The sequence below is a fragment of the Tardibacter chloracetimidivorans genome (assembly GCF_001890385.1).
In the GTDB taxonomy this organism is placed as follows: Bacteria; Pseudomonadota; Alphaproteobacteria; order Sphingomonadales; family Sphingomonadaceae; genus Tardibacter; species Tardibacter chloracetimidivorans.
Genome location: NZ_CP018221.1, coordinates 1,995,096 through 2,225,781, shown reverse-complemented (window position 1 = coordinate 2,225,781; position 230,686 = coordinate 1,995,096). Strand labels below are relative to the sequence as shown.

Annotated in this window: 204 protein-coding genes and 6 pseudogenes (2 of these 210 only partly in view); 118 read left to right on the top strand and 92 right to left on the bottom strand. The window is 61.2% G+C overall.

All coding sequences use genetic code 11. The annotated features are described in order from the left end of the window. Together BSL82_RS11545 and BSL82_RS11540 are read right to left on the bottom strand one after the other, a co-directional pair. Window positions 1-860: the 5' portion of an NfeD family protein gene (locus BSL82_RS11545; RefSeq protein WP_158010852.1), read on the bottom strand. Its footprint begins 556 nt before the window's first position; the window shows 860 of its 1,416 coding nt (coding positions 1-860); its start codon is at window positions 858-860; its stop codon lies off the left edge, out of view. 71 nt (window positions 861-931) lie between these two features. Beyond that, the gene (locus BSL82_RS11540; protein WP_072597657.1) at window positions 932-3,613 is read right to left on the bottom strand and encodes a cation-translocating P-type ATPase; all 2,682 of its coding nucleotides are present in this window, start codon (window positions 3,611-3,613) and stop codon (window positions 932-934) included. A gap of 193 nt (window positions 3,614-3,806) precedes the next feature. Between BSL82_RS11540 and BSL82_RS11535 the strand changes: the two genes are divergently transcribed. Next, entirely contained in the window at window positions 3,807-4,811 is a 1,005-nt protein-coding gene (locus tag BSL82_RS11535) for a 2-hydroxyacid dehydrogenase (RefSeq protein WP_072598748.1), read from the top strand. 7 nt (window positions 4,812-4,818) lie between these two features. On the opposite strand, the gene BSL82_RS11530 is transcribed toward BSL82_RS11535, so the two are convergent. The 7 genes from BSL82_RS11530 to BSL82_RS11500 form a co-directional block, all read right to left on the bottom strand. Then, window positions 4,819-5,217: a Na+/H+ antiporter subunit G gene (locus BSL82_RS11530; RefSeq protein ID WP_072597656.1), complete on the bottom strand. Its 399-nt coding sequence runs from the start codon at window positions 5,215-5,217 to the stop codon at window positions 4,819-4,821. A gap of 3 nt (window positions 5,218-5,220) precedes the next feature. Next, the gene (locus BSL82_RS11525) at window positions 5,221-5,490 is read right to left on the bottom strand and encodes a K+/H+ antiporter subunit F (RefSeq protein ID WP_072597655.1); all 270 of its coding nucleotides are present in this window, start codon (window positions 5,488-5,490) and stop codon (window positions 5,221-5,223) included. Then, complete coding sequence (locus tag BSL82_RS11520) at window positions 5,487-5,978, bottom strand: Na+/H+ antiporter subunit E (RefSeq protein WP_072597654.1); 492 nt, start codon at window positions 5,976-5,978, stop codon at window positions 5,487-5,489. Before BSL82_RS11520 ends, BSL82_RS11525 begins: the two co-directional genes overlap by 4 nt. A gap of 4 nt (window positions 5,979-5,982) precedes the next feature. Continuing rightward, a complete protein-coding gene (locus tag BSL82_RS11515; protein WP_072597653.1) occupies window positions 5,983-7,500 on the bottom strand; it encodes a monovalent cation/H+ antiporter subunit D in 1,518 nt (505 codons plus the stop codon). Further along, complete coding sequence (locus BSL82_RS11510) at window positions 7,497-7,853, bottom strand: Na+/H+ antiporter subunit C (RefSeq protein ID WP_193408581.1); 357 nt, start codon at window positions 7,851-7,853, stop codon at window positions 7,497-7,499. The genes BSL82_RS11515 and BSL82_RS11510 overlap by 4 nt, the downstream gene beginning before the upstream one ends. Next, window positions 7,850-10,765, bottom strand: coding sequence for a monovalent cation/H+ antiporter subunit A (locus BSL82_RS11505; RefSeq protein ID WP_226998444.1), 2,916 nt, complete (start codon window positions 10,763-10,765; stop codon window positions 7,850-7,852). The genes BSL82_RS11510 and BSL82_RS11505 overlap by 4 nt, the downstream gene beginning before the upstream one ends. A 153-nt stretch (window positions 10,766-10,918) precedes the next feature. Then, entirely contained in the window at window positions 10,919-11,092 is a 174-nt protein-coding gene (locus tag BSL82_RS11500; RefSeq protein ID WP_072597652.1) for a DUF1674 domain-containing protein, read from the bottom strand. A gap of 65 nt (window positions 11,093-11,157) precedes the next feature. On the opposite strand from BSL82_RS11500, the gene htpX reads away from it, so the two are divergent. Genes htpX through purH form a run of 5 tightly spaced genes read left to right on the top strand, consistent with a single transcriptional unit; the run spans window position 11,158 to window position 17,466 of the window. Then, complete coding sequence (gene htpX / locus BSL82_RS11495) at window positions 11,158-12,123, top strand: zinc metalloprotease HtpX (protein WP_072597651.1); 966 nt, start codon at window positions 11,158-11,160, stop codon at window positions 12,121-12,123. A 23-nt stretch (window positions 12,124-12,146) separates the two neighbouring features. Beyond that, window positions 12,147-13,385: an RsmB/NOP family class I SAM-dependent RNA methyltransferase gene (locus BSL82_RS11490; protein ID WP_083579173.1), complete on the top strand. Its 1,239-nt coding sequence runs from the start codon at window positions 12,147-12,149 to the stop codon at window positions 13,383-13,385. Between the two features lie 54 nt (window positions 13,386-13,439). Further along, window positions 13,440-14,102, top strand: coding sequence for a ribulose-phosphate 3-epimerase (rpe, locus tag BSL82_RS11485; protein WP_072598745.1), 663 nt, complete (start codon window positions 13,440-13,442; stop codon window positions 14,100-14,102). Then, window positions 14,092-15,861 carry a heparinase II/III family protein gene (locus tag BSL82_RS11480; RefSeq protein ID WP_072597649.1) on the top strand — a complete coding sequence of 590 codons (1,770 nt, stop codon included), beginning with the start codon at window positions 14,092-14,094 and terminating at the stop codon, window positions 15,859-15,861. The genes rpe and BSL82_RS11480 overlap by 11 nt, the downstream gene beginning before the upstream one ends. 15 nt (window positions 15,862-15,876) lie before the next feature. After that, window positions 15,877-17,466 carry a bifunctional phosphoribosylaminoimidazolecarboxamide formyltransferase/IMP cyclohydrolase gene (gene purH, locus BSL82_RS11475; RefSeq protein WP_072597648.1) on the top strand — a complete coding sequence of 530 codons (1,590 nt, stop codon included), beginning with the start codon at window positions 15,877-15,879 and terminating at the stop codon, window positions 17,464-17,466. 9 nt (window positions 17,467-17,475) lie between these two features. Here purH and BSL82_RS11470 read toward each other — a convergent pair whose 3' ends face one another. The 5 genes from BSL82_RS11470 to BSL82_RS11450 form a co-directional block, all read right to left on the bottom strand. Next, window positions 17,476-18,945, bottom strand: a complete 1,470-nt coding sequence (locus tag BSL82_RS11470) for a lipopolysaccharide biosynthesis protein (protein ID WP_072597647.1) — start codon at window positions 18,943-18,945, stop codon at window positions 17,476-17,478. A 112-nt stretch (window positions 18,946-19,057) separates the two neighbouring features. Then, on the bottom strand, window positions 19,058-21,802 hold the full coding sequence (gene polA, locus BSL82_RS11465) for a DNA polymerase I (RefSeq protein WP_072597646.1): 2,745 nt from the start codon (window positions 21,800-21,802) through the stop codon (window positions 19,058-19,060). Window positions 21,803-21,834: 32 nt separating this feature from the next. Next, window positions 21,835-22,710: a DMT family transporter gene (locus BSL82_RS11460; RefSeq protein ID WP_226998443.1), complete on the bottom strand. Its 876-nt coding sequence runs from the start codon at window positions 22,708-22,710 to the stop codon at window positions 21,835-21,837. A 32-nt stretch (window positions 22,711-22,742) separates the two neighbouring features. Next, complete coding sequence (gene nadB, locus BSL82_RS11455; RefSeq protein ID WP_072597644.1) at window positions 22,743-24,350, bottom strand: L-aspartate oxidase; 1,608 nt, start codon at window positions 24,348-24,350, stop codon at window positions 22,743-22,745. Continuing rightward, entirely contained in the window at window positions 24,343-25,269 is a 927-nt protein-coding gene (locus BSL82_RS11450) for an ABC transporter ATP-binding protein (protein WP_072597643.1), read from the bottom strand. Before BSL82_RS11450 ends, nadB begins: the two co-directional genes overlap by 8 nt. A gap of 106 nt (window positions 25,270-25,375) precedes the next feature. Between BSL82_RS11450 and BSL82_RS11445 the strand changes: the two genes are divergently transcribed. Then, the gene (locus BSL82_RS11445; protein WP_072597642.1) at window positions 25,376-25,567 is read left to right on the top strand and encodes a zinc-finger domain-containing protein; all 192 of its coding nucleotides are present in this window, start codon (window positions 25,376-25,378) and stop codon (window positions 25,565-25,567) included. Between the two features lie 123 nt (window positions 25,568-25,690). After that, entirely contained in the window at window positions 25,691-27,181 is a 1,491-nt protein-coding gene (locus tag BSL82_RS11440) for a replicative DNA helicase (RefSeq protein ID WP_072598744.1), read from the top strand. 9 nt (window positions 27,182-27,190) lie between these two features. Here the strand turns inward: BSL82_RS11440 and BSL82_RS11435 are convergent, their stop codons facing one another. Further along, window positions 27,191-27,568, bottom strand: coding sequence for a DedA family protein (locus tag BSL82_RS11435; protein ID WP_158010848.1), 378 nt, complete (start codon window positions 27,566-27,568; stop codon window positions 27,191-27,193). Window positions 27,569-27,695: 127 nt separating this feature from the next. Next, window positions 27,696-28,073 carry a DUF202 domain-containing protein gene (locus BSL82_RS11430; protein ID WP_072598743.1) on the bottom strand — a complete coding sequence of 126 codons (378 nt, stop codon included), beginning with the start codon at window positions 28,071-28,073 and terminating at the stop codon, window positions 27,696-27,698. A gap of 221 nt (window positions 28,074-28,294) precedes the next feature. Here BSL82_RS11430 and BSL82_RS11425 point away from each other — a divergent pair, with 221 nt between their 5' ends. Beyond that, a complete protein-coding gene (locus BSL82_RS11425) occupies window positions 28,295-28,648 on the top strand; it encodes a DUF1622 domain-containing protein (RefSeq protein ID WP_072597640.1) in 354 nt (117 codons plus the stop codon). A gap of 16 nt (window positions 28,649-28,664) precedes the next feature. On the opposite strand, the gene BSL82_RS11420 is transcribed toward BSL82_RS11425, so the two are convergent. The 4 genes from BSL82_RS11420 to BSL82_RS11405 are packed head-to-tail and all read right to left on the bottom strand — an operon-like array spanning window position 28,665 to window position 31,169. After that, a complete protein-coding gene (locus BSL82_RS11420; protein ID WP_072597639.1) occupies window positions 28,665-28,925 on the bottom strand; it encodes a hypothetical protein in 261 nt (86 codons plus the stop codon). 9 nt (window positions 28,926-28,934) lie between these two features. After that, window positions 28,935-29,552 (bottom strand): DUF4142 domain-containing protein, encoded by a 618-nt coding sequence (locus BSL82_RS11415; protein WP_072597638.1) that lies wholly within the window; start codon window positions 29,550-29,552, stop codon window positions 28,935-28,937. Between the two features lie 33 nt (window positions 29,553-29,585). Then, on the bottom strand, window positions 29,586-30,674 hold the full coding sequence (locus BSL82_RS11410; protein WP_072597637.1) for an AI-2E family transporter: 1,089 nt from the start codon (window positions 30,672-30,674) through the stop codon (window positions 29,586-29,588). Window positions 30,675-30,680: 6 nt separating this feature from the next. Beyond that, on the bottom strand, window positions 30,681-31,169 hold the full coding sequence (locus BSL82_RS11405) for a DUF305 domain-containing protein (protein ID WP_083579171.1): 489 nt from the start codon (window positions 31,167-31,169) through the stop codon (window positions 30,681-30,683). 152 nt (window positions 31,170-31,321) lie between these two features. On the opposite strand from BSL82_RS11405, the gene BSL82_RS11400 reads away from it, so the two are divergent. After that, window positions 31,322-31,702, top strand: coding sequence for a DUF6491 family protein (locus tag BSL82_RS11400; RefSeq protein WP_072597636.1), 381 nt, complete (start codon window positions 31,322-31,324; stop codon window positions 31,700-31,702). A gap of 10 nt (window positions 31,703-31,712) precedes the next feature. Beyond that, window positions 31,713-31,844: a hypothetical protein gene (locus tag BSL82_RS21560; RefSeq protein ID WP_257786774.1), complete on the top strand. Its 132-nt coding sequence runs from the start codon at window positions 31,713-31,715 to the stop codon at window positions 31,842-31,844. On the opposite strand, the gene BSL82_RS11395 is transcribed toward BSL82_RS21560, so the two are convergent. The 4 genes from BSL82_RS11395 to BSL82_RS11380 are packed head-to-tail and all read right to left on the bottom strand — an operon-like array spanning window position 31,845 to window position 35,997. Beyond that, a complete protein-coding gene (locus BSL82_RS11395; protein ID WP_072597635.1) occupies window positions 31,845-32,135 on the bottom strand; it encodes a hypothetical protein in 291 nt (96 codons plus the stop codon). Beyond that, the gene (locus BSL82_RS11390; RefSeq protein WP_072597634.1) at window positions 32,136-34,673 is read right to left on the bottom strand and encodes a cbb3-type cytochrome c oxidase subunit I; all 2,538 of its coding nucleotides are present in this window, start codon (window positions 34,671-34,673) and stop codon (window positions 32,136-32,138) included. It abuts the gene before it with no gap. After that, window positions 34,670-35,611 (bottom strand): cytochrome c oxidase subunit II, encoded by a 942-nt coding sequence (coxB, locus tag BSL82_RS11385; RefSeq protein ID WP_072597633.1) that lies wholly within the window; start codon window positions 35,609-35,611, stop codon window positions 34,670-34,672. The genes BSL82_RS11390 and coxB overlap by 4 nt, the downstream gene beginning before the upstream one ends. Continuing rightward, window positions 35,611-35,997 carry a c-type cytochrome gene (locus tag BSL82_RS11380; protein WP_072597632.1) on the bottom strand — a complete coding sequence of 129 codons (387 nt, stop codon included), beginning with the start codon at window positions 35,995-35,997 and terminating at the stop codon, window positions 35,611-35,613. The genes coxB and BSL82_RS11380 overlap by 1 nt, the downstream gene beginning before the upstream one ends. A 154-nt stretch (window positions 35,998-36,151) precedes the next feature. On the opposite strand from BSL82_RS11380, the pseudogene BSL82_RS21795 reads away from it, so the two are divergent. Next, window positions 36,152-36,646: pseudogene (locus BSL82_RS21795) on the top strand (c-type cytochrome); the annotation flags it as partial. A 4-nt stretch (window positions 36,647-36,650) separates the two neighbouring features. On the opposite strand, the gene BSL82_RS21055 reads toward BSL82_RS21795, so the two are convergent. The 7 genes from BSL82_RS21055 to BSL82_RS11340 form a co-directional block, all read right to left on the bottom strand. After that, window positions 36,651-37,322 carry a cytochrome b gene (locus tag BSL82_RS21055; RefSeq protein ID WP_072597630.1) on the bottom strand — a complete coding sequence of 224 codons (672 nt, stop codon included), beginning with the start codon at window positions 37,320-37,322 and terminating at the stop codon, window positions 36,651-36,653. Then, window positions 37,322-38,068 carry a cytochrome c oxidase assembly protein gene (locus BSL82_RS11365; RefSeq protein ID WP_072597629.1) on the bottom strand — a complete coding sequence of 249 codons (747 nt, stop codon included), beginning with the start codon at window positions 38,066-38,068 and terminating at the stop codon, window positions 37,322-37,324. Before BSL82_RS11365 ends, BSL82_RS21055 begins: the two co-directional genes overlap by 1 nt. 373 nt (window positions 38,069-38,441) lie before the next feature. Further along, window positions 38,442-39,746: a zinc-binding metallopeptidase family protein gene (locus BSL82_RS11360; protein WP_158010846.1), complete on the bottom strand. Its 1,305-nt coding sequence runs from the start codon at window positions 39,744-39,746 to the stop codon at window positions 38,442-38,444. A gap of 49 nt (window positions 39,747-39,795) precedes the next feature. Beyond that, window positions 39,796-40,668: an alpha/beta fold hydrolase gene (locus BSL82_RS11355; protein WP_083579170.1), complete on the bottom strand. Its 873-nt coding sequence runs from the start codon at window positions 40,666-40,668 to the stop codon at window positions 39,796-39,798. A gap of 10 nt (window positions 40,669-40,678) precedes the next feature. Further along, window positions 40,679-41,890, bottom strand: a complete 1,212-nt coding sequence (locus BSL82_RS11350; RefSeq protein ID WP_072597628.1) for a Rieske 2Fe-2S domain-containing protein — start codon at window positions 41,888-41,890, stop codon at window positions 40,679-40,681. Between the two features lie 71 nt (window positions 41,891-41,961). Further along, complete coding sequence (locus tag BSL82_RS11345; RefSeq protein ID WP_072597627.1) at window positions 41,962-42,675, bottom strand: GntR family transcriptional regulator; 714 nt, start codon at window positions 42,673-42,675, stop codon at window positions 41,962-41,964. A gap of 103 nt (window positions 42,676-42,778) precedes the next feature. Next, on the bottom strand, window positions 42,779-43,276 hold the full coding sequence (locus BSL82_RS11340; protein WP_072597626.1) for a V4R domain-containing protein: 498 nt from the start codon (window positions 43,274-43,276) through the stop codon (window positions 42,779-42,781). Between the two features lie 202 nt (window positions 43,277-43,478). On the opposite strand from BSL82_RS11340, the gene BSL82_RS11335 reads away from it, so the two are divergent. The 3 genes from BSL82_RS11335 (at window position 43,479) to BSL82_RS11325 (ending at window position 45,902) form a co-directional block, all read left to right on the top strand. Continuing rightward, window positions 43,479-44,432, top strand: coding sequence for a DODA-type extradiol aromatic ring-opening family dioxygenase (locus BSL82_RS11335; RefSeq protein ID WP_072597625.1), 954 nt, complete (start codon window positions 43,479-43,481; stop codon window positions 44,430-44,432). 3 nt (window positions 44,433-44,435) lie between these two features. Continuing rightward, on the top strand, window positions 44,436-45,296 hold the full coding sequence (locus BSL82_RS11330; protein ID WP_072597624.1) for an alpha/beta fold hydrolase: 861 nt from the start codon (window positions 44,436-44,438) through the stop codon (window positions 45,294-45,296). 213 nt (window positions 45,297-45,509) lie between these two features. Then, on the top strand, window positions 45,510-45,902 hold the full coding sequence (locus BSL82_RS11325) for a cupin domain-containing protein (RefSeq protein ID WP_072597623.1): 393 nt from the start codon (window positions 45,510-45,512) through the stop codon (window positions 45,900-45,902). Window positions 45,903-45,969: 67 nt separating this feature from the next. On the opposite strand, the gene BSL82_RS11320 is transcribed toward BSL82_RS11325, so the two are convergent. Continuing rightward, window positions 45,970-46,884: a LysR substrate-binding domain-containing protein gene (locus tag BSL82_RS11320; protein ID WP_072597622.1), complete on the bottom strand. Its 915-nt coding sequence runs from the start codon at window positions 46,882-46,884 to the stop codon at window positions 45,970-45,972. A 20-nt stretch (window positions 46,885-46,904) separates the two neighbouring features. Here BSL82_RS11320 and BSL82_RS21050 point away from each other — a divergent pair, with 20 nt between their 5' ends. After that, window positions 46,905-47,294 (top strand): hypothetical protein, encoded by a 390-nt coding sequence (locus BSL82_RS21050; protein WP_226998720.1) that lies wholly within the window; start codon window positions 46,905-46,907, stop codon window positions 47,292-47,294. Continuing rightward, entirely contained in the window at window positions 47,284-48,159 is an 876-nt protein-coding gene (locus BSL82_RS11315; protein WP_237267755.1) for a LysR family transcriptional regulator, read from the top strand. The genes BSL82_RS21050 and BSL82_RS11315 overlap by 11 nt, the downstream gene beginning before the upstream one ends. A gap of 60 nt (window positions 48,160-48,219) precedes the next feature. On the opposite strand, the gene dmpG is transcribed toward BSL82_RS11315, so the two are convergent. Genes dmpG through BSL82_RS11295 form a run of 4 tightly spaced genes read right to left on the bottom strand, consistent with a single transcriptional unit; the run spans window position 48,220 to window position 54,556 of the window. Further along, on the bottom strand, window positions 48,220-49,254 hold the full coding sequence (gene dmpG, locus BSL82_RS11310) for a 4-hydroxy-2-oxovalerate aldolase (protein ID WP_072597620.1): 1,035 nt from the start codon (window positions 49,252-49,254) through the stop codon (window positions 48,220-48,222). Beyond that, window positions 49,251-50,192 carry an acetaldehyde dehydrogenase (acetylating) gene (locus tag BSL82_RS11305; protein WP_072597619.1) on the bottom strand — a complete coding sequence of 314 codons (942 nt, stop codon included), beginning with the start codon at window positions 50,190-50,192 and terminating at the stop codon, window positions 49,251-49,253. Before BSL82_RS11305 ends, dmpG begins: the two co-directional genes overlap by 4 nt. Window positions 50,193-50,203: 11 nt before the next feature. Further along, window positions 50,204-51,031, bottom strand: coding sequence for a 2-keto-4-pentenoate hydratase (locus tag BSL82_RS11300; protein WP_072597618.1), 828 nt, complete (start codon window positions 51,029-51,031; stop codon window positions 50,204-50,206). 45 nt (window positions 51,032-51,076) lie between these two features. Then, window positions 51,077-54,556, bottom strand: a complete 3,480-nt coding sequence (locus tag BSL82_RS11295) for an indolepyruvate ferredoxin oxidoreductase family protein (protein WP_226998442.1) — start codon at window positions 54,554-54,556, stop codon at window positions 51,077-51,079. Window positions 54,557-55,211: 655 nt separating this feature from the next. Here BSL82_RS11295 and BSL82_RS11285 point away from each other — a divergent pair. From BSL82_RS11285 to BSL82_RS11250, 8 genes are all read left to right on the top strand, one after another. Continuing rightward, window positions 55,212-56,183, top strand: coding sequence for an NAD(P)H-dependent flavin oxidoreductase (locus tag BSL82_RS11285; RefSeq protein ID WP_072597615.1), 972 nt, complete (start codon window positions 55,212-55,214; stop codon window positions 56,181-56,183). A gap of 284 nt (window positions 56,184-56,467) precedes the next feature. Next, window positions 56,468-57,280, top strand: coding sequence for an alpha/beta fold hydrolase (locus BSL82_RS11280; RefSeq protein ID WP_072597614.1), 813 nt, complete (start codon window positions 56,468-56,470; stop codon window positions 57,278-57,280). Between the two features lie 9 nt (window positions 57,281-57,289). Further along, a complete protein-coding gene (locus BSL82_RS11275; RefSeq protein ID WP_072597613.1) occupies window positions 57,290-57,736 on the top strand; it encodes a (2Fe-2S)-binding protein in 447 nt (148 codons plus the stop codon). A gap of 13 nt (window positions 57,737-57,749) precedes the next feature. After that, entirely contained in the window at window positions 57,750-59,945 is a 2,196-nt protein-coding gene (locus tag BSL82_RS11270) for a xanthine dehydrogenase family protein molybdopterin-binding subunit (protein WP_072597612.1), read from the top strand. 51 nt (window positions 59,946-59,996) lie between these two features. Further along, on the top strand, window positions 59,997-60,305 hold the full coding sequence (locus BSL82_RS11265; protein WP_072597611.1) for a YciI family protein: 309 nt from the start codon (window positions 59,997-59,999) through the stop codon (window positions 60,303-60,305). Between the two features lie 328 nt (window positions 60,306-60,633). Next, complete coding sequence (locus BSL82_RS11260) at window positions 60,634-62,919, top strand: TonB-dependent receptor (RefSeq protein WP_083579168.1); 2,286 nt, start codon at window positions 60,634-60,636, stop codon at window positions 62,917-62,919. Between the two features lie 206 nt (window positions 62,920-63,125). Continuing rightward, window positions 63,126-64,010: a cupin domain-containing protein gene (locus BSL82_RS11255; protein WP_072597609.1), complete on the top strand. Its 885-nt coding sequence runs from the start codon at window positions 63,126-63,128 to the stop codon at window positions 64,008-64,010. 336 nt (window positions 64,011-64,346) lie between these two features. Further along, window positions 64,347-66,581, top strand: a complete 2,235-nt coding sequence (locus tag BSL82_RS11250) for a TonB-dependent receptor (RefSeq protein WP_083579167.1) — start codon at window positions 64,347-64,349, stop codon at window positions 66,579-66,581. 654 nt (window positions 66,582-67,235) lie between these two features. Here the strand turns inward: BSL82_RS11250 and BSL82_RS11245 are convergent. The 8 genes from BSL82_RS11245 to BSL82_RS11210 form a co-directional block, all read right to left on the bottom strand. Beyond that, complete coding sequence (locus BSL82_RS11245) at window positions 67,236-67,709, bottom strand: nuclear transport factor 2 family protein (protein ID WP_072597607.1); 474 nt, start codon at window positions 67,707-67,709, stop codon at window positions 67,236-67,238. 42 nt (window positions 67,710-67,751) lie between these two features. Next, the gene (locus BSL82_RS11240; RefSeq protein WP_072597606.1) at window positions 67,752-68,504 is read right to left on the bottom strand and encodes a glucose 1-dehydrogenase; all 753 of its coding nucleotides are present in this window, start codon (window positions 68,502-68,504) and stop codon (window positions 67,752-67,754) included. Between the two features lie 345 nt (window positions 68,505-68,849). After that, window positions 68,850-69,227 (bottom strand): ArsR/SmtB family transcription factor, encoded by a 378-nt coding sequence (locus BSL82_RS11235; RefSeq protein ID WP_072597605.1) that lies wholly within the window; start codon window positions 69,225-69,227, stop codon window positions 68,850-68,852. Then, a complete protein-coding gene (locus BSL82_RS11230; RefSeq protein WP_226998441.1) occupies window positions 69,227-69,868 on the bottom strand; it encodes a peroxiredoxin in 642 nt (213 codons plus the stop codon). Before BSL82_RS11230 ends, BSL82_RS11235 begins: the two co-directional genes overlap by 1 nt. 129 nt (window positions 69,869-69,997) lie before the next feature. Further along, window positions 69,998-70,654 (bottom strand): efflux RND transporter periplasmic adaptor subunit, encoded by a 657-nt coding sequence (locus BSL82_RS11225; RefSeq protein ID WP_072597603.1) that lies wholly within the window; start codon window positions 70,652-70,654, stop codon window positions 69,998-70,000. Further along, window positions 70,651-72,222, bottom strand: a complete 1,572-nt coding sequence (locus tag BSL82_RS11220) for an efflux transporter outer membrane subunit (RefSeq protein WP_226998440.1) — start codon at window positions 72,220-72,222, stop codon at window positions 70,651-70,653. The genes BSL82_RS11225 and BSL82_RS11220 overlap by 4 nt, the downstream gene beginning before the upstream one ends. A gap of 257 nt (window positions 72,223-72,479) precedes the next feature. Next, window positions 72,480-73,079: a TetR/AcrR family transcriptional regulator gene (locus BSL82_RS11215; RefSeq protein ID WP_072597601.1), complete on the bottom strand. Its 600-nt coding sequence runs from the start codon at window positions 73,077-73,079 to the stop codon at window positions 72,480-72,482. A gap of 137 nt (window positions 73,080-73,216) precedes the next feature. Beyond that, window positions 73,217-73,687 (bottom strand): Lrp/AsnC family transcriptional regulator, encoded by a 471-nt coding sequence (locus tag BSL82_RS11210; protein WP_072597600.1) that lies wholly within the window; start codon window positions 73,685-73,687, stop codon window positions 73,217-73,219. 336 nt (window positions 73,688-74,023) lie between these two features. On the opposite strand from BSL82_RS11210, the gene BSL82_RS21045 reads away from it, so the two are divergent. Genes BSL82_RS21045 through BSL82_RS11195 form a run of 4 tightly spaced genes read left to right on the top strand, consistent with a single transcriptional unit; the run spans window position 74,024 to window position 77,808 of the window. Continuing rightward, entirely contained in the window at window positions 74,024-74,269 is a 246-nt protein-coding gene (locus tag BSL82_RS21045; RefSeq protein ID WP_503660805.1) for an ACT-like domain-containing protein, read from the top strand. A 31-nt stretch (window positions 74,270-74,300) separates the two neighbouring features. After that, window positions 74,301-75,530: a thiamine pyrophosphate-dependent enzyme gene (locus BSL82_RS11205; RefSeq protein ID WP_072597599.1), complete on the top strand. Its 1,230-nt coding sequence runs from the start codon at window positions 74,301-74,303 to the stop codon at window positions 75,528-75,530. A 12-nt stretch (window positions 75,531-75,542) separates the two neighbouring features. Next, entirely contained in the window at window positions 75,543-76,547 is a 1,005-nt protein-coding gene (locus BSL82_RS11200) for an alpha-ketoacid dehydrogenase subunit beta (RefSeq protein ID WP_072597598.1), read from the top strand. A 4-nt stretch (window positions 76,548-76,551) separates the two neighbouring features. Beyond that, entirely contained in the window at window positions 76,552-77,808 is a 1,257-nt protein-coding gene (locus BSL82_RS11195; RefSeq protein WP_072597597.1) for a dihydrolipoamide acetyltransferase family protein, read from the top strand. Window positions 77,809-77,889: 81 nt separating this feature from the next. Here the strand turns inward: BSL82_RS11195 and BSL82_RS11190 are convergent, their stop codons facing one another. Further along, window positions 77,890-78,714: a TetR/AcrR family transcriptional regulator gene (locus BSL82_RS11190; protein ID WP_158010842.1), complete on the bottom strand. Its 825-nt coding sequence runs from the start codon at window positions 78,712-78,714 to the stop codon at window positions 77,890-77,892. 384 nt (window positions 78,715-79,098) lie between these two features. Between BSL82_RS11190 and BSL82_RS11185 the strand changes: the two genes are divergently transcribed. The 4 genes from BSL82_RS11185 to BSL82_RS11170 all read left to right on the top strand — a co-directional run bounded on the left by BSL82_RS11185 (window position 79,099) and on the right by BSL82_RS11170 (window position 83,607). Then, window positions 79,099-79,971: an NAD(P)H-dependent flavin oxidoreductase gene (locus BSL82_RS11185; protein ID WP_226998439.1), complete on the top strand. Its 873-nt coding sequence runs from the start codon at window positions 79,099-79,101 to the stop codon at window positions 79,969-79,971. A 49-nt stretch (window positions 79,972-80,020) separates the two neighbouring features. Continuing rightward, window positions 80,021-81,112, top strand: coding sequence for an NAD(P)-dependent alcohol dehydrogenase (locus BSL82_RS11180; protein WP_072597594.1), 1,092 nt, complete (start codon window positions 80,021-80,023; stop codon window positions 81,110-81,112). Window positions 81,113-81,267: 155 nt separating this feature from the next. Then, window positions 81,268-82,824, top strand: a complete 1,557-nt coding sequence (locus BSL82_RS11175; protein WP_072597593.1) for an AMP-binding protein — start codon at window positions 81,268-81,270, stop codon at window positions 82,822-82,824. Between the two features lie 39 nt (window positions 82,825-82,863). Beyond that, window positions 82,864-83,607 (top strand): SDR family NAD(P)-dependent oxidoreductase, encoded by a 744-nt coding sequence (locus tag BSL82_RS11170; protein WP_072597592.1) that lies wholly within the window; start codon window positions 82,864-82,866, stop codon window positions 83,605-83,607. A 16-nt stretch (window positions 83,608-83,623) separates the two neighbouring features. Here BSL82_RS11170 and BSL82_RS11165 read toward each other — a convergent pair whose 3' ends face one another. From BSL82_RS11165 to BSL82_RS11120, 10 genes are all read right to left on the bottom strand, one after another. Next, window positions 83,624-84,751: an epoxide hydrolase family protein gene (locus tag BSL82_RS11165; protein WP_072597591.1), complete on the bottom strand. Its 1,128-nt coding sequence runs from the start codon at window positions 84,749-84,751 to the stop codon at window positions 83,624-83,626. Between the two features lie 72 nt (window positions 84,752-84,823). Next, window positions 84,824-85,846 (bottom strand): NADPH:quinone oxidoreductase family protein, encoded by a 1,023-nt coding sequence (locus BSL82_RS11160; RefSeq protein ID WP_193408579.1) that lies wholly within the window; start codon window positions 85,844-85,846, stop codon window positions 84,824-84,826. Beyond that, on the bottom strand, window positions 85,846-87,018 hold the full coding sequence (locus BSL82_RS11155; RefSeq protein ID WP_072597590.1) for an acetyl-CoA C-acyltransferase: 1,173 nt from the start codon (window positions 87,016-87,018) through the stop codon (window positions 85,846-85,848). Before BSL82_RS11155 ends, BSL82_RS11160 begins: the two co-directional genes overlap by 1 nt. Window positions 87,019-87,087: 69 nt before the next feature. Then, the gene (locus BSL82_RS11150) at window positions 87,088-89,118 is read right to left on the bottom strand and encodes a 3-hydroxyacyl-CoA dehydrogenase NAD-binding domain-containing protein (RefSeq protein WP_072597589.1); all 2,031 of its coding nucleotides are present in this window, start codon (window positions 89,116-89,118) and stop codon (window positions 87,088-87,090) included. Window positions 89,119-89,281: 163 nt separating this feature from the next. Next, window positions 89,282-90,058 carry a glucose 1-dehydrogenase gene (locus BSL82_RS11145; protein WP_072597588.1) on the bottom strand — a complete coding sequence of 259 codons (777 nt, stop codon included), beginning with the start codon at window positions 90,056-90,058 and terminating at the stop codon, window positions 89,282-89,284. Between the two features lie 9 nt (window positions 90,059-90,067). Beyond that, on the bottom strand, window positions 90,068-91,093 hold the full coding sequence (locus BSL82_RS11140) for a phosphotransferase family protein (RefSeq protein ID WP_072597587.1): 1,026 nt from the start codon (window positions 91,091-91,093) through the stop codon (window positions 90,068-90,070). Further along, window positions 91,090-92,337, bottom strand: coding sequence for an acyl-CoA dehydrogenase family protein (locus BSL82_RS11135; protein ID WP_072597586.1), 1,248 nt, complete (start codon window positions 92,335-92,337; stop codon window positions 91,090-91,092). Before BSL82_RS11135 ends, BSL82_RS11140 begins: the two co-directional genes overlap by 4 nt. 60 nt (window positions 92,338-92,397) lie before the next feature. Continuing rightward, entirely contained in the window at window positions 92,398-93,597 is a 1,200-nt protein-coding gene (locus tag BSL82_RS11130; protein ID WP_335743910.1) for a thiolase family protein, read from the bottom strand. Between the two features lie 333 nt (window positions 93,598-93,930). Continuing rightward, the gene (locus BSL82_RS11125; RefSeq protein ID WP_083579166.1) at window positions 93,931-94,500 is read right to left on the bottom strand and encodes a VOC family protein; all 570 of its coding nucleotides are present in this window, start codon (window positions 94,498-94,500) and stop codon (window positions 93,931-93,933) included. Window positions 94,501-94,572: 72 nt separating this feature from the next. Continuing rightward, window positions 94,573-95,742, bottom strand: coding sequence for a saccharopine dehydrogenase family protein (locus tag BSL82_RS11120; protein WP_072597584.1), 1,170 nt, complete (start codon window positions 95,740-95,742; stop codon window positions 94,573-94,575). A gap of 464 nt (window positions 95,743-96,206) precedes the next feature. On the opposite strand from BSL82_RS11120, the gene BSL82_RS11115 reads away from it, so the two are divergent. The 12 genes and pseudogenes from BSL82_RS11115 to BSL82_RS20515 all read left to right on the top strand — a co-directional run bounded on the left by BSL82_RS11115 (window position 96,207) and on the right by BSL82_RS20515 (window position 113,448). Continuing rightward, the gene (locus BSL82_RS11115) at window positions 96,207-96,989 is read left to right on the top strand and encodes an SDR family NAD(P)-dependent oxidoreductase (protein WP_072597583.1); all 783 of its coding nucleotides are present in this window, start codon (window positions 96,207-96,209) and stop codon (window positions 96,987-96,989) included. Window positions 96,990-97,143: 154 nt separating this feature from the next. After that, window positions 97,144-99,408 (top strand): TonB-dependent receptor, encoded by a 2,265-nt coding sequence (locus tag BSL82_RS11110; RefSeq protein WP_072597582.1) that lies wholly within the window; start codon window positions 97,144-97,146, stop codon window positions 99,406-99,408. 180 nt (window positions 99,409-99,588) lie between these two features. Next, on the top strand, window positions 99,589-101,946 hold the full coding sequence (locus tag BSL82_RS11105; RefSeq protein WP_158010840.1) for a membrane-bound PQQ-dependent dehydrogenase, glucose/quinate/shikimate family: 2,358 nt from the start codon (window positions 99,589-99,591) through the stop codon (window positions 101,944-101,946). Window positions 101,947-102,069: 123 nt separating this feature from the next. Beyond that, window positions 102,070-103,236 (top strand): MFS transporter, encoded by a 1,167-nt coding sequence (locus tag BSL82_RS11100; RefSeq protein ID WP_072597581.1) that lies wholly within the window; start codon window positions 102,070-102,072, stop codon window positions 103,234-103,236. 35 nt (window positions 103,237-103,271) lie between these two features. After that, window positions 103,272-104,029 (top strand): annotated as a pseudogene (locus BSL82_RS21790) (IS5 family transposase). Between the two features lie 283 nt (window positions 104,030-104,312). Continuing rightward, window positions 104,313-105,242 (top strand): NAD(P)H-dependent flavin oxidoreductase, encoded by a 930-nt coding sequence (locus BSL82_RS11085; RefSeq protein ID WP_226998438.1) that lies wholly within the window; start codon window positions 104,313-104,315, stop codon window positions 105,240-105,242. Beyond that, complete coding sequence (locus tag BSL82_RS11080) at window positions 105,239-106,051, top strand: enoyl-CoA hydratase-related protein (RefSeq protein WP_072597579.1); 813 nt, start codon at window positions 105,239-105,241, stop codon at window positions 106,049-106,051. Before BSL82_RS11085 ends, BSL82_RS11080 begins: the two co-directional genes overlap by 4 nt. Before the next feature lie 95 nt (window positions 106,052-106,146). Further along, window positions 106,147-107,343, top strand: a complete 1,197-nt coding sequence (locus BSL82_RS11075; RefSeq protein WP_072597578.1) for an acyl-CoA dehydrogenase family protein — start codon at window positions 106,147-106,149, stop codon at window positions 107,341-107,343. Window positions 107,344-107,345: 2 nt separating this feature from the next. After that, window positions 107,346-108,458 (top strand): acyl-CoA dehydrogenase family protein, encoded by a 1,113-nt coding sequence (locus BSL82_RS11070; RefSeq protein WP_072597577.1) that lies wholly within the window; start codon window positions 107,346-107,348, stop codon window positions 108,456-108,458. A 76-nt stretch (window positions 108,459-108,534) separates the two neighbouring features. After that, on the top strand, window positions 108,535-110,052 hold the full coding sequence (locus tag BSL82_RS11065; RefSeq protein ID WP_072597576.1) for an aldehyde dehydrogenase family protein: 1,518 nt from the start codon (window positions 108,535-108,537) through the stop codon (window positions 110,050-110,052). Window positions 110,053-110,176: 124 nt separating this feature from the next. Then, entirely contained in the window at window positions 110,177-112,672 is a 2,496-nt protein-coding gene (locus BSL82_RS11060; RefSeq protein ID WP_158010838.1) for a TonB-dependent receptor, read from the top strand. Window positions 112,673-112,794: 122 nt separating this feature from the next. Beyond that, the gene (locus BSL82_RS20515) at window positions 112,795-113,448 is read left to right on the top strand and encodes a hypothetical protein (protein WP_158010836.1); all 654 of its coding nucleotides are present in this window, start codon (window positions 112,795-112,797) and stop codon (window positions 113,446-113,448) included. On the opposite strand, the gene BSL82_RS20010 is transcribed toward BSL82_RS20515, so the two are convergent. Beyond that, a protein-coding gene (locus tag BSL82_RS20010) for an IS5 family transposase (protein WP_193408578.1) occupies window positions 113,379-114,136 on the bottom strand; the annotation gives its coding sequence in 2 pieces (ribosomal slippage) (window positions 113,379-113,803 and window positions 113,803-114,136; 759 coding nt in all). The two genes, BSL82_RS20515 and BSL82_RS20010, sit on opposite strands and share 70 nt — an antisense overlap. A gap of 145 nt (window positions 114,137-114,281) precedes the next feature. On the opposite strand from BSL82_RS20010, the gene BSL82_RS11045 reads away from it, so the two are divergent. Continuing rightward, window positions 114,282-114,872, top strand: coding sequence for a hypothetical protein (locus tag BSL82_RS11045; RefSeq protein WP_072597574.1), 591 nt, complete (start codon window positions 114,282-114,284; stop codon window positions 114,870-114,872). Window positions 114,873-115,215: 343 nt separating this feature from the next. On the opposite strand, the gene BSL82_RS11040 is transcribed toward BSL82_RS11045, so the two are convergent. The 3 genes from BSL82_RS11040 to hisD form a co-directional block, all read right to left on the bottom strand. Beyond that, complete coding sequence (locus BSL82_RS11040) at window positions 115,216-115,647, bottom strand: acyl-CoA thioesterase (protein WP_072597573.1); 432 nt, start codon at window positions 115,645-115,647, stop codon at window positions 115,216-115,218. A 67-nt stretch (window positions 115,648-115,714) separates the two neighbouring features. Continuing rightward, window positions 115,715-116,479 carry an SDR family NAD(P)-dependent oxidoreductase gene (locus BSL82_RS11035; protein WP_072597572.1) on the bottom strand — a complete coding sequence of 255 codons (765 nt, stop codon included), beginning with the start codon at window positions 116,477-116,479 and terminating at the stop codon, window positions 115,715-115,717. A 1-nt stretch (window position 116,480) separates the two neighbouring features. Further along, a complete protein-coding gene (hisD, locus tag BSL82_RS11030) occupies window positions 116,481-117,806 on the bottom strand; it encodes a histidinol dehydrogenase (RefSeq protein ID WP_072597571.1) in 1,326 nt (441 codons plus the stop codon). A 126-nt stretch (window positions 117,807-117,932) separates the two neighbouring features. Between hisD and BSL82_RS11025 the strand changes: the two genes are divergently transcribed. Beyond that, entirely contained in the window at window positions 117,933-118,892 is a 960-nt protein-coding gene (locus tag BSL82_RS11025; RefSeq protein ID WP_072597570.1) for a 3-hydroxyacyl-CoA dehydrogenase, read from the top strand. Window positions 118,893-118,988: 96 nt separating this feature from the next. Here BSL82_RS11025 and BSL82_RS11020 read toward each other — a convergent pair whose 3' ends face one another. From BSL82_RS11020 to BSL82_RS11010, 3 genes are read right to left on the bottom strand one after another with little or no spacing between them, the layout of a single operon-like run. Continuing rightward, window positions 118,989-119,786: an HpcH/HpaI aldolase family protein gene (locus BSL82_RS11020; RefSeq protein WP_072597569.1), complete on the bottom strand. Its 798-nt coding sequence runs from the start codon at window positions 119,784-119,786 to the stop codon at window positions 118,989-118,991. 25 nt (window positions 119,787-119,811) lie between these two features. Further along, window positions 119,812-120,729 (bottom strand): cupin domain-containing protein, encoded by a 918-nt coding sequence (locus tag BSL82_RS11015; RefSeq protein WP_072597568.1) that lies wholly within the window; start codon window positions 120,727-120,729, stop codon window positions 119,812-119,814. Window positions 120,730-120,782: 53 nt separating this feature from the next. Then, window positions 120,783-121,736, bottom strand: coding sequence for a DODA-type extradiol aromatic ring-opening family dioxygenase (locus BSL82_RS11010; protein ID WP_226998702.1), 954 nt, complete (start codon window positions 121,734-121,736; stop codon window positions 120,783-120,785). Window positions 121,737-122,017: 281 nt separating this feature from the next. Between BSL82_RS11010 and BSL82_RS11005 the strand changes: the two genes are divergently transcribed. Both BSL82_RS11005 and BSL82_RS11000 read left to right on the top strand, forming a co-directional pair. After that, window positions 122,018-122,719, top strand: coding sequence for a haloacid dehalogenase type II (locus BSL82_RS11005; protein ID WP_072598737.1), 702 nt, complete (start codon window positions 122,018-122,020; stop codon window positions 122,717-122,719). A gap of 96 nt (window positions 122,720-122,815) precedes the next feature. After that, window positions 122,816-123,367 (top strand): VOC family protein, encoded by a 552-nt coding sequence (locus BSL82_RS11000; RefSeq protein WP_072597566.1) that lies wholly within the window; start codon window positions 122,816-122,818, stop codon window positions 123,365-123,367. A 143-nt stretch (window positions 123,368-123,510) separates the two neighbouring features. On the opposite strand, the gene BSL82_RS10995 is transcribed toward BSL82_RS11000, so the two are convergent. From BSL82_RS10995 to BSL82_RS10985, 3 genes are read right to left on the bottom strand one after another with little or no spacing between them, the layout of a single operon-like run. Beyond that, window positions 123,511-124,293, bottom strand: a complete 783-nt coding sequence (locus BSL82_RS10995) for an SDR family oxidoreductase (protein ID WP_072597565.1) — start codon at window positions 124,291-124,293, stop codon at window positions 123,511-123,513. 8 nt (window positions 124,294-124,301) lie between these two features. Continuing rightward, a complete protein-coding gene (locus tag BSL82_RS10990) occupies window positions 124,302-124,796 on the bottom strand; it encodes an aromatic-ring-hydroxylating dioxygenase subunit beta (protein WP_072597564.1) in 495 nt (164 codons plus the stop codon). Continuing rightward, window positions 124,793-126,019, bottom strand: a complete 1,227-nt coding sequence (locus tag BSL82_RS10985) for an aromatic ring-hydroxylating oxygenase subunit alpha (RefSeq protein WP_226998437.1) — start codon at window positions 126,017-126,019, stop codon at window positions 124,793-124,795. The genes BSL82_RS10990 and BSL82_RS10985 overlap by 4 nt, the downstream gene beginning before the upstream one ends. 648 nt (window positions 126,020-126,667) lie before the next feature. Here BSL82_RS10985 and BSL82_RS10980 point away from each other — a divergent pair. Both BSL82_RS10980 and BSL82_RS10975 read left to right on the top strand, forming a co-directional pair. Continuing rightward, the gene (locus tag BSL82_RS10980; RefSeq protein WP_226998436.1) at window positions 126,668-127,294 is read left to right on the top strand and encodes a Rieske 2Fe-2S domain-containing protein; all 627 of its coding nucleotides are present in this window, start codon (window positions 126,668-126,670) and stop codon (window positions 127,292-127,294) included. Window positions 127,295-127,391: 97 nt separating this feature from the next. Continuing rightward, a complete protein-coding gene (locus BSL82_RS10975) occupies window positions 127,392-128,414 on the top strand; it encodes an IS1595 family transposase (protein WP_048575010.1) in 1,023 nt (340 codons plus the stop codon). Here BSL82_RS10975 and BSL82_RS21620 read toward each other — a convergent pair. Beyond that, a complete protein-coding gene (locus BSL82_RS21620) occupies window positions 128,411-128,779 on the bottom strand; it encodes a hypothetical protein (protein ID WP_335743914.1) in 369 nt (122 codons plus the stop codon). The two genes, BSL82_RS10975 and BSL82_RS21620, sit on opposite strands and share 4 nt — an antisense overlap. Here BSL82_RS21620 and BSL82_RS20005 point away from each other — a divergent pair. From BSL82_RS20005 to BSL82_RS10950, 4 genes are all read left to right on the top strand, one after another. Then, complete coding sequence (locus tag BSL82_RS20005; protein ID WP_072597561.1) at window positions 128,663-129,001, top strand: SRPBCC family protein; 339 nt, start codon at window positions 128,663-128,665, stop codon at window positions 128,999-129,001. The genes BSL82_RS21620 and BSL82_RS20005 overlap by 117 nt on opposite strands. Window positions 129,002-129,006: 5 nt before the next feature. After that, window positions 129,007-129,480, top strand: a complete 474-nt coding sequence (locus tag BSL82_RS10960) for an aromatic-ring-hydroxylating dioxygenase subunit beta (RefSeq protein WP_072597560.1) — start codon at window positions 129,007-129,009, stop codon at window positions 129,478-129,480. Further along, window positions 129,477-129,803 carry a non-heme iron oxygenase ferredoxin subunit gene (locus BSL82_RS10955; RefSeq protein WP_072597559.1) on the top strand — a complete coding sequence of 109 codons (327 nt, stop codon included), beginning with the start codon at window positions 129,477-129,479 and terminating at the stop codon, window positions 129,801-129,803. Before BSL82_RS10960 ends, BSL82_RS10955 begins: the two co-directional genes overlap by 4 nt. A gap of 99 nt (window positions 129,804-129,902) precedes the next feature. Further along, window positions 129,903-131,366 carry a two-component system sensor histidine kinase NtrB gene (locus BSL82_RS10950; RefSeq protein WP_226998435.1) on the top strand — a complete coding sequence of 488 codons (1,464 nt, stop codon included), beginning with the start codon at window positions 129,903-129,905 and terminating at the stop codon, window positions 131,364-131,366. A 1-nt stretch (window position 131,367) separates the two neighbouring features. Here the strand turns inward: BSL82_RS10950 and BSL82_RS10945 are convergent, their stop codons facing one another. Together BSL82_RS10945 and BSL82_RS10940 are read right to left on the bottom strand one after the other, a co-directional pair. Continuing rightward, window positions 131,368-131,982 (bottom strand): response regulator transcription factor, encoded by a 615-nt coding sequence (locus BSL82_RS10945; RefSeq protein ID WP_226998434.1) that lies wholly within the window; start codon window positions 131,980-131,982, stop codon window positions 131,368-131,370. Between the two features lie 152 nt (window positions 131,983-132,134). Next, window positions 132,135-133,337, bottom strand: a complete 1,203-nt coding sequence (locus BSL82_RS10940; RefSeq protein ID WP_072597557.1) for an acyl-CoA dehydrogenase family protein — start codon at window positions 133,335-133,337, stop codon at window positions 132,135-132,137. A gap of 565 nt (window positions 133,338-133,902) precedes the next feature. On the opposite strand from BSL82_RS10940, the gene BSL82_RS10935 reads away from it, so the two are divergent. From BSL82_RS10935 to BSL82_RS10915, 5 genes are all read left to right on the top strand, one after another. Next, window positions 133,903-136,095: a TonB-dependent receptor gene (locus tag BSL82_RS10935; protein WP_072597556.1), complete on the top strand. Its 2,193-nt coding sequence runs from the start codon at window positions 133,903-133,905 to the stop codon at window positions 136,093-136,095. A gap of 33 nt (window positions 136,096-136,128) precedes the next feature. Beyond that, the gene (locus BSL82_RS10930; RefSeq protein WP_072597555.1) at window positions 136,129-136,917 is read left to right on the top strand and encodes a class II aldolase/adducin family protein; all 789 of its coding nucleotides are present in this window, start codon (window positions 136,129-136,131) and stop codon (window positions 136,915-136,917) included. 78 nt (window positions 136,918-136,995) lie between these two features. Continuing rightward, window positions 136,996-138,285: an MFS transporter gene (locus BSL82_RS10925; protein ID WP_083579159.1), complete on the top strand. Its 1,290-nt coding sequence runs from the start codon at window positions 136,996-136,998 to the stop codon at window positions 138,283-138,285. Window positions 138,286-138,314: 29 nt separating this feature from the next. After that, entirely contained in the window at window positions 138,315-139,325 is a 1,011-nt protein-coding gene (locus tag BSL82_RS10920; protein WP_072597553.1) for an NAD(P)-dependent oxidoreductase, read from the top strand. A gap of 19 nt (window positions 139,326-139,344) precedes the next feature. Next, window positions 139,345-140,280 carry an SDR family oxidoreductase gene (locus BSL82_RS10915; RefSeq protein ID WP_072597552.1) on the top strand — a complete coding sequence of 312 codons (936 nt, stop codon included), beginning with the start codon at window positions 139,345-139,347 and terminating at the stop codon, window positions 140,278-140,280. A gap of 94 nt (window positions 140,281-140,374) precedes the next feature. On the opposite strand, the gene BSL82_RS10910 is transcribed toward BSL82_RS10915, so the two are convergent. Beyond that, entirely contained in the window at window positions 140,375-141,409 is a 1,035-nt protein-coding gene (locus BSL82_RS10910; protein WP_072597551.1) for an NADP-dependent oxidoreductase, read from the bottom strand. A 131-nt stretch (window positions 141,410-141,540) separates the two neighbouring features. On the opposite strand from BSL82_RS10910, the gene BSL82_RS10905 reads away from it, so the two are divergent. After that, window positions 141,541-141,993: a nuclear transport factor 2 family protein gene (locus BSL82_RS10905; RefSeq protein ID WP_072597550.1), complete on the top strand. Its 453-nt coding sequence runs from the start codon at window positions 141,541-141,543 to the stop codon at window positions 141,991-141,993. Between the two features lie 452 nt (window positions 141,994-142,445). On the opposite strand, the gene istB (BSL82_RS10895) is transcribed toward BSL82_RS10905, so the two are convergent. Together istB (BSL82_RS10895) and istA (BSL82_RS10890) are read right to left on the bottom strand one after the other, a co-directional pair. Then, on the bottom strand, window positions 142,446-143,213 hold the full coding sequence (gene istB / locus BSL82_RS10895) for an IS21-like element ISSsp5 family helper ATPase IstB (protein ID WP_007686288.1): 768 nt from the start codon (window positions 143,211-143,213) through the stop codon (window positions 142,446-142,448). After that, on the bottom strand, window positions 143,210-144,703 hold the full coding sequence (gene istA, locus BSL82_RS10890) for an IS21 family transposase (RefSeq protein ID WP_083579292.1): 1,494 nt from the start codon (window positions 144,701-144,703) through the stop codon (window positions 143,210-143,212). Before istA (BSL82_RS10890) ends, istB (BSL82_RS10895) begins: the two co-directional genes overlap by 4 nt. On the opposite strand from istA (BSL82_RS10890), the gene BSL82_RS10885 reads away from it, so the two are divergent. The 4 genes from BSL82_RS10885 to BSL82_RS10870 all read left to right on the top strand — a co-directional run bounded on the left by BSL82_RS10885 (window position 144,653) and on the right by BSL82_RS10870 (window position 148,534). Further along, window positions 144,653-145,411, top strand: coding sequence for a TonB-dependent receptor domain-containing protein (locus BSL82_RS10885; protein WP_162274397.1), 759 nt, complete (start codon window positions 144,653-144,655; stop codon window positions 145,409-145,411). The genes istA (BSL82_RS10890) and BSL82_RS10885 overlap by 51 nt on opposite strands. A 138-nt stretch (window positions 145,412-145,549) precedes the next feature. Beyond that, window positions 145,550-146,395 (top strand): SDR family oxidoreductase, encoded by an 846-nt coding sequence (locus tag BSL82_RS10880; protein WP_072597547.1) that lies wholly within the window; start codon window positions 145,550-145,552, stop codon window positions 146,393-146,395. A gap of 57 nt (window positions 146,396-146,452) precedes the next feature. After that, window positions 146,453-147,307 carry a beta-keto acid cleavage family enzyme gene (locus BSL82_RS10875; protein ID WP_072597546.1) on the top strand — a complete coding sequence of 285 codons (855 nt, stop codon included), beginning with the start codon at window positions 146,453-146,455 and terminating at the stop codon, window positions 147,305-147,307. Window positions 147,308-147,433: 126 nt separating this feature from the next. Beyond that, entirely contained in the window at window positions 147,434-148,534 is a 1,101-nt protein-coding gene (locus BSL82_RS10870; RefSeq protein WP_158010830.1) for an LLM class flavin-dependent oxidoreductase, read from the top strand. Window positions 148,535-148,586: 52 nt separating this feature from the next. Here the strand turns inward: BSL82_RS10870 and BSL82_RS10865 are convergent, their stop codons facing one another. After that, on the bottom strand, window positions 148,587-149,534 hold the full coding sequence (locus BSL82_RS10865; protein ID WP_072597545.1) for an aldo/keto reductase: 948 nt from the start codon (window positions 149,532-149,534) through the stop codon (window positions 148,587-148,589). Window positions 149,535-150,071: 537 nt separating this feature from the next. On the opposite strand from BSL82_RS10865, the gene BSL82_RS10860 reads away from it, so the two are divergent. Beyond that, complete coding sequence (locus tag BSL82_RS10860) at window positions 150,072-151,130, top strand: NADPH:quinone oxidoreductase family protein (RefSeq protein WP_226998433.1); 1,059 nt, start codon at window positions 150,072-150,074, stop codon at window positions 151,128-151,130. Then, the gene (locus BSL82_RS10855; RefSeq protein ID WP_226998700.1) at window positions 151,127-152,335 is read left to right on the top strand and encodes an acyl-CoA dehydrogenase family protein; all 1,209 of its coding nucleotides are present in this window, start codon (window positions 151,127-151,129) and stop codon (window positions 152,333-152,335) included. The genes BSL82_RS10860 and BSL82_RS10855 overlap by 4 nt, the downstream gene beginning before the upstream one ends. Here the strand turns inward: BSL82_RS10855 and BSL82_RS10850 are convergent. Continuing rightward, window positions 152,327-152,695 (bottom strand): IS5/IS1182 family transposase, encoded by a 369-nt coding sequence (locus BSL82_RS10850; protein WP_072597543.1) that lies wholly within the window; start codon window positions 152,693-152,695, stop codon window positions 152,327-152,329. The two genes, BSL82_RS10855 and BSL82_RS10850, sit on opposite strands and share 9 nt — an antisense overlap. A gap of 14 nt (window positions 152,696-152,709) precedes the next feature. After that, window positions 152,710-153,591: a helix-turn-helix transcriptional regulator gene (locus tag BSL82_RS10845; RefSeq protein WP_072597542.1), complete on the bottom strand. Its 882-nt coding sequence runs from the start codon at window positions 153,589-153,591 to the stop codon at window positions 152,710-152,712. A 103-nt stretch (window positions 153,592-153,694) separates the two neighbouring features. On the opposite strand from BSL82_RS10845, the gene BSL82_RS10840 reads away from it, so the two are divergent. After that, entirely contained in the window at window positions 153,695-154,576 is an 882-nt protein-coding gene (locus BSL82_RS10840) for an SDR family oxidoreductase (protein WP_072597541.1), read from the top strand. Between the two features lie 43 nt (window positions 154,577-154,619). Here the strand turns inward: BSL82_RS10840 and BSL82_RS10835 are convergent, their stop codons facing one another. After that, window positions 154,620-155,918 (bottom strand): cytochrome P450, encoded by a 1,299-nt coding sequence (locus BSL82_RS10835; RefSeq protein ID WP_072597540.1) that lies wholly within the window; start codon window positions 155,916-155,918, stop codon window positions 154,620-154,622. Between the two features lie 264 nt (window positions 155,919-156,182). Then, a complete protein-coding gene (locus BSL82_RS10830; RefSeq protein ID WP_072597539.1) occupies window positions 156,183-156,839 on the bottom strand; it encodes a TetR/AcrR family transcriptional regulator in 657 nt (218 codons plus the stop codon). 133 nt (window positions 156,840-156,972) lie between these two features. Here BSL82_RS10830 and BSL82_RS10825 point away from each other — a divergent pair, with 133 nt between their 5' ends. The 4 genes from BSL82_RS10825 to fahA (BSL82_RS10810) all read left to right on the top strand — a co-directional run bounded on the left by BSL82_RS10825 (window position 156,973) and on the right by fahA (BSL82_RS10810) (window position 161,581). After that, window positions 156,973-157,989 (top strand): MBL fold metallo-hydrolase, encoded by a 1,017-nt coding sequence (locus BSL82_RS10825; RefSeq protein ID WP_072597537.1) that lies wholly within the window; start codon window positions 156,973-156,975, stop codon window positions 157,987-157,989. A gap of 245 nt (window positions 157,990-158,234) precedes the next feature. Then, window positions 158,235-158,918 carry a nitroreductase gene (locus BSL82_RS10820; protein WP_072597535.1) on the top strand — a complete coding sequence of 228 codons (684 nt, stop codon included), beginning with the start codon at window positions 158,235-158,237 and terminating at the stop codon, window positions 158,916-158,918. A gap of 168 nt (window positions 158,919-159,086) precedes the next feature. Continuing rightward, on the top strand, window positions 159,087-160,013 hold the full coding sequence (locus BSL82_RS10815) for an NAD(P)H-dependent flavin oxidoreductase (protein WP_072597534.1): 927 nt from the start codon (window positions 159,087-159,089) through the stop codon (window positions 160,011-160,013). 257 nt (window positions 160,014-160,270) lie between these two features. Then, complete coding sequence (gene fahA / locus BSL82_RS10810) at window positions 160,271-161,581, top strand: fumarylacetoacetase (RefSeq protein ID WP_072597533.1); 1,311 nt, start codon at window positions 160,271-160,273, stop codon at window positions 161,579-161,581. A 144-nt stretch (window positions 161,582-161,725) separates the two neighbouring features. Here the strand turns inward: fahA (BSL82_RS10810) and BSL82_RS10805 are convergent, their stop codons facing one another. Next, window positions 161,726-162,613, bottom strand: a complete 888-nt coding sequence (locus BSL82_RS10805; protein WP_072597531.1) for a LysR family transcriptional regulator — start codon at window positions 162,611-162,613, stop codon at window positions 161,726-161,728. A 279-nt stretch (window positions 162,614-162,892) separates the two neighbouring features. Between BSL82_RS10805 and BSL82_RS10800 the strand changes: the two genes are divergently transcribed. Then, the gene (locus tag BSL82_RS10800) at window positions 162,893-163,792 is read left to right on the top strand and encodes an SMP-30/gluconolactonase/LRE family protein (protein ID WP_083579154.1); all 900 of its coding nucleotides are present in this window, start codon (window positions 162,893-162,895) and stop codon (window positions 163,790-163,792) included. Here the strand turns inward: BSL82_RS10800 and BSL82_RS20000 are convergent. Then, window positions 163,723-164,480, bottom strand: a protein-coding gene (locus tag BSL82_RS20000; RefSeq protein ID WP_193408578.1) for an IS5 family transposase whose coding sequence is annotated in 2 segments (ribosomal slippage) — window positions 163,723-164,147 and window positions 164,147-164,480 — 759 coding nt in all. Because the reading frame shifts where the segments join, the coding sequence is not laid out codon by codon here. The two genes, BSL82_RS10800 and BSL82_RS20000, sit on opposite strands and share 70 nt — an antisense overlap. A gap of 387 nt (window positions 164,481-164,867) precedes the next feature. On the opposite strand from BSL82_RS20000, the gene BSL82_RS10785 reads away from it, so the two are divergent. The 13 genes from BSL82_RS10785 (at window position 164,868) to BSL82_RS10725 (ending at window position 182,079) form a co-directional block, all read left to right on the top strand. Further along, a complete protein-coding gene (locus tag BSL82_RS10785) occupies window positions 164,868-167,162 on the top strand; it encodes a TonB-dependent receptor (protein WP_072597527.1) in 2,295 nt (764 codons plus the stop codon). A 164-nt stretch (window positions 167,163-167,326) separates the two neighbouring features. Continuing rightward, on the top strand, window positions 167,327-168,109 hold the full coding sequence (locus BSL82_RS10780; protein WP_072597525.1) for an SDR family NAD(P)-dependent oxidoreductase: 783 nt from the start codon (window positions 167,327-167,329) through the stop codon (window positions 168,107-168,109). Window positions 168,110-168,250: 141 nt separating this feature from the next. Next, window positions 168,251-168,775, top strand: a complete 525-nt coding sequence (locus BSL82_RS10775; RefSeq protein ID WP_072597501.1) for a cupin domain-containing protein — start codon at window positions 168,251-168,253, stop codon at window positions 168,773-168,775. Beyond that, window positions 168,775-169,713 (top strand): 3-hydroxyisobutyrate dehydrogenase, encoded by a 939-nt coding sequence (gene mmsB, locus BSL82_RS10770; RefSeq protein WP_226998432.1) that lies wholly within the window; start codon window positions 168,775-168,777, stop codon window positions 169,711-169,713. Before BSL82_RS10775 ends, mmsB begins: the two co-directional genes overlap by 1 nt. An 18-nt stretch (window positions 169,714-169,731) precedes the next feature. Further along, window positions 169,732-171,237 carry a CoA-acylating methylmalonate-semialdehyde dehydrogenase gene (locus BSL82_RS10765; RefSeq protein ID WP_072597524.1) on the top strand — a complete coding sequence of 502 codons (1,506 nt, stop codon included), beginning with the start codon at window positions 169,732-169,734 and terminating at the stop codon, window positions 171,235-171,237. A gap of 51 nt (window positions 171,238-171,288) precedes the next feature. Next, window positions 171,289-172,251, top strand: a complete 963-nt coding sequence (locus BSL82_RS10760; protein ID WP_083579152.1) for an NADP-dependent oxidoreductase — start codon at window positions 171,289-171,291, stop codon at window positions 172,249-172,251. Window positions 172,252-172,509: 258 nt separating this feature from the next. After that, window positions 172,510-173,610, top strand: a complete 1,101-nt coding sequence (locus BSL82_RS10755) for an MDR/zinc-dependent alcohol dehydrogenase-like family protein (RefSeq protein ID WP_226998431.1) — start codon at window positions 172,510-172,512, stop codon at window positions 173,608-173,610. 130 nt (window positions 173,611-173,740) lie between these two features. After that, entirely contained in the window at window positions 173,741-175,357 is a 1,617-nt protein-coding gene (locus BSL82_RS10750) for a long-chain fatty acid--CoA ligase (RefSeq protein ID WP_226998430.1), read from the top strand. After that, window positions 175,354-176,394 carry a CaiB/BaiF CoA transferase family protein gene (locus BSL82_RS10745; RefSeq protein ID WP_072597521.1) on the top strand — a complete coding sequence of 347 codons (1,041 nt, stop codon included), beginning with the start codon at window positions 175,354-175,356 and terminating at the stop codon, window positions 176,392-176,394. The genes BSL82_RS10750 and BSL82_RS10745 overlap by 4 nt, the downstream gene beginning before the upstream one ends. Window positions 176,395-176,477: 83 nt before the next feature. Next, window positions 176,478-176,675 carry a hypothetical protein gene (locus BSL82_RS19995; protein ID WP_083579151.1) on the top strand — a complete coding sequence of 66 codons (198 nt, stop codon included), beginning with the start codon at window positions 176,478-176,480 and terminating at the stop codon, window positions 176,673-176,675. 362 nt (window positions 176,676-177,037) lie between these two features. Beyond that, window positions 177,038-179,371 carry a TonB-dependent receptor gene (locus tag BSL82_RS10735; protein ID WP_072597520.1) on the top strand — a complete coding sequence of 778 codons (2,334 nt, stop codon included), beginning with the start codon at window positions 177,038-177,040 and terminating at the stop codon, window positions 179,369-179,371. An 85-nt stretch (window positions 179,372-179,456) separates the two neighbouring features. Further along, window positions 179,457-180,461 carry a zinc-dependent alcohol dehydrogenase family protein gene (locus BSL82_RS10730; RefSeq protein WP_072597519.1) on the top strand — a complete coding sequence of 335 codons (1,005 nt, stop codon included), beginning with the start codon at window positions 179,457-179,459 and terminating at the stop codon, window positions 180,459-180,461. Between the two features lie 64 nt (window positions 180,462-180,525). Continuing rightward, window positions 180,526-182,079, top strand: a complete 1,554-nt coding sequence (locus BSL82_RS10725) for an AMP-binding protein (RefSeq protein WP_226998429.1) — start codon at window positions 180,526-180,528, stop codon at window positions 182,077-182,079. 88 nt (window positions 182,080-182,167) lie between these two features. On the opposite strand, the gene BSL82_RS10720 is transcribed toward BSL82_RS10725, so the two are convergent. Continuing rightward, on the bottom strand, window positions 182,168-182,800 hold the full coding sequence (locus BSL82_RS10720; RefSeq protein ID WP_418361252.1) for a TetR/AcrR family transcriptional regulator: 633 nt from the start codon (window positions 182,798-182,800) through the stop codon (window positions 182,168-182,170). Window positions 182,801-182,883: 83 nt separating this feature from the next. Here BSL82_RS10720 and BSL82_RS10715 point away from each other — a divergent pair, with 83 nt between their 5' ends. From BSL82_RS10715 to BSL82_RS10685, 6 genes and pseudogenes are all read left to right on the top strand, one after another. Next, window positions 182,884-184,011, top strand: a complete 1,128-nt coding sequence (locus BSL82_RS10715; protein WP_072597518.1) for an acyl-CoA dehydrogenase family protein — start codon at window positions 182,884-182,886, stop codon at window positions 184,009-184,011. Between the two features lie 49 nt (window positions 184,012-184,060). Beyond that, window positions 184,061-184,228, top strand: coding sequence for an antibiotic biosynthesis monooxygenase family protein (locus BSL82_RS21785; RefSeq protein WP_083579149.1), 168 nt, complete (start codon window positions 184,061-184,063; stop codon window positions 184,226-184,228). A gap of 54 nt (window positions 184,229-184,282) precedes the next feature. Further along, window positions 184,283-185,034, top strand: a pseudogene (locus tag BSL82_RS21780) (IS5 family transposase). A 75-nt stretch (window positions 185,035-185,109) separates the two neighbouring features. Then, entirely contained in the window at window positions 185,110-186,132 is a 1,023-nt protein-coding gene (locus BSL82_RS10695; RefSeq protein WP_048575010.1) for an IS1595 family transposase, read from the top strand. A 66-nt stretch (window positions 186,133-186,198) separates the two neighbouring features. After that, the gene (locus BSL82_RS10690; protein WP_226998428.1) at window positions 186,199-186,363 is read left to right on the top strand and encodes a hypothetical protein; all 165 of its coding nucleotides are present in this window, start codon (window positions 186,199-186,201) and stop codon (window positions 186,361-186,363) included. 14 nt (window positions 186,364-186,377) lie between these two features. Further along, entirely contained in the window at window positions 186,378-187,562 is a 1,185-nt protein-coding gene (locus BSL82_RS10685; RefSeq protein ID WP_072597516.1) for an acetyl-CoA C-acyltransferase, read from the top strand. Between the two features lie 165 nt (window positions 187,563-187,727). Here BSL82_RS10685 and BSL82_RS10675 read toward each other — a convergent pair whose 3' ends face one another. Continuing rightward, the gene (locus BSL82_RS10675; RefSeq protein ID WP_083579148.1) at window positions 187,728-188,525 is read right to left on the bottom strand and encodes an enoyl-CoA hydratase/isomerase family protein; all 798 of its coding nucleotides are present in this window, start codon (window positions 188,523-188,525) and stop codon (window positions 187,728-187,730) included. 14 nt (window positions 188,526-188,539) lie between these two features. After that, a complete protein-coding gene (locus BSL82_RS10670; RefSeq protein ID WP_158010824.1) occupies window positions 188,540-189,838 on the bottom strand; it encodes an MFS transporter in 1,299 nt (432 codons plus the stop codon). A 269-nt stretch (window positions 189,839-190,107) separates the two neighbouring features. On the opposite strand from BSL82_RS10670, the pseudogene BSL82_RS21775 reads away from it, so the two are divergent. The 6 genes and pseudogenes from BSL82_RS21775 to BSL82_RS10645 all read left to right on the top strand — a co-directional run. After that, window positions 190,108-190,317, top strand: a pseudogene (locus BSL82_RS21775) (Rieske 2Fe-2S domain-containing protein); the annotation flags it as partial. A gap of 123 nt (window positions 190,318-190,440) precedes the next feature. After that, window positions 190,441-191,157 carry a hypothetical protein gene (locus BSL82_RS10665; RefSeq protein ID WP_226998699.1) on the top strand — a complete coding sequence of 239 codons (717 nt, stop codon included), beginning with the start codon at window positions 190,441-190,443 and terminating at the stop codon, window positions 191,155-191,157. 92 nt (window positions 191,158-191,249) lie between these two features. Then, window positions 191,250-191,942 carry a GntR family transcriptional regulator gene (locus BSL82_RS10660; RefSeq protein ID WP_072597507.1) on the top strand — a complete coding sequence of 231 codons (693 nt, stop codon included), beginning with the start codon at window positions 191,250-191,252 and terminating at the stop codon, window positions 191,940-191,942. A 134-nt stretch (window positions 191,943-192,076) separates the two neighbouring features. Beyond that, a complete protein-coding gene (locus tag BSL82_RS10655; RefSeq protein WP_072597505.1) occupies window positions 192,077-194,350 on the top strand; it encodes a TonB-dependent receptor in 2,274 nt (757 codons plus the stop codon). A gap of 86 nt (window positions 194,351-194,436) precedes the next feature. Then, window positions 194,437-195,747: a fumarylacetoacetase gene (fahA, locus tag BSL82_RS10650; RefSeq protein ID WP_072597503.1), complete on the top strand. Its 1,311-nt coding sequence runs from the start codon at window positions 194,437-194,439 to the stop codon at window positions 195,745-195,747. A gap of 161 nt (window positions 195,748-195,908) precedes the next feature. Beyond that, window positions 195,909-196,433: a cupin domain-containing protein gene (locus BSL82_RS10645; RefSeq protein ID WP_072597501.1), complete on the top strand. Its 525-nt coding sequence runs from the start codon at window positions 195,909-195,911 to the stop codon at window positions 196,431-196,433. Window positions 196,434-196,515: 82 nt separating this feature from the next. Here BSL82_RS10645 and BSL82_RS10640 read toward each other — a convergent pair whose 3' ends face one another. Then, window positions 196,516-197,454: a LysR family transcriptional regulator gene (locus BSL82_RS10640; protein WP_072597499.1), complete on the bottom strand. Its 939-nt coding sequence runs from the start codon at window positions 197,452-197,454 to the stop codon at window positions 196,516-196,518. 113 nt (window positions 197,455-197,567) lie between these two features. Here BSL82_RS10640 and BSL82_RS10635 point away from each other — a divergent pair, with 113 nt between their 5' ends. The 6 genes from BSL82_RS10635 to BSL82_RS10610 all read left to right on the top strand — a co-directional run bounded on the left by BSL82_RS10635 (window position 197,568) and on the right by BSL82_RS10610 (window position 203,726). Next, window positions 197,568-198,725 (top strand): iron-containing alcohol dehydrogenase, encoded by a 1,158-nt coding sequence (locus BSL82_RS10635; protein WP_072597497.1) that lies wholly within the window; start codon window positions 197,568-197,570, stop codon window positions 198,723-198,725. 36 nt (window positions 198,726-198,761) lie between these two features. Then, complete coding sequence (locus tag BSL82_RS10630; protein WP_083579146.1) at window positions 198,762-200,264, top strand: CoA-acylating methylmalonate-semialdehyde dehydrogenase; 1,503 nt, start codon at window positions 198,762-198,764, stop codon at window positions 200,262-200,264. Between the two features lie 10 nt (window positions 200,265-200,274). Next, entirely contained in the window at window positions 200,275-201,396 is a 1,122-nt protein-coding gene (locus BSL82_RS10625; RefSeq protein WP_072597495.1) for an enoyl-CoA hydratase/isomerase family protein, read from the top strand. Then, entirely contained in the window at window positions 201,393-202,577 is a 1,185-nt protein-coding gene (locus tag BSL82_RS10620; protein ID WP_072597493.1) for an MFS transporter, read from the top strand. The genes BSL82_RS10625 and BSL82_RS10620 overlap by 4 nt, the downstream gene beginning before the upstream one ends. Window positions 202,578-203,130: 553 nt before the next feature. After that, on the top strand, window positions 203,131-203,310 hold the full coding sequence (locus BSL82_RS10615) for a hypothetical protein (RefSeq protein ID WP_072597491.1): 180 nt from the start codon (window positions 203,131-203,133) through the stop codon (window positions 203,308-203,310). 11 nt (window positions 203,311-203,321) lie between these two features. Beyond that, window positions 203,322-203,726 (top strand): SET domain-containing protein, encoded by a 405-nt coding sequence (locus BSL82_RS10610; RefSeq protein WP_072597489.1) that lies wholly within the window; start codon window positions 203,322-203,324, stop codon window positions 203,724-203,726. Here the strand turns inward: BSL82_RS10610 and BSL82_RS10605 are convergent, their stop codons facing one another. Further along, window positions 203,727-205,016 (bottom strand): hypothetical protein, encoded by a 1,290-nt coding sequence (locus BSL82_RS10605; protein ID WP_072597487.1) that lies wholly within the window; start codon window positions 205,014-205,016, stop codon window positions 203,727-203,729. It lies immediately after the preceding gene. Next, window positions 205,016-205,948, bottom strand: a complete 933-nt coding sequence (locus BSL82_RS10600) for a methyltransferase (RefSeq protein ID WP_072597485.1) — start codon at window positions 205,946-205,948, stop codon at window positions 205,016-205,018. The genes BSL82_RS10605 and BSL82_RS10600 overlap by 1 nt, the downstream gene beginning before the upstream one ends. A gap of 161 nt (window positions 205,949-206,109) precedes the next feature. Between BSL82_RS10600 and BSL82_RS10595 the strand changes: the two genes are divergently transcribed. Together BSL82_RS10595 and BSL82_RS10590 are read left to right on the top strand one after the other, a co-directional pair. Continuing rightward, complete coding sequence (locus BSL82_RS10595; protein ID WP_072597483.1) at window positions 206,110-207,021, top strand: iron-containing redox enzyme family protein; 912 nt, start codon at window positions 206,110-206,112, stop codon at window positions 207,019-207,021. Window positions 207,022-207,258: 237 nt separating this feature from the next. Further along, on the top strand, window positions 207,259-208,149 hold the full coding sequence (locus BSL82_RS10590) for an NAD(P)/FAD-dependent oxidoreductase (RefSeq protein WP_072598727.1): 891 nt from the start codon (window positions 207,259-207,261) through the stop codon (window positions 208,147-208,149). A gap of 1 nt (window position 208,150) precedes the next feature. Here the strand turns inward: BSL82_RS10590 and katE are convergent, their stop codons facing one another. Both katE and BSL82_RS19985 read right to left on the bottom strand, forming a co-directional pair. Further along, window positions 208,151-210,379 (bottom strand): catalase, encoded by a 2,229-nt coding sequence (gene katE, locus BSL82_RS10585; protein ID WP_083579145.1) that lies wholly within the window; start codon window positions 210,377-210,379, stop codon window positions 208,151-208,153. Between the two features lie 189 nt (window positions 210,380-210,568). Further along, a pseudogene (locus BSL82_RS19985) lies at window positions 210,569-210,815 on the bottom strand (transposase); the annotation flags it as partial. Window positions 210,816-210,831: 16 nt separating this feature from the next. Between BSL82_RS19985 and BSL82_RS10575 the strand changes: the two are divergent. Both BSL82_RS10575 and BSL82_RS19980 read left to right on the top strand, forming a co-directional pair. Then, entirely contained in the window at window positions 210,832-211,146 is a 315-nt protein-coding gene (locus tag BSL82_RS10575; protein ID WP_083579144.1) for a hypothetical protein, read from the top strand. A gap of 667 nt (window positions 211,147-211,813) precedes the next feature. Next, a protein-coding gene (locus BSL82_RS19980) for an IS630 family transposase (RefSeq protein WP_158010753.1) occupies window positions 211,814-212,771 on the top strand; the annotation gives its coding sequence in 2 pieces (ribosomal slippage) (window positions 211,814-212,164 and window positions 212,166-212,771; 957 coding nt in all). Between the two features lie 210 nt (window positions 212,772-212,981). On the opposite strand, the pseudogene BSL82_RS21030 reads toward BSL82_RS19980, so the two are convergent. The 5 genes and pseudogenes from BSL82_RS21030 to BSL82_RS10535 form a co-directional block, all read right to left on the bottom strand. Beyond that, window positions 212,982-213,182, bottom strand: a pseudogene (locus BSL82_RS21030) (integrase core domain-containing protein); the annotation flags it as partial. A 161-nt stretch (window positions 213,183-213,343) separates the two neighbouring features. Then, window positions 213,344-214,489 carry an isovaleryl-CoA dehydrogenase gene (locus BSL82_RS10555; RefSeq protein ID WP_072597479.1) on the bottom strand — a complete coding sequence of 382 codons (1,146 nt, stop codon included), beginning with the start codon at window positions 214,487-214,489 and terminating at the stop codon, window positions 213,344-213,346. A gap of 392 nt (window positions 214,490-214,881) precedes the next feature. Then, on the bottom strand, window positions 214,882-215,751 hold the full coding sequence (locus BSL82_RS10545) for an LLM class F420-dependent oxidoreductase (RefSeq protein WP_072597476.1): 870 nt from the start codon (window positions 215,749-215,751) through the stop codon (window positions 214,882-214,884). 75 nt (window positions 215,752-215,826) lie between these two features. Further along, entirely contained in the window at window positions 215,827-217,023 is a 1,197-nt protein-coding gene (locus BSL82_RS10540; RefSeq protein ID WP_072597474.1) for an LLM class flavin-dependent oxidoreductase, read from the bottom strand. A 117-nt stretch (window positions 217,024-217,140) separates the two neighbouring features. Further along, window positions 217,141-219,408, bottom strand: coding sequence for a TonB-dependent receptor (locus BSL82_RS10535; RefSeq protein WP_083579142.1), 2,268 nt, complete (start codon window positions 219,406-219,408; stop codon window positions 217,141-217,143). A 368-nt stretch (window positions 219,409-219,776) separates the two neighbouring features. On the opposite strand from BSL82_RS10535, the gene BSL82_RS10530 reads away from it, so the two are divergent. From BSL82_RS10530 to BSL82_RS10505, 5 genes are all read left to right on the top strand, one after another. Continuing rightward, the gene (locus BSL82_RS10530; RefSeq protein ID WP_072597470.1) at window positions 219,777-220,865 is read left to right on the top strand and encodes an LLM class flavin-dependent oxidoreductase; all 1,089 of its coding nucleotides are present in this window, start codon (window positions 219,777-219,779) and stop codon (window positions 220,863-220,865) included. Between the two features lie 149 nt (window positions 220,866-221,014). Continuing rightward, window positions 221,015-221,404 (top strand): nuclear transport factor 2 family protein, encoded by a 390-nt coding sequence (locus tag BSL82_RS10525; RefSeq protein ID WP_072597468.1) that lies wholly within the window; start codon window positions 221,015-221,017, stop codon window positions 221,402-221,404. A 76-nt stretch (window positions 221,405-221,480) separates the two neighbouring features. After that, window positions 221,481-222,974, top strand: coding sequence for an IS21 family transposase (gene istA / locus BSL82_RS10520; RefSeq protein WP_083579292.1), 1,494 nt, complete (start codon window positions 221,481-221,483; stop codon window positions 222,972-222,974). Continuing rightward, window positions 222,971-223,738, top strand: a complete 768-nt coding sequence (istB, locus tag BSL82_RS10515) for an IS21-like element ISSsp5 family helper ATPase IstB (protein WP_007686288.1) — start codon at window positions 222,971-222,973, stop codon at window positions 223,736-223,738. The genes istA (BSL82_RS10520) and istB (BSL82_RS10515) overlap by 4 nt, the downstream gene beginning before the upstream one ends. Before the next feature lie 247 nt (window positions 223,739-223,985). Beyond that, complete coding sequence (locus tag BSL82_RS10505; protein ID WP_083579326.1) at window positions 223,986-224,585, top strand: flavin reductase family protein; 600 nt, start codon at window positions 223,986-223,988, stop codon at window positions 224,583-224,585. A gap of 86 nt (window positions 224,586-224,671) precedes the next feature. On the opposite strand, the gene BSL82_RS10500 is transcribed toward BSL82_RS10505, so the two are convergent. Then, window positions 224,672-225,358: a TetR/AcrR family transcriptional regulator gene (locus BSL82_RS10500; protein WP_226998426.1), complete on the bottom strand. Its 687-nt coding sequence runs from the start codon at window positions 225,356-225,358 to the stop codon at window positions 224,672-224,674. A 221-nt stretch (window positions 225,359-225,579) separates the two neighbouring features. Between BSL82_RS10500 and BSL82_RS10495 the strand changes: the two genes are divergently transcribed. The 5 genes from BSL82_RS10495 to ribB form a co-directional block, all read left to right on the top strand. Further along, window positions 225,580-226,698 (top strand): LLM class flavin-dependent oxidoreductase, encoded by a 1,119-nt coding sequence (locus BSL82_RS10495; protein WP_072597462.1) that lies wholly within the window; start codon window positions 225,580-225,582, stop codon window positions 226,696-226,698. Between the two features lie 158 nt (window positions 226,699-226,856). Then, on the top strand, window positions 226,857-228,053 hold the full coding sequence (locus tag BSL82_RS10490; RefSeq protein WP_072597460.1) for an LLM class flavin-dependent oxidoreductase: 1,197 nt from the start codon (window positions 226,857-226,859) through the stop codon (window positions 228,051-228,053). 140 nt (window positions 228,054-228,193) lie between these two features. Beyond that, on the top strand, window positions 228,194-229,105 hold the full coding sequence (locus tag BSL82_RS10485; protein WP_072597458.1) for a LysR substrate-binding domain-containing protein: 912 nt from the start codon (window positions 228,194-228,196) through the stop codon (window positions 229,103-229,105). A gap of 102 nt (window positions 229,106-229,207) precedes the next feature. After that, window positions 229,208-230,194, top strand: a complete 987-nt coding sequence (locus BSL82_RS10480) for an alpha/beta hydrolase (protein ID WP_072597456.1) — start codon at window positions 229,208-229,210, stop codon at window positions 230,192-230,194. Window positions 230,195-230,232: 38 nt separating this feature from the next. Beyond that, window positions 230,233-230,686: the start of a 3,4-dihydroxy-2-butanone-4-phosphate synthase gene (gene ribB / locus BSL82_RS10475; RefSeq protein ID WP_072597454.1), read on the top strand. It continues 641 nt past the right edge of the window; only the first 454 of its 1,095 coding nucleotides appear in the window; it begins with the start codon at window positions 230,233-230,235; its stop codon lies beyond the right edge, outside the window.

The following is a 230,686-nucleotide window of genomic DNA, read 5'->3' as shown; positions in this document are numbered from 1 at the left end:
GGGTTCATGAACTCGAACAGCAGGCCATAGAGGCCGATCATCATCAGGATCAGCGCGATATTCGGATTGGTGATCGCGCCAAGCAATCTGGTGCGCCAGTTCGGGTTTACATCCACAAGCGTGACGCCGCGCGTGTCGATCGTCGTCTCGGCGCTTCCGGCGATGACCTTCATGCCGTTGATCTGGGCGAGCAGGTCGTTCCGGTCACGGGCGACCAGATCGATGACGTTTTGCTCCAGCGCCGCTTGCGCGGGCAGGCTTGCGGCGCTTCGGACCGCCGCTTCGGCCCAGTCGGCATTTCGCCCGCGCAGATCGGCAAGTGAGCGTATATAGGCGATCGCATCGTTGAGCGCCTTGGCCTCGCTTGCGCTGGCGGAGCCGGAATCACCCTCCTTGTCCGGATCGGCCTTTTCCGGAGCCGAGAACGGGCCGCCGCCACCGCCAAGCTGCACGGGAGTCGCAGCGCCGACATTGGTGCCGGGCGACATGGCCGCCACATGGCTTGCATAGAGGATGAAGGTTCCCGCGCTGGCGGCACGTGCGCCGCTGGGGCTCACATAGGTGACGACAGGCACCGGCGAACGCAGGATTTCGCGGATGATCTCGCGCATCGAGTTGTCGAGCCCGCCGGGCGTGTCCATCCGCAGGACGATGAAAGGCGCTCCTTCCTCCGCCGCCGCCTCAAGGCTTCGCGCGACATAGTCCGATGTGGCAGGCCCGATCGCTCCATCGACGTGAAGGACCGGCACCGAGCGGCCGGTTTGCGCCGCGCTTGAAGGCAATGCGATCACCGCAACCAGAACGGTGAAAAGCGCCAGCCAGGCTTTCAGCCTTCGATCGATCGATCCCGCGTGAAGCATTGGCCGATCTCCATCATCCGGCGCGCACCGATCTCACCGGCCGCGCCAGGCAGAGGCTAGACCCCTGTCGTTCAGGTTCCAAGCTCCTTGAACACTCCAAGCTTGCGCATGAGCAGCTTTTCGCCTTCGAGGAACAGCAGGACGGCCGCGCCGACGCCGATAATCGCCAGCCCGTGGGTGAGACTGAGCGGCCTGCTGTCGAACAGCCTGTTCATCACCGGCAGATAGGTGAAGGCAAGCTGGGCAAGCACGACGACGGTGATCGCGATCAGCACGGCGGGCGTTCCCATGGCGCCGGGCAATGTCAGCGAGCGCATGTGCAGGAAGCGGACGTTGAACAGATAGGCGACTTCCGCGACGATCAGCATGTTGACCACCATCGTCCGGGCGGTCGGGAGATCGGCACCGCGCTCCAGCATGCCGAAGAAGATCGAAAGGACGATGGCTGCGAAAAGAACCGAGACAAGCACCACCCGCCACAGCAGAAACGGCGACAGCAGGGGGGCGTCCGGTTGGCGTGGCGGCCGCGACATGACGCCGGGCTCAGGCGGCTCGAACGCAAGGACAAGGCCGAGCGTGGCCGCCGTCACCAGATTGATCCAGAGGATCTGCGTCGCCGTCATCGGCAGGGTGAAGCCCGCCAATATCGCCAGCACCACCGCTATGGTTTCGCCGCCATTGGTCGGCAGCGTCCACGCGATCACCTTACGGATATTGTCATAGACCGTCCGCCCCTCGTGAACCGCCGCGACGATGGAGGCGAAATTGTCGTCCAGCAGAACCATTTCGGCGGCCTGACGGGCGGCCTCGGTTCCCTTGATGCCCATGGCCGTGCCGACATCGGCCTGCTTGAGCGAGGGCGCGTCGTTGACGCCGTCCCCGGTCATGGCGACGATCGCGCCGCCGGCCTGAAGCGCCCGCACGATCCGCAGCTTGTGTTCGGGCGTGGCGCGGGCAAAGACCGAGACGCGCCGCACAAGGGACTGAAGCTCCTTGTCTGACAGCCGCTCGAGTTCCGGGCCGGTGACGACCTGCGGATCGTCGGCAAGGTCGATCTGTCGCGCGATCGCCAGGGCGGTGGCGGCATGGTCTCCGGTGATCATCTTCACCATGACGCCTGCCGAGCGGCATTCGGCGAGCGCGGCGACCGCTTCTTCGCGCGGCGGGTCCATGAACCCCATCAGGCCCAGGGGTGCGACCCCGGCTTCAAGATCGGGAAAGTCGAGCCTTTCCCTGGGCGCGTCCAGCCGCTTCATCGCAAAGCCCAGCAGCCGCTCGCCCGATGCGCCGCCCCTTTCGATTTGCGAGCGCCAGCGTTCCTTCACCCCGGCGTCGTCCACCATCGCCAGCAATGCTTCGGGCGCGCCCTTGATGAAGATGACATGCTCGCCCCGGGGGCCGCGATGGAGCGACGCCATGAAGCGATGCGCCGCATCGAACGGGATTTCATCCAGCCGTTCCCATTCATCGCGGCACTGGTCCGGGCTGAGGCTGCCCTTAATGGCGACGGCCAGCAGCGCGCCCTCCATCGGATCGCCTTCCACCGACCATTCCCCCTCCTTTTCGCGGAGTTGGGTATCGTTGCAGAGAACGCCGCAGCGGAGGATGTCCGCAGCCGCGCCGGTCGGCGGTGGATCATCCTGACCTTCGGCCTTGAGCTCGCCTTCCGGCCGATAGCCGGTGCCGCTCGCCACCAGTTCATGGCCACCCAGATAGATGTGCCGGACGGTCATTTCATTGCGCGTGAGTGTGCCGGTCTTGTCGGTGCAGATCACCGAAACCGCGCCCAGCGTCTCGACGGCCGGAAGCTTTCGGATCACGGCCTTGCGCGCGGCCATGCGCTGGACGCCGATGGCGAGCGTGACGGTGATGACCGCCGGAAGGCCTTCGGGCATCGCGCCTACCGACAATGCGACGACGGCGACCAGGGCATCGGTCCAGTCGAAGCCCCGGACCGTCACGGCGAAGGCGAACAGCAGCGCCGCGCCAAGGAAGATGAAAAGCGTGAACCAGCGGGCAAAGCTGTTGATCTGCCGGAGGAGGGGGGTCGTCAAAACCTCGACCCTGTTCAGCATCCCGCTGATCCGCCCGATCTGGGTCGCCGTTCCGGTGGAGGTCACGGCCGCCGTCGCCTGTCCGGTGGCGACGAGCGTTCCTGAAAAGACCATGCTGGCCTGATCGCCCAGTGCCGCGTCGTGCGCCACGGCATGTTCGTGCTTCGCCGCAGTGAGGGATTCGCCCGTCAGCAGCGATTCATCGACAGCGAGGTTCCGCGCGCGCAGGATGCGGGCATCGGCAGGGACGCGGTCGCCCGCCTCCAGCAGCAATATATCGCCCGGCACAAGGCCTGCGACGTCGACCGTTTCCCGCACGCCGCCCCGAAGCACGGTGGCGTGGGGCGATATAAGGTCGCGAATGGCGGCCAGCGCCCGTTCTGCCTTTCCTTCCTGCACATGGCCTACGATTGCATTGACGATGACGACGGCAAGGATCACGCCCGCGTCGACCAGATGGCCAAGCACCCCCGCCGCGACGGCCGCCGCCAGCAGGAAATAGATCAGTGCGCTGTTGAACTGGGCAAGAAATCGCAGCGCCGGGTGGGTGGTCTTGGGCGGCGGCAGGCTGTTGGGGCCAAATGACGAGAGCCGCCGTTCCACTTCATCACGATCAAGCCCCGAGCGGCTGCTTTCCAGACGCGCGAGCGCCTCGTCTGGAGGAAGGACGTGCCAGGGCAGGTCGCTTTCAATGTCCATGCTGATCCTGGAAGGCCGAACGATCAGTGTATCCGGCCCGTTCCATGGTCGTGCGTCCTTCCGGTTGGCGCGGCGCGGCAGGGTCATGGGTCGCATTGAGGCGGCGTGGCCTGTATGCTGGCCGAACGGCAGGATAGATGGGGCCTTTGCCGAGCGCAACCTGCCGGAGCCCGTGTTCGGACGGGGAGACATCATGAAAGTCGCTGTATTCAGTACCAAACCCTATGACAGGCTGTTCCTAGACGCCGCCAACGAGGCTGACGGAGGACGCCATCAGCTTCATTATCTGGCGGCCGGGCTGACCGAACAGACCGCGCCGCTTGCCAATGGCGCCGGGGCGGTGTGCGCATTCGTCAACGATCACCTTGACCGCCCCGCGCTGGAAGTGCTTGCGGCGGGTGGAACGCGCCTGCTCGCGCTGCGCAGCGCCGGCTACAACAACGTCGATCTGAAGGCGGCGAACGAACTTGGCCTGTCGGTCGCGCGGGTGCCCTCCTATTCGCCCCATGCCATCGCCGAACACAGCGTGGCGCTGATGCTGTCGCTCAACCGCAAGATCCATCGCGCTTATGCGCGGGTCCGCGAGGGCAATTTCTCGCTGGAAGGCCTGCTGGGATTCGACATGCGCGGCCGGGCGGTCGGGATCGTGGGCACGGGGCAGATCGGCATGGCGGTCGCCGGGATTCTCTCCGGCTTCGGCTGCCGCCTTCTGGCGTATGACCCGGCCCCCGATCCGGGTCTTACCGCGCTGGGCGGCCGCTATGTGGAGCTGCCGGAGTTGCTCTCCGGCGCGGACGTCATCACGCTCCACTGTCCGCTGACGCCTGCGACCCGCCACATGATCGGCGCGGACGCGGTTGCGATGATGAAGCCCGGCGTGATGCTGATCAACACCAGCAGGGGCGCGGTGGTGGATACGGCCGCCGTCATCGCCGGGCTGAAGTCAGGGAAGATCGGCTATCTGGGGCTGGACGTCTATGAGGAAGAAGAGGGGCTGTTCTTCGAGGACATGTCCGCCAAGATGATCCAGGACGATGTGTTCGCCCGGCTGCTCACCTTCCCCAATGTGCTGATCACGGGCCATCAGGGCTTTTTCACCAAAGAGGCGCTGGAGGGAATCGCCCGGACGACGATCGCCAACCTGTCGACATTCGAACAGTCGGGGCGGGTGGCGCATCAGCTTTCCGCCGTCGCCTGAACTGCCGTCAGGGGCGGGATGCGTCTTCGTTCCCGAACGTCGCCCATGGCGCGCGGCCACGCTGGTCCGGCATGCCGTCGAGGATTTCATCCTCCGGGTCCGTTTCCATGCGATGGCGCTGCCGGTGTAGATGCGCCTTGGCGATCATATTGGCCGATACCGGCGCGGTGATGAAAAGGAAGAGCGTGATCAGCAGTTCATGGGCTGACCATGTCCCGCCCTGGCTGGGGAAATAGATCATCGATGCGACAAGGCAGCTGCCCACCCCCAAGGTGGTCGCCTTGGTCGGGCCGTGAAGCCGCGTCATGAGCGAGGGCAGGCGGGCCAGCGCCCAGCTTCCAATGAGGGCGAAGCCGCCGCCAAGCACGATCAGCGATGCAACGAGGATTTCGGCGAGGAGGTCCATCGGCTACTCCACGATGTCCCCGCGCAGCAGGAACTTGCAATAGGCCACGGTTCCGACAAACCCGACCATCGCCAGCAGCAGCGCGGCTTCGAAATAGGTGGTGGACGTCTCATAAATGCCGAACAGGACGATCACCGCGATGGCGTTGATCACCATCGTGTCCAGCGCGAGAATCCGGTCCGCCCGCGTCGGCCCGGCCAGCAGGCGGTAGAGGTTGAGCAACACCGCAATCGCGACGCAGCCGAACGCAAAGAAAAGCGCATAGGCGATCATGCGAATATCCTTTTCAGCCGCTCTTCATAGCGCTGCTTGATCCGCGCGACATCGGCCTCCGCGTCGCCGGTGTCCAGCGCATGCACAAGGAGGAAGGCCCCGTCGGTCGATACGTCCGCCGACACGGTTCCCGGCGTCAGGCTGATGGTGGCGGCAAGGGTGGTGATCGCCTCGGCCGATTTCAGTTCGAGCGGCACCACGAGCCAGTGCGGCCGCAACGCGCTGTTGCGGCGGAACAGGATGAGGCGGGCGACGTGGAAATTGGCGACCACGATGTCCCACAGCACCACGCCCAGATAATCGATCATCGCCCAGCCGAACCGCAAGCGGGGCCGGTCCGGCCAGAAGGGGGCGGTGAAGATCGGAATGGTGATCCCGAAGAACAGCGCGAGCAGCAATCCGCCGAAGCTGAAGCTGTTGAGCATCAGCATCCAGACGGCGACCAGCATGACCGACAGGCCCGGATGGGGAAAGAGCCTGGTCAGCATCGCCTCATTCCCTGCCGGGGCCGAGCACCGCCTCGATATAGGCGGCGGGCGCGAAAAGCTGCATTGCCGTGTCGTCCATATAGGCTGTTGCCGGGCCCGCGGCGAGGGTGAGCCCCACCAGCAGCACGACAAGCGCCGCGGCAGGTATGAATTCGGCGGGGCCGAGGGGCAGCGTCTCCCGCCGCTCGCCGATCGGCACCATGCCTTTCCAGAAGATCGCGGTTCCGGCCCGCGCCAGGCCCAATACGCCAATCAGCGTCGTCACGAGTACGGCCGTCCAGATCCACGCAACCGCCGGATGGGCGATCGTCGCCTGAAGGATCAGCAGCTTGCCGATGAACCCCGACAGGGGCGGCAGCCCCACCAGCGCCATTGCGGCCAACATGTAGAGAAGCGAAAGGCCCGCCATGTCCTGAAAAGGCCCCCTCGCGGTCGCCGCGTCGCCATGGCTTGGGCGACGGCGCACGATGAGGTCGGTCGTCAGGAACAGCAACGCCCCGGCCAGTGTCGTGTGCGGCAGATAATAAAGCCCGGCGGCCAATGCCTGTGGTTCAAACACCGAGACGGCGGCAAGCAGCGTGCCGGTGGAGCCGATCACTCCGAACGCCGCGATGCGGCGGAGCGCCCGCGACCCGAGCAGGCCGACGAAGCCGATGACCATCGTCAGCAGCGCGCAGGGCAGGATCCACGGCATCGGCGCCCATGCCGCAGCGCCCGCGTTTTCGCCAAAGATCAGCGTCACCACGCGGATGATCGCATAAACGCCCACCTTGGTCATGATCGCAAACAGCGCGGCGACAGGCGGGGAGGTGGCGGCATAGGCCCTTGGCAGCCACAGGTGGAGTGGCAGCAGCGCGGCCTTCAGCGCGAAGACCGCCAGCAGAAGCAGCGCGCCCGCGCGCAACAGGCCCTGGTCTCCGGCGGGAAGCCACGCGACGCGCACGGCCATGTCGGCCATGTTGAGCGTGCCGGTCACTCCATAGAGAATGCCGATGGCGATGAGGAAGATCGTCGATCCGACCAGATTGATGATGACGTACTGGACGCCCGCCTTCAGCCGCTCCTTTCCCTGACCGTGCAGGATCAGCCCATAGGAGGCGATCAGCAGCACCTCGAAGAAGACGAAGAGGTTGAACAGGTCGCCCGTCAGAAATGCGCCGTTCAGCCCCAGCAGCTGAAACTGGAAGAGCGGGTGGAAATGCCATCCGCGCCGGTCGAGCCCGGTCAGGACCGCGTGGCAAAGCACGGCAAGCGCCAGCAGCGACGTGAGCAGCAGCATCATCGCGGCCAGCCGGTCCAGCACCAATATGATCCCGAAGGGCGCTGGCCAGCCCCCCAGCGCATAGGCGGACGGGCCGCCATCCATCGCCTGGAGGAACAGCGCAATCGCAATCGCGAGCGAACCGGCGGTCCCTGCGATGGAAAGCCCGGCACCCAGGTTCCTGTGCCGGAGCATGAACAGCAGCGTGCCCGCGCCGGTGATTGCGGGAAGGACGAGGGGAGCGACGATCAGCGGATTCACGGCTCTAGGCGATCCGTCTTGCTGTCGGGCAGGCCGTCGACCTGATCGGTTCCGGTCTCAAGATAGGTCCTGAGCGCGAGGACGACGACAAGCGCCGTCATTCCAAAGGCGATGACGATGGCTGTGAGTACGAGCGCCTGCGGCAGGGGATCGGTATATTCGGTCAGGCCCTTTTCGTAGATCGGCGGGCGGTCGATCACAAGCCTGCCCATTGCGAACAGGAAGACGTTGATCGCGTAGGACAGCATCGCAAGCCCCAGCACCACCGGGAAGGTGCGCCCGCGCAGGCACAGATAGATGCCTGCGGCGGTGAGCACGCCGACGGCGCTCGCCACGAGAAACTCCAGGCTCATGCCGGCTCCTTTCGATGGCGCGCCGGGTCGACATCCATCGGCTCATCGTCGATCCGCTCTTCCTTTTCGGCGCGCTGCGCGATGTGGCTGAGTTCGGCAAGCGCGAGCATGACCGCGCCCACCACCGTGACCGCGACGCCGATGTCGAACAGCATGGCGGTCGCCAGTTCGAACGTGCCGACCAGCGGCAGGGTGAAATATCCAAAGGCGCTGGTGAAAAGCGGCGCTCCGAACAGCAGCGATCCAAGGCCAGTCAGCGCGGCGATGATGACGCCGAAGCCGATCATCGCATGCTCGTCCAGCTTGCGCCGCTGATCGGCCCATTCGAACCCCGACGCCATATATTGCATCAGCAGCGCGATCGAGATCACCAGCCCGGCGATGAAGCCGCCGCCCGGCATGTTGTGGCCGCGCAGGAATATGTAGAGCCCGGCAAGCATCGTCAGCGGAAGGAGGAGCCGCGTCGCCACGGCGAACATCATTGGGTGCCGCTCCGGCGAGCGGACGAGGTCGGGCATCCATTCCTGCAGCCTGCGTCCCGAAGCGCCGCGCACGGCCGTCTGCAGCAGCGCGAAGATGGCGAGGGCGGCGATCCCCAGCACGATGATCTCGCCGAATGTGTCGAACGCGCGGAAATCGACAAGGGTCACGTTGACGACATTGGTGCCGCCGCCGCCCGAATAGCTGTGCGCCCAGTGGTAGGACGAGATCGGGTCATTGGGTGCGCGCGTCATGACCGCCCAGGCGGCAAGGCCGGTACCAAGCCCGCCCGCCGCGCCAAGCGCCGCGTCGCGCAGCCTCAGCGCGTTGCTGCCCAGCCGGGGCGGCTTCTTGGGCAGGAGGTTGAGCGCCAGCAGCAGCAGCAGGATGGTCACCACCTCCACCGAAATCTGCGTAAGCGCAAGATCGGGCGCGGACAGATGGACAAAGCCCAGCGAAATGACGAGGCCGATCACGCTGATGAAGATGAGGGTCAGATAGCGCTCCCGCTGCGCACGCACCACCGCCAGCGTCGCCCCGATCAGCAGCAGCCAGGCGATGACCGCGACAGGCGATGCCGGGATGGTCTCGCGCGTCCCGCTGGCATAGCCCCCTTTCCAAAGCCCCTCTATTCCAAGCAGAAGCGCGACCGCGAACAGCAGCGCAAGCTGTCGCTGGAGCGAGCTATTGTGGATCGCCAGCGTCGCCGTGCGCCCCCAACCGACCGCCGCGCCAACGCCTTGCTCGTACAAGGCGCGCGCTTCGGGCAGCGGCAGGCGATCCCACAGGCTGAGAAGCCGGCGATAATGGCGGAGCATGATCGCGCCCACCATGATGGCAAAGGCGCTCATCGCGAGCGCTGGCGTGAAGCCATGCCACAGCCTGGGCGCGAAGGCAGGCGGCGGCGCGCCGATGACCGCGCCGGACGCCGCAGTGACGAGATCGCCCGTCACGGTCATCGGAAACAGCCCGGCAAGCACCGCGAGCAGCACCAGCAATGCCGATGGCCCCCACAGGCCGAAGGGCGGATCATGCGGCGCATGCGGATAATCCGGCCGGCGCGGCCCAAGATAGACCTGGAAAATGTAGCGCAGCGAATAGGCGACCGACAGGGTGGCGGCCGCCACCGCGATCACCGGGACAAGCCAGGCGATGCCGTGCCAGCCGGTATGCGCCGCTTCCTCAAGCATCATTTCCTTTGAAAGAAAGCCGTTCAGCGGCGGCAGGCCCGCCATGGCGGCGGCCGCGACGATGCCCAGCAGCGCGCTGCTGGGCATCAGCGAGGCGAGTCCGCCGAGCCTGCGCACGTCGCGCGTGCCTGCCTCGTGATCGACGATCCCGGCGTTCATGAACAGCGCGGCCTTGAACGCGGCGTGGTTCAATATGTGGAACACGCCTACGACCGCCGCCGCCCGCGTGCCGAAACCGAACAGCATGGTCAGCAAGCCCAGATGGCTGACCGTCGAATAGGCGAGGATCGCCTTCAGATCATGCTTGAAGAGCGCGATCGCCGCGCCCAGCAGCATCGTCAAAAGCCCTGTGGTGGCGACCAGATAGAACCACAGCTCCGTTCCCGAAAGCACCGGCCACAGCCGGGCAAGGAGGAAGACGCCCGCCTTCACCATCGTCGCGGAATGGAGATAGGCGCTGACCGGCGTCGGCGCGGCCATGGCGTGCGGCAGCCAGAAATGGAAGGGGAACTGCGCCGATTTCGTGAAACACCCGATCAGCACCAGCATCAGCGCGGCCGGATAGAGCGGCGACGCGATGATCAGTTCCCTGCGCTGGAGAATGGTCGTCAGCTCGAACGAACCGGCGATGTCGCCCAGCAGCAGCATGCCCGCGATCAGCGCAAGCCCGCCGCCGCCGGTCACCACCAGCGCCATGCGCGCGCCCTGCCGCGCGTTGGCGTCATGACGCCAGAAGCCGATGAGGAGGAAGGACGACAGGCTCGTCAGCTCCCAGAAAACCAGCATCATCAGCACATTGTCGGAAATGACGATGCCGAGCATCGCCCCCTGGAACAGCAGCAGGAACGACAGGAACCTTCCCATCGAATCTCCTGCCGCCAGATAGAAGCGGGCGTAGATGATGATCAGCAGCCCGATCCCCAGGATCATTCCCGCGAACATCAGCCCCAGCGGATCGATGAAGAAGCTGGCGGCGAGGCCGAGGGCAGGCACCCATTCGAAATGGGCCGACGGGGTGTCTCCGGCCATTGCGGCGGGCGCGAACGAGAGGAGGACGAGGAGCGCGAGCGCGGTTGTCCCGCACGCGGCCAGCGCCTGGAGGTTGCGGCTGCGATCGCTCAGCCCCGCCAGCAGAACGGCCCCGGTGAACGGCAAAAGCGCTAGGATCAACAATAGCAATTCGGCGCTCCAACTGTCGCCGGCGGCCTTGCAGCCAGACGCCAGCATTCCCGACAGGGTCATTATGCGATCAGGGCATAATCATCACTGGAGCGGAAAGGATAGGCAAGCAAATCAAGGATAAAACACTGAACGGCGAGAGCGGCCCGCGCGCCCGTGGGTCATTGGGGTAGAGCCGGGTCTTCTGAGCGCATGGCCCACCGCGTCCAAGCCGCGTCAGAAATCGACCGCAATTCCCTTGATCTCCCAGTCGCCATAGCGGGTGGGTTCATGCCCGCCCCGGCCGCCGCTTTCCGGCATCGGCTCGGCCGCCTTCGGTTCCGGCACAGGGGGGCTTTTCGAAAGGTGCGCGGGCGGCTTCACCCATGCGGGACGCTTATTCTCGTTCATGTCCGATCCTGTCTTGATCTTCCGCGCGATCGTAACAAGATTGAGCGCGCGGAGGTAGCTACGACGTGAACTGGTTTCGAACCACTTTGTTGCTTGCGGCGCTGACCGCCTTGTTCATGGGGCTGGGCTTCATGCTCGGCGGGCGCGGCGGCATGATGATCGCGCTTGTCGTCGCGATTGGGCTGAACTTCTTTTCCTATTGGAACGCCGACAAGATCGTGCTGCGCATGCATAGCGCGCGCGAGGTGGATGAACGGAGCGCCCCCGAATATTACGGGCTGGTGCGCGAGCTTGCCACGCGGGCAGGGTTGCCGATGCCCAAGGTCTATATCGTCGACTCGCCGCATCCCAATGCCTTTGCCACCGGCCGCAATCCGGAACATGCAGCCGTCGCCGCGACCACCGGCCTGCTCCAGATTCTGAACCGCGACGAACTGGCCGGTGTGATGGCGCATGAGCTTGGCCATGTGAAGAACCGCGACACGCTTGTCATGACCATCACCGCGACCATCGCGGGCGCGATCTCGATGATCGGCAATTTCGCGATGTTTGCGGGGATGACGGGCGGCAACGACCGGCCCAACCCGATCGCACTGATCGCTGCGGTGATCGTTGCGCCCTTTGCGGCGATGCTCGTCCAGATGGCGATCAGCCGCACGCGCGAATATGCCGCCGACCGGGCGGGCGCGGAGATTTCCGGAGTGCCGATGGCGCTTGCCTCGGCGCTGCACAAGCTGGCGCAGGGCGTGGCGCGCATCCCCAATCCGGTGGTGGAGCGCAACCCGGCGGCCGCCCATCTCTATATCGTGCATCCGGCCATCGGGCACGGCATGGACAGTCTGTTCTCCACCCATCCCGACACCGGCAACCGGATCGCGGCGCTTCGGTCGATGGCGGCCGATCCGCGTTTCGCGACGGCGCAGTTCCGCAACATGCCCGACATAGACATAGCGCCTTCGCCCGCCGTGCGGCGAAGCGCGCTCGATCCCCTTGGAGGCTCCACCCGGAATCGCGGCGGAAACGGACGCTGACCCGCCTCCCCGAACCTGCCGGCGTGCCTGCCCGGCGCGCGGCGCTCCGCCTGCTCGACGCGGTGCTGCGCCGGGGCCAGCCGCTGGAAAGCGCGCTGGCGGGGGCGACCCGCGACCTGCCTTCCCCGGCCGATCGTGGCCTTGCCCATGCGCTTGCAGCCGCCGTGCTGCGCTGGCTGCCCGATCTGGACGCGCTGATCGACAGCGCGACCCGCCAGCCCCTGCCCGACGACGCCAAGGCACGCATGGCGCTGCGAATCGCGCTTGCCCAGTCGCTGCGGTTGGGAACGCCGGGCCATGCCGCGATCGCAACCGTGCTGCCGCTGGTGGACGGGGGGCCGCGCAAGCTCGTCCATGGGGTGTTCGGCACGCTTGACCGGAAGAGGGCGGCTCTGCCGCCCGCGCCGACGCTTCCGGCGCCTGTCCTGCTCCGCTGGCAGGAGAGCTGGGGCGACGGGATGTGCGCTGCTGCGGCCGCCGCGCTTGCCGAGCCGCCGCCGATCGACCTGACGCTGAAGGACCCATCCGCCACCGCTGAACTGGCCGTGCGCCTCGGCGGCGCATCGCTTGCGCCCGGTCATGTGCGCGTGCCGTTCGGCGGGCGTGTCGAAGAGCTGGCGGGTTATGATGAGGGCGCTTGGTGGGTGCAGGATCTGGCCGCCTCCCTTCCGGCGCGCCTGCTTGGGGCAGGGCCGGGCGAGGCTGTGCTGGACCTGTGTGCTGCGCCCGGCGGCAAGACGATGCAGCTTGCCGCCGCCGGGGCCGATGTCACTGCGGTGGAGATCAACCCAAAGCGCCTTGTCAGGCTCCGGCAAAATCTGGAGCGGACCGGGCTTCGGGCCGAACTGGTCGAGGCCGATGTCATGAAATGGGCTCCGGCTCGGCAGTTCGATCATGTGCTGCTCGACGCGCCCTGTTCGGCGACCGGCATCTTTCGCCGTCATCCCGATGTGCTGCACCGAGTCCGGCCTTCCGACATCGCCGATCTGGCGCGGGTGCAGGCGGGGCTGCTGAGACGCGCGGCGGCGTGGGTCAAGCCGGGCGGCATGTTCATCTTTTGCGTGTGCTCGCTGGAGCCTGAGGAGGGCGAGGCGCAGCTTGCGTCGCTTGGCCAGGCTGGTCTCTCGATCGACCCGATATCGCCGGACGAACTCCCCGCCGGGCTGCGTCCCCGCGAGGACGGAACGCTGCGGACCCTGCCCGGCCAGGTCGAGGGCGGGCTCGACGGCTTTTTCATCGCCAGGATGCGCCGGACAGGATAATCATGTCGGCGGGCCGCCTTGCCGCTTGCGGCCGCCAAGGCTAAAGCCATGGCCATGCAACAGCCCGTCCGCATTTCTCCCTCCATCCTTTCCGCCGACTTCGCCCGCCTGGGTGAGGAGGTGCGCGCGATCGACGCGGCAGGGGCGGACTGGATCCATGTCGATGTGATGGACGGGCATTTCGTGCCCAATCTGACGATCGGCCCGGCGGTGGTGAAGGCGCTTCGGCCGCATTCGGACAAGCCGTTCGACGTGCATCTGATGATCAGCCCCGTCGACAATTTCCTCGATGCCTTCGCCGAGGCGGGGGCCGACATCATCACCGTCCATCCCGAGGCCGGTCCCCATGTCCACCGCACCATCCAGCGCATCAAGTCGCTGGGCAAGAAGGCGGGCATTTCGCTCAACCCCGCCACGCCCGCCAAGATGCTCGATTACATACTGGAAGAGATCGACCTGGTGCTGGTGATGAGCGTCAATCCCGGTTTCGGCGGGCAGAGCTTCATTTCCAGCCAGCTTCGCAAGATCGAGGCGATCAGGAAATCGATCGACAAGCTGGGCAAGCCCATCGACCTTGAGGTGGACGGCGGTATCGATGCCGAAACGGCGCGGCTTGCGGTGAGCGCGGGCGCGGACGCGCTTGTGGCGGGCACGGCCACCTTCCGCGGCGGGCCTGCCGCCTATGCCGACAACATCAGGCGATTGCGTGGCGAATAGAAACCCCCAGCCACGGCCCGAAGCAGAGGCCCAGGGCGATCCGGCCGAAGAGATCGAAGCCGGCAAGCGGCTGGTGCGCATCGGTGGCGATCGCGGCGTGTCGCTTGCCGAGCGGATCGCCTCGCAGTTCCGGCTGCTTGCCTGGAAAAGCCCGTTGCACCGGATGCGGCTGCGTGGGCGCTTCCCGCTGAAGCTGATCACCGTCCCGACCGATCCGATCTCCGGCGATGGGGCTGTCGGCGCGGCGATGATGAAGGGCGAGTTCGTCCATCGCGGCGAGACGGTGCCGATCCAGTCGCTGAGCTTCGCCAATGCCGAGGCGTCGGCCGAGACGCGGGACTGGTTGCAGAGCTTTGCCTGGCTGCGCGATCTCGCCGCCTCCTCGCCCCGGCCGGAGGCGGCGCGGCTGGCCGAACCGCTGACCCGGCTCTGGCTTGCCGAGCATGCCGAGTTCGATCCCGTGGGCTGGCGGCCGGACCTGATCGGCTGGCGCATATTGTTCTGGACGGCCTATGCGCCGCTGATCCTGTCGTCGTCCGATCTGGTCTATCGTTCGGCCGTGCTCAACGCGCTGGCGCGAATGGCCCGGCATCTGGAACGGTCCGCCAGCAAGGCGGAAGACGGGCTGCCGCGCATCGCCGCCTTTGCCGGCCTCACCGTCGCGGGCCTGATGATCCCGGGCGGGGAGCCGCGTCAGGCACGCGGCCAGGCGGGGATGGAAAAGGCGCTCGGCGGCTTTCTTTATGAGGATGGCGGCATCGCCAGCCGCTCCCCGGTGCAGGCGCTGGAACTGCTTGAGCTGCTCGTCACCGTCCGTTCCTTCTATTCGTCGCGCCGTTTGTTGCCGCCGCCCTGGTATGACCCGGCGATCGACCGGCTGGTCCCTGCGCTCAAAGGTGTGACGCTGGGCGACGGGGCGTTGTCGTCGTGGCATGGCGGCGGTCCCTGTGACACGGGGCGGATCGAGCGGGCGATCACCGCCACGGGCGTGCTTGCCCGTCCGCTCAAGCACGGCAGCGAATGGGGATTCCAGCGGCTCACGGGCGGCAAGACGGTGGTGGTCTGCGATGTCGGCCCGCCGCCGCCTGCCCGGCTTTCCCGCACCGGCCACGCCTCCACGCTTGCGTTCGAGCTTGCCGACGGCCAGCAGCGCATCGTCGTCAACTGTGGCGGCGACATCGGCTCTCCAAGACGGCTGCCTGCCGAGCTGACCGGGCTGCTCAAGACCACGGCGGCGCATTCGACGCTGGTGATCGAGGACGTCAATTCCACCTCCATCCGCAATGACGGCATGCTGGGCAAGGGCGTCGCCGAAGTGCTGGTGCACCGGCAGGAAAACGAGGCCGGCACCTGGGTGGACGCGGGGCATGACGGCTATGCGCGCCGGTTCGGGATCGAGCATCGCAGGCGGTTCTACCTGTCGTCCAACGGACAGGATTTGCGGGGCGAGGACACGCTGCTGCCGGTTGCCGGCCGCGGCCTGAAACGGCGGGCGAGCGGCGAGCTTCGCTTCGACATCCGTTTCCATCTTGCACCCGGTGTCGAGCCGGTGCCCACCGCCGACGGGCAGGCAGCGTTGATCAAGCTGCTCGATGGGCGGGTCTGGCAATTCCGGTGTCGCGGCGGGACGCTCAGTTTTGACGATAGTCTTTGGATTGACGGCGAAGCTGCCATAAAGGCGAGCCGGCAAATGGTGATCAGCGGCGTGATCGTGCCGGGCGGCGGATCGGTCGCCTGGTCCTTCAGGCGGGCTGGCTAGACGGAAAGCAAGAAAATGAGCGGGGTTAAGGTTACGCGGGCGCTGCTTTCGGTGTCCGACAAGACGGGGCTTGTGGCGCTGGGGCAGGCGCTTGCGCGGCACGGGGTGGAACTGCTGTCGACGGGCGGCACCGCCAAGGCGCTGCGCGAGGCGGGGCTTGCGGTAAAGGACGTATCGGACCACACCGGCTTTCCCGAGATGATGGACGGCCGGGTCAAGACGCTGCACCCCAAGGTGCATGGCGGGCTGCTGGCGGTGCGCGACAATGCGGAACATGCAGCGGCGATGGCCGAGCACAATATTCCGCCGATCGATCTTGTGGTGGTGAACCTCTATCCATTCGCCCAAACGGTGGCGCGGGGTGCTGCGCGCGACGAGATCATCGAGAATATCGATATCGGCGGGCCTTCCATGGTGCGTTCGGCCGCCAAGAATCATGAATATGTCGCGATCCTGACCGATCCCGCCGATTACGAAGCCTTCGTCGCCGAGATCGAGGCAAGCGGCGGAAGCACGTCGCTGGAACTGCGCAGGCGGCTTGCCGCCCGGGCGTTCGCGGCCACCGCCGCCTATGACGCGATGATCTCGCAATGGTTCGCGGGCGTCGACCAGGGCGAGAAGTTCCCGCCCGTCCGCGCGATGGCGAGCAGGCTGGCGATGCCGCTGCGCTATGGCGAAAACCCGCATCAGGAAGCCGCGCTCTATCTGCCCATGGGTCCGGCAGCGCCCGGCATCGCCCAGGCCCGGCAGGTGCAGGGCAAGGAACTTTCCTACAACAACCTCAACGATGCGGATGCGGCGCTGGAGCTGGTCAGCGAGTTCCGCGACGGACCGCCCACCGTCGTCATCGTCAAGCACGCCAACCCCTGCGGCGTCGCCACTGCCGACACGCTGATCGAGGCCTATCGCCAGGCGCTCGCGTGCGACAGCGTATCGGCCTTCGGCGGCATCATCGCCGTCAACCGTCCGCTGGACGGACCGACCGCAGAGGCGATCAGCGGCATCTTCACCGAGGTGGTGGCTGCGCCTGACGCCGACGAGGCAGCAAAGGCGGTGTTCGCGAAAAAGAAGAACCTGCGCCTGTTGCTGACCGGCGATCTTCCCGACCCGGCCCGGCGCGGCCAGCAGGTGAAGGTGATCGCGGGCGGCGTGCTGCTTCAGGACCGTGACAATGGCCGCGTCAGCCGCGACATGCTGAAGGTCGTGACGAAGCGCGCGCCCGACGCCCGCGAGATGGACGACTGCATGTTCGCCTGGACCGTCGCCAAGCATGTGAAATCGAACGCCATCGTCTATGCGAAGGACGGCGCCACGGCAGGCATCGGCGCGGGCCAGATGAACCGCCGCGACAGCGCCCGCATCGCAGCCGCCAAGGCGCGCGAGGCGGCCGAGACGAACGGCTGGGATGCGCCGCGAACGGTGGGCTCGGCCGTTGCGTCGGACGCCTTCTTCCCGTTCGCCGACGGCCTGCTGGCGGCGGTGGAGGCGGGCGCGACCGCCGTGATCCAGCCCGGCGGCTCGGTTCGTGACGAAGAAGTGATCGCCGCCGCCGACGAGGCGGGTCTGGCGATGGTCTTCACCGGAATGCGGCACTTCCGGCATTGATGCGGCCGGTCAGGGTGAGGGCGCTTCCGGCGCTTTCATCCTGAACAGCACGCGGTCGTCGGGACCAAAACCCCGGTACCAGATCACCAGCCCATAGCTCAGCAGAATGGCGGGGATGCCGAAGATCAGCTCCCCCCATTCGGGCACGCGGGTGACGACGGCGCCCACCACCACCGCCACCGCGACGGCGGGGAGCAGCGCCCAGCGCCAGCCGGATACGGGCGCGCCCAGAATGCGCGACAGCAGGCGCGCCTTGAGGACGGACGCGAGGCCGAGCGCGATGAGCAGCGCGACTGCGGGTGCGGCGGCGGCGACAAGTTCGGGCAGCTGATAGGCGCGCGCCGCGAGGATCAGGGCAAAGCTCAGCGCGATCTGGATTCCGACCATCAGCAGCGAGATCATCAGGTTGCGGTGCCTGGCGACATAAACCAGCCCGGCCTCCGATACGGCGGCGGTGGCGGCCACCACCTCCACCGACAGCAGCACGGCGAGGATGACGATGCCCGCGACGAAATGCGGCCCAACCAGCCCCATCACGCCCTCGCCGGGGATGCCGAGCGCAAGCGCGACCCCCGCCTGCGCGGCGATGATCCAGAAGCCGACCTGCGCCACCTGCGCGGCGACGCCCTTCTTGTCGCCTTTCGCAAGGTTGCGGGTGATGACCGGCCCGAGAATGGGGTCGAAGCTCGTCTTCAGCTTTTGCGGAAGCGAGGCGACCTGCTGGGCGACATAATAGATGCCGACCACGGCGGGCGAAAAGAACAGGCCGAGGATCGCGAGATCAAGGCGGCGCGAGCCCCATTCGATCGCATCCGCGCCCGCCAGCGGCACATTCTTTCGGGCAAGCGCAAAAAGCTCCACCGGCTTTGGCCGCCATCCCCGGGGCCAGCCATAGCTCCGGACGAAGGGCAGCAGCGAGGCGATGAGCGCGGCCACCAGCGAGACGACATAGGACAGGATCAGTCCGTCGCGCGTGGAATAGAATGCAAAGGCGAATGCGCCGATGCTGATCGCCCATGGCTCGATGACCGAGCGGGCGCGAACGGTGGCCCCGATGTCATGGCGATAGGCGAGCGCCGCAAGCGTGATGTCGGAACCGACGATCGCGAAGACGATGAGCGGCAGCAGCCGGTCCAGCCCGTTGATGGCGCTGTTCGGAAACATCAGGCCCGGAAGCGTGATCAGCACCACCGCCGCGATCGCTGACACGATCCAGCCGACGAGAAGCGCGTCCCACACCACATGGGTGTCGGGCCGGCCATCGGTGCTCAACTGCTCGGCAAGCCCGCGCTTCAGGCCAAGCGTTGCGATCTGGGCTGCAAACTCCACGACGATGATCGCATAGGCGAAGCGTCCAAGCGCCTCCGCGCCATACATGCGCCCCGCGATGAACAGGAAGGGCAGGCGTGCTGCAAGCCGCAGCAGGAACCCGAAAAAGTTGGTGCGTCCACCCTTGGCGAGCGCGGCAAGATCACTCATCGGGGATGAAGTCCCGGCTGCCCAACCCGATCGCCAATTGCAGCACCCCCTCGCTTCCCGTCATCCTATTCGCCATCGCGCCGGTCATGTCCACCCTTGGACCACCGCCGGTTCAGTGCGCCGCGCCCCAGGACGCGCCGGTGCCGATGCCGACACCCAGCGGCACGGAAAGGCTGATCGCAGGCTCCGCCGCGCCTTCCATCACCGTGCGGATGACCGTGGAGGCGCGATCCACATCGGCTTCGGGCACCTCGAACACAAGTTCGTCGTGCACCTGAAGGAGCATGCGCGTGCCGTCCAGCCCCGCCGCGGCCAGCGCGGGGATCATGCGGGTCATCGCCCGCTTGATGATGTCGGCCGACGTGCCCTGGATCGGTGCGTTGATCGCCGCCCGCTCCGACCCCATCCGCTCGTTCATGTTCTTGGACGTGAGGTTGGGGAAGTGCGTCCTGCGCCCGAACAGGGTCGTGACATAGCCGGTCTCGCGCGCGCCGTTCAGCGTTTCGGCGATATAGTTGCGGATGCCGGGGAAGCGGTCGAAATAGCGGTCGATGATCGCCTGCGCCTCGCCCCGGTCGCAGCCCAGCCGTCCGGCAAGGCCGAAAGCGGATATGCCGTAGAGGATGGCGAAGTTGATCGTCTTGGCGCGCCCGCGGGTGTCGCGGTTGACCTCGCCGAACAGCTCCTGCGCGGTCAGGTTGTGGATGTCGGCCCCGTCGGCGAAGGCCTGCTTCAATGCGGGCACATCGGCCATGTGCGCGGCGATCCGCAGCTCGATCTGGCTGTAATCGGCGGCAAGGATCACATGCCCCGGCTCCGCGACAAAGGCGTCGCGGATGCGGCGGCCCAGTTCGGTACGGATGGGGATGTTCTGGAGATTGGGATCGGTGGACGACAGACGGCCCGTCTGGGCGACCGCCAGCGAAAAGCTGGTGTGGACACGATCCGTTTCCGGATTGATCTGGGTCTGGAGCGCATCCGTATAGGTGGATTTCAGCTTGGAGAGCTGCCGCCAGTCGAGCACCAGTCGCGCGATCGGCGCGCCCTCTGCCGCCAGCCGCTCCAGCTCGTTGACGTCGGTTGAATGAGCGCCGGTCTTTCCCTTCTTGCCGCCGGCAAGACCCATCTGGCCATAGAGCACCTCGCCAAGCTGCTTGGGGCTGCCGATGGTGAAGGGCCTGCCCGCCAGCGCGTGGATCTCCCCCTCAAGCCGCATGATCTCGCGCGCATAGTCGCCCGACAGCCGCGCCAGCTCCTCCCTGTCCACCTTGATGCCGGCGCGCTCCGTCTCGGCGATGACGGGCACCAGCGGCCGGTCGACCATCTCGTAGACGCGGGCCAGGCCCTCGCGCGCGAGGCGGGGCTTCAGCCGCCGCCAGAGCCGCAGCGTCACATCGGCGTCCTCGGCGGCATAGCAGGTCGCGCGATCCAGCGGGGCCTTGTCGAAGGTGATCTGGGACTTGCCCGTGCCGCACACGTCCTTGAAGGCGACGGGGCAGTGCTTCAGGTGCAGGTTGCACAGCTCGTCCATGCCATGCCCGTTGCGGCCCGCGTCCAGCGCGTAGCTCAGGAGCATCGTGTCGTCATAGGGGGTCACGTCGACGCCTGCCCGGCGCAGGACGATGAGATCGTATTTGAGGTTGTGGCCAATCTTCAGCGTCGCCTCGTCTTCCAGCAGCGGCCGCAGCTTGGCGAGTACGAGATCGCGGGGAAGCTGCTTCGGCGCTTCGGAAAGCAGCCCGTCGCCGCCATGGCCGATGGGGATGTAACAGGCCCGGCCGGGCGCGGTCGCGAGACTCACCCCGACCAGCGCCGCGCGGGTGGCGTCGACGCTGTCGGTCTCGGTGTCCACCGCAATCACGCCGGCCGAAAAGCCTTCGGCTATCCAGCTATCAAGCGTCGCCTCATCGGTGACGCAGACATAGTCGTCATGGTTGAAGGGCGGGTCGTCCGCTTCGCTCGGCTCGGGCGCGGCCGGCGGGGGCGGGATGTCGCCGCCCAGCTTCGTCAGCAGCGAGCGGAATCCCTGATCGGCGAGGAACGCCTTCAGCGGCTCCGGCGGGATGCCCTTCAGCTTCAGGTCGTCGAGCGGTTCCGGCAGGGGGCTGTCGCACACCAGCCGCACCAGTTCGCGCGACAACCGGGCGTTGTCGGCATGTGCGATCAGGTTTTCGCGCAGCTTGGGCTTCTTGATCTCGGGGGCCGCCGCCAGCACCGCCTCGAGGCTGCCGTAGGTGCGGATCAGCTCGGACGCGGTTTTCGGGCCGACGCCGGGGACGCCCGGCACATTGTCGACGCTGTCGCCCATCAGCGCCAGCACCTCGCCAAGCTGTTCGGGCGGCACGCCGAACTTCTCGATCACATAATCGCGGTCGATGCGGCGGTTGTTCATCGTGTCGAGCAGGTCGAGTCCCGGCTGGATCAGCTGCATCAGATCCTTGTCGGACGATACGATCGTCACCTGCCAGCCCTGTTTCAGCGCGGCTTCGGCATAGCAGGCGATGATATCGTCCGCCTCAAGCCCCATCTCCTCGATGCAGGGCACCGAAAAGGCGCGGACCGCTTGGCGGATGATGGGGAACTGGGGCACCAGATCTTCGGGCGGCGGCGGCCGGTGCGCCTTATACTTGTCGTAAAGATCGTTGCGGAAGGTCTTGGAGGAAGCGTCCAGGATCACCGCCAGATGGGTGGGGCTTTCGTCGCGGTTCAGTTCCTCCACCAGCTTCCACAGCATGGTGGTGAAGCCATAGACCGCGCCGACCGGTTCGCCACGCGTGTTGGTGAGCGGCGGCAGCCGGTGATAGGCGCGAAAGATGTAGCTGGAGCCGTCGACCAGATAGAGATGATTTGAAGCCATTGCTGCCCCTTAGCAGAGCATAAGGCCCTGCGTCAGCCTCCGTCGGTGATGCGAGAGATCGGCGGATGCGGCAGCTTCAGCTTGCGCTCGCGGTGGACGATGTAAAGACCGCTGGCGATGACGATCGCGGCGCCCGCCAGCGTATCCTCGCCCGGCACGTCACCCCACAGGATGAAGGCGACCAGCGCCGCCCAGAGAAGCTGGGTATAGTCGAACGGCACCAGGGTGGAGACAGGTGCATATCGGAGCGCGACGGTGCTGGTAAGCTGGACAAGCCCGCCCGCGATGCCGATGCCCGCAAGCAGCAGCCATTGCCAGGACGTGGGCGTCGTCCAGAAGAAGGGCAGGGCGACGGCAAGTGCGACCGAGGACAGCGCCATGAAATAAAAGGCGATGGTGACTCCGGATTCGGTGGCGGCGATCTGGCGGATGGTGACTGCGGTGGCGGAGATGAAGCACACGCCGACAAGCGCATATATAGCGCCTTGCGAGATCATTGTGCCCGGATCGGGGTGAATGATGATGAGGACGCCCAAAAAGCCGATCATGGTGGCAAGCCAGCGATGCCGCCCGACCTTCTCCTTCAGGAAGACGGCGGACAGCAAGGTCGCAATGAGGGGCGCCGAAAAGCCGATGGCGGTCGCTTGGTCCAGCGGCAGCGCCACGATGCCCATGAAGACGAACAGCATTCCGGTTCCGCCGATGGCGGAGCGGAACAGATGCGCGTTCGGCCGCTGCGTCTTCAGCAGTCCGGGGTCGCGAAGCACGGCGATATAGCCCGCGATCAGGAGCGTCGCGAAGAAGCTGCGGAAGAACATGGGCTGGATGAAGGGGATGCCCCCTGCCGAAGCCAGCTTCACGAGCGCCGCCAGGATCGCAAAGCACACGGCGCTCGACAGGCGGAGCATGATGCCCCGCCTGACGTCTTCCTGTGGATGCGTCATTTTGCAGGGGCTGGAGGAAGTATCGTGTCTTCACCCCGCGCCAGCGTTTCGGGATAGTCGAGCGTGTAATGCAGCCCGCGGCTTTCCTTCCGCGAAAGCGCCGAACGGACGATAAGGTCGGCGACGTCGATCAGGTTCCTCAGTTCGATCAGATCGGGCGTCACCCGGAAATTGCTGTAATATTCCTGTACTTCGGAGCGCAGCAGCGCGACGCGGTGCAAGGCCCGCTCCAGCCGCTTGGTGGTTCTGACGATGCCGACATAGTCCCACATGAACCGCCGGATCTCGCGCCAGTTGTGGTGGACGACCACTTCCTCGTCCGAATCGGTGACCCGGCTTTCGTCCCATTCGCGGATGGACGGCGTCGGTTCGAGGCCGGACCAGTTCGCCAGAATGTCGGCCGCCGCCGCCTGGCCGAACACAAGGCACTCGAGCAGCGAGTTGGACGCCAGCCGGTTGGCGCCATGGAGGCCGGACTGGCTGACCTCACCCGCCGCATAAAGGCCGGGCAGGTCGGTGCGTCCGGCAAGGTCGATCAACACGCCGCCGCAGGTGTAATGCGCGGCGGGGACGACCGGGATCGGCTCCCTGGTGATGTCGATGCCAAGATCGAGCAGCCGCTTGTGAATGGTGGGGAAATGCCCGGTGATAAAATCGGCCGGCTTGTGGCTGATGTCGAGGTGCACGAAATCAAGGCCGAGGCGCTTGATCTCATGGTCGATCGCGCGGGCGACGATGTCGCGCGGCGCAAGCTCTCCCCGAGGGTCGAAATCGGGCATGAAGCGACTGCCATCGGTCGGCCGCTTCAGAACCGCACCTTCGCCGCGCATCGCCTCGGTGATGAGGAAGTTCTTGACCTCGGGGTGATAGAGACAGGTCGGGTGAAACTGGTTGAACTCCATGTTCGACACGCGGCACCCGGCGCGCCATGCCATGGCGATTCCGTCGCCGGTCGACCCTCTGGTGTTGGTCGAATAGAGATAGGCGCGTGACGCACCGCCGGTTGCAAGCACCGTGGCGCGGCCGGTGAACCGCCTCACATGGCCGGTTTCGCGGTCGCAGGCATAGACGCCCCAGACGCGGCGGGGGTCGGCGGCCGGCGAATCCTGATGCCGGCCGGTGATGAGGTCGATCGCGACCATGTCCGGCACGAGGTGGATGTTCGGATGCGCGGCGGCGGCCGCTTCCAGCGCCTGCTGCACCGCCATGCCGGTGGCGTCGTCGACATGGACGATGCGGCGATGGCTGTGGCCACCCTCCTGCGTCAGATGCCAGCGCTCTCCCCCTGCTTCGCCGGGATTGAACGGGACCCCAAGGTCGGCGAGGCGTTCGATCACCGCAGGCGCGTTTTCGACCACGAATTCCACCGCATCGCGGTTGTTGAGGCCCGCCCCGGCCGTCATGGTGTCGTCGATGTGGCTCTCGAACGTGTCGCCCGGCTCCAGCACCGCGGCGATTCCGCCCTGTGCCCATGCGGTGGAGCCCGACGAGATGTTGGACTTCGCAAGCACCACCACCTTCAGCCTCGGCGCGAGGGTGAGCGCGGCGGTCAGCCCGGCGGCGCCTGAGCCGATGATGATGACATCCGCGTCGACATCAGCCATCGGCGGGGGCTCTCGTCAGGCTCAGGAAAACATCCTCAAGGTCAGGCTCCTGGGTGGAGACGTCGACGATGCCCAGACCGGCCGCCGTCAGCGCGCCGAGCACATCCCCGGCGTTCACCCTGCGCCGGTCGTAGCTGATCGTGACGACCCGGGGCGCGGACAGCGTTATCCGGCCGAAACAGGGCGCCTGGGGGACTTCCGTCAGATCGCGGTCGATGGTGACGACGACCTGTTTTTCATGCGCCTGCCCCACCAGTTCATGCGTCGGCTCGTTGGCGATGAGCCTGCCGTGGTTGATGATGGCGATCCGGTCGCAAAGCTCCTCCGCCTCTTCCAGATAATGGGTGGTGAGCACCACGGTGACACCGCCCTGGTTCAGCTCCCTGACATAGGTCCAGAGCTGCTGGCGCAGCTCGATGTCGACACCGGCGGTCGGCTCGTCCAGCACCAGCACCGGCGGCGTATGGACCATCGCCTTTGCAACGAGCAGCCGCCGCTTCATCCCGCCCGACAGGGTGCGTGCATAGGCGTCGGCCTTGTCCTCAAGCCGCACGGCGCGGAGCAGTTCCATCGTGCGGCGCTTGTGTTTGGGCACGCCATAAAGGCCCGCCTGCATCTCCAGCACCTCGGCCGGTGAAAAGAACGGGTCGAACAGGATTTCCTGCGGAACGATGCCGATGGACGCCTTGGCGTTGCGGGCATGGGCGTCGATGTCGAACCCCCAGATGCTGGCCTTGCCTCCCGTCTTGTTCACAAGGCCCGCGAGGATATTGATGAGCGTGGACTTGCCGGCGCCGTTCGGCCCCAGCAGGCCGAAGATCTGCCCGCGCGGCACGTCGAAGCTCACCCCGTCCAGCGCCCGCTTGCCGTTGCTGTAGGTCTTCTCCAGACCCTGGATCGAAATTGCCGCGTTTGTCATCAGGTCTCGATAGCGTTCCCGCGCGCGAGCGCAAGGGCGGGAACGTCGGGAACCCCCGGCATCCTCCTCTTCCCGCCAGCAGCGAATCGCGCTAGAGCGCCAATCCATGATACCGCCGCCCGAGATCATCCGCGTCGAAACCGCCCGCGTCGCCTGCGACGGCGATGGCGGCCCGCTTGGCCATCCCCGAGTCTTTCTCCAGATCGACGAGAAGGGTTTCGTCGATTGCGGCTATTGCGACCGCCGCTTCGTGCTGGGGGGTGGCGTGGCGGACAGGGCGCAGGGCGAGGCCGCCTGAGGCATTTGCCGATCAGGCGTCCGGTTATCCACAGCCTATCCACATGATTATCAGCAGCTTTGTGCCCCGATTGATTCGGCAATGACACTTGGCATCCCGGCTTCATTGGCCGATCATGGCCGGATGGTTTCAACCCCGATACGACTCGTGCCCGACGATATGCCGGAAGCCGCCAGCCTGCCCCAGAACGTGGAGGCGGAGGCCGCGCTTCTAGGCGCGCTGATGATCGACAACCGCCTCGTGGAGGATGTGCAGATCAGGCTGAAGCCGGAGCATTTCTTTTCTCCCCTCCACGGCCGCATCTATGAGGCGGTGCTGAAGCTTGCCGACCGCAACATGGTGGCGAGCCCGGTCACGCTGAAGCCGCTGTTCGAAGGCGATGAGGAGATGCGCGCGCTGGGCGGGCCGGGCTATCTCGCTGAACTGACGGGCAACAGCGCGGCCCTGATCGGCGCACGGGACTTTGCCGAGCAGATCTACGACCTCGCGCTGCTGCGCGAGCTGGTGCGCGTGGGGCGCGACATGGTGCAGGGCGCGCTCGATACCTCGGCCGATGTCAACCCGCGCGGCCGGATAGAAGAGGCCGAGATCGCGCTCTACCGCGTCGCCGAGGACGGGCAGGTGGGCGGCGGCGTCAAGACCTTTGGCCAAGCGACGATGCTGGCGGTGGAAATGGCCGAGCGCGCGCTCAATTCGGGCGGGCATCTGTCGGGCATCACCACCGGGCTGGAAGGGCTCAACTCCAAGATCGGCGGGTTGCATCGCTCCGATCTGGTGATCCTCGCCGGGCGTCCGGCGATGGGCAAGACCGCGCTTGCCACCAACATGGCCTTTTCCGCCGCGATGCGGTTGATCCGCGACCGGCAGGACGGCATCGACGAAGGCCAGTCGCCGGGTGCGGGCGTCGCCTTCTTCTCGCTGGAAATGTCGGCAGACCAGCTTGCCACCCGTATTCTGGCCGAACAGTCGGGCATAAGCTCCGAAAGCCTGCGCATGGGCAAGATCAGCCGCGACGAGTTCCGCAACCTTGCCCGCGCGGCGGCCGATCTCCAGCAGCTTCCGCTCTATATCGACGATACGCCGGCGCTTTCCATCGCTGCGCTGCGCACCCGCGCGCGGCGGTTGAAGCGCCAGCGCGGCATCGGCATGATCGTGGTCGATTATCTCCAGCTCCTGCAGGGCTCGAGCCGCCAGGCGAGCGAAAATCGCGTGAACGAGATCTCGGAGATCACGCGCGGCCTGAAGACGCTCGCCAAGGAGCTGAACCTCCCGGTGCTAGCGCTGTCGCAGCTCTCGCGTCAGGTGGAGCAACGCGAGGACAAGCGCCCGCAGCTTTCGGACCTGCGCGAATCCGGCACCATCGAGCAGGACGCCGACATCGTTCTGTTCGTATTCCGCGAGGAATATTATCACGCATCGAAAAAGCCGGAGGACGGCTCGGAAAAGTTCGAGAAATGGCTGGACAAGGCGCACCGGATCGACGGCCGCGCCGAGGTGATCGTCGCCAAGCAGCGTCACGGATCGACCGGCATCGTCCCGATGATGTTCCACAAGCAGACGACCAAGTTCAGCGATGCAGTCGACGACGGCTATCTGCCCGCGCAATATGAATAGGCGACCGCTCTAGCGCCGCCGGAAGGTGACGACGCGGTAGATGTAATAGACGAAGGCCGAGCCGAGGATGATGGTGCTCGTCGGGCCCAGATAGCGCGCCACCTGGCGGTATTCCGCGCCCAGCCAATAGCCGGCCATCGCCAGAAGCCCCGTCCATATGCCCGCCCCCAGCAGCGTCAGCAGAATGAAGCGGGGCAGCTTCTCCATGGCGGCGGCCATGGAATCGTCACTGGTGAAATCGGCCTCGATGACCGGGAAATCCGTCCCGCCGCCTTTCAGGTCAATGCCGACGATGCTGTAGCGGTGGCAAAGCGCGGCAGTGAGCGAACGGCCGATGTTGCCCGCCGCGCCGGTGATCACCACCAAGGGCTTGTCATCGCTTGCCAATGCACGCTCCTGCAACGGGTAGGGCCGGTGGGACACGTCCCGAATGCTTTTCCGGATGATGGCGTAACGGTTCTTCGGGGCGGGTTGTTCCAGCGGTCGTGCAGGTCGGGCGCTGAAAAAGGCCGGGTTATTGCGGGACCAGCGCCCAGATCGCCAGGACGAGGGCGGCCGTCGCGCTCGCCAGCGCCCAGCTGATGAGGCGGATTCGCACCGGCCTGAGCGCCGTCACCTTATGCGCTTCCAGATGGGACATGATCCGGCGCGCGCGCCGTTCTGCCGAAAAGAAAATGAATATCGCGATGACGAGAAAGACCGTGGCGATCGCCTTTGCCGCCCAGTCGGGCGCGGCCGCGTTGAACAGCGCGTTGAAGCCAAGGCCGACGCCGACGGCCGCCAGTCCGGTCCGCACCCATCCGGCAAAGCTGCGCTCATGGGCCAGCACCGTCCGGTCCTCGGCCAGATTCGTCCGGTCCTGGGCGAGATCGGTCCGGTCGGAAGGGCTCAATGGAGATTCCCCTCGCCGGGCGAAAAGGTCGGCATCCCGCTCCAGACCGTCATCGTTCCTCTCCGACCAGGACCATCCTGCAATTGAAAACCACAGCCGCTGGCCGCTGTTCCACCGCGCGATCACCCGCCTATGCAGGAACCCGTCAGCGCCGCATTCATTGACCGTAGACGCTGTCAGACCGAGAGTGGGACAGGCAAAGCCACGATTGGGGAGAATATATGACCGGTGATCCTCTTCTCGATCTCGTCCATATGCTGGTAAGGGTGATCGAGGTGGTGGGAATCACGGTGATCGTGCTCGGGGCCGTCATCGCGCTTTTCCGCTTCGGGCGCGAAAGCTGGCCCGGCGCTACCGGCGACAGGGGCGTGCATGGCCTTCGCTCTGATCTGGGCAAGGCGATATTGCTGGGGCTCGAGTTCCTCGTGGCCGCCGACATCATCAACACCGTCGCCATCGAGCCGACGCTGCAAAGCGTTGCGGTACTGGCGGGCATTGTCGCGATCCGGACCTTCCTCAGCTTTTCCCTTGAAGTTGAAATCCAGGGCAAATGGCCGTGGGACAAGGCGCGGTGAGCGCGAAGAAGGAGTTTCAGGCAGATGCCCCGTCGGATTTGTGCCGACGTGAGCGGGTTTTCGCTTCGCCGGAAGGATTGACGCCGCCGCTGTTCCCGCCTTGGGGGTCGCTGCCCAGGTCGGCGTCCGGTGCGCCGCTGCCGCGAACCTCACCGCTGCCGGTCTCGGGCGCGCGCTTTCCCCTGTCTTTCCGTCCCCGGTCCAGCGTGTCACCGGGCCGGCCCGCGTCGCCGGGCAGTTGATGCCGGGTCGACAGATTCTGGTCTTTTGCAGGCATGAACGCCTCCTATTTGGTGCGAAGGTCGCGCACCATCTTCAGATGTTCCCGGATTTTGGGCGCGGTTTCCGCCGCAAAGGCGCGCAGCGCGGGCTGGTCGCCAGCCTCGGCATAGCTGGAATGAAGCGCGAGGGCGTCCTCATGGGCAGCGATCTGCTGGCTCAGATATGCGGCGTCGAACTGATCGTCCTGTGCGTTGGTGAGATCGGTCAGCATTCCCTTGCGCGCCGTGTCGAGCGCGCTTGGCGGCACCTGGTTGAGCCCTGCTTGCCCGATCGCTTCCTTCAGCCGCTGGCTGGTCATGGTGTGATCCGCGATCATCTTGTGGGCGAAAGCACGAACAGCGGGGGAATCTGAGCGGTCCACCGCCAGTTCGCTCGCTTCGATTTCGTACAGATCGCTGCGTCCGGCGGCCAGTATATAGGATGCGGGGCTGTCGTCCGCGCGCGCATCGGGTGGCGTAGGTATGCTGACATTCCCCGCCATGGCGGCCGCGTTGCTGGTGGGGCCTGCCTCGTCTCCGGGGCCGGTGCCGCGAGTTGCATCGTCTCCTGCAGGGTCGCACGCCGCCAAAGCCAGAACTGCTGCTCCGCACAGGGCGATCCGGCTGCCGCTCGACAATGTCATGACCTCTCCACCATCAAAATGAACCACGGGGGATTAACGGCGGGTCGGGGAAGACGGTTCCGTCTGATCGCGGGGAAGCGTCGCCGCTCCATCGTCCTCACCGGGGATCGTCGTGTCGGTGTGAAGCGCTTCCCGCACATAGAGGCGCTTGACCAGAACATAGATCACCACCAGCAGCGGCGCAGCGAAGATCACGCCCATCACGCCGAAAAGCAGGCCGGCGGCGATGATGGAAAAGATGGTGAGCGCGGGCGGCAGCGTCACCATGTGCCGCTGCACCACCGGCAGGATGAGGTTTCCTTCGATCTGCTGCACGATGATGTAGACGACCAGCGCCCAGAATGCCGTCTCCGGGCCTTGGAGCAGCGCCAGCAGCAGGCCGGGAACGGCGGCGGCGACAGGTCCGGCGTAAGGCACGATATCGGCAAGGCCTGCCAGCAGGCCCAGCGCCAGCGGGGAGGGCACTCCGGCAAGCCACAGGCCGACGCCGGTCAGCACGCCGACGATCAACATGGAGATCACCTGCCCCACCAGCCACAGCTTCAACGCCCGGCCGCTGTCGTCCAGCGCCTGACCGCCCAGTTCCCGCCGGCTCTTCGGGATAAGCATCAACAGCCCGTTCCGGTAAAGTCCGGGCTGAACAGCGAGGAACACCGCCCCGAAGAGAACGACCACCAGATTGGTCGCCACGGTGCTGAGCAGGACCAGCAGGCTGCCAAGCCGCTCCAGAATGTTGCTGTTGTCGGCGGACATGCGGGAGAGGGAGCGGAGCAGATCGGCGCCGAGGGGCAGGGTGCGGATCTGCGTCTTCAGATTGGTCCAGGCGGCGGGAACCGCCTCGCCCAGCCGTTCGAACTGGTTGCCGATCTGCCTTCCGAACAGCCAGCCGGTCAGCCATATGACGATCGCGATCACCAATATGGCCAGGAACGCCGACCCCCTGTTGCCTAGCCCCGTTACCCGCCTGATCGGCGCGGCGAGCGCGCGAATCAGAACCGCGATTACGATTGCGCCGAAGGCAAGGATCAGCAGGCTGCGCAGCGCCCAGAAGACGAGCAGCAGCAGGACAAATGCCGCTGTGATCAGCAGGCGTTCTATGAAAATCCGGTGTTCATTGCCCATCTGCCGTCAACGTCCCTGCTGTCCGGCTCCGGCCGTTTCAGGAGCCTTCGCCAGTGTGTCGGCATGGGCAATCAGATATTTCATCTCGGCGATCTCGCGCCGTTGCGCCTCGATGATCTCGTCCGCCAGCTTGCGCACCCTTGGATCGGTGATCCGGGCGCGCTCGCTGGTCATGATCGCGATGGAATGATGGGGGATCATCGCCCGCATGTAGCTGACCTGATCGACCGTCGCCTGGCTTCGGACCAGAAACAGCGCGAGGAAGAAAACAAGCACGCTTCCGGCGAAGATGCCTGCGTTCGCGCGCTTGCTCGGATACATCGCGAACATGAAACCAAGCATGATGACAGCCATGGCGGCTCCCATCAGAACGGCCATGTAGAGGCGGGTTTCGCTGAAGAAGACGTGTTCCAGCGCATATGTATTCAGATACATCAGAAGGAACATGACCACGGTCGAGGTGGCGATCATCGCCGCGAAGCGCTTGTACGACATGCTCATTCCCCGTCCGTTCAGTCTGATCAGGTTCAAGCCTTCGAGGAAAGCCCGTGGTTGCAACGACCGAACACGCCGGAAGGTTCGTGCGGAACGATTACAGCTGCGGTCTGTTAACTTACGGAGCGGGCAGATGCAGGCGGGTGGCCCCGATGATAAAATCAGCACTTCATTGCCTGTTGGCCGGCATTTGCGCGGCTTCGCTTGCCGGTTGCGCGGGCGAAGGCCCCACCACGGCAGGTGCGGAGACCGGCAAGGACTGCTTCTTCCCGTCGCAGGTAAATGGCTTCAGCAGGGCGGACAACGAACGGGTGCTGATCCATACCGGGGTCAACGACCGCTATCTGTTTGAAACATTCGGCTATTGCCCGGATCTGGATTTCACCGAGCAGCTTGCGCTTGAACCCGTCGGTGTCGGCACGATCTGCCGCGGCCTCGACGTCAATCTGATCGTGCCGTCGGTAACCGGCCCACGGAAATGCCCGATCCGAATGATCCGAAAGCTCAGCCCCGCCGAGGTAAAGGCACTTTAGCGCAGCGGCCATGCTGCAATCCCTGCCGATTTGGGGATTCGCCGGCATCTTCGGCACCAACATTTTCAACATGATGCTGCTGTTGGCGGCACCGGCGACCTTCGTCATCGGGCTTGCCATCCTGTCCCGCTTTTCCGGCTGATCAGATCATCAAGGCGGGCAGGCCCTGCCAGACGATGGCGATCAGCGCCAGCGCCGCGAAAAGGGCGGCAAGGCCATGGCCCCATTTGCCGGGCGCATCGGTCGAACCGGCCCATTCCTTCGTCGCGCGCAGAAGAATATATCCCGCCGCCGCCAGACAGGCGAGGGTGATCGCCAGCACCAGCACCCGTGTCAGCGTCGAGGTGAGAAATATGCTCACGACAATGTAGAGCGCGAAGAAATGGATCGTCCAGACGATCATCCCCCCCAGCAGGAACGCCCAGGCCCGCATCTAGATCGCTCCCGGAAACAGCCGGGTGAGCAGGGCTGACACTATCCCCTGCCCGGCCGTGTAGCAGATGAAGATGACGGTCAGGTCCATGCTGTTGTTGCGGGGCCTGGTCACCAGGGCGCGGCTGTTGCGGGCCGCGAGATAGCCGGTCATCAGCACCGCCACGCCGGTAATCATGCCCTGCAGCGACAGGAAGGCGTGGACGACAGCGCCTTGCCCGCTCACTTCGCCCGTCATGCCCGCACCGCGCCAGGTCTGGAGGTCCAGAACAAAAGCCGCGACCAACGCGCCTGCCGCATAGAGCACCGACGCCACCGGCGACCAGTGCGTGCTCGTTTCGCGCGCGAGCAGCGCCCTTCCGAAAAGCGCAAGGGCGAAGGCGGCGACATGCGCCCCGACAATGGGGAACAGCCAGCCGATGTCGGGCGGGGCGGTCCAGAATTGCGGGTGGATGCCATAGAGGTAGAGATAGCTGAATATCGTCATCAGGAAGATCATCCCGATGACGATCAGCAATATGACCATCGCCCACCACCCATGGGTGCGCGGGCCGGTGACATAGGTGGGAAGTTCGATACCCGCACCTGCATCGGCGGATTGGACCGCGACCGGCCGGTCCGTTTCCCACAGCCAGCGCAAGACGCACAATATGGCGATCACGCCGCTCACAAGCCCCGGACGATAGGACTGGATCGTCAGCAGGAGGAAGAAACCCGCCGTGAAGATCGCCGCCAGCAGCGGCCATACCGAAGGGCCGGGCATGATCTGCAGATATTGGGGTTCCGCCCGGATCGGGCTGGTGATGATCGTCTCGCGGTGGCCGGTGGGCGCGCCGGGAAGGAAGTAGCGGCCCTGCTCCACGTTGCGGCCGATGTCGGGATCGTCCCACAACGGATCGCGGCTTTTGACGACCGGGATGCTGCGCGTGGAATAAAGGCCCGTCGGCAGCCATTCCAGAGTTCCGCCGCCATAGACGTTGCCGGCGTCGTTATCGACGGTGAAGCGGAAGTTGAGCGCAAGGTCCATCAGGAACAAAAGCACGCCTGCGCCGATCATATATGATCCGGCGGTGGAGATGAGGTTGGTGATCTCCAGGTCCATGCCGGGCAGATAGGTATAGACCCGTCGCGGCATGCCCATGAAGCCTGTGAGGTGCATGGGAAGGAATGTCACGTGCATTCCGGCGAACATCAGCCAGAACACCCATTTGCCGATCCGTTCCGACAGCGGTTTGCTGCTGGTCATCGGCGTCCAGTAATAGAAGGCGGCGAACAGCGGAAACACCATGCCGCCGATCAGCACATAATGGAGATGGGCGACGATGAAGTGGGTGTCGTGCACCTGCCAGTCGAAGGGGACGAGCGCCACCATCACGCCGGTAAGCCCGCCCATGACGAAGGTCACAAGGCCGCCCACCACGAACAGCGTGGGGGTGTTGTAGCCAGGCTTGCCGCTCGCAAGCGTTGCGATCCACGAGAACACCTGCACGCCTGCGGGCACGCTCACCGCCATGGACGCAGCCGAGAAGAAGCTGACCGACAGCATCGGCATTCCGGTGGCGAACATGTGGTGCGCCCACACGCCGAAGCTGATGAAGCCGGTCGCCACCAGCGCGAGCACGATAAGCTGATAGCCCACCAGCGGCGTGCGCGACAATGCGGACACCATCATCGACGTCAGCCCCGCTGCGGGCAGGAAGATGATGTAGACCTCCGGATGGCCGAAGAACCAGAAGAGGTGCTGCCACAGCAGCGGGTCGCCACCGCGCGTCGGATCGAAGAAGGGCCAGTTGAGCGCCCGCTCCATCTCCAGAAGGAGCGTGCCGAGGATCACCGCCGGAAAGGCGATGATGATCATCACCGCGAACACCAGCATCGCCCATGCGAAGATCGGCATCTTGTCCAGCGTCATGCCGGGCGCGCGGGTGCGCAGCACGCCGACCACGATCTCGATCGCGCCCGCGATCGCCGAAATCTCGATGAAGCCGATGCCGAGCAGCCAGAAATCGGCGTTGATCCCGGGTGAATAGATGCGGCTGGTAAGCGGCGGGTACATGAACCACCCGCCGTCGGGCGCAAGTCCGAAGAACAGCGAGGCGAAGAAGGCCAGCCCGCCCACCAGATAGGCCCAGAAGGCATAGGCGGAAAGCCGGGGGAAGGGCAGGTCGCGCGCCGCCAGCATCTGCGGGAGAAGCAGCACGCCAAGCGCCTCCACCGCGGGCACGGCGAAGAGGAACATCATCATCGTGCCGTGCATGGTGAAGAACTGGTTGTAGGTCTCCTGCGACAGAACGCCGTTGAGCGGCAGCGCAAGCTGGGTGCGCATGATGACCGCGAGACCGCCCGCCAGCACGAAGAACAGAAAGGCCGCCGCTACATAATAGACGCCGATATAGTTGTTGTTGACGACGGTGAGCCGCGCCCACCCGCGCGGCGCTTTCCAGATCTCCTCCAGCTTTTCCAGTTCATCGGGCGGGCGGTCCTCGGCGGTGGGGAAACGCTCGTAGAGCTTCGGGTCGAACCCCGTCTCCGATGTCATTTCTGCATCTCGAGGAAGATCGCGAGCGCCTTCAGATCGTCGCCCGAAAGCGCGTGATAGGGCGGCATGCGGTTGCCGGGCTTGATCGCTTGGGCATCGCCGATCCAGCCCATCATCGTTCCCCGGTTGTTGGGCAGGATTCCCGCGCCTAGCGTCCGCCTTGAGCCGACATGGGTGAGGTCGGGACCGGCCAGGCCATTTGCCCTGGTGCCTTCTATGCGGTGGCAGGCGGCGCAGCCGGCGCTGAAGAAAAGACGCTCGCCACGGGCAGTCCCGGCCGATTGCGCCGGGGCCGGGGGGCTTTGCCACGCCTGTATCAGCGCGGCGAAATCCCGTGGCCGATGCGCGACGACGACAAATCCCATCAGTGCATGGGGGCCGCCGCAATATTCGGCGCATTGCCCGCCATAGACGCCGGGCTTGTCCGCCTGGATGCGCATGACGTTGCGTCTGCCGGGCACCATGTCCAGCTTGCCCGACAGGCGCGGCACCCAGAAGCTGTGGATGACATCGTTCGATTCCAGCTCAAGCGCGACAGGCTCGCCGACCGGGATGTGGAGTTCATTGGCGTCGAGCACCACCTCGCCGCCATTCTCGTCGAGATAGGCGACGCGCCACCACCACATCTCGCCCGTGACGCGAACCCGCATCTCGTCTGCGCCCGGGGCAACGGAAAGATTGCGGGTGAGCGACAGGCCGTAAAAGAGCAGCAGGCTCAGCACCACCACGGGAAAGGCGATACCGCCCGCCCAGATCACCCAGTCGCCGCCCAGCCTGGCCTTCAGCCGGTCGTTGCCGAAAAGCGCGATCCACAGCGCGGCCATGACCACCGCAAACACCGCGGCCGCCATTGCCAGCAATACCCAGGCAAGCGTGGTGATGGACCCGGCGAACGGGCCTGCGGGATCGAATATCGGCGGCGGCCACCCCTCCAGCATCAGCGCGCGTCCATCTGATAGAGATATGCCGCTATGTCGCGGGCCTCTTCGCTGCTGAGCGGCATGGCGGGCATGTTGATTCCGGGGACTAGCGACGGCGCGTCACGGACGAAGCGGGCAAGCTCGTCCGGTCGGTTGGGGAGTTTTCCCGCGATCAGCGCCTGCCGCGGCAATCCGCCAAGCGTCGGACCTACCCGGCCTTTCGGCCAGCGGATTCCGGGGATCACGTGGCAGCTCCCGCAGCCCACGCGCTCGATCGCTTCGCGCCCGCGCTCGGCGCTCGCGCCCGGCATGTGATGGCGGTCATCGGGGAGCGGTTTGCAGGCGGCCAATAGGGCTGAAAGCAGAAGCGGGACATGCCGGACAAGCTGAACCTTTTTGCGCATCGGGACCGGGAACGGAGGAAACCTCCACAGGGAACCAACTTGGAAGGGTGGAAGTTCCCGACCCGTGACGACTTGTCCGCGGCCATCCCCCTCCGTTTGCGCCCTTGCATGGTTGGCGCTGCTTGCCGGGTGCGGCGCGGCCGATCCGACCTCGATGGAGCGGTTCAAGCGCACCGGCGATCTCATCGCTGTGAGCGGCGGCGACGCGGGCGCGCCCAACGCCTGCTTCACCTGTCATGGGCTGGAAGGGGAAGGCAATGGCGCGGGTGCGCCGCGTCTCGCCGGACTGGACATGGGCTATATGACGCGCCAGCTTGAAGGCTATGCAGCCGGACTGCGCTTGCATCCGGAGATGGAGGCGATCTCAAGACGCCTGTCGGCGGCCGACCGAATGGCCGTCTCCGCCTATTACAGTGAGATGCCGTTCGACCCGCTTGCTACTGAAACCGCACGCGCCGCCCCTCCGATCTATGTGAAGGGCGATCCGTCACGCGGGCTGTTGCCCTGCGCCGATTGTCATGGCGTGGAGGGAGAGGGCGTCGGCCCGGCCAATCCGGCGCTGGCCGGGCAGCCTGCCGCTTATCTTGCGGCCCAGCTCAGCGCCTGGCGGCGAGGGGAGCGCCGCAACGATCCCGGAAATGTCATGACCGTCATCAGTCTGCGGCTGAGCGCTCGGGAGATTGACCGGGTCGCGGCTTATGCCGCAAGCCTGCGCGGGGGTCCTCAGCGTCCGGAATCTCGGGAAGCATCCCTCGCAGAACGTCGTGATGATCCCAGAAATGGTGCTTCAGCGCCGCCACCACATGAAGCGGGACCGCCAGCAGCAGCAGATAGACTAGGATATGGTGAACATCTTCCGCCGCATCCATCAGAACCCAGCGGGTCATGACAGGCAGTTCCTCCAGCGGCAGGCGCGGCCAGGGTATGACACCGGCGAGATAGAGCGGCCCCGGCGCTGCGATCGAAGACCACATCACCCATCCGCTGATCGGAAGGCCGAAGAAACAGGCGTAGAACAGATAATGGATCGCATAGGCGGCGTCGGTCTGCAGCCCCTGCCGGTCCGCATCGTTCACCGGGCCGGGAATGATCAGCCGCCAGGCCACGCGCCCGATCGCCAGCAGCAGCACCGGGAGGCCCGCCGCGCTGTGGACTTCATAGGCATGGAGCTTGTCGCCGCCCACCGGCATGCGGCTGGCGTACCAGCCCCAGCCCAGCTGGAAGAGGACGAGAAACGCCATCACCCAGTGGAACGCGATGCCGACGGGTGAATAGCGGTCGCGCTCGGTGTGGCTTCGCGCCCATGCCCTGATCTGCTTCAGCATCAGCCGGGCTGTGGCCGTGCGCTTTCGTCGCGCAGCCAGAGGCCGAGAAGGACGAGCGCCGCCGCCAGATAGATCGCCGCGCCGGGCGCCCACATGATCAGCCCGGCGAGTTGCTGGTCCTCCAGCGGGGAATAGCCCCAGTCTTGCGGCCCCAGCAGGTGCGGCGCGTAAAGCGCGCGGCCGCTGAAGGTGATCAGCGCGCCCAGCACACCCATCTGGACCATGGTCGCGAGCAGCGCACCGACACCGGCCAGGGCGGGGGCCGTTCGCAGGGCCGTCCAGAGCCCGGCCGCGCTTGCAAGCAGCGAAGCCTGCATCAGCCAATAGGCGGCATCGCTCGACAAGGCCCACGCATAGGCGGGGGGCGCATGCCACAGCCAGAAGATCAGCCCATGAAGCGCGGTCCAGGCCGCAAGCCCGCCAGGAAGGCGATGTCTGTCCGTGCCGATGGCGGCGGCCAGAAGCGGCGCAGCACAGGCGGTCAGCAGCACATGATGGACGACCCGCGCCGAGAACAGGGCCGATGTCAGCGCGCAGAAGGGTGATATGAACAGCACCGCCAGAAGCGCCATTGCGGCAAGGAACGCTCTCCGGCGGGCGGGATATGGCCGCAATGCGAAGCCGCCTGCGAGCGTGGCCGCGACAAGCGCCGCCAGCAGCACAGGGTCGAGGTTCCAACGCGCGAGGAGTTCGGCCGGAGCCGGGGCGGCTCCGCAATAGGGCGTCCAGACCTTGACGGCGTCCACGGCTCGGCAGCGCTTTCCTTGGCGGGTTCGATCCTCAACGTGCCGTAAACGGATTTCGTTCCGTCAGGCGGAGATCGCTGCGTCGGGGCTGCTTATCGGGATGCGCCTATTGATCCAGTCGCCGCTCAAATTGCTGGCCTGAACAGAAGAAGACCGCCAACTGAACGTAATGGTCGAGCGGCGCTGCTCCCGAGGGCGCTGGTCAGCGCATGTCGGGCGACGCAGCCCGGGCGGCAGCGTTACTGAGGGAACGGATTGGGGGGACTTTGTGGCCATCGTCCAGTGATCCTTTTTAAGCCGCTGCGAGATGACATGTCGGCTGAGGCCAGACCCCGAGGGGGTGATCAGAGCCCTTCGTTCGATCGGGTTCGCGTCAGTCGCAACAGATGGCGACTGCGACGTAGAGCAGATGGCGGGTTAGCCGCTCCATGTCGTCCAGCGACGCCATGTTCATGCCCCGCTGGAAATCGATGTCCGGGCGGCGCACCTTTGGCAGGCCGATTCTCGCGGTCGGTACGCCGTGCGCGCGCAGGATGTTCGCGTCGGTCGCGCCGGACATGCCCGGCGCGGGCTGATGGGCGCGGCCCTCGATATGCTCCCACGCCTCGATCGCGGTGCGGATGATGAGGTTGTCCGGCGCGGTGGTGGTCCCCGGGATCGTGACGAGTCGCCGCCATGACAGATCCAGCCCGTGGCGCGCCGCGATGGTCTGCAATTGCATGTCGACTGCGCGGTCCGCTTCTTCAGCCGATGTCCGAGGGCTGAGGCGCAGGTCGAAACGGATTCGGCAGGCCGCCGGCGTGAACGCGGTCATCCGTCGCCAACCGCTCTCGATGAAAGACACCACCCCTTGGGGAGCGACCAGGCCGGAGCGATGCGTTTCCGTCCAGATGGGGAACCACTCCTCCAGATCGGCGACGACCTTGCCGGCATTCGCGATGGCATTGGAATAGGGCAGGAGGTGACGGCTGCCGACATAGCTGTGGGCGCCCGCGACGTTAACCTCATACCAGGCGAGTCCGACCTCCTCCCACGACACCGACCAGCCCGATTTGGCGATTACGGCATAATCCGGCTTCGGTCCCTGCCGCAGCATGTGCGCGCAGCCGACGCCATGTCCACTGTCCGGGCGCATGCCGGGCCGCGCGTCGGTCGGCATGCCACCCGCGCCCAGCCCGAGCATCAGATCTCCGCTCGGCACAACGTCGCTCTCCGCCAAAGCCTCGAACGCGACCATGGCGCAGGCGGCGTGACCCTTGGGGTTGTGCGCCCCGAGGCCCGAGATCAGGCCGTCGGCGACGACAGCCTCCGCGCGCATCTCCGGGAGCAGCTCCGCCGCGGCCCAGGGCGTATCCTCATCGGCACTGTTCGACGTGACGGTGTCGGTTGGCGCGTACAGCATCAGCGATGCCCGGGCACCTGTCCCGCGCAAGATGGCAAAGGCGTTGGATTGGCGAGCATCCAGCGCCTGCTCCTGCGCATCGATGCCCAGGCCCGTCAGCCGGTCGACGACTGCGCGGGCCAGCGGTCCTTCAGCACCCGTCGGAGATGCCATGTCGACCAGCATCGATGCGGCTTCGGCCAGCCTGTCGCCGGTGATGAGGGTGCGAGCCCGGTGATAGGCATTCTGCTGCCGCGGCGTAAGCATCACCGCCGCCGGGAAGGCGAGCCGATCCACGTCCCAGTGGTCCGGGTCAGCAGGCGGACGAACCAACGCTTCAGCATCTTCATCGGGCGTCCTCCGGCTGATCGAGGAAGGACTGCACGATCTGATGATAGTGGACCGGGCGCTCCTCCTGGAGATGATGCGACGCGGCGTCGAGTATGTGCAGCTGCCCGCGCTGCACCATCCGGGTCAACATCATCGGATAGTCAGGGGTCAGGAACGCATCCTGCAATCCCCAGCAGAACAGCGTCGGGCATGCCACCTTGGCAAGTTCGTTGGTCAGGTCCTGCCAATCGCCACGCGGGCCGTCCGTGCGCGCGGCGAGCGCCATCTCACCTTCGTCGAGGCTCTGCTCGTAGCGCATGCGGACGGTCGTCTCGGGGATGCGCGACGCATCATGCCATTCGAGACGCGCCATCAAGGCACGCATCTTCTCAAGCGTCGGTCCTTCGCCGCCATAATAGACGTCGCGAGCGTTGCGTCCCCGCCGCCCCTCCTCGGGCAAGGGCGCGAGGGGTCCGTAGAAAACAGGCATGGATCCCGTGATCACCAGCGAGCGCACGCGGTCCGGATAGTGCGCCGCAAGGCAGAGCGCGATCGTGCCGCCCCAGCTGTTGCAGACGAAGTCCGCACGCTCGACTCCGAGCGCGTCCATGAGCCCGACCATCATTCCGGCATGGTAGGTCCACATCGGCCCTTGGATGACCTGCTTGTCCGATCGGCCATATTGAAGAAGGTCCGGCATGATGCAGCGCCGATTTCTGGCGAACATGCGCGCTACGACGCCGAAATCGGACCAGGCGGTGCAGCCGGGGCCGCCGCCATGGAGCAGAAAAAGGGGTGCTCCTTCGCCCATTTCGATGAGGTGGAACTCACGGCCGGCGACGGACAGCTTCCGCCCTTCGGGCGCTGGGCCCGGGTCCAGGTTCATCATGATTGTTCCCTCAATTGGTGGAGGCTGTGGCGGTTGCGCCGGAAGGATGGCCAGCCCCGGCAGTCGGCTCGCCCGTGATCGCGTGACGACCGTCGAACAGCCTGCGCCACTCGATCAGCGACACGTCCGGCCGGTACAGCCGCTCGGGCGGCGCGTCGGTCTGCTCCACCATCCAATGATCCTGGCCCGAGAACTGGCCGTGGAAAAGCCAGCGGATGCCCAGCAGATATTTGAGGTAGAACTTGGCCTTCGCCAGACCCGATTTGAACTGCACCATGACGCCGACATATTTCGTATGCCCGGAGTCGATCGGTACATAGAATTCGTAGTGAATGAACTGCGGATAGGCGATTCGGAGGACGCCCGGCAGTGACAGCGAGGCGAAGCCCGGCAGGTCGAGACCCGCGATATAGGGATCGTTACGCACCGATCCGCCCGTGTTGCCCAGCATCCTGCCCTGGTGCTGCTTCGGCTTGATTTTCCACCAGCGATCATTTGACCATTTGCCGACGCCGGGGAACTCGGCTTCCCAATAGCGTTCGTCTTCGACGCGGTAGAGCCAGCGCCCCAGTTTCTCGATGTGGATCTTGTTCCACGTCGGCATCATCTTGAACGTGCGCCACAGCGATGTGCGGTGAAGATATTTCGCATGCCCCTCGTCGAACCCGTTCTCGGCGTAGAACCGCCAGTTGCCCGAACGGTTTTCGATACGGCCGCCCACTGCATGGGGCGGGGCGTCGACCAGCTCTTCGGGAAGCTGCTTGTCGAGCGGGTAGGTGTCGGCATTGCCGACGAAGACCCAGACGAGGCCGAGGCGCTCCTCGGCCGCGAACGTCTGCACCGCGACGGCCCCGCAGATGCGGCTGTCGGGGCCATCGGTGATGACGGCGACCAGTTCGCCGTCGCTGAGCCGGTAGGTCCAGCCGTGATACGGGCAGCTGATGGTGTTCGGGAACTCCTGGATGCCCTGCGACAGCTTCACGCCACGATGAGGGCAGCGATCGCGAAGCGCGCGCACCTGACCCTCCTCGTCGCGCATCAGCATGATGTTTACTGCGCAGATCCGGACAGGCGTCGGATTTTTGCCGATCTCCGACGCCCAGGCCGCGGGGTACCAATAGTTCAGCAGTCCGGACTCTGCGGCTTCGTAAGCCGGCCACGCGCTCCAGGTGCGCCCCTGATCATATTTCCTCGACCGAAGCAGCTCGGACACGTCGTTCATCGCCTGCCCTCTCTCAGAGAATGGCAGAAATGTATACCGTATACAGTGAAGGGGTCAAGTTTCGATTGTCGCTATGTGACGACCTTGGTTTTCGAGACCGCGACACGGCCGAAATCCGGCTGGGGAGGCCAATTCGTCACCGCGCGAATCAGCGTGTCCTCGGCTAGCGTCAGATAGGAAAGCCAGAGCCGCTCGACCCGATCTCCATCATGGGCACGGATCGCGTCGCGTACCTCGATCTGCCGCCCGACAATATCCTTGCGAAGGTCCACATCCGACAGCGTCGCGGCGCGAATGAGATGCAGATGCGGATTGAACTGTGCGATCGCGGCTCGCAGCGCCTTGTTCGAGATGTGCTGGAAGATGGAGGTGCGGAATTCCTCGTTGGCTGCGGCGAATCTGGAGGAGCTTTTGACTTCGCACGCCGCCGCCTCGCGTTCGATCGCGCGCGTTACCCGATCGATTTCCTCAGGCCCGAATTCCTCTGCCGCGATGCGCACGGCTGCCGGTTCGAGGAGCTTGCGCACCTTTATGACGTCGCGAAGTTCCGCGGGCGTGGGGAAGGGGACCACATACCCCCCGCCGGTGCGCTGCTGCAGAAGGCCGAGATGCGCGAGCTGCGAGAGCGCCTCGCGTATTGGCGTGCGTGAAACGTTCAGCCGTTGGACGAGCGCATCCTCGGTCACCCGCTCACCCGGCGAAATGACGCCTTCCTGTAGATCGCGCTTCACTGCTTCGACAACCTGCTCGCGCAAGCTGGCCTTTTTGATGATCGGTTCCGGCATGCCCTTCCTCTCAGCTATAGCCCGACGTTAGCGTCGCGAAACGGCGATGGCCACATCGCGGCTGCGACGGCGGCTGCGGGACGGGGCGGCTGAGCGCCGTCAGCTAGCGGGCCGGGGCCTGAGGCTCCACTCTGAAGCGGCAGGTCGAGCTGCCCTGCGCGGCACATTCGATTTCCGCCACCCTCGCCTCCGCCCCGAGCGCCACGAGGTGGACAGCACGGAGCACGCCGACGATCGGCCCGCAAACTGGCCGGTCGCAGCGCCCGATCCCGTAAGCGAACGGGCTGTGGCGCACGATCACCTCGACATTGCCATTCTCGAGATAAGCGACAGACCACCGTCCCCAACCCAGCCGCGCGGCGAATTCACCCGCGCGCTGCAGGGCGCCGTCGGAGTCGAGCAGGCCGTTCCTCCGATAGACCTCGAACGAGGCTCGCGCGTTCTGGAAGGCCGATTCCGTCAATGCGTTGACGAATTGATCAATCGAACCGAGCGCGGTCCCCACGCCCATCAGCACGTCGGGGCGCATCATCAGATAGCGGATTCCACCGTCCCTGACGCTCCCTGTCTGCGTGTCGAATTCAAACGACTGCGCCGGCATCGCTATCCTTTCGGTCGCCCTGGCATCCGGCGACAGCCCAAATGCTCGCCGCGGCCACATTGACTCGTATACTGTATACATAATAGTAGAGTGAGGAAAGCTGATCGTCATGACCTTCGACTCGTTTTCGAGGGCCGTGCGGCCGGCAGGAGGGAGCGGCTCGGGGACCGCGCGGTCGGCGAGTTGTTCAAGGGGAGAATGGATGGCCCAAATCATATTCGGCGTCGGGGCCTCCCATACGACGCTCATGAACACCCAGTGGGCGAAGGTGGATCACCTGCCGCGCGCGCATGCGTTCCGGAATGCGCTGGGGACGGCGCGCACGCTGCTCGCCGAAGCGAAACCGGACGTGGTGGTCATTCTCGGCTCCAACCACTTCAGGGGCTTTTGGCTGGACTTGATGCCCGCCTTCACGATCGGGGTGGGTGATATCCAATCCGCAGGCGAGCATGGCACGCCGGCGGGAACTCTGCCGTCCGACCGGCCCTTCGCGCTTGATCTCTGCCGCTCCCTGATCGACGCCGGCATCGACATCGCCTTTTCCGATCGGATCGCGATAGATCATGGCATCAGCCACGCCTTCCAGTGGGTGATCGGCGAGGACACGCCGATCCCGATCGTTCCAATCGTGGTGAACTGCTTCGCCCCGCCGCTCCCCAGTCTCAGCCGTGTAGTGGCGGTCGGCCACGCACTGCGGGATGCGATCACTGCGCTCGGGACGGACAAGCGGGTAGCGATCGTCGCGACCGGGGGCCTCTCGCATCGTCTTCCCTTCCCCGACTGGCGCAGGCCTGTGGGCGAGGATGAGGAATTCCTCGCCCGATCATGGAGCGAAGGGCGCCACGACTGGAAACAATTCGAGGTTCGACGCCGCGAGATCGTCGTCGCCGCGCGGCCGGGGACAAACCCTGCGTTCGATCGACGCTTTCTTGAACGGCTCGAAGCGGGGACCCTGTCCAGCCTGGCGAGCGAGCTTTCCCAGCCTGAACTTGAAGCCGCCGCAGGCAATGGCGGCAACGAGATCCGCGCCTGGCTGATGCTGGCCGCGGCCATGAACGACGCACCCGGCCGCACGCTTGCCTATTCCGACATGCCCGAGTGGCTGACCGGCATGGCCGTGGCCGTGATCGAACCTGATGAAAAGTTGGAGAACTGAAAAATGACGATCTGGACCGACCTTGCCGGCATTGGCTTCCGGCTCGACTATGTCGACGCAGGCGGAACGCGCACGCGGGCGCTGATTGCCGGCGAGGGCCAGGATATCATCGCGCTGCATGGCACCAGCGGACATCTGGAAGCATTCTCGCGCAATATCGTGCCGCATGTCCGCGCCGGTTATCGAATCCACGCGATCGACGCCCTGGGCCATGGATATACCGACAAGCCGAACGAGCCTTACGAGGTCTATAAATATGGCGAGCATGTTCTGCGCTACATGGATGCGCAGGGCATCGAGCAGGCGCATCTGATGGGTGAGTCGCTCGGAGGCTGGACGAGCGGCTGGCTCGCCATCAACCATCCGGATCGGGTGCGATCCATTCAACTCATTGCGGCCGGCGGCACCAAGGCTGATCCGGCCGTCATGCAGCGGATCAAGGAAAGCACGACCAAGGCGGTGACGAGCGACGACATAGACCTCACGCGCAAGCGCCTTCACCTCCTGATGTTCGATCCCGAGCGGAACGTCAGCGAGGAACTCGTCGAAATCCGACACGCGATCTACCACGCGCCCGATTTCGTCCGGAACATCGCCAACCTCCTTTCGCTGCAGGAAATGGACGTCCGGCAGCGCAACCTGCTTCACCCGGAAGATCTGGCCAAGATCCGCACGCCGACCCTCATCGTCTGGGGAACGAACAACCCGTTCGGCGGCGTGGCCGAGGCGACGGCGATGCATGAGAACATCGCGGGGTCGCAGCTCGAGATCTTCAACGAATGCGGACATTGGCCGCAGCACGAACATGCCGGTCGCTTCAACGTGCTGTCGATCGCATTTCTGAACGGCAATGGCGCAGCCTGACGCGAGCGCCCTGCGCCGATGAATCGCTCAGGTCGCGTTTCCCTGAGCGCCAAAGGGAGCAGCCATGGTAGAGATCACCTACGTCGAACATTCCGGGAAGTCGCACGTCGTGATTGTCGGCCCGGTTTTCCCAAGCCTGCATCCAAGCCGCTTCGCATCTGTGCAATATCTGCCTGGCAACGAGAATCCAGGCGCAAACGGAAAGGGCGAAACATGCCGAACCGAATTGACCGGGATCTGGAAGTCGAGCTTCATGACGTATTCCATGTTCAGCAGGTAACCAGGGACACTCCGATCGAAGAGGCTGTCGGCGCGGACCTCGTTACCATGGAAAGTGGCCAGTCATCACAGACCCACAGGCATAATTTTTCAGAGACCGTTCTCTTCTTTCTCGGTGGCGAGGCCACCGTGTTCATCAACGACGCGCCACATGCAGTATCGGCCGGGGACCGCATCCTGATCCACAAGGCGGAATATCACAGTGTTGCGACATCCGCCGTGTCGGGGTGCTCCTTTCTGTCGGTGCAGACGCCTCCCATATTGAGCAAGGCGACGGGCTTTCGGGATCTCGAGTGGCGGGAAGGCGGGTCGGCAGCGCGGGATTAAGACCGATACGGAATGAGGCCGCGCGAAACCCGGGAACGGGGTCCGCGTCCCCGACGGCAGACATTTTCTAACTGCCGCTGGTCAGGGCGTCCTCGCCATGGGTTCGGGCCATCTCCAGGGGTAGCTCGCGACGGAGATAGTCGATCGCGCCCCGAATCTTGGGGGCAAGGTGCCGGTGCTGCGGATAGACCGCCCAGATCGGCTCGTCGTCCGGCCGAACATCGTGGAGAAGCAGCCGAAGCGCGCCCGTCCGCAAATGACCGAGCACGTAGAACTCGGGGAGCTGGCAGATGCCCATTCCCGAAACGCAGGCGTCGACGACCGCATGGCCGCTATTGCAGCGAAACCGGCCCGATGGCTTGTAGAGCACCTGTCGGTCTCCTTGCTTGAACTTCCAGGTCGTGCTCGTGCCGACGATATGCTCGTGGCGATCGAGATCCTGAATCGCGTCGAGAGGTGCGGTGCGGTCGAGATAGCCCGGCGCTGCGCATGTCAGGAACTGGCGCGACGCGATTCGCGTGCGGATCAGGCGCGCATCGGCGAGCGTCCCGGTGCGGATCGCGATGTCATAGCCCTCGGACACCAGATCGACGAGGCGGTTGGTCAGATCGACGACCACGCTCAGCCGGGGATGCTGGAGCGCGAAGCGTCGCATCAAAGGCGCCAGGAAGCGCTCGCCCATTGCAGTGGAGCAGGTGAGGCGCAATTCTCCCTCCGGCTCGCCTCCCCTGGTGATCAGCGCGATCGCCTCGTCCCGATCATGAAGGAGGCGCTGGCAGTGATCGAGGAACACGCGGCCGGTGTCGGTCAGGCGGACGATGCGGGTGGTGCGCTGGAACAGCTGCGCCTGAACCCGCTGCTCCAACAGCATGATCGCGCGGCTGACATGCGTCGTCGACCGCCCGAGCGCTGCTGCACCTTTTGTGAAGGAGCCGGCGGCTGCAACAGCCACAAACTCGTCAATCCCATCCCAAAGCGACATGATATTATCCCATATACAGGATGATGATCCTCGAAGCGTCTCCGTTATCACTGCCGGGTGGCGTAGACAAAGGGTGTGGGACCGTCTTGAACGATGCTCGCCCACCAGCCATGCCTCCTCGCGGGGCATGTGCGGGGGTGGGCTCCGGACGATCTGATCCGCTGCGGAGCACCATCGGCGATGCGTACACGCACGGCGGCTTTGACGATGACAAGAAGAATATGCCCGCGTCAGGAATCCGCATTCACGAGCCGTTGATCATGACCCGGGCTACGTCCGTCCACCGCAAGGTTGCAATTCGATTGTTTATGTGTGAAATAACCGATCCGGTAAAAAGAACATATCAGCTAAATGCCGAACGCCAGGAATATCGACCCGCATCTGTTGACCTGCTTGGAAGTGCTTGTTGAGGAGAGGCACGTCACGCGAGCAGCCGAGCGGATGAACATGACCCAATCCGGCATGAGCAATGCGCTTGCCCGACTTCGTATCCTGTTTGGGGACCCCATCCTCGTAAGGACGTCGCATGGCATGGAACCGACTGCGAGGGCGATCACCCTGGCGCGACGTATCGGTCATGTGTTGACGAGTCTCGATTCGATCATCGCAAGCAAATCGTCCTTCAATCCGGCAACCGATCATGCCTCGTTCGAATTGGTCGCGTCCGACTATATCGCCTCGACCTTGGTGACCAAGGTCGTGTCCCGGTTGCGTGGTACGGCCCCTCACGTCGCGATCAGCATCGATCAACCCAATCCCGGAAGCGTACGGCGCTGGCTGGACGAGGGTATCTTTGACATCGCCATCGGCTATTGGCCGACGTTCGATTATGGCGACCTCTATGGATCGACAGTTTTCAGCGATCACTTGAGCTGTATAGTGCGAACGGATCATCCTACCGTCGGCGACGAGCTGACTATGGAGGATTATCTTGCTTCACGTCATGCCATGTTCGGCTCGATCAACAGCACTATATCTTCAATCGACATGAAGGTAGATGAAGCACTTCGAGGCCGCGGAGAGAAGCGCAGCATTGGGCTGAACGTACCAAATTTTCTCGTGCTTCCCTATATTGTTGCGAACTCGGACATGATTGCAACTATTCCTACAAATTTCGCCAAGATGTCTGCCGAACAGCATGCAGTGCGCGTTCTGCCACTTCCATTCCCGGTAGCTGAAATCAACGTCACGATGGTCTGGCATGGCCGTACCAATGCGGACGCGGCGCACATGTGGTTCAGAGATTTGGTGCGTGAGGTCGGCCGCCTCCTCTAGGTAAGTTCCCAGCGGGCGGCGCGATGCATCGTCACCGAATGCCTGACCCCATGCCGATGATCACGCGGACTCCCGTTCTTTCAGCATGTCCAGGGCAACGTCTATGATCATGTCCTCCTGCCCGCCGACCATCTTGCGGCGGCCGAGTTCGACGAGGATGGCTCTGGTATCGAGGCCGTAGTCGGCGGCTGCTTTCTCGGCATGGCGCAGGAAGGAGGAGTAGGCGCCGGCATAACCGAGTGCCAGCGTCTCGCGGTCGACGCGCACCGGCCGGTCCTGGAGCGGGCGCACCAGGTCCTCGGCGGCATCCATCAGCTTCATGACGTCGCAACCATGGTTCCAGCCCTTGCGGTCGACGGCGGCGACGAGCACCTCCAGGGGTGCATTGCCGGCCCCTGCTCCCATGCCGGCGAGGCTCGCGTCGATGCGGACCGCCCCCTCCTGTGCCGCCACGATGGAGTTCGCCACGCCCAGCGACAAATTGTGATGCGCGTGCATTCCGCGCTGCGTTTCCGGCTTCAGTACCCGGTCATAGGCCTGGAAACGCGCACGGACACCGTCCATGTCGAGCGCGCCGCCGCTGTCGGTGACATAAACGCAATGCGCGCCATAGCTTTCCATCAGCGCGGCCTGCTGCGCCAGCGCCTCTGGCTCGATCATGTGACTCATCATCAGGAAGCCCGACACATCCATGCCGAGATCGCGAGCGATGCCGATATGCTGCTTGGAGACGTCGGCCTCGGTGCAATGCGTGGCCACACGGACGGAGCGGACGCCCAGATCATAGGCGCGGCGCAATTCCTCAACCGTGCCGAGGCCCGGTAGGATCAGCGTGGTGAGCACCGATTTGGTCAGCACCTCCGCCACCGCCTCGAGCCACTCCCAGTCGGTGTGAGCGCCGAAACCATAGTTGAAGCTCGTGCCCGACAGGCCGTCGCCGTGCGCGACCTCGATCGCATCGACACCGGCGTCGTCGAGCGCCTTGGCGATCGCGGCGACGTGATCGAGCCCGTACATGTGGCGGATCGCGTGCATGCCGTCGCGCAAAGTCACGTCCTGGATGTACAATTTCTGCGTGCCGACGTCGAAGCTCATGCTGCGGCCCTCCCTGCCTGGATACGCTGCGCCAGTAACTCTCCGGTCGCCTTGGCGGCGGCCGTCATGATGTCGAGATTGCCTGAATAGCTGGGCAGATAATCGCCCGCGCCTTCAACTTCGAGAAAGATAGAGGTCTTGATGCCGGTGAACTCGCCACGGCCGGGAATCTTGAGCTTGTTGTCGTCGCCAAAACGCTCGAACTGGACCTCCTGCTTCAGGCGATAGCCCGGCACATAAGCCTGCACCTTGGCGACCATTGCCTTGACCGAAGCGCGGATCGCCTCCTCGTCGGCGCTTTCGGACAGGGTGAAGACCGTATCGCGCATGATCATCGGTGGCTCGGCGGGATTGAGGATGATGATCGCCTTGCCCTTTTCCGCGCCGCCGACCTGTTCGATCGCGCGCGCGGTGGTGCGGGTGAACTCGTCGATATTGGCGCGCGTACCGGGGCCCGCCGAGCGCGACGACACTGAAGCCACGATCTCGGCATAATAGACCTTGGCGACCTGGCTTACCGCGGCGACCATCGGGATGGTCGCCTGGCCGCCGCACGTCACCATGTTCACGTTGGTCGCTTCGAGATTCTGTTCCATGTTGACGGGCGGAATTGTGAAGGGACCGATCGCCGCGGGGGTCAGGTCGACCACGAGCTTGCCGTCGGCGCGCAGCGCCTCGTCGTGCGCCTTGTGGGCGTAGGCGGAGGTGGCGTCGAACACAATGCCGATCTCGGCATAGTCGGGCAGGGCGCGCAGCCCAGCCAAACCCTGATGCGTGGTGGTGATTCCGCGCTCGCGAGCCATCGCCAGGCCCTCGGAGGTGGCGTCGATGCCGACCACCGCCGCCAGCTCCATATTCTGCGGATATTTGATCATCTTGATCATCAAATCGGTGCCGATATTGCCCGATCCGATGATTGCCGCCTTCACCTTAGCCATCCCTGAAGCTCCTACGAAAATTCGGCTGCAACACGTCCGAGACCGCTTATGTGTGCTTCGTAACGAGCACCTTGCCTGACCGTGACCATTGGACCGACCGCGCCGGTCAATATGATATCCCCCGCGCCAAGCGGGTCGCCGTAAGTACAGCATTGCCTTGCCAGCCAGGTGGCGGCGTTAAGCGGATGACCCATGCAATCGCTGCCAAGGCCCTGCGAAACGGTCCGGCCATCTTCGGTCATCGCCATCACCGCATCCCGCAGATCAACCTGGTCGAGACGCTTCGGATCGGCACCCAATACGAAGCCAGCAGCCGACGCATTATCGGCCACCGTATCGAACAACTGGATATCCCAGTCGATGATGCGGCTATCGACGATTTCGAGCGCCGGCAGCACGAAGGCCGTTGCCTTGATGATGTCTACCACCGTGAGATCGGGGTCGTGCAGATCGTGCTCCAGAACGAGTGCCACTTCCGCCTCGATTTTCGGGTGGATCAAGCTCGAAAGCGAGACCGTCGCGCCATCGCCAAAGGCCGTTGAAGCCCACAACGTGCCATAGTCGGGCTGGTCTACGCCCAGCTGCCGCTGCACCGCGGCCGCAGTCAGGCCGATCTTGCGGCCGATTACCCGGTCGCCCGCCGCGGTCCGCAGTTCGCGTACCTGCCGCTGGACGGCATAGGCATCTTCCTGCGTCGTCGAAACCCCAAGCTCCAAAGCGCTATCGCGAAGCGGCCGGATCGGCGTGTTATTGACGTCCGCCGCCCGCAGCGCCGCCGCGAGCCGAGCATGCCGCGAGTCCAGGGCGTCAGAATTGTGCGGCGTGGTAGGTTCGGACATAGACAGACCTCGACCATAAAGATGGAAAAGCAGGCTTGTTCACTCTCAAGCCGTTTCCGCAGAAGCCATTGCGGGCGTACGGCTCGGTGTGCGCGACGCGCTCTTTTCCGTCATGAACGATGAGAGGGCGTTCGCCTGCCTTTGCTGCGCCACCGCGACACTGTTCAGCTTTACATGCCCGAAGCCGCGAATGGCCTGGGCCGCTTCGGCAACCTTGGCCGCATCTGAAACATTGTTGGCGTTCAGGGCGGGCACAAGCGTGTCCAACACCAGCGCGCAAAAATCGTCGACCAGCTGACGCTCCAGCCTGCGTTCCTTCGTATAGCCGAAGACATCGAACATCGTGCCACGCAAAAAGCGTCCGCGCGCGAGCAATGCCAGCGCCGGATACATCCACCCGCCGAACCGTGATTTGCGCGGGTGACCGGTGACGGGGTCCCGACGGGCAAATAGAGGCGGCGCCATATGGAAGCTGAGCTTGAAAGGTCCTTCGAAGCGCTCCTCAATGGACTCGCGGAAGCCCGATTGGGTGTGCAGCCGCGCCACCTCATATTCGTCCTTATAGGCCATCAGCCGGAAGAGCGATCGAGCGACTGCCCGGGCGAACTTGTCGCTGTCTGGAAGGACGGCCGCTTCCGCCGTGCGCGCGCGCTCCACAACGTCGGCATAGCGTCGCGCATAGGCGGCGTCCTGATAATCAGTCAGGAACGCGACCCGGCGGGCGACCTCTTCGTCGAGCGAAGACGAGAGGATGTGATGCGGCGGCCGATCGCCCTGCGCCACATCCTGTACGGCAGGAAGATCGAGCGCAGCCCGCCGCCCCCATTCGAACGCCTGGCGGTTGAGCGACACCGCCACCCCGTTCAGCGCGATAGCGCCATCGAGAGCTTCGAAGGAAAGGGGCAGCAGACCTCTCTGCCAGGCAAATCCCACGAGGAAGAGGTTCGTACCCACGGCATCTCCCACCAGGCGGGTCGCGAGATCGGTGGCGTCGAAGAGATCAACCCGCTCATCTCCAACCATCGACTTCAGCGCCTTCCGCAATGCCGATGTCGGCAAGCGAACATCAGGGTCGCGTGTGAAGGCGCCGGTGATGCTTTCATGGTCGTTGGCGATCACGCGGCCGGCGCCGCGCGAGATGCGGCCGAGATTGTCCGGCAAAGCACCGACCACCAGGTCGCAGACCAGGAGGAGGTCGGCGGCGCCCGCACTGATCTTGGACGCGCGTATGTCGTCTGCATTGGGGGCGAGCTGGATGTGGCTGACCACCGCACCCCCCTTTTGCGCCAGGCCGGTCATGTCCATGACGCGCACGGCCTTTCCGTCCAGATGTGCCGCCATGCCGATGATCGCGCCGATCGTCACGACGCCGGTTCCGCCTATGCCCGTTACCACCAGCGAACATTTGTCGCCGCCGATGGCCGGCACCGGATCCGGTATGGCCTCCCCGCCCGCCAGGGCCGGCGTCGGCTTACGCAGCCTGCCCCCTTCGACGGTCACGAAACTCGGGCAGAAGCCATCAAGGCACGATCGATCCTTGTTGCAGGTCGACAGGTCGACGGTTCGTTTGCGGCCGAATTCGGTTTCCACCGGGACGACGGACAGGCAATTGGAAGCGCGCGAGCAATCCCCGCACCCTTCGCAGACCAGGTCGTTGATCAGCACGGCCACTTGCGGGTCGGGCGTCATCCCCCGCTTGCGCAGGCGCCGCAGCTCGGTCGCGCAGGTCTGGTGGTAGATGAGAACGGTGACGCCCGCGACGTCGCGCAACTGGCGTTGGACCTGGTCCAGGTCCGCACGCGGATGAATGGCGACCCCTTTGCCGAACGTGCCGGCGGGATACTGGTCAGGGTCGTCAGACACGATTACGACGCGCGCCGCGCCTTCTGCCGCGACCTGCGCGGCGACGCGATCGACCGTCAGCTCGCCATCCATCGCCTGTCCACCAGTCATGGCCACGGCGTCGTTGAACAGGATCTTGTACGTGATGTTGACGCCGGCAGCGATCGCAGCGCGAATGGCCAGCGAGCCGGAATGGAAATAGGTGCCGTCACCGAGATTTTGAAAGACGTGATCGCTCGTCGAATAGCGCGACAGACCGATCCAGTTCGCGCCTTCGCCACCCATATGTGTGTAGCTGGAGGTACTGCGCTCCATCGGCAGCACCAGGCCGTGACAGCCGATGCCGGCGAATGCGCGGCTGCCCTCGGGAACGTTGGTCGAGCTGTTGTGCGGACAGCCGGAACAGAAATGCGGTGGGCGTTCGGCTAGGCTCGCCAAGCCGCTCAGCGTCGCGCGATCGTCCACCAGGCGCGCAACACGCGCCGACAATTCAGCATCGCCTCCGCGCGCGAGGATGCGTTTCCCCAGCCGGGCCGCGATGAGGCCGGGGCCCAGTTCCCCATTTGAAGGGAACAGCCATTGTCCCTTCTCGTCGCATTTTCCAACGATGACAGGCGCGTTCGCCAGACCGTAAAGATGCTTGCGGAGCTGGTCCTCCACCAGTCCGCGCTTCTCCTCGACGACGATGATTTGTTCGAGCCCCGTTGCGAAATCCCTTATGCCCTCAGGCTCGAGCGGCCAAGGCATCGCAACCTTGTAGAGGCGCAGACCTAACGCGGCTGCCTGTCGTTCCCCGATGCCGAGATCCGCAAGCGCCTGCAACGTGTCTGCGTGCGCCTTGCCTACCGTGACGATCCCGATGCGCGCCTCGCTTGTTCCGAAGACGACATGATCGAGCCGGTTCGCTCGCGCAAAGGCAAGTGCTGCCGGAATCTTGAACTTGTGCAACCGCTCTTCCTGCGCGAGGGCGGTATCGGGCGAGCGCAACGAGAGCCCATCGGCGGGCATTTCGAAATCCGTCGGGGTCGAGACATCGATCCTTGGATCGTGGGACACGCTCTCGCTGCTGTCCATGATCTCGGTTACGACCTTCAAGCCGACCCACAAACCGGTGTAGCGGGACATTTCCCAGCCGATTAGCCCCAACTCCATCTGTTCCGAGATGCTCGAAGGCGCCAGCACCGGAATCATCGCGGACATCAGCGCATATTCGGACTGATGGGCGGTCGTTGAAGATTTGCAGATATGATCGTCCCCGGCGATGACGAGAACGCCTCCGTTACGGGCGGAACCGGCAAGATTGCCGTGCTTGAATACGTCGCCGGTACGATCTACGCCCGGGCCTTTGCCATACCATGCGGCGGAGACCCCATCGACACGTCCTTCGCCATAGGTTCCGACCTGCTGCGAGCCCCAGACCGCGGTGGCCGCCAAATCCTCATTGACCGCAGGTTGCAGGCTGATGGCTGGATCGATAAGCTTGCTCGCCCGGGCAAAGGTCTGATCCAGCGTGCCCAGCGGCGAACCGCGATAACCGGTTACGTAAACTGCGGTATTCAAGCCTTGTTCGGCCCGCCGACGCTGTTCGAGCTGGAAAAGCCGCACCAACGATTGCGTGCCGCTGAGATAGAATGGCTTGCCGTCGAACCGATATCGATCCTCAAGAGCCAAATCGTGCAGCATCATTCCTGGGCCTTTCATCATTCAGCAGGGATGTGGCACCGCAATGCCGATCGCATCTCTTCCCGTCGCTCCAGTCTCGTCGCACGCAATCGTCGCGAGAGGCGACGAGGTTACCGCCCCATCTCCGCTGCCGTGAAGGGCGGCGAGATCGAACGTCGACATGCAGACGATGAAGGTATTTGCGGCGGCCCTGACAGGGCCATCCCCGATCGTGGTCGCTCGACAGCGACGATCATCGACCTCGCCCAGGGTAGCTGGTCGATATCGATATCGCACGATCACTGCGCGCGAAGGACGCAGATTGGAGATCATCTTGGCATTTGGATTACAACATTTCAAATACGCAAAGATCGTTTTCAAATATCTTTATCTTATTGCCTGCGTTATTAGACTGACAGTTGATGTAAATGTCATTCACATATCTCTTCTCGATCCTGTCATTCTTTAGAGCAGCCTGGACATATAACGCCATTCTGCACGCGCAATTTCATCATTGATCATAGTGATGATGCTGCCACGCGCCTGATCGCCTATCAGCACCTTGAATGGCCCTGCGATCACGTTCCGGGCGCTGACGCCGCGCGCGTCCCGCGTGCAGGCGACGCCGACGTCGCGGTGGCCGCTTCATGTCATCCGCTGCTTGGGAGAACAACAAATGCGGACGAGGATCACCGACCTGTTTGGCATAACCCACCCGATCATCCAGGGCGGCATGCATTTCGTGGGACTTGCAGAGCTTGCTTCGGCGGTTTCCAACGCAGGCGGTCTCGGCATCATCACCGGGCTGACCCAGCGCACACCCGAAGCCCTTTTGCGTGAGATTGAGCGCTGCCGGGGCATGACTGACGCGCCTTTCGGCGTGAACCTGTCATTTCTTCCGTCGCTCAATCCGCCGCCCTACGCCGAATACGTTCAGGCGATCATAGAAGGCGGGGTCCGTATCGTCGAAACCGCTGGACGCAACCCCGCGCCATACATGCCGATACTCGACGCGGCGGGGGTGAAGGTGCTCCATAAATGCACCTCGATCCGTCACGCCCTTACGGCCGAGCGCCTGGGATGTGCGGCTGTAAGCATTGATGGATTCGAATGCGGGGGGCATCCCGGTGAAGACGATATCCCCAACATGATCCTGCTGCCCCGCGCCGCCGACACATTGCGCATCCCGTTCATCGCATCCGGCGGCATGGCCGACGGACGGAGTCTTGTCGCCGCTCTGGCGCTCGGCGCGGATGGCATCAACATGGGAACGCGCTTCGTCGCGACGCGTGACGCACCGGTGCACGACAATGTGAAGCGCGCAATTGTGCAGGCGAGCGAACTGGACACCAGGCTCGTGATGCGGCCGCTGCGCAACACCGAGCGCGTCCTGAATAATCGGGCGGTGGAGCAACTGCTGGATGTCGAACGGGAAAAGGGATCGACCGTGACCATCGACGACATCCGCATCTATGTCGGCGGCGTCTATCCTCGCGTGATGATGGACGGCGAGACGGAGGCGGGCGCATGGAGTTGCGGCATGGTGGCAGGGCTGATCGACGACATCCCCACTGTAGCTGAGCTGATCGACCGTATCATGGTCCAGGCAGATGCTCTCGTCCGGGGGCGGCTTGGCGAACTACTGTAAAGTCCATCCTGCCGTTCGGGGTGTTGATCATCTATGTTTAAGGCTCCAGTCCTGCGGCCCCTCGACCTGCCGGACGATCAGCCGCCACGGGCTCGTTCCCCTTCCCATGTTATTTGCCGGATCAATGATCGGATTGCTTGCGTGATATAGCCGCCGACCGGAGCCTGGGTAAAATAGTGTAAAGAAGGCAAAAAATGTTTTGAGGATGCATATTCTGCCTCTCCGGGTGATTATCTCGGGCTCATGAATACATCAAGAAGTTTGCAGAAGTTAAGGCGAAGAAATTGAGCATTCTGAATCAGGTTAGAACGCATTTCGTCCATCAGTCGCTTGTGGTCGATAACGAAGTTTGGTCGTTCACCCAGACGAAGGAAGAGGGATTTCCTCTGGTGTTGCTGCCCGGCGCCCAGGGAACCGGTGATATCTATTTCAATCAATTGCTTGCAATCGGCCAGGATATCAGGGTCATCGCGGTCACCTATCCCGAGGTTAGCGATTGCCAGGCACTGGCGAATGGCTTCCGTTCTTTCCTCGATAGACTTGGTATCTCCCGAGCGGTTTTTTCCGGCAGCTCGTTTGGGGCCCTGTGGCTCCAGTTTTTCGCCGCGCGCTTTCCAGATTATGTGGCTGGCGCCCTACTCGCCAACGCTTTCATAGACAGCCAGTCCAAACAGGCTTTGTTCGATCACATGCTGAGCATGAGTGGCCCGGACGTTGTCGTCGCAGTCAATCGCGGCGCTCAGGCGGCGGCCGGCAAGAGCGCCGAACATGCGCGGCTGGCCGAGATAATCGGCGAATTGGTCGGCCCGGTGCAATCGGGTGAAGGGTTGCAGTCTCGCCTCCGCGGCGTGAGATTCAGTAGCCCGGCGCCTGTGATCGACCTCCCCGGCGAACGGATCGCACTTGTTGAATGCGATGACGATCCCTTGATCGACCCGCCCATGCAGGACGAGATGGCCACTCGTTACGGCAGCAGCGCGCGGCACAGGATCAGCGGTGGGGAGCATTATCCGGCGGTGCTGAAACCGGACAGATACAATGCTATCCTGCGTGACTTTCATGCCACCCTCGCAGCGGTCGAAACTGCGCGGAAATAGGAGAGGGAAATGGCGTTCTTCAAGCTGAACGGAGAGTCCGTTCGGACAGACGTCGATCCGGCTAAGCCGCTTCTATGGGTAATCCGTGAAGATGCGGGTCTGACTGGAACCAAGTTCGGCTGCGGCAAGGCCCTGTGCGGCGCATGCACGGTACATATCGACGGCGAGGCGCAACGCTCCTGCTCGGTGCCCGTCGGGGACGTGGAGGGCAAGTCGGTTCTGACGGTAGAGGGCTTGTCGAAAGATCGCTCACACAGGCTGCAGCAAGCCTGGATCGAGCACGCGGTGCCGCAGTGCGGCTACTGCCAAAGCGGTATGTTGATGGCAGCGGCGGCGTTCCTTGCGACCCATACCGATCCAACGGACGCGGACATCGATGCCGCGATCACCAACATCTGCCGCTGCGGCACCTATCACCGCATCCGCGCGGCGATCAAAGCCGCTGCCGCAGCTTGATGGAGTGCGCTCAATGAACCGAGGCCAGACGCGTGCACACAGGCTGGACCGGCGTGAATTCCTGCGCCGGAGCGGTGCGGTCGCAGGTTCCGTCGTCCTGCTCCAGATCGCGATTCCGCTGGGGGCGTGTGCATCCGCCTCGTCGTCGTCCGATGCCCCGCCCGCGACGGTGGCGTCCAACGCCTTCCTTCGTCTGCACGCGGACAACTCAATCTCCTTCCTCTCTCCCGCCGCCGAGATCGGACAGGGGACGTCGTCAACACTGGCGATGATCGCTTGCGACGAACTGGGGGCCGACTGGAGCAAGACCCGCTTCGAGTTGGCGACGGGTCTCCCTGAATATCGCAACATGCTGCTGGGTCAGCCAGGACAGCTTTATGCCGGAGAGCAGGTGACGGGCGGCAGTACCGTAACCGCTGGCTTCTTCATGCCTGTCCGAACAGCCGCAGCGCAGATGCGCGAGATGCTGACGCTTGCGGCGGCGCAGAAATGGGAAGTTGATCCGGGCGAATGCGTTACAGCCGACGCTGCGGTGAAGCATGCCGGCTCCGGACGATCAATAATGTTCGCAACGATCGCTCCGGCAGCGGCTGAGTTACCTGTGCCAGCCAAGCCAGCGTTGCGCGATCCGAAGGATTGGAAATTGATCGGGCGCCCGCAGAAGCGCCTCGACATACCATCCAAAGTCGACGGCAGCGCCATCTTCGCCGTCGACGTGGTGCGGCCCGGGATGCTCTATGCGGCCATCCGGCATGCGCCGGTCGTAGGTTCGACCCCATTGCGCGCGGAGGAGGCCAAGGCCAGGGCGCAAAAGGGCGTCAAAGGGGTCTACCTGATCGATAATTTCGTCGCGGTCGTCGCCGACAGCTGGTGGACAGCGAATACCGTGCTCGAAGAGATGGACATCCGGTGGTCGGACGCTCCCAATGCGAAGGCAAGCACGGCAACCGAATTGGCAAAGCTGAAGGCGGCGCTCGATGGTCCAGGCGCGCTGCCGTTCGAGGTCAAGGGCGACGCCGCTGCTGCGTTCGCGGCCGCCAAGACCAAGGTCGCGCAGGACTATGATGTTCCTCATCTCGCCCATGCGACCATGGAGCCGATGTCGGTGGTCGCCGAGTTCACGGCGGATGGGCTGTCGATCTGGACCGGCTCGCAGGGACCAACGGTCCAGCGGCGCGCCGCGGCTGCCGTCGCCGGCCTGCCCGAGGAAAAAGTCCATCTGACGGTCACCTATGCCGGGGGAGGATTCGGGCGTCGCGGCGACCTCGATTATGTGGAGCAGGCTGTCAAGATCGCACAGCGTGCTTCGGCCCCCATCAAGCTTATCTGGTCGCGCGAGGAGGATATACAGCACGATCAATATCGTCCGTTTACCGCGATCAGGGCCGAGGCGGCGCTGGACGCGAAGGGCGACCTCTCCGCCCTCCGCATGCGCGTTGCCGGGCGCGGCCCCTGGACCGACCAGCGGCCCTATCTTGTTCAGAACGGCGTCGATTTCATGCTGATCGATGCCCTCAACACCAAAACCTATCCGGCCGCCAACGCGCTATTCGAAGTAGCGCCGACGACCAGCGCAGTAAGGCATGGACCGTGGCGCGGGATCGCCGTGCCGCCCAACATCTTCTTTCTGGAATCCCTGATCGACGAGCTCGCGGTCGCGGCCAAGCTGGACCCGATCGCCATGCGCCGCCCGTGGCTGGCTGGCGACAAGCGCCTTCTGGCCGTGGTCGACAAGGCCGCGAAGGAGGCGGGCTGGGGCGCTGCACGCGAGGGGCACGCGCTCGGCTTTGCCTGCTACACCGAGGAACGGTGGCTCTGCCGCGTCGCCGCCGTCATCGACACCTCGCTCGTGGACGGGCAGCCCAAGGTGAATCGGATCGTCGTCGCCGTGGACCATGGTTTTTCGGTCAACCCCGACAGCGTGATCGCCCAGATCCAGGGGGCGGCGCTGTTCGCGCTGACCGCCGCGCTAAAGGGCGAGATCACCATCAAGGACGGGCGGGTCGAACAGTCGAATTTCCACGACTATCCCGCGATCATGCTGGCCGAGGTGCCCCCGGTCGACGTCTTCCTGATACCGGGCGATCAGATACCGGGTGGGGCCGGGGAGATCGGCGTGCCTGTGATTGCCCCCGCGCTGACCGCATCGATCTTTGCGCTGACGGGAAAGCGCATTCGCTCGTTGCCCGTCAGCAAACATTTTGCCTGAAGTCGATTGGATCGGCGCGCTTCCAACACTTGTAGCTGAGGAGATTTCAATATGAAGGTTTTCGTCCAACTGGACGCGCGCGACGGTGCATCCGTCGAGGAATTCCAGACCCCCGACAGCATAGCCGAAGAGAAGCTGGTGTGGAAATATTGGAGCGAAGGCACTCTTCGCGACATCAATTTCCAGACCGACCGTATCGGTGTAATCCTCATTTTCGAAGCGGGGAGCGTGGCAGAAGTTCGCGGCCTGGTCGACGCCTTTCCCTTCGTGCGTAGCGGCCTTCTAAAGGTCACCGGCCTTCAGCAACTCGCGCCATTCGTGGGACTGGCGGCGCTTTTCGATCCGGCCCATTTCGCCTGAGCGTTCCCGCCACCGTAATGCCCGAAGGAGGCTGGCTCCTATAAGTTAGCCTCCTTTTTCACGTCGGCGTGTCCACAGCCGTTCGCTCATGGCCGCGCATCATTGCTTGAATCAATAATCCTATTTGAGCCGTCGGATTGCGATGGTTTTCCACGCTTGGCATAAATTGTCCGTGTCGTCGCGCATTGGCGACTGCCCGATCACTGTCTAACCGGATCAGGTGCCAAGTTTATTTTCAATCAAACGGCCGGATCTGCCAATCCGGCAATAGGGGAGGGACGATCTCGTGAGATCGCTATCAAAGACATTTCTTCTGGCCACTTCCGCTATGCTTGTGGGTGTGCCAGCGTTCGCGCAAGCAGGTGACGACCAGGCCGCGCAGGCAGGCCAGGACGGTATTCAGGAGATCGTGGTTACGGCGCAGAAGCGCGAGGAGTCCGTCCAAAAGACGCCACTGGCGATCACGGCGGTATCTGGCGACGCCATGCGGGTAGCCGGCATCTCGAATATCAATACGCTCGCCGCCAGCGTTCCGAACCTGCAGATGTCGCAATCATATGGCGCAGCCAATGTGACGCTGCGCGGTATCGGCTTTCTGGTTAACAACATAGGCTCCGAAAGTCCAATCGCCACGCATTTCGACGGCGTCTACTTCCAGCGGACGACCGGCATCCTTGGAAGCTTCTTCGATGTGCAGCGGCTCGAGGTCCTGCGCGGCGCGCAAGGCACGCTGTACGGACGGAATGCGACTGGTGGCTCGATCAATGTGATCACCGCCGATCCAACGACAACCTTCCAGGGCTTTGCGCAGCTTGTGGCGGGCAGATACGACCATTTCGGCTTCGAAGCCGCCGTCGGTGGACCGCTGATCCCGGATTCCGACAAGGTTCTTTTCCGTATAGCCGCGAAGGCCGATGAGCGCAGCGGATGGGGCACCAACCAGTTCACCGGCAACGACATCGACGACAATAATGAGCGGGCCGTCCGCGCCAAACTTCAGTTTCAACTGAGCGATCGTTTCCAGATCAAGCTGACGGCCGATTATTCGCGTGCGGACGATGCTCAGGCGCCCCACTTCGCCGGTACCGCGCCTAACAACGCCCCTCCGTTAGGCGTAACGCTTCTCGGTGGAACAGTGCCGACCAGGCTGCGCGACATCTCCTCGGAAGCAGACCCGGTCCGTCGTAATCGCTTCTGGGGCCTGTCGGCCCACACCAGCTACGAGTTCGATGACTTCACCATCAAGGCGATCACGGCGTACCGGAAGACGGACACGTCCGGCCGGGGCGAACTCGACCAGACGTCGGCCGCGCTGCTTTCCCCGCTCACGCTCTACGAGCATGCGCAGCAGTTCAGCCAGGAGATCCAGTTCTCGCGTCAATCCGACAACTATGATCTCATCATCGGTGGTTATTACTTCCAGGAGAAGCTGCACGGCGGCGTTGCGATGCCGGCAAGCAATATCTACCTTCCGATATTCTTCGGCGTTCCGATCACGCAGGAATATCTTACTCAGGGTTACTTCGCTGGATCGAACCTGGACACCCGCGCCTTCGCCGCGTTCGGTCAGTTGACCTATCGGGTCAGCGACCAGCTCAGCGCCACCGTCGGCGCAAGGTACAGCATCGAGCGAAAGACCGCGATCAACCGCGGTGCCTTTGACGTCTTCACTCCGTTCAATCCACGTCGTCTGGAAACGGTGCCCGACGAGGCCAATCTCAACATCCAGTGCGGCAAAGGCCTCACGACGATCGGCTTCGCGAATCCGAGCGACTGCGATCCTTCAAAAACGTTCAAGAACTTCTCGCCCAAGGTCGGCCTGGAATTCCAGGCCACGCCCGGCACCTTGTTCTATGCCTCGGTATCCCGCGGCTTCAAATCAGGAACATATAATTTTGGTGTGCCGGCGGGAGCCGTCGACCCGGAGGAGATTACCGATTACGAAATCGGCATGAAGTCGACGTTCGCAGGCGGACGTTTGCGTACGAATCTGTCCGGGTTTTACTATGACTATAAGGATCTGCAACTTTACAAGACCGTCGTCGCAAGCGCTGTTCTTGAAAATGCTGCGGCGGCAAAGATCTACGGCATAGAGGCAGAAATCACTGCCAAGCCGACCCGTGCCCTGCAGTTCGACCTGAGCGGATCATATCTCCATTCCGAGTTCACGGACTTTATATCCGCGGATTCGCTGCGGCCGCTGGGGGACGGCGTTTCGATTGACAACTACGGTCAGCCCGCCTTCAACCTCAAGGGCAACAGACTGCCGCTCTCGCCGAAATTCTCCGGCAGGTTCGGTGCCGCTTACACGATTGACTCAGACGTGGGCGCGTTCACGCTCGGTGGAGACGTCGTCTATACCAGCAAGGTGTTTTTCTCTGCGTTCAACACCGACGTGGCTGCTTCGGCGCCGTCGCGGACACGCTACAATCTCTCCCTCTCGTACGAGAGTTCGGTGGTGGACGGATTGTATGCGAGCCTCGTCGGAAAGAACATCACGAACAAGGTGGTCGCTACAAGCGGCTTTACCGGAACGCCACTGACCGGTGGGGTGACCAACGCCTATATCGAACCGCCTTTCACTCTCGATTTCACGATTGGCTACAAATTCTAGAGCGATTTTCTTCGATCGGTTCACAGCTTCGTCCAACTGGCGTCGGTGTCGCCGATCGAAGGACCGTCATGTCTAAACCCCGAATGCGGCGATCGGATCGACGTTCGAAGCAGTGTCTCAGCGGTGGAGACAAGATGGCAATGGTAGTTCGGCGCCCAAGCCCTGCGCCCTACGCCAAGACCCTTGGTTAAGGAGTAATGGGAAGTATGAACCAGACGATTTTGTCGAAGACCCCCGTTCAGATGCGGCATGTCCGCCATGCGGAGCTTCAGGAGGACACCGAGGCCTATCCGGATGTGATGGAGCCGGCTCGGCGGCGATCGATCAGCCACGTGCTTGGCCAGCATCCGAAGGCCGTTCTACGCGATTCGCATAAGTTCCATTTGGACTATCTCGTCTCCGGCGCTGCGACGGAGCCGCCGCTTCACTCGCATGACTATTCGGAAATATTCATGGTCCTGCAGGGCGGCTACCGCTTCTTCTGGGGCAATCATGCAGAGCATCATGTCGACCTGGGGCCGCTCGACATGTTCTCCGTCCCGCCAAGGGTGATGCGGAAATTCCACTCGAACCGCGAGCAGCCGGGCATGCTGCTGGCGATCTTCGACACGACCCTGCGCGACCCCGACGACGGGATCGTGATTTCGCAGGCGCTCGTCGACGAAGATGGCGGTGCCGAAAAATATGCGAAATACGGCTCCGGCTGGGGCGAGTCGATCGATGAGGAGGGTATCCGGCCCTTTATCGCCAGCTTCTCCGATCTTTCTCCGAAGGCCCCGAAGGAAGGCGGAGTAGTGCCGCTCATCGCGCAGGGGCAGGCGGAGGCCAGCATATCAACCCCTCACCACGTGACCGCCCAATTCGTCTTCGTCAACGGGACGCTCGCCATCGAACCGACGAACTTCACCGAAGTATTGGTGCCCGTAAAGGGATCCTGCGAGGTGACCGTCGACGGCGAAGCCCTCCACCTGGAATTGTTTGATGCGCTCTCGGTCGATGGTGGCGGCACTCGGCACCTTCGCTCTGCGGACCAATCAGCAGTCCTTCTTCGCATCATCGACACCCGCGTCGATCCCGCAGAATCAAACTGATAGGAAAGCCAGGGACGAAGTTTTTCTGATCGTGGGGCGGCATCCACGCCGCAGCGGGAGCGCGCAGACCTGACAGCCCGCGATACAAGTCATCTACGAAACAACAAGTCTCCGAATAGAGAACCTCTAGTCTAACTGCCTGGAAGGGCTTCGCGCTTCGACCATGTGGCACGATCGGACACCTATCCGGTTCCATAGCGGTCGAGGCGCTTCTTCGTGCGCAAGTGCGTCCAGGTTCTTCGCATGGCCAGGCTTCCCATTGAGGAAGAGAGGCAATGCATCGGCAAGAACTAAAGAAAAAAATCATTCCGATACTATAATATTGGGGGGGGAAAGATGATGAAGAAGACGTATTTTCTTATTTCAGCCGCGACGCTTTGCTGTGTGCCGCAAGTGCATGCTGTGCAGGCCCAGACATCGTCGGGCATAGAGCAGGCCGTACCTGTACCGCAGACTGAGGAGCCATCCGGAGCCGGCGATATTGTCGTTACGGCGCAGCGCCGATCCGAGCGACTGCAGGATATCCCGATGGCCATCACGGCGCTGAACGCGGAGTCCTTCGAGCGCGCACCGGTCACAAATCTGATCGACGTCCAAACGTCGGTCCCGAACCTCAACATTTCGCCGCGCGGAGGTTCCGGTGTGATTGCCATTCGTGGCATCGGTTTCGCCGTCGTTACGGCCGGCGCCGAAGGCAGCGTCGCGCTGCACACCGACGGCGTGTATCAGTCGCGACCATTCGCGGCGCTTTCCGGACTTTTCGATGTGAACCGTATCGAGGTCGCCCGGGGCCCGCAGGGGACGCTTTATGGGCGGAACTCCACGGGCGGCGCGATCAACATCATTTCGGAAAAGCCGACTGACGACCCTTCAGGCTATCTCGACATTTCCTTTGGTAATTACAGTGATCTTTCACTGGAAGGCGCAATCAGCGGTCCCATCGTCGGGGACAAATTGCTCGCGCGCGTTTCCGCGAAGATGCAGGAACGCGACGGTTACGGGACCAATGCCACCACTGGAAAGGATGTCGACGACCTTAAGACGAGGGCGCTGCGCGCAATACTCGACTTTCGGCTTAGTGACGGCGTAAGGTTCCTGCTTGAGGGAGACTATTTCAAGCGCGATGATGCCGCCGGAGCAACGCATTTTGGCGGCTGTCTGCAGGCATGTGGTCCCAACGCTGCCGTCAGCCGAGGCTGGACCGTGCCGTCCAACCCGCGCGCTGTGTTTTCTGATCTGGATCAGGTCAATGTTGCTGAAGATTACGGCGTCTCCCTCAGATCACAGGCCGAATTGCCCTTCGCCGACCTGTCCTCATTGACGGCATACCGGCGTGGGTCGATGACCAATATCTTTGATCTTGATGGCACGGCGCAGCCGGGCGGCCGCAATTCGCGTGAAGAAAATTACGAGACTTTCTCTCAGGAACTCCAGATTGGCCGCAGCAGCCTTTCGATCGACTGGATCGTCGGTCTGTATTATTTTCACGAGAATAACTATGCGCGCGCTAACGGGCTCTTCCCGCCCTTCCTTGCACCCATAGCCGACGTTTATTTTCAAGGCGGCACTCTGCGCACCGATGCCTATGCGGCCTTTGGCGAGCTGAGCTATCATGTCACTCCGAAGATGACGGTGACTCTGGGCGGCCGATATTCCGATGAACGCAAGCGGATCATCGACGAGTTCGTCTACCTGCGCGGCCCTACTGGCCCGATCACTGGGCGCCAGGCTGCGCCGACCGCCGCAGTGCCGTGCACGACCTGCCTCGGACTTCAGGATCGGGCGTCATTCAGTTCTTTCTCGCCGAAGTTCGGGGCGCGTTACGAATTCAGCCGGAACCAGCAAATTTATGCCACGGTGCAGAAGGGCTTCAAGAGTGGTGGCTTTGCCGTGGGCGCTGTCACGCCTTCCTTCAGGCCCGAAACGATCTGGAGCTATGAAGCCGGCCTGAAGGCGAGCTGGTTCGACAGAGCCCTCGTGACCAATTTGGCGGTCTACCACTATGACTATCAGGATCTTCAGCTTGGTCAGGTGCTGACAACCGCCACGGTTGTTACCAATGCGGCGCGAGCAAAAGTCGATGGCGTGGAGCTTGAATGGCGTCTCGCGATTGACAGTCATTTCAGCCTTGATGGATTTGTCGCACATAATCATGCGCGCTTCTCGTCGTACGGCTCGCGTAATCCCGGCATCACCGGCTCTGAAATCCTCGATTTGCGTGGCAATCTTCTTCCCAATGCGCCGAAATGGACCGGCAAGATGGGTGCCCAGTACCAGACCGAAGCATTTGACGGATCTCTGACATTGCGAGCCGAGGCTTTCGCGTCTTCCCGAGTATATTTCTCGGAGTTCAACGACGAGGCCAACAGCCAGCGCCCCTACTGGCTCGCCAACGCCAATATCCGCTATGAGGCCACCGACGACTGGTATGCCAGCCTCTATTTGAACAATATCTTCGACAAGACCATCGTCGCCGGAACCGTGGTCTTCACCCCGCTCGTCGGAGCCTTCGTCAACCGGCAGTATCTGCCGCCGCGGAGCTATGGCGTCCGGATCGGAAAGAAGTTCTGATCTGGAGCCGCCGGTGTCGTAGCGTCGGCTAAATCACGTCGGGGACAGGAACCAGTGGGTGTTCAGCCATCCGCCCCGAAAGCGGCCATTGAACGCCGCGAAAGCATTGCCGGTGGTGGTGATATAATGCCGCCGCCGGCGCAGCTGTGCAGATCATGCTTGCACATCAGGTGATGAATGCACTTGTGGTTGGCGACTTGGACCACCAGTCTCAGGCGCTTCGGGCAGGCGCGAGCCGACACCGAGCCGGACCACCATCCCGAAGCGCGTCACTGGACGATCGAGCTTGCTTTAAGGCTACCGGGAGATCGCTTCGAGATGATGAGGTGGGTTGCTGGACCGGCCGGTGCCGCCACACGACTTTGGCCATGCTCGCGCACGCCTGTCTGACAATGGCGCGCCAGCGCGCCATGGGGAGAGGGGCGAACAAACCCGCACCGCTCTCCTACCCCTTACCGTACCCGGGGTCCGGCGGCGGCGCTGGTCGCTCGGTCTGGCTCCAGCCGCCGAACGCACCGCAGATCCTCGCCTGGTCGACTGGCGCGGTGCTCCATCCGCACCGCGCCAGCTGATGTCATTGAAAAAACAAGAAACAATCGCGATGAACCAGGGAAAGACGACGGCATGATGTAATCCGTCGCCCGTCTCCTGACATCAAGCGGCAGCCGCTTCCTGTATCTTCGCTCCGCCTTCCAGAAGGCCGTCATATCCGCCGAACGATTCCCACACGACCATCGAGTCAAAATGCTCGCGCAGCAGGGCCAGCTTGCCGTCCCGGATCTGCATGTTGAGAATGTAGGTCTGGTTGTACGGTTTGCCGGTCATGGTCACCGTGGCGTTGGCCTTGAACTCGATGACGAACAGGTTCGGGTCCAGGGTCGGGTGGACAACACGGTCGGATATCCGCATGTCGGGAACCGCTGCGAAGAACCAGTCGAGAAAATGGCCAATAAGGGCCCGGCCAGGTATGGCCTTCTCGAGCGGCGCAGGCATGAACGGCATTTCCCAGACCGCGTCATCGCTGAACATGTTCTTCATCTCCACGAGATCCGATCCCGAGGGGAGCGGGCTTTGGAGGTAGCCGAAGAATTTCTCGACAATCTTTTTATTCTCTTCGCGAATATCCATAATGGCATTCCTTGCCTTATCTGAGTGAATTTGAAGTCTTGTTCAGGCGACCCTTCCGCCATCCACCGGCAGGACGACGCCCGTTACATAACGTGCCTCGTCCGAGCACAGCCATAGTGCGCCGTTGGCGATCTCCTCCGGTGTGCCCAGCCTGCCCATCGGTACATCCTGGGCGAAGAAATTCTCGACGTCGGGGATGCCCATCGCGTGGATCGCGGGCGTGTTGACCGTGCCGGGGCAGACGCAATTCACGCGAATGCCGCGCTTGGCATAGGTCAGCCCGGCGACGCGAGTCATGTGGATGGTCGCCGCCTTTGACGCGGAATAGATCGCGATCGCCGGCATGCTGATCAACCCGGCGCCCGAAGCGGTATTGACGATCGAGCCGCCGCCATTCTGCAACATGTGCTCAATCTCATACTTCATGCACAGCCAGGCACCCTTGAAGTTGACCGCGACGATCTGGTCGAAGTCCTTCTCCTCGGTATCGGCGATTTCGGCCGCCGGGCCACCGACTCCTGCGTTGTTGTACGCGCAGTCCAGCCTCCCGTAGCGCTCAACCGTCGCAGCGATGAGGCCGCGGACCTGTTCTCCATCGGCAACGTCCACCTGGTGGAAGAATGCGTCGCCACCCGACTGGCGAATGGCTTCGGCAACCGCCTCGCCCTTGTCTGGATCGCGGTCGGCAACGACTGTTCGCGCGCCATTCTTCGCAAAGAGGATGGCGGCTGCCTCTCCAATACCGGAAGCGGCACCCGTAATCATCGCAACCTTGCCTTCGAATGATTTTGTCATACTGCCTCTCTGTTCAGTCTTTTATCGGCGTCGGGGTCTGCTTTGAGAATTCAGATTTCCCGACTGACATGCGTCACCTAGCCTAGAAGAACGACATTCGCGCCATTCGAGTGATGAACACGTCCTGCCTTTTGATTTAGCCTTTCGATGTGGAAAACGGCAACGCATGGGCATCAATGCCGTTATTGATCTGGTAAATGACAAGGACGCTTAACTCGGCCTGTCTAGCGGCTGAATGCACGGAGGGAGAGTTGACGCCGCGCCAGCAGTGGGTGCGTGCCGATCATGGCTTCGCCTGGCGCGTAACAGGTTGCGAGGCAGTGTGGGCCGCCGGGGAATCCGGGGTCAAGCCCCATTCGTGACCTTGGCAAACATCGCCGCCCCACCGCCGGCAGGCATCCTCCCTGTCGCCACACGTTGCTGTGAGGTAACTATTGTGGCGGCAAAAGCGCGGAACAGCGCACTCACCTCGGCAATACGATCCTGATTGATACGATAGAAGACGAGTTTGGCTTTGCGGCGAGTCTCGACGAGCTCGGCCTTGCGCAGAATGCCCAATTGCTGGCTAAGGCCGGGCTGGGTGATGCCAGTAATCTTCTCGATCTCGCCGACCGATCGTTCACCGTCGGTCAGCGCTCGCAGCAATTCGAGTCTGAGCTCGTGCGCAAGCGCGCGCAAAAGCTCGGCAGCAGCCCCCAGATCCTGAAGGCGAATATCAGCCATCAGCGTGGGTCCCTTACGAGCGTGTAGAACCAGTCGGTTCCATCGGGCGCAGCCAGCACGTCATCGATGTCTTGGCTGGGCACGGCAAGGAGGTCATCGCCCGGCCGCCACCCTTCGGGAGCAAGGGTAGTGCCATCGTGCACGCGCTGAAGTGCCGCCACTAGCCGCAGCATCTCTTCGACCGAGCGTCCTACGCTCAAAGGATACCAGGTGGACGCACGAAGTATGCCTTCCGGGTCCAGGAAATAGGTCGCGCGAACGGCACTTGCGTCCACGGCGTTAGCGCCAACCATTCCATAGGCGCGAGCGATCTGCAGGGTTGGGTCCTCAATGATCGGAAACTCTACAGTAACGTCGAACCGGTCTTTGATGGCGCGGATCCAGGCCAGGTGTGAGAAGAGGCTGTCCACGGATACAGCCATCAACTCACAACCCATTGCGGAGAATCGGTCGGAAGCGCGCGCGATTGCCACGAATTCGCTTGTGCACACCGGCGTGAAGTCGGCCGGGTGCGAGAATAGGGCGAGCCATCGCCCTCTGTAGTCTGAGAGCGACACCACCCCGCGTGTCGAGCGGGCGGTGAAATCAGGCGCCTCCTCACCGAGGCGCAGCGGAGAACAAGCAGGTAGGTCTGGAGTCACATTCAGCCTTTCGGTCGCGAACTAACAATGTCGGCGTTGCAGGCCCTTGACGCAAGGCATCTAACATTATTACAATATATGTAATTCAATAAATGAGGACGCCCTATGCGCTTCGGCCCCGACGAGGCGCTACTGCGTGCGACAAAGGTGGTCGAGGATTGCCGCGCGGAAGAATTCCTGTCCGGCCGGTGCGACGGCTCCAAGGGTGGCGGTGCGGGCGCTGATGACGCCGTCATCAGGCGCGACCACGCTCGTGTAGCGCAACTGCAGACGCTTCGCGGCAAGCGCCGCCGCCGCGGTCCTCGCCTGTGTTACATATTGCAGGACATCCTGATCGCTGACGCCGCCACTGGCCTGGAGGCTGAGCGCGCGCTGTCGATTGGCCTCGGCCTGATCGTAGCTGGCGCGTAACTGGGCTTCTTCGGCTTTGAGGAGCGCGGGATCGAGACGGGCAAGGACCTGCCCTTTACGAACCCGGTCGCCGACATTCACTCGCACGTCGATCAGCTGATAGCCGCCGATCTGCGTGCCGATGCTCGCTTCCTGCCATGGCGCAATCGCGCCGGATGCCTCGACGGTCATGGGCCAAGACGCACGGCGAGCGGTCGCTTCGGTGACGGTCAGGGCGGCCACAGGCTGGGCGGTTGTCGGCAGGCGAGAGGGCTCGCGCATGACGGCGACGACAGCAACGCCGGCGGCGATCAGCAGCGCTGCGCCCGCGGCGAAATAGACGAAACGCTGCCGCCGGGCCCGCGAACCCGCTGGCTTGAGAAGTAGATTGGTCATCGCCGCTGCGCCCCGCCTTGATCGGGTTGAGAAGGAATGGTTTCAGAGCCTGTCACGGCCGCAGCCTGCAAGCTGACCCGGCCGCCTGCGGCGCGGACCAGCGCGACCCAGGCCTGGGCGCCATCGCGGGCGGCCGCTATCGCGCTCTCTTGGGCTCCGTTGAACTGCCGCCGCGAGTCCTCGAGTTCGAACATGCTGATCGCGCCGGCGCGCCAGCGCGCTTCGTTGGCGCGCAAGGCGGCGCGGGCGGCTTCCACGGCCTGCCGGGAGGTGACGACCCGCTGCTGCGCCGACTGCTGGCCGGCCAGCGCGTCTTCGACATCCCGCGTAGCCGTGCGAACGGCGCCGCGAAGCGCTTCGGCTGCCTCGCGGTAGCGTGCCTGCGCGCCGCGCACATTGGCCGCGCCTGTCCCGCCGTCGAAGAGAGGGCCGGAAAGCTCCGCGCCCGTTGACCAGGTGTCGAAGCTGGTGGTGGATCCCAGCATCCGAATCCAGTTGCCGGTAAGGAGTCCGACAAGATCAATCCGGGGCAGCCGATCAGCACGCGCCACTCCGATTTCCGCCCAGCGGGCGGCGGCCTCGCGCTCCGCGGCCACGACATTCGGGTGCCCGAGGAGGATGGTGGCGGGTAAAGCGAGCGTGAGGGGCGGCGGCTCCGGAATTATCGCGCCCGAATCGACGTCCGGAATCGGCGCTAGTCTGCTTGTTTTGGTCAGAGTCGAGGGCAGGACCACGCTGCTGCTCGCCGGAGTCATGACGAGCGTTCGGACGACCGATGCGTCGCGACCGCCCAGTGCGACCAGTTCATTGACGATGCGGGCGCACGCTTCCTGCTGGCTGATCCGATCTGTGCGCGCCGTTGCAAGATTGCTGGTCGCATTGGCCGCCTCGACCGGCGCGACATTTCCGTGTGCTAGCCGTTCGCGGGTCACCGCGAGTTCGAGTTCGCGGGCGGCGATGTCGCGGTCCCGGACCGTGAGCGAGAAATGGCAAGCGCGCAGGCGCAGAACAGCGTCCGCGATCTGACCCGATAGAGAAAGCCGTGCCTGTGCGGCATCGGCGGTACGCGCGCCGAGGCGACCCTCGGCAGCGCGCGAGGTTTCCTTCAGGCGCCCCCAGAGATCAAGTTCCCAGCTCAGCCCAGTGCCCAGCGTTGCGGTGCTTTGCTTGGTCGTGAGTGCGCCGCCGCCGGTTTGAGCGCCGCCCGTCCGTGCTCGGGCTACGCTTCCATTGACCGAAATCTGCGGCAAGCGCTGTGCATCGGACACGCGCGCCGTCGCGCGAGCCTGGTCCATTCGGGCGATGGCCTGCCCGAGCGTCGGATTATCGATAAGTGCAGCTTCGACGAGCGCATCGATCGCTGGATCACCCAGCGTTTTCCACCAGGCATGATCTACGGCGTCGGAGGCGACCGACGCTGACATCGGCTGTCCGCCGTTGTCCCACGCGGAGGCCATGTTCAAGTCGGGCTTCTCGTACGCCGGTTGGGTCGCGCAGCCCATCAACAGCGTCGCCATCAGCGCCAGCGTCAAGAGGCCGCCCAGGCGCCATTGCAGAGCTTGGCTCATGCCGTCAGCCGGCATTTTGGGGAGCCGGGAAAAACGGCTCGCTTGCCAATCAATAGATCGAACATTCACTCTAGTTATAAGGAAGATGTGGCCGCGGCAAGCATTATTAGAGCATGCACTCTAATTTATGTTCAAGGGCGCTGCGTTGCCTCCGCCGCGCGCTCGTGGCGCAACTTCCGCCGGACATGCTCGCGGAGCCTGTTCTCCATCAGGGATCGGTCAGCCGGCTTCTGCGGAGGCGGCGGTGGCATGGCGGATCAGTGTTTCCGCTGGGCCGAGGTCGGAGCCAGATAGCGGACTATCATCGTCTCAAGCGCTTTGGTCGCTTCCTTCACGTCCAGTTTCGGATCGCGCAGAGACAAGGTTCTGGACCCGTCGATCATGCTGATCAGGAGGGACGCCGTCATATGCCGATCCAGGGTGGGATCAATCGCGCCCGCCGCCTGCCCTTTTCCGAGCAGATCGGCGAGGAGAGAATGCACGCCTTTTGTGTGCTTTTGCAAAGCCTTTGCCATTGCGGGATTTCGATTGGCTTCCGATAATGCCTCCAGCACCAGCCGAGGATGTCCCGATCGTGTGACTTCTATCTCGCAGAAAAGGGCGCTCAGCACGTCTGCTCCTTCGGCAAGTTTGGTAAAGCGAGCGGCGGCCTCTTCAAGGCGGACTTCGATCATCGCACTGACGATCGCCTCCTTGCTGGTGAAATAGTGGTAGAGGTGACCGGGACTGATACGGGCCTCTGCGCAGATGCTTGAGATGCTTGCGCCCTGCAATCCGTCGCGCACGAAGCAGCGCTCTGCGGCGTTCAGGATCTCCCGTCGCTTTTCCTCGTGCTTGACCGGATCGAGCTTGCGCATAATTGACGTCTTTTTATTAGAAGGCTCAATCTATCAATCTGCGACCGGGTAGCAAGCCCGTTGGCGCCGACTTTGGTTTGCGCTGGCGGGTGGCGGCGCCCGGCGTGAATAACCTTGGCTCACTCGATAGGGGCGGATCAGATCACGAGGGGAAACGCGGTCGTATTTTTGATCTCCGAAAGTGCAACCATTGAATTGATTTCCTGGACGCCAGGAACTTGAGACAGCTTTTCGAAAAAGAATCGTTCGTACGCCTCGATGTCCTCAGCGACAATACGTAACATAAAATCTACTGAGCCTAGCAGTACGAAGCAGCCGATAACTTCCGGAAATTGCCCTATTGCATCTGAAAACCCGGAAACATCGGCACGACCATTCGCAGAAAGCTTTACCTGTGCGAATATTTCGGCATTGAGACCCAGCTTGCGGCGGTCAAGTAGGCACACGGTCTTTTTGATATAGCCGGCCTCCTTCAAGCGCTGGATGCGACGCCAGCAGGGCGCTTGGGAAAGGCCGACAATCTCGGCAATCTCTGTTGTCGGCCGCGATGCATCCTCCTGAAGCAACGCCAGGATGCGTAACTCGTACCTGTCGAGATTCTCTGCCATGATCAATTCCAAAATATGTCTTAGACTGACTAATCTATTCTGAAATCCCGTCCATGTGTCAAATCTTCGATAAGATATTTCCGGAATGCGCGCCTATCATGCTCCCGAGGAGTCGGACATGGTTCATCACGTCGCAGCGACCTATACTCAGGGTTTTCGAACTCAGCTTCATCTGTTGGATGAGCCATCGTCAGGCCGGTCCGGGTTGCTCGCGCTCGACTCACGAATGCTCGGGCCGGCGGTGAGGGGCCGCCGCTTCAGGCACTGTTCGAGCCAAACCGATCTTTGCAGCGATGCGCTGCGACTCGCTGGGCGGAACGACGCGAGCCCAACTCCGTGACGCACAATTTTACGGTCCGAGGTCTGGCCGACCCCCAAACCTTGCCGCGCGTGATTGGCCAACTCGCGCGGCGATCGGTGACTCCGACAGGTCTCCGGGCGACGCTTTGCCCACCGGACATGCATATCGAGTTCGAAACCAGCGATCTTTCGGAGCAGGAGGCAGCGCTTGTGAGTGCGACGCTGCGGAGCTGCACGCTGGTTCATGAAGTCCTGCTTACCGCAGCGGATCAGGCGACATAGCTGCGAATGACCCGTCTTCCTGGAGGCCAAGATGCTGCGTAATCACCCTGGGCTGCATGTACCCGAACCCCTATGCCGGCCCGGCGACGAGGCCGATTTCTCGCGGTTCACCATTCCCGCGGCCGGGGCTTTGCGACGGCCACCCGTACACGTTGACCCGGCCGAGATCCGCGACTTTGCCTTCAGCCTCGTCAGGGTTTTGGATGACGGCGACCACGCGGTCGGCGAATGGGCCCCGAACCTACGGATCGACGTGCTGCACAAAGGCTTGCGCGCGATGCTGCTCACCCGGGCCTATGATACGCGAATGGTCCGCGTGCAGCGCCAAGGCAAAACGAGCTTCTACATGAAATCGACCGGGGAGGAGGCCGTTGCCGTTGCGGCGGCGCTTGCCCTGGACAATGCCGACATGTGCTTTCCTACCTACCGTCAGCAGGGCCTGCTCATCGCCCGCGATTGGCCGCTGACAGACATGATGAACCAAGTCTACTCCAATAGCGGGGATCGGCTCAAAGGGCGCCAGATGCCGGTCTTTTATTCAAGCCGTGAAGCAGGTTTCTTCTCAATATCGGGCAATCTCGCGACGCAATACAGCCAGGCTGTAGGTTGGGCGATGGGAGCCGCTACGGACGGGGACGAACGGATCGCGGCGGCATGGATCGGGGAAGGGGCGACGGCTGAGGGTGATTTCCATTATGCGCTGACGTTCGCCAGCGTTTATCGCGCCCCGGTAATTCTGAATATTGTCAACAACCAGTGGGCGATTTCATCTTTTTCGGGGATAGCCGGAGGGGAGGCAGCGCCGTTCGCCGCGCGAGGTCTGGGCTTTGGGATTCCGGCCCTACGCGTCGACGGGAACGATTTTCTGGCCGTTTACGCCGTGACGCATTGGGCCGCCACCCGCGCGCGTGCAGGTCTTGGGCCGACCTTGATCGAGCTTTTCACCTATCGTGCCGAGGGGCATTCGACATCGGATGATCCAACCCGCTACCGCCCCGGTTCGGAGCCGGCCGCGTGGCCACTCGGTGATCCGATTGATCGGCTGAAGCGCCATCTCATTCAACTGGGGGCATGGTCTGAGGATGAGCATGTCAGCCTTGTCGAAGAGCTTGCCAGGCACGTAAAGGAGTCGGGCCGTGAGGCGGAAGCGCTCGGAACGCTGAAGGAGGGCAAGCGCCCTCCGGTCAGCACAATGTTCGACGACGTGTTCCGCGACATGCCGGCGCATCTCATCGCGCAACGTGCGCAGGCCGGGGTCTGACCCGTGCGAAAGATGACGATGATCGAGGCGATCAATGACGCGATGCATGTTGCGCTCGAGCAAGATCCCCAAGTGGTCGTATTTGGCCAGGACGTGGGGTTTTTCGGTGGCGTGTTTCGCGCAACCGAGGGCTTGCAGCGGAAGCATGGTATTGAGCGTGTCTTCGACACTCCGATCGCGGAGGGCGGAATCGTCGCCATCGCCGTGGGCATGGGCGCTTATGGCAAGCGCCCTGTCGTCGAGATCCAGTTCGCCGACTATATCTATCCCGCGACGGACCAGTTGATCTCCGAAGCGGCCCGTTTACGCTACCGCACTGCCGGCGAATGGTGGTCCCCCATCACCGTTCGCAGCCCCTATGGCGGGGGCATTTTCGGCGGTCAGACCCACAGCCAATCGCCGGAGGGCATCTTTGCGCATGTCGCGGGGTTGAAGACGGTCATTCCCTCGACGCCCTATGACGCCAAGGGGTTGCTGATCGCCGCGATCGAAGACGACGACCCGGTGCTGTTTTTTGAGCCGAAGCGGCTCTACAACGGTCCTTTCGACGGGCATCATGACAGGCCGGTGATGCCTTGGTCGGGTCATCCGGCAAGTGAGGTGCCCGAGGGGCATTACTCCATTCCGCTGGGACAGGCCAACATCGTCCGGCCGGGCGCCGACGTCAGCGTTCTCGCTTATGGAACTATGGTCCATGTCGCGTTGGCCGCGGCCGAGAGCACCGCTGTCGATGCCGAAGTGATCGATCTTCGCTCGCTCGTCCCTCTGGATTTGGGCACGATCACCCGCTCGGTTCAAAAAACGGGGCGCTGCGTCGTCGTCCATGAGGCGACGCGGACCTGCGGCTTCGGCGCGGAGCTTGCCGCACTGGTTCAGGAACATTGTTTCTTCGACCTGGAAGCGCCGGTCGAACGGGTGACAGGGTGGGACACGCCATATCCTCATGCCTTCGAGTGGGAATATTTCCCCGGCCCCAAACGGCTGGGCGACGCTTTGAAGCGAATTCTTGAGGTTTGAGCCGATGACCGACTATCTGTTTAAGCTGCCCGACATTGGAGAAGGTATCGCCGAAGCCGAGATCGTTGCCTGGCATGTGTCTGTGGGTGAGATGGTCGAAGAGGACGCGCCACTTGCCGACTTGATGACGGATAAGGCGACCGTGGAAATCTCCGCTCCGGTATCCGGGCGGATACTGAAGACCGCAGGCAAAGTCGGTGATCAGGTTGCAATCGGATCGGTTCTTGCCGTCTTCGAGGTGGAAGATGTGCGACAAGACGGCTTGGCGGGCGAGCCGACAGAGTCCCGGGAGCAGTTGTCGGCAATTGCCACAAGCTCCGTCGCCGACCAACGGTCTGAGCAGGTGGCGGCAGATTCGCATCCGGATGTGGCCACCGCTGCCATGCCACTGCGCCGCGTCTCTGCGTCTCCAGCCGTTCGTCGACGGGCCAGGGATCTTGGAATCGATCTTTCGGAAGTTGGCAGGCGGGGCGGGGAGCGTATACGCCATGGCGACCTGGACGCATTCCTGACCTATAACTCCCAATATCGCCCGAGCGGACGCCGTCGAGCTGACGAGCAAATCCAGGTGGTTGGCTTGAGGCGTCGGATTGCCGAGAATATGGCCGCTTCGAAGCGGCACATCCCCCACTTCAGCTACGTTGAAGAGATCGACGTCACAAAGCTTGAGGCGATGCGGGAGGACATCAACGCCAACCGCGGCGGGCGACCGAAGTTAACCATGCTTCCATTGCTCATCATCGCCGTATGCAAAGCGGTTGCGCAGTTCCCCACGATGAACGCCCGCTATGATGATGAAGCGGGAGTAGTCATTCGCAGCGGCGCGGTACACCTTGGGGTCGCAACCCAAACTGATGCCGGCTTGATGGTTCCTGTGATCCGTGACGCTCAGGATTGCAACCTGTGGCAGCTGGCAACTGAAATAAGACGGCTTGCCGACGCCGCCCGCTCCGGCAAGGTCACTTCAGCCGAACTGAGCGGGTCCACGCTGACGATAACTTCTCTGGGCCCGCTGGGCGGTATCTGCACCACGCCAGTGATCAATCGTCCCGAGGTCGCGATTATCGGACCCAATCGTATCGTCGAGCGCCCCACGATCCGAAACGGCCAGCTGGAGGTCGCCAAGCTCATGAACCTGTCGATCAGCTGCGACCATAGGGTCGTGGACGGCTGGGACGCTGCCAGCTTTGTTCAGATGATCAAGAAGTTAATCGAAGCGCCCGCGATGCTCTTCGTCCCCAATGAGCTGTCGCTCGACTAACGTGGAATTCAGCGCCTGGGCCATCGCTGTCGACCAGAACGCCATTGCCAACTTCATACCTCTTGCCCTGCGGACGCCGCTCTAGTTCCCCGCCTTTTTCCTAGAAACGCCGGTCGGCTTGGCTTTGGCGCTGCCCGCCTTTTTTGTGGCCGCCGCCCGCCCGGCCCGCGCAGGAGCCAGCGGGGTGAACGCCAATGTCGCTTCCGGATGTGCCGGAATTTCGACGCGCATCTTCGCGATGGAGGTGTCGACGGCTATAGATCGCGTCAGCATGCCTACGATGACGTCTGCTATGTCCTCAATCTTAAGCCTGCCACCCCGATCAAACCACGAAGAAATGCTGTTCACGGCCCCCATGATGACGAAAACGGCGAGATGCGGATCTTCTGCGACCAAACTTCCGTCGCGAATGCCAAGTTCGATCAGATCGACAAGCGCACGGTCGATTTTATCACGCCGGCTGACGACAGTGATGCGATCATCGGGACGCAGAGCATTGATATCCGAGGTGATGCCACCGATACCGGCCTCGCCGTACATCCATTGGATGTAACACAGCAGTAAAATCCGGAGCTTGTCCAGCCCGGATCCATCAAGATCGTTGGCCACCTTGCAAGCGTGATCGCCCAGGTCGAGAGCGATCATGTGGCAGTCGAACAGTATCTCCTGCTTGTCGGAAACATAGTTGTACAGCGTGCCTTTGGATATCCCCAGGCCTTCCGCAATTTCGTCAAGAGACGTGTTGTGGAACCCGCGGCGCGATATGATGCGCGTCGCTTCCCGTAGAACCGCGTACCGCTTGAAGCGATGTAGTTCTTCGCTGGTTCGAAATGCATTGCGCCACTTCATCACCGATACGTTCCCCTTCAGATGCGTGACCCTACGGGCCACCAGCTTTCTGGTCAATAAAACCCCGGCGCCTCACAGAAAAGTCACCGGAAAACGGGCGCGATTTGCGGGCTTGAATTTACCTACGATTGACGCCTGCGATCTACCGGCCGAATATAGCGTCAGAATGGGTGATTGCAACGGCGCTGCTACGGCGTCCCAGGTTTTTGGGATGGGCACCCTCGTCGTACCCACCATTTCCGGGAGGCGGCAGTACGAGGATTGCCGCCCCCTTGGCGACCCACGGCTCCGCAATCGCGCTTGCAAATTTGTACTTCTGATGTAGTCTAATGACTATGAAGTCAGTTTACCGGGGAGGTTTGGCCAATGCGGCGTCATGGCAGTGCTGATCTAGCGGCCGATCTTTGCGGGAGCCTCAGCTTGCCGCTTGTAGTTGCTCCGATGTTCCTGGTTTCGACGGTCGATATGGTCGTCGAGGCAGGTCGCGCGGGGGTCATGGGCTCGATCCCGGCGCTGAACGCGCGAACGCCGGCGATCTTTGCGGACTGGCTCGTCGAGATCAAAACCCGGCTTGCCGGGGTTCAGGCGATTGCCCCCTGGGCGGTCAATCTCATCGTTCACAAGACAAACGTTCGACTTGGAGACGATCTCGATATCTGCGTGGATGCAAAGGTGCCGGCGATCATTGCTTCGGTGGGGAGCCCTGTCGACATCATCGAGCGCGTCCACGCTTATGGCGGCATTGTCATATCGGATGCTGCAAGCGTCAAGCACGCGCGGCGTGCGGCCGAAGCGGGCGTGGACGGCTTGATCCTGCTGACGGCAGGGGCGGGCGGCAATACCGGCTGGTTGAACCCCTTTTCCTTTGTGTCGGAAGTCCGCAAGTTCTTTGATGGGCCGGTCATTTTGGCTGGCGGCATTTCCAATGGACGCTCTCTGGCGGCGGCGCGCGTTCTCGGCGCAGACATGGTTGCCGCTGGAACGAGCTTCATTGCCGCGACCGAGAGTGCCGCTCCGGACGCGTATCGTGAAATCCTTATCGAGAGTGGCGGAGACGACATCGTCCTGACCTCCGAGGTCACGGGCATCCCGTCCAATATGCTCCGTCTCAGCCTGGAGCGATCGGGCTTCGTCGGCGGCGGCGATCATCAGAAGTTCGATCTGGCTCGCGAACTCGACACTATCAAGGCTTGGAAGGACGTCTGGGCCGGTGGGCACGGTGTAAGCGATGTCACCGAAAGCGCGCCACTCGCCGACCTGATCCGACGATTTTCGAGCGAATATGAGGCGGCCCGAAACGAGAGTCGCCTATAGGTCTGGAACAACAGGCAATGTGATTGCTCATTGAGGTAAAGAGGTTCCGATGCCGCAGATCAGCGCCGCCGTTGCCATCGCGCCGCACAGTCCGCTTGAACCGATGGAGCTTGCGCTGGCGGAGCCTCGAGGCATGGAGATTCTCGTAAGAACAAGGGCAAGCGGGATTTGCCATACCGACCTGATCATCCGCGACAGTGATTTTGGTGCGCCGCTCCCGGCCGTTCTTGGCCACGAAGGCGCGGGCATCGTCGAGGCCGTCGGCGACGCGGTGCGGGACGTCGAACCTGGCGATCACGTCCTGCTCACCCAGGCGTCCTGTGGCCATTGCAATACGTGCCGACAGGCACATCCAATGAATTGCGAGAATTTCGCTCGCTATAATATCTCGGGAAAGCGCGCCAACGGGGAGCACCCGTTCGATGGCAGGATCTCCGGCGGCGTCGGAGGCCAGTCGTCCTTCGCAACGCACATGTTGGCCTATGATACGAACGCGGTCATTCTGCCGCGTGATTATCCCTTCGAATGGGCAGCGGCGCTCAGCTGCGGCGTGACGACCGGGGCGAGTAGCGTCCTTCGCGTGCTGACGCCTTCGGCCGGGTCGACGTTCGTGGTGATCGGGGCGGGTGCGGTCGGGCTGGGCGCCTTGATGGCGGCTCATGTCGCAGGTTGCTCGACCATCATCGCAATCGATCTCCTCGGTGACCGGCGCAACCTCGCGCTGGAACTCGGTGCGACGCATGTTCTCGACGGCGCCGACCCCGATCTGGCCGCGACGATCATCGAGATTACCCGCGGCGGCGCGGATTTCCTGGTCGATGCGGTCGGTCTTCCCGGGACGACGGCAGATGCGGTGCAATCGCTCAGGCCCGGCGGGCACGCCATCCTTCTTGGGGCGGCGGGGGTGGGCCAAAGGGCTCCGATCGATATCATGGCACTCCTCTTCAATCGGAAGATCCAAGGTGCGACGCTTGGGGATCAGGTTCCGCATAGCACTATTCCCGCCCTCATAAGCCTGCAGCGCCAGGGCCGGTTTCCCTTCGAAAAATTGCTCACTTTCTACCCATTCGGCGAGATCAATGCCGCCATCCACGACATGGAAGCGGGCCGGGCCATCAAACCTGTGCTGTTATTTGACTGAGCGGTGGTCGGGGGCGTTACCGGCTCGGCCGCGGACCGTCTTCCGGACCCTTGCTAAACAAATGAATATAAAGTCAGATCATTGACGATATAGTTGTAATTGCATATGTCCTGAGACGGCCGCGAGGCAGAACACATTGGAGAGGAGGGCGGCGGATGCTGGTTATCGAGCACTTTGAGCGCGGGGTCGAGCGCTTCCGAAATCGAGCCGCGGTCATCGAAGGCAATGGCTCGTTGACCTATGCGGAGATGGAGGATCGCATGATCCGCATCGCCCAGGGGCTTTTGCGGTCAGACCTCCCGTTGGACAGTTCGGTAGCGCTTCTCTCGCCTAACCACAGCATGGTGCTCGCCTGCCAATACGGAATATTCAAGGCCGGCATGTTGTGGGTGCCGATCAACTATCGCAATTCCGTCAACGACAATCTCGCTCAGCTCGCCAAATATGATACGCGGCTCCTCTTCTTCCACAGTTCCCTGCGCGAGCACGCCGTTGCAGCACTCGCAGCGCTGCCCGAGCTCAAGCACGCCATTTGCATCGACGCCAAGATCGACGGCTTTCCATCGCTGTCCGACTGGTTCTCCGAGCCACGGGACGTGACGCTCGCTTTTCCCATTCGTGAGATGGAGGACGCTGTCGCGATATCCAGTACCGGCGGCACTACCGGCGAACCGAAGGGCGCCATACACACGAACCGATCGTTCGAAGCCGTCGTCGCGTCGGTCTATGCCCTGTTCCAGTTCGATGAGCCGCCAGTCCATCTCATCGTCGCTCCATTGACCCACGCTGCCGCGATCTTTCATTATGCGCTCCTTCCGCGCGGCGGCACGCAGATACTGCTTTCATCGACCGACCCGCTTGCAGTCCTGGAGGCGATCCAGCAGCATCGGGTTTCGGTTGTCTATCTCCCGCCGACGCTCATCTACATGGTACTCGCGCACCCTAGACTGAAGGATTTCGATCTCTCGTCATTGCGCTACCTGCTTTACGGAGCAGCGCCGATGTCGGTCGACAAGCTCCGGGAAGCCTGCGACGTCTTCGGTCCGATCCTGATTCAAAGCTATGGTCAAACCGAATGCCTTCAGTTCACCACGGTGCTCACACCAAAAGATCATGAAGAGATCTTGGCCAATCCAGATCTACAGCACCGCCTGGCCTCGGTAGGTCGGTCGGGACCGTTCTCCCGAACCGAGGTCGTTACCGAAGCAGGCGAGATCGCGGCCGATGACGAGATGGGTGAGATCGCCTTCCGCTCGGCAATGCAGATGACGGAATTTTACAAGGACCCGGACGCAACCGCGGCCATCCGCCGCAATGGCTGGCAATTCAGCGGCGATCTTGGTCGACGCGATGCAGACGGGTACATCTATATCGTCGACCGCAAGCGGGACATGATCATCTCGGGCGGCTTCAACGTGTTTCCCGGGGAGGTCGAGCAGGTCGTGCTCGGCCATCCGGCGGTGCTTGATTGTGTGGTCGTCGGAATTCCGCATGAGAAATGGGGCGAGATGGTCACTGCGGCCATCGAGGTCAAAGATGGCATGTCGATCGACACGGCTGAGCTACTCGCGCTCTGCAAAGAGAGGCTCGGCAGCATCAAGGCTCCAAAGCAGATCGATATCTGGCCAGAACTTCCCCGGAGCACAGCAGGCAAGACCCTTCGCCGCGCAGTCAGGGATCATTACTGGGCCGGCATGGATCGGAAAATCTAGCTCTTCTATTTCAGGCCATTCAAAGCATTGCGAGGAAATATGAACGGACAGCTGGCTGGAAAGGTCGCCATCATCACCGGGGCGGGATCAGGTATCGGCAAAGCGATGGCCGAACTGTTCGCGCGCGAGGGCGCCGCGGTAACCGTCGCAGACGTCAGCGGTGCCGAAGAGAAGGTTGCCGCTGACATTGGCGGGCTGGCACAAGCCTGTCGCGTGGATGTTTCCGATGCCGAGCAGATCGATGCGATGTTCGCTTCGACCCTGGCCCGTCACGGCCGCGTCGACATTCTGTGCAATAATGCCGGGATCGGCCACGGTTTCGCACCGCTGCATGAAATCCCCGCCAGCGCCGTTGAAGCCGTTCTTGATGTCAATCTAAAGGCTGCGTTCCGGGTCATGCAGCGTGCGATTGCCCATATGCTGGACAGTGGCGGCGGCGCGATCGTCAACACCGCGTCCACAGCGTCCTACCGCGCAACGCGTGGCAATGGCGCCTATACGGCGTCCAAGGGTGGCGTGCTTGCAATGACGCGTGCGGCGGCGATCGAATATGCCGACCGCAATATTCGCGTTAACGCATTATGCCCCGGCGTGATCGAGACGCCGCTACTGGCCAACGCGACCGACGCCGCACGTCGGGAAGTCATTCAGACGATCCCGATGGGGCGCACGGGGATGCCGGAAGAGATGGCATCGGTCGCGCTCTTCCTGGCATCTCCAGCCGCATCCTACGTGACGGGTGTAGGGCTGTTGGCCGATGGTGGCCGCAACGCCGGCCGCTGATCTGGATCAAGCCCCGTCAGGGATAATGCGCAAAGAACTCCCGCATGTCGGTCAGCAGCACATCCGGCTTCTCCAGCGCCGCGAAATGCCCGCCTGCTGGCATTTCACTCCAACGCACCACGTCATAGCTTTTCGCGGCCTGTGACCGCGGCGGCGGCGGGAAGGCAGGATCTGGGAACGCGGCTATCCCTGTCGGCACTCGAACGCGCGTGTTGGGCGGAAACTTGCCGGCCTTCTCGAGAACCCAGCCGCGATACATCCAAGTCGACGTCACGAAGGCCTGAGGTGCCACGTAGAGCATGATATTGGTCAGCAGCGTATCCTCATCAAACGCTTGCCAAAGGTCGGGGCTGCCGTCGGCGCGGCGAGGGACATCCGCCCACATACCGAATTTTTCCAGGATCCATGCAGCAACGCCAACCGGGCTGTCGCTCATCGCGATGCCAAGCGTTTGCGGGCGCGTTCCTTGCAGATGCGAATAAGCGGATTCCCGTCGGGCGAGTCCAGAGCGGCGCTTCGCCCACGCCAGTTCTTCCGCTTCCGTCGGCATCGCGTCTTCCGCCTCGACGAGGATGAGGTTGAGGTGCAGCGCAGCCACAGCCTCTGGGTGACCTTGCGCCATCCATGCCGCTATCGCCGCGCCCCAATCGCCGCCTTGTAGTAGATATTGGCCGGGTCCAAAAAGATCGACAAGGAGTTGGTGGAACAGTTCCGCAGTCCGCCTTGGCCCGATCGGCGCCTCCGGGCGCCCGGAAAAGGCATAGCCCGGCAGCGAGGGAACGATCACGTCATGACCGCTGGCGACAAGCGGCCCGATCAGTTGCTCGAACTCAAGAAACGAACCGGGCCAGCCATGGATCAGCATCAGCGGCAAGCGGGAACCATCGCCCCGGGCATGGATAAAATGAAGCCGCTGCCCCTGAACTTCCGCGGTAAATTGAGGGAGCCGGTTCAGCCTGGCTTCCTGCACGCGCCAATCGTATCGGTGCAGCCAATAATCGACCAGCCGCCGAAGATCCGCAATGCCGACACCGCTTTCCCATCCGCCGGCATCCGGCAGAGCGGACCAGTCAAATGCCTCAAGCCGCGCCCGAATTGAATGGAGGCGCTCATCGGGCACTGCAATATTGAAAGGCTCAGGCATCGACGCTTCCTCGAAGTTCGCATGATCGCGCTATGGCGTCTGGGTTCATGGCTGATGGTCCGACGTAGGCGATTACCGGTCCGCAACAGGTTTCGCGTCAGCGATCGAGACGACAACCTTCCCGATGGCGGAACGGCTGGCGAGCCTTGCCAAGGCGTGCCCGCCTTCGACCAGCGCATAAACCCTGTCTATGCGCGGCCGAATGAGCCCCTCCTCCCACCAGCGGAGCAACTGCGTTACGTGCTGGCGATGTCTGGCGGGCTCATTCTGAGCGAACGCACCCCAGAATACGCCTCTTATGTCACATGACTTCAGCAGCGCCAGGTTAAGTGGGACCCGGGGAATGCCAGCGGTGAATCCAAGGACGAGATAACGCCCCTCCCAGGCAATGCTGCGTAGTGCTGGCTCCGCATAGTCGCCGCCCACCGGATCGAACACGACATGCGCCCCGTGCGGCCCGACCGCGCTCTTGAAACCGTCGGCCAGCGACTTGGCGACGGCGCGATCCGAGAAGTCGAGCGGATAAACAAGAGTTCGATCCGCGCCGGCCTGTGCCGCCGCCAGCGCTTTTCCTTCGCTTGACACTGCGGCGACGACCCGGGCGCCCATTGCCTTGCCGACCTCGATCGCGGCCAGGCCGACGCCGCCAGCTGCGCCCAGGACGAGCAGCGTCTCGTCTGGCTTGAGTGCGGCTCTGTCCCGAAGCGCGTGGAGCGCCGTTGCATAGGTCAGGAGGAGGGCGGCCCCCTCAGCGGGGTCCTTGTTGGCGGGCAGGCGAAAAGCGTTGCCTGCAGCTACGACGCAATACTCCGCCAGCCCTCCGTGACTGCAAGTCGCGAGGAGAACGTCGCCGCGGTGCCAACCTTCCACGCCTTTCCCGATCTCATCAACCACACCACAAAGTTCGACGCCGGGCGAAAAGGGACGCGGAGGCTTAAACTGGTATCGGTCCTCGATGATCAACACGTCAGGATAGTTGATTGCGCATGCGAGGACCCGGACACGCAATTCACCAGCCGCCGGGTCCGGTATCGGCACGTCACGCAGTTCAAGGGTCTCCGACCCGCCGGCAACGGTCGAGAGCAGTGCCTTCATCAAAGCACCTCGAACAATCCCGCCGCTCCCATTCCGCCGCCGACACACATTGTCACCACGACGTGCCGGGCTCCACGCCTTTTTCCCTCGATCAGGGCATGGCCGACCATGCGCGCACCGGACATGCCGTAGGGATGCCCAATCGAGATGGCGCCGCCGCTGACGTTGAGTCGTTCGATTGGAATACCGAGGCGATCCTGGCAATAGAGTACCTGCACGGCAAAGGCTTCGTTCAGCTCCCAGAGCCCGATGTCATCGATGCTGAGGCCGAAACGCTTGAGCAGCTTGGGAACCGCGAACACCGGGCCGATCCCCATTTCATCAGGTTCAGTGCCAGCGGTGGCCATCCCGACGTAGCGTCCGAGCGGCTGAAGGCCCCGCTGGGCGGCGAGACCAGCCTCCATGACGACACAGGCCGAGGCCCCGTCGGAAAGCTGCGACGCATTGCCGGCGGTGATCGCGCCACCGTCGATTACCGGCTTGAGTGAAGCCAGTCCTTCTGCGCTCGTTTCAGGCCGATTGCCCTCGTCCTTCGAAAGAGTCACCGTCCGTGCAGATGTTTTGCCCGTCGCCTTGTCGGTGACAGACATGGTCGCGGTGACAGGGACGATCTCCGTATCGAAAACGCCCGCCGCTTGCGCTTCAGCCGTACGCCGTTGTGAGAGAAGGCCATAGCCGTCTTGCCGCTCCCGCGAGATGGAGTAGCGCTTCGCCACGACCTCGGCCGTTTGAAGCATGGGCATATAGATGTCGGGGACCATCGCGAGCAGCTCAGGGTCGGGGGTGGCCCGCATCTCCTTTGTCTGCACCATCGAGATCGATTCAACACCGCCAGCGACCACCACATCCATCCGATCAACGATGATCTGCTTTGCGGCTGTCGCAATTGCCATGAGGCCCGAGGCGCACTGGCGGTCGATCGTCATGCCGGAAACCGCAACTGGCAGGCCGGCGCGCAGTGCCGCGGTGCGTCCGATGGTGTGCTGAACGCCTTGCGGCATCGCGGCCCCCAGAACGACGTCGTCTATCTCTGCTGGATCGATGCGCGACCGCTCCACTGCTGCGCGAATCGCATGGGCTGCGAGCGTTGGAGACGGTGTTGCATTGAAGGCGCCCTTATAGGCACGGCCGATTGGCGTGCGGGCTGTGGAAACGATGACCGCGTCGCGCATGGGAAGTCCTTTGCAGTTTGATCGATTCGTTGGTTGTGGCGGCAGGATATAAGCAGAGAGCGTATGATGTCATTTCTCTAGTGAGCCACCGTCAACGGCGCGCCGGGAGAGCAGCGATGCTATCGAGAAGTCTTCACCGATCCGGGCGGCGTAGCGCTCAAGCCCCTGCACGACAGTCGCCAGCCCGATCTGATCTGCCCAGAACATCGGGCCGCCCTTGTGCCGGGGCCAACCATATCCATAAAGCCAGACGACATCGATGTCAGAGGCACGTTGGGCGATATCTTCTTCCAGGATTTTCGCGCCTTCATTGACCATCGTGTACAGCGTTCGCGCGACGATCTCGTCGTCAGAGATGGCGCGCCGTTTCAGCCCTGCGCGGTTGCGGAAATCGTCGATGATCTCCGCCACAACCGGCGAAGGTGTAGGCTTGCGCTTATCATCATAGTCGTAAAAGCCGGCCTTCGTCTTTTGACCCCACCGCCCTGCGGCGCAAAGAGCATCCTGCAAGCTTTCGACGCGGTCGGTATCGCGGTGCCACCCGATGTCCACCCCGGCAAGGTCGATCATCTGCAACGGTCCCATGGGCATGCCGAAGTCCGTGTGAACGCGGTCGATCTGCTCGGGTGTGGCGCCTTCGAGAAGCATGGCGTAGGCATTGTCCTGACGCGGGATCAGCATACGGTTGCCGATGAAGCCATAGCAGACGCGAGCGACGACTGGCACCTTGCCTATCGTGCGAGCAATACTCATCCCGGTTGCAAGTACATCGTCCGCGGTCTTGGCGCCGCGTACCACTTCGACGAGTTTCATAACATTGGCCGGCGAGAAGAAGTGCAGGCCCAGAACGTCGGCCGGCCGATTGGTCACCGAAGCGATCTCGTCGATCGACAGATACGAGGTGTTCGAGGCGAGGATCGCGCCGGGTTTGGCGATATCGTCCAGCCGAGCGAAGATCTCTTTCTTCACCGCCATATTCTCATAGACGGCCTCGATGATGAGGTCGCAATCTTCAAGCGCGTCAAAATCCAGCGTCGGCGTGAGCAGGTCCATCGCCTCTTTCACCTGCTCGCTCGACAGCCGACCTTTCCTCGCGCTCGCCTCATAGTTCGCCCGCATCAGTCCAACGCCGCGTTCGAGCGCTTCTCCGGTCATATCGACGATCGTCACGCCAATTCCCGCCGAGAGGAAGTTCATCGAAATACCGCCGCCCATCGTACCCGCGCCGATGACTCCGATCTTGGTGATCGGCCGACGCGGTGTCTCTTTGGCCAGGCCAAGGACTTTGCCGGCCGCACGCTCGGCGAAGAATGCGTGACGCAACGCCGTCGACTGGGCTCCGGCGACCAGTTCGGCAAACAGTTCGCGCTCAAGCGCCTGGCCCTCGTCGAACGGAAGATCGACAGACGCCTTGATCGCAGCAATGCACGCCTTGGGAGCGTCGAGATCCTTGATCTTGCGAGCGTTCGCGGCAGCAAAGCGCTCGAATGCGCCCGCATCACTGGACACGCGCCGATCCCGGGTCCGTCGGGGCGCATCGATCGTCCGGGCATAGGCGATTGCGTTTGCCGCCAATCCCTGCTCGTCGATGAGTTGATTGACGAGGCCTATTTCGAGCGCCTTCGATGCGCTCACGGGGCTGCCGGAGACGATCATATCCAAGGCGGCCTCCAGGCCGACAAGTCGCGGCAGACGTTGTGTTCCGCCTGCGCCAGGCAGAATTCCGAGCGAGACCTCCGGGAGCCCGAGTTTTGCTGTCCTGGTGGCCAGACGGTAATGGCAACCGAGTGCAATCTCCAAGCCACCGCCCAGGGCCATCCCATGGATTGCGGCGACAACAGGCTTGGAGCTCGCCTCGATCGCGTCGATGACTGCGGGGAGCGTGCAGCCGGTAGGCGGCTGGTCGAACTCGGTGATATCCGCACCGCCCGAGAACAGTTTGCCTGCCCCTCGGATCACGATCACCCTGACATGAACGTCTGTCTGCGCATTCTCGATAGCCTGGGAAAGTGCGAAGCGTACACCCGCACCGAGCGCGTTGACCGGCGCATTGGCAAGAACGATCTCGAGAACGTCGTCATGAAGCTTGGTTTCGATCACTGGCTCGTCTCACTCGAAGGAATGGTGTGTCGCTGCAATGCTTTGCGCGAACGCAGCTGGTGGGACATTCTCGGAACTGGCTTTCGCCGGTTGCTGATGGATAGCGAAAAAGTCAGTCTCCAGATTCTCTGTCTCGGAAGAGGTCTGTTATTTGGTGAGCCGATTATGGGCTGCTCCGTATCGTCGTGCCGCCATCGATCACGATGCTCTGCCCGGTCATGTAGGCCCCAGCCTTCGATCCCAGAAACACTGCAGCTCCCGCGATCTCGTGCGGCTCTCCAATCCGTCCGAGCGGGGTCGACCGCCGAAGTGCGGCTTCCGCCTCGGGCGCCTCCCACAAGGCTCGGGCGAAGTCGGTTCGAATGACGCCCGGCGCCACCGCATTGACCCGGACGTTGTGCGGCCCGAATTCGACGGCGAGATTTCGCGCAAGCTGAAAGTCGGCTGCCTTGGAGACATGATATGCTCCAATGACATCCGATCCAATCAATCCGCCGATGGACGAGATGATGATGATCGCGCCATCACGGCGCTCGATCATTTCCGGAGCCACCATCGAGATCAGCCAGTGGTTTGCGAGCACGTTGTTGTCGAAGATTTTGCGAAACTGATCGTCGCTGATCCCCGCCATCGGGCCGTAATAGGGGTTGGACGCGGCGTTGCAGACGAGCACGTCGATACGATCGAACACCTCGCGCGTGCGCCTGACCAGCATTTCGAGCGCCGCCTTGTCCGAAATGCTCGCGGCGATCGCCACGGCGCGTCCTTTGCCGTACTTGGCGTTGATGGCAGCGGCGACCTCGTCACAGGCTGCCTGCTTGCGGCTCGAAATGACGACGCGAGCTCCCGCAGCCGCATAGGCCTCTGCAATCGCGCGGCCGATACCGCGCGACGAGCCTGTGATGACCGCAACCTTTTCCGATAGATCGAACAAGTCCATGACCATCTCCTAATTGCCTGTGGCGCCGGCTTTGCGTGCCTCTGCCCAAGCGGATCTTGCGAGAGGCAGGACCCGGGCGGCGGTTGCCGCGGCTTCCGCGCTCGACGCATTGCCGTCGGCCAGCCGCTTCTTGACCCCCTGGACGATGCCCGCCAGGCGAAACAGGTTATAAGCGAAATACCAGTGGAGATCGGGTAGGCCGTCGCGCCCCGCGGCCTCGCAATAGCGGGCGATCATGTCCTGAAGCGAAGGCAAGCCCGCCTGCTCCAGGTCAAGACCACCGAGACCTGATCGCCCATCGAACGGTATCGCCCAATTCATCGCGAGATAAGTGAAATCGGCGAGCGGGTCTCCGATAGTCGCCAGCTCCCAGTCGAGAACTGCCTGGACCCGAGGTTCCTCCACTCCATAGATGAGATTGTCGATCCGGTAGTCGCCATGGATGATCGAGGCACGAGTCTGTTCGGGAACAGTGCGGGGCAGCCATTCGATCAACTGTTCAATCTCCGGGATATCGTCGGTCTGCGCGGCCCGGTACTGCTTCGTCCAGCGATCGACCTGACGCGCGAAAAAGTTACCGGGTCGCCCGAAATCTCCCAGGCCGAGCGCCTGATGATCGAGGCGGTGCAGCGCAGCCAATGTATCGACCATGGCCTCATAGTAGGCGCGTCGCTCAGCCAGTTGCAGGCCGGGCAATGATCCATCCCAGAAAGTTCGCCCTTCTACCAGCTCCATCAGATAGAAGGTGGTCCCGATCACGGTCGCGTCGTCACACAGCGCGATGGGAGCCGGGGTCGGGAAGCCGGTCGGGTGCAGCGCCGACATAAGGCGAAATTCGCGCTCGACCGCATGCGCGGACGGCAGCAATTGTCCGAATGGCTTTCGACGAAGCACGTAGCTTTTGCCCGCCGTGGCAACCCTGTAGGTCGGGTTGGATTGACCGCCGGGAAACTTCTCCAGGGATGCCAGCTTGGTGAAGCCCGGCACTACGCCCTGCAGCCAGCGTTCAAGAACGGCCTCGTCGAGGTCGCTCACCGTCTTTCGTCCCGATACTTGGCGAATTCGGAACGTGCAATCGCGCGCGCGTGGACTTCATCCGGTCCGTCGGCGAACCGCAGCGACCGGACATGAGCCCAATCGGCAGCGAGCTCAAAATCGCCGGACACGCCGCCGCCGCCATGCGCCTGGATCGCATCGTCGATGATGGCGAGCGCCATATGCGGTGCCTGGACCTTGATCATCGCGATTTCGTTCCGGGCAATCTTGTTGCCGGCTCTGTCCATCATGTCGGCGGCCTTGAGGCAGAGGAGTCGTGTCATTTCGATGTCGATGCGTGCCCGCGCGATCCGCTCTTCCCAAACGGAATGTTCTGAAATGCGCTTGCCGAACACCGTGCGCGACCCGAGGCGCCTGATCATCGCTTCAAGCGCCTCTTCAGCCAGACCGATCGTCCGCATGCAATGATGAATGCGGCCGGGCCCCAGACGCCCTTGCGCGATCTCGAAGCCACGCCCTTCGCCGAGCAGCAGATTTTCTACCGGCACCCGCACATCGGTGAGCGTCACCTCTGCGTGACCATGAGGGGCATGATCATAGCCATAGACGGAGAGGAGCCGCTCGATCTTGACGCCAGGCGTATCGAGGTCGACCAGGATCATGGCCTGCTGGCGGTGAACTTCTGCCTGCGGATCGGTTTTGCCCATCAGGATCGCGAGCTTGCAGCGCGGATCGCCGGCGCCCGACGACCACCATTTACGCCCGTTGATGACATAATGCTCGCCGTCGCGCCGAATGGACGTACCAATGTTGGTGGCGTCGGATGATGCGACGTCGGGTTCCGTCATGAGGAAAGCAGAGCGGATCTCGCCGTCCATCAGCGGTCTGAGCCAGCGGTCCTTGTGCGCCCGTGTCCCGTAACGATGGAGAACTTCCATGTTCCCGGTGTCCGGAGCCGAACAGTTGAAAACCTCGGAGGCCCAGCCGATCCGGCCCATCTCTTCAGCGCACAGCGCATATTCGACGTTGGTGAGCCGCTCTCCAGAAAACTCGAACGTGTCATCGACATGCGACTGTCCGCCCGACGGCGGCATGAACAGATTCCAAAGCCCGGCGCCCCTGGCCTTGTCCTTAAGCTGCTCGATCGTTTGCAGCGGCTTCCATCGATCGCCGGTCGCGAGCTCCTGTGCGTAGCCCTTCAATGACGGTCGAACTTCACGAACCATAAATTCGCGCACGCGTCCGCTAAAATCCCGTTCACGCTGCGTAAGAGAGAAATCCATACCGCTCCTTCCAAATCTGCTCGCGGCCGGTGTTCCTGGAACGACCAGTGACCGCCTAGGTCAGGCGGCGAGAACCGTCACGACAGCCGCTGCTTCCTCGACCCCGTGGTGACCGCCCCCGTTTTCGGCGACCGCAATACGAGCGCCCGCGACTTGGCGAGGACCCGCCCGACCCCTGAGCTGGGTAACCAGTTCATGAATCTGACCCAGCCCGGTGGCCGAAATCGGATGACCTTTCGACTCGAGACCTCCCGACGGATTGACCGGGATTCGTCCCCCCAGGGCGGTCTCCCCTCGAGCCGCGATCCACCCACCTTGACCCACTTCGCAAAAGCCGAGATTCTCGACCTGAATGATCTCGGCAAACGCAGATGCATCGTGAACCTCGGCGACCGACACGTCCGACGGACCGATCCCCGCCTCCTCATAGGCTTTCATCGCGGCCTTCCGGCACAGATGCCTGTCAAACTCTGCCCATTCGCGATCACTCCCGCTCGTGAGCACGGTCGAAAGCAGTCGAACTGGAGCAGCGTCGTTGAAGCGGCTTAGCGCCGCGCGCGTGCATAGCAGCGCTGCGGCGGCACCATCGCTGATGGGGGAGCACATCGGCAAGGTGAGGGGCCATGCAATCATCGGAGCGTTCAGGACCTCCTCGATACTCATATCCTGTTGGTATTGAGCGAGAGGGTTCATTGTGGAGTGTCGGTGATTTTTGGACGCCACCGCCGCGAGATGCTCTTGCGTGGTGCCGAACATGCGCATGTGGCCGCGCGTGACCGACGCATAAAGCTCCATGAAGGGGCTCCGCACGCCTTCCGGCGTTCCCGGTGGCGGAGAGAGGCCGTTGCCGATCGCGGTCAGGCGCTCTGCTATCGCATCCAGATCGTGAACGTCCCAACCGCCATCGAAAATTGCCGACGACTTCAGCTTGTCGTCCGAGTGCATCTTCTCGACACCGATTGCCAAGGCTACGTCGGTGAGCCCGGCCCTGAGCATCATCGCGGCTTGATGGAGAGCCGTGGCGCCGCCCGCGCAAGCATTCTCGACGTTGACGATCGGGATTTCCGAGAAACCCATGCTTCGCAAGGCTACCTGACCACGGATGGCATGCTGCCCTTCCATGATCCCTTGCGTTATATTGGAAAATACCGCGGCGCCGACGTCTCCCTGCTGGGCGTTGGCGTCGGACAGAGCATTGCCGACAGCTTCGGCAACGAGCGACTTTACGGATCGGTCGCGGTGCTTGCCGAAGCGGGTCATTCCTACGCCGACAATGAAAATCTCTTCCATCGCGTTTCCTCATTCGGGACTGCCAAACAGGCGAAGCGTGAGCCGATCGGGGCACGCGCGGCCATGATTGGAGAATGCAAGGTTACATATCTGACTTTATAGTCAGAGTCTACATGCTAATTTTGATGATTGCGCCAGGTGTGCGTGCGCGTGGGACATATCGGGGCGCGAAACCCGAGGCCTACCGGCTCAGGCTCCACTGCGTTGCCCGATCACCCCGAGAATCCAAAAGGACGAACTCGCGTTGCTGTGGGAAACACATGATGAAAGCCCCGCTGTTGTCAAAGGGCGATCATCCGCGCACTAGGACAAAGGCGACCAAGTGCGGATCGGATCTCGACCGTCCCAATTCTGGGAATGCATTTCAATCGCCTCGTACAGCGCCCGCTTGGTTCCCAGATATTCGGAGATCTCAACTATCGAATCTGGTCGAGACGGCTGAAAGACATAAGCAAAGCGGCTATGTTCACCAAGGGGTGAGCCGGTTTGCCCAACGACATATCCTTGCTTTTGCAGTTGTGCCAGGACGTCGTCGAACGTCTCAACCCAATAAGCCATGTGCTGCAGGCCCTGGCCCTGCTTGAGTGCGAAGTCGCGCAACAGTGACGGTCCGTCGTTCATCAGTTCGAGCAACTCGATCTGCATTTTGCCGGCATAGGACCAGGCGCCCCTTACGCGTGAAGCCGTCGGTTTGCCGAAATAGAGTTGATCGCTGATCTCAGGCGATTCGGCGACGTAGAAAGGCCCCACGCCAATGTCGGTCCATGCACGGATCGCCTGGTTGAGGTCGCGTACCACGAAGCCGAGTTGCCGGATCGGTCCCAATGGTTCCATCGCCAGCCGCGCTGTCAGGGCGTCATCTTCAATGGACATGTCGGCGGTCCTTTCGCGATATTCCTGTATTATCGGCTGGTTGGGCTGACACAAAGCAACCGATACGTGCCATTAGGCCACGCTGAAGGACATGCCTGCGCGTTGTTCGAGGCGGCGCCGAAGCGGTTCGCCCAACGCTGCCGCCGCAGTCCAGACTCCTCCGGTAGCCGTGGTTCCGTCTTGTGTCAGGCACACTGCGCACTCCGCCACTATGCGCGGCGTAAGCGCATAAGGATCTCCCTCTCCAGTGACTGTCGTGCTGATTTCCTGCCCTGACGCTGTACGCCCGACGAAGATCATCTCGAATGAACCCGCGGCCAACTCGGCCTCGCTCGGGCCTTCGCCCGGTTTCAGGTCGATCTGCAAGGCCCGCACGACATTCGACCAGATATTGGCATCCGCCGCCTCCCGCGCGGAGTCCGCATCCTCCGCACCTGGAAGCATGATCATTTCGTCGTAGGTGAAATCCTTGCCATAAGACCATCCAAGCAGGGCGTTCGACAGATGGACCGATTTCGCATTCATTCCTGCCAGAATGAACGGTGCCACCCAGCTCTTGACGTCCGGATCGAATACCGGTGCATTCCCGACGGGCTGCGCCGGGCCGTCGAAACCCGGTACGAGCGCGAATGGGTTGGCGAGTAGCTGGGGTATCTTCGGGTCCGCGCCGGCGGCCTGGATGCTTGCCCGCCCACTCGCGAGCGTGCCGCCTGACAGTCCGCCGACCAGGCGGCGAATACGTCCTTTGACCGTTTTTGCCGGAGCGCCGAACCGCTCGCGAGCAAGCTCCTGAAGAAAAAAGACTCCCAGGTCCGACGGTACCGAGTCGAAGCCGCACGTGAAAATCAAGCGTGCGCCAGATCCGGCTGCGACTTCCTGGTATCGGTCGAGCATTTTGCGGATCCAGACAGCGTCGCCGGAGACGTCGACATAGTCGGTCCCATTATGCGCGCAGGCGGCGACAAGGGGTTCGCCGACGTTTGCAAACGGGCCTGCTGTAGAGAGGATGGTCCTTGCCCGTTCTGCAAGCGATGCGGCTGCCGCTGCGTCGGTGATATCGACCTCGATCAGCTGAACGTGGCTGGGCACCTCGAAGCGGGCCTGAATGCTCCGCAGCTTTGCCATATCGCGCCCCGCCATCGCCCAGCGGAGTTCGCTACCGTAGCTTCGAGCCAAATGTTCGCAAGCGAGCTGGCCGGTATAGCCAGTCGCGCCGCAAACGATGATATCGAATTCCTTCATCTGGCTCTCCTTTTCGGTGTCGCACCCAGCTCATTCGCCGAACGACATCCTCGCAAAACTCGCCGTATTCCGGGGCAATCCTTCTGGACGCGAATTCAGCGAAAGGCACGCTCGGCTGACGTCGAATGCGTGCCCCGCCGGACGGCGCCGGGTAGCTCGCGATAAATAATTGACGCTGGGGTCAGATTTGTCAACATGTCTTCACCGAATCATCAGTCCCTTTTTCGAGCGCTTCTTCTTGCAAAGGCTGCGAGATCGGACGCAACCAAGATTGCCGTAGATTGACGCGCACAACTACGATTGACTTTAAAGTCATTTAGTGAAACATGAAGGTAGATTTGCGGTGTGGCGTCGGGCGATTGCTCTGCCGAGGCCTGGCCGGGTTGGCATCCAGGCCCTGCGACAGCCGGGCTTGGCGACTGCCGACTGCGAACGGACTCCCAATTCCAAACTCGGGGAAAGATATGGATAGCTTGATGGACTTGACTGGCAAGATCGCCTTGGTGACCGGCGCTGGGCAAGGTGTCGGACGCGCGACGGCGTTGCTCTTTGCGCAGGCTGGCGCCAGCGTCGTAGTGAACGATTTTCACATCGACCGCGCGAAGGCTGTCGCAGACGAAATCGAGGCCTTCGGCGGCGTGGCGATGGCGCGGCAGGCTGACATCACGAACCTTGCAAGCGTCGAAGCGATGACAAGCGAAGCGATCGCACGCTTTGGGAGGATCGACATCCTCGTGAACAATGCCGGCAATGCTGGTCCATCGGATCCAAACATCAGTCCGAAACCATTTTGGGAAACGTCGCCTGAAGAGTGGGAGCCTTTCATTGCGACAAATTTCAACGGTGTCATGAACTGCTGTAAAGCGGTGCTGCCCTCGATGACGCAACACCGCGGCGGGCGGATCATCACCGTCATATCGGATGCTGGTCGCGTCGGCGAACCTCATCTGGCTGCCTACTCGGGCGCCAAGGCCGGCGCCGCCGGATTCATGCGCGCGATTGCGAAAGCGGTTGGACGCTTTGAGATCACTGCCAATTGTGTGGCGCTCTCGACCATCCGCACGCCGGGCGTCGCGTCGATGATCGACGAGGATGCGCTGGGCAAAATCCTGAAATCCTACGTTATCCGGCGCCTGGGCGAGCCTTCGGACGCCGCTGGCCTGATCCTGTTTTTGGCATCAGGCGCCGCGGCGTGGATTACCGGCCAGACCTATCCGGTAAACGGCGGATATGCCTTTTCGAGCTAGTTCGGCCCGCTTCGCCTCGACCGGGAGGAGATGCGGGTTAAAACTGACCACAAATATACAGTATTGACTTCATGGTCAGATTATATAACTTTTAATTCGGTGTCCTGCCGGTTCAATAGACGCAGGGCGGTCAAAAGATCGAGGGAGATGGAGAATGGCTGCAATAGGTTGCCGGAGGGCGAAGCTGCTGGGATCGGCGGTTTCTGTTTTTGGATTTGCCTCGCTGTGTGTGCCGCAGGTGGCCTGGGCTCAGCCTGCTGAAACGGCCCAAGGCGGATATGTCCAGCCCGATGCCGTGGAAGACATCATCGTCACGGCGCAGAAGAAAAATCGCGCCGAGCGATTACAGGACATTCCCGTGTCTGTGACGGCGCTCGGATCCGCTCAGCTGGAGCGTACGCATTTTCAGAACCTGACCGATATAGCGATTCGCGCGCCCGGCGTTTCGCTGGGCGCAAATGGTGGCGCGCGAGGTTACGCCTCTTCCAATATTCGTGGACTGGGCACCGCTTCGGGCAATCCCGACTCGCAGCCTGCGGTCGGCGTGTTCGTCGACGGCGTCTATCTGGGCGTCAATGCCAGCACCAACATGGACACGTTCGACCTCGAAGGAATTGAAATCCTGCGCGGGCCGCAAGGCACGCTGCAAGGTCGAAACGTAACCGGCGGCGCCGTACTGCTCACGACGCGGCGACCCGGGGACGAATTTGCGGTCTACGGCCAGGTCGGTATCGAGACGGGGCCCGAATATAATCTGGCGGGCAGCGTCGAGGGTCCGATCGTGGCGGACAAGCTCCTCGCCAAACTATCCGGCTATTATCGCAATGATCGCGGGTGGTTCGACAATCCGTCGCTCGGCCGGAAAATGGGGCGGGAGAAGAACTGGTTTCTCCGGCCGACGGTCGTCCTGAAAATCGGCGACGCCATAAAGGAAACGATCATTGCCGAGCGCGGCCGCACCCGGGGTGACGGATCGGTATTCCAGAATATGCCGCAGGGCGCGGTCACGGGCAGCCTGGGCTTTGAAAATCTTCAGGGAAATCCAGGCTACACCCGCACGGATTATACGTCAGTCACGTCGGAAACGCAGATAGATGTCGCATTTGGCGACGGTGTTATTACAAACCTGTTCAATTACAGGCACTTGAAGAACGAATTCCAGAGCGACTATGACGGTACGCCCGCCTATATCTTTGATAACACCGACTATCTGAATCAGCGTCAACATAGCAATGAGCTTCGTTACGCAGGGCGGTTCGGCAAACTCGACATTACCGCCGGCCTATATTATTTCCATCAGAAATATTTCTATCTTCAGGACCGACAGATCCTGAATGCTACAATCAATCGAACCTATGGTGGGGATGTCCGGCAGGAATCAATCGGCGTCTTCGCCCAGGGCGAGTTTTATGCGTCCGATCAACTGTCGTTCACGCTTGGCGGGCGATATACGGACGAAAACAAGCGCGCGACTATCTATCTTCAGCCCACAAACAACAACAGCGCGTGTAACTTTGCAGCGAAATCATGCGATGTACCCGGCGGTCCGCCGCCCTTCGTCGGCAAGCATAAGTGGCCATCATTCACCCCGAAGTTCGGCATCAATTACCAACCCGAACAGAATGTTCTGATTTTCGCCAGCGTCAGCGAGGGTGTTCGGAACGGCGGCTATAATGTCCGGACGAACGCCGCCGCGGCCTCCGCTCCCGGGGTGACCCCGGTGGTGTTGGCGAACACCATCCCGGCCTACGATCCGTTTTTCGACGTCGAAACGGTCTGGTCGTACGAGATTGGTTTCAAGTCCGATCTCTTCGATCGCAAGGTGCGCCTCAACGGCTCCGCCTATCTGAGCGACGTCAGTGACCTGCAGCGCGATATCACGGTTGCATCGGTGACTCAGGGCACGGTGTCCGTTGTCGCGAACGCGACCGACGCCACCATCCTCGGATTCGAAGCTGAGATGACGGTCATACCCGTGCGGGGCCTCGAACTGACCGGCAACGTCGGGTACGTGGATATCCAGTATAAGAACGTGCAGTTTGATCTCAACGGCGACGGCAGCATCGACAGCATCGACTACGGCTTGGTCCCACCACGGACGGCCCCCTGGAACTACAATATCGGTGCAGCGTACACGACGCAGCTGCCGAACGACATGCGTGTGGTCGGAAGTGTCAACTACAGCTTCCGCTCTCGCGGGCCGGCTAACGATGCCAACACTCGCTTCCTGACCGCGCGCAAGGATCTGAGCGCCAATCTCACGCTGCATCTGCCCGGTGATCACTTCCAGTTCTCGGTTTATGGCAGAAACCTGCTCAACACCTCGAACGAAGGGTTCGTTCAGGACGCTTTCAACTACACGCTGAGAGCTTTGCTCGAGGGGCGATCGATCGGCGTGCAAGCTAAATTCCGCTATTGATGATGTGGTTTTGAAACCGACCGATCAGATAGGGGGCCTGCCGATGCGGGCCCCCGCCTCCTGGTTTCGACAAGGAAGGCAGATGCGCCACCCGCTGCAGGAATCGATCCGCAACCTGGGGGCAAGGTCCGACGGCATGTTCCGTGGCAACGGAAACACGCAGTCAAGACAGGTTGTGCTGTGATCAGTGGCAGGCCGAGCGTAACCCTCCGGGTGCTCGCCACCTTGGTCGGTCTTTGGTCGGCCGGGTTCCTCTACGGCGGCACACTGCTCGTCAGCTTGGACGGTTCGCCCTATTATCTATGTGCAGGTCTTTGGCTGGGCGGCTTGGCCGTCGCAATCTGGCGGGCAAGTCGCTGGGCATTGTGGGGCGTGGGACTGCTTGTGCTTGCCACGTCGGTGTGGACATTTAACGAAAGCGGGCTCGACATTTGGGCGATGCTACCGCGTCTCGGGTGTCTCGGTCTGCTCGCAATGGCACTCCTTATCCTGACGATAAAGGGCTCATTCGGCGGTCGGCCCATGAATGCGAAAGAGCTTGCAGGCTCGGCAGCGCTGCTATTGCTGATCCTTTTCATGCCCATCGCGGGTCTCGTTGTCGCTTCAGCTTCACCCGTTGCGACAACGGTTCTGCGAGCGGATCTGCCTTCCCAAGAAGCAGGGGCCGGAGACGACTGGACCGATTACGGCGGCACTCCCGAAGGTTTGCGGTTTACGCGTCTCGCTCAGATCACTCCGGAAAATGTCGCAGATTTGACGCCGGTCTGGACCTACAGCTTCGGCGACGCCGAGCCCTATAATCTGCAGATCGCCCCCCTGAAAATCGGCGGGCTCGTCTATGCATGCAATAGTACGAACGTGGTCGTGGCACTGGATGCCGCCTCGGGCAAGCAGGTGTGGCGTTTCGACCCCAAACCGGACCTTCGGAGTGCTCCGTTTCGAGCCTGCAGAAGCTTGGGATATCACCGGGATCCCACGCGGGCGGGCGCGTGCCAGACCCGGATCCTAGAAACGACCGTCGATGCGCGCCTGATCGCGATAGACGCGTTGACCGGCCGGCCGTGCCGTGATTTCGGGCGCGATGGTCAGGTCTCTTTGCTCGAAGGCTTGGGCCCCGTGGCAAAGGGATATTATTTCATCAACGGTGGCCCGACGATTGCCCGTGGCAAGATCGTCGTGGGGGCAGCGGTCGCCGATAACCAGAAATGGGGCGAGCCCTCAGGCGTGATCCGGGCGTTCGATGTCACCACGGGACGACTTGCATGGGCTTATGATGTCGGCGCCCCGGATCGGATCGGCGCCCCGCCACCCGGCGATACCTATACCGCATCGACACCTAACAGCTGGGCACAGATGGCCTATGACGAGAAGCTGGGCCTGATCTACGTTCCGACCGGCAATGCGACGCCGGACCATTATGGCAGACAGCGTCGCCCGATCGACGATGAGATATCCAGTGCATTGATGGCCCTCGATATTGAGACCGGGCGACGGCGCTGGATCTTCCAGACCACACACCACGATCTGTGGGATTATGATTTGGGCTCGCAGCCGGTGCTTTTCGACATGCCGACAGCTTCGGGCCCGGTGCCGGCTGTCGCACAGCCCACAAAGCGCGGCGAGATCTTCGTGCTCGATCGCGCGACGGGTGTGCCGGTGACGAGGGTTGAAGAGCGGCGCGTACCCATCGAAGGAGCGGCATCAAGCGAACGCGTATCGCCGACGCAGCCCTTTTCCACGGGGATGCCATCCCTCGCCGGCGAGACGCTTCGCGAGGCCGATATGTGGGGCGTTACTCCGCTCGACCAACTTTGGTGCAGGATCACCTTCAAACGCGCCCGTTATGCAGGCGCGCTGACGCCGCCAGGGCCTACGCCAAGCATCATGTATCCGGGTTATGCCGGGGGAATGAATTGGGGCAGCGTGTCGATCGATCCCTCACGACGGGTGCTCGTCACGGTTTCGACTTATCTGGCGAATTACATGCGCCTCGTTCCTCGTGCGGAGGCAAACCGGGCCGGCGCCTTTGCGATGGGTGAGGGACGCGAGGGGCTGGATGCCATGCGCGGAATCAAGGCCCAGGCGAACACGCCCTATGCCGTGGAAACGCACAGCTTCCTTTCTCCTCTTCAGGTGCCGTGCCAGCAACCGCCATGGGGGCGGATCAGTGCGATTGATCTGACTGCCCGCAAGATCCTTTGGTCTCGGCCGTTGGGCACGAGCCGCGACACGGGGCCCATGGGATTGCGCACGATGCTTCCTTTGACGATAGGTGTGCCGTCGCTCGGTGGCGTGCTCGTCACCCAAACGGGCCTCGCCTTCGTGGCTGCCAGTAATGATCGACGCTTTCGCGCTTTCGACACATCGACGGGCCAGGAGCGCTGGGCAGCCGACTTGCCCGCCTCTGGTATCGCGCCCGTGATTTCCTACCGCGATGCAAGGAGCGGGCGGCAATTCATCTTGCTCGCTGCGGGGGGACACAAGCCTCTGGGGGCGCGAGGCGGAGACAGGCTGGTGGCATATGCATTGCCACGATGAGCAGAGCGATTCCGAGGTTTGCCAGGAACTGCATCTGCCATGCACCAATCGGCGTGTTCGGCGACATTGGGCCGGAACGTCTGAATTGCTGCTGATTAGAACATAAGACAAGGGAAGTGCGTCATGACAGGCATGAAAACTTTTCGGCGCGACCCGGCTGCGACTGCGTTCGCAGCAGCATTCGCTCTGCTGCCGTCTTCGGCAGCGGTGATGTTCTATTCGCAGGGCTTCTTCCTGGGGCCGGTCACGGCGGAATTCGGGTGGACCCGCTCCGAGTTCATGGGAACGGTCACAATAGCGCTGATTGCGCTTGCCGTTCTGTACCCGCTTGTCGGGAGATTGGGAGATCGCTTCGGCGCACGCCGCGTGCTCGTGCCGGGCATATTGCTGTTCGGGCTCGGCATGATGTCCCTTTCGCTGGTCGGAAACAGCCTGGCGCTCTACACTGCTTTGACGGTCCTGGTCGGTATGGCAGGCGTGGTGCAATCGCCGCTGCTCTACTCGATGGTCGTTGCCCACCGGGCGCCGTTGCATTCACGCGGCAAACTCATCGCGATCTGCACCACCGGGGTTCCTCTCGGCAACATGGCCGTCCCGCCGCTCGTGGTGTGGCTCATCGCCGAGTTCGGGTGGCGTGGCGCACGCGTTGGGCTGGGCCTCGCGATCCTATTTTGCGCCCTTCCCGTCGCACTCCTGTTCATGGGCGATGCCCGTCGACGTATCACATCCGCTTCTGAGGCGACGCGCAGCGCCGCCCTATCCGTTATATCTCGTCGACCGGGCACGCTGCTTGTCTCGGCGATATTCCTTAGCGGCATGGCGCTTAACGGCTTCCTGGTGAGCCTCGTGCCGATGGTTACCGATCGCGGCCTACCGGCATCGGACGCCGCGGGCATTCTCATTGTGGCGGCCATCGCAGGTGTTTTCGGCCGGATCGGCGCCGGCTGGTTACTCGACCGTGTTCAGAAACCGCAGATCGGTATCCTCTGGTATGTCACGGGCACGATTGGAATCGGACTATCCATTTACCCAGGCAGTCCCTTGATTCTGATCGTCGGTTCGGCCTGCCTCGGATTGGCTTTGGGAGCTGAAACGGAACTCGGCGCGTACTACACGAGTCGATTCTATGATCGGAAGCATTTCGGTGAAGTCCTGGGTTTGTTGAGCTGCTGCTACACGATCGGCGGCGCTCTCGGCGGACAGATCTTCAGTTTCTTCTTCGACCAGTTCGGAGACTATGTACTAGGGTCCAAACTCAATCAGCCTCTTGAAAATCGTTGGTCTCATTGATTCAAGGCGTTTTCGCTGAAGAGGAGGCCTTGGGGATGTCGCGTTCGTTGTTCTGGCTATCGGATGAAGCGTGGACAGCAATCGAGCTCCACTTGCCCAAGAACCAGCCAGGAGCACGACGTGTTGATGACCGGCGGGTGATCTCCGGCATCGTTCACATGCTCAAGTGCGGCGGTCGCTGGGCAGATTGCCCCGCCGAATACGGGCCGGCGACGACGGTCTACAACCGATGGAACAGGTGGAGCCGGCGGGGCATCTGGACACGCATCCTGGCTGCACTGACCGAAGAAGGCTGGATCGCCGAGACCGGGCAGATCGATAGCAGCTACATCAAGGCTCACCGTAGCGCCGGTGGGGCAAAGGGGGGGCGCGAGCCAATGCCATTGGGATCTCGCGTGGCGGCCGGACAACAAAGATCCACGCCCTTGTCGACGTCCTCGGACGGCCGCTTCGTCTCGTCCTGACGCCCGGCAACACATCGGACGTGAAGGGCGCCGACCTGCTCATCAACGAAACAGCGGGAATGAAGCGGGTGATCGCCGACCGCGGCTACGACGCCAATCGCATTAGGACCATCCTGCGCGAACAGGGCACGACCCCGGTGATCCCCGGCCGCCGCAACCGCAAGCGCCCGATCCAATATGACAAACGCCGCTACAAAGATCGCTGGCGGGTCGAGGCTATGTTCTGCCGCCTCAAGGATTTCCGCCGGATCGCTACTCGCTACGACAAGCTTGCACGAAACTTCCTCTCAGCCGTAAGCCTCGCTGCCGCTGTGGCTTTCTGGCTCTGATTGAGTCTCAACCCTAGTATCGATACTCGCGGCCGTCATGGTCGCCGCAAGCGCAGCCCTGCTCGCCGCACTGCCCCCTTATCCGGCAATTCCGAATGATCATGGTCGCTGATCCAGACTCAAAAGGCGGTACTGGATCTGCGACACTACGCACTATGGAGTTACTAGGTTGACTTTTAGGTCAGATCAGATACTCCCGTAATATCGCAAACTGGCGTTGTGACGCCGAGTCTATGGAGGGACGAAAGCAATGATTCCCGCCGCCCTGGATGGGCGTCTTCGCATGCCGGCCATCGTTTCGCCAATGTTCCTGATCTCGAGTCCCGATCTGGTGGTTGAATCCAGTCGTGCAGGCGTCATCGGGTCCTTTCCGGCTTTCAATCAACGAACCTCCGCAGGCTATGAGGATTGGTTGAAAGACATACGGAACAGGCTGACGCCCGCTGACGCGCCGTGGGCGACGCAATTCTCCGTTCACAAATCGAACGCGCGGCTGGCCGAGGACATCGCGCTGACTGTGAAATACCAGGTTCCGATCCTTATCTCTTCGATAGGCATCACGCGTGAGGTAACCGACGCGATTCATGCTTATGGAGGTTTGTGCTTCCATGACGTCATCAATGTCCGTCATGCGCAAAAGGCGCTCGAGGCGAATGTCGATGGCATCATCGCCATCGCGTCCGGCGGGGGTGGCCATTCAGGCACCTACAACCCATTTGCGTTTCTGGGGGAACTGAAGCCGCTGATGGGGGACAAAACCCTTCTGCTGGGTGGGTGCATCAGCGACGGAGCGGCGCTGGCTGGCGCGATCTCGGCTGGTGCCGATATGGGATATATCGGGACGCGGTTCATCAACACGACCGAAAGCACCGCGTCCGACCGCCTGAAACGGCTTCTGATCGAGTCCGACATCACCGACGTTGTTTATACCGACGAGGTCGATGGCCTTGGTGGCAGTTGGCTCAAGCAAACGGTTCCAGCCCCTGGCCATTTCGGAGATCTTGGAGGCGCCAAGGTCGATATCAGCAAGGTGCTCGGAGAGCCAAAGCGCTGGAAGGACATTTTAAGCGCCGGGCAAGGTGTAGGGTCGATCCATGATGTCGTTCCCACCGCGGTGCTGATCGATCAGTTCGAGCATGAATATCACGCTGCGATCGACAGAGTTGTCGCCTTGCGAAGCGCTCTCGCAATCCGAGGAGGCAAAAACACATGACAGATGTGCCCTTGCAAGAGGATCCCAAGGCAACCGTATTCGAACATATAGAGGTTCAGCGCCGGGGTTCTATAACGATCATCACGATCGCCCGGCCCGCGGCCCGCAATGCGTTGCATGTGCCCGCGCATTTCGAACTGGCCCGAGCGCTTGACGACTTTGCCGCCGATGATCAGGCGTGGGTCGCCATCATCACAGGGTCTGGAGACCGTGCCTTTTGCGCTGGGCAGGACCTCTCACAGCCTCTGCCTGTCGACGCATCCGACCTTCCACCTTCCGGCTTCGGTGGGATGACGACCCGCTTCGACCTTACAAAGCCGGTCATCGCTGCTGTGAACGGCTTCGCGTTCGGCGGAGGGTTCGAACTGGCCCTGGCCTGTGACCTGATTGTCGCCAGCGAAACTGCCCGCTTTGGACTTCCCGAACCGAAGGTCGGCGTGGTCGCACTTGCCGGCGGTATACAGCGCATCACGCAGGAACTGGGGTTGAAGCAGGCTATGGGTCTCCTTCTTACCGGGGCCACGCTTGCGGCAACCGACGCGCAACGGATGGGTGTGGTCAATGAAGTCGTTCAGGGCGATGCCATGGACGGCGCCTTGCGCATGGCGGAGGCAATCCTGGCGTGCAGCCCTCTGGCGGTGAGAGCGACGAAGGAAGCGGCCATGGCCAGTCTTTCCTTACCTCTCACGACCAGCATCCGCGATATATGGACACGACCCGCCGTACAGCAGGCGATCGGCTCACAGGATGCTCAGGAGGGGCGGAATTCCTTTCTCGAGAAGCGTCCGCCTCGCTGGAGCGGAAAATAGAACCAGTCTGAGTTCCAGAACTTTTGCAGAGGCGGCCAGTGTGACCGCCGGATGTTCGCCGGTTTCCGGCGGTAGGTGAAGAAAAGGCGAGCCCGATGGACCTCGATTTCACGATGGAGGAGGAGCAGTTCCGTGCCGAGGTGCGCGCCTTTCTGAAGGCCAAGCTGCCGGCTCGAATCGCTGACAAGGTGCGCACGGGCAAACGCCTGACCAAAAAGGATCATGAAGAATGGCATGCCATTCTTCATGAGCGCGGTTGGCTGGCGAGCCATTGGCCGCCCGAATACGGCGGCCCAGGGTGGACCACCGCACAGGCGCATATATTCGACGAGGAAGTCTCGCTCGCCTACGCGCCGAGAGTCGTTCCCTTCGGCGTGTCGATGCTGGGCCCGGTGCTCATCAAGTTTGGATCGAGCGCCCAGAAGAAGCACTGGTTGCCCCGCATTCTGGATGGATCGGATTGGTGGTGTCAGGGCTATTCCGAACCCGGCGCGGGCTCGGACCTTGCGAGCCTCAAGATGAGCGCCGTACGACAGGGTAGCCATTATCTGGTCAATGGTCAGAAGACCTGGACCACACTCGCCCAATATGCCGACATGATATTCTGCCTGGTGCGTACATCGACAGAGGGCAAGAAGCAGGCGGGTATCTCCTTCCTCCTGATCGACATGAAGTCGCCTGGCGTGGAGGTGCGACCGATCATAACGCTCGAAGGTGAGCATGAGGTCAACGAGGTGTTCTTCACGAACGTTCGCGTTCCGGTGGAGAATCTCGTCGGCGAGGAGAACATGGGCTGGACCTACGCCAAATACCTGCTGACGTACGAACGTACGAGCGAGGCTCGCGTCGGTGCCGCAACCGCAGCCCTCAGTTTTCTCAAACAGATCGCGCAGACGGAGCAAAAAGGGGGGCGCCCCCTGGCCGAAGATCCCCTTTTCGCCGCACGTATCGCGCGGGTCGAAATCGACCTGGAGAACATGAAGACCACAAATCTGCGTGTCCTTGCCGGTTCCGGAAGCAGCGCGGCGCCGCTCGAACTCAGCGCAATGCTCAAGATTCGCGGAACCGAGATCAGGCAGGAACTGGCCAGCCTCGCGCGCATAGCGCTGGGGCCATATGCCCAACCCTTTGTGTCCGAGGCGCTGGACGAAGATTATCAGGGTGCGCCGATCGGCCCGGACTATGCCGCCGGCATCGCCGCCCATTATTTCAACGAAAGAAAGCTCTCGATTTTCGCCGGGTCGAACGAAGTGCAACGCGAAATCATCACCAAAGTTAGCTTGGAACTCTGACCATGGACTTTCAGCCTAGTGCGGACCGGTCGATGCTCGCCGAAACGCTCGGTCGCTATCTCCAGAAGCGATACCCGGTCGAGGTACGACACCAGATAAGCAGCTCTACGGCTGGCTGGTCCCCAGCTCATTGGCGCGAACTCGCCGATCTCGGCGTCTTGGGCGGGCTGGTTTCGGAGTCCGCGGGCGGCTTTGGAGGAGAAGGTTTCGATATCGCTGCGATCTTCGAGCAACTGGGACGTGTCATAGCCGTCGAACCGTTTCTCGGAACACTCATGGCGGCCCGCGCCCTGGCTCTGATCGGCGGTCATGAAGCACTGATGGGGGAGGTCCTCACCGGCTCGGCAATGTTGGCTTTCGCTCATGAGGAGCCAACGAGCCGCTATGATCTGACAAGCATCAGAACGAGCGCCAAGTTCGACGGGACCGAATGGATCCTCACCGGCACCAAGGCGGTGGTGGCGCACGTCGAGGCCGCGGACCATGTCCTCGTTTCGGCGCGTGTTTCGGGCACAGAAGGCGACCAGACGGGCGTGGGTCTTTTCCTGGTCAAGCGGAACGCGCCGGGACTTTCGATCCAGGGCTATCCGCTGATCGATGGTGGCCGCGCGGGCGATCTGCACCTCGTTGACACGCCGTCCACCTTGGTCGCTGAAGCCGGCTATCCCGTCATTGAGGATGCCGTGGCGGCAGGCATTGTCGCGCTTAGTTGGGAAGCCGTCGGGATCATGGATGTGACCAGGATGGCGACCCTGGAGTACCTGCGAACGCGCCGACAGTTCGGAGTTCCGATCGGTAAGTTCCAGGCGCTTCAGCATCGCATGGCCACGGTCGCGCTCGAAATCGAACAGGCACGATCGGCTGCGATCAATGCTGCCAATGCCCTGCAGGGTGATCGCATCAAGCGCGAGCGTAGTATCTCGGCGGCGAAATATACGATTGGTCGGGCAGGGACACTGGTTGCGGAAGAGGCGATCCAGCTACACGGCGGTATGGGAATGACCTGGGAACTTCCAGTGTCGCATTTCGCCAAGAGGCTGACGATGATCGGTCACCAACTCGGCGATGAGGATCATCACCTCGCCCGCTTCATTAAACTCGGAGAAGCTGTGTGAGGATGCGGCCAATCGCCGCGCGTTGCCGTGCTTCCGTTTGCAAATGATCGCTCCGAGAATTTCGAAGGAACTCGCCATGAATAACGCATCTGACTCCGCCGTCCTCAGCCAATTTGCATACTCCGAAGCGGCCCATCGGGCGCTCGGCCGAGCGCCGGCGCTCTTCATCGACGGAACGTGGGTCGCCTCGACGCATGGCCGGACCATTCCGGTGATCGACCCCTCGAGCGGAAAGCCGGTCGGTGCGGTGGTCGACGCATCGGACGCCGATGTCGATCGCGCCGTGGCGGCGGCGCGCAGGGCGTTCGATGACGGTCGCTGGTCGCAATTGCCCGCCGCGGCCCGCGAGCGCATGATCCAGAAACTCGCGGATCTGATCGAGGAAAATTGCGAGGAGCTTGCCGAACTCGAAGCGATCGACAACGGGAAGCCCAAGACGGTCGCGGCCGCGAACGATATTCAGCTATCCATTGGAATCCTGCGGGAGATGGCCGGCTGGTCGACGAAACTTGGCGGCGAGTTGATCGAACCCTCGATGCTGCCGCGCGGAACGGTACATAGCTACGTCCGGCGCGAACCCATCGGGGTGGCGGCACAGATCGTTCCCTGGAACTTTCCGCTTTTCATGGCCGCCGCCAAGATCGCGCCGGCCCTGGCCGCGGGCTGTACGGTCGTACTCAAGCCCGCCGAGCAAACATCGCTGACCGCACTCCGCCTCGCTGACCTCATCGCTGAAGCGGGCTTCCCGGCGGGCGTGATCAACGTGATCACAGGCCATGGCCACAGCTGTGGTGATCGCCTCGTCAAGCACCCCGACGTGGACAAGGTCGCCTTCACCGGGTCGACCGAAGTCGGCAAGACGATAAACAGGCACGCGACCGATACGCTCAAGCGGGTGACGCTGGAGCTCGGCGGCAAATCTCCGGTCGTGATCTTTCCGGATGTTGATGTGCAAGCGGCTTCCTCGGGCGCTGCGGGCGCGATCTTCTTCAACGCGGGACAAGTCTGCATTGCCGGCTCGCGTCTCTACGCGCATCGATCTATCTTCGATAAAATAATCGAAGGGGTTGTCGATGCGGCGGCCTCCTGGCAACCGCGGGCGTCGCTGGATCCGAACGCCCAAATGGGCCCGCTTGTGTCTGACGAGCAATTCCAGCGCGTCATGGGTTATATCGAAGCGGGCAAAAAGGCCGGCGCCACGGTTGCCGTCGGCGGAGACGCCCCGGCCTCGGACGGCGGCTTTTATGTCAACCCGACCGTTCTGGTCGATGTGGCGCCCGACATGAGCGTCGTACGCGAGGAGATCTTCGGCCCCGTCCTCGTCGCTCAGCGTTTCGACGACCTGGACGAGGTCGCCCGGGAAGCGAACGACAGCGAATATGGCCTCGGCGCAAGCGTGTGGACGCGCGATATCGCCACCATGCACAAAATGGCGGCGAAGATCAGGGCTGGGACTGTTTGGGGAAATTGCCATGCGATGATCGATCCGGTCCTCCCATTCGGCGGCTACAAACAGTCTGGTCTGGGACGCGAGATGGGACGCGCCGGCGTCGAAGTGTACACCGAACTCAAGACCGTCATCATCAGCCTTTAGATCGCCACTGCAAAAGCGGTTAAGGGTCGAATCTGGCAACTCCGTGGGCCGGAGGCCATTTCTCGGCTGCGGATGCCAGCGCCGGCGTTCGCTGCGGCGCGCGCGGTTCCCCGGGGCGGGATCCTTGGCGCGCCCGCAGTCCGCTCCTGTCCGAGTTGACTTGGCATCGCCGCCTGTTGCGCCGCACGGGCCCAAATCCGCCGACATCCACCTTCGCGAGCAGTTCGCCCGGGCCGGGATCCTCCCGCAGGCTTCTGGAAGCGTCGCCGTGCGCACCTCCGCAGTACACCTTGTGACCATCAGGTATTACATATTGACTCCAGAGTTGACTCAAAGAAATCGTAAGTTAATATCGTCGATACGCTCCCACCTCGGCGAGGTTTCAGAGGAGCGATCTGGAGAATATCGGAGGGGAGATCTTATGCGGAAATCGCGAGGGACCAGTAACGGCCATTTTACTCTCATGCCGGGCGGCGTTGCTCGCCGACACGGCGCACCGCGTTCCCGCGCGTTGCCGCGGTTAGCATGCGGGGTCGCGTTAATCGCAGGCTTTCCGCAGCTAAGTCCGGCCCACGCGGGCGGGACAACGCCAACGCCAACGCCCGAAACGATCGTCGTAGACATCGTGGTGACCGCCAACAGGCGCTCGGAACGTGCGCAGGACGTCCCGATTGCGATCAACTCGGTGTCCGGCGCGGCGCTGGCCCAGCGGGGAGTGGCCGACACGTCCGAACTTCAGATGATCGCGCCGTCGCTGACGTTCAACAACCCCGTGAACGTGGGCAGCCCGTATGTCCGCGGCATTGGCTCGGACCAGACCGATCCAAGCTCGGAGTCTCCTGTCGCTGTGTATGTCGATGACGTCTATATCGGCACGCCCTTTTCGACGATGTTCAAGCTGATGGGCGTCCAGCAGATCGATGTTCTCGCGGGACCTCAGGGCACCCTGTTCGGCCGGAACACGACCGGCGGGGTCATTCAGGTCCGGACGCTGGATCCCTCGCACGATCTAACACTGAACGCATCGGTCGCGTACGGGAATTACGATACGATCGCCGTTCCGATCTATGCGAGCGTCGGTCTGTCCGACACCATCGCAACCGATCTGTCCTTCCTTTACGAGGATCAGGGCAAGGGCATGGGCCGCAATCTTTTTCTCAACACCGATACCTACCGGCAGACAGACAACAACTTCAGCGTCCGCAATAAATGGCTTCTGGACCTGGCGCCGACCACAAAAGTGCGTCTGGCTTTCGATTATACGTCCGCAGCCAGCAACCTCGATTACCAGAAGGTTCAAGGCACATTCTTTCCGCCAGCAAATGCGCCATCCGTCGGGCTCGGCTACCCGGGGGCGCACAACTCGCAGTCGGATTACCCTGTGACCAACCGATTGAAGGCGGGCGGTGCGTCGATGACTGTCGATCAGGAAGTCGGCGCCTTGCAACTGACCAGCGTCACGGCTTATCGAAGGACGCACACCTTCTATACGCTGGACCTCGATGCCTCGCCCGCTCCCCTCGCGCCGTACAGCTTCAACGATCACTTCCGAAGCTTTTCCCAGGAACTTCGGCTCAGGAACGTCGATCCCGCTGCACGGCTGAAATGGGTGGCCGGCATCTTTTACTATAATGCAAAGGGCGACATTAGCCCGGCGGCCCTGGCCGGCGTTCCCTTGATCTATAATGCGCAAAAGACAATGTCGATCGCCGCATTCGGGCAGGGCACTTTCGCTATCACGCCGACGCTCAATCTCACCGGCGGCCTGCGCTACACCTACGAGCGCCAGCAGAACCCGTCGGAGTTTTTTGGCGTGCCGGCCTATGCGCGGCAGAGCGTGTCGAAACCGACCTTCAGGGTCTCGATCGACAATCACTTCATGCCGAACGTGATGGGATATGTCTCGTTCAACCGCGGTTTCAAGAGCGGCGGCTACAATCTCTTGACGCCAGACAATGCCTTCCAGCCGGAGAGACTGGATGCCTATGAAGCCGGGCTGAAGACCGAATTCTTCGACCGAAGACTCCGGCTTAACATCGCCGGCTTCTATTATAATTACTCGAACCAGCAGGTTGTGATCTCGGGGAACGGAACGACGATCACCCAGAATGCTGCATCGTCAAGGATCTATGGGCTCGAAGGAAACCTGGAGGCGCGACCCTTCGCCGGCCTGACTTTGGCAAGCGGCATTTCGGTCATGCACGGCCGCTACCGTAATTTCCCGGATGCCGACGACAAGGACGCAAACGGAAACCAGCTTGGACCGACGGATGTTACCGGAAATCACACCATCAATACTCCGAACCTGGTGATCTCCGGCTCGATCAACTACGGCTTCGATACGAGCCTTGGCAAAATCGCCGCGGACGTGGCCGTCACCTACAACGACGGCTTCTACTGGGCGCCGAACAACAGGCTGAAGCAACCTTCCTACGCGCTCGTGAACGCCGGTCTTTCCTTGTCGCCAAATGGCGGGCCGGTGACGTTCCGCATATGGGCAAAGAACCTGACTGACTCGCAATATTATCTCACCCGTACCACCGTCGCGCCTCTTGTCGGCGATACGCAGGTGCAGGCGCCGCCACGCACCTACGGTTTGACGGTCGCATATAAATACTGAGCCCGGGATGGGGCCGGATGTGCGATCCGGCCTCACTTCGATGCCAGACTTCATCGTTCTCGTTCGAAATCTCGATTGTTTCGCGATCGGCCCAAAGGTCGCGCCGGCGGAAAGATTATCTCATGAGATCCGAAACCCGGCAGGCCGGCGCTGCTTCGGTAGCTTGGCTCGGTAAACCCATCAGCGCCTCGATCGTAGCCCGGGTCATGGGAATAAACCTGGTTTCTTCGATCATTCTCCAGATAGAGCCGATGCTGCTGGCGGGATTTGCCAGTAGGGGTATTATATCCCTGAGCGAGATCGGCCGTGTCGCTACCGTCGAACTGGCGGCGATGGCACTGGTGACGACATGGAGCGTCGCCCGGCTACCCTACACGAATGTTCGCAAATATAGCTTGTTCGCGGCGCTGCTGGCGCTGATCGCCAATGTTACCACCGCGTGGCTTACCACCGCGACCGCGATCTACAGTGCGCGTGCGCTGAGTGGTGTTGCTTCGGGGATATTTTTGTGGGTTATCATCGGCGTCATCACCCGATCCAAATCACCGGCGCGACTGAACGGGATCAACATATTCGTACAATGCGCTTCATCCCTCGTCGCCGCGACCCTATTCAGCAACTATTTGATTCCACATTATGGCGCTGGCACAGGTTTCGCCGTGTTAGGGGCGTTGGGCGCTTTGGTTTTCCTAGGGTTGAGACTCAATCAGAGCCAGAAAGCCACAGCGGCAGCGAGGCTTACGGCTGAGAGGAAGTTTCGTGCAAGCTTGTCGTAGCGAGTAGCGATCCGGCGGAAATCCTTGAGGCGGCAGAACATAGCCTCGACCCGCCAGCGATCTTTGTAGCGGCGTTTGTCATATTGGATCGGGCGCTTGCGGTTGCGGCGGCCGGGGATCACCGGGGTCGTGCCCTGTTCGCGCAGGATGGTCCTAATGCGATTGGCGTCGTAGCCGCGGTCGGCGATCACCCGCTTCATTCCCGCTGTTTCGTTGATGAGCAGGTCGGCGCCCTTCACGTCCGATGTGTTGCCGGGCGTCAGGACGAGACGAAGCGGCCGTCCGAGGACGTCGACAAGGGCGTGGATCTTTGTTGTCCGGCCGCCACGCGAGATCCCAATGGCATTGGCTCGCGCCCCCCCTTTGCCCCACCGGCGCTACGGTGAGCCTTGATGTAGCTGCTATCGATCTGCCCGGTCTCGGCGATCCAGCCTTCTTCGGTCAGTGCAGCCAGGATGCGTGTCCAGATGCCCCGCCGGCTCCACCTGTTCCATCGGTTGTAGACCGTCGTCGCCGGCCCGTATTCGGCGGGGCAATCTGCCCAGCGACCGCCGCACTTGAGCATGTGAACGATGCCGGAGATCACCCGCCGGTCATCAACACGTCGTGCTCCTGGCTGGTTCTTGGGCAAGTGGAGCTCGATTGCTGTCCACGCTTCATCCGATAGCCAGAACAACGAACGCGACATCCCCAAGGCCTCCTCTTCAGCGAAAACGCCTTGAATCAATGAGACCAACGATTTTCAAGAGGCTGATTGAGTTTGGACCCTAACGACCCTATTTCTGCCTAAAGAGTTCGATCCTCCGAGCTTTTCAACTGAAAACGGGAATGCTTTGGCCAAGTCCGGCTGGATAGCCCTTCTGTCCGTTTTTCTCAGCATGGCGGCCGTTCTGTCGATCTGGGTCTATATTCCGCCTTTGGCGATACTGCGGGGATATCCTGAGTGGGCGGTGCGGTCAGCGGTCCCTTTCGGCATCGGAATGGAGGCGTGCGGGGGACTGGCCATTGTTATCTTCAGCCGCTGGATCGGCTGGCGCGGCGGTCTCACGTTCAGTCTGATCGCTTTGATTTTGTTCGGTCTTGCACTTTCTGTCGAGCAGTCGCCCATGGTCTATCTGGCTGTAACCGGGGGCGTCGGCTTTGCTTGGATGTTCACGATGTCGCTGCAGCTTCCCCTCGCAGAATTCGCCGATCCTAGCCGGCGCAGCATGGCGTTCGTTAGCCCGGCGCAGTTTCTCGGTGCTGGCGTAGGTCCGGCGATAGCTTCGGCGGGCGTGCATGCCAATGACGTCCAAGGCGCGTTTTACATCGCCGCGCTCATGTTGGCAGCGTCGTTAGGGTGCATGGCGATCGCAGTCCTCGGGCGTGCGGCTTTGGCCACCCCGGAGCGCAAGGTGGAAACGCCGTCATTGCCGACCGAATGACCCATTTTCTTTTTCTCGCCGAAATAGTGGGGCTGTTCGGCTCAGCCGCGATCGTCCCGAGCGGCGGCAATTTCATCCCGATCGGAGTCGCGGCCTCCGACTGCCATGGCGCTCGTGGCGACCTCGGGCGCCTGCGCGTTCGGTCTGCTTCAGCGTCCCGCATATATTGCTCAGGGCCCGCATCAGTGATTTGCGACTCCGAGGCAGAACTGGTGCGAATGCGCCTGATCAAGGCGCGAGCATGGTTCTCTAGAAAATTGTCCTAATTCTCGAGAAAAATAGTGACAAGCACCGGCGTGGGACCCGCCTGCCGTAAACCTTCAGCCGGTGCGAAAGGATCTACCTACGTCAGCTGTGAAAGCAATGTGCGCCATCGCTCATCGAGTTTCGCCGGCCGTCGATCGGTCCGATCGACGTAAACATGCGTGAAATGTCCCTGCGCCGAAGCGGCTTCAGCGCTTTCTACAAAAACCCCGAGGTGATATGTCACGCTCGAATTGCCTATCCTGGCTACGCGTAGACCGATTTCCACCCGCTGGGGAAAGCTGACCGGGCTTGCATAGGCGCAGCCGGTTTCGATCACTAATCCTATGAGGTCCTCCCCTTCGACTTCAAGCAAGCCGACCTCCATAAGCCATCCGCATACGGCCGTGTCGAGCCAGCCGTAGTAAATCGTATTGTTGACGTGTCCGAAGACGTCATTGTCGAACCATCGCGTCAGGACAGGCGTCCAGTGGCGGTAGGCGGATCGTGGGCGGAATGGGTCGCGGCTCATTATGTTATCTCCGGGAGGTTGGGCTCGGCCTGGGCAGTCTTGGGAGTGGGAGCACTGCGGCGAACGGTCAGTCAGCTGTCCAGCCGCCGTCGACGATGATGCTCGTTCCGGTAACCAGCGAGGATGCGTCCGACGCCAGAAAGACGACGGCGCCCATGAGGTCCTCGACGGTGCCGAGGCGGCCGAGTTTGATCTTGTCGAGAACAGAGCGCATGAAATCGGGATCATCGAAAAACGGCTTCGTCATAGGCGTTGCAATGAATGTCGGTGCGATGGTGTTGGACCGAATGCGATGCGATGCCAGATCGAGCGCGAAAGCCTTGTTCATGCCTTCGATCGCCCATTTGGACGCGCAGTACAGCGAGCGGTTAGGGCCTCCGACATGACCCATCTGCGAGCCGATGTGGATCAGGCTCCCCGCGATCTCCTCATCAATCATGGCGCGGACCGCCTGCTGGGTTAAGAAGAAGGCCGCCTTCAGATTAAGATCAAGCACCGCGTCATAGTCCGCCTCCGATACCTGTTGCATCGTCATCGGGCGGTTTGTGCCGGCGTTGTTGACGAGAATGTGAAACGCCGGGCGCTCAGCAAAGAAGCTGTGGACGGCCGCCATGTCGGTCACGTCAAGGACCGCGGCGGTAGCGGCGCCTCCCGCCTTCTGAATGGCTATCGCGGCCGCTTCGATTTCTTCGCCCGAACGCGCCGCGAGAGTGACCTCAGCTCCCGCTTGCGCAAGTGCCGCCGCCAACGCGAGGCCGATGCCCCTACCGGCGCCCGTTACCAGCGCACGGCGGCCGTCCAGCCGAAATGAAGGCGTTCTGGGCAAGTCCATGTCACTCGGCCCCGCGCAGAGGTTCAACCGCTCCAGCATAGGGGATGTCGCGATGACCGTATCGACGCACCCGAATGTTTGCTTGCTCGCCATGACCGGCAAAGCCTTCAAGCGCACACAGTCGGCTGCAATATTCTCCGATCATCGCCGACGCTTCGTCAGTCAGCACTCTTTGATATGTGCAGGTCTTGAGAAACTTCCCGACCCACAGCCCGCCCGTATACCGTGCAGCCTTTTTGGTCGGCAATGTGTGGTTGGTACCGATGACCTTGTCGCCGAAGCTGACGTTTGTGCGTGCGCCAAGGAACAAGGCCCCGTAGTTCGTCATGTTGCGCAGGAAGAAGTCCGGATCACCGGTCATCACCTGCACATGCTCGGATGCAATGTCGTCCGCGATGCGCACCATCTCGATGGCGTCGTCCGCCACGATAACCTCTCCGTAGCTCTCCCATGCCTTTCGCGCGTAGTCGGCTGTCGGAAGAATCCGGAGTAACCGTTCGATCTCCGCCATCGTCTCGCGAGCGAGTTTTTCCGACGTCGTGAGGAGAATGGCAGGGCTGTCCGGGCCGTGCTCGGCCTGACCGAGGAGATCGGTGGCGGCGAGTTCCGCATCACAGCCGATCTCGTCGGCAATCACCAGAGTCTCGGTCGGTCCAGCGAACAGATCGATTCCCACGCGTCCGAAGAGTTGCCGCTTGGCCTCCGCGACAAAGGCATTTCCGGGCCCCACCAAGATGTCGACGGGCCTGATGCTCTCGGTGCCGATGGCCATGGCGCCGACCGCCTGAATGCCGCCAAGCGCGTAGATTTCGTCGGCACCCGCCAACACTTGCGCAGCGACAATCGCTGGCGCCGGCTTTCCCTGAAACGGCGGCGCGCAGGTGATGACGCGTGGCACCCCGGCCACCTTCGCGGTGATCACTGACATGTGCGCCGACGCCAGCAGCGGGTATTTCCCACCAGGGATGTAACAGCCGGCGCTGTTCAGCGGCAGGTTCTTGTGACCGAGGACGACGCCCGGCAACGTTTCGACTTCCACATCTTTCATCGAGTCACGCTGGATCTGAGCGAAATTTCGAACCTGCGCCTGCGCGAATTCGATATCCTTCAGGTCCTGCCCGGAGAGTTGATCGAGACAATCCTGTTTCTCGCCTGGCGTCAGAGCGTAGCTCTCACGGTCCCATCCGTCGAACTTGATAGATAGTTCGCGTACGGCGGCGTCACCGCGATCCTCTATGTCGGCGAGCGTCTTCTCGACAATGTCGCGGACACCACGATCGGCCTTCGCGCGCACATCCGTCGCTACACTCCGCTTCAAATATTGCATCTCCGCCACCTCCTCGTATATGTCTCTGACTGACCGCTGAGTCATCCTATTGACTAAGAAGTTTCAGTAGCGGCGGCGGTCGCGATTGTCACCGAGTTTTTCACGACGTGGATTGCGGAGGAAAGCATGAACCGCAGGTTTGAACGGGTCGCAGTGGTGGGAGCAGGCCTCGTTGGGGCGGGTTGGGCGATTGTTTTCGCGCGTGCCGGACAATCGGTGTCCATTTATGATGCTCAGCCCGCGATCCGAGCATCCGTGATGGACTGGATTCGCGACAGCTTGAACGAGATGGAACGCTGCGGACTCACCCGCGACGTTCCCAGCATTCTGGCTCGGATAACGGTATCGGACAGTCTTGAAGACGCCGTCGCCGAAGCCGATTATGTGCAGGAGTCGGTCTTCGAGCGCGTCGACGTGAAGCACAGGATTTCACTTGCGATCGGTGCGGCAATCCGCGCAGATGCGATCGTAGGCAGCTCAAGCTCCGGAATCCCAGCATCCGAATTCACCGGCGATGTGCAGAGGCGCGAGCGATTCATCATCGCGCACCCCGTCAATCCCCCCCACCTTATTCCGTTGGTAGAGCTTGTGCCTTCGCCTTGGACCGACCCCTCGATCGCCCCGTTGCTGCGGGACTTTATGGAAAGTGTCGGGCAGAAGCCGATAGTTCTCAGCCGGGAGATCAACGGGTTCGTTCTCAATAGACTTCAAGGCGCCTTGCTGAACGAAGCCTGGGCCCTCTTCGACGCGGGCGTAGCCTCGGCAGCCGACATTGACCGGACCGTGTCAGAGGGTTTGGGAATGAGATGGTCCTTCATGGGGCCTTTTGAAACAATAGACCTGAACGCTCCTGGCGGAGTCGCTGACTACGCCGAGCGCCTTGGACCGCTCTATCACTCGATTGCGATGGATCGACGGCATCCCGCGCAATGGCACCCCGACCTCATTGAACGAGTTGCGGCAGAGCGACGCCAAGCTCTACCTCTGGAGGACCTGGCCAGCAGGTGTGACTGGCGAGACAAAATGCTGATGATGCTCGCGGCGCATCGGACGATGAACCAATCGGACGACAGTGAAGATGCCTGAACCTTCATAGCGGCAATGTCGGGGCGGTCTTCGGCCGCACCCTGTCAGGCGGTCTCCACAACTCCGTGCCGAGCTTTCGTGCCGGAACACGCCAGTTTAGGGTGTCTGGCCGACACCCTTCATGACCTCGTTGAAATCATTGAGTGCGGCGCTGGCAGCCTGCCGCATGAAGGCAAGATCCTGAGCAACCATCATGGCCGTGACGCCGAGGTCGATCAACCATTTGGCCTCGTCGCTCTTCATCGACTGCACGACGGCCGACACGGCTTTGCCGTTCGCCTTTGCGATGTGGACCACATTCTCGACGGCGTCAGCAAGCGCCGGCACCGGATCGCTGGCGTTGCTCAGTGAAAGCCCGAGATCGCCACGTCCCAGGAACATCGCATCGACGCCTTCGACCTTCGATATATCGTCTATGACGTCAAGCGCTTGACGATCTTCGATCATGCATATGACCGTTGTGAAGCTGTCAGCCGTCCGTGTCATGTCAGGAAGCGCGCCATAATCGCAGCCACGGCTGACGCCGGCGCCGCGCATGCCTCCATGATATTTTGCCCATGAAACGAGGTTGCGTGCTTTTTCGGCAGAATCGACGTGAGGGCACATGACGCCGATCGCGCCATCATCGAGAACGGAGAGGACGCTGGCGGCGTCGGGGCGGGCAATGCGAACGATCCCCGCGGTGCCAGCCGCCCGCGCCGCCAGCAGGCTCTGGTCAAGCGTCGCGCGGGTCCATGGCGCATGCTCCTCGTCGAGCACGACGAAATCGAAGCCCAGCATGCCGAGGACTTCGGTGTTTTGAGTGGCCGGTACCTTCATGAACGTACCCAGCAATGGTTCGCCCCTCACCAGACGCGCGCGAAATTCACGAGGATGAGGACGGTTTTCGCTCATGTTCAGCTTTCTATATGAAGTCGACTCATTCCCCATCCGGCGATGGCATCGGGTAATCGTCGGCGTTCAAAACCCAGCCCGGCTTCAGCGAAAAGTCGACGCGCGGCGGTCCAAAAATATCGATCAGATGGCAGGGGCCGGGTGCAAGAGCCTGCGAGGTGTGGATGGCGGGAGGCGGAATTATCGTTATTGACGGAGCCGAGCACCTGATCTTTGCATCATCGCGCCAGATGGCCTTGTTCACCGTCCAGGGCCAGCGAATATAATGCATAAAGTCCCCCTGCAAGGTCAGGGAACACTGTTCAAAGTCATCGTGATGGTGCGGCGACATCTTGTTCGGGTCGCGCGGTTCCTCCGCGACAGGGAAGAGGTTCACCATCATATTGGTGGATCGGTAGAGCACGCCGAAGCGGCCCTCGGTCGGCTCGACGCTAAAAGGATAGAGGCGTAGCTTGAACCCTTCCGGCGGGTCCGGCCACGCCTGGAATGGCGCTACGTTGGGGTGCGGCGTTTTGTAAGAGGCCGCGTTGTAGCTCTTTTCGGCCAGGTCCGGCGAGAAGGAACTGAAAACCCGCATGACCACGCCACGTCCCGACGTGATCTTGATCTGGCTGTCGCCAGGCGGAACAATAGCGAGCTGGTAGCCGACATCGGTGGCACTTCCGTTCGACGTGTCGATGTCGGCTGTGATCTCCTGGTCGGGAAAGAACGCCATATACTCGTCGCAATGGGCTTCGCGCGCGAGTACGGCCCCCGGCTCCACCTCGGAATAGGCGATCACGACGTTCTGCCCCCTCCCGTACCAGGTTTTATACCCCGGGCCCGTTTCGGAAGGTGGAATCTTGTGAAACTCTATCGTCTCGGCATCGGCATAATCGATGACGGGCGGCGGCGCCTTCGCGCCGGCCAGCAGCGATCGAGGATCCGTGTTGTCATAAGCCATGGGGCATAGCTCTCCATCTGATCGAAATCGGTGCGGGTCGGCCGGTAACGAAGCTATGCCGGTCCGGCATCTGCTATCCCGAACCCGATCCCCACCTCCATCGAGACTTCATGAAACATGACTCGAGGAACTGCGCCCGATGCGGTGAGCATTGCTTGTCCTGCAGCGATCCAGGACTGGGTCTCGACCGCCCCGATGCCTGCCTCCGCCATGACCTGTTCGGGGTCCCATTGATCGAACGTCGATAGCGCACCTTCGCAATAGGTCGCCAGGAAAGCCTTGTCCCACCTGTCGTTCAAGCCCACCATCTCATGGGTCATTTCGTCGCTGATAAGCATCTTTGCGCCGACGTGATGCTCCCGGATTTCGTAGTCGAGCCAGTCCTGCTGCGGCACGTCGGACTGTGCCTTGCCATGAAGGATGTAGGGGCGCCACTCGGGCTGCACCTCGTCGATCGGCGGGAACAGGTGATAAGGGTTATGAGCGAGCCCACCCGTTCCCATGAATAATATGCGCTTCTGTCCAAGCGTGCGTGCAAAGCTGCCGACCGCCTCGCCAAGCGCGCGAGCGCGCGCAAACGGGCTAAACGGCGGCTGAAGGCAGCTGACGAAGATGGGGAGGACAGGATAGGCGTTGACGCCGCCCAAAAGCCGCTTGAGCGCTTGGGAAAAGCCGTGATCCACGTCCATCGCGTAGGACACGGCGGTGTCGACTCCGGCAGCACGGATCGCCTTGACCGCCTGGACGGCAAGCTCCCGCGGCACATTGAGCCGTCCCGGCGTACCTCCGACGTCTGCGATGGCGGTCGCTTCAACGCCAACGCAGAAGGAAGGCATGCAGTCCATGTGGTGCCCGCCATAATGGTCCACGCCGAAGAGAATGACCAATTCCGGATCGAACGCGCGAATGCGCGCGCGCGCCTGCTCGAGGGCCGCGAGAATGTTGAGCACCGAAGAGCTCTCGCGGGCAGGAAAATCCAACAGCGGAGAATGTGACGCTGCGACCATGAAGAACGGCATCTGCTTCCACTCCCGTGTCGGTATTGTTAGCATTTTTACCCGGACTACCAGGGAAGCCTATTAGTGTTTGCCCCAACTCGCCGGGATCATGCCGATGGGCCCGCCTCCTGGAGGGCCGCCGCCTCGCCGTTCACGACAGCGCGGTGCGCGCGGGCGGGGGGATGCACCTATGGCTGTTGATCGTCCCGGCCGTTATTGTCGCGCTCTCCATCGGCTGGAGAAGATAATTGATTGCTACCCGATCGCGGCCGCTGCCTCTCATCCGGGCGATGCTGTTCGATACATTCGGGACAGTGGTTGATTGGCGCGGCGGTATCATTCGAGAAGTGTCCACTTTCTTTTCGCGTCATGGAATCGATAGCGATGCAGAGCAGTTTGCGGACGATTGGCGGCAGCGGTACCAGCCGGCGATGGAACGCATCCGCAGCGGAGAACGGCCGTTTGTCCGCCTCGACGTCCTGCATCTCGAAAATCTTCGGGACAGCCTGCGAAACGCCGGCATCGATCAAGGTCGATTCACGGACGACGAACTGTTGGACCTTAACATGGCATGGCATCGGCTGGATCCATGGCCCGATTCCGTCGAGGGACTGAACCTGCTCCGCGCGAGGTTCCTGATCGCCCCTTTGTCGAACGGGAACATCAGCCTGTTGACCAACATGGCCAAGCGCGCGGGCCTTCCGTGGGACTGCATTCTGGGGGCCGAAGTCGTTCGCCGCTACAAGCCCGATCCGCAATGCTATCTCGACACGGCGGATGTTCTCGGCCTGCAGCCAGCGGAGTGCGTCATGGTCGCAGCCCATAATGACGACCTGGCGGCAGCAGCCGCAATCGGCATGCACACCGCATTTGTTGTGCGCCCGCACGAGCATGGCCCGTCGCAGGATCAGGACCTTGAAGCCACTGGCCCATGGGACTTTATCTGCAACGATATTGTCGAGCTTGGCAGGCTTGCCGGCTCGGCTTCGTGATGCCTGTGGGCAAAAGCCCGCCTCTCCGGCGATCGCGCCGTTTCAGGGCGTGCGCTTTGCACGGGCTGAATACCAGATCAACGGAAAGGCCGTAAAATGATCTCTTCCTGGGAAAAAATAATCCAGATGGGTTTTGTCGCGCACGACATTCATGCAACGATGAGCGAACTCACCGAAAAACTGAATGTCGGACCATGGTTTCTCAGAGAGCGGGGCACATTCAAGCGACAGCTATATTGTGGAGAGCCGACCCAAATGTCCCTTGCAGTAGCAATGGGCTATGTCGCAGGCGCAGAGATGCAGTATGAAATCATCCAGCAGCTCGACGATCTTCCTTCTATATATGGTGAAGTCCGGAAATCCGTTTTTGGAGTAGGGTTCCACCACTTTGGGATCGCCACATCTGACTTCGATCGAAGTGTGAAGAGCTATCGGGATCGCGGTTTCAAAGCGGTTTATGAGGCCGACGTGCCGGGCGGGGTTCGCGTTTGCTTTTTTGATACGCGGACATCCTTGCCAGGGATGGTCGAATTCATCGAGTTCAGCCCGGATCTGAACGATATGTTCGAAAGCTATCGCGCTGCCTCTGTGGGCTGGCAAGGTGATAATCCCGTGCGGGCTCGACCACCTCTACCCGCCTCCGACTAAGGGGCGGTGTTTTCGTGGCCCGTCGACATTGAGGAGCTTAAGCCAGCCGCCCGTATCTCGAGCGGCCACACGTGGTGGAGAGCCCGCTCGATACACGATTCGTCGCCACCTGACGATGGACAGGCGGGCTGACCTTGCCGCTTCTATTTCGGAGGCAAGAGTTCCAAGGTGCCCTGAGGCCCCAGGGCCAGATGGCCGCCGTCGACCGGGAGCATGGATCCGGTGATGAGGCTGGCATCTGAGGAGCAAAGGAACAACACGGCTCTGGCCAATTCCTCTGCGGAGCCGATGCGGCCGCTCATATGGAATTGGGCCGCCAACTGCTCCACCCACTCGGGATTTTCAGCGTGGGCTTTTTTGATGGGAGCGGACCATGTCCAACCCGGTATGACAGCGTTAACCCTGATATTGTCTTTCGCGACATCCAGGGCTTGGGAGCGGGTAAGCTCCTCTATGGCAGCCTTGGTGCAGGGATAGACCCACCGTTTTGCCTGCGCGGCGTGGGCGCTTTCGCTGCTGAAGTTCACCACGGCACCGGCACCCGAACGCACCAGGTGGGGATGAGCCTTCTGCAGAAGGACGACACTCCCGAACACGTTCACATCAAAGGTGAACGCCCAGTCTGCGCGGGAGCTTTCAAACCCTTTGTCGTGGTAGCTCGCCGCGGCATTGATGAGAAAGTCAATGCGGCCGAATTGTTTGACAGTTGCGTCGACACAGCGCTCGATCTGCTCGTCGGATCGTAGATCCGTCTCGGAGAACAGCACCTGGCTACCCAGTTCGCGGGCGAGAGCCTCGCCCTCTTCAGTGAGAATATCGGCGATCGCCACGCTGGCGCCTTCCAGCACGAGCTCCCTGACGATCGCGGCGCCGATGCTTCGAGCGCCACCCGTGACGATCGCTACTTTGCCTTTAATACCGCGCATTTTGACCCTCAAACAATGATTGAAAGACTGCCTTGCGGCCGGAGTGCCTCCATGCCGAGAATGGAGCGCTTCTGCTTGATCTTGAGCGTCCCACCCTCCGCGACGAGGATATGCTCGTGTCGCCCATAATAGATGTCGACCTTCCCGTACCGGGACCGGAAGGTGGCGAACGTACTACGCACATGGATCTCGTCGCCATCGTCCGAGACGACCCGCACGTTTCCGATCAGGCGCTGCGTCCTGGAATGCGGAAATTCCGCATGCGCGGTGCGCTTTTGCAACCGCTTTACCCGCTCCTTCAACAAGAACGCGTCGTCCGCGATGATATGAAGGGTGGAATCAGGAGACGCGTAAGGATCAGCGCTGGGGGTGGGCACCAGATAGCGACATTCTTCGGTAAAGAGCTCGTGCCAGCGGTTCAGATCCCAGGCATCGAGCAGCTCGGCTTCGAGAAACAGGAACTCCTCGATGCTCGCTCTGGACGGACGATCCCCGGCAGTCATGCTGCGACCTTTGAATTGCTGAGGAGGCGGTTCTGCCATTCGAGCCAGAAATAGCGCATCTGTCCCTCGTCCATCCAGCTTGCGGTGTCGGACACCATGCCCTTGGAGACATCGTTCCAGGGTGCTTCGCGCATATTGGCGAAGCCCTTCTGGCACAGCTCAAGTGCCTCGATATCGTCGGGCGTCGCAAATCCGCCCGGTCCCAGAAACTCGATGAAGCTTGTCAGACGACGCTTCACCGCGACCGTGTTGCTCGCCTCTTCTTCGGGCGCAAGGCCCCAGACGGTCACATCCATGGCATCAGGCGCAACCGGCTCGGTGCAGCGAATCGTCAGGGAGATGTGATCGTTGATCACCAAATTGGGGAAGAGCACCAGGTTTCTGTTCCGGTTAGCGATGCGGAAGGCGCGTTCCTCGCCGAAGCGGCGGACCAGATCCGCGTAGACGCGTTCGATGCTGGCTTTGCTCTCTTCGCCCCAGCCCGGCATCCACTTGGCGATAGGCCGGCCGGCAGGGGTATCCATTTCCACAACGGTATGGCCGTTGCCGAGATAATGCGCCTCTCCCTTCAACCCACGGAAGCTCGGCTGGCTTCCCGAGAGCGCCCCGATCATGTCAAAATAGGTCGGGTGAAGGGGCTGGAGATGGAACACATCCACCGCGTTCTCTGCCAGCAGCTTCCAGTTGGCGCGCATCGCATATTCCTGGACACCACCGATCAGCACCATCCGCTCCTGCGACTGATCCATGATGAGATCGAGGAACTCCGTGGCGCCGGCGAGGTACTCGCGAAGCGTTTGCGCACCCGCATCGAAGTTGACGAAGACAAGACCGCGATACTCATCGAGCAGCGGCACAGGCTGGAGCTGGTGAAGCGGGTCAGCCTTGAAGTCCGGCGCATAGGTTTCCGGCCCGTTCAGACCGATCAGCTTGCCTGCGTTGTTGAACTGCCATGCATGGTAGATGCACGTGAAGCTTCGTGCATTGCCGGTCTTTTCACGGACGATCTTCGCGCCGCGATGGGGGCATGCATTGAGGAAGCAGCGCATCACCCCGGTCGAGTCCCGGGAGAGCACGAGGTCCCTGCCGGCAACCCTGCGCGTAACAAAGTCACCCGGCTGATCTATTTCGGACAGGTGGCCAACATACAACCAGGAGCTGTTGAAAATGCGCTCCTTTTCCGCGGCGAAGATCTCCGGATCGACATAGGCGCTTCTATGCACCTTGAATTGATGCCTATCATTATCGGTATGGACTATCGCGCCAGGATCCATATTCCAGGCCCTCCCTACAAGACGAGCTCTCAATTTGCCTTGACCGTGACCGCGTCTGAAAATGGCGGTCATCAACTGGGCAAACAACGTCGATCCGGTCGAGCAGCAGCGCCCGATTCGAACCCTTCCAGCTGTTTGCGACCAAAAGTCACTTGATCTCCCGCATAGCTTATTCAGCCGCTTCTGGCATTGGGTGCAACTGCCGAGGCGGCTTGGTGTTCACTCCAATGTAGCGGCGCGTCCCCCGAGCTTTGTCGGGTGAACAATGAGCGCATGCGGGTTCGCTCTAATGGCGCCGACCGCCCCCTATTGCTACCCGCTTCTCCGGAGGAGACCTGTTGAGGCCAGGAAGATCGCAGCGATGAAAACCGGCGGCGAAAGGTGAAACTTGAGATCGCGCGCGAATGTCCGGTCGATGCAGGCGCCGCCACGCTGCCGGTCTCCAGGCAGGGCGATCCCTGCGAGACAATGACCAGAAGGAATATCTGAATTATGCCCAACATGGCTACGCCGGACGCCGGAAAAGCTGCGGAGAAGCCAGCTCGCAACGCGAGGGTGCACTTTCCGGGTGGCGATGGGTCGTCCGTTCCATTCGACGTGTACAGCTCGAGGGAAGTCTACGACCTCGAGCAGGAGCGCATCTTTCGTGGTCCGACCTGGAGCTATCTGGCGCTTGAGGCTGAGTTGCCCAATCCGGGAGACTTCAAGAGCACGTTCGTTGGGGACACGCCGGTCGTCGTGACGCGGACACCGGAGGGGGATTTTGCAGCATGGGTGAACCGCTGCGCCCACCGGGGCGCGATCGTTTGCCGCGAGAAGCGTGGCAATGCGCGCAGTCACGCCTGCATCTACCATCAGTGGAGCTATAATTCGCGTGGAGATCTGGAGGGTGTTCCTTTCCGCCGGGGCGTTCAGGGCGTGGCAGGAATGCCGGCTTCGTTCGATTTGAAGCAGAACGGTCTGCAAAAGCTTCGTGTTGCATCGTATCGCGGGCTGATCTTCGGCAGCTTCAGTGACGAGGTCGAGCCGATCGTGGAATATCTGGGCGAGCGCATGCTGCCTGGGATCGACCGCATCTTCCACAAGCCTATCGAGTTCCTGGGTGCCACCCGACAGTATATTCATGGCAACTGGAAGCTCTATATGGAGAATGTTCGCGACGGCTATCATGCGTCGCTCCTCCACGCTTTTCACGCGACGTTCAATCCGTGCCTATCCGCTTGACGCATACACCCACTACATCTAGTGGCTGCCTTGTGGCGCGCGCCTGACTTTTCCTGCGGCTTGGTGCCACCCAAAGCGGTTGTAAAGGGTGGGGATTGTGGACGTTCTTGACCGCGACAAGCTGCCGTTCCCGAAATCCCTCCCCGAGTTCCAGCGGCTTTTCCCGGATGATGGCGCTTGCGCGTCCTGGCTTGAAAAAGCTCGCTGGCCTGATGGATTTGCGTGCCCACGCTGTGGCGTCGTCGGCGATCCGTTTCGTTTCACCACTCGGCCTGTCATCCTGATGTGCCGCTCGTGTCGCCGTCAGACCGGCCTGATGGTCGGCACGGCCATGGAACGAAGCCACATCCCGCTCAGCGTGTGGTTCTGGGCCGCTTACCTGGTTGCGAGTCAGACGACCGGCATATCTGCCGTCCAGTTGCAGCGCCAGCTTGGCCTGACCCGGTACGAGACGGCCTTTGGCCTGCTCCATAAACTGCGCGCCGCGATGGTGCGCCCCGATCAGGATCGGATCGGCGGGCAGAGCGGTCAGCATGTCGAGGTCGATGAGACCTGGATCGGCGGGCGAACGCGCGGCGAAGGCCGGGGAACCCACCACAAAACGCTGGTGGTCGCCGCCGTCGAAGTTCGTCACCGGGAGCCTGGCACTGGCCAGGACCGCCGCCGGAACGGACGCTATGCCGGAAGGGTTCGATTGGCCATCGGTGCAGACCGCAGTGCCGGTGCCCTTGGTGGCTTTGTACAGAGCGCGGTCGAGCCGGGAACGCTGGTCATCACCGATGATTGGAGCGGCTATAGCGGGTTGCAGGGCGGCGGTTACGACCATCACGCCATCGCCCAGTGTGGCGACCCGGAGGTGTCCGAAGAGTTCCTGCCCATCGTCCATCTGGTGTTCTCAAACCTCAAAGCGTGGCTCAACGGCATCCACCACGGCGTCAGCACCAAGCATCTGCAAGCCTACCTCAACGAGTTCACTTTCCGCTTCAATCGCCGCTTCTACCCGTTCAACGCCTTCCGATCCCTCCTCGGGATCGCCAGTGATATCGAGGCGCCGACCTTTGCCGAACTCTACTCAGGCCAATGGACCCACCATACCATATCTAGTGGGTGTATGCCTTAAGCGGATAGGCACGGTTCAATCTTGTCAGGTCGAACCAGAAGGCCCGGGTCATCAGTGAGAACAACGATCTGCATACGTGCGGCGATCTCTTCATTACCCCGGACCCGACCGGGGCGTCGGATTACAAGGATATCGCGACCTACAAGGACAAGCTCGCGCTTGAATATCCTGCAATCGTCGAAAACCGGCAGGAGTTCGATGAACTCGTTGCCAACCATCTGCAGTGCATCTTTCCGCAGCTTGTCATCATGCAGATCCAGAATGTGCTGGCTGTGCGGCATATCCTGCCGAAGGCGCCAGACGAGTTCGAGTTGATCTTCAACTTCTTCGGTTATGCCGACGACACGCCGGAAATGCGCCAACATCGGTTGACGCAAATGAATCTGGTCGGGCCGGCAGGACTGATCTCAATGGAGGACGGCACTGCAATCGAACTGGTTCAGGATGGCATAAAGTCCGGTCCTTCGGGCCACTCCATCGCGCTGATGGGCCTGGAGGCGTCGGAAGAGGACCAGGAACGCGTGCCAATGGCAGAGAATCACATTCGCCGCTTCTGGCGGGGCTATCAGCGGTTGATGGGATTTTGAGAACAATGGAAAAGTTTTTGCTGCAGCTGGAACTGCAAGACTTGCAGACCCGCTACATCTCGGCAATCGATGACGGCCGGTTCGAGGAGTGGCCCGATTTCTTCACGCCCGATGCGACCTATGAGATTCTTCCGAGGGAGAATGTCGATCAGGGGCTGCCTGCCGGGGTCATGCTCTGCTTTAGCCAGGCGATGATGCGGGACCGTGTTGTTTCGATGCGTGAGGCGAATGTGTATCACGCCCACACCTACCGTCATTTCGTTTCAGCCTTTGAAATCCTGGATCAGACCGGCGATCAGGTCACCACCCGGTCGAATTACCTCATCATGAGAGCAATGAATGAACTGAACGCCGACATTTTCCAGGTGGGCCGATATGAAGATGTCGTTGTCCGCACCGACGGCGGCTGGCGCTATAAGTCCAAGCGGGCGATCTTCGAGAATGCCCGAGTGGACACGCTTCTTGTGATACCCGTATGAGTGATGCGTCCGTGACGCTGCGGTGGCACCTCATCGGTTCGCTGGACGACTTTGTCGAAGACCAGCCTGTAAGCCGCGTAGTTGAAGGGACAGATGTCGCCATCTTCCGGGTGAACGGGGAACTTTTCGCGCTGGCGGATCACTGTACGCATGGCGATGCGCGACTGTCCGAAGGGTGGGTTGAGGGCAACTGCGTGGAGTGCCCACTCCATCAGGCGCGCTTCAACCTGTTGACGGGAGAGGCGGAAACCGGTCCCGCCTGGGAACCGGTGAGGGCCTATAAGCTCCGCACTGATGGATCGCAGGTTTACATAGGGCTTTAAGACGGTGATTGCCACCCTTAACTAAACGGCTATCATGCCTGAATGGAGAGGATCGCTACAAAGCTGGCCGGAAGGTCGCGCGACGTGCCCCTAGCCGATTTGAACGATCATGACTCGCTTGTGGTGCTCAACGGATCTCCGCATGGCGCGCTGATGGTAGGGGAGGCCGATGGGCGGATTATCTGGGCCAATCAGGCGGCGCACAGGGCGTATCGCGGTCAGAACCCCGACCTCACCTCGATGGAGGTGGACGAAGTTCTTCTGAGCTATCGAGAGCTGCGCCGATCTGCTCAGGCAAGCGTGATCAGAGAGCCATTTGTCGTTCAGTTCCGTTTACACGATGGTTCTGCTCTTCCTGTCGAGGTTTTCGAGCAACGTTACAGGCTGGACAACTATGGTGAGGTATCGCTGTTGCACCTTCGCGATGCTGCGGGCCAATTCGGCGTGCTGAAGCAGGAAGAGCGGCTTCGCCACCTCCTGGCCGACTCCTTTGGCGCCACGATGATTATCATGCCGAACGGTATCGTTCGCTATGTCGCTCCCTCGATTCAGCATATTCTCGGATATACGGAACAAGAGCTTCTCGGCACAAACATTCGGTCGCTTGAACATGCGGAAGAGCGCAGGCAGGTCGGCGCATTTGTTCGGGCAATGCCAAAAGATGGAACGTCCAAACGCATGGAGTTGCGGATTCGTCATGCCGACGGTCATTATCGACACATCGAATGCACCATTCGAAACTTGACGAAGAACCCGGACGTCGGGGGTATTCTGGCGAACTTCAGGGACATTACCGAACGGATCGAAGCCGAACGCGACGCCCGAAGGCGGGCGGAAGAGGTTCATGTCTTGGCGCGTTATCGAACGATGTCGGAGCTCGGCTCGGCAATCGCGCATGAGCTCAATCAGCCGGTGGCCGCGATTCGGAATTATGCTGCCGGGTGTTTGCGCACTCTGGATGGTCCGGGCGGATTGGAGCAGAGCCGCTGGGCGCTGCAACAGATCGAAGGCGAGGCAGAACGCGCGACCCGGATCATGCGATCAGTGTACAACTTCACAAAGCACAAGCGTGTCGAACGCAAAGTGCTGCCGGTCGTTGACATCATCGCGGACATATTCGCGTTTCTGCAGCTCAAAGTGCAAGAGACGGAGGCGACTCTCGTTCTGGATGTCAAAAAGGGGCTAACGGCCTGGTGCGATAAGACCTTGATCGGGCAAGCTATACTCAATCTCGCGCTCAACGGCCTCGAGGCGATGAAGGATCAACCATGTGTCCGACGGGAACTCCGAATTTCAGCGGCTAATGTCGATGCAGCATTCGTGCAGATCACCGTCTCCGACAGCGGAGCGGGGATGAACAGCGAGCAACTGGAGGCGCTTTTTCAGGCCAGGGCGACGACGAAGGAGCACGGGCTCGGACTCGGCCTCATACTTTCGCGGTCGGTTGTAAGCAATCACGGCGGAAAGCTGTGGGCAGAATCAAAGGAAGGCGAGGGGACGCGCTTTTATGTGACTTTGCCGCGTCGTAGCCGGAAAGATAAGGTGCTCAGCTTTGTTCAATAGCCTAATGGCGCCACTCAGGCTTGAAGTTGAGAACTTCTTTTACGAGTGAGGTCAGAGATGTTGACTGAAACTTCTCTCTTATGCTCGATCTGTGAGCATCTACTGTCTTGCAACTGATTCCAAATTCATATGCGATAACTTTGCTACGCTTTCCTTTCACCACCTCGCGAAGGATTTCTTTCTCGCGATTCGATAGCAGATCGAACCGCGCCTCAAACATATGAGAATCTCTCGTCTGTTCGAGTTCCGATGTGGCAATTCGCAGCGCCTTGAACACCAGGTCGAGCATCTTCTGCGGATCGTAAGGCTTTTCAATGAAGTTGAAGCAGCCTTGCTGCATGGCCTTGACAGCCATTGGTATGTTGCCATTGGCTGTCACGAAGATCACTGGCGCTGTGAGGCGCCGGTCGACGATCTGATCAAGAACGTCGAAACCGCTCATCGCCGGCATGCGAACATCCAGCACGATGCACGACGGTCGGTTATTGTCGAATGCGTCCAGAAACTCTGCGCCATCCGAGAAGCAGGCGCACTCAAGTTGGACACTGCTCAAGAGCCACTCAAGAGAGGTTAGGATCCCCTGGTCGTCATCTACTACGTAAACAATCGGGCCCATCGTCTCCAACAATCAGATATCACAACGAATTAGCATCCCACCCGGCACCTCCCCTTGCAATAGGGGCATTCACCCATGCGCCGCGCGAAATTTCTCCCGCCTGATATAGGCCGGTGTCAGATGGCTCGCTAGGGGGCCTCCTGCACGACCACTCAGTCGACGATGTTGAAGGCCACCCACTTGGCGGTCGGCCCGACCAGACCCAACAAATCGCGACCGCATTCTTGAACCACCTGATCGGCGAGATGGATATGCTGCGTACCCGAGTGGATGTCACGATAGACGCGTTGCATCAACCCGTCATGGAGAGACGTCCCGCGCGCCGTGCGGTATGCAAATGTCCCGACCTCAGAGACCACATCGTGAATATGGCGCATGCCCAGCTTGGCCGAGGTGATTTGCCGAACCGTGGCGGGCTGACCGGCCGCCAGGCCGTCTGCAATGCTCTGCCAGCTTTCCACCAGGAAGGAGCGCGCAGACCGAAATTTTGCTTCGGCTTGCGCGAACTGGAAACGGAAGGTCGGCGCATCGCACACCTTGCCGAAAACGTCGGCCTTCTCACGCGCATACAGCACAAGTTCGTCAAGCATCCGGCGACCGACGCCGAGCGCCCACGAACTGTGCGCCCAGGCAGCGATGCCGACCAGCCCCAGGCTTCCCTGGATGCCGCCGCGGCAGGGAACGACGCTGTCGGATCGATAGCACATGCCTTCGGGAACGAACAGCTCTTCGGCGTCTTTCAACCCATAGTCGAAACTTCCGGTGGCCCGGAGCCCAAGCACGTCCCAATTTCCCCTGAGTTCGACGCTATCGCGCGGGTGATGGGCTATGAGGATTTCGGTCTGGCCATTTGGCAGCTTGGAAATCTTCTCGTCTCGGAGCACGATGCAGCCCGAATGAACCCATTCTGCATGCTGGATGCCGCTGCCATAGGCCCAGTTGCCGCGGATCATGTATCCACCGTCCACAGGGCGCGCGAACCCTCGCGGAATGCCGTTTCCGGCGACCATTACATCGGGGTTCTCCGCGAAAATTTCACCGACCGCGTCACCGGGGGCATAAAGCGCCATGGCCGTCGCCAGCGAGTTGTTCACCATTGCGCACCAGCCCGTGGAGCCATGGGCCCAGGCGAGGCGCTCGATAATTTTCATTGCCTCGAGATGAGTGAGTTCGGCCCCGGCGAGTTCCCGCGGCAGAAGCATGCGGTAAAGCCCTGCATCCTGCAGTGTGGCGACCGTGCGATCGGAGAGGTAGCATAGCTGCTCACTCGTCTCAGCTTCCGCCTCTATTATTGGCAAGACAGTCTCGAGCTCTTCACAGTACTCTTCGAATGTTCTTGGCTGATGATATGGCATCTATTTACCCTCACCCGTCTTGGCTTTTTCGCAGCTCAGATCTGCCTGCTAACTGAGTATTTCGACGCGATGCCTGTCACATCTTCCCAAAAGAACGAACTAACTCTGAAAAAATATTGTTCTCTTTAGCGGATTAGATGCATCATCAAAGGCTATCTCGCGCATCGGTCATGCATTGACATCCCATTTTGTAGGTGAGCAACTGCGCGCAAGCCAATGGGTGAATACATCTACTCGTCGAAGCGAGGCTGATGCCAACCCCTGGGCTCAGGCCCGGCGCTCGCCGCGTTTGAGCACGCTCATCCACATAGGTGATGTCGCCTGCCCATTTTGGTTGGGCGCTCGCCGCTACAAATCCAAGATGCCTCGATCCGCAGAGAGAGACACTGGGTCGATGGCCAATGCGGAATCGCCTTTAGGGTAATGGGGGTAGGCCCCTATTGAGATGGTGGGGGAGTTAACGCCTTATAGTGACACACCGCCGTTGCGCGCACTGGCGATGCAGGTCCGCATAGCGGAGGGCGCATAGGCCGATAAGAAACTCATTAACCAAAGGGGTAGGGATATGAGAATCAAGGCGTCGATCAAAACCGTCTCACTTTCCGCAGCGACTGTTGCCGTTGCCATCTGCGCTCAGGCACATGCTCAAGATGCCGGAAGCGCCAGCTCTTCGAGGGTGCTGACTGACGATGACATCATCGTGACGGCCCGCAAGCTGACTGAAACCGTCACTGACGTTCCCGCGACCATCAATGTCGTTACCGCTGAGGATCTTGCGAGCCGGCGACTTGGCTCTGGCCTGGATCTGAACGGGCTAGTGCCTGGCTTCCAATTGTATAACGCGATTGGCGGCGCTGCATCGCCGACGATCCGCGGGTTGGGATCGAACACAGCTGTTTTCTCGATCGAAGCATCGGTGGCCAGCTTTATCGACGGCGTTTACGCGGCGCATCCGCGCGACCTGGTTTCGCCGATCTTCGACATAGAGCGGGTCGAGGTGCTCAAGGGAACCCAGTCGACGGTCCTTGGTAAGAACACCACGCTCGGTGCGGTCAGTTTCGTTAGCCGGCGACCTGGAAAGGATCTCGGGTTCGACGTGTCGCTCGGTCACGAATTCAAGTTCGACAGCAGTCGGATCGAGGGTGGCGTGGACGTCCCTCTAAGCGACACGCTGCAGGTTCGTTTCGCAGGCATCTACACCAACGACGGACGCTATGTGCGTAACCGGGTGCGCAATACCAACGAGCCCGACCGTACGGTCTATGGTGGTCGAATTGTGGCGCTTTGGGAACCGCTGGAAAATTTGTCCGCCACGCTCATCTATCAGCATGATAAATATGAAGAGAGAGGCCAGACACAACATCTCATTAAAGATGGCACGGGGATCGGGACCAACGTAAGCATCGAGGCGCTCGCTGCTTCCATTGGGCAGACCGACTTTGAGGTTGGCAAGCTGTTCTCCTATAATGACTACCCGGAGCGCTTTCCCTACGACAACCAAAAAAGCGATCGTGTAACGCTGATCGCGGACTACGACATCGGTGATTTCACGCTTACTTCCCAGACCGCTTATGTAAATTGGAAGTCCCGGCGTCTGCACGATCTCGACTTTACCGCCGGTACCGTGATGACTTTTCAAGCGACCGAGCCCAACGAGCTCTTTTCGCAGGAACTTCGTCTTGCCTCACCGACCGAGGGGCCGATCAACTACGTTGTGGGCGCCTATTATCTCTGGAACAAGTGGGGCGTAGATCAGATCCTCGACGCGGTGGATCCATGGCCGCGCACCGGCTCCATCCGGCACTTCTACGAGCAAACGGTCAAGTCCTATTCAGGGTTTGCCCAGGTCAATGCGAACTTGACTGAGCAGATCAAGCTTACGGCTGGCGGCCGTTACACGAAGGAGAAGAAAGACGCGCGCATATTCCGGGACACGCTTCGCCCGGGATTTGTTAGCCAGATCTTCGGCCCGTTCGCGGAGCTGACACCGTCCCGTAAGGAAGGAAGTTTCGATTGGTCGCTTACTGGGCAATATTATTTCGACAGCCGGAATGTGCTCTATGCGTCTGTGGCTCGTGGAAGCAAGAGTGGCGGATTCCAGACCCTGGCATCCAACCCCGCCCTCATCGAGTTCGAGGGAGAAGAAGCAACCACGTTCGAGGTCGGTTGGAAGTCGCGTCTTATTAGCACGCTGGGGTGGGATTTCGCGCTCTACAATACGACCGTCAAGGATTTTCAGTACAATGTCAGTCTTGCCACCGGAAACGCCATCGCAAACGCGAAAGTTCGGTCTCGGGGCTTCGACACCAGCCTCAATTGGCGGCCACTACCCGATCTCACAATCCGGGGCGGCGTGGTCTATGCAGACGCCAGAATACTTGAGGCATTTCCAGGGGCCCCGAAGGGAACGCGTGTACAGCGCGCCCCGGAATGGACTGGCAACGCGTCGATCGAATACAGGGCTGACTTGTCGGACAGCGTTGACCTAAGGATCAACCCCAAGGTTGATTTCAGTTCCCGCCAGCTCAGCCAGTTGCCGTCGGTGGGAGCGCCGGACCGGGAACCTTATGCCCTGGTTGACCTCATTGTCGCCGTCGGCGCCCAGGACGATAACTGGGAAATGGCACTGGTTGGGAAAAACCTTACCAATCAGAAGGTGATACTGAGCGCGACGACACCCCTGCTCGCGGCAGGTCCATTCTATGGCAATATCCAGACGCCCGCGACGTTCGCCCTGCAACTGACGTTGAAGCGCTAAGTTTGAGTTGAGCAGCACGTAAGGAGCCAGAATATGACGGCGGCATCCGTATTTGCGATGGGCGGTTCCGGAGCGGCTAGCCCGCAGGTCAAGGACCGCGTGTCCGAAGACGAGTGGCGGACGCGAGTCGAACTGGCGAAATGCTACCGGTTGGTAGCCCATTTCGGGCTGACGGATGGCATTTACAATCACATCTCCTGCCGCGTTCCTGGCAAAGAGGAGCATGTGCTGCTCAACCCGTTTGGCCTGCTGTACGATGAGGTAACGGCGTCCAGCCTTGTCAAGGTCGATCTGGAGGGCAACATTGTTGATGACCCTACGGGGCTGGGCATCAACAAGGCGGGCTTCATCATTCATGGGGCTATCCATGAGGCCCGACCGGATGTTGAGTGTGTTCTGCACACGCATACCCGTGCGGGTCTCGCGGTTGCTGCCCAGACCGAGGGGCTTCTGGCGATCAGCCAGCCTGCCGCGCTGTTCATCGATCGGATCGGATATCATGCTTACGAAGGCATCGTCCTCAGGATGGATGAGCGGGAACGGCTGGTCGCGAACCTGGGTGAATTCAATTTTTTGATCCTGCGCAATCACGGCTTGCTCACCGCGGGGCCGAATATCCCACGTACGTTTCAGTACATGCACGTGCTTCAGCAGGCATGCGAGGTTCAAATTCAGGCTTTGGCCGGCGGGCGGCCTCTCACATATATGTCACCTACGGCCGTCAAGGAAATGCAGACGGCGTTTGACCGTTCGGACGGGCTTCTCGACTGGGAAGCACTGACAAGGATCGCGGATAGGCAGTTTCCCGACTACGCGAACTGAGGTTCCTTGATCTTTGGAGCCGGAATTCTTGGTCCCTACAGGCGTTTGCAGACCTTTTTTCATGTTGGAGACGCCTAGATGGAGTTAAGTGCGACGTCTGAGGTGAGGCGACCTTGGTGGACCCTGACCCTCCTGGTTTTTTTGCTTATCATGTCCTTGATGGACCGAATAATCCTCTCGCTCCTGGTGCAGCCGCTTCGCGATACGTTCCAGATCAGCGATGTCCAGTTTGGGCTTCTATTCGGCACGTCATTTGCGATATTGTACGGACTTCTCGGTTTTCCTGCCGCGCGGCTCGCCGATACGAAAAATCGAAAGCGCCTGGTTTTTTGTGGAGCGATTCTGTGGGCCGGATGCACCGCAGCTTCGGGCTTCGCCCAGAGCTATGAACAGCTCCTTCTGCTTCGCGCGGGTCTGGCGATTGGTGAGGCAACGATTTTTCCTGCGGCGCATTCGCTCGTCTCAGATCTCTTTCCTCGAGAACGGCGGTCGTTGGCTGCCAGCGTAGTTGCAGCCGCACCTTTTCTGGGAACGGCCGTCACTTACATGGGAGGAGGGGTGCTCATACAGGCGATCGACAGCTTCGTTGCGGGAGGTGGAGGTCACGGTCTCGAGACCTGGCGGATCACGTTGATCGTGGTTTCATTGCCAACAATCGTCTTCGGTATCCTTTTTGCAACGACCGTCGTCGAACCGTTACGTCGCCGGGAAGTTGCAATCATCGGGGGCAAGCCCGCAACCGCTGACCTGAAGAGTATGGTTCCGTTCATCCTCCCGCTCGTTATCGGAGCGGGTGCGCCGATGATCCTTGCGGCGGGCTATGCGGCCTGGGCGCCCGAGACCTTGATGACCGAATATGGCCTGTCGCTGAGCAGCGCCGGGGCCTGGTTTGGCGTCGTCGCAGCGGTCGGGCCCGTCGTCGGCTCGATTCTCTTGCCTGCGTTGGTGAATCGGCAGAGAGGTCGGCCCTTCGTTGAAGCCTTGCTGCTTGTTTGCACTGCTGCTGTAGTCATCGGCACCGCGATTTTCATTGCTTCGCCGCTTCAATCGTCCGCTTGGATCCTGCTGTCCGGATATCTCGTGGGCTCGATTCTGCTGTTCGGAGTCTACAGCACCGTTATTGTCAGCATGCAGTTCATCGCGCCGGAGGGAGTGCGAGCGACGCTTGTTGCCTGCACGACCTTCATAGGGTCGGGCCTGGCATTGAGCATCGGGCCACCTCTCGTCGGGTTCCTCAAGGAAAACGTCAGTGGCGGATACACCAATGCCCTCGTGTGGACTGCGATCTTGTCCGGTTTGATATCGCTTGCGGCACTGGCGGTCGCTCGCAAGACTGCCCGGTCGTGGCAGGGCCCCGACGGCCGTTGAGGTTGCCTGTAGTTATGAAGGAGAAACGAATGCCCGCGTTGGTGTTGATCGCCGGGCCGGAGTCTATCGGTGATTTGCTTGGCGAAATGGCCAGTGCTGTCGTCAGTTCCGGCTACAGGGCGACAGTTACGCACCAGCCAATCCTGGAACAGGCGCCGGATGTGCTACGTGATGTTGAGGCGCTCATATCTGTGGTGACGCCCGTGGGCGAGGATGAGTTGGCGGCGCTCCCCAATGCGCGCGCGGTCATTTCGCCCATCATCGGCTATGACTGGATAGATGTCGAAGCCGCTACCGCGCGCGGCGTCTTGGTCGCCAACGGTGAGGCGTCCGAAAATTTCGAGAGCATGGCGGAAGCAACGATCATGCTCATGCTCGTCTCGCTGTATGATCTCAGATCCGCGGAAAATCAGCTCCGCGAGATGCGACCGCGACCGCGCGGTCCCATGTCGGCGCGGATGGTCAAGGGCAAGACGATCGGAATCATAGGCTATGGCAACATTTCCCGGGCGATCATCCGCAGGTTGGCAGGGTGGGATGCCCGGATCGTCGTCTCGACACGCGCGCCCGACAAGAGCAGCCAGGGTGTTGCTTTTGTGGGGCTCGACCAACTTCTCGAGGAGAGCGACGTCGTCATCATGATGACAAGCCTCACGCCCGAAAGCAAAAATCTGCTGGACGCCGAGCGACTGCGCAAGCTCAAGCCAGGATGCATTTTCATCAATACCGCCCGGGGTGAACTGGTTGATGAAGCGGAACTGTGCCGTCAGATCCAGGAGGGGCGGATTTCGCGTGCGGCCCTGGACGTTTTCAGCGAGGAGCCACTCGGTCCCGACAACCCGCTCCGCGACCTCTCCAACACCATCTTGACCGATCACATCGTCGGTCACACGCGCGAGATGTACGAGGCCATACCTCGTATTGCGGCGACGAACGTCAATGACGTGATGGACGGAACCGTGCCCTCGCGCACGCGCAACGCTGAGGTGATCGCTCGCTGGGCATCCAGATGGGGCTCCCGCGCCAAGACGCCGGGCTGAGGTAATCCGGGAGATAGTGATGACGACGTCCGCAGGCAAAGTACTGATTTTCGGGGCCAGCGGCCACATTGGCGGCCCTGTCGCCCGCTTCATGCGATACAAGGGTTGGCGCGAGAGGTTGAGACTCGCGACCAGCAGCGCCGCGAAACTTGATCAGCTCAAGGCGAGCTTCCCCGACTGCGAAACCGTGGTCGCGGACTATCTCGACCTCGACAGCCTGAATGACGCCCTCAAGGGCGTGCGGACAGTATTTGTCATCACACCGGATTTTATCGACGAGCCGGTCGCGATGAGCAATCTGATAGAAGCTGTGAAGCGCGTTCCGGATTTTCGGCAGATCGTACGCATTCTGGGCGATCCGCCCAATATGTCCTTCAATAAGGTGCCTGATATCGTTCGCGCCTTCGGACGTGGCACAGCGATTCAGCACCTTCAGGCTAAGGAGGTCCTGGAGCAGAGCGACCTTCCGGTGACATATCTGAATATCGCATCCTACTTGATGGATGACCTCGTTCGCTGGAGCGGGCCGATAAAATCCAGGCGCACGCTTGCCATGCCTTTCAATCGACATACAACGTGGATCGACCCGGGCGATCTTGGGGAAGCAGCGGCGCGAATAATCATGACTGAAGGCGACGGCCACCTTCAACAGCTCTACCATTTGAACAATGGTAATGATTACGTTTTATTTTCCGAAATTGCCGAAATGATCAGTGATGTTCTGCAAGAACGTGTGGAGTATAGTGACTCTGTGGCATTTTGGGATGAGGTGCTGGGCGCTCGCTATGTCGGCCTATTTGGGAAAGACGCCGACGAGTATTACAAACAATATTATGCATTTGAGCAGAAGTTTCAGTTCGCCTTTCACAGATCCGACATTCTCGAACGTATCCTTGGTCGAAAGCCCAAGACGTTGCGCGCCTGGATTGAGCAGAACGGCGCTCTTCTCGTCTAGAGCGGCGCAGGTGGTTCAGATTTAACGCACGCCGCTCTAGCTGTGAGCTTTCGGCAAGGTTGTTCTGATCCAGGCGGAGACGGTGTCCATTGCCTCAATGCAGTGCATGGGCGTCCTCATCGATCAGCCCAAGCAGAGTTCCCTGGTTCGTGCCGTCAAACAGTGCGTTGAAATGCAACGGGAGGTTCTCGAATCCAACCCGTATGTCTTGGCGAGCGACGATAGCTCCAGAGCGTATCCAGGGGATTATATCAGCCAGCGCTTCCGGCACCGCGCTCTTGTAATCACCAAACAGGAAGCCCTGTAGCCTGACACTGCCATATATGACCCGCATCATATTGGTGAAAGCGGGAATGACATCCTGATCATTGTATCCCGCAATTTGCCCGCAAAGAACGATGCGACCAAACTTCGCCATATTATCTACGGCAGCCTGGAGCACATCTCCTCCGACATTATCGAAGAAGATGTCGACTCCGGTTGGACAGAGTGCCCGAAGAGCAGAACTTACGTCTTGCGAACGATAATCGATGACGTCATCGAGCCTGCACTGATCACGAAGCCATGCGCACTTCTCCGCGCCGCCGGCGATGCCGATCACCCTGCACCCCTGGATGCGGCCGATCTGGGCCGCGACCGACCCCGTCGAACCGGCGGCGCCGGACACGACCAGGACGTCTCCGGGACAAGGTCGGCCGATCCGCATCAGCCCGAAATAGGCGGTCAGACTATTCAACCCAAATGGGCCAAGGGCCTCCACAGCACTTATGCCATCGGCAATGATCTGCGGCGCCGACACCGTGTCGATGATGTCATACTCGCTCCAGCAGCTCATGGCTGTAATACGCGAACCGACGGGATAGCGTGGATCGAGTGACTCAACGATCCGCCCTGCAGCGAGCGTCTTCACGGGAGATCCCAGCGGAATGATCTCATGCAAACTGTCGCTGCGGGCAGACATCCAGTTTCGCATGGTCGGCGCGTACAGAAAGAGCAAATTGCGTACGCGCACTTGCCCGGGCTGCAGCGGACGCCTGTCCTCGTCTCCAGGTGTCAGTTCAACATCTTCAACCCGCAACAATCCCTCGGGTCTGCGAACAAGCCGCCATTGGCGGTTCTGGCTATCCATTTTTCCCTCCACAACCGCCCTTTCCAAGGCTCCAGCAATATGACCCGACATATAGGCCGTTTCGCTTGGGGTGGACACCAATTGAGGGTGTAGTTGCTTCCTGCATAAACAAAAAACAGAGAGGAATACGCATGACTCAGCCCGATCCAAGGCTGGCTGACCGGGCCGCTATCATGGACTTGAACGCCTATTTTGCGTGGCTGATCGACCATAGAGACGGGCATGGGGTCCCGGGCCTTTTTGTGCCTGCTGGCCGTTACGGATATGAGGGCTTCTGGTGCGAAGGCATCGATGAGATCGAGGATTTCTACGAGCGGCGCCGGCGGCCCGGCACTCGCAAGTCCCGGCATGTATTCACGAATGTCTGGGTGAGGTTCGAGGGCCATGATAAGGCCGTGAGCCAATCTATACTTTCGCTCTATGCAACCGATGGAGATCCAGAGGCGAGTGCTCACCCCATCAGTATCCTTGACTATACGGATACGCTCGTCAAGCAGCCGGATGGGTCCTGGCGCTTTTTCGAGCGCCGCGTAACGCCCGCATTCGGGCACATGCCTCGAATAATGGAGCGGAATAGTGCCTAGTACTCGATGGTTGATATATTGTACCTAACAAGACGTTAAATAATATATCTGGGAAGATGCAGCTAAAATCGATGGTCGTAACGAAGTCACGGTATCGGTTGGGTCTCGGTTTTTCTGGGTTTGATCTATACACAAATTGAGTCAGGGGTGTCATGGCAGATTATGGCGTGAGGGAAGAGGCATCATCGTCGGCGATGCTGCAGAACGTGCGAGCGCTCCTGGGCGAGATCGCGTCAAGGGCTGAAGCATGCGAAGACGCGCGCGTGGTCCCGGTCGAGAGTATACGGGCGCTGCGCGATGCCGGTTTTCTCGGGGGGTTCAAGCCGGCGTGTCAACGGCGGAGCAAAAGTCGGCCATTCGGCGGCGTAAAACCAGGCCATCGTGTTACATGCCGGGGGGAGTGGCGTGAGGGCGTAGCCCGAGGGCCACTCCCCCCGGCATTGGTGTAATTTTCAGGGTCTGGTTTTGGCCTTGCGGGCCCGGCTGTGCGCGAGGCGATAGCTTTCGCCGTTCATCTCGAGGATGCTGACGTGATGGGTCAGGCGATCGAGGAGCGCGCCTGTGAGACGCTCAGATCCGAAGGTTTCGGTCCATTCGTCGAAGGGCAGGTTGCTGGTGATGAAGGTGGAGCCGCGTTCGTAACGCTGGGAGATCAGCTCGAACAACAGTTCGGCGCCGGTCTTGGAGAGCGGCACAAAGCCCAGTTCGTCGATGATGAGCAGCTTGTATCCGGCCATCTGCTTCTGGAAGCGCAGAAGACGGCGCTCGTCGCGGGCCTCCATCATTTCGCTGACCAGCGCTGCCGCGGTGGTGAAGCCCACCGACAGTCCTTTCTGGCATGCTGCCAGTCCGAGCCCCAACGCTACGTGCGTCTTTCCGGTGCCTGATGGCCCCAGAGCGATGGCGTTCTCACGCCGCTCGATCCACTCGCAGCGCGCCATCTCGAGCACCTGCATCTTGTTGAGCCTGGGGATGGCGGCGAAGTCGAAGCTGTCGAGGCTTTTGACGGCGGGGAAGCGCGCGGCCTTGATGCGCCGCTCGACCATGCGACGCTCCCTGTCGATCATTTCCATCTCGACGAGGCGGGCGAGGAAGCGGATATGATCGACGCCTTCAGCGGCACATTGCCGCGCGAGCTTGTGATGCTCACGCAGGCACGTAGGCAGCTTGAGCGCCTTGAGATGGTGAGCGAGAAGGATCTCCGGGGCCTGATCGCTCATGCGGCCTCCTGCCGGTCGGAGAGCAGGCTCAGATAGGCTCTGGCAAAGGTCTTCTCGACCGTGGTGCGTGGCAGGAAGGGATAGACGTCCAGGTCCAGCCTGGGCGGTACGCGTTCGATCCGGCACAGGACGAGGTGCTTGACGGCATCGAAGCCGATGGCGCCAAGATCGATGGCCTGTTCGACCGCCGCCTGGAGATCGGCGAGGGTGAACGTTTCCAGCAGGCGCAGTACCTGCACATATTCGCGCTTGCCATGTTTGTGCATGCGCCCTTCCATCAACCGCTGCAGTGTCGTGAACGCTTCGGGCAGGTCCCAGCCCTGCAAAGGCGCAGCCTGGTCGAATGCGTTGATCTTCTGCTCGATCAGCGGGAGATAATGGAGCGGGTCGAAGACAACCTCCTCGCGGGCATAGCAACGAGGATGACGGGCGATGACTTCGCTGCGGCAGCCGATCACCACCTCATCGACATAGGCCCTGATCCAGACCTCCTGATGGCCCCAGGCCACCGGAACCGAATAATCGTTGGTCCTGTAGCGCACCAGGGATTGCGAGGAGACCCGCCCGCCTTTCTGATCGCAGGCCTCGAAGGGTGTAGCGGGCAGAGGCTGCATGGCCGCGAGATCGCGTTCCAAGCGCTCACCGATCGTCTCGCTCTGCCCGCGCACCTTGTCCTGCTGGCGCTTGCGGCATTGCTCCTCCAGCCACAGGTTGAACGCCTCCCAGGTCGGGAACTTCGGGATCGGCACCATGAAGTTGCGCCGGCAATAGCCTACCAGCCCCTCCACATTGCCTTTCTCGTTCCCCTTGCCCGGGCGAGCATAGCGGTCGCGGATCACGTAATGTGACAGGAAAGCGCTGAACAGCGTGGCACGCTGCCGCGTGCCGTCGGGCAGGATCTTCGCCACAAGGCAGCGATCGTTGTCATAGACGATCGAGCGCGGTACCGCGCCGAAAAACGCGAAGGCATGCACGTGTCCGTCCACCCAGGCCTCCGCCACCGCCGCCGGATAGGCCCGCACATAGCAGGCATCACTGTGCGGCAGATCGAGCGCGAAGAAGTAGGCCTTCTGCTCCACCCCGCCGATCTCCACCAGCGCTTCCCCGAAATCGGCCTGCGCATCTCCCGCAGGGTGCGCCAGCGGCACGAACATCTCCCGGCTGCGCTGTTCGCGCTCCCGGATGTAATCCTTGATGATCGTATAGCCGCCGGTGAAACCATGCTCGGTGCGCAAACGGTCGAATACCCGCTTCGCCGTATGGCGTTGCTTGCGCGGGACACTGCGGTCACCCTCAAGCCATCCATCAATGATCGCCACAAACCCGTCCAGCTTCGGGCGCTGCGGTACGGACTGGCGCCGGTAACCCGGCGGCGATGAAAACGACAGCATCTTGCGTACCGTATCGCGCGACACATTGAAACGCTTCGCCGCCGCCCGTTGGCTCATGCCATCCGCGCAAGCCAGACGGACCTGAAGATAAAGTTCCACGCTGTAGATCCCCACACCTCCCTGACTCGGCAGAAAGGCTTCAAGGTGGACGACTTTTACGCCGCCCGCAGCAGGACTATCCCGCCGCTACCGTGGTCGAATATTGCTCCGCCGTTCTCAGGCGCCGCATTCTATTATGATTATCGCGATAAGCAGCTCATCGGCTGGGCCAACACGGCCTTTGGTCCCCTTCCGCAACTGGTTAATATTCCCAAGTCGCGGGTGGTGGGCGCAGAACTCGAGATCACGGCTCAGCCCGTCGATGGATTGCGCGTAATCGCAGGCGTGACCTATATCGACTCGAAGGTAAAGAACGACCCGGCCCTACCGCTCGATTCGTTCGGTCAAGCTGCTTCATATGTCGGCGAGAGCTTCCCGAACACGCCCAAGTGGAATGGCCTCGTCGACGCGGAATACAGCTTCCCGATGACAGGCCAGCTCAATGCTTTCTTTGGAGGCTCGGCAACCTTCCGGACAAAGACGAGTTCGTTCTTCGGCGGGCTGCCCGACTTCAGAATGCCGGGCTACAGCTTGTTCGACGTTCGCGCCGGGTTCGAGAGCGAGGATGGTGTCTGGCGCGTGCAGGCATATGGCCGGAACATCACGAACAAGTGGTATTGGGTCAATGTCGGCGTGGAGACCGATGCGATCCATCGCGCACCGGGCATGGGGGCAACTTATGGCCTGGGGCTCAGTTACCGCTATTGACTTGACGCTTGCATAATCGGGGGGAGGGCGGACAGCGCAACTGTTCGCCCTTTTCCATCACGAGCACTTGATCGGCAAGGTTGTAGCATCGGCCACTGCTCCTCGCCCTTCAGTCAATTCGGGAACGTGGAGAGGATGATGAAAGATTTCAGGGACAGAGTCGCTGTCGTCACAGGTGCCGCATCGGGCATTGGGCTTGGGATCGCCAGTTCGCTTGTAAAGCGGGGCGTGGCAGTCGTCATGATCGACGTAGAGGCCACCACACTCGAAGCCGCCGCGGCGAAGCTTTCTGCAGATGGCGCGCACGTCATGCCCCTGCTCGTTGACGTATCCGACCGCAAGGCGATGTACAGCGCTGCAGACCAGATCCGGAGCGTGTTCGGCCGACTTGACATCGTCGTGAATAATGCTGGTGTCGTCTACAATTCGAAACCTCTGCACGAGATACCTGACGAAGCCATCGACTGGTGTATCAACGTCAACATCCATGGCGTGCTGAACGGCATAAAGGCGTTTGTCCCGATTGTGGTTGAAGCGGGAAATGGCGGTCATGTTGTCAACACGGGCTCGATCGGTGGGTTTCAGGTCCGAAAGAGCGAGCATTGGCATCAGGGGCTGTACGCTGCGACGAAATACGCCGTAACGGCATTGTCCGAGGGACTCCGGCTCGATCTTGAGCATCTCGGTATCGGCGTGTCCGTCCTCGCACCTTCGGCGGTATCCACCAATATCGGCACGTCGGACCGGAATCGACCGGAGCGCTACGGCGGTCCGACACGGGGAAGTCTGGATCCCCAGGTCGATCAAATGCTTCGGACCACGGGCGTCGACCCTGACATGGTCGGCGAGCGCGTCGTGCACGCGATCATCGGCAACGAGGCCTACATCTTTACCCATATGGACGTTCGGGAATGGATCGAAGCACGACATCGCGAGATCGAGACGGCGTTCGACGCAACCCAGAAGTTCTTGGCGGCGCGGTAGCGCGCACCCCGCCACTATGCGGCTAAGAATGGGCGGTTTGTTCACCGAGGAGCGCCGATGACCGGACAAGACAGGATTTGGCTCGAAGTGGCGCTCAACGGCGGTTGGGGCAGGGAACGCCAACCCTTGATTCCGGTCCGGGTCGACGATCTCATCTCGGAGGGTATAAGCTGCGCGCGCGCGGGCGCAGCGATCGTGCATTTCCATGCTTATGACGACAACGGCGTTCCGAGCGATGACCCTGGCATCTACGCCGCAGTAATTGAAGGCATACGATCGGAGGTAGACGCGATCGTTTACCCGACGATCGCCTTTGAGGGCGACGATCGTTATGTTTTCGTGGAGGCGCTTGCACGTCAGGGCCTCCTCGAATGGGCCTCACTCGACACGGGTTCGCTGAATCTAAGTCGGTTCAGCGATATCGCCTCCGGAAAGATCGGCTCGATCTATATCAACGACGAGCGTGGGATGAAGCGCGGCCTTGATCTGGCGACGGAATTCGGCTTCCACCCGTCCTTCGCATGCTATGAACCCGGCTTCATCCGGCTTGGTGCGGCGCTACAGGCTGTGCATCGGGAAGTGCCCCAGCCAATATACAGATTGATGTTTTCCAACGGAATGTCATTCGGATTCCCGCCGAAGCGCTACGCGCTTGATGCCTATCGGACACTCCTGCAGTCGGAGGTGCCAGGCGCGCCGGTCATGATCGCCGGACTGGACGTCGATGTGTCGGAGCTTATGGCTGACGCCGTCGACGCCGGGATTCACATAAGAGTCGGACTCGAAGACGCACCGCTCTTCAATCGCAATACCAATGTCCAGCTCGTCGAAGCGGCTGCTGCAAAGATACAGCGCCCGACCGCGACCGCCGCAGAGGTCCGGCTGGCTCTCCGGTCGAGGCCTGCCGGATAAAGGTGCCCCGGCCGCCACGAACGGCTGCAAAAGCCTGCGCGTGTGCTCCCGCTCCGTTTCACCGCCGGAGCAGGAAAATCGACGGGCGTCCGTAAGAACAGGCTGATAAACGAGGCTACGAGAGTAATGCACCAAGGGAATGCCTTCAAGCTCGGCACCTTCGCTTCCAATTGCGCGAGCGGGCTGACGATTACGAAGCACCCGGATCGCTGGTCCGGTAGCTGGGAAGATAATCTGCGCCTGGCCAGAATGCTTGATGAAGCGGGCATCGATTTCATGCTGCCGATCGCGCGCTGGCTTGGCTTCGGAGGGGAGACGAACTTCCACGGCCGGGTTCTCGAGACGATGACATGGTCCGCCGGCTTGCTGGCCGTCACCAGGAACATCAGCATCGTTGCGACCATGCATACGGTGGCGACACACCCCCTCGTTCTTGCCAGACAAATTGCGACCATTGACGAAATCGGTCGCGGACGTGCCGGGCTCAATATCGTCGCGGGCTGGAACGACCCGGAATATAGAGCGCTCGGTCTCCGGCTTCCCAAGGATCACGAGACCCGCTACGCCTACGCCCAGGAATGGTTCGAGATCGTCGAGAGACTCTGGAGCAGCTCCAAGCCCTTTGATTATAACGGAAAGTTCTTCCAGCTTGAGGGGGCCTACTGCGATCCCAGGCCCGTCCATGGCCGGCCACTTATCATCAACGCCGCAGGGTCCAGCCAGGGTCGTGAGTTCGCCCTCCGCAATGCCGACATGTTGTTCACACCCGTAATCGAACTCGCGCGCTCGGCGCGAGAGGTCTCGGACCTGAAACAACTGGCTTCCCAGGCCGGGCGGACGATCGATGTGCTAACAGGCTGTCATATTGTTTGCCGGCCGACAGAGAAGGAGGCGCGAGACTACGCCGCGCAATTCATGGGTGATATGGTCGACAACGAAGCGGTCGACCAGCTCATACGCCTGCAGTTTGCTCATGCGCAGTCGATTCCGCACGACGCCTTGGCGCTTATCCGTGACAGAATGGCGATGGGGCACGGAGCTTATCCCCTGATCGGCACCCCGGAACAGGTTACCGAAGGTCTGATCGAGATCCATCGCGCCGGCTTCAGCGGCAGCACATTCAGCTTCTTCGACTATAATGATGATTTCCCCTATTTCCGCGACACTGTATTGCCAAACCTCGTCCAGGCTGGCCTGCGTGAAGCGCAACCTCATGCGTTCGCGTAACAGGGAGCTTTTTGTGGAGCGATATGCGCGGGCTGAAATCAGCGGTCGATGATCAGCGACTGGCGTCGTCCAACAACTGCATCGCTTCTGAACCAAGTGTAAGGTGGGCCGCCTTTATCAACTCTCCCAGTTGGTCGACGCTGCTCGCGCTAACGATTGGGGCGGTTATCGCCGGCCGCGACATCAGCCATGCGAGCGCAACCGCCGTCGGGCTCGTGTCATATTCCGACGCCACGCGATCCAGCGCCTCGAGAACCTTCAACCCGCGCGCGTCGAGATATTGCGCAACCCCGGCGCCACGTGCGTGACGCGCGAGATCGTCTGGTGTCCGGTACTTGCCGGTCAGAAAACCACTCGCGAGTGAGTAATAGGGTATTACGCCAACCTGACGAGAGAGGCAGAGCTGCTGAAGCTTCTCCTCGAAAGTGGCTCGTTCCATCAAGTTATAAAGCGGCTGTACCGTAGTATAGGAGGCGAGCCCATTGAGTTTGCTGCAATCAAGCGCTTCTTCAAATCTCTCTGCACTGTAATTCGAAGCGCCTATGGCGCGAACCTTTCCGGCTTCAATCAAGTCGGAGAACGCGCCATGGGTTTCCTCAAGGGGGATGCTGGTATCGTCAGTGTGGGATTGGTAGAGGTCGATATAGTCCGTCTTCAGTCTGCGAAGAGACTCGTCGACGGCCGTCTTGATGTAGTTCGCGGACAAACCGCTCTTCCCGTCACCCATGCTCCCGCCGACTTTGGTCGCGATAACAACGCGATCTCTAACGCCGCGCGATTTAAGCCAGTGCCCGATAATATCCTCGGATTCGCCGCCGACATTCCCAGGCACCCAGTTTGAGTACATGTCTGCCGTGTCGATAAAATTGTACCCGGCGTCTAAAAGGGCATCGAGCAGGGAAAATGACTCTGTCTGGTTTGCAGTCCAGCCGAAGACATTGCCGCCAAAGCATAGAGGCGGCACCTTGAGGCCTGAACCACCCAGATTACGCTGTTCCATAGGATGCTCCCATCTTTCTCGCTAAAGAGGCGGCGACGCCGCGCCCGCATTTCAGTCTCGGCTTTCGGAGGCTTGGCAGCACGTTTCTGCACGGCAATAGTTTCTGCCGCGATTTACATGAGCGTCAACCGCGGCGGCGGAAGTCATCATGCCGCTAATTCAGAACGTAATCTTCTGCAACATTGGGGTTCACTCCTATGGCCCGCAAAATCTTCAGCAGGTAGCGAACTGCTACTCGCGATCATTTCCGGTTGGTATACACCCGGCTCCGGCTCAGGGAAATTGACGAGTTATGGTGACCTTGGCCGCCGTCAGCGATCAATTCCGCCATGCAACGGGTCGGTTGGTGCTCTCGCCAGCCTCGTCTGCAGGAAATCCAGGTGATCGACATAGGTACTCGGACGCGCATTATCGGGCAGGCAGAAAGAATTGTTAACGACGAGGGCATCTCGCCGCTAATATGGCTTGATGGTGGATTTGCCACGGCAGTGAGGCAAGTATGAACGTGGATCGTCGGGTTGCAAGCGCATGCCCAACATGCCGTCGTTGGACGCTGATTGGCGGCAGCCGGTGACCGGCGGGGTCGAAGCCGCCGTGATGACGGCGTTGCTCAGCGATGCGCCCGGCAAGGCCGACAGTCTGCGGGTGGGAACAGTGCCCCGGCCTAGCCCCGGGGCGGGCCAGGTCCGGCTGAAGGTCGCCGTAGCGGGGCTCAATTTCCCCGACGCGCTGATCATCGAGGACCGCTACCAGATCCGTCCGCCGAGGCCCTTCTCGCCGGGGATCGAGGTCGCCGGCATTGTCGACGAAGTCGGGGAGGGCGTCGATGCGGCGCTGGTTGACCAGCGCGCGGTGGCGTTCGTACCCTATGGCGGGATCGCCGAATATGTTGTCGCCGATGTTCATCTGACGGCGCCGATCGCCGCCGGGCTCGACGATGCCATCGCCGCATCGCTGGTCGTGACCTATGGCACGGTGTGGCACGCGCTCGCGGATCGCGCGCGCCTGCAGCCGGGCGAGAAGATGCTGGTGACGGGTGCCTCGGGTGGTGTCGGCCAGGCCGCGGTGCTGCTCGGCAAGGCGCTCGGCGCGGTCGTGGTGGCTGCTGCATCGTCGGCCGAGAAGGCCGAGGCGGCGCGCGCCTTGGGGGCGGACGAGGCCTTTGTCTATCCGGCCGAAGGCGGGGACAAGGCGTCTCTGACCAAATTGTTCAAGGAACAGGCGGGTGACCGGCTGTTCGATGTGGTATGCGATCCGGTTGGCGGGCTTTACGGCACCGCCGCGCTTCGGGCGCTTGCATGGGGCGGGCGTCAGCTGGTGCTCGGCTTCGCGGCTGGCCTGCCCGAATATGCGGCGAACATCGTGCTGCTCAAGTCGGCGGACGTCGTCGGCGTGAGCTGGGGTGAGACGGTGGGCCGGGTGCCTGGCCTGTTCGCGCAGCATATGAGCGCCCTGTTTGGCCTGATGGAAGGCGGTCGGCTCGCCCCGCCTGCGCCGCGCGTGGTGCCGCTCGAGCAGGCTGCAGACCGCATCGCGGCAATGGCGAACCGGCAGGCTGTCGGCAAGACCGTCGTAGCCATCGACCAACGGGCCTGAGCAATTTGGCTGCCGCTCGTCCAGACGAGGATGCCGTCGCGCTTGCGGCGCGGGTGGAAGCCTTCGTGCGCGAGCAGATCATACCCTATGAGAGCGATGCGCGACGCGATAGCCATGGTCCGCTCGACAGCCTCGTCGCCGAAATGCGCGACAAGGCGCGCGCCGCGGGCCTGCTGACGCCGCATATCCGCGCCGACGGTAGCCACCTGAGCCAGCGGGCTACCGCACGGGTCCTCCAGGCTTCCGGCCTGTCTCCGCTCGGCCCGCTGGCTCTCAACACCGCCGCGCCCGACGAGGGCAATATGTTGCTGCTGGGCAGCGTGGCAACGGCCGCGCAGAAGGCGCATTTCCTCGCCCCCATGGTCGCCGGCAACGCCCGTTCCGCCTTCCTGATGACCGAGCCTGCTGCCGAGGGCGGCGCGGGATCCGATCCTTCAATGCTGCAAACCGTGGCGGTGCAGCAGGGTGACGAGTGGGTTATCTCCGGCCGCAAGGCCTTCGCCACCGGCTTTGCGGGGGCGAAGATCGCGATCATCATGGCGCGCACCGATGACGGATCAGGAGGGATCGCGGCGACGATGTTCCTGGTGGACCTGCCTGATCCCGCGATCCGGATCGACCGCATCCCCCACACCATCGACAGCTCGATGCCGGGCGGGCACGCGATCGTGACGATTGACGGCCTGCGCGTGCCGGTGGCGAATATCCTGGGAGAGCCCCATGCCGGCTTCAAATATGCGCAGGTCCGCCTGTCGCCGGCGCGTCTGTCGCACTGCATGCGCTGGTTGGGGAGCGCCATGCGCGCGCAGGAGATCGCCTCCAACTATGCCTGCCGCCGCGAGGCCTTCGGCAAGAAGCTGGTCGATCATGAAGGCGTCGGCTTCATGCTCGCGGAAAACCTGATCGACCTGAAGCAGGCCGAGTTGATGATCGACTGGTGCGCCGATGTGCTCGATGGCGGCTCGCTGGGCACAGTCGAAAGCTCGATGGCCAAGGTTGCGGTGTCGGAGGCGCTCTACCGGGTCGCCGACCGCTGCATCCAGGTGATGGGCGGCACCGGCGTGTCGGGCGATACGGTGGTCGAGCAGATATTCCGCGAGATCCGCGCGTTCCGCATCTATGACGGCCCGACCGAAGTCCACAAATGGTCGCTCGCCAAGAAGATCAAGCGCGACCATGCTAGGACGGATCGACATTCAGCGTAGCCAGTCCATTGCGGCGGCGAGGAATGCGAAGCCTATGAAATGGATTGTGCGGCGTTCGTAGCGCGTGGCGAAGCGACGGCAGTGCTTGAGGTGGTTGAAGCATTGCTCGATGCGACTGCGCTGTTTGTAGACAATGGCGTCGTGCGGGAAGACGACCTTGGGGGTGCGGTTTGAAGGGATCACGGCGATAGCGCCTATTTGGGCGATGATGGCGCGCAAGACATTGCTGTCATATGCTTTGTCGGCCAGCACCGCACCGCCTGTCTGTCCTTCGAGCAGGGCAGGAGATTGGGTGACGTCGCCCACCTGGCCTGCGGTGACGATGAAGCGCAGCGGTCGGCCCAGCGCGTCGGCGAGCATGTGGATTTTGGTGGTCAGTCCACCTCGGGAGCGCCCCAGCGCCTACCGCAATGATCCGGCATTGCCGCTGTCGCAGCGATGCAGGGCGCGGCAAGCGCCCGGATCCGGGTCGCGTCGTCGGCCGAGAGGGGTGTATACACCAGCAAGGTGAGATCCGGCCGGCCATGGACAGCGAACGCTGAAAATTCGAGTGCGATCTTGCCGAGTTGAGGGTGGCGCAGGCGCTTCAGACCCTCGCAGGCGCTGTGTACCTCGCTGTCGCCCCACATTGCAGCAAAGTCGGGGCTTTTCGCGCACAGCTCGTCCACCAGCGGCTGCACGGTCGCAGCCGCGCCGGCGCGCGCGGCGTCGCCCCGGAAGACCCCGACTATGAACCGCGCGACGCTCTCCCAGTCGAAATCGGCCGCGCGTGTCTCGGGATCGAGGAAGATCAGGCGGAGAAGATTACGCTCCGCCGGTGGCAGCGCACCGTAGTCAGTGAATACGGCGGCGGCGGCCCGGTTCCAGGCGACCACGTCCCAGGCGGCGGTCCGGATCATAGCTGGGCAGGCGTCCAGCGCGTCGAGCACGCGCTGCAGCCGCGGCGTCGCCCCGCCCGGCGGCTGGTAACGGACTTCCGGCGGCCGGCCGAGCCCCAGCAGGAACACGTGTTCGCGCTCTGCCTCCGTCAACATGAGGGCGTCGGCGAGCCGATCCAGCGCATGGGCGGAGGGCGCGCCGCCGCGACCCTGCTCCAGCCAGCTGTACCAAGTGGCGCTGATTCCGGCACGCTGCGCCACCTCCTCGCGCCGTAGGCCGGGTGTGCGCCGCCGGCCGCCGGCATAGCCCAGAGCTACTGGGTCGAGACGGGTGCGGCGTTCGCGGAGATAGGCACCAAGCGGGTTGTCGCAGGGCATAAAGGGATGGAGCCTGTTGGGGATTATACCAGGATAAGCTCTCAACTTTACACCAGAGATGCTCCCCCCGACAACCGTCGGCGTACTATCAGGAGATTTTGCGATGCGCGTGTTCGTGACGGGCGGCACCGGTTGGGTGGGCCATGAGGTAGTGGATGACTTGCTGGACAGCGGGCACCAGGTGCTCGGCCTGGCACGGTCAGAGAACTCGGCGAACGCGCTCACCGCAAAGGGCGTGGAAGTGCTGCGCGGCACCCTTGACGACCTTGACCGGCTCACCGAGGCGGCCGGCAACTCCGATGCGGTCATCCACCTCGCTTTCGACCATGATTTCTCGAGGTTTGTCGAGAATGCCGAGCAGGAACGGCGGGCGATCGAGGCGATGGGCAAGGCGTTGGTCGGGACGGACAAGCGAATCCTCATCACCGCCGGGCTGGCGCTGCTCACCCCTGGCCGGGTCGTGACGGAGGCGGACATGCCGCCACCTTTCGATCCCAACTTTCCCAGATTGAACGAGGTCGCGGCGGCTGCGCTCGCCGAGCGGGGTGTAAGGGTCGGCTCGGTCCGGCTCGCCCCCACGGTTCACGGGATCGGTGACCAACTCTTCCTGGCAATCCTGGCGGGGCTGGCGCGCCAAACCGGCGTATCGGCTTACATAGGCGACGGCACCAATCGCTGGCCTGCGGTGCATGTGTCTGACGCCGGCCGGCTCTATCGCTTGGCGCTGGAAGCGGGGGCGCCGGCTCGCTTCTATCATGCGTGTGCTGAAGACGGGGTCCCGTTCCGCGCGATTGCCGAGGCGATCGGTCGCGCGCTCGACCTGCCGGCCGAGGCGCGCCCGCCGGAGCATTTCGGCGCTCTGGCACCTTTCGCCGCAGCCGATGCTCCCGCATCAAGCGCTCGCACGCGCGAAACCACCGGCTGGAGGCCGACTGGGCCGACTTTGCTCGCCGACCTGGCCCAGCCGGCCTATTTTGCCAGATAGGCTCAAGCGCGCTGCACTCTGGACTAACTTCATCCGAAATGCGTCAGGACATCGTAAATTTGATAGGCATTCGTTTGATCGCGCTAACGTTGATCGACCTCGATCGCTCGACATGGCCGGTAAGCTCAACCGAGTTCACGCGCCGAAAAAACTCTTCGAAGAATATCCGCATCTCAAGTCGTCCCAAATGTTGACCGAGGCAAATATGTGGGCCGTATCCAAACCCGATCTGGGGGTTTGGCGTGCGGTTCGCTTTGAAGACGAAAGGTTCCTCGAAGACGTCCTCGTCGCGATTGGCGGATGGGTATGACAGCATCAACCAGTCCCCCTTGCGAATGGTCTGGTCCCGCAAGGTATAATCACGCTCGGCTGTCCGCATGAAGCTGAGCAGAGGCGACGTCCATCGGACACATTCCTCGACCAGTGCGGGAATGAGCGAGCGATCGTTCTTCATCATGGTGAACTGGTCAGGCGCAGCCGCCAACGCGGCAACCCCGCCAGCTGTCGATGAGCTGGTCGTATCGTGCCCGGCCGTCAATATCGCGATATACTGACTCGCCACGTCCCAGTCCGGCAAAAGTTTATCGTCCACCCTGGCATTGGCGATCAGTGATGCAATATCATCGGTGGGGTTAGCTCTTCGCGCCTTGATAAGGTCGCTGAAAAACTGGTTGAATTCGGCAAGCGCACCGAGATCATATGAACTTGCCTCGCTCTCGTCGACGTCCGAGCGCGTCTTGCTCATGTCGGGATCCTGCGGATTGAAGACCTCCTGCGTAAGCCGCAGCATCATATCCTCGTCTTCACGCGGCAGACCCATAAGCGAGAGAATCACTCGTAGCGGATAACGGAGGGCTACACTCTCGGCAAAGTCACACGAGCTTCCTTGTGCGGCCATTTCGTCAATGGACTCAACGGCAAGCGCCCGGATACTTTCCTCAAGACCGCGAATGCCTTTGGGTGTAAAGTTCTTGAACGTCAGCCGACGATAGACAGAATGTTCTGGCGCATCCATCGTGACAAGCGCTCTAATAAACGGAACCTCATCGCGAGTCTCGAGATATTGCCTTTCCGCGGATTGGCTCAGAAGCGCACAGCGATGGTCGTTATTGGAGAAAATCAGGGGCTGCCGACTGATCTCCATAAGGTCGGCATGCTTGGTGACCAGCCAAAATGGATCGAAGCCGGGGGCCTCCACCAGGCCAAGGGGGAGAGTCTTTCGCAACTCGGTGAACGCTTCATGGATAGCGTCCCAGTCTGCATATGCAGCCGGACTCACCACCTGCTTTGCGATATGCGCTGGAACTACGGCTGAATCGGAGATCAGGTGCTTGCTGGCCATGATCTGCTTCCTCTCCCCATTGATTATATTTAAATTCTGTCAGTCATTCGAATGATTGTCAAGGCGTGTAGATTGAGGGGAAGATTTGGCCAGGGTCGGGATCATCCACATCGACGCTCAACGGCGTGCGGGACATCGGCTCGCCAGAGGCAAACCGGTCCACCGCCGCAGATTTTTCGAGGGTTCCGATTTGTGAGAAGGCGGCGGCGCCATGGCGGAGGCGGCTAATCGCCTCTACAGGGCTGAAGGTATCTGGCGCCAGCGTTAGGGGTGGTGCGGATCACAAAGCCGTTCAAACACCATTGCGGCGATTTCGGTTACGTCCTCAATCATCGCGTCGATTTTCTGCTTGTTCAGTGCTTCGGGCTTCAACTGGATAGGCATTGCAGCAGCGATGCTCACGCAAGCGCGCAGCACTTCCTCGATGCGATTTCGAGGGACCGCAGGGAACATCCTGCTCAATTGCTCGACATACTGTTCACGTAGCTCTTGAAGCTGCGCCTCCATTGCCTCCATGCCGATGTCGGCATGGGCGAGTTGGGCGACGACGATACGAAGATAGCTATGGCCGCGTTTGGTATCTGCGTCACTTAGGAGCGGAGCAAGATAGGACCGAAGCAGGTATCGCAGGCGCTCGGCGAAGCTTCCTCCTGGGGGGAGGGCTTGCAGATTGGCAAGCCGCTCGGCTTGGCTCCGTTGAAGGAAATCATCAATAACTGCGAGGTAGAGCGCCTCTTTCGAGCCGAAATAATAGTGCGCGGCCCCTGGGTTGACGCCGACTTCCCGCTGGATGGCGCGTTGGCTGGCGCCCAGGAGGCCATGCTCTGCAAAATGGAAGGCGGCTACCGCAATCAACTTGTCGCGAACGGATGTGTTATCGATGGCATCCTGTTCAGGCTGTTCTTGGGCATTTTTCAACATTGCGCGGTGATGCCACAATCAAACGCTCGACGCAATCAACTGAAGGGTCGAACCCATCGCGCGCAAGAGGCCTCCGTCGTATGCGATGCCCCTTTGACATTCATCTGATTGATTGATATCGAATCGACGAGATATGGGAGGTCTTGATCCTGTTATGGTACGGTTCAACAAAGGGCTGCATGAAATTGGCAACGGCTGCTGGGCCTGGATTGAGCCGGATGGTTCATGGGGCTGGAGCAATGCCGGATTGATCACAAGCGGGGAGTGCTCGCTTCTCGTCGATACGCTATATGATCCTCATATGACGCGCTCGATGCTAAGCGCAATGCGCGATGCAAGCCCCGCGGCACGGCAAATCGACATGCTCGTCAATACTCATGCAGACGGCGACCACACCTATGGCAACCGGGTTGCGGGTAGCGCGCGTATCATCACCTCAGCGCCGACCGCGGGGGAGTTTTTCAAGCTAACTCCCGAAAAGCTCCAGGCGATTATCGACGATGCGGACACGCTTGGCGAGGGAGCGCAGCTCATCGCCGCCTGGGGAAAGAATTTCGACTTCAAAGACAATATACTGGTGCCCCCTACGGAAACTTTCGAACGCGAACTCGCGCTCAAGGTCGGCGACAAGGATGTGCATCTTTTCAATGTTGGCCCGGCGCACACCACGGGAGACACGGTGATTCACTCGGTGCAGGACCGAACGGTCTATACCGGCGATCTTCTTTTTATGGACGTTCATCCAGCGATCTGGGAGGGCTCGCTCGATGGCTGGCTTGCCGCGTGCGACTTCATGCTCGGCTTGGACATCGATGTCGTCGTGCCGGGCCACGGGCCGCTGACGGACAAGGCCGGCGTGCGGATGTTCAAGACCTATCTGGAAACGCTTCGCCGCGAAGCGCGTCTTCGGTTTGAAGCCGGAATGGCGGTCGAAGAAGCCGCGGACGAAATCGTCTTCGATCCCCCTTATGACTCCTGGCTTTGCCCCGAACGGGTGACTGGCAGCGTGAACTTCCTGTTTCGCCAATGGGGTCATCCGAACGCCGAGACGGATTTCATGCGCATTTTCGACATGATGGCGCGTCACGCCAACCGCCGAGCCGAATGCCTGGCCGGCCGGCATAGTGCTGGATGCAGGCATCCGCACTGAGGCAACCGCCCTTTCCTCCAAATTATTGAAGGCCTTGCCTGAACGGTTGCGGCGTCCGATGAGGCTCGTGAAATTCTGTCGCTATACGGCGCTGACAAGTCGCATTCGCAGCCTGCCACGATAGGAAGCAGCGCAGGCGAGGCATGCTCGGGCGGCATCCGCCACCGTGCGCCTGTATTGGCAAGGCAGGATATTAGCCCTACTGCGCACGTGAGCAAAAGCCGAGGCAACGGGAGCGAACCGGTATGAGTGTAGTCGGCGATAGGCAGGCAATAATCGATGCAGTCAAAGGACGTCGCTCGATCAGGCGTTTCCTGCCAACGCCGGTGGCGGACGAAACCGTGCTCGAGATTATCGAGATCGCCGCGCGCGCGCCGTCCGGACAGAATATGCAGCCTTGGCTGATCCATTTCGTTACCGGGGAAACACGCGACGCCCTCTGCCGTCAAGTTACCGAAGCAGCGGATTCCGGAGAGCGCAGCGATGATTATCCCTATTTTCCCACGGAATTTCGGGAGCCTTATCTTTCTCGGCGTCGGAAGGTCGGCTTCGATCTCTTCGCGATCTACGGGATAGAGCGTAACGATTTCGAAGGGCGCAAGCGCGCGCTACTACGCAACTTTCAGTTCTTTGGTGCGCCAGTTGGTCTGTTCTTTACGATGGAACGGGACTGGGGGCTCGGCGCCTGGATCGATCTGGGCAACATCATGACGAACGTTATGACAGTTGCACGGGCCTACGGTCTCGAAACATGCCCTCAGCAGGCGTGGGCGGAATATGGTCGGCCGGTACGGAAAGTGCTCAATTTGCCGGACCAACATGTAATTGTCTCGGGGATGGCGCTCGGCTATGCTGACTATGAAGCAAAGGAAAACCAGCTTGTTACAGAGCGCGCTCCGCACCAGGACTTCGTCATACGGCACTGTTGACTCTGCCAATCGCACATCGACTCCTGCCAACGGATCCCGCTCCTGGCGCGCCGGCCACTTTCGGCTACCGAGCAACAACTGAACCAGAAATGGACGGCCTCAACAGGTCGGCGCCTGGCATGTGACGGCTCAAATATCTAGCCGGTCCGCTGTATTGGAAGAAATCGTATGAACTTTGACGACCTCAAGACCCGTTTGCGGCTTCCCGTCGTCGCAGCACCCATGCTGCTGGTCTCCGGTCCCGACCTTGTAATCGCTGCGGGGCAAGCCGGCATCCTCGGTGCCTTTCCAGCGCTTAACGCTCGGTCGACGGATCAACTCAAAGGCTGGCTGGAGAAGATCGAAGGGACTCTGGACGAGCAACCCTATGCCGTTAACCTCATCATACAGGGGCCTGGAGCGCCGCGCTTCGCCGATGATTTAAGACTGCTCGAAGCGATCAAGCCTCCCGTGGTGATTACGAGCGTGGGCAATCCCGCTGAGGCGGTAGAGCGAATTCATGCCTTTGGTGGCCTTGTGTTCCACGATGTGGCTACCTTGCGCCATGCCCAGAAGGCGATCGCGGCGGGTGTCGACGGACTCATTCTCCTGACCGCCGGGGCGGGCGGACACACCGGCACCGCCAACCCTTTCGCGTTCGTGTCTCAAGTCCGTGCCTTTTGGAACGGTCCGATCTTGCTCGCCGGTGCGATTTCCGACGGTAGCGGTATTGCCGCGGCCCGCGCGCTCGGCGCCGATCTTGTATACATGGGCACTCGATTCGCCGCGTCCGAAGAGTCGCTCGCGTCTGAGGCTTACAAGGCGTTGTTGGTCTCCGAAACCATGGCCGATGTCGTTCTGACCGATAGAATCTCCGGGCTACCGGCGACATTCCTGCGCGGTTCTATCGTGCGAGCAGGCTTGGATCCCGATGCCCTTCCCGATCGGCTCGAGCTTTTCAAGCCCAACCTTCCGGAAGGCATCAAGGCGTGGCGTGATGTCTGGAGCGGTGGTCACGGCGTCGGCTCAATCATCGATACGCCGCCAGTTGCCGAGATCGTTGATCGACTTGTTGCAGAATATGAGGCTGCGAAAGCCAGGATCAAGGCTATTTGACCGGCCTGCTCGGCTTCATTCCATAGCCTTGTCCGGGTGGATCCGAGTTGCATCAAAAAGCCAAGGTGGAATGCTTTTGGTGAGCGTAGAGGTGCTGCCTGCTGCGTCGCGCGGGGAGTCCAGACTCCTTGACATCCTGCGCCGTTTGCTTCAATCGATCGACTGAATGGGCTGACACTCTTTTCCGAGGGTGACGAGGCGCGCGTCTGCTGTTCTGTTGCCGATCGGCCAGCCCTCTGCATATTCGGGAGTAGCATATGGCTATCGATCACACGCATGTCGCCAGCCGGCGTAGCTGGGTTGCAAGCGCCAACGACCATGGAACAGACTTCCCGCTTCAAAATCTTCCGCTTGGCGTTTTCTCGAAAGCGCCGGACGGGCCACGATGTGGAGTGGCCATCGGAGACAAGATTCTGGATCTTCGCACCGCGGCGGAACGGGGGCTTCTGCGTCAACCTGCGGCAGAGGCGGTGCTCGGCGAAAATCTGGATGCTCTTTTTGCCTTGGGCCGCAGTCCAGTTACAGAGTTGCGGCACGATGTTTTCGCCATTCTCGACTCCGAAACGGGAACTCCCGACGACAGCCTCCTGCACGAGATGTCCGATTGTGCTATGCACCTGCCGACTTCGATCCGCGGCTTTACGGATTTCTTCGTAGGAATCCATCATGCCATAAGGTGCGGAGAGATAATCAACGGCCCGCACTACCAGCTGCCCTTGAACTATCATTATATCCCCACGGCGTATAACGCCCGGGCTTCGACGGTTCTGGTCAGCGGGACGGAACTGCGCCGCCCGCTTGGCATGCGCAAGCGCCTTGATCAGGACCCCTTGCCAACGTTCGGCCCTTCCGTCTGGTTCGACTTCGAACTCGAAATGGGCTTCTTTGTCGGCCCAGGCAACAGGACGGGCGAGCCCATATCAATTAGCGACGCAGCCGACCATGTCATCGGCTTCTGTCTCCTTAATGACTGGTCTGCTCGGGACATTCAAATGTTCGAAATGGCACCCCTAGGCGCGTTCAACGGCAAAAGTTCGGGCACAACCATCTCGCCGTGGGTGATCACGGTGGATGCTATGGAGCCGTTTAGATTGCCGGCCATGGAGCGGATGCCCGGCACTGCCTCGGTTCCGTCTTACCTGATCGATTCTGCCGACCAACGTGAAGGCGGGATTGATGTCGCGTTGTCTGCGACTATCTGGACGGAAAAGATGCGCGCGGCTGGCGAGCCCCCTGCTCCTCTCCTCAAGACCGGGTCGCGCTACATGTACTGGACCCCTGCGCAGATGCTTGCGCAGCATTCCATAACTGGTTGCCGCCTGGCCCCAGGTGACCTCATCGGAACAGGCACGATATCCGGCCCAACAAGGGCGGATCTGGCAAGCTTTTTTGAACTTTCGACCGTGGGCAAGGAGCCGATTACACTCCCGAATGGCGAAACACGTGAATTTATCGACGATGGTGATGAGATCGCACTATTCGGTCGGTGTGAGCGCGGAGGTTTCGTGTCAATCGGTTTTGGCCCTTGCATGGGACGCGTCACGCCCGCCCTTGAGTCCGTCGGTTAGGAACGCAAGCCGCCTCAAGAAGTACCCGGCTTAAAGGTCAAAAAGCCACAAGGTTTGCACTCAATCCGCACCATCCAATGCCAGGACTAAACATCTGGAGTTGTGGCCACTCGGACCCGAACTCGCTTTAGGCGTGAAGGCACATCATGCGATCATTTGTGGGCGTTCTCGCAAAGCGGCCTTGCGCAGGAACTCCCACACCAACCGTATGCGCCTGTATCCCTTGAGTTCGAGTGGCATCGCCATCCAATAGGTGCGCTCGAAGCGCACTTCGCCGTCAAGAATCACCTCGAGACCCATGTCCCGAGTGATCAGGTAGGTCGGGAGGATCGCGATTCCGGCACCCGCGATCGCGGCAGTCCGCTGCGCCAGAATGCTTGTGCTTTTCAGCGGGACATAATCCGGGGCGAGCAGCGGCTGCGCAGCGGGCAGGTCCTTCGCGATCGTGAAATCCTCGACATAGCTGATAAATCGGTGACCTTTCAGATGCTCCTTCGTGGTAATCGATGCCGTATTCGCCAGATAGGATTTGGAGGCATAGAGGCGGAGCACGTAGTCGGCCAACTTGACGGAAACATATGGGCCCCGCTCTGGCCGATCAATCGTGATTACGATATCCGCTTCGTTGCGAGGCAGCTGAATTACCCTTGGAAGCGCTAGTAAATCGACGCTCAAGTTCGGGTATGTCGATGCGAGATCTACCAGATGACGCGGCAGGATCGTGGTTCCATAAGCCTCGCTGCACCCGATGCGAACGAGTCCGGACGGTTCTCGACTTTCGCCGGTAAGCGAGCGTTCAATTCCCGCAAAGGCCTGCTCCATGGCCTCGGCGCGCGGCAACAACTTCCGGCCGGCCTCCGTCAGCGCATATCCAGACGCGCTTCGTGTAAAAAGCGGCGCCCCGGCACTCGCCTCGCACGCCTGGACGCGGCGGGACACGGTTGTATGTTCAACGGACAATCGCCGCGCCGCAGCCGTCAGCTTTCCCGTACGCGCAAGTTCAAGGAAGTAGCGGAGATCGTCCCAGTTCACCCCTGATCTATAAGCACGGTGTGCATCTTCGCACAATGCCTCTGCAGATGCTCGCGGTGCAGCTACGCGCTGATTGTGCAAACAATGTTCTCGGCGCTTCAACCTGATGCGCCCAACAATAATTATGGGAGGGACGTCGGCGACAGAGATCCCAATGGCTCAGCGTCCGGCCACGGTGATCGCAGCGATTGCGCTCAAATACGCTTTACATGAAGCCCATCTGAGCGAAAGCGAGATTGGCTTCTCCTGGATGCGGAGGCCATTGGCGCTGCGTTGCATATGGCTGAGTTGCAGCCCGCGAAAGCTGTATTGCCCAAAAAGTACTCGCGTCACACGCACTCTCCTGGCCACCGATTAGATCGGCACAGCGGGAAAAATCAGACAGAATCCAAAGAAGGGAAGGCCAGGATGCAGACATTTACAGCAGGCTGGAAATTTCTCGAGGGCCTGAGGTGGCGGGATGGGCGCTTCTGGGCGGTGGACTGCTTCGGTGGCAAGGTGATCGCTGTTACCCCCCAGGGCAATGCAGAGACAATTCTAGCTCATGATACTACTGTCTCGAGCATAGGCTGGCTGCCCGAAGGTGAACTGGTCATCGTGGCGATGCACGACAGCCAGCTTCTCAAGCTGGACGCCAGCGGTCTCCAGCACTTCGCCGATCTCTCGTCGGCGCAGCGCGGCATTCCCAATGACATGGTTACCGACGCCTTTGGCCGGAGCTATATTGGTACGATGGGGTTCGACGTGCAAGGTGGAGCACCGTTCGCCCCAGGAGCGATCCTGCGCGTCGATCCAGATGGGTCGGTCCACATTGCTGCCGACGATCTTCTGTTCCCCAACGGCATGACGTTCCTTGATGATGGACAAACCCTGGTTGTTGCTGAGACCTTCGGACAACGGCTGACATCCTTCAGAGTCGAGAGCGATGGTGGACTGACGGATCGGTCTATATGGGCAAGCTTCGGTCCACCTATCCGAGACTCTGATCTCCCGGATTTCGTACCTGCAATGGTGTTCGGCCCTGACGGAATTACCGCCAATGCGGAAGGCAACGTCTGGGTTTGCGATCCGTTTGGCCGCAAGGCAACTGTTCTAGGGTTGAGACTCAATCAGAGCCAGAAAGCCACAGCGGCAGCGAGGCTTACGGCTGAGAGGAAGTTTCGTGCAAGCTTGTCGTAGCGAGTAGCGATCCGGCGGAAATCCTTGAGGCGGCAGAACATAGCCTCGACCCGCCAGCGATCTTTGTAGCGGCGTTTGTCATATTGGATCGGGCGCTTGCGGTTGCGGCGGCCGGGGATCACCGGGGTCGTGCCCTGTTCGCGCAGGATGGTCCTAATGCGATTGGCGTCGTAGCCGCGGTCGGCGATCACCCGCTTCATTCCCGCTGTTTCGTTGATGAGCAGGTCGGCGCCCTTCACGTCCGATGTGTTGCCGGGCGTCAGGACGAGACGAAGCGGCCGTCCGAGGACGTCGACAAGGGCGTGGATCTTTGTTGTCCGGCCGCCACGCGAGATCCCAATGGCATTGGCTCGCGCCCCCCCTTTGCCCCACCGGCGCTACGGTGAGCCTTGATGTAGCTGCTATCGATCTGCCCGGTCTCGGCGATCCAGCCTTCTTCGGTCAGTGCAGCCAGGATGCGTGTCCAGATGCCCCGCCGGCTCCACCTGTTCCATCGGTTGTAGACCGTCGTCGCCGGCCCGTATTCGGCGGGGCAATCTGCCCAGCGACCGCCGCACTTGAGCATGTGAACGATGCCGGAGATCACCCGCCGGTCATCAACACGTCGTGCTCCTGGCTGGTTCTTGGGCAAGTGGAGCTCGATTGCTGTCCACGCTTCATCCGATAGCCAGAACAACGAACGCGACATCCCCAAGGCCTCCTCTTCAGCGAAAACGCCTTGAATCAATGAGACCAACGATTTTCAAGAGGCTGATTGAGTTTGGACCCTAGTCGCGCCGGGTGGATCGATTATGAAAGAATATCGGGTTGAGGAAGGACTGGGCGCTTACTCGTGCGCGGTCGGCGGCAATGACAGAGATATACTTGCCGTATGCGTCGCAGCCTCTCATGATCTGGCATATGTAAATAATAATCCAGATAACTCGAAGCTAATAGCGTTCAATATCCGAGACATATTCTCGGATGAGTAACAGATGGACTGATAGCTCAAAACGTTCATTTGGACGAGAGTGCGGACAAAAACACAGAACGCAAAAATAAATATATGAATTCACATCGTTTAGGGGATGGAAGCATGAATAATATCGTACCTGTTGAAGTAGTGCGCTACCTTCTGCTTGCGAGCGCGGCGATGGGGGCTACCGGAGCATTTGCGCAGACCAACTCGCCGACTCCTGGTGATAAGCAGCCCGAAGGTCTTGAGGAAATTCTGGTGACCGCACAGCGTGTCTCGGAACGCCTCTCGCGTATACCAGTCGCAGTCACTGCCGTTTCAGGATCCGATCTTGCAAAGCAGCGCATTACGGATGTTCAGTCGCTGACGGGCTCGGTACCCAATCTCAATTTTGGTTCCTATGGCGGGACTGCTCGCATCGCGATACGCGGTGTCGGATTTGACTCGATCAACACAGGCGCCGAAGGGCGCGTCGCCTATTATGTGGACAATGTCTACTATAGCAGGCCAGCCACTGCAGCCAGTGGGTTCTTTGATGTTAGCCGAATCGAGGTTCTAAGGGGACCACAGGGCACGCTGTATGGCAGGAACGCCACAGGCGGCGCGCTGAATGTTATAACCGCTGATCCGACCGAGGATCTGTCGGGCTATTTCAGGCAAACGATCGGGAATTATTCGCTTTTCACAGAAGAAGCGGCTCTGTCTGGACCGATTGCCGATGTTGTGCAGGCGCGGCTGGCCGCCCAGATCACGAATCGTGATGGTTATGGAAAGAACCTTTTGACGGGCCGCAAAATCGATAACGCTTCAACCCAGAGTGTTCGTGGAAAGCTCAAGATACTCCCGGACGGCCCCCTGACCTTCCTGGTTGCCGTCGACTATCACCACGAGAAAGACCGAAACTTCGCGGCGCATCGCGGTGGTCAGGCTTTCCCGATGTTTACCGAATTTGTCACACTCCTGCCGGTGACGTCGCATGGTGCGCCCGTACCCGCAGATATCAGAGATATTAGCTCTCAACGCGACCCTTACAACCGCCGGGACTTCTGGGGAGCCGGACTTACCTCGACCTACGACTTCGGGGAGATTTCTTTTAAGTCGACCACTGCATATAGGCACACGAAATACGAAAACCTTTTCAATCTATCTACCGGCGATGCATTTATGCTCACCATCGCCGAAAAATCGGACCAGTATAGCCAAGAGTTCCAACTCTCCAAGCAAACTGGACGCCTGCGCTGGGTTGCCGGAGTTTACGGGTTTCACGAGCGCATCAAAGGCAGTGTCGAGATTCCGTTCGGGTCCGAAGCAACCAATCTCGCGACCCAGACGTTTGGGCTCACCCTTCCATCGTCGCCCAACGGATTTCTACAGGGGTATTGGGCTGGGGGTGTAGCCAAGACCGATACGGTCGCCGGGTTTGGACAGGCAACCTATTCTGCTACGGACAAATTAGACCTGACCTTTGGCATTCGTTATGCTTGGGAGAGAAAAACTGTACAGGACGCGAACCAGTTTGATTTGTTCGATCCTTACAACTTCAGTAATCCGCTGACATCGTTGCCACCGTTGACTGATCCGCAGGCGTCGGGTTTGTACCATTATGACACTCACGCGGGCAAGCTGAGCGACACCTCCTTTACTCCGAAGGTAACGATCAGCTACCGCTTTACACCCGACGTAAATATGTATGCGACAGTAGCAAAGGGATATAAGAGCGGTGGCTTTGACCTCGGATCGGTTCAGCCTGCCTTCAAGCCCGAAACACTTTGGAATTACGAAGTAGGATTGAAGGCGGAACTGTTTGACCGTCGTCTCCGGATTGCAGCATCCGGTTTTTATTATGACTATAAGAATCTGCAGGTTGCACTCGTTAAGCAGACGACGATCATTACCCAGAATGCCGCATCTGCGCGCACTTATGGAGCGGAGATTGAGGTCCAGGCGAAGATAGGTGACCACATCCAGTTCACTCTTAACGAAGGATATCTGGACGCGAAGTTTAAGCGCTATGTCACCGCCGACCCGACGCTGCCAGGCGCGCCGGTAATCGACTATGCCGGGAACTACCTACCCCAGTCGCCTCGTTTGCAAGGCAAAGCCGGCTTGGAATTTGGACTGGACGCCTTCAACGGATGGCTCTCTCTGCGGGGTGAGGTGGAGCACGTAAGCAGGGTATACTTTACGCCTTTCGGGAATCGCGTTGTCTCTCAGGCAGCCCATGCCAAAGGCAATGCTTTCCTCGAGTACAGGGGGCCGTCGGACAAGATGAGTATCTCGCTCTGGGTCCGCAATATTACGGACAAAACGACCATAAGCGCATCGACCGTCACGAGCACGTTGATCGGTACCCCTCTCGTTTCATACCTTGCGCCGCCAAGAACGTTCGGCGTCACCGGTGAGGCGCGGTTCTGAGATCGACCATATGCAAGATCGGCTGAAGTGACTGGTTTGACAGGGCCGGCCGGTCAAGCCGGCCCTGCGATCCTGGTATGCCGCTCCGGGCACGATAGCGGCGGCCAACGGCAGGCCCCTGGGCGGGCCTGAGCAGTAACCAGGATGAGCGTGGAGGATGTGAGATGAGCACTGATGACATTGCCCGCGACCGAGAAGGCGAAGTCGCTCTGATCACGGGCGGCAGCGAGGGCATTGGGTTCCAAGTTGCAAAGGAACTGGCCGCCAAAGGTCTTACGGTCTTGCTGGGCGTGCTCGACCTGGAGCGGGGCACGCGAGCAGCGAGCACAATCAACGGGAAGGCTCACGCGATAGTGCTCGACGTCGCTAACCCGGCGTCGATTGCGGCCGCGGCCGAACTCGTCCGTCGAGATTTCGGCCGCCTCGACGTGCTTATAAACAATGCCGCGATCCTGCAGAGGGGAGGGTTGCCAGCTGGAAGATCGTTCGATGAATATTCCCGGCTAAGTCATCCAAGCAGAGTCTCGATGGATGAGGTTCGCGCCGTCTGGGAGACCAACGTGTTCGGCGTCCTGATGGTTACACAGGCGATGCTGCCGCTTCTCCGCAAGGCGCCTCAGGCGCGGATTGTCAATATGTCGAGCGGAGTGGGTTCGCTGACATTGAACGCAGATCCAGCCGGGCCCTACCGATCAATCTACGGGCCGCTTTATGGTGCATCCAAGACTGCCGTGAATGCGATCACCGTCGCCACGGCAATCGAGCTGGAAGGTTCTGGGGTCAAGGTCAACGCTGCATGTCCCGGCTTCACGCGGACCGGCCTCACAAACAACACGGGGACGCAGACCGTGCGGGAGGCGGCGCGAAACCCCGTACGGCTCGCCCTGCTCGGGCCTGACGGTCCAACCTGCTCCTTCTCTGACTTCAATGGGCCGCTACCCTGGTGAAGTTCATCCGGCGGGTGAATGCGCCTGTCGCCTAATAGTGGACTGGAGACATGCGCCGGAGGGCAAACAGAACCGGACTTCAAAATAGTCGCGGGTTTGTAAAACGTCGGCCCTGAGGGCCTGTGAAGGAAGGAGATCGCTGTGGCATTTGAGATTAGGCGTGTTGTCACGGGGCATGACGATGAAGGCAACGCGATCGTCCGGCAGGACGAGGTCATGCGGTCGCAAGAGCGGCTTCCGGACTATCAGGCGATGACGGTGTGGTGCACCAGTGAGCTTCCCGTCAACAACGACGAGAGCGCCTTCAACAATGGCGAGCCCGGCCCCAAGGGCCAGCGCGTGCTGCTGCGCATCGGCGAGCTGGGGCCTGATGCGCACAGCGCCAGCGTCATGCACCGCACCGAGACGCTCGATTATGCCGTGGTGCTGGCGGGGGCGTGCGACATGGAGCTCGACAATGGCGAGATGATCCGCGGTCTGAAGGCCGGCGACGTCGTCATCCAGCGCGGAACCAACCATAAGTGGATCGTCAGAGGATCAGCACCAGTGCGCTTTTTGTTCGTGCTCATCGACGCCAATCCGGTCCGCGCCGGCGACAGGATACTCGGCGACGACCTCGCAAACCTCCACGGCAAAATCAGCCCAATGCCAACCCCCGCACAATAATGAGCGGCCAGCAAGACCGAGAAAACAACATGACGCATGTCGCATTTATAGGCCTTGGCAACATGGGCGCGCCCATGGCCGAGAATCTGCTTAAGGCGGGCTACACGCTTTCGGCACATGATTTGAACGAGGTCGCGGTTCGGCGACTGGTCGAGCTGGGCGGTCGGGCGGCCTCCTCGGCATATGATGCGGCAACCGGGGCAGACATCGTCATCACGATGCTGCCCAATGATGCTATCGTGAACGCCATCTATCAGGGGTCGGGGGGGCTCATCGAGCGCCTTGCGCACCGGCCGCTTCTTATAGATTCGTCGACCATCGCGCCAGAGACGGCGCGAACTCTTTCCGGCGCGGCGAAGGCGAAAGGCTATGCCATGCTCGACGCGCCGGTGTCCGGCGGCCCCAAGGGCGCCCGTGAGGGAACGTTGAGCTTCATGGTCGGCGGGGACCTCGAAGCGTTCGCTGACGCTGAACCCGTGCTCCGTGCGATGGGCCATGCCATCTTCCACGCGGGCCACAGCGGCGCGGGGCAGGTTGCCAAGATCTGCAACAATATGCTCGCGGCTATACTCATGGCCGGCACTGCCGAGGCGCTTGCGCTCGGTGTAGGGAATGGGCTCGATCCCGCGGCGCTGTCTGACATCTTCAAGCGGAGCAGCGGCAACAACTTCATGCTGGATCGATGGAATCCGTGGCCGGGGGTCATCGAAGACGCACCGGCAAGCAACGCCTTCCAGGGAGGCTTTCAGACGCGGTTGATGCTCAAGGACCTGGGTCTCGCGCTCGCGAATGCGCAGGTTCGGGATGCCTCCGTCCCGCTCGGCGCGCTCGTCAGGAACTTGTTCTCGCTTCATGCTGCGGCCGCGCAAGAAAACGGTCTGCAGGATTTCTCCAGCATCCAGCGCTTCTATGCGCCCAGCCTCAATCATCAGGCCTGAATAACACGGAGCATAATTATGGACGATCTGACGCATTTCATCGGGGGTGAGGCGTATAAAGGAGATGACGACCGCAGCGGCGTCGTGTTCAACCCGTCGGATGGCTCGATACTCTATCATTGCGCCTATGCGAGCAAAACGACGCTGGACCATGCTGCTGATGTCGCGTTCAGCGCTGGCCGAGCATGGGCCAATGCCTCGCAAGCTCGTCGCCTGGAAGTCATTTTCCGCATGCGGCAGTTGGTCGTTGAGAACACCGATAAGCTCGCCGATCTGATCGGGCGCGAAAACGGCAAAACAATCGCGGATGCGAAAGGCGAGATCGGTCGCGCGCTTGAGGCGGTGGAGTTCGCCACGAATGCCGCTCAGATCACAAAGGGCGAATATTCCCGTAACGTTGGCGGCGGGATCGATACCTTCTCGATCCGTCAACCGGTCGGGATCGTGGGCTGCATAGCGCCCTTCAATTTCCCCGTGATGGTTCCGCTGATGATGACCTCGATGGCCATTGCCTGCGGCAACGCCGTCATCCTCAAGCCTTCCGAACGGGTTCCCGGCGCGTCAGCGTTTCTCGGCAAGCTGTGGCGTGAGGCGGGGCTGCCGGATGGCGTCTGGAACGCGGTCAACGGCGACAAGGAAATCGTGGACGCGATCTTGAGGCACCCGAAAATCGCCGCGATCAGCTTCGTCGGGTCGACCCATGTCGGCGAGTATATCTACCGTCAGGGCTGCGCGAACGACAAGCGCGTCGCGGCATATACCGGCGGCAAGAACCACATGGTCGTCATGCCCGACGCCGACCTCGAGAGTGCGGCGTCCGCCTTCGTGAGTGCGGCCTACGGATCCTCGAGCCAGCGCTGTATGGCGGTGTCTTTATTGCTCGCGGTCGGCGAAGGCACCGCCGAGAAGCTGCGCTCTCTCGTCGTCCCGAAAATCCAGGCGCTCCACGTCGGGGCGTATAACGACCCGAAGGCCGACTTTGGCGCGGTGATTACGGCGGATGCCAAGCGAGTCGTGGAACAGGCGATCGCCGACGGCGTCGCGGCTGGTGCCGAGTTGGTTCTCGATGGCCGTGGCCTGGTCGTGCCTGGCCTGGAGGACGGTTTCTATGCCGGGCCGTCCCTGCTTGACCATGTGACGGTCGAGATGGAGTTCTGGAAGAAGGAAGTATTCGGTCCGGCGCGCGGCATCATGCGGCTGAAGGACCTGGATGAGGCCATCGAGGTCACGAACGCGCACGAATATGGCAATGGCGCCGTCATCTTCACACGCAGCGGTCATGCGGCGCATCGCTTCGTGACCGAGGTCGAGGCAGGGATGCTCGGCGTCAACGTGCCCGTTCCGGTTCCCGTGGGACATCACAACTTCGGCGGCCTCCGTCGCTCGAAATTTGGCGACGCTCACATGTTCGGGCCTGATGCAGCACGGTTCTATACCAAGATGAAGACCGTTTCGCAGCGATGGCCGGAGCCCGAGCAATCTGCGTCCTCATCCTTCTCGCTCGCCTTCCCGAGCAATCAGTGAGCGACAGATTTGCCATTAGGGCGACGGACCGCAGTTTATGGAGGTACATGGATGACAGAACAGTCAGCAAATCGGCCGCTTACAGGCAAGGCCGTCACATATAAGGGTTCAGGTGGCTATGAGGTCATCCAATTCCTGGAACGCGCCGTCCGGGCGCCTGCGGCTGATGAAGTCCGTATCGAGGTGAAGGCGGCGGCGGTCAATCCGACGGACCTTCTGCTGCGCGACCGAGGCTTTGACAATCAGGGCTCGCCTGTCGTGCCGGGCATGGATGCCGCAGGTATCATCGAATCTGTCGGGACGGGCGTGTCGCGCCTTCGTCCCGGCGAGAAGGTGATGGCAGCAGTCATGCCACGGCGTCCGGAAGGGGGCGCCCAGGCGCAGCACATCGTGGTGCCCGCTGCTTCGGTCGTCCCCATGCCTGAGGGTGTATCCTTTGCGGAGGCTGCCACCCTGCCGATGAACGGGCTGACGGCGCTCCGCGCGCTGGAACTCGCCGAGTTGAAAACGGGGCGGTTCCTGGCCGTAACCGGCGGGGCCGGGCTTCTCGCCAACTACGCGATTGCCGTCGCGAAACGGCGGGGAATAAAGGTGATCGCCGACGCGAAGCCGGAAGAGGCCGGTCTTGTACGGAGCTATGGCGCGGACGTCGTGGTCGAGCGGGGACCAGACTTCGCCGATGCGGTTCGCCGTGAGGTGCCGGAAGGTGTTGATGCGCTCCTCGACACGGCGCTTCTTGCGGAAACGTCGTTTGGTGCCATCCGTGACGGAGGCGTGTACCTCCCGGTTCGGGGCTGGGGGGATAAGCCCGCCGAGCGCGGGATTGAGATCAGGCCAGTGTTCGTGTTCGAGGTGCTCGAACGTACTGACTGGCTCGAACTGCTTCGCAATATGGTCGCAGCCTCGGAGATCAAGCTGCGCGTCGCAGGGGAATATGTGCCCGAGCAAACCGCCGATGCGCAGCGCGCGCTCGCAGCTGGCGGGCTTCGCGGTCGACCGGTGATCCTCTTCTAGCGTCCTCTCTGTAAATGGTCGATAATTTTATATGCAATATGGCATTTCGTAGATATAACCCATTTTCATAATTAAAGGACCAGGGGGGGTGAACAGCGCGGCGTCGGCCACATCGGGGGTTTTGGCCGATCGCTGCCGGCCACATTTCGTGCCGCTCAGTGCCCGCGGCAAGCGGGCCGCCGTTCAGGTCACCCGTCGAATTACATCTCCCCTTGATGCTCATGTGAGGAAGAAGAATTGATGATTACCGGAAAAGAGATGCGGTCGACCATCAGCGGCGACGGGCGCCTCACGCTGTCGATCGAGGAAGTCTCGATTGATGATCCCCGTGAGGATGAGATCGTCGTCCGTGTCGAGGCGACGCCGATAAATCCGACCGATCTCGCCCTTCTACTCGGGCCCGCAGACGTCACCTCGGTGATCATGTCGGATAGCTCGGAACCCGAACTTACCTTCACGGTTCCCCAGGCGCGCATGGCTACCGTCGAAGGCCGGCTGGGCCTGTCTTTGCCGATCGGCCTGGAAGGCGCCGGCACGGTCATCGCCGCCGGGCCGCAGGCAAAGGCTCTTGAGGGTCGAGTCGTTGCGACGATGAGCGGTGGAATGTTCGCAGAATTTCGCAAGGTCTCCGCGCGCGACGTCATTGTACTCCCCGATGGAAGGAGTGCAGCCGACGGTGCTTCCATTGTAAACGCCATGACCGCGCTCGGCATGGTGGAAACGGCGAAACTCGAAGGACATCGTGCAATCCTCCATACTGCCGCTGCTTCCAATCTAGGGCAGATGATGCAGAAGATCTGCTCGGCCGACAGCATCCCGCTGATCAATATCGTGCGTTCCAAGGAGCAGGTGGATCTGCTGCGTGGCATTGGCGCCGTCCATGTGCTCAACAGCGTCGACGGCGATTTCCGTGACCGCCTCATCGACGCGATCGCGGAGACGGACGCGACAATCGCGTTCGACGCGATCGGTGGCGGGACGATGGGCGACCAGATCCTTCAGGCGATGGAGCGCGCGGCGGTCAGGAAGATGACCAACTTTGTTCGAACGGGATCGGACGTCTTCAAGCAGCTCTATATCTATGGCGCTCTCGATCTCTCGCCCACCGTGCTTAATCGTCCGGCGTTCGGCTACCGGTGGGGCGCGGCCGGTTGGATTATATTCTCCTTCCTTCGCAGCATCGGCCAGGACGGTTTGGACCGTCTCACGCAGCGCATGCTGAGCGAACTCACAACAACCTTCGCCAGCCACTATACGCGCGTCATTGGACTGAGAGAGGCCTTGCAGCCGGATATTCTCCAAGCCTACCAGCGGAAGGCAACGGGCGAAAAATATCTGATTGACCCGACCCGCAGCTGACCCGATTATCGAAGATCCGCAGCTTTACGGCCGCCGCGACGCTGATGAGGGATACATGTTCCTCGGACTGTCACGGCGGCCTCGCTCCGCTGTTTGTCCGGCAAAAGATAAGTCATAATTGGGAGGAATCATGCGAGGTTTGATGCAGTCGTCGCCGCTGATGATCAGCGGCATCCTACATCATGCAGAAGTGGCGCATCCCGACCGTGAGATCGTGTCGTGTGTGACCGATGGCAGCATGTGGCGCTATGACTATTCCGCTTTCGCCGAGCGTGTGCGCCGCTGCGCGAACATGCTGCGTGACATCGGCGTGCGGCCAGGAGATCGAGTGACGTCGCTGGCCTGGAACACTTACCATCACATGGAGCTGTTCTTCGCGGTTCCTGGCATCGGCGCGGTGCTGCATACCGCCAATCCACGCCTGTCCGATGACCAGATCGCCTACACCATTGTCCATGCCGGTAGCCGCGCTCTCTTCTACGATCCGAACCTGGCAGAGATTGTCGATCGATTGCGTCCCAAGCTTGTCGACGTGCAATCGTTCGTCTGCTTGGAAAGCAACAAGACCCGGAATGATCCTTGCTATGAGCCGATGCTTGCTGCCGCATCGTCGCAGCTCGAGTGGCCGCGATTTGATGAGAATGAGGCGGCTTTCCTCTGTTACACCTCAGGAACAACTGGCGATCCCAAGGGCGTTCTCTACTCGCACCGCTCAGTCGTACTGCATGCTATTACGGCGGGGCTGAACAGTGCGCTCGGCTTCAGCGCCTTTGACTGCATCATGCCCTGCCAATCGCTATATCACGCGACCGCCTGGGGCCTGCCCTTCGTAGCGGCCATAAACGGCTGCAAGGTCGTGCTGCCTGCCGATCGGTTCGATGGCGCCAGCCTGCAGCAGCTGATTCAGGAAGAGGAGGTCACGTTTTCCGGCGGTGTTCCGACGATCTGGACGATGTACCTGAATCATCTGGAGCGGACGGCCGAGACTACGGGCTCGCTTCGTCAAATCGTGATCGGCGGATCGGCGGTGCCGCGCGCGATGGCTGAAACCTTCCAGAACCGCTTCGGCGTTCAGGTCCGCCAGATCTGGGGCATGACCGAGATGAGCCCGCTGGGCGTACTGTCCACGCCCACGCCAAAGCTCGCCGAAGCCGGGCAGGACGTGCTCGACGACACCATCTGGACGCGGCAGGGCCGCCGCCAGTTCGGCGTCGAACTGAAGATTGTTGATGAAAAGGGGCAGGAGCTGCCGAGCGACGGGGAGAGTGCCGGATCGGTCCTCGTCCGCGGACCCTGGGTGATCGAGCGCTACTATCTCAGCGATGCAAGCGCACTGGATGCGGACGGCTGGTTCGACACTGGCGATATCGCCACGATAGACGAGTACGGCTTCATGCGCATCACCGACCGCAAGAAAGACGTGATCAAGTCTGGTGGCGAATGGGTGAGCTCGATCGATATCGAGAACGCCGCAGTCGCCTGCCCCGGCGTGAAGTTCGCGGCGGTTGTCGGCGTTTTCCATCCCAAATGGGAAGAGAGGCCGATCCTTATCGTCGAACCGCATGAAGACTCCACCGTGACCGCCGAGGCGATGCTGGCACATCTAGCGCCGCACATGCCGCGCTGGTGGCTGCCGGATGTCATCATCTTCGAGACGGTTCCGCTGACCGCGACTGGGAAAATCGACAAGAAGGTGCTTCGTGAACGCCATGCGCGCCGTCTCGTCCAGGATGGGGCCGCCGCATGACCGGCAAGACTGGCGCGCAAGGACCTCTGACAGGCATCATCGTCTTGGAGATCGCCGGCATTGGCCCTGGTCCGCACGCGGCGATGCTGCTGGCGGATATGGGCGCAACCGTGGTCCGCGTCGACCGACTGGGCGGCAATGGCTGGCCCAATCCGGTGGTGGATCGCGGCCGATCGGTTTACGAACTGGACCTGAGAAGCCCGGCCGGCAAGGAGCGATGCCTGGACCTGATCGATTCCGCCGACATTCTGATCGAGGGCTTCCGGCCGGGCGTGATGGAACGCTTGGGATTGGGTCCCGACGTGCTGCATGCGCGCAACCCTCAGCTGATCTATGGTCGCATGACAGGGTGGGGCCAGGATGGCCCGCTCGCCAAGGCCGCCGGCCATGACATAAATTACATCGCGCTGACCGGGGCGCTGGCTGCGCTCGGAGATGATGAAGCGCCACCTCGTCCGCCGCTCAATCTGGTGGGTGACTTCGGCGGCGGATCGACCTTTCTCGTGATGGGCATTCTCGCGGCGCTGGTCGAACGAGCGCGCACGGGCGAGGGGCAGGTCGTCGATACGGCGATTGTCGATGGCGTCGCGTCGCTCATGTCATTCTTCGCGGGACTGCTCCCATCTGGCGCAATCTCGCTGGAGCGCCAGAAGAATTTGCTCGGCGGGGCGGCTCCCTTCTACCGTTGCTATCGTTGCGCTGACGGCCGCGACATCTCGGTTGGCGCGATTGAGAAGCCGTTCTACCGCGAGCTTCTCGAACGCATCGGCGCGCCGGCGTCGCTGCTGGAAAGCCAGAACGACCCGGCGCGCTGGGCGGCGGATTCGGCCGTTCTGGCCGGGATTTTCGCGACGCGCAGCCGCGACGATTGGTGCTCCCTCCTCGAAGGTACCGACGCCTGCTTTGCGCCGGTGCTGACGCTGGAGGAGGCGGCTGACCACCCGCATAATCGGGCCAGAGCTCAGTATGTCAGGCGCGAAGGAGTGCTGTACGCCGCCCCCGCACCACGTTTCTCCCGAAACTCTGGCTCGGCGTAAACCCGCTTCGAGCTGGACCGGATTTTTGACGGCACGCCGGGAGGCGACGTCGCAGAGTTGGCCTCCCGATTCCGGACCGCGTCTTGGCGGTCGCACTGGACGTCACGGATCGAGGACGGGTCGACGCGCTGGTAGCGGCAGCGGAGGAGGGCTTCGGCCGCGCCATCCTCATCGCTCAAAACGACGAGTGGCCAGTGCAGCGTCCGCGCTATCGGACGCGGAAAACCAATTCCGAATTAAGCGATGGTCCGCTGGTCAGCCTGCCAATCATGGTCGCCTGACCGCCGGCCTGGCCGAAGTCGTGCACCACGCCTGCGGATGTTCCACGAAACGATAGAACGCCTCCTTCGAGCCCGAAGATGGTTTGTAATGAACTCGTGACGGCCGCTTCACGCCGACTCGTGTCCTCGACACTGTGCTCCGCGAAATATCGTTCGGCGGCTTCGAAGAGTCTCCGCCGGACGTTCGGTTAGCACCATTTAGGCCTTGCCGCGGGGGCTTTCTGGCCAGCCTACGCCCGACCGAAAACGTACAGGCCGTGGTCCCGTGCCCTGCTGTTGACAGCTTTGGTTACAGAGACTATCAATCGACTGAACGGCACAAAGCCGACGCTTGCTGACAACCAGCTTTAGGGGAGGAGAACATGATTCATATGTCGTCGCAGATCGGTTTGGCCGCGCTCGCGGTCGCACTTTCCTCAGCAGCCGCAGCGCAGGCGCAGGTTGCGGCTCAAACTTCGCCTGACGCCCCGGTCGCGGATGCGACAACGCCTCGCGACTCTTCCACTGCAACTGCTGGCGCCAATCTCGGCGAAGTCGGCGACATCGTGGTCACCGCACAAAAGCGCTCCGAGTCTCTGCAGAAGGTGCCGCTGGCAATAACCGCGATCACGTCATCCGAGCTTGAGCGCAGCGGAATCAGGGATTTGCAGGGAGTCGCTGCGACCGTGCCGGGCCTCAACCTGGGTGAGCAGCTTGGCGTGGCCAAGATCAGCTTGCGCGGAATCGGCCTGGAAAGTCTGCAGCCTGGCGCCGAGGGCAGCATCGCCTTCCATGTCGACGGGGTGTTTATATCGCGCTCGGTCGCCGCGCTTGCGAGCTTCTACGATATCCAGCAGGTCGAGGTGCTGCGTGGACCGCAGGGCACGCTTTATGGGCGCAATGCGACCGGCGGCTCGATCAACATAACGACGCGCGGCCCGACGGATGATCTCTCCGGCTACGCCAGCCTTAGCGTCGGCAACTATGATCAGATCGTCGCCGAAGGCGCGATCGGCGGCGCCATCGTTCCTGGATTGCTTTCCGCGCGCGTCGCCTTTCAGACACAGGATCGTGACGGCTACGGCAAAAACATCGTCACTGGCAACGACATCGACGATCTGAACAGCCGCGCTGTCAGAGGCAGTCTCCGTTTTACTCCGACCGACCGGCTGACCGTCGATCTCAAGGCTGACTATTATCGGCGGAACGATCATTCGGGCGGCTACCACTATCTGGGCGCGGGCGGATTCTCGGCGCCGGGAGTCCCCATTACGCCGTTCGGTATCACCGTATTCGGTGGACAGGTTCCGTCTGACAGGCGGGATCTGGCGAACAACTTCGATCCGAGGAACAGCGTCCGGTTCTGGGGCGTCAGTGGCAGGATCAACTACGCACTGACAGATGAGATTGACCTCGTTTCTCTGACCGCTTACCGGAAGCTGAAATATCAGACGGCTTCTGACATCGACTCAACAAGTGCGCTGGTAGCTCCGATCTATCAGGCAGAGCAGGACACACAGTTCAGTCAGGAACTCCAACTCAGCGGAAAGCATGACCGCCTGAACTGGTTGGTTGGACTATTCTATTTCCGCGAAAAGGATAATGGGCAGCTTGCCATTCCTTTCGACAATTTCGCTTTCGTCGCGCCACCTTCGAATTACCTGACAACCGGATATTATGGCGGCGGCTTCATCAATACCAAAGCCGTTGCCGTCTTCGGGCAGGCGACATATGAGGTCGCGGAAGATCTGCGACTGACACTCGGCGCGCGTTACAGCACCGAAAAGAAGAAGGCATTGGACAATTTCCTGTTCGATGTGGTCACTCCGTTTGATCCGAACACGTCGGCAGCCCTTGTGCTGCAGCCGCCTGCCGGAACGATATCGCTGCCGGGTCAAAAGCGCTTCAACTCGTTCACGCCGCGCGTCGCACTCGATTATCAGGTCACTCCTGACATGTTGCTTTACGCTTCATGGTCGAAAGGCTTCAAATCCGGGACATATAACCTCGGCACGCTGGGCAACCCGGTGAACCCGGAGAAAGTTTCAGCATTTGAAGGCGGTATCAAGTCAACGCTGTTTGACCGCCGTCTTCGCTTGAACGTCGCCGGCTTCTATTATGATTATACCAATCTTCAGGTCGGCAAGGTCGAAAGCACGTCCACCGTGCTTGAGAACGCGGCTACGGCGACGATCTACGGGGCCGAGGTCGAAATACAGGCACGGCCCGTCGAGCGCGTCCAGCTGGATGCAAACGCCGCCTGGCTGCACGCCCGGTTCGACAGCTATGAAAGCAGGGATCTGGCACGGCCCTTCGGCGACGGAACTACGCTCATAAATGGTAATCCCGGGTTCAATCTCGCGGGCAACACGCTCAGCCAGTCTCCGAACTTCACCTTCTTCGCCGGCGCTCAATATACCCTGCCGACCACAGCCGGCGACTTCACCCTGCGCGGCGAGGTTTCTTATCGTAGCCGGTCTTACCTGACCGCGTTCAACGTAGATGAGGTCAGCCAGCCCTCCTTTGCGAAGTTCAACGCCTTCCTGAACTGGACCTCATCCGACGGGAATGTCAGCGGCTCGCTTTTCGTTCGCAACATAACGAACAAGGCGACCGTCAGCAGTGCCTATGTCAGTTCGGGCTTGTTCGGCTTCCCGATCAATGGATATCTCGAGGAGCCCCGCACTTACGGCGCCAGAATAAGATATGAATTCTGAGGAGTTTATCTGATCGGCGGAGTGATCTCACCTGAACCGGAAAATAATTAGGTCTGCCCAGAGCTACCAGAGGAGATTAGTATTTATGCGTGCGATGAAGGTCGGTAATCCCGCGACGATTGATAGTTTGGAACTCGTGAATCTCCCTGACGCCGGGCGGCCAGGGGCAGGTGAGATACTCGTGAAACTGTATGCAAGCTCGCTCAATTACAAAGACTATTTGGTTGCCGAGGGCCTGCTCCCGGTCGAGCCTGGCCGGATCCCCCTGTGCGATGGGGCTGGTGAAGTCGTCGCGGTGGGCGATGGGGTTGACGATTTCGTTATCGGCGACCGCGTCGTAGCCGTCTTCCATACACGCTGGATATCAGGCGATATGCCATCCGACGCCATGCGCGCGGCACCCGGCGACAGCCTTGATGGTTTCGCCCGGGAATTCGTCGTCGCGCCAACGAAATGGTTTTCTCGCGCTCCGCGCGGCTATAGCCACGCCGAGGCCGCAACGCTCACTTGCGCCGGTGTTACGGCGTGGCGGGCGATCGTGCCGGACGGTCCCACCTTTGCGGGGCAATCGGTTCTCGTACAGGGCTCCGGGGGCGTATCCATTTTCGCACTGCAGTTCGCGAAGGCGATGGGCGCAGTCGTCATCGCTACCTCATCAAGCGACGCGAAGCTCGAGCAACTGAAAGCGCTCGGTGCGGACCATGTCATCAATTACAAAGCCACACCGGAGTGGGGTGAGGTTGCCTATAATCTGACCGGCGGTGTCGACCACGTCGTCGAAGTCGGCGGTGCAGGCACGCTACCGCAGTCCCTCGCAGCGGCCGGCTACGGTGGCCATATTTCGTTGGTTGGCGTGCTTACGGGCCGCGCGGGCGAGATACCGTCCAATCTGATAACGAGAAAGCGGCTCCGGGTGCAGGGCGTGCAGGTCGGAAGCAGGGAAGATCATCTCGACATGGTCGCTGCCATCAACGCGACCGGGATCCGGCCGGTCATCGATCGGAGCTATCCGTTGGAAGACCTGGCAAATGCTTTGCGCGTTCAGGAGAGCGGCGTCCACTTTGGCAAGATTACCATTGATATTCAGTGATCATCTTGTTCCGCTTCACAGCGAGGTTTGCGCGTCCTTTTCAAACGATGCGAGCTATGCGGTTTTGTCCGGAGATCACGAGCGTGGCTTCAACGCTTGTGTTGAGCTTTGTGATCGGCATGTAGGGAGTGGGACGGCGCTCCGCTTCCTGTCCGCTACCGGGGAGGTCGAGGAGTTCGACTTTGCCACGCTCCGGGCGCGTGTCTCGCGATTTGCCGACCTTCTGACGGCGATGGGCGTCCGGCCCGGCGAGCGCGTCGCCGGCCTCCTGCCCCGCACGCCCGATCTTTTGACCGTTCTCCTGGGCACGCTCCGGGCCGGCGCCGTCTACCAGCCGGTGTTCACCGCCTTCGGTCCCAAGGCGATCGAGACGCGTCTTTCCGCAAGCTCGCCCAGGCTTGTCGTCACGGATACGGCCAATCGCTCCAAGCTCGACGGACTCGACATTCCCTCCATCCTCGTCACCGATGCTGCGGACGGGCCGGAAAGCCTCGCTGCCATGCTTGCCGGTCGGCGCGAGGACACGGCTCCCGTCCTGCTGTCGGCGGATGCGCCGTTCCTGATGCTTTTCACATCGGGCACGACCGGCACGCCCAAGGGCCTCTACGTTCCCATTCACATGTTGCGCGCGATCTGGGGCTACATGCGCTACGGTCACGATCTGCGCCAAGGTGATCGCTACTGGAACCTTGCCGACCCGGGCTGGGCTTACGGCCTCTATTACGGCATCATCGGTCCCCTTCTCATCGGGCAGGCCGCAACCCTAAGCGAGGCGGCGTTCTCGGTCGAGCGCAGCTACGAGGTTATCCGCCGTTTGGGCATCACCAACCTGGCCGGTGCGCCCACCGCCTATCGGCAGATGGCTGGGGCCCCACTTCAGCCGCCCTCGGGCGTGCGTGCCATCAGCAGCGCCGGCGAGTTGCTCGACCCCGGGACCGCAGCATGGCTCGAGCGCGGCTTCGGCTGCCCGGCGCGCGACCATTTCGGGCAGACCGAACTCGGCATGGTGCTGTGCGACCATCACGGCCTCGAGCACCCGCGCCGCACCGGCACGATCGGCTATCCGATGCCCGGCTTCCAGATTGCGACGGTAACACCGGACGGCAAGGAGTGCGCGGCGGGCGAACCGGGCTTGCTTGCAATCGACCGCACCTCGCCGCTCTTCTGGTTCAAAGGCTATGACCAGCGCTCCGAGCAGCCGTTTATGGGCAATTATTACATCACGGGCGACAGTGCCGTTCGAGAGGCGGACGGGGCGTTCCGCTTCGTCGGGCGCGAGGACGACGTCATCACCTCCTCAGGCTATCGGATCGGCCCCTCCGAGGTAGAGGCGGCGCTCATCGAGCATCCGGCGGTTGTGGAGGCGGCGGTCATCGGTCGCCCTGATCCCGTGCGAACCGAGGTGGTGAAGGCCTTTGTCACGCTAAGGCCGGGGCATGAGCCGAGCCCGGCGCTCGCCGAGGAGATCAGCCTCTTCGTCAAGAAGCGCCTCGCCGCTCACGCCTATCCGCGCGAGATCGAGTTCGCGCAGACTCTCCCCAAAACGCCAAGCGGCAAAATCCAGCGCTTTATCCTGCGGCAACAGGCGGCGGAGAAAGCACGGGCAGGCGAAGATTGAGGTCGCCGACGCCAGAATATTTGCCGAGATGTTGAGGCAAATGCTGTTGCCGACGGCCCCGGATTGCGGCGCGACTAGTTCCACGTCGTTATCGTGGAGCCAGCCCTGCCGTCAGTATGTCAACCATGGCCTCCGCGACATCGGAGATGCTCCGCCCTTTGGCGGGGTTGTACCAGCGTCCTGGCCAGTTGAGCGCGCCGGCAAGCGTGAAGGCGATCATGGTGACATCGCCGGCTGCGATCGACTTGTCTTCAATCCCTGCGCGGACGAGGTTGCGCAGCGCCGCGTCGATCTCGCGTTTCATCTCGCGCAGGCGTTCCGCGCTTTCGGGGGCCAGCGCCTCCTCGCCCGTCCGGATCACGCTCTTCCCGAAATCACGCATGTTCACATCGGCATAGCTGCGCAGAAAGGCACGCAGTCGGTCCAGGCCCGTTCCGGGCAGCGTCTGCGCTTCTTCGGCGGCCGCGCGCAACTGCATGAGGCCACGGGTCAGGCATTCGAGCAGCACCTGATCCTTGTTGCCGAGATAATGATAGATCGTCGGTTTGCTGATCCCGAGGCTGGCCGCCAGGTCGTCGAGCGAGGTGGCGTGGAACCCGCGCGCGTTGAACATCTCCACGGCCGCCTTCAATACCGCTTCGCGTTTCTCGATGCGCTCGAGGTCACGCTCCTCACGTGAGCGAAAGGGCGACGGCCTGGTTTCACCAAGACGAGCAATCAACCCACTCTCCTTTCGTCCCCGAATTGACAGCAAACTCCTGATGATGCAATATACTGCACAGTATATATTAGACTCATTGGTTTATGCTCCTCACTGAAACCCAATCCGCCATTCGTGATGTGGTTCGCGCCTTCGCGCAGGAGCGCATTCGTCCCAACTCGGCAGCTTATGAGGCGTCCGGTGGCTATCCGCTGGAGCTGTTTCACGAGCTGGCGGGCCTCGGCCTGATGGGCATGACCGCGCCTGAGGAGATGGGCGGGGCAGGGGCCGACTATGTCTCCTATGCCCTCTCGCTTATGGAGATCGCGGCGGCGGACGGAGCTTTGTCGACGATCATCTCGATCCAGAACAGCCTCATCGTCTCGGGCCTCCTGAAGGATGGCAGTGTCGAGCAGCAGGCGCGCTTCCTGCCCGAACTGCTGTCGGGGGGCATGATCGGCGCCTTTGCGCTCACCGAGGCGGATGCCGGCTCGGACGCATCTGCGATCCGAACGCGCGCCGAGAAGGTGGACGGCGGATATGTGCTGAATGGCTCGAAGCAGTTCATCACGTCAGGCCGGATCGCGAGGCTGGCGATCGTCTACGCGGTGACGGACCCGCAAGCGGGCAAGAAGGGCATCTCGGCCTTCCTCGTGCCGACCGACCGGCCCGGCTATTCGGTCGACAAGGTGGAGCACAAGCTGGGGCAGGGGGCGTCCGATACCTGCGCGATCCGCTTCGACAACCTGTTCGTCGAAGACGAGCTGCGTCTGGGTGCCGAGGGGCAGGGCTACCGCATCGCACTCTCCAACCTCGAGGTCGGCCGCATCGGCATTGCTGCGCAGGCGGTCGGCATGGCGCAGGCGGCCCTTGAGATCGCGGTCGCCTATGCCAAGGACCGCTACTCGATGGGGAAAGCCATTATCGGGCATCAGGCGGTCGGCTTCCGCCTTGCCGACCTTGCCGCCAGGCTCGAGGCGGCGCGTCAGCTCACCCTCCATGCCGCTTCCATAAAGGATGCGGGTCTGCCCTGCCTGACCGAGGCCTCGATGGCCAAGCTCGTCGCCTCGGAGACGGCCGAGGCGGTGTGCTCGGGCGCAATCCAGACGCTTGGCGGCTATGGCTATCTGGAGGAGTTCGGCCTCGCGAAAATCTATCGCGACGTGCGCGTCTGCCAGATATACGAAGGCACGTCCGATATTCAGCGCCTGGTAATTGCGCGCGCACTTTGAACGGCCGTGCGCATGATATCGGCCAGGTGCGTCGTTCATTGGAGAGACCATGATAACAGAAATCGCGCGGATTGAGGTGACGCCCGGCTCGGAGGCTGCCTTTGAGGCCGCTGTTGCCGAGGTCGCCCCGCTTCTCGAAGCCGCCAAGGGTTGTCACGGCTTTCAGCTGCAGAGGGGCATCGAACGCCCTAGGGTCCAAACTCAATCAGCCTCTTGAAAATCGTTGGTCTCATTGATTCAAGGCGTTTTCGCTGAAGAGGAGGCCTTGGGGATGTCGCGTTCGTTGTTCTGGCTATCGGATGAAGCGTGGACAGCAATCGAGCTCCACTTGCCCAAGAACCAGCCAGGAGCACGACGTGTTGATGACCGGCGGGTGATCTCCGGCATCGTTCACATGCTCAAGTGCGGCGGTCGCTGGGCAGATTGCCCCGCCGAATACGGGCCGGCGACGACGGTCTACAACCGATGGAACAGGTGGAGCCGGCGGGGCATCTGGACACGCATCCTGGCTGCACTGACCGAAGAAGGCTGGATCGCCGAGACCGGGCAGATCGATAGCAGCTACATCAAGGCTCACCGTAGCGCCGGTGGGGCAAAGGGGGGGCGCGAGCCAATGCCATTGGGATCTCGCGTGGCGGCCGGACAACAAAGATCCACGCCCTTGTCGACGTCCTCGGACGGCCGCTTCGTCTCGTCCTGACGCCCGGCAACACATCGGACGTGAAGGGCGCCGACCTGCTCATCAACGAAACAGCGGGAATGAAGCGGGTGATCGCCGACCGCGGCTACGACGCCAATCGCATTAGGACCATCCTGCGCGAACAGGACACGACCCCGGTGATCCCCGGCCGCCGCAACCGCAAGCGCCCGATCCAATATGACAAACGCCGCTACAAAGATCGCTGGCGGGTCGAGGCTATGTTCTGCCGCCTCAAGGATTTCCGCCGGATCGCTACTCGCTACGACAAGCTTGCACGAAACTTCCGTGCCTATCCGCTTGACGCATACACCCACTACATCTAGTGGCTGCCTTGTGGCGCGCGCCTGACTTTTCCTGCGGCTTGGTGCCACCCAAAGCGGTTGTAAAGGGTGGGGATTGTGGACGTTCTTGACCGCGACAAGCTGCCGTTCCCGAAATCCCTCCCCGAGTTCCAGCGGCTTTTCCCGGATGATGGCGCTTGCGCGTCCTGGCTTGAAAAAGCTCGCTGGCCTGATGGATTTGCGTGCCCACGCTGTGGCGTCGTCGGCGATCCGTTTCGTTTCACCACTCGGCCTGTCATCCTGATGTGCCGCTCGTGTCGCCGTCAGACCGGCCTGATGGTCGGCACGGCCATGGAACGAAGCCACATCCCGCTCAGCGTGTGGTTCTGGGCCGCTTACCTGGTTGCGAGTCAGACGACCGGCATATCTGCCGTCCAGTTGCAGCGCCAGCTTGGCCTGACCCGGTACGAGACGGCCTTTGGCCTGCTCCATAAACTGCGCGCCGCGATGGTGCGCCCCGATCAGGATCGGATCGGCGGGCAGAGCGGTCAGCATGTCGAGGTCGATGAGACCTGGATCGGCGGGCGAACGCGCGGCGAAGGCCGGGGAACCCACCACAAAACGCTGGTGGTCGCCGCCGTCGAAGTTCGTCACCGGGAGCCTGGCACTGGCCAGGACCGCCGCCGGAACGGACGCTATGCCGGAAGGGTTCGATTGGCCATCGGTGCAGACCGCAGTGCCGGTGCCCTTGGTGGCTTTGTACAGAGCGCGGTCGAGCCGGGAACGCTGGTCATCACCGATGATTGGAGCGGCTATAGCGGGTTGCAGGGCGGCGGTTACGACCATCACGCCATCGCCCAGTGTGGCGACCCGGAGGTGTCCGAAGAGTTCCTGCCCATCGTCCATCTGGTGTTCTCAAACCTCAAAGCGTGGCTCAACGGCATCCACCACGGCGTCAGCACCAAGCATCTGCAAGCCTACCTCAACGAGTTCACTTTCCGCTTCAATCGCCGCTTCTACCCGTTCAACGCCTTCCGATCCCTCCTCGGGATCGCCAGTGATATCGAGGCGCCGACCTTTGCCGAACTCTACTCAGGCCAATGGACCCACCATACCATATCTAGTGGGTGTATGCCTTAAGCGGATAGGCACGGAAACTTCCTCTCAGCCGTAAGCCTCGCTGCCGCTGTGGCTTTCTGGCTCTGATTGAGTCTCAACCCTAGCCATTATCTTCTGCTGGTCCTCTGGGACAGTGTTGAAGACCATATCGTGACCTTCCGTGGCTCGCCCGGCTTCGCGCGCTGGCGCGAACTCGTCGGTCCCTATTTCGCGGCGACGCCCGATGTGGAGCACGTCAGGGCCGTTATCTAGCTTCGAGGAATCCTATGTCGTCTGATCCTGTTGTCATTGTGTCTTATGCCCGCACGCCGATGGGCGGCTTTCAAGGGGCGCTGTCGTCATGCAGGGCCACCGAGCTTGGCTCGGCGGCGGTTAAGGCGGCGCTGTCGCGCGCCGGCGTCTCCGGAGAGGCTGTCGAGCAGATCGTGATGGGGTGCGTGCTTGCCGCAGGGCTCGGACAGGCGCCGGCCCGGCAGGCGGGTCTGGGGGCGGGCCTGCCGCTGTCGGCGGAGGCCGTGACCGTCAACAAGATGTGCGGCTCGGGCATGCAGGCCGCCATCATGGCGCATGATGCGCTCGCCGCCGGCAGCGCCGCCCTGATCGTGGCAGGCGGCATGGAGTCGATGACGAACGCGCCTTATGCGCTGCCGAAGCATCGCTCGGGCGCGCGCATCGGCCATGACCGCGTCATCGACACGATGATGATGGACGGGCTCGAGGACGCCTACACGCCAGGGAAAGCCATGGGCGCCTTTGCCGAGGACGCGGCGCGCGAATACCAGTTTACCCGCGAGCAGCAGGACGCCTATGCGCTGGAGTCGCTTGCGCGCGCGCAGAAGGCGATCGGGACGGGTGCGTTCGAGCGCGAGGTAGTGAGCATCGAGGTGAAGACCCGGAAGGGCCTGGAGACCGTCTCCATCGACGAGCAGCCGGGAAAGGCGCAGCCCGAGAAGATCCCGACGCTCAAACCAGCCTTCGTCAAGGACGGCACGATCACAGCGGCCAACGCCTCCTCGATCTCGGACGGTGCGGCGGCACTCGTCATGACCCGGGCAAGCGTCGCCGAGAAGCTGGGCCTCTCGCCTGTGGCGCGCGTGGTGGCGCATGCCGCCCACGCGCATGAGCCGGGGCTGTTCACGACAGCGCCCGTGCCGGCGATGAAGAAGCTGCTGGCAAAGGCCGGCTGGACCGTGGGCGACGTCGACCTGTTCGAGGTGAACGAAGCCTTCGCGGTCGTCGCGATGATCGCGATGCAAGAGCTGAGCATCCCGCACGACAAGCTCAACGTCAACGGCGGAGCAACAGCGCTCGGCCACCCGATCGGGGCGTCGGGCGCCCGCATCCTCGCGACGTTGCTGGCGGCTCTCCAGAACCGTGGGCTGAAGAAGGGCGTGGCGTCGCTGTGCATCGGCGGCGGCGAGGCCACCGCCATGGCGGTCGAGCTCATCTGAAGGACGGGGAAATCGCGCCGGGCATCTTCTGGACGCCGATGCTCGCTGGCCTGCCGCGGGCCGCGCAGGACTCACCCGGCCAGCAGGTGCGGAGTGGGGCGATGGGAGGGAACGATGCCTCCCTCCGATCACTGGAAATGGAACGGCGCGCCGACGCCTGCGCCTTCAGTAGCCCAGGAAGACGGGCGACCGGCCCTCCTTGTGCGCGTCGATCGCCTCTGCGACATCGCGGCTGAATTCCAGTTCGCGCCGGAGCTTATTCGACAGCAGGCGTGCATCAGCCTTGCCGGGCGCCTGTCGCACCTTGGCGACTCGCTTCGTGCCCCGAAGTCCGATCGGCCCCTTCGTGGCCATGTACTGAGCGCGCTGCACGACTTCGTCCAGGAATCCTTCGTCAGGAAAAACGTCGAGTACCAGCCCATAATCCTTCGCTTCCCCGGCGGGTACGGCGCGAGCGGTGCACAGCATCTCGATCGTGCGCGCATAACCTACGATCATCGGCAGCCGGAGCGGCGCACCGCCACCGGGGAAACCGCCCATATCCGCCTCGTGCTGCTGAAAGCTGGCGGAGGCGGCCGCATATCTGATATCGCAGGCCAGTGAGATTTCAACGCCCGAGCCCCTGGCCGGCCCATTAACCGCAGCGATCGTGATCTGCGGCAGATTTTCGAGGTCGTCGATCAGCATATTGCCTTCTAGGACCATTCGAACGATCGTATCCTTATCGGTTGCGCCACGAGACGCGGGATCGAACGTGCCGTAAGAAAAATGCGTGCCTTGCCCCGTCAGCACGACGACCTGTGTTTCATTGTCCTCCTTGAGCGCAGCAAAGATCGCCCACAATTCCTTGCGCATTTGCAGGTCAAGGCCATTGTTTTTCTCAGGGCGCGCCATGGTTATAGTGCAAACCTTGTTTTCGTATTGGACTTTCACGGCTTCGAGCGACCCGTTTAACTGGCTCATTCTGCTTCCTCCGATTAATGTCTTGCAACTTCCGCCGACATGGCATCCGGCCGCGCGCGGCGTCCTATAATGTGAAATTGAGTAAGCAGGCCGGCCGCCACGAAGCCCGCGATCCCCATGAGGATGCAGCTTCCGGTAATGCCCAGCCTCGACGAAATCAGCACGCCGCCGACCAGCGGGCCAATGGCCGCGACCCAACGGCTGATGCCGACGATGAAGCCCATTCCGGTTGCCCGCACTTCGACCGGATAGTTCTCGGCGATGAGTAGCGTGAGACCGACGATCGGGCCGAACACGAACATCCCGGCGATGACACCCAGGATGCGCAGCAGGTTGATGTCGGCCGGAGCTATTCCCACCACGAAGACCGCGGCGCCCATGCCCATCAGCAAGGTTGCCAGCACCCGGAAGACACCGAGCTTGCGGATGGCGAACCCCGTGATCGGTGCACCCAGAACGCCGCCGATGTTTGTCGCGACCGACACCGTGGTGGCAACTGCGGGCGAGAAACCCAGGTCGGTGACGATCTGCGGCAGCCAGGCCAGGAGGAAATAGGCGGTGAGCGTATAAAAGCAGTAAATGGCCGACAGGTAGATAGTAGTCCGCAGAAACTCCTTGCCGAACACGCGGCCGATCGGCGTTCGGCCCTGATGGGTCGGAGGCGGCAGGCTTTCGACGGGCGATTGCCCGATCGACTTCAGATAGCTGTTCACCCGCTTCAGCGACGAAGGCCTTGGCTTTTCAATGAGGAGGCCAAGCGGCTCGGGAAGCCAGCGAAGAGAGAGGAGAATAACCAGTGGGGGCAGCACAACTCCCGGTATGAAGGCGGCGCGCCAGCCGAAGACGGCGATGAGTTCGGAAGCGATCAGGCCACACACCGCGCTGCCAAGCGGAAAAGAGATGACCATCAGTGCAAGCGTTATCGGCCGGCTCTGGATGTTCGAATACTCGACCGACAGCGGATAGGCGACGGAAACGAGTGCGCCGACACCTGCACCCGTAATAAACCTCCAGACCATGAGTTGCGTCATGTCCGGCGCCAGCGCGGAAAAGGCCATGCTGGCCGTCAATAGAGTCAGGCTGGCGAGAGCCATCGGGCGCCGTCCGATACTGTCAGCCAGTGGGCCCAGGACCAGGCAGCCCCCCGCCATGCCTATGATGCCGATCGAGAACAGGGCGCCCAGCATGGCCTTGCTCGTTCCCCATTCGGCACCGATGCCCGGCATCGCAAAAGTCACGGCGACGAGGTCGTAACCATCGATCGCAAGCATCGCGCAGCATAAGGCAACGGCCAGCCGCTGCGCCGACGACATCGGGCTTCGGAGCACAATCTCGCGCGGATCGCGGGCTGCCGCGCCCGAAGCGTCTAGCGAAGCCAAGATGCATTCCTGCAGATAGGGAACTCCCGGAGGGCTGGTTGCATGGGGAGCCGGCGGTCGATCTGCCGTGACTCGATGGATGCCAAGGCTGCTGGATGCCTTATGAGATAACCACCTTCCATGAGTCCTCCCGATATTTTTGTAGGCAATATAGTGTTTCGTATATATAAGCGTTTTCAGAATTCAATCGGTAAAGGTGAGCGATGCCGTATCTTCGTAACTGCTGGTACATGGCGGCCTGGTCCGACGGCGTCGGTCCCGGCAAGGTCATCGGACGCACCATCCTCGACGAACCCGTCGCCTTGTTTCGCGATACGGTCGGTCAGATCGGAGCGGTCGAGGATCGCTGTCCGCATCGCTTCGCGCCGCTCAGCGCCGGCAAGGTCAATGATCGCGGCATTCTCGTCTGTGGCTATCATGGGCTCGGCTTCGATCGCACTGGCGCATGTGTGGCAAATCCACATGGCGCCGTTCTTCGCGCCGCCCGGGTGCGCAGCTGGCCTGTTGTCGAGCGCTACGGCATAATCTGGATCTGGATGGGCGACGCAGCGCGCTGCGATCCAGGGCTGATCCCCGATTTCTCATGGCTGGATGCGGCGCCTGCCTCCGCCAGAAGTCATGGCGAAATCCTCTCCGGTGGAGGCGGGTATGAGCTCTATGTGGACAACATCATGGATCTCAGCCACACCGACCATCTTCATGCCGACACGCTCGGCGGAGGCGGGGTGGTTTTTAACAAGCCTAAGGTCACGTCGACTGACGAGTGGATAGAAGTTGCCTGGCAATCCCGCAGTACGCGTCCACCCGCTTTTTATCCGCGCATGATCCCCAACTTGCCCGAGCTGGTGGATCTGACGCTAAGAGTCCGCTGGTTCGCGGCGTCGGCCATGCGCCTCGATGCGGAGGTGCGGCACGAAGGCAAGGAGGGGGATGATTGCCATCGCGGCACCGCCGCGCATATCTTCACGCCGGAAAGCGAGGATAGCACCCATTATTTCTACGCTATGACGCGCAATTATGCTGCGGACGACGAAGCCGTCAATCAAATGATCGCGGAAACACGGGCGCGCATCTTTCAGACCGAGGATAAGCCAATGATCGAGCGGGTTCACGCCGCGATGAAGGGGAGGGACTTCTGGGACATGAAGCCGCTGCTGCTGCGTATCGACGAGGGCGGCGTCCAGGTCCGCCGCCGCCTCTTGAAGCTGATCGAGGACGAAGCGCGGCGCGAGCCGGCTTTGGCCGCCAGTTGACGAAAGCCTTTGTCAGCCTGTCGTAGCCATTCTAACATTTAAGTCCGGAGCTACCCGCTCGGTTTACCATCAACGAGGATTGCCAGGAGCACATGTTTTCGATCGCCAAGGCCGCTGAGCGCTATGAGCCCGGATCGGGTAGTCAGGCGAGCTTCGCCTACGACTCCATCCGGGCGGACATTCTTTGCGGCCATCACATGCCGAACAAGAAGCTGAAGGTTCATGAGCTGGCCCTGAGCCTGGGCATAAGTCCGGGCGCGGTGCGCGAGGCGCTGTTTCGCCTCGTCTCCGAGCATCTCGTCGAGACGCGCGACCAGCGCGGCTTCGCCGTGACGCCGGTCTCGATCACCGACCTCCAGGAGTTGACCGACCTGCGCTGCGACATCGAGTCGATTGCCTGCCGCCGCTCGGTTGAGCGCGGCGGAATCGAATGGGAAGGTGGGCTGGTCGCTGCCCAGTACAAGTTGCGGGCGACCTCGGCGCGCTTCACTGAAGACGGCGAGGTGTCGCTGGAATTCCTCGCCGCGCATGCCGCGTTCCATCAGGCATTGGTCGCCGCGGCCGGCAATCAGCGCCTGCTCGTGATACGGGCTCAGCTTTACGAGCAATATCAGCGCTTTCGTGCTTTCTATTCCCATGTGGCAGGCAGGCGTCACCTTGCAGCAGATCATGACAAGCTGGCCGAGTTTGCCCTGGCGCGTGACGCCGACGCGCTTGTCGAGACGATCGTCGATCATGTGAGCCAGACCACTCGGCGGATCATCCAAGCGATTGAGCATTCTTGACCGCAAAATCCAATTTTATATACAAAAAATCGTAATAGATATTTGACCATCTAATATATTTGATATACCCCTCTTCCCAAGGCTTAGAAACGGCGAGTCCATCGCCTTGAAGCTGAACCATGGGGAGGGAGACAATGAAAATCAATCAACCGATTGGGATATCGCTGCTGATCGCGGGGCTGTGGTCGAGCACCGCTCTGGCGCAAGTATCCGCGCCTGATTCCACCAGCGCGCCCGCCGCCGACACCGGCACCGGCATCGAGGAAATCATCGTCACCGCCAATCGCCGTTCGGAAAACCTGCAGAAGGTGCCGATCTCGATTGCCGCGTTCGAAGGCAGCACGCTGACGCGGCTGGGCATTCAGAGCACCAACGACCTGCCCCAGATCACGCCGGGCCTCAGTCAGAATCGATCGATAGTCGGCATCAACGCCTATCTGCGCGGTGTTGGGCAGAACAGCGCCGGCTATACGACCGAACTGCCCGTCGCGACCTATCTTGACGGCCTTTATCTTCCGAATGCCGCCGCCGCCGCCTTCTCGTTCAATAATATCCAGCGAATTGAGGTGCTCAAAGGCCCCCAGGGCACGCTGTATGGCCGCAACACCACTGGTGGTCTGATCCACGTCATAACGAAGGATCCGGGTGACGACGTCAGCGTCGACGCGTCGGCCAGCTATGGCAACTACGATACCACGCAACTGAACTTCTATGGCTCGACCCCCCTCAGCGATACGCTGGCGGCAAATATCGCTGCCGTGTATATCAACCAGGCGGACGGCTGGGGGCGCAATGCCTTCACCGGCAGCGAGGCCTACACGTTCGAGGATTTCGGCGTTCAGGGCAAGTTGCTGTGGCGACCCGGGCCCGACACCAAGATCACGCTACGCGGTTTCTATGATCGCACGAACAGCGACCAGGGCCTGGGCGGCCAAATCTATCGCGGTTCGGTTGGAGCCGATGGCACCGGCAATCTCGGCGAGTATGTGATCAACGAACGACGTGATCCATTTGCCAAGCAAACCCAGATCATCGTCTCATTGAAAGCCGAGCAGAACTTCGATTTCGCGACGCTGACGAGCACGACCGGGTATATCAACAACAAGTCCCCGGTGTTCCTCATCCAATCCTATAACGTCGGCAACCCAGTAGCAGGACAAAGCGCGATCAACTTTGGCCTGGACCAAACGGCGAAGACGTTCAGCCAGGAACTTCAGCTGGCTTCGGACAGCAGTTCGCCCTTCTCTTGGATCGTCGGCGCTTTTTACTATCACGACAACACCCGGATCGTAACCAACGTGTACGGCACCTGCGTGGATGCGGTGTGCGCGGGTGCGGTTCCGATCGAGACCGATGGTTCGCAGAAGACCCGGTCGGTCTCGGGCTATGCCGACGGCACTTATGCGATCACTCCGACCACGAGACTTACCCTGGGCGTGCGCTACACCAGCGACACCAAGCGGATTGGCGGCATCGCCACGCCGCTGCCCGGCTTCCCCAATTCGGTCCCGGCGTTCCCGGCGAGCCAGGTGACGCAGCCGGGCCAGCCTTTCAGCGGCTTCCCCGACGGAATCGACACCGACGTCACCTTCAACAAGCTGACCTACCGCGCGATCATCGCCCAAGACGTGGCGGAGGACGTCAACGTCTATGCCTCCTATAATCGGGGCTTCAAGTCGGGCGGTTTCAATCCTGTTGCGTTCACCAACCCGGCGACGAAGCCCGAGGTACTCGATGCATTCGAGATCGGCTTCAAGTCCCGGACGGCGGATCGCCTGCTGCAGCTCAATGCCTCGGCCTTCTATTATATCTATAAGGACATCCAGCTTCGCACCACGGCGCCGCCGGCGCCTCCGGGCGGCACGCTGCTGTTCAACGCGGCCAAGGCGCACATCAAGGGCATCGATGTCGACGCAGTGCTGGCGCCGGCAGAGGGGCTGACCCTAACTGCCGCAGCCGAAGTCCTGAACGCCAAATATGTCGATTTCCCCGGCGGCGTCTGCTCGGCTCCGCGTGCCATCGGCGGTGATGTCCTCGGCGGCTACGGCACGACCCCCTGCGTCCTGGCTGGCCGCCGTCTGCCTCAGGCGCCGGAGTTCTCCTACACGCTTGGGGTAAATTATGCGCTGGAGACGGAGCTGGGTCTGTTCGAGTTCAATGCGACCGATGGTTATAAGTCGCATGTCTTCTGGGAACCGAACAATCGCCTCAGGCAGGACGGGTTCCACGTCGTGAACGCATCGCTCACATGGAAGCCACTCGACTCCGGCTTCAGCCTGCAGGTCTATGGCCGAAACCTGACCGGTTCCTATTATTACACCGGCGGCGGCGATGGCGCGGGCGGCAACGACTTCGGCATTCCCGGCGCCCCCCGCACATATGGCGTCAAGGCCAGGTATCAGTTCTGAAGCGGAGTGCAGGCGGTCTCAGTGAGGCCGCCTGCGCCTTTCGATCGATCAGACCGAGTAACTATCCAAATATCGAGGCCGCTAACATGATGCCGATCGACGCGACGCACGAGCCCTCCCGAAAAAGCTGGGTGGAAAGCGCGAACTCGCCGGACACTGATTTCCCCATCCAGAACCTGCCGCTGGGGATATTCAGTCGGGATGGGATCGATAGGCGCCCCGGCGTGGCAATTGGCGCACATATTCTGGATCTTCGCACGCTGGATGCCGCGTCGCTGCTGCCGGAGGATCTGAGCCTTCTTCTGAAGGGCGGCGATCTCGATCCGCTTCTCGCGGCGGGGGTTGACTATATCGGGCGGTTGCGAATCATCGTGGGCGATTTGCTGGATGCACGTTGCGATCCAGCTGTCCGGGCGGCAATTCCGCAGGATGCTCTGGTTCCGATGGACGAGGCGCAGATGCACCTGCCATCCTCGGTGCGCAGCTATACCGATTTCTTCGTTGGCATCCATCATGCCGAGGAAGCCGGCCGCATCTTCAAATTGAATCCCCTGCTACCGCGCAGCTATGCGAGCATGCCGCTCGGCTACAACGGACGGGCCTCCTCGGTTCGGATCAGCGGCGAAGGTGTCCGGCGTCCACTCGGGCAACGGCTGATCGACGACCGGCCAGAGTTCGGAGCAAGCCGCTGGCTGGATTTCGAGCTTGAACTCGGCATGTTCGTGGCTGGGGCGAATGCCTTGGGCGAGCCGGTGCTGATTGGTGAAGCCGAGCAGCGCATGGCCGGTTTCTGCCTGCTCAACGACTGGTCCGCCCGCGACATCCAGTTCTGGGAGACGGCGCCGTTGGGTCCCTTCAACGGCAAAGGTTTCAGCACGACGATTTCCCCCTGGATCGTTACGCAACAAGCGATGGCGCCGTTCCGCACCGCGCTGATGGACCGGATCGCCGATCAGCCACATCCTCCAGCCTATTTGATCGACGCTGACGATCAGGCGAATGGCGGTTTGTCGATCCGGCTGGAAGCGCATTTGTCGACCGCCGCCATGCGCGAGGCCGGCGACGAACCCGTCAAGATCGTCGGCACGGACGCCCGCTATCTCTATTGGACCTTCGCACAGATGATCACGCATCAGAGCTGCGGCGGCACCAATCTCTGCCCGGGCGATCTCGTCGGTTCAGGCACTATATCCGGGCCCAACCGCGAAATGTTCGGCAGCATGTTCGAATTGTGCAATATGGGGGAATTGCCCCTTACGCTTCCCAATGGGGAAACACGCACCTTCCTTGAAGATGGTGATGAGGTCAGCTTCTCGGCCCGGTGCGAGCGGGCTGGCTTCGCACCGCTTGGCTTTGGGTCGTGCACGGGCCGGATCGTTTCGGCGCTTCCGCTGTAGCCACGCTGCCGTGCAACGGTCGATGCGCCGCAGCCAATGCTGAGAGACGCTGAAGCCCGTCAGGAGACGCTGGAACCAACGCTGAACGAGCCTGGTTCGGAAGATGCGCCAGGCTTGGCGGGCTCACCGGCCACGACCACCCAAGATTGAAGGAGATCGCTGTGGCATTTGAGATTAGGCGTGTTGTCACGGGGCATGACGATGAAGGCAACGCGATCGTCCGGCAGGACGAGGTCATGCGGTCGCAAGAGCGGCTTCCGGACTATCAGGCGATGACGGTGTGGTGCACCAGTGAGCTTCCCGTCAACAACGACGAGAGCGCTTTCAACAATGGCGAGCCCGGTCCCAAGGGCCAGCGCGTGCTGCTGCGCATCGGCGAGCTGGGGCCTGATGCGCACAGCGCCAGCGTCATGCACCGCACCGAGACGCTCGATTATGCCGTGGTGCTGGCGGGGGCGTGCGACATGGAGCTCGACAATGGCGAGATGATCCGCGGCCTGAAGGCCGGCGACGTCGTCATCCAGCGCGGAACCAACCATAAGTGGATCGTCAGAGGATCAGCACCAGTGCGCTTTTTGTTCGTGCTCATCGACGCCAATCCGGTCCGCGCCGGCGACAGGATACTCGGCGACGACCTCGCAAACCTCCACGGCAAAATCAGCCCAATGCCAACCCCCGCACAATAATGAGCGGGACTAAAGGGTGGCGCGAATACGGTACTGAAAGGATCGCTGCAACGTCCTGTAGTGGCTTTGCATCCGCCCCTGTTCAGGTCGGTGGGGAGCCGCTTTCAGTGCAGTCGGGCGTCCTTGTAAACAAGTCGCCAGCCTCCGCCATCAAGCCGCGCAAAAAACGCAGGGTCAGGCGGATTTGCGCAGTCTCGGCTATGTCGGTGTCGGCAACCATCCAGTAAGACCGCGTCAGCGATATTTCATTCGGCAATATCGGGACCAGCTCGGGCGCGGTCCTGGCAACATAGGCTGGCAGAACGCACAAGCCGAAGCCCGCGACGGTCGCGCTGAGCTGGGCATGCAGGCTGCTGTTCTGCAGCCGCGCGCGGAGGTGCGGGCGGATTTCCGACAGATAGTTGAGGGCACGTGTGAAGATCAGGTCATCGACATAACCGATGAACGGATGGTCGCCGAGGTCGTCGCGCGACCTGATCGGCGGGGCAGAGGCGAGATAGGACCGCGACCCGTACACGAACAAGCGATAGTCGGTGAGATGCTCGTGGAGGAAGTTCCCGCCCGGCGGCAGGGTCATCGTCACCGCCACATCCGCCTCCCGGCGTGACAGCGCCACGATCTGCTGGATGGTGATCATCTCCACCGCGAGGCGGGGATGCGCCGCCGCCAAGGCGCCGATCCGGGACGCGAGAAAGAAGTTGCCGAAACCCTCGGGCGTGCTGATCCGGACCGCCCCCACAAGCCCTTGCTGTTTTCCGGCCGCGGTCTCCTCGATCCGCACCGCTTCCGCCTCCATCGCGGTTGCCATGCCGAGTAGTGCCTCGCCATGCTGGGTAAGGTTGTAGCCGCGCGGATTGCGCTCAAAGAGTTGGAGGCCCAGTGCCGCCTCGAGTGCCGATATCCGACGACTGACGGTTGCATGGTCGGTCCCAGTGCGGCGTCCGGCCAGCGAGATGGTACGCGACCGGGCAACGGCGAGGAGGAAGCGGAGGTCGTTCCAGTTGAAGGGCGGAGTGGTCATATGTGCAATTCTACACAGAATTGGCGCGAAATCCCAGATTTCTGTGAGGACAGCTTGATGTTACGAAGTTTGCTGAAGCCTAAAAATCAACAAGATGATGAGGGGTGGTTCTCATGCCGGCGATCTTCCTACCGCGCGCGATGCGCATGGGCGCCGGCGCGCTGGATGAGCTGCCTGCCGCGCTTTCGCAGCTCGGCTTGCGCGCGTCGGCGATCCTCACGGACACCTTTCTCGCCGGCAGCGGGGCGCTTGATCGACTGGTTGGCGTCCTTGCCGCCGCCGGGATCGAGGCCCGATCGTATAGCGAGGTGATCCCTGATCCAACCGTCGCCTCGGTGGATGCCGCGGTGGCCTTCGTGAAGGAGGGCAGCCATGATTGCGTCATCGGCTTCGGCGGCGGCAGCTCGATCGACACCGCCAAGGCAGTGGCGGTGCTTGCGGCACGCGGCGGCACGATGCGCGCGCTCAAGTCGCCGCACCAGGAGAATATGCCCGGCCTGCCGATCATCGCCATTCCGACCACGGCGGGCACCGGATCGGAGGCGACGCGCTTCACCATCATCACCGACGAGACGAACGACGAGAAGATGCTGTGCGCAGGCCTTGCCTATCTGCCCACGCTCGCGATCGTCGATTATGAGCTGACCCTCACCAAGCCGCTGCGCCTCACCGCCGACACCGGCATCGACGCGCTCACCCACGCGATCGAGGCCTATGTCTCGAAGCACGCCAATCCCTTCTCGGATTCGATGGCGATCGCCGCGATGCGGTCAATCTGGCCGAACCTGCGGCGCGTCTGCGAGGCCCCCGGCGACCGCGCCGCCCGCGAGGCGATGATGGTCGGCTCGCTGCAGGCCGGTATCGCCTTCTCGAATGCATCGGTCGCCCTCGTCCACGGGATGAGTCGCCCGATCGGCGCGCATTTCCATGTCGCACATGGACTGTCCAACGCGATGCTGCTCCCGGCGGTGACGGCCTGGTCGGCACCCGCCGCGCTCACCCGCTATGCGGACTGCGCACGCGCCATGGGAATTGCGCAGGACGGAGAAGGCGAGCAGGCAGCCGTCGCCCGTCTCGTCGAGGCATTGCGCGACGTGAACCGCCATCTCTCGGTCCCGACCCCCAAGAGCTACGGCATCGACAAGGCGCGCTGGACCGAACTGCTGCCGCTCATGGCGGAGCAAGCGCTGGCGTCTGGCTCCCCTGGCAACAACCCCCGGGTCCCCGACGCCGAAACCATCCAGTCGCTCTACCGCCAGGCCTGGGCCTGACGCTTCCGAAATCTTCGCCTTTTCCAGGAGCTAGCCTTGTCCCAATCTGTCCTCGTCGATCACGTCATCCAGGGCCGCGTGCCCGCCGCGCCTGAGAGCCGGTCCGACATATATAACCCCGCCACAGGGGAGGTCAGCGCGCAGCTCGCTCTTGGCGGCACGCGTGAGGTCGACATGGCGGTGAAGGCCGCGCTCGAAGCCTTTCCGGGCTGGGCGGCGACACCGCCGCATGTCCGCGCCCGCGCGCTCTTCCGCTTCCGCGACCTCATCGAGCGCGATCTCGACCGGCTGGCGGCGATGATCACCGCCGAGCATGGCAAGGTGCTCTCCGACGCAAAGGGCGAGCTGATCCGCGGCCTTGAGGTCGTCGAGTTCGCCTGCGGTATCCCACAGATGCTGAAAGGCGAGTTCTCCGAACAGGTCGGCAACGGCATCGACGCCGTCTCCTTCCGCCAGCCCTTGGGCGTGGTTGCCGGCATCACGCCGTTCAACTTCCCGGCGATGGTGCCGATGTGGATGTTCCCGGTTGCGCTCGCCTGCGGCAACGCCTTCATCCTGAAGCCTTCCGAACGCGACCCGAGCCTCGCCAACGAGCTGGCAGCCCTCCTCGCCAAAGCGGGGTTGCCGAAAGGCGTGTTCCAGGTCGTGCACGGCGGCAAGCCGGTGGTCGACGCAATCCTCGACCATCCGGGCATCGAAGCGGTCTCCTTCGTCGGCTCGACGCCGATCGCTGAATATGTCCACCAACGCGGCACGGCGGCGGGCAAGCGCGTGCAGGCGCTGGGTGGGGCCAAGAACCACATGATCGTCATGCCCGACGCCGATCTCGACAAGGCGGTCGACGCACTGATGGGCGCGGCCTATGGCTCGGCGGGCGAGCGCTGCATGGCGATCTCGGTCGCGGTGCCGGTGGGGCAGGCGACCGCCGATGCCCTCGTCGAGCGGCTGGCGCCCAAGGTCCGCACACTCAAGATCGGGCCGGGCACTGATGTAGAGGCCGAGATGGGCCCGCTCGTGACGCGGGAACATGCCGACAAGGTGCAAGGCTATATCGACGCAGGCGTGGCCGAGGGCGCCGAGCTGGTGGTCGACGGACGCGGGCTCAACATCCAGGGCTATGAGAAGGGCTTCTTCGTCGGCGGCACGCTGTTCGACAAGGTGACGCCCGAGATGCGCATCTACCGCGAGGAGATATTCGGGCCGGTGCTCTCGGTCGTGCGCACCGAAAGCTTCGACGAGGCGCTTGGCCTCATAGACGCCCATGAGTTCGGCAACGGCACCGCGCTCTTCACCCGCGACGGCGATACGGCGCAAGCCTTTCTCAGCCGGGTGCGAGCCGGCATGGTGGGCATCAACGTGCCGATCCCGGTGCCGATGGCCTTCCATTCCTTCGGCGGCTGGAAGCGCTCCCTGTTTGGCGACCATCACATGCATGGGCCTGAGGGCGTGCGCTTCTACACGCGCCTCAAGACTGCGACGCTGCGCTGGCCGAAGGGCATCCGCGCCGGCGCCGAGTTCGTCATGCCGACGCTGAAGTAGAGGATATCCGATGACCGTCGAGCTGTCCGCCCGCGAAGTGGAGACCGCGATTCATGGCCGGCTGGGGGTGATCACCCTCAATCGGCCCAAGGCGCTCAACGCGATCAACCTCGCCATGGTCGAGCAGCTCGATGCGATCCTGGCCGACTGGAAGGACAATCCGGCTGTCGATGCGGTGCTGATCCGCAGCGCCAGCGCGCGCGCCTTCTGCGCCGGTGGGGATGTACGCTCGATCGGCATCCTGCCCGATCCAGCCGAGCGCATGGCACTGGGGCACGCCTTCTTCGGCACCGAATACCGGGTCAACCACCGGATCAACACCTTCCCAAAACCGTTTATCGCGCTGATTAACGGCATTGCCATGGGCGGTGGTCTCGGACTCTCGATTCACGGCTCGCATCGCGTAGTGAGCGAAGACCTGCGGATGGCCATGCCCGAGACCGTGCTAGGCCTCTTTCCCGATGTCGGCGGCACATGGTTCCTCAACCGTTGCCCCGGTGCAATCGGGCGCTACCTCGCGCTAACCGGTGTCAGCATCGGCGCTGCCGACGCGCTGATGGCGCGTCTTGCCACGCACCATGTGCCCTATGCCGCCTTCGACGGCCTCGTAGCAGCCCTCGGCGCAGCAGACAGGCTTGATGCGGCAGTGGTGGGCGAGATCATAGATGCGCATGCCGTCGTTCCGAACGGCGGGACGCTTGCCGAACGCAAAGAAGATATTGCCCGGCTGTTCGGCGATGACGATCTCGACGTCGTCGTGGCGGCGGTCGATGCTGCCGCATCCAACTCGGATTGGATCGCCGAGGCCCGGTCCGCACTGCGTCGTGCCTCGCCCACCAGTCTGCGGGCGACGTGGCGGCGGGTTGTCGAGGGCAGGGGCCAGTCGGTCGAGCACGTCCTGGCAGACGATCACCGCATGGCGGTCCGGATCGTCGGTGGCCATGATTTCGCCGAGGGCGTGCGCGCAATCCTGGTCGACAAGGATATGTCTCCTCATTGGAAGCCGAGAACGCTTTCGGAGGTTTCTGCGACTGATATCGACACGCTGCTATTGCCGCTCGATGGCGAGGACGCTGCAAGCGGAGAAATCAATTTAGATTGGCAATTCTGCGTAGAAGGGGATGCCAGATGATCGGGAATGTCGAAGGAGGAGCTAAGTCTGGGGAGATTAAATACTCCTTCGTTGCTGGTTTTGCAGCAACGATCCTGGTTGGAATAGCAGGAGCCTTCATCTCCATTGCGATGCCTGGCATTCTCCTGGCAATATCGCAGAGCGCAGAGTTTCCGGCTGATCGAGCCGCAATGTTCGCTTCCACGGAACTCTGCGGCATGCTGGCATCGATACTCTTTATCGGGAAACTTCTTAATTCAAAGCATCGAAAAACGATACTCGTGTTTGCGATGGCAGCTATCATTGTCGGCAATTTCGCTTCAGTATTTGTATACAAATCGAATGTTCTTTTGCTTGCTCGTCTCCTCGCGGGAATCGGCGAGGGCGTAGCCGTCGCTGCGTTGGGTGCGGCAGCCGCGTCATTTTCAAATCCTGACCGGCTTTTTGCGTTGTTCATGTCTACCAACATGGGGCTGGTTACGGCCTATCTCTTCTTCCTGCCCAGGATCATCGCGGCCAGCGGCATCGAGAGTGCATTTCTTGTGCTTGTCGGTTTGGGCGTCGTTGGTTTGCTCGCACTGCCATATTTTCCGTCGGCGATTGAGAGCAAATCGGCGGCGCCCCGCTCGGCCGCCAAAGTTCGACCGCGTGGCTTCTCTGCAGGAGCGGTGCTGGGTCTGGCTGGCTGCCTTGGTTTGAACACTGGTGTCGGTATGGTGTGGCCCTTCATGGGAGCCCTCGGCAGTGCGCGCGGCATCTCATCTGAAGCGATATCTACTGATCTCGCGATGGCTACATTCGGCGGGATTGCTGCCGGTTTTAGCGCGGCTCTACTCGGATTGCGCTGTGGCAGGCGGCTGCCACTCATCATAGGAACGCTCGCACTGGTGTTGAGTTCTATAGGGTTGGTATCAGATACTGCAAATTATTCTCTTTGTGCGATACTGTTCCTGTTCTCCTGGGTATTTGTGACCTCATACTTCATGGGAACGGTTGCCGCAGTAGAAGACGGCGGCAGGGCTGCGGTCTTTATTCCCGCGGCACAGCTGGGTGGTTTGGCGCTCGGACCGCAACTATCCGCGTTGGTCATCGACAATTTTTCATTGTCTTGGATGGTGGCAGGAGGGAGCGCCATCTGCATAATGAGTGCACTGTGCGCCCTAATCGGCAACTCGTCTCGTCAAAAGCAATTAGCGGCGTAGAAGTCTGTGGACTAACTGTATTGCTAATTCGATGACGGACGGTGTGGGGGTATTTCGGGGATAGTTTTGCGGAATATCGGAGAGGAGCGATACCCTCATGCCTCTGATGGAGACCGGACTTTCGCGTCCGCTTCAGCATAGGCCGCCTGACCACTCAGGGTGCCGGGAATGTAATCGGTGCGGCAATCCATATAGCTGGTGGGGTCATACTTCTTAGGCCGCCGCTGGCGAGGGTCGATGCCACGTCAGAGATGACCCTCCGCTGTCTTCAGCTCTAATCTAGGTGGCTACGGTGCCCTTGCAGAAAGGGGCATCACACCCTCATTCTAGGCCGCAAATCCCGGAACAAGACCGGTCAAATACGACAAGCGCCATTACAAACGACGCAACAAACGACGTAAGCCACCTCTCTAGCTCCGTGGCCGGTCCGCTGCCATTGCCAGCCTCCCAAAAAGCTGGCTCCCATGAATCAGGGATTTTGCCTCTTGGGAATCCCAAAATTACCATTCTGCCAAAGTAGTGCCAGTGCTGTCCATGAGGTGGGCGGGCGCGGATGAAGATCGGTCTTCTCGAACCGGTATTCGCCGGCCCGGATTTTCAGTATCCCGAGTTCTCCGCCAAGAAGCAAATCAAGGTGATCAATGAGGTCACAATCAATGAACTGATTTCGCGGAGCGGCGTTGTGGATTTGTCAATGCTCCAGCGGATCGCCGTAGCATTCCAGGCTTTCTGAAAGGTTCAGCAATGCTGCTGTTTGACACTGAACTGAGAGCAAGCGAAATTCACGGAATTGGTGTTTTTCTGCTGGAGCCGGTGAAGGAAGGCGATGTGATCTGGCGCTTCGATTCCCGTATTGACCGAGTATATAGCGAGAATGAACTGGGTGAACTGCCTCCCAGGTTGCGGCAGTTTCTGCGTGTATATTCAACCCTTCATGCGGAATCGGGATTGTGGGTGTTGTGCGGTGACAATGGCCGGCATTTCAATCATTCCGATACGCCGAACACGGTCTCATTGGGGATCGCGTTCGGTGACGATATAGCTTCCTGCGATCTTCCGGTAGGGACCGAGCTTACATCGAACTATCGAACGATCTGCGACAGCGTGCGGATAAACGGTTTCGAGTTCGAGGCCCGTCAGGCTGCCTGATCAGAGATAGCCAAGCTGTGCGAGGCGCTGCAAGTCCCCGGCAACGAGCCTTTCGCCAATATCCAGACGATAACGCATGTTTGGAATATGGATGCGGCCGGCGCGGGCATAGGCAGCATGCCGGCTCTCTTCAACCGTGGGGCCGCAACCGGTGACCACCATCGTCCAGCCGTAAAGGCCGCTGGTGACGGGCGCACCATCAGCAAGGCCGATTTCGCCGAAATGCAGGTTCCGCTGGTCCTCTTCATCCAGCGCACCTTCAAAAAGGATCGGCAATCCGGTGGGTTCGGCCACCTGCTTGCGCGTATAGGGAAACGGCGGTGTCGTAAGCAGCACGCCGACGGAGAAGCCGGGGTGCGTGATGAATTCCGAAGGCCGATGGCGCAGCATCATGCAGAACAGCTGGCTCCATGGCGTCTGTTGCAATGGGGATAGCACGGCAAAGCCCGGATAACCGAAGCGACATGTGAATTCGAGCGGCCAGATGCCCTGCTCATTCACGATGGTGTTGAGATTGATGTAGCCGACATGATTATGATCCCTCAGCAGCGGCTCGATGCGCGCCAGAGTGCGTTCGAAGAACAAGGCGCTGCGATCGAAGGTGGCGACGGTTCCCATCTCGCCGGTCAATTCCCCCATGTCGCCTGCAAAGAAGCGCTTATGCTCCCAGTCCAGACATGCGGGCTGGATGAAGTGCGTGCCGTCGAAATAGGCGCCGATGCCCATTTCGATACCTTCTAGGAAATCCATGAGAATGAATGTGCCATCCACGCCCCCGCGCCTGCGGAGCATTGCCTGCACATCCCGGCCATCGGCCGACCAGCCGACATAATTATCGCTGGATGCAAAGTCCGGCCCACTGAACTTCAACACATAGCGCTTGGGATAGGTGTCGATGAAACGGTCAGCCTCGCCCGCATCGTTGAATTCATGGATATGGCCCGCCGGGAATCCCAGGCCGGCAAGCAGTTGCTGTGCGAAAGCGCGGTCATTCTCCAGCCGGTCGCCGAAGGCGCTTCCGCCGATGACCTGGAGGCCATCGGCGCGCAGGGCATCCTGCAAGGCGCCGAAACCTTCCGAGACGCTTTCGAACAGGATCACGCCATCCCGGCCCGCGGCGCGGATCCAGTCCAGTTCGGCCCGCCAGTCGTCCACCCGCTCTACCAGGCCCGCAAGCGTGCCATGGGCTTCGGGATCGCTGATCGCGACCTTGACCTCATGCCCCTCATCCTTGAGGCGAAGGTAGAGCGCGCCCAGATCGCAGGTTTCAGTCACGCCCAGGAAATGCATCAGCCGCGCTCGAATATCGCGGCGATCAACGCGATGCGATCGACCTCGGCATAGGCCAGATCCGCGAGTTCCTCGCCGAATACGTCCGGATCAAGCTCGCGATAGCGGAGCGTGCAGTGGTGCTTCTCCGCCAACGCATTCAGGCGATCCTTCAGGGCGTCTGTCCCGCATATGATCGCGCTGCCCGAATAGAGGATGAAGCGCCCGGCTCGGTTCAGGCGCGGCAGGATGGCCTCCGCCATGGTGCAACTGATCTGACCCCCATGGAAGGCGCCGCCGTCCCGATAGAGGCGCTGCTGCGCGTCGATCAGATAAGGTGGATTGGCCAATGCGATATCGATGGTCCCCTCGATGCCTTCGATGCAATTCCCATGGTGGGCGGTGACGGACACATTGGCGGCCGCTGCGTTGATCCGTGCGAACCTGAGCGCAGCGGCATTGATTTCGGTCATCGCCACCGAGGCCTGGGGAAGAAGGCGGCCGATCACAATCGCCCCGACGCCCGCACCGCTGCCAACGTCCACGACCCGCTTGCCAGACCCGAGCGTGTGATCGGCAATTTCGGCCCTGATCAAATCCGCGAAACGATAGCTGTCCGGACCGAAAAAGACCGCGTCTTGATCGTCGGTTGGAAATGCGGAATGCACATAGAGGCAGTCGGCCAGGCTTGAAACCCGAACGAGGCTGTGAAGCATGCCATCCGTCTTCATGAGCGCTTCGGCTTCATCCAGATACTCCATGATCTGCGGATCGATCACAGATGGTTCAAATGGTAGGGACCAACCGAGAATATCTTCCAGCGATCGCGCACGTTTGCGATCAGGTCTGGCAATGACCCGCGCATGAGTGGCAGGCGTAGGGGTGACGAAGCGATAATCCTGCTGTTTCAGTAGCCGCAACAGGCTCAGGAGTGCTTCGTCGGTTGGGGTCATGACATACGATAATCGGATGACGGAAATATGGTTCCGCCCCCGTGCGGATTTATTGGGCCAGGCATAAGATATCCGCCCGGCGTCCAGTCGGGGCATGTCGCGGATCGAGTATCGCGCCCGCGCGTTAAGGACTCCATTGCTACAATTTGAAAGATATTTGAATGGCCACGTCCTTTCACGTCGTCGGGTTGTGCCCCAGTGCGTCTCAATTTCTCAACGATGACTTCCAGCGCGGCCTTGCCCGGTGGAACCGGGAGCGGCTAGCCCCGCAGATGATCGAACCGGACTGGGCGGACCGGCTGGCCAGCGATCAACGCATGCTGCGGCTTGAAGGCGCCTTTCTGGAAGAACTCCGGCAGGAAATTGCAGCGAAAGCTGCAGAAGCGCCTGAAGACGCGGAAAGCTTCCTGGCTTGGTTCGAGCTTTTGAAGGTTGAGGGGCCGGGCCAGGGCGATCCGCTTTTCCCCTGGCTGGCGGAAGAAGCCTCAACCGACGCGCTCCGCTTATTCTTTGAGCAGGAGGCGGCCGGCGAAGCGGGCTTCGACGATCTTGTCGCCTATACCCAGATCAAGCTGCCCTCACGGCCAAAGCTTGAGTTGGCGCGCAACTATTGGGATGAGATGGGCCGGGGCAATGCCAAAGGCATGCACGGCCCAATGCTCGGCGATCTGGCGGCAACGCTCGCGGTGGAGCCGCGTATCGAACACACCGTGTGGGAAAGCCTTGCTCTTGCCAACGCCATGACGGCAATGGCGACCTGCCGCAGATATGTATGGCAATCGATCGGGGCCTTGGGCGCGATCGAAATGACGGCGCCAGGGCGGTCCGCGATGGTTGCAAAAGGGCTGCGCCGCATCGGCCTGAGCGATCGCGAGCGGCGCTACTTCGATCTGCATGCCGTGCTTGACGTCAAGCATAGCGAAGCATGGAACCGGGAAGTCATAGCGCCCTTGATTGCAGAAGATTCGAGGCGGGCACGGCCCATTGCCGAAGGCGCCCTCATCCGTCTCACATGCGGCGCCCGCTGTTTTGAGCGTTATCGTTCCATTCTGCGGTCGCCCGAGCATGAATGACAGCAGGAATCAAACCCTGGATACCGTCGCTGATGGCCAGCTATATCTCCCGCAAGGCCGCAGCGACCATTGCTCCCTCCAGCATTATGCAAAGGCAGGACGGCATGAGAAAGAGCGTAAGGCTCGGCTGATGGCGCAGGTCGAAAAATAGTGCCGTCCGAATCCTCCGTCCGTCCGCACGCCAGCACGCGGAGCGAACCTGGCGCCGTCTCGACGCAGGGGGCTTGTGATTGCCTGATTATCGGCGGCGGTCCGGCGGGACTGACGGCGGCGATTTATCTGGCCCGCTTCCATCTCTCCATCACCGTCATTGATGCAGGCGAGAGTCGAGCAAGTCTCATTCCGCTCACTCGCAATCATGCCGGCTTCCCGGAAGGCATCTCAGGCCCGGATTTGCTGACGCGGATGCGGGAACAGGCGAGCCTCTATCGCACGGCACTCCGCAACGGCCATGTGGAGTCCCTTGAGCAGCACGAGGACGGCTTCATCGCTCGAACCGCTGAATTTACGATAGGCGCGCGCGCCGTCCTGCTCGCCACCGGGGTCGTCAATCGCCGCCCGCCGATGATCGATGACGAGACACACATCCAGGCGCTGGCCAGCGGCAGGTTGCGTTACTGCCCGATCTGCGACGGTTTTGAGGTGACCGATCGCTCGATCGCCGTCATCGGTACCGGGCAGCGGGGATGCACCGAAGCTCTTTTCCTGCGCGGGTATACTGCCGACATAACGCTGGTCGCGCCTGGATTGAAACATGAATTGTCCGCCCGGGAACTTGCGTCCGTGCGCGATGCAGGCATCAAGCTCGCCGAGGATTATCGCGGCGTCCTGCTGAGGGACGACAAGATTCTGCTCGATCTGCCGTCCGGGCCGCATGCGTTCGACAGCATCTATCCCGCCCTTGGATCGGAGGTCCGCTCGGAGCTTGCGGGCCAGGTCGGGGCGCACCGCTCCGAGGATGGCTGCCTGACGGTCGACGCGCATCAGCGGACCAATGTGCCGGGTCTTTATGCTGCTGGCGATGTCGTGCTGGGCCTGGATCAGATCAGCCACGCCATGGGCGAAGGTGGTGTCGCCGCAACCACGATCCGTAACGACCTGGCCGCGCAGACACCGCTTCTGCGATAGGTCAGGCGTCCGGCTTCGCGTCCAGGTCGACTTCAAGTTCGCGCGGCCAGAAGCGCAGTTCCCGGCAAGCTTCGATGAACGTGGCCGCGTCCACTTCCTTGGCAAGTGGCAGGCAGGCTTCGTCGAGATCCTCCGATATGCCTGCCGCGACGAAGATCGCTTCGGCATCCGCGCCGACCCCGATGAACTTGCAGTGCGCAAATGCGTCGGTAACAAAATCCTTGGCTGCGGCATCGCGCGACAACAGCGCTGCGCCCTCGGCGGAGACAAGGACCACCACTGCATCGAACAGGACCGAGGGGCCGCCGTCGATCTTATGCTTCGCGGCTACCGTCGTGCCGTCTGAGAGCGTCACGCCACCGATCTTGGGTGCGACAACTTCAAACACCGCGCCTTCAGCATCGACAGCCTTCACCAGCGCAGTGAAGATCGCGGCGTCTGCACCATCGCTGAGCAGGATACCAAGCTTGCGCCCCTTGAAGTTTGCAGGACCGTTTTTGACGATGCTGAGCTTGTCGGATGCAGCCAGATCGGTGATTGGCGCGCGCGCGGCGACTGCACGGTCAGGGACGGCAAGCCCGAGCCCGTCGGCGACCGTCTCCGCAAGCGTCGCATCGATGTTGAGCAGATGCGACACGACCCGCGAACGGATGTCGGGCCGCTCGACCTTGGAGAGTTCGAATACAAGGGCGTCGCCGATATGCTTCTGCTCGATCGCCGTCTGGCTTATGAGGAACTGTCGCGCCTGGCTGTAATGATCGGCGAAGCTTTCCGAACGCACTCGCTGTTTGGGACCGTCGGCGGTCTCCGCGAAACTGGTGAAGCCACGAACCGGATCCTCGCGCGGTCCGCCCTGCGCCGCACCCCAGCTATTGGGTTCATAGTTCACACGGCCCTTGGGATTGCTCATCGCCATGTGCCCGTCCTGCTGGAAGTGCGCCATCGGGCATTTGGGCGCATTGATCGGGATATGGGTGAAGTTCGGGCTGCCCAATCTTTTGATCTGGGTATCGAGATACGAAAAATTGCGTCCCTGCAGCAGCGGGTCGTTCGAGAAATCTATGCCCGGAGGCACATTCTGCGTGCAGAAGGCGACCTGCTCGGTCTCCGCGAAGAAATTGTCGACCACCCGGTCGAGCACCAATCGGCCGACCACCCGGATTGGCACCAGTTCCTCCGGAATGATCTTGGTCGCATCCAGCACGTCGAAGTCGAAGCTGTCGGCGAAATCATCGTCGAACAGTTGGACGCCCAGCTCCCATTCGGGGAAGTTGCCGCCATTGATCGCATCCCACAGGTCGCGGCGATGGAAATCGGGATCGGCGCCGTTGATCTTGACCGCCTCGTTCCACACCACCGACTGCAGGCCCTGCTTGGGCTTCCAGTGGAACTTAACGAAGGTGGAGCGGCCTTCGACGTCGACCAGCCGGAAGGTGTGGACGCCGAAGCCCTCCATTGTACGATATGAGCGAGGGATCGCGCGATCCGACATGATCCACATGATCATGTGGAAGCTCTCAGGCGTCAGGCTCACAAAATCCCAGAAATTGTCGTGCGCGGTCTGCGCCTGTGGAAAGTTGCGATCCGGTTCGGGCTTGGCCGCGTGGATCAGATCGGGGAATTTGATCGCATCCTGGATGAAGAACACCGGGATGTTGTTGCCGACCAGATCCCAATTGCCCTCCTGAGTATAGAGTTTGACGGCGAAACCCCGCACATCGCGTGCAAGGTCGAACGATCCCTTTGAACCGGCGACCGTGGAGAAGCGGACGAAGGCAGGCGTGCGTTCGCCAACCCGCTGAAACAGGTCCGCACGTGTTACATCCGAAAGGCTGTCGGTCAGCTCGAAGAACCCGTGCACGCCATAACCGCGCGCATGTACGACGCGCTCGGGTACGCGCTCATGATCAAAGTGGAAGATTTTCTCGCGGAAATGAAAATCCTCAAGCAGCGCCGGACCGCGTACACCCTGCTTCAAGCTGTTCTGGTCGTCCGCAACGGGAATGCCTTGCTGGGTGGTAAGCGTTGCGATCCGATCGTCGGCAACCTGATGGGTTTCGCCGCCATCTGCCTGTGGCTCGGTATAGGAAAAGGAAATCTCAGCGTCCTGGGGTACGGGCGACGCCTTTTGCGGAGATTCTCCTCCGACATCCGCTCCTACCAGATCGGGAGGCGCCACCTTACCGACGGATTTCGGGGTCGCCTTGGGCGATGCGGGCTTCTTGGCCATGATGATATCCTCGTCGGTTGGTGTCGGGACGGGTAGGACGGCCGGAATCGCTCCAAGCACGCAGCCACCTCGCGGGGGCGGGGCATGAGGGAAGAACCCACGCGCGCACCTGAAGTTGCCAACGTCACATGGAAATTTATCTGCGTCACCGGGGAGTGTCCGTTATTTCGTGCGTGAGGCCGGTTGTCGTCAGATGACGAACCTCTCGCCAGAGATCACAGCGAACTGGCTCTTCGCCTCACCCCACTCATGTGGCGGCGCCGCCAGTTCTGGGCGATAGGCGGGTGTTCCGGTCCCAAGGGCCTTCTTCGAACGATTCCAGCGCGGCCATGCCGGCCTCCGGCGTCTCGGCACAATAGACGCTGCGAAGCGCCTGAGCGATTGGCTTGCGGTCCTTCCCGGACGCAAAGCTCATGCTGTTTCTGATCAGATGCACAGCCTCGATACCCAATATGACGCGCGCAAGGCCTATATCAGCAGCCAGCGCCAATGCGCTGGAGCGGCGCTTCTGCGAGATTCTCGCCGAGCATCTGGCGAACCAGGTGACCAGCATCGACGGCAAGGCCGAAGCCAACAGTCTCACAGCCAAGTTCGGCAGGTCGCCGGAGCGCTACAAACGGCTGCTTCGCCTCAGCAATCTTTCGCCCGGCATCGTTGCCGCTGTGTTCGAGGGCGCTCAGCCGCCCAGGCTGACCAACCGCTTCCTGCAGAACCTCGCTGGCCTGCCGCTGAGCTGGTCGGAGCAGGAACAACTGCTGCTCGCCTGACGGTCCCAGCTGACGCAAGGTGCTCAGCCTAAATCCCGAGACACACAAAAGCCGCGGCAGAGAAAAAATGCCCACGCGGTCAGCGACTTGGGAGAAATGAGAGTCTCTGCCGGTGCAGTCACCGCGCGAGCCTCTGAAAAACGGCAGAAAACCGCCATTCTACTGCATCGGCGCCAGGACAATTATTCAACTAAAACAGATACTTAGTCGCTGGTGACCCCTACGGGAGCCGCATGCCGATGCTAACTACTTGAAATTAAGCCGGTATTGTTCTGCTCGATTATTTCGATACCATCATTAATACCAACGGCCTTGCCGGATGTCGTGAGCTGGGGTGGCATTACCCCGTACTTCTATCCCGAGCGCCGGCAAATGAATCGTTTCGGCGAGAGCGAAATCGACGACGCGCATCTCCCTAATCCGTCAATCAGTAATCACGACAAACTCGGATTTCATTTCGTACACCGTTTTCGTAGGAAGTTCGGACGGCGGCCGCTTCAAGATGATCGACTAGTTGACTAAAAGTCGGGTTGTTTTGCCAATTTTTCTAAACAATGTCAGCAACTAGATGCATCTGCGCAAACTAGAGCAACGGGCGTGAAATAGGAATCAGGCCAAGGATTCCCAGCGACCGGAAAATATGATTCACCGTTGCTGGAGGTGGATCATGGGGAAAGCCTTTTCGAGCGATCTTCGGAATCGGATATCTGATCATGTGGCGGCGGGTCATTCGCGACGTGATGCGGCGCGGCGATTTGGAGTGAGCGTGAGCTGCGCGATCAAGCTTGTGCAGCGTGTGGCGAAGACGGGGTCGGCGGCTCCGGCGCGGCAGGGGCGGCCGCCGGGAGCAGGCAAGCTTGCGCCGTACATGACAATGCTGATCCGCTGGGTGGAGGCGCAGTCGGATATCAGCATGCCCGAGCTTGCGGCAAAGCTTGAGGCGACGACGAAGATGCGTGTTCATCCAGCCTCATTGTCGCGCGCCCTTCTGGGAGCGGGCTTCAGATATAAAAAAACAGCTTCTGGCCTCGGAGTGCGGACGCGATGATGTTTGCGAGGCTCGTCGGCGATGGCGGCTGCATCGCCAGCCGCGCATGCGCGAGCAGGCGCACCGCTTGGTATTCATCGATGAGACAGCGACCACGACGAAAATGACGCGTCTGCGGGGGCGGGCTCGCCGTGGCCAGCGCCTGAAGGGACGCGCGCCATTTGGCCATTGGAAGACGCAGACCTTCATAGCAGGATTACGGTGCGACGGCCTGACCGCTCCCTGGATCATCGATCGGCCGATGACCAAAGAGATCTTCGAAATCTACGTGGAAACCCAGCTCGCGCCGACACTCGATCCGGGCGACGTCGTGATCCTCGACAACCTGCCGAGCCACAAGAGCGAAAAGGCCAAGGCGATCCTCAAGCAGCGCGGCGCCTGGTTCCTCTTCCTCCCGCCATACAGCCCTGATCTCAACCCGATCGAGATGGCCTTCTCAAAACTGAAAGCGCACCTCAGGCGCATCGGGGCCAGGACGATCGATGACCTCTGGCGAGCCGTCGGCAGCATCTGCGACCTCTATCCGCCCGACGAATGCCGCAACTACTTCATCGCCGCCGGATATGCACACGATTAAACGCTCGATGCTCTAGTCTGCCTTGAGAAAATTGGTCCAATTCTGAAGAGAGCCCTTCGGGGAACTGAAGCGCTTGGGATTGGTGGTCCGGGTGCAGCGTTAGCTTCCGACTTGCCCGGCCCCGATCGGGGCCGGGCAAAATACTGATCCGGCAAGATATTCCGCCGGGCTCAGATTGCCAAAACCCATGTGAGGACGGCTAACATTTTAGTCCCGCCTCCGGGCCTCGATCAGCCGCTTCGCCTCGGGCAGCGAAGCGAACCAGTGGACGTTGAGACATTCATCCCGGAATGACCCGTTGAACGTCTCGATATAGGCGTTGTCGGTGTGTTTGCCGGGGCGGCTGAAGTCGATCCGCACACCATGGTGGTACGCCCACAGGTCGACCAGGCGCCCGGTAAATTCGGCGCCATAGCACAATGGGCGAACAGGTATTTGTGTCAACGGCGGCGTCCGAGCCGCCCGGCGCGGTGGTTGCGACCTTTGCCCGAAGCTCGGTCGCCAGCGCGTGATTGTGCGCCGAATTGGCGACGATTCGGACGAGCCGACGTTGGTCAAGGTCTTGAGCACCGTCATACGCCCAGCAGCTCCCGTCCGATCAGCATGCGTCTGATCTCATTGGTGCCCGCGCCGATGTCGAGCAGCTTGGCGTCGCGCATGAAGCGCTCGACCGGCCAATCCTTCGTATAGCCGGCACCGCCCAGCGCCTGCACGGCCTCGAGCGACACCTTCATGGCGTTCTCGCTGGCAAGCAGGATCGCGCCCGCGGCGTCGAAGCGCGTGGTCCTGCCGGCGTCACACGCCTTCGCCACCGCATAGACATAGGCGCGCGCGGAATTGAGCGCGACATACATGTCGGCGACCTTTGCCTGCATAAGCTGGAAGGCGCCGATGGGCTTGCCGAACTGCTTGCGCTCGCGCAGATAGGGCAGGACAACGTCGAGACACGCCTGCATGATGCCCAACTGAATTCCAGCGAGCACGGCGCGCTCATAGTCGAGGCCCGACATCAGGATGCCGACGCCGCCATTCAGCGGCCCCATCACATTCTCTTCCGGCACCTCACAGTCATTGAAGACAAGTTCGGCCGTCGGCGAACCGCGCATCCCCATCTTGTCGATCTGCTGGCCGATCGAGAAGCCGGGCATATCCTTCTCTATGATGAAGGTGGTGATGCCGCGCGATCCTTGCCCTGTCCTGGCATAGACGACGAGCGTATCCGCAAAGGGGGCATTGGTGATCCAGAACTTCGTGCCGTTGAGGATGTAGCGGTCGCCTCTCTTGTCGGCACGCAGCTTCATCGAGACGACGTCCGATCCCGCGCCGGCTTCCGACATGGCGAGACTGCCGACATGTTCGCCCGCGATCAGCTTGGGGAGATAGCGGCGTTTCTGCCTGGCATTGCCCCACCGGCGCAGCTGGTTGACGCACAGGTTCGAATGCGCCCCGTAGCTGAGGCCGATCGAGGCGGATGCACGCGCGACTTCTTCCTGTGCCACGACATGTTCAAGATAGCCCAGCCCTAAGCCGCCATCTTCTTCCTCGACCGTGATCCCATGCAAGCCGAGCGCTCCCATTTCGGACCAAAGCTCGCGTGGGAACCAGTCTTCGGCATCGATCCGCGCGGCGAGGGGAGCGATCCTTCCAGCGGCAAATCGTTGCGCCGTTTCCCGGATAGCTTCGGCCATTTCGCTGAGCCCAAAATCGAAGTCCGCCATATACTCTCCTGTCCTTACCAGTCTTTCAGTCTTTAGGAAACATCCTGCTAGAGAGAAATTGAAAAGGTGCAAAAGCATGGTATAAATAACATCTACGATAGATCTCTATTTCCTCCGCTATTTCCTGGTGATCGACATTGCAATGTATCGTAGCCAACTATCTCGGTGGGAATTATAAAGCTGAAATGCCTGCTGGACAGGCCGCTTTTCCACCGCATCGACCACCGAGTAGAACCGACCGAAGTGGGTGCACATCTGGCGGTTCACGCCCGCGATTGAGAGCGACTTCAACCTGTTCGAACGATCGATGATGGAAGCTCTAGCACGACGGACGCTGCGCCCCCGCGTGGTCACGTCCATTCCATCGTCCTGGATATTTGGTATTTGCGTACTCATGCCCCGAAACGGCGGGCGGCGGCGGAGATTTCTTCCAGTGTCCTGAACGTGTCATCATGAGGGATGCTCGGGAGCATGAAAACGCAACGCGAAACACCCATGGCCGCATACTCATCGACCCGATCGAGACTGCCCATGAAAATCGTTATCTCGACGGGGCCGCGCCCGGCTTTGACCGCGCGATCTTGCAATTGCCTAATCATCTCCGAGAGCTGGGCGAGATTGCCTCCATCTCCCGGCATCCACCCATCCCCATAGCTGAGGACGCGATCAAGAGACGACGGCGCCCAACCGCCGACCAGTATCGGCGGATGGGGTTTCTGAGCGGGTTTGGGCCAGGAATGAAGCGGCTCGAAATCGACGAACCGGCCATGATATTCGGCCTGATCATTGGCCCATATGGCTTTCATCGCCGCCATGCGTTCCCCCAGCAAGGTGAACCTGGTGCGCGGGTCGGTCCCGTGATTGCGCATTTCCTCTTCGTTCCAGGGTGCGCCGGCGCCGATGCCGAAAATCAATCGGCCTTGCGAAAGATGATCGAGTGTCGCGATTTCCTTGGCGAGCAGGATGGGGTCCCGCTGAACGACGAGACACACGCCTGTTCCGATCTTCAGCGTCGTCGTCACTGCGGCGATGGCCGCCAGCGTGAGCAACTGGTCCCTGTTTCGATAATAATCGCGCGGCATGTCCCCAGGGGATGCATCGAACGCATCGGTCGGACCGCCATAGGGAAGTCGGCGCGTGACGGGAACATGGGAATGATCCGGTACGAACAGTGACTCGATGCCTTGCGCTTCTGCCTCCTTCGCAAGGCGGACCGGATCCACGCACTCATCCGTATTCATCGTCAGCACACCAAATTTCATGGCGGTTTTCCTTATGAGCGAGAGGCGCTGTCTGTGCCGACTGGAACGCGCTTCATAGAAAAATCAATATATCTTCTACTGTCCAGTCACGCCATTAGCAGCAGCGTCGTGCTGTTTTTGTGCGTGATATTTTTCGGTTGCTTTTTGGATGGCGACACCGGTTTGGTTGCCGAGGGCGGCATATTGGGTGAGGGCATAGTCCTCGGCGGCCTTGAGCGCAGCGGTGCTGCCGCGGAAGCGCGGCGCGACCTCGGTACCAAAGAGCGCATAGGAGCGCCATGTCGCCTCGCGGTTGGCCCAGTCGTGCGACCATAGCAGGAAGGTGCCGAAGCCCCCCGAATGCTCCCACAATCGTGCGATCTGCGCGGCCGCGTCATCAGGCGTGCCGATGACCGCAAACCCGTTCTCGATCAGCACCTCGATCTGCTGGTCGACCGTATCCGCCCCTTCAGGGATAATGCCGAGCGCGTTGATCTTGCTGTTGTACCAAGCCCAGCGCGCCAGACCGTCGCGCACGTCGCGGCGCGCCTGTTCACGCGTCTCGGCGATGTGCATCGGGCAGACCAGCCGCCAGTTGCGGCGGTCGACCGTCTGGCCGTGCTGCGCGGCCTCATCCTCGGCAATGCCCCAGTTTGTCTTCAGGAAGTTCATCGACGCCGACATTGATGCGTTCAGGGACAGGATCGACAGTCCATGTTTGCCCGCCAGTTTCGAGCCAGAGGGCGAGACCATCGATGTCACTGCGACCTCGAAGCGCGGCCGCGTCAGCGGCGAAAGCTGCAGCCTGGCGTCGCGCAGTTCCCAGTATTTCGTCTTGCGCGTGACCGCCTCGCCTCGCAGCAGCGGCAGGATCACCTCCAGGCTCTCCTCCATCATCGGCCGCAGGTCCGTCGTCTCCAGTCCGTAGAGATAGGCGTCATAGGGCAAGGCCCCGGGACCCACCCCAAGGATCGCTCGACCCCGCGTCAGATGATCGAGCAGGACAAGCCGCTCCGCCACGTTGAAGGGATGATGATAGGGCAGCGAAATCACCCCGGTGCCAAGCCGGATGCGCTCGGTCCGCGCCGCCGCATAGGCAAGGAACACCTCCGGCGAGCCGACCACCTCCCAGCCCGTCGAATGATGTTCGCCCATCCACGCCTCGTCGAACCCGTGCCGCTCCATCCACTGGATCAACTCCACATCCCGATGCAGCGCAACCGTCGGATCCTCGTGCGACGAATGCACCGGAGACATGAACGCTCCAAACCTCAATGGCCAATCAAAATTCATCTGAACACCTTATGCGTCGTGCCTCTCGCCTAATATCGTTAGCAGCTACCTAATCTAGGCCAGAATCTTCGAACCATTTGCCAAATTGAAGTAGACGACCCGAGCGACCGAATAATTTCAGAATGCCTTTCCAATAGTAACGCCATAAGTTGCAGGCTCACCGAAGCCGACGGAGAAATAACGCGTGTCGGCATTTCCGTATATGGCATATGCCTTGTCCGTCACATTCTTGCCCCATACGCGGACATTCCAGCGATCATCCGGCGTGGAGAATCTCGCCGACAGATCGACCAGGACATAGGCGGACTGCTGGAATCTATTTCCTGCGTCCCAGAAATATTCGCCACTATAGGCCGCGCTGGCATTTAGCGTCAGCGTTCCTTCGCTTTTCAGCGCGAAGCTGTAGGTCGCGCCGATATTTCCGGTGATCTCCGGGGTTCTTAGCATCTTGTTTCCGCTTACATTCTCCTGTGTCGTATAGTTGCCGCCACTAGGCGAAGGGATCAAGACCTGTGCATTAGCGAAGTTCTGGTAACGCGCATGCTCCAATCCTAGACTAGCGCGGAGATTCAGCCCGCCATACGGAATCGCCTCAACGGCGAGTTCCACGCCATACATCTCCGCGCCTCCGGCGTTTTGAAGGAAGGCTATGCCTTGTCGGTCAACTGCGAAGGTCTGGAGGTCCTTATAGTCGTAGTAGTAGATGGAGCCATTGATGCGGAGAAATGCATTCGGATCAGCCTTGAAACCGGCTTCATATGCATAAAGAGTTTCAGGGCTGACGGCGGGGGCAGCAATTGAAGAGGCATTGAACAAGCCACTTTTGAACCCTTTGTTTGTCGTAGCGTAAAGAAGTAACTTCCGATTGATACGATAATCAATTGCGGCCCGATAGGTGAAGGAATTGAAGCGCTTTGATTGGTCCGCCGGGATCGTATCATAGCTGCCCAGTTCGTTGAGCGAAGACGCAGAGCCCGTCAGAGATTTCTTTTCGGTACTGTATCGAACGCCCCCCGTAAACGAAAGGCCGCTAGACAAGGTATAACTCCCTTGTGCGAATGCCGCAGCCGCCCGGGTGCTTTGACCAACCGCGAAGGATGCGAGAGGTGGCGCGTCCACCTGAAAATTAAGAAGCAGCGCCGGAGCATATTCATCCTTCGATGTCTGATAATAGCCGCCAACGATCCATTTGAAGGGGCCGCCGTCGTTAGAGACGAGTTGAAGCTCCTGAGTCACGAAATACGGAACTTCTTGGGGGGCATCATAGGAAAAGCTCGCGGGAATGACCAACTGAGGCGTGAGCTCCGAACCCGCGGGCAGCCCGGGGGTGATGCCAAGCTGTGTCGTGGACAGAACGCCGTCGGCGCTCGTGCCGTCACCTTCGACCTCATTCTTGATATCGAGACGTCGATACTGGCTCAGCGACACAAGGTTTGCAAAGCCAAGATCGAGCCGAAGCGTCGCATTCACGCCATATTCCTCCACATCGAACCGGGGCGTGAGGTTGCTGGCGAACTCGCCGCGCTTGCGACCGTAGAGTATGCCCGGCCCGGCAAGAAGGGGAGCGGTTCCTGGCAGCGGAAGATTGACATTAGCAATATCATTTTTAGATTTGGCATAGGAGAGGCCGATCACCAGGGAATTAGCCGCGCTAAAATCCCAGGCTGTTTTCGACCGAACGGCAACATATTCGCTTCGGCCGGCAGATTTACCAGTCAGCAAATTGCGGCTATAGCCCTGTCCCTGGTCACGAAAAGTTACCGCGAGATCGGAACTCAATCCATCGGCCAAGCCGCCCGTAACATAAGCGTCAGCGGTGATGGTATCATAGCTCGCATAGCCGGCCTGCCCCTCTATGCTTAGTTCGCTTTTGGGTATTCGCGTGATGATGTTGATCAGCCCCCCCGTCGCGTTGCGCCCGTACAGGGTTCCCTGGGGGCCCTTGAGCACTTCCACGCGTTCGATGTTGTTGAACGGCAATTGTGCGCCAGCGGAAACGCCCTGATAAAAGCCGTCAACATAGGTCGCTACACTGGGTTCGTCACCCAGGGTGATATTCGTTGATCCGACGCCACGCATGATCGGCGTCCCGAAGCCTATTGTCCGGTTGCTGTTGAAGCTTGGTGTAATCTTGCCGATGTCGAATGCGTCCACAACGCCCTGGGCTTTGAGCTGGTTCGCCGTGGCAGCCGTGATTGCAATAGGCACGTCCTGAAGACGATCGGCCCGGCGCTCCGCCGTGACGACGATATCTGCTATACCGTTATCGTCGGCGCGCTCAGAGTTTGCCGACTGCGCCGGGACGTTGCCTGCATTCTGAGCCAACGCATCAGTCGCCGAGAGTGCAATTGTGGAAACAATAGCCCTGCAGACCAGCCTTCGCATATCCTCCCCCTCATATAATACTTTTGTATCGCAAACACATCCGGTTTACAGAAAGTGCCTTATTCATACGTACTAGGGACTAAATCACTGCAGCCACGCCGGTTGCGGTACAGATCTCCACTTTATTTTGACGTTATTTGTTGGTATTAATGCTATGCTAGCAATATACTATTGACCCGACCTTATCTTCGGTGATATCTATTCCGCTAGAGGATGTGGGACCAATACTAAATCGGAGAGGGCTCCATGCGCGATAGGTATGACGAGGCTAAAAATGAAACCGAATTCCTGTCAGCCTCAGGTTTAGCCGCTACATCCCCCGTTCTGCGCCATCGGAGAGGGCGCACGGACCGTGCAGGAGCGGTGCAGTGAAGTTCGGGGTGGCTCTTTGTCCCGAAATCGGCAACTGGGCGATCGCAAAAAGGCTGGAGTCGCTGGGTTTCGACAAGCTATGGTTCGGCGACTCCCATATGTTATGGTCCGATTGCTACGCGACTATGGCGCTCGCCGCCGCGAACACAGATACGATCAAACTGGGCACCGGAATGACGAATCCTGGAACCCGCATCGCCCCAGTCACCGCCGCAGCCATTGCGACGATCAATCAGATCGCTCCCGGCCGCGTCTTTCTCGGAATAGGCACTGGTCATACGTCTTTGAGGCTGATGGGTCAGCCGCCGGCAACCGTCGCAGAATTCACGGATTATATCCGAACTGTCCGCCGGTTGCTAAACGGCGAAGCGGTCGATTACGTGTTGGCGGGGCGCACAACTGAAATCCAGTTCATGCACCCCCCCGGTGCCTATGCCGATATCAAGACGAGAATACCGATCTATATCGCCGCGCACGGCCCCAGGATGCAGCACCTGGCCGGAGAACTGGGCAATGGCTGGATGGTTGGCGGCGTCACGGGGGAACAGGCAGTGGAGAATATCGGCCAGGTGCGGGCCGGGGCCGAACGATCGGGGAGGCGTTTGCCCGATGGTTTCATGATGGGAAACACGATCGGCCTGTGCCTACTTCGACCGGGAGAAATACTCACAAGCGAGCGGGTCATCAATCATACCGGATCTCTCGTGACAACGGCTCTCCATCTTGTATATGAAATCTGGGAGAAGTCGCATCGGGACGATGCCGTCATTCCACCTTTCTTCATGGAGATATGGAGTGACTATGTCGCGCGGGTGGAGAATTACTCCCTGCCGCCATCGGGCCGTTTCCGGCAGATTCACGAGGGCCACGGGACGGTTCTGCTCGAAGACGAGCGGCGGTTCGTCACACCAGATGCCATCCGGGGCACGTGCGTGGTTGGAACCCCGGACGAAGTGATCGGACAGTTGCGCGATCTAGCCCAGATTGGCTTTACCGATATCTGTCTTTTGCCGCCTGCAGATTATCTGGAAGAAATTTGCTCGGAGTTCGCCGAGTTAATCATGCCGACCCTGCAGGACGTTTGAACATAATGGACATCGAACAAGTTGAGGGGTCTTGAAGATGGAGCCAAAATGTGGATGTGCGCATTAGCTGAAACTCGACAGCTAGTGTTAGCTCAAAACTCGGGCAGTAACTTTCAAGTCCAATAATTAGAGTCTTGGTGATAGTCTATATGAATCATATCGAAGAAAACAAGTCCGTCGTTTGCCGGTTTATGGATGCCTTCAGTGCAGGAGACTTGAAGACCATCTTTTCCCTATGGCACGAGGATCTTGATTACTGGATTTGTGGTCACTGGCCTATGGCCGGGCACCGCAACAAGGAAGAGTCAATCGATATGGTTTCGGGGGTGGGGGCGGCACTCAAGGAAATTAAGTCTTCTATAGTCTCCATGACAGCAGAAGAGGATCGTGTGGTTGTTGAGTTGGTCGCTAGCGGACATTGGATGGGTAAAGACTATTACAACACAGTGAGCACCACGTTCGTTATTAAAAATGGAAAAATATTAAAGATGCGCGTGAGAACGGCGGAGCAATATTCGACCACGGTAGCGGCGGGATAGTCCTGCTGCGGGCGGCGTAAAAGTCGTCCACCTTGAAGCCTTTCTGCCGAGTCAGGGAGGTGTGGGGATCTACAGCGTGGAACTTTATCTTCAGGTCCGTCTGGCTTGCGCGGATGGCATGAGCCAACGGGCGGCGGCGAAGCGTTTCAATGTGTCGCGCGATACGGTACGCAAGATGCTGTCGTTTTCATCGCCGCCGGGTTACCGGCGCCAGTCCGTACCGCAGCGCCCGAAGCTGGACGGGTTTGTGGCGATCATTGATGGATGGCTTGAGGGTGACCGCAGTGTCCCGCGCAAGCAACGCCATACGGCGAAGCGGGTATTCGACCGTTTGCGCACCGAGCATGGTTTCACCGGCGGCTATACGATCATCAAGGATTACATCCGGGAGCGCGAACAGCGCAGCCGGGAGATGTTCGTGCCGCTGGCGCACCCTGCGGGAGATGCGCAGGCCGATTTCGGGGAAGCGCTGGTGGAGATCGGCGGGGTGGAGCAGAAGGCCTACTTCTTCGCGCTCGATCTGCCGCACAGTGATGCCTGCTATGTGCGGGCCTATCCGGCGGCGGTGGCGGAGGCCTGGGTGGACGGACACGTGCATGCCTTCGCGTTTTTCGGCGCGGTACCGCGCTCGATCGTCTATGACAACGATCGCTGCCTTGTGGCGAAGATCCTGCCCGACGGCACGCGGCAGCGTGCCACGCTGTTCAGCGCTTTCCTGTCACATTACGTGATCCGCGACCGCTATGCTCGCCCGGGCAAGGGGAACGAGAAAGGCAATGTGGAGGGGCTGGTAGGCTATTGCCGGCGCAACTTCATGGTGCCGATCCCGAAGTTCCCGACCTGGGAGGCGTTCAACCTGTGGCTGGAGGAGCAATGCCGCAAGCGCCAGCAGGACAAGGTGCGCGGGCAGAGCGAGACGATCGGTGAGCGCTTGGAACGCGATCTCGCGGCCATGCAGCCTCTGCCCGCTACACCCTTCGAGGCCTGCGATCAGAAAGGCGGGCGGGTCTCCTCGCAATCCCTGGTGCGCTACAGGACCAACGATTATTCGGTTCCGGTGGCCTGGGGCCATCAGGAGGTCTGGATCAGGGCCTATGTCGATGAGGTGGTGATCGGCTGCCGCAGCGAAGTCATCGCCCGTCATCCTCGTTGCTATGCCCGCGAGGAGGTTGTCTTCGACCCGCTCCATTATCTCCCGCTGATCGAGCAGAAGATCAACGCATTCGACCAGGCTGCGCCTTTGCAGGGCTGGGACCTGCCCGAAGCGTTCACGACACTGCAGCGGTTGATGGAAGGGCGCATGCACAAACATGGCAAGCGCGAATATGTGCAGGTACTGCGCCTGCTGGAAACGTTCACCCTCGCCGATCTCCAGGCGGCGGTCGAACAGGCCATCGATCTTGGCGCCATCGGCTTCGATGCCGTCAAGCACCTCGTCCTGTGCCGGATCGAACGCGTACCGCCCAGGCTGGACCTGGACGTCTATCCCTTCCTGCCACGCACCACGGTCGAGAAGACCTTTGCCAGAGCCTATCTGAGCCTGCTCTCCGACCGGCAGGAGGCCGCATGAGCGATCAGGCCCCGGAGATCCTTCTCGCTCACCATCTCAAGGCGCTCAAGCTGCCTACGTGCCTGCGTGAGCATCACAAGCTCGCGCGGCAATGTGCCGCTGAAGGCGTCGATCATATCCGCTTCCTCGCCCGCCTCGTCGAGATGGAAATGATCGACAGGGAGCGTCGCATGGTCGAGCGGCGCATCAAGGCCGCGCGCTTCCCCGCCGTCAAAAGCCTCGACAGCTTCGACTTCGCCGCCATCCCCAGGCTCAACAAGATGCAGGTGCTCGAGATGGCGCGCTGCGAGTGGATCGAGCGGCGTGAGAACGCCATCGCTCTGGGGCCATCAGGCACCGGAAAGACGCACGTAGCGTTGGGGCTCGGACTGGCAGCATGCCAGAAAGGACTGTCGGTGGGCTTCACCACCGCGGCAGCGCTGGTCAGCGAAATGATGGAGGCCCGCGACGAGCGCCGTCTTCTGCGCTTCCAGAAGCAGATGGCCGGATACAAGCTGCTCATCATCGACGAACTGGGCTTTGTGCCGCTCTCCAAGACCGGCGCCGAACTGTTGTTCGAGCTGATCTCCCAGCGTTACGAACGCGGCTCCACCTTCATCACCAGCAACCTGCCCTTCGACGAATGGACCGAAACCTTCGGATCTGAGCGTCTCACAGGCGCGCTCCTCGATCGCCTGACCCATCACGTCAGCATCCTCGAGATGAACGGCGAAAGCTATCGCCTCGCGCACAGCCGGGCCCGCAAGGCCAAAACCAGACCCTGAAAATTACACCAATGCCGGGGGGAGTGGCCCTCGGGCTACGCCCTCACGCCACTCCCCCCGGCATGTAACACGATGGCCTGGTTTTACGCCGCCGAATGGCCGACTTTTGCTCCGCCGTTGACAAAATTCGCCGAACGTCTCATAGCATCGTTGAAAGCTGCAGGGGCGGATGTGAGCAATTGGATAACTGGCCCAGCGGGGAACGAGGGCGGTCCGCGCGCGCTGTGACATGGAGGAGTTTTTTGACATGACCCCCGCGATCGATGACGACGCAAATTCGCCTGTTCAGTCTGGACGAGGACTGCGCACTGACAGCGGTGCGACGGCCTTTCTTGATAAGGTTACGCCGGATGTCTTCAAGACGGCATTTCGTAATCATCCCGCAGGCGTTGCGGTGATCACTGCCGATGCCTGCGAGGGGCCTGTGGCGTTTACGGCAACTTCCGTCTGCTCGATCAATGTCGATCCACCGCTCCTGGCTTTTTCAATATCGGACCAATCGTCAAGCGCACCGGTCATTCGCAGAGCCGAAACATTCGTGGTGCATTTGCTCGGTGCGGAACAATATGATCTCGCCGTTCTTTGTGCAACGAGCGGCGTGGATCGCTTCGCTGACGCATCCAGTTGGGATCGTTTGCCGACCGGCGAACCTTTTTACCGATCGGCTCAGGCTTGGATTCGTGGACGCCTCAATCATCGCATTGGGACCAAAGGGGCACATATTTTGATCATCGAGGCATTGGACGCCAGGATCGCCTCACCCAATGTGTCCAGCGAAACGTTGCCACTCGTGTATCATGACCGAACTTGGCATCATCTCACTGAAGCCTCGCGGATCTCTCGATAATTCCATTGGCGGTATGCATTGTCCGATGTCCGGAGTGAACTTGCGACCGAGCGGTGTCCATCCGTCCGATTCAAGATCGGGCGACCTCAACGTTCCATACTATCAATGTTCCATACTAGAAGCATGTAGATGCAGCGCTCCATTGCTGCGTGCGCTGCCTCTCCGGTGACTCTTCCGGTCGCGAAAAGGCTGGCCTGACCCTCCATCACAGCCGCAAAAATATCTATAACGGAAAGCGCGTCGGCGCGATCCACCCCCTCAAGGGCGCGAAGATAGATTTCGTAGGATTTCTCGCGAATTCTACGGATGCAGGCCGCGACGTTCAGATCCGATGATCTGCTCAGCATGACCGAAATTTCGCAGAAACTCGGTTCCTGCTCGAGAAAGGAATAGTCGAGGCGCGTGACATTCGTGAATCGCTCGACATATGTGGCGCCCTGCACCGCATCGGATGACAGGAGCTTTTCGAAACAACCTTCGCGCCACCGCTCATAGGCATAGGCCATCAGTTCCATGCGTGATGGGAAATTACGATATAATGTGCCCAACGCCACATCCGCGTGCTCGGCTACCTCGCGCATTTGCACGCTGCCGCCGCCCGGCTGACGGATGAGATCGAGAGCGGCAACGATGATCCGTTCGCGCCGCGCGGCCGGACCTGAGAGGGGTTTTCTTGCGTCGATGGATGTCTTTGTCACTTGAGCGCTTACCTGGCCTTGCGGAATGTGCGGGATGATCTCTGTAAAATGGGAAGATTGCGCGGGTAAGTGCAAGCACAAATTGGCGGCAGCGGCGGAAGGAGTTGAAGCGGTTTTATACCGGGCCTTTCAGATGCAGGCTTGTTGACACGTCAAAAATATAGAACTAGATTTCAGTTCTTAAATTATCGAGGGTCGACTCGCGATCGACAGGGATCTCACGGACGTTCGCTTTGTCCTGCGGCGTGACCCCAAAACTGCATCCGAATTAATCATGGTGTGATGGAGGAGAGAATATGAAGCTGGGTGATGCGCTCGAGTTGGGCATCTTTATGATGCCCTCTCATCCGCCTGAAAGAGGAGTTTATGAGTCCGCGCAATGGGACCTTCAGGTCATTCGCTGGGCTGAAGAATTTGGCTATAACGAGGCGTGGGTGGGCGAGCATCTCACCCAGCGCTGGGAAAATTGTCCCGCCCCCGATTATTTGATGGCGCAGGCTTTCGCCCAGACGAAGAACATCCGCATTGGCGCTGGCACATATCTGCTTTCGCAGCATCATCCCTCGCAGCTTGCCATTCGCATTGCGTACCTGGACCATCTGTCTCAGGGCCGCCTCATGGTCGGTGTGGGCGTCGGCGTGGGTCATGCCGACTTCGAGATGCTCAACATCGATGGGGCTAATGGTGAGCATCGTGAGCGGTTCAATGAATGTCTCATTATTCTGCAAAAATATTGGAATGAGCGCGGCCCCTGGGAATATGAGGGCAAGTTCTGGAAGGTGCGGCGGATTCAAGACACCGATACGACCCGTCATCTCGATCCGTTTCAGTTCCCCCATCCGCCGCTCGGGGTGGCGGGAGCCGGCATTGCATCGCCGACGTTGGAAATGGCGGGCGAGCGCGGTTTTACGCCGCTCAGCCTCATGTTCAGTCGCAGACAGCTCATGGGCCAGCTCGAGGCCATAAAGCGAGGCGCGGCGCGCAGCGCAAATCCGCCGAAAAGGTCCGACTGGCGCGTCGTGCGGGATATCATGATCGCGGACACGGACGCCGAAGCCATCGATCTGGTGGTAAACGGGTTCCTGGGGAGAATGTGGACCGATTATTACATCAAGACGATGGTCGAGCATGGCAATGGCAATGCGGTGACTGACGATCCGAATCTTCCGCTTGACCAGGTGACGGCTGAATATCTGGCCAGGAATCAGGCGATTGTCGGATCGCCCGATACGGCGTTCGAGAAGATCTGCGATATGATAGATATCTCGGGAGGCTTCGGAAAATTGGTGGCGCTGACGCACGACTATTCGGATGCGCCCGAACAATATCGGCGTTCGATGGATCTGTTGGCAAACGAAGTCATGCCAAGAGTCCGCGAGAAGTACAAAGATACGGAGCTTCCTGAATCTTTTTGACGCTGTCAGGGATCGCCCGATCATCGAAGCCCGCGCGATGGTCAGGTGAGCAGATTCAGCGGGAGCCCAAGTCTTAAAGGAAAAGTCGCGATCGAACGCAAGTATGGCGGCGAAATTTCGATGGGACATGGCAGAGGCACGACGCATAAGGTGTTCAGATGAATTTTGATTGGCCATTGAGGTTTGGAGCGTTCATGTCTCCGGTGCATTCGTCGCACGAGGATCCGACGGTTGCGCTGCATCGGGATGTGGAGTTGATCCAGTGGATGGAGCGGCACGGGTTCGACGAGGCGTGGATGGGCGAACATCATTCGACGGGCTGGGAGGTGGTCGGCTCGCCGGAGGTGTTCCTTGCCTATGCGGCGGCGCGGACCGAGCGCATCCGGCTTGGCACCGGGGTGATTTCGCTGCCCTATCATCATCCCTTCAACGTGGCGGAGCGGCTTGTCCTGCTCGATCATCTGACGCGGGGTCGAGCGATCCTTGGGGTGGGTCCCGGGGCCTTGCCCTATGACGCCTATCTCTACGGACTGGAGACGACGGACCTGCGGCCGATGATGGAGGAGAGCCTGGAGGTGATCCTGCCGCTGCTGCGAGGCGAGGCGGTCACGCGCAAGACGAAATACTGGGAACTGCGCGACGCCAGGCTGCAGCTTTCGCCGCTGACGCGGCCGCGCTTCGAGGTCGCAGTGACATCGATGGTCTCGCCCTCTGGCTCGAAACTGGCGGGCAAACATGGACTGTCGATCCTGTCCCTGAACGCATCAATGTCGGCGTCGATGAACTTCCTGAAGACAAACTGGGGCATTGCCGAGGATGAGGCCGCGCAGCACGGCCAGACGGTCGACCGCCGCAACTGGCGGCTGGTCTGCCCGATGCACATCGCCGAGACGCGTGAACAGGCGCGCCGCGACGTGCGCGACGGTCTGGCGCGCTGGGCTTGGTACAACAGCAAGATCAACGCGCTCGGCATTATCCCTGAAGGGGCGGATACGGTCGACCAGCAGATCGAGGTGCTGATCGAGAACGGGTTTGCGGTCATCGGCACGCCTGATGACGCGGCCGCGCAGATCGCACGATTGTGGGAGCATTCGGGGGGCTTCGGCACCTTCCTGCTATGGTCGCACGACTGGGCCAACCGCGAGGCGACATGGCGCTCCTATGCGCTCTTTGGTACCGAGGTCGCGCCGCGCTTCCGCGGCAGCACCGCTGCGCTCAAGGCCGCCGAGGACTATGCCCTCACCCAATATGCCGCCCTCGGCAACCAAACCGGTGTCGCCATCCAAAAAGCAACCGAAAAATATCACGCACAAAAACAGCACGACGCTGCTCCCGATGCATTAAGGCGTGGCTGATCAGGCGGTATGAGAGAATTGGCTGGCCAAGGAGTGGCCACTAAGCCTCTACGAAATTTTCAGAATTTAAGGCTGCTATCCCAACGGTTCTCTTAATCTACAAATAATTGCATAATGATAGCAATTGGGAAGGGTGACATATGGATGTGAGGCAGTTACGAAGCTTCATTGCCGTCGCGGCTGAAGAGAATATCGGGCGCGCGGCTAAGCGGCTTAATATCTCCCAGCCACCCTTGTCCCGTCAGATACAGGCGCTCGAACGCGAGCTTGGCTCAATCCTCTTCCGCAGGACAGTCAAAGGTGTAGAGTTAACCGATGTCGGCTTAACGATGCTGTCTGACGCACAAAATGTTATCGCCCTGCTGGATCGAATGACAGAACGCGCCAAGCGGGCTCAACGGGGGCAACTTGGGCGGCTGGATATCGGAATCTTCGGCTCGACGATCCTGGGAGTGGTTCCGGCCGTCCTCGAGCGATTTCATGCGGAGGCGCCTGATGTCAAGCTTGTCGTCCATACGATGACTCGGCAGGAGCAGATGGAAGGACTTCGCAATGGGCGCATCGGCGTAGGCTTTAATCGATTTGCAAATAATGAACCTGGAATTGTGGTGGAAACGGTCCGCAGGGAGCCAGTGATGGTGGCCCTGCGCGCTGACCATCGGTTGGCCGAACGCAAAGAAATTTCCTTTCTCGACCTCGCCAACGAACCGTTGATTTTATTTCCCGCCGGCGAACGGATGAATTTCGTAGATCTCGTTCTCGGTCTCTTCCACGCGGCTGGCGTGAAGCCCGTGATTGCCCAGGAGGTCGGCGACGCCATCGCTGCCCTTTCTCTTATTGCCAGCGGGTTTGGCCTGGCTTTGATCGCCGAGTCCGCCACGATGCTCTCCGCCAGCGGCGTGGTTTATCGCAACCTTGATGCGCAGCTCCCGCCGATGGTCGATCTGAGCTGCCTATATCGCGAAGACAACACATCGCCGATCATCCGTCGCTTCCTTGAGGTTGTGCGGGAGGTCGCTCGGGGCGATGGCGACCATGATGCTGCCAGGTGATGGAGATGCCACGGGGGTAACATGCCAGAACTACTCCATACGGTATGATTCTGAGAATCTTTGAAGCTGCCCGCTGCTGGGTGAGAGAAAAGGTTTCGACACATGACTGATGCAGATGTTCCCGGCCGCGATGGAATCACCGCGCTGCCGGCTCGCAATATTCCAGCGCCCGAGGCGTTGAGCGCGGAAGCCCGGCACATATTGGCGATGGCCAGACCGGCGGCGCCTGCGCGGCCGCTTCTTGACGATGCGGATGGTTGGCGCCGCTATATCGCGGCCCGCAATGCCGAACTCGGCTCGTTCCTGGCCCCACTGATCCCGACGCTCGCCGCCGATGTCACGGTGCTTCGCCTGGGTGAGGCGACCGTTTATCAGGCCATTCCCCACGAAATGGCGGGACCGCCAGGACAGACATTGCTTCACATGCGTGGGGGCGGGCTGCTTCTGGGAGGAGGCGAGGAGAATATGCGGTTCGAGGCGGCTGCGATGGCGCACCGCACCGGCCGAACCATCTTCGCGATCGACTATCCGGTTCCACCGGATCATCCCTTTCCGGCTGCGCTCGACCAATGCCTCTCCGCATATCGCGCCCTTCTCGAAGAGCGGGAGCCTGCTTCCCTCGTGATTAGCGGGGCTTCGGCGGGAGGCAATCTTGCATGCGCGTTGCTGTTGCGTGCAAAGATCGCGGATCATCCGCTTCCAAGTGGACTCATCCTCATGTCACCGGAGGTGGATTTAACCGAAAGCGGCGATTCTTTCCACACTTTGATGGGGTTGGACACTCGGCTGACTTTTCGGCTGACGGACTTTAATCGTCTTTATGCAGGCGATGCGGACCTCTTCGATCCGTTTGTTTCTCCGTTGTTCGGCGACGTCTCGGCTTTTCCGACGACCTTTCTCCAATCCGGCACGCGCGATCTCTTCCTGTCCAATACGGTCCGAATGCACCGCAAATTGCGGGCAGCCGGCGTACGCGCGGAACTTCATATCTGGGATGGGATGCCGCATATCGGCTTTGGCGGCATGACAATGGAAGATCAGGAAATTTATGTCGAAATGAAAAAATTCCTGAGCCGCTGCGCCGCTTGAAAATAACCCGATAAACATAAATTGAACCGAGAAACGCAATGACGGATACTGTAATATCGAAGATTGAAGAAATCATTGACGCAGCCAAGAACGGCCGGATGTTTATTCTTGTAGATGACGAGAACAGGGAAAATGAGGGGGACCTCATCATCCCGGCCCAGATGGCGACGCCGGATGCAGTCAACTTCATGGCGCGCTATGGCCGCGGTTTGATCTGCCTCGCGGTCACTTCGGAGCGTGCGTCCGAACTCAAGCTTGATCCGATGAGCCCGAAGAACGAGACCAAGCATGAGACTGCCTTTACGGTTTCGATCGAGGCGAAGCATGGCGTTTCCACGGGGATTTCGGCGGCTGACCGCGCTCGAACGATCGCCGTTGCGATCGACGCGCGTAACGGGCCTGACCAGATCGTTACGCCGGGCCATGTGTTTCCCCTGGTGGCGCGCGACGGCGGTGTCCTCGTGCGCGCAGGCCACACCGAGGCGGCAGTGG

Excerpts from the sequence above, each read along its gene's own strand:
- BSL82_RS11540 (WP_072597657.1), bottom strand. The coding sequence starts at position 3,613 with ATGGACATTGAAAGCGACCTGCCCTGGCACGTCCTTCCTCCAGACGAG.
- BSL82_RS11535 (WP_072598748.1), top strand. The coding sequence starts at position 3,807 with ATGAAAGTCGCTGTATTCAGTACCAAACCCTATGACAGGCTGTTCCTA.
- BSL82_RS11530 (WP_072597656.1), bottom strand. The coding sequence starts at position 5,217 with ATGGACCTCCTCGCCGAAATCCTCGTTGCATCGCTGATCGTGCTTGGC.
- BSL82_RS11525 (WP_072597655.1), bottom strand. The coding sequence starts at position 5,490 with ATGATCGCCTATGCGCTTTTCTTTGCGTTCGGCTGCGTCGCGATTGCG.
- BSL82_RS11520 (WP_072597654.1), bottom strand. The coding sequence starts at position 5,978 with ATGCTGACCAGGCTCTTTCCCCATCCGGGCCTGTCGGTCATGCTGGTC.
- BSL82_RS11510 (WP_193408581.1), bottom strand. The coding sequence starts at position 7,853 with ATGAGCCTGGAGTTTCTCGTGGCGAGCGCCGTCGGCGTGCTCACCGCC.
- BSL82_RS11505 (WP_226998444.1), bottom strand. The coding sequence starts at position 10,765 with ATGACCCTGTCGGGAATGCTGGCGTCTGGCTGCAAGGCCGCCGGCGAC.
- BSL82_RS11500 (WP_072597652.1), bottom strand. The coding sequence starts at position 11,092 with ATGAACGAGAATAAGCGTCCCGCATGGGTGAAGCCGCCCGCGCACCTT.
- rpe (WP_072598745.1), top strand. The coding sequence starts at position 13,440 with ATGCAACAGCCCGTCCGCATTTCTCCCTCCATCCTTTCCGCCGACTTC.
- purH (WP_072597648.1), top strand. The coding sequence starts at position 15,877 with ATGAGCGGGGTTAAGGTTACGCGGGCGCTGCTTTCGGTGTCCGACAAG.
- BSL82_RS11470 (WP_072597647.1), bottom strand. The coding sequence starts at position 18,945 with ATGAGTGATCTTGCCGCGCTCGCCAAGGGTGGACGCACCAACTTTTTC.
- polA (WP_072597646.1), bottom strand. The coding sequence starts at position 21,802 with ATGGCTTCAAATCATCTCTATCTGGTCGACGGCTCCAGCTACATCTTT.
- BSL82_RS11460 (WP_226998443.1), bottom strand. The coding sequence starts at position 22,710 with ATGCTCCGCCTGTCGAGCGCCGTGTGCTTTGCGATCCTGGCGGCGCTC.
- nadB (WP_072597644.1), bottom strand. The coding sequence starts at position 24,350 with ATGGCTGATGTCGACGCGGATGTCATCATCATCGGCTCAGGCGCCGCC.
- BSL82_RS11450 (WP_072597643.1), bottom strand. The coding sequence starts at position 25,269 with ATGACAAACGCGGCAATTTCGATCCAGGGTCTGGAGAAGACCTACAGC.
- BSL82_RS11445 (WP_072597642.1), top strand. The coding sequence starts at position 25,376 with ATGATACCGCCGCCCGAGATCATCCGCGTCGAAACCGCCCGCGTCGCC.
- BSL82_RS11440 (WP_072598744.1), top strand. The coding sequence starts at position 25,691 with ATGGTTTCAACCCCGATACGACTCGTGCCCGACGATATGCCGGAAGCC.
- BSL82_RS11425 (WP_072597640.1), top strand. The coding sequence starts at position 28,295 with ATGACCGGTGATCCTCTTCTCGATCTCGTCCATATGCTGGTAAGGGTG.
- BSL82_RS11420 (WP_072597639.1), bottom strand. The coding sequence starts at position 28,925 with ATGCCTGCAAAAGACCAGAATCTGTCGACCCGGCATCAACTGCCCGGC.
- BSL82_RS11415 (WP_072597638.1), bottom strand. The coding sequence starts at position 29,552 with ATGACATTGTCGAGCGGCAGCCGGATCGCCCTGTGCGGAGCAGCAGTT.
- BSL82_RS11410 (WP_072597637.1), bottom strand. The coding sequence starts at position 30,674 with ATGGGCAATGAACACCGGATTTTCATAGAACGCCTGCTGATCACAGCG.
- BSL82_RS11405 (WP_083579171.1), bottom strand. The coding sequence starts at position 31,169 with ATGTCGTACAAGCGCTTCGCGGCGATGATCGCCACCTCGACCGTGGTC.
- BSL82_RS11400 (WP_072597636.1), top strand. The coding sequence starts at position 31,322 with ATGATAAAATCAGCACTTCATTGCCTGTTGGCCGGCATTTGCGCGGCT.
- BSL82_RS21560 (WP_257786774.1), top strand. The coding sequence starts at position 31,713 with ATGCTGCAATCCCTGCCGATTTGGGGATTCGCCGGCATCTTCGGCACC.
- BSL82_RS11395 (WP_072597635.1), bottom strand. The coding sequence starts at position 32,135 with ATGCGGGCCTGGGCGTTCCTGCTGGGGGGGATGATCGTCTGGACGATC.
- BSL82_RS11390 (WP_072597634.1), bottom strand. The coding sequence starts at position 34,673 with ATGACATCGGAGACGGGGTTCGACCCGAAGCTCTACGAGCGTTTCCCC.
- coxB (WP_072597633.1), bottom strand. The coding sequence starts at position 35,611 with ATGCTGGAGGGGTGGCCGCCGCCGATATTCGATCCCGCAGGCCCGTTC.
- BSL82_RS11380 (WP_072597632.1), bottom strand. The coding sequence starts at position 35,997 with ATGCGCAAAAAGGTTCAGCTTGTCCGGCATGTCCCGCTTCTGCTTTCA.
- BSL82_RS21055 (WP_072597630.1), bottom strand. The coding sequence starts at position 37,322 with ATGCTGAAGCAGATCAGGGCATGGGCGCGAAGCCACACCGAGCGCGAC.
- BSL82_RS11355 (WP_083579170.1), bottom strand. The coding sequence starts at position 40,668 with ATGATGAACCTGGACCCGGGCCCAGCGCCCGAAGGGCGGAAGCTGTCC.
- BSL82_RS11350 (WP_072597628.1), bottom strand. The coding sequence starts at position 41,890 with ATGAACGACGTGTCCGAGCTGCTTCGGTCGAGGAAATATGATCAGGGG.
- BSL82_RS11345 (WP_072597627.1), bottom strand. The coding sequence starts at position 42,675 with ATGCCGGAACCGATCATCAAAAAGGCCAGCTTGCGCGAGCAGGTTGTC.
- BSL82_RS11340 (WP_072597626.1), bottom strand. The coding sequence starts at position 43,276 with ATGCCGGCGCAGTCGTTTGAATTCGACACGCAGACAGGGAGCGTCAGG.
- BSL82_RS11335 (WP_072597625.1), top strand. The coding sequence starts at position 43,479 with ATGGCCCAAATCATATTCGGCGTCGGGGCCTCCCATACGACGCTCATG.
- BSL82_RS11330 (WP_072597624.1), top strand. The coding sequence starts at position 44,436 with ATGACGATCTGGACCGACCTTGCCGGCATTGGCTTCCGGCTCGACTAT.
- BSL82_RS11325 (WP_072597623.1), top strand. The coding sequence starts at position 45,510 with ATGCCGAACCGAATTGACCGGGATCTGGAAGTCGAGCTTCATGACGTA.
- BSL82_RS11320 (WP_072597622.1), bottom strand. The coding sequence starts at position 46,884 with ATGTCGCTTTGGGATGGGATTGACGAGTTTGTGGCTGTTGCAGCCGCC.
- BSL82_RS21050 (WP_226998720.1), top strand. The coding sequence starts at position 46,905 with ATGATGATCCTCGAAGCGTCTCCGTTATCACTGCCGGGTGGCGTAGAC.
- dmpG (WP_072597620.1), bottom strand. The coding sequence starts at position 49,254 with ATGAGCTTCGACGTCGGCACGCAGAAATTGTACATCCAGGACGTGACT.
- BSL82_RS11305 (WP_072597619.1), bottom strand. The coding sequence starts at position 50,192 with ATGGCTAAGGTGAAGGCGGCAATCATCGGATCGGGCAATATCGGCACC.
- BSL82_RS11300 (WP_072597618.1), bottom strand. The coding sequence starts at position 51,031 with ATGTCCGAACCTACCACGCCGCACAATTCTGACGCCCTGGACTCGCGG.
- BSL82_RS11295 (WP_226998442.1), bottom strand. The coding sequence starts at position 54,556 with ATGCTGCACGATTTGGCTCTTGAGGATCGATATCGGTTCGACGGCAAG.
- BSL82_RS11285 (WP_072597615.1), top strand. The coding sequence starts at position 55,212 with ATGCGGACGAGGATCACCGACCTGTTTGGCATAACCCACCCGATCATC.
- BSL82_RS11275 (WP_072597613.1), top strand. The coding sequence starts at position 57,290 with ATGGCGTTCTTCAAGCTGAACGGAGAGTCCGTTCGGACAGACGTCGAT.
- BSL82_RS11270 (WP_072597612.1), top strand. The coding sequence starts at position 57,750 with ATGAACCGAGGCCAGACGCGTGCACACAGGCTGGACCGGCGTGAATTC.
- BSL82_RS11265 (WP_072597611.1), top strand. The coding sequence starts at position 59,997 with ATGAAGGTTTTCGTCCAACTGGACGCGCGCGACGGTGCATCCGTCGAG.
- BSL82_RS11260 (WP_083579168.1), top strand. The coding sequence starts at position 60,634 with ATGCTTGTGGGTGTGCCAGCGTTCGCGCAAGCAGGTGACGACCAGGCC.
- BSL82_RS11255 (WP_072597609.1), top strand. The coding sequence starts at position 63,126 with ATGAACCAGACGATTTTGTCGAAGACCCCCGTTCAGATGCGGCATGTC.
- BSL82_RS11250 (WP_083579167.1), top strand. The coding sequence starts at position 64,347 with ATGATGAAGAAGACGTATTTTCTTATTTCAGCCGCGACGCTTTGCTGT.
- BSL82_RS11245 (WP_072597607.1), bottom strand. The coding sequence starts at position 67,709 with ATGGATATTCGCGAAGAGAATAAAAAGATTGTCGAGAAATTCTTCGGC.
- BSL82_RS11240 (WP_072597606.1), bottom strand. The coding sequence starts at position 68,504 with ATGACAAAATCATTCGAAGGCAAGGTTGCGATGATTACGGGTGCCGCT.
- BSL82_RS11235 (WP_072597605.1), bottom strand. The coding sequence starts at position 69,227 with ATGGCTGATATTCGCCTTCAGGATCTGGGGGCTGCTGCCGAGCTTTTG.
- BSL82_RS11225 (WP_072597603.1), bottom strand. The coding sequence starts at position 70,654 with ATGACCAATCTACTTCTCAAGCCAGCGGGTTCGCGGGCCCGGCGGCAG.
- BSL82_RS11220 (WP_226998440.1), bottom strand. The coding sequence starts at position 72,222 with ATGAGCCAAGCTCTGCAATGGCGCCTGGGCGGCCTCTTGACGCTGGCG.
- BSL82_RS11215 (WP_072597601.1), bottom strand. The coding sequence starts at position 73,079 with ATGCGCAAGCTCGATCCGGTCAAGCACGAGGAAAAGCGACGGGAGATC.
- BSL82_RS11210 (WP_072597600.1), bottom strand. The coding sequence starts at position 73,687 with ATGGCAGAGAATCTCGACAGGTACGAGTTACGCATCCTGGCGTTGCTT.
- BSL82_RS11205 (WP_072597599.1), top strand. The coding sequence starts at position 74,301 with ATGCTGCGTAATCACCCTGGGCTGCATGTACCCGAACCCCTATGCCGG.
- BSL82_RS11200 (WP_072597598.1), top strand. The coding sequence starts at position 75,543 with ATGACGATGATCGAGGCGATCAATGACGCGATGCATGTTGCGCTCGAG.
- BSL82_RS11195 (WP_072597597.1), top strand. The coding sequence starts at position 76,552 with ATGACCGACTATCTGTTTAAGCTGCCCGACATTGGAGAAGGTATCGCC.
- BSL82_RS11185 (WP_226998439.1), top strand. The coding sequence starts at position 79,099 with ATGTTCCTGGTTTCGACGGTCGATATGGTCGTCGAGGCAGGTCGCGCG.
- BSL82_RS11180 (WP_072597594.1), top strand. The coding sequence starts at position 80,021 with ATGCCGCAGATCAGCGCCGCCGTTGCCATCGCGCCGCACAGTCCGCTT.
- BSL82_RS11175 (WP_072597593.1), top strand. The coding sequence starts at position 81,268 with ATGCTGGTTATCGAGCACTTTGAGCGCGGGGTCGAGCGCTTCCGAAAT.
- BSL82_RS11170 (WP_072597592.1), top strand. The coding sequence starts at position 82,864 with ATGAACGGACAGCTGGCTGGAAAGGTCGCCATCATCACCGGGGCGGGA.
- BSL82_RS11165 (WP_072597591.1), bottom strand. The coding sequence starts at position 84,751 with ATGCCTGAGCCTTTCAATATTGCAGTGCCCGATGAGCGCCTCCATTCA.
- BSL82_RS11160 (WP_193408579.1), bottom strand. The coding sequence starts at position 85,846 with ATGAAGGCACTGCTCTCGACCGTTGCCGGCGGGTCGGAGACCCTTGAA.
- BSL82_RS11155 (WP_072597590.1), bottom strand. The coding sequence starts at position 87,018 with ATGCGCGACGCGGTCATCGTTTCCACAGCCCGCACGCCAATCGGCCGT.
- BSL82_RS11145 (WP_072597588.1), bottom strand. The coding sequence starts at position 90,058 with ATGGACTTGTTCGATCTATCGGAAAAGGTTGCGGTCATCACAGGCTCG.
- BSL82_RS11135 (WP_072597586.1), bottom strand. The coding sequence starts at position 92,337 with ATGGATTTCTCTCTTACGCAGCGTGAACGGGATTTTAGCGGACGCGTG.
- BSL82_RS11130 (WP_335743910.1), bottom strand. The coding sequence starts at position 93,597 with ATGACCCGCTTCGGCAAGCACCGCGACCGATCCGTAAAGTCGCTCGTT.
- BSL82_RS11125 (WP_083579166.1), bottom strand. The coding sequence starts at position 94,500 with ATGTCCATTGAAGATGACGCCCTGACAGCGCGGCTGGCGATGGAACCA.
- BSL82_RS11120 (WP_072597584.1), bottom strand. The coding sequence starts at position 95,742 with ATGAAGGAATTCGATATCATCGTTTGCGGCGCGACTGGCTATACCGGC.
- BSL82_RS11115 (WP_072597583.1), top strand. The coding sequence starts at position 96,207 with ATGGATAGCTTGATGGACTTGACTGGCAAGATCGCCTTGGTGACCGGC.
- BSL82_RS11110 (WP_072597582.1), top strand. The coding sequence starts at position 97,144 with ATGGCTGCAATAGGTTGCCGGAGGGCGAAGCTGCTGGGATCGGCGGTT.
- BSL82_RS11100 (WP_072597581.1), top strand. The coding sequence starts at position 102,070 with ATGACAGGCATGAAAACTTTTCGGCGCGACCCGGCTGCGACTGCGTTC.
- BSL82_RS11085 (WP_226998438.1), top strand. The coding sequence starts at position 104,313 with ATGCCGGCCATCGTTTCGCCAATGTTCCTGATCTCGAGTCCCGATCTG.
- BSL82_RS11080 (WP_072597579.1), top strand. The coding sequence starts at position 105,239 with ATGACAGATGTGCCCTTGCAAGAGGATCCCAAGGCAACCGTATTCGAA.
- BSL82_RS11075 (WP_072597578.1), top strand. The coding sequence starts at position 106,147 with ATGGACCTCGATTTCACGATGGAGGAGGAGCAGTTCCGTGCCGAGGTG.
- BSL82_RS11070 (WP_072597577.1), top strand. The coding sequence starts at position 107,346 with ATGGACTTTCAGCCTAGTGCGGACCGGTCGATGCTCGCCGAAACGCTC.
- BSL82_RS11065 (WP_072597576.1), top strand. The coding sequence starts at position 108,535 with ATGAATAACGCATCTGACTCCGCCGTCCTCAGCCAATTTGCATACTCC.
- BSL82_RS20515 (WP_158010836.1), top strand. The coding sequence starts at position 112,795 with ATGAGATCCGAAACCCGGCAGGCCGGCGCTGCTTCGGTAGCTTGGCTC.
- BSL82_RS11040 (WP_072597573.1), bottom strand. The coding sequence starts at position 115,647 with ATGAGCCGCGACCCATTCCGCCCACGATCCGCCTACCGCCACTGGACG.
- BSL82_RS11035 (WP_072597572.1), bottom strand. The coding sequence starts at position 116,479 with ATGGACTTGCCCAGAACGCCTTCATTTCGGCTGGACGGCCGCCGTGCG.
- hisD (WP_072597571.1), bottom strand. The coding sequence starts at position 117,806 with ATGCAATATTTGAAGCGGAGTGTAGCGACGGATGTGCGCGCGAAGGCC.
- BSL82_RS11025 (WP_072597570.1), top strand. The coding sequence starts at position 117,933 with ATGAACCGCAGGTTTGAACGGGTCGCAGTGGTGGGAGCAGGCCTCGTT.
- BSL82_RS11020 (WP_072597569.1), bottom strand. The coding sequence starts at position 119,786 with ATGAGCGAAAACCGTCCTCATCCTCGTGAATTTCGCGCGCGTCTGGTG.
- BSL82_RS11015 (WP_072597568.1), bottom strand. The coding sequence starts at position 120,729 with ATGGCTTATGACAACACGGATCCTCGATCGCTGCTGGCCGGCGCGAAG.
- BSL82_RS11010 (WP_226998702.1), bottom strand. The coding sequence starts at position 121,736 with ATGGTCGCAGCGTCACATTCTCCGCTGTTGGATTTTCCTGCCCGCGAG.
- BSL82_RS11005 (WP_072598737.1), top strand. The coding sequence starts at position 122,018 with ATGCTGTTCGATACATTCGGGACAGTGGTTGATTGGCGCGGCGGTATC.
- BSL82_RS11000 (WP_072597566.1), top strand. The coding sequence starts at position 122,816 with ATGATCTCTTCCTGGGAAAAAATAATCCAGATGGGTTTTGTCGCGCAC.
- BSL82_RS10995 (WP_072597565.1), bottom strand. The coding sequence starts at position 124,293 with ATGCGCGGTATTAAAGGCAAAGTAGCGATCGTCACGGGTGGCGCTCGA.
- BSL82_RS10990 (WP_072597564.1), bottom strand. The coding sequence starts at position 124,796 with ATGACTGCCGGGGATCGTCCGTCCAGAGCGAGCATCGAGGAGTTCCTG.
- BSL82_RS20005 (WP_072597561.1), top strand. The coding sequence starts at position 128,663 with ATGCAGATCCAGAATGTGCTGGCTGTGCGGCATATCCTGCCGAAGGCG.
- BSL82_RS21620 (WP_335743914.1), bottom strand. The coding sequence starts at position 128,779 with ATGTTGGCGCATTTCCGGCGTGTCGTCGGCATAACCGAAGAAGTTGAA.
- BSL82_RS10960 (WP_072597560.1), top strand. The coding sequence starts at position 129,007 with ATGGAAAAGTTTTTGCTGCAGCTGGAACTGCAAGACTTGCAGACCCGC.
- BSL82_RS10955 (WP_072597559.1), top strand. The coding sequence starts at position 129,477 with ATGAGTGATGCGTCCGTGACGCTGCGGTGGCACCTCATCGGTTCGCTG.
- BSL82_RS10945 (WP_226998434.1), bottom strand. The coding sequence starts at position 131,982 with ATGGGCCCGATTGTTTACGTAGTAGATGACGACCAGGGGATCCTAACC.
- BSL82_RS10940 (WP_072597557.1), bottom strand. The coding sequence starts at position 133,337 with ATGCCATATCATCAGCCAAGAACATTCGAAGAGTACTGTGAAGAGCTC.
- BSL82_RS10935 (WP_072597556.1), top strand. The coding sequence starts at position 133,903 with ATGAGAATCAAGGCGTCGATCAAAACCGTCTCACTTTCCGCAGCGACT.
- BSL82_RS10930 (WP_072597555.1), top strand. The coding sequence starts at position 136,129 with ATGACGGCGGCATCCGTATTTGCGATGGGCGGTTCCGGAGCGGCTAGC.
- BSL82_RS10925 (WP_083579159.1), top strand. The coding sequence starts at position 136,996 with ATGGAGTTAAGTGCGACGTCTGAGGTGAGGCGACCTTGGTGGACCCTG.
- BSL82_RS10920 (WP_072597553.1), top strand. The coding sequence starts at position 138,315 with ATGCCCGCGTTGGTGTTGATCGCCGGGCCGGAGTCTATCGGTGATTTG.
- BSL82_RS10915 (WP_072597552.1), top strand. The coding sequence starts at position 139,345 with ATGACGACGTCCGCAGGCAAAGTACTGATTTTCGGGGCCAGCGGCCAC.
- BSL82_RS10910 (WP_072597551.1), bottom strand. The coding sequence starts at position 141,409 with ATGGATAGCCAGAACCGCCAATGGCGGCTTGTTCGCAGACCCGAGGGA.
- BSL82_RS10905 (WP_072597550.1), top strand. The coding sequence starts at position 141,541 with ATGACTCAGCCCGATCCAAGGCTGGCTGACCGGGCCGCTATCATGGAC.
- istB (WP_007686288.1), bottom strand. The coding sequence starts at position 143,213 with ATGAGCGATCAGGCCCCGGAGATCCTTCTCGCTCACCATCTCAAGGCG.
- BSL82_RS10880 (WP_072597547.1), top strand. The coding sequence starts at position 145,550 with ATGAAAGATTTCAGGGACAGAGTCGCTGTCGTCACAGGTGCCGCATCG.
- BSL82_RS10875 (WP_072597546.1), top strand. The coding sequence starts at position 146,453 with ATGACCGGACAAGACAGGATTTGGCTCGAAGTGGCGCTCAACGGCGGT.
- BSL82_RS10870 (WP_158010830.1), top strand. The coding sequence starts at position 147,434 with ATGCACCAAGGGAATGCCTTCAAGCTCGGCACCTTCGCTTCCAATTGC.
- BSL82_RS10865 (WP_072597545.1), bottom strand. The coding sequence starts at position 149,534 with ATGGAACAGCGTAATCTGGGTGGTTCAGGCCTCAAGGTGCCGCCTCTA.
- BSL82_RS10860 (WP_226998433.1), top strand. The coding sequence starts at position 150,072 with ATGCCGTCGTTGGACGCTGATTGGCGGCAGCCGGTGACCGGCGGGGTC.
- BSL82_RS10850 (WP_072597543.1), bottom strand. The coding sequence starts at position 152,695 with ATGCTCGCCGACGCGCTGGGCCGACCGCTGCGCTTCATCGTCACCGCA.
- BSL82_RS10845 (WP_072597542.1), bottom strand. The coding sequence starts at position 153,591 with ATGCCCTGCGACAACCCGCTTGGTGCCTATCTCCGCGAACGCCGCACC.
- BSL82_RS10840 (WP_072597541.1), top strand. The coding sequence starts at position 153,695 with ATGCGCGTGTTCGTGACGGGCGGCACCGGTTGGGTGGGCCATGAGGTA.
- BSL82_RS10835 (WP_072597540.1), bottom strand. The coding sequence starts at position 155,918 with ATGGCCAGCAAGCACCTGATCTCCGATTCAGCCGTAGTTCCAGCGCAT.
- BSL82_RS10830 (WP_072597539.1), bottom strand. The coding sequence starts at position 156,839 with ATGTTGAAAAATGCCCAAGAACAGCCTGAACAGGATGCCATCGATAAC.
- BSL82_RS10825 (WP_072597537.1), top strand. The coding sequence starts at position 156,973 with ATGGGAGGTCTTGATCCTGTTATGGTACGGTTCAACAAAGGGCTGCAT.
- BSL82_RS10820 (WP_072597535.1), top strand. The coding sequence starts at position 158,235 with ATGAGTGTAGTCGGCGATAGGCAGGCAATAATCGATGCAGTCAAAGGA.
- BSL82_RS10815 (WP_072597534.1), top strand. The coding sequence starts at position 159,087 with ATGAACTTTGACGACCTCAAGACCCGTTTGCGGCTTCCCGTCGTCGCA.
- fahA (WP_072597533.1), top strand. The coding sequence starts at position 160,271 with ATGGCTATCGATCACACGCATGTCGCCAGCCGGCGTAGCTGGGTTGCA.
- BSL82_RS10800 (WP_083579154.1), top strand. The coding sequence starts at position 162,893 with ATGGCTGAGTTGCAGCCCGCGAAAGCTGTATTGCCCAAAAAGTACTCG.
- BSL82_RS10785 (WP_072597527.1), top strand. The coding sequence starts at position 164,868 with ATGAATAATATCGTACCTGTTGAAGTAGTGCGCTACCTTCTGCTTGCG.
- BSL82_RS10780 (WP_072597525.1), top strand. The coding sequence starts at position 167,327 with ATGAGCACTGATGACATTGCCCGCGACCGAGAAGGCGAAGTCGCTCTG.
- mmsB (WP_226998432.1), top strand. The coding sequence starts at position 168,775 with ATGAGCGGCCAGCAAGACCGAGAAAACAACATGACGCATGTCGCATTT.
- BSL82_RS10765 (WP_072597524.1), top strand. The coding sequence starts at position 169,732 with ATGGACGATCTGACGCATTTCATCGGGGGTGAGGCGTATAAAGGAGAT.
- BSL82_RS10760 (WP_083579152.1), top strand. The coding sequence starts at position 171,289 with ATGACAGAACAGTCAGCAAATCGGCCGCTTACAGGCAAGGCCGTCACA.
- BSL82_RS10755 (WP_226998431.1), top strand. The coding sequence starts at position 172,510 with ATGCGGTCGACCATCAGCGGCGACGGGCGCCTCACGCTGTCGATCGAG.
- BSL82_RS10750 (WP_226998430.1), top strand. The coding sequence starts at position 173,741 with ATGCGAGGTTTGATGCAGTCGTCGCCGCTGATGATCAGCGGCATCCTA.
- BSL82_RS10745 (WP_072597521.1), top strand. The coding sequence starts at position 175,354 with ATGACCGGCAAGACTGGCGCGCAAGGACCTCTGACAGGCATCATCGTC.
- BSL82_RS10735 (WP_072597520.1), top strand. The coding sequence starts at position 177,038 with ATGATTCATATGTCGTCGCAGATCGGTTTGGCCGCGCTCGCGGTCGCA.
- BSL82_RS10730 (WP_072597519.1), top strand. The coding sequence starts at position 179,457 with ATGCGTGCGATGAAGGTCGGTAATCCCGCGACGATTGATAGTTTGGAA.
- BSL82_RS10715 (WP_072597518.1), top strand. The coding sequence starts at position 182,884 with ATGCTCCTCACTGAAACCCAATCCGCCATTCGTGATGTGGTTCGCGCC.
- BSL82_RS21785 (WP_083579149.1), top strand. The coding sequence starts at position 184,061 with ATGATAACAGAAATCGCGCGGATTGAGGTGACGCCCGGCTCGGAGGCT.
- BSL82_RS10685 (WP_072597516.1), top strand. The coding sequence starts at position 186,378 with ATGTCGTCTGATCCTGTTGTCATTGTGTCTTATGCCCGCACGCCGATG.
- BSL82_RS10675 (WP_083579148.1), bottom strand. The coding sequence starts at position 188,525 with ATGAGCCAGTTAAACGGGTCGCTCGAAGCCGTGAAAGTCCAATACGAA.
- BSL82_RS10670 (WP_158010824.1), bottom strand. The coding sequence starts at position 189,838 with ATGTCGTCGGCGCAGCGGCTGGCCGTTGCCTTATGCTGCGCGATGCTT.
- BSL82_RS10665 (WP_226998699.1), top strand. The coding sequence starts at position 190,441 with ATGGGCGACGCAGCGCGCTGCGATCCAGGGCTGATCCCCGATTTCTCA.
- BSL82_RS10660 (WP_072597507.1), top strand. The coding sequence starts at position 191,250 with ATGTTTTCGATCGCCAAGGCCGCTGAGCGCTATGAGCCCGGATCGGGT.
- BSL82_RS10655 (WP_072597505.1), top strand. The coding sequence starts at position 192,077 with ATGAAAATCAATCAACCGATTGGGATATCGCTGCTGATCGCGGGGCTG.
- fahA (WP_072597503.1), top strand. The coding sequence starts at position 194,437 with ATGATGCCGATCGACGCGACGCACGAGCCCTCCCGAAAAAGCTGGGTG.
- BSL82_RS10640 (WP_072597499.1), bottom strand. The coding sequence starts at position 197,454 with ATGACCACTCCGCCCTTCAACTGGAACGACCTCCGCTTCCTCCTCGCC.
- BSL82_RS10635 (WP_072597497.1), top strand. The coding sequence starts at position 197,568 with ATGCCGGCGATCTTCCTACCGCGCGCGATGCGCATGGGCGCCGGCGCG.
- BSL82_RS10625 (WP_072597495.1), top strand. The coding sequence starts at position 200,275 with ATGACCGTCGAGCTGTCCGCCCGCGAAGTGGAGACCGCGATTCATGGC.
- BSL82_RS10620 (WP_072597493.1), top strand. The coding sequence starts at position 201,393 with ATGATCGGGAATGTCGAAGGAGGAGCTAAGTCTGGGGAGATTAAATAC.
- BSL82_RS10615 (WP_072597491.1), top strand. The coding sequence starts at position 203,131 with ATGAAGATCGGTCTTCTCGAACCGGTATTCGCCGGCCCGGATTTTCAG.
- BSL82_RS10610 (WP_072597489.1), top strand. The coding sequence starts at position 203,322 with ATGCTGCTGTTTGACACTGAACTGAGAGCAAGCGAAATTCACGGAATT.
- BSL82_RS10605 (WP_072597487.1), bottom strand. The coding sequence starts at position 205,016 with ATGCATTTCCTGGGCGTGACTGAAACCTGCGATCTGGGCGCGCTCTAC.
- BSL82_RS10600 (WP_072597485.1), bottom strand. The coding sequence starts at position 205,948 with ATGACCCCAACCGACGAAGCACTCCTGAGCCTGTTGCGGCTACTGAAA.
- BSL82_RS10595 (WP_072597483.1), top strand. The coding sequence starts at position 206,110 with ATGGCCACGTCCTTTCACGTCGTCGGGTTGTGCCCCAGTGCGTCTCAA.
- katE (WP_083579145.1), bottom strand. The coding sequence starts at position 210,379 with ATGGCCAAGAAGCCCGCATCGCCCAAGGCGACCCCGAAATCCGTCGGT.
- BSL82_RS10575 (WP_083579144.1), top strand. The coding sequence starts at position 210,832 with ATGACGCGCGCAAGGCCTATATCAGCAGCCAGCGCCAATGCGCTGGAG.
- BSL82_RS10555 (WP_072597479.1), bottom strand. The coding sequence starts at position 214,489 with ATGGCGGACTTCGATTTTGGGCTCAGCGAAATGGCCGAAGCTATCCGG.
- BSL82_RS10545 (WP_072597476.1), bottom strand. The coding sequence starts at position 215,751 with ATGAAATTTGGTGTGCTGACGATGAATACGGATGAGTGCGTGGATCCG.
- BSL82_RS10540 (WP_072597474.1), bottom strand. The coding sequence starts at position 217,023 with ATGAATTTTGATTGGCCATTGAGGTTTGGAGCGTTCATGTCTCCGGTG.
- BSL82_RS10535 (WP_083579142.1), bottom strand. The coding sequence starts at position 219,408 with ATGCGAAGGCTGGTCTGCAGGGCTATTGTTTCCACAATTGCACTCTCG.
- BSL82_RS10525 (WP_072597468.1), top strand. The coding sequence starts at position 221,015 with ATGAATCATATCGAAGAAAACAAGTCCGTCGTTTGCCGGTTTATGGAT.
- istB (WP_007686288.1), top strand. The coding sequence starts at position 222,971 with ATGAGCGATCAGGCCCCGGAGATCCTTCTCGCTCACCATCTCAAGGCG.
- BSL82_RS10505 (WP_083579326.1), top strand. The coding sequence starts at position 223,986 with ATGACCCCCGCGATCGATGACGACGCAAATTCGCCTGTTCAGTCTGGA.
- BSL82_RS10495 (WP_072597462.1), top strand. The coding sequence starts at position 225,580 with ATGAAGCTGGGTGATGCGCTCGAGTTGGGCATCTTTATGATGCCCTCT.
- BSL82_RS10490 (WP_072597460.1), top strand. The coding sequence starts at position 226,857 with ATGAATTTTGATTGGCCATTGAGGTTTGGAGCGTTCATGTCTCCGGTG.
- BSL82_RS10485 (WP_072597458.1), top strand. The coding sequence starts at position 228,194 with ATGGATGTGAGGCAGTTACGAAGCTTCATTGCCGTCGCGGCTGAAGAG.
- BSL82_RS10480 (WP_072597456.1), top strand. The coding sequence starts at position 229,208 with ATGACTGATGCAGATGTTCCCGGCCGCGATGGAATCACCGCGCTGCCG.